The sequence below is a fragment of the Polynucleobacter rarus genome, assembly GCF_003072505.1.
GTDB classification, from domain to species: domain Bacteria; phylum Pseudomonadota; class Gammaproteobacteria; order Burkholderiales; family Burkholderiaceae; genus Polynucleobacter; species Polynucleobacter rarus.
In genome coordinates this window covers 2,189,655-2,359,596 of sequence record NZ_NTGB01000001.1, presented here as the reverse complement: position 1 = coordinate 2,359,596, position 169,942 = coordinate 2,189,655, and the positions used below count along the sequence as shown (strand labels likewise).

The 169,942-nt window shown below is 39.6% G+C and carries 170 protein-coding genes and 3 pseudogenes (1 of these 173 running past the window's edge); 118 read left to right on the top strand and 55 right to left on the bottom strand.

What is annotated here, in order from left to right; translation table 11 throughout:
• The first annotated feature begins 175 nt into the window (after positions 1–175).
• The 6 genes and pseudogenes from AOC35_RS11285 (at position 176) to hemL (ending at position 5,554) form a co-directional block, all read left to right on the top strand.
• Positions 176–1,519: a glutamate-5-semialdehyde dehydrogenase gene (locus tag AOC35_RS11285; protein ID WP_108647179.1), complete on the top strand. Its 1,344-nt coding sequence runs from the start codon at positions 176–178 to the stop codon at positions 1,517–1,519.
• A 61-nt stretch (positions 1,520–1,580) separates the two neighbouring features.
• Positions 1,581–2,018, top strand: a complete 438-nt coding sequence (locus AOC35_RS11280) for a CopD family protein (protein WP_108647178.1) — start codon at positions 1,581–1,583, stop codon at positions 2,016–2,018.
• A 34-nt stretch (positions 2,019–2,052) separates the two neighbouring features.
• Positions 2,053–2,835 (top strand): annotated as a pseudogene (locus tag AOC35_RS15770) (THUMP domain-containing class I SAM-dependent RNA methyltransferase); the annotation flags it as partial.
• Positions 2,812–3,951: a hypothetical protein gene (locus AOC35_RS15845; protein WP_425440646.1), complete on the top strand. Its 1,140-nt coding sequence runs from the start codon at positions 2,812–2,814 to the stop codon at positions 3,949–3,951. The pseudogene AOC35_RS15770 and the gene AOC35_RS15845, both read left to right, overlap by 24 nt.
• A 98-nt stretch (positions 3,952–4,049) precedes the next feature.
• Positions 4,050–4,220, top strand: coding sequence for a rubredoxin (locus AOC35_RS11270; RefSeq protein WP_108647176.1), 171 nt, complete (start codon positions 4,050–4,052; stop codon positions 4,218–4,220).
• Between the two features lie 23 nt (positions 4,221–4,243).
• On the top strand, positions 4,244–5,554 hold the full coding sequence (gene hemL, locus AOC35_RS11265; protein ID WP_108647175.1) for a glutamate-1-semialdehyde 2,1-aminomutase: 1,311 nt from the start codon (positions 4,244–4,246) through the stop codon (positions 5,552–5,554).
• A 74-nt stretch (positions 5,555–5,628) separates the two neighbouring features.
• Here the strand turns inward: hemL and AOC35_RS11260 are convergent, their stop codons facing one another.
• The 5 genes from AOC35_RS11260 to AOC35_RS11240 all read right to left on the bottom strand — a co-directional run bounded on the left by AOC35_RS11260 (position 5,629) and on the right by AOC35_RS11240 (position 10,169).
• On the bottom strand, positions 5,629–6,102 hold the full coding sequence (locus tag AOC35_RS11260) for a hypothetical protein (RefSeq protein ID WP_108647174.1): 474 nt from the start codon (positions 6,100–6,102) through the stop codon (positions 5,629–5,631).
• A complete protein-coding gene (locus AOC35_RS11255) occupies positions 6,089–6,715 on the bottom strand; it encodes a hypothetical protein (protein ID WP_108647173.1) in 627 nt (208 codons plus the stop codon). The genes AOC35_RS11260 and AOC35_RS11255 overlap by 14 nt, the downstream gene beginning before the upstream one ends.
• The gene (locus AOC35_RS11250) at positions 6,712–7,479 is read right to left on the bottom strand and encodes a TIGR04255 family protein (protein WP_108647172.1); all 768 of its coding nucleotides are present in this window, start codon (positions 7,477–7,479) and stop codon (positions 6,712–6,714) included. Before AOC35_RS11250 ends, AOC35_RS11255 begins: the two co-directional genes overlap by 4 nt.
• 212 nt (positions 7,480–7,691) lie before the next feature.
• Positions 7,692–8,513, bottom strand: coding sequence for a symmetrical bis(5'-nucleosyl)-tetraphosphatase (locus AOC35_RS11245; protein ID WP_108647171.1), 822 nt, complete (start codon positions 8,511–8,513; stop codon positions 7,692–7,694).
• A gap of 156 nt (positions 8,514–8,669) precedes the next feature.
• Positions 8,670–10,169, bottom strand: a complete 1,500-nt coding sequence (locus AOC35_RS11240) for a cryptochrome/photolyase family protein (protein WP_108647170.1) — start codon at positions 10,167–10,169, stop codon at positions 8,670–8,672.
• A 130-nt stretch (positions 10,170–10,299) separates the two neighbouring features.
• Between AOC35_RS11240 and AOC35_RS11235 the strand changes: the two genes are divergently transcribed.
• The 40 genes and pseudogenes from AOC35_RS11235 to AOC35_RS11040 all read left to right on the top strand — a co-directional run bounded on the left by AOC35_RS11235 (position 10,300) and on the right by AOC35_RS11040 (position 47,949).
• Positions 10,300–10,893: a YqgE/AlgH family protein gene (locus AOC35_RS11235; protein WP_108647169.1), complete on the top strand. Its 594-nt coding sequence runs from the start codon at positions 10,300–10,302 to the stop codon at positions 10,891–10,893.
• An 87-nt stretch (positions 10,894–10,980) separates the two neighbouring features.
• Entirely contained in the window at positions 10,981–11,367 is a 387-nt protein-coding gene (gene ruvX / locus AOC35_RS11230) for a Holliday junction resolvase RuvX (RefSeq protein WP_108647168.1), read from the top strand.
• A gap of 251 nt (positions 11,368–11,618) precedes the next feature.
• Positions 11,619–11,906 carry an AbrB/MazE/SpoVT family DNA-binding domain-containing protein gene (locus AOC35_RS15665; RefSeq protein WP_211307513.1) on the top strand — a complete coding sequence of 96 codons (288 nt, stop codon included), beginning with the start codon at positions 11,619–11,621 and terminating at the stop codon, positions 11,904–11,906.
• 326 nt (positions 11,907–12,232) lie between these two features.
• Positions 12,233–13,168, top strand: coding sequence for a MarR family transcriptional regulator (locus AOC35_RS11220; protein ID WP_159077563.1), 936 nt, complete (start codon positions 12,233–12,235; stop codon positions 13,166–13,168).
• On the top strand, positions 13,162–14,061 hold the full coding sequence (locus tag AOC35_RS11215) for a hypothetical protein (RefSeq protein ID WP_108647166.1): 900 nt from the start codon (positions 13,162–13,164) through the stop codon (positions 14,059–14,061). Before AOC35_RS11220 ends, AOC35_RS11215 begins: the two co-directional genes overlap by 7 nt.
• 319 nt (positions 14,062–14,380) lie before the next feature.
• Positions 14,381–14,695 carry a helix-turn-helix domain-containing protein gene (locus AOC35_RS11210; RefSeq protein ID WP_108647165.1) on the top strand — a complete coding sequence of 105 codons (315 nt, stop codon included), beginning with the start codon at positions 14,381–14,383 and terminating at the stop codon, positions 14,693–14,695.
• A 221-nt stretch (positions 14,696–14,916) separates the two neighbouring features.
• Complete coding sequence (locus AOC35_RS11205; protein ID WP_108647164.1) at positions 14,917–15,102, top strand: AbrB/MazE/SpoVT family DNA-binding domain-containing protein; 186 nt, start codon at positions 14,917–14,919, stop codon at positions 15,100–15,102.
• 207 nt (positions 15,103–15,309) lie between these two features.
• Positions 15,310–15,885 carry a type IV toxin-antitoxin system AbiEi family antitoxin domain-containing protein gene (locus AOC35_RS11200; RefSeq protein WP_245898494.1) on the top strand — a complete coding sequence of 192 codons (576 nt, stop codon included), beginning with the start codon at positions 15,310–15,312 and terminating at the stop codon, positions 15,883–15,885.
• Positions 15,878–16,726: a nucleotidyl transferase AbiEii/AbiGii toxin family protein gene (locus AOC35_RS11195; RefSeq protein ID WP_108647162.1), complete on the top strand. Its 849-nt coding sequence runs from the start codon at positions 15,878–15,880 to the stop codon at positions 16,724–16,726. Before AOC35_RS11200 ends, AOC35_RS11195 begins: the two co-directional genes overlap by 8 nt.
• Positions 16,727–16,883: 157 nt before the next feature.
• The gene (locus AOC35_RS15840; RefSeq protein WP_108647161.1) at positions 16,884–17,012 is read left to right on the top strand and encodes an Entericidin EcnA/B family protein; all 129 of its coding nucleotides are present in this window, start codon (positions 16,884–16,886) and stop codon (positions 17,010–17,012) included.
• 65 nt (positions 17,013–17,077) lie between these two features.
• Entirely contained in the window at positions 17,078–17,629 is a 552-nt protein-coding gene (gene pyrR, locus AOC35_RS11185) for a bifunctional pyr operon transcriptional regulator/uracil phosphoribosyltransferase PyrR (protein WP_108647160.1), read from the top strand.
• Positions 17,630–17,937: 308 nt separating this feature from the next.
• The gene (locus AOC35_RS11180; protein WP_108647159.1) at positions 17,938–18,996 is read left to right on the top strand and encodes an aspartate carbamoyltransferase catalytic subunit; all 1,059 of its coding nucleotides are present in this window, start codon (positions 17,938–17,940) and stop codon (positions 18,994–18,996) included.
• Between the two features lie 509 nt (positions 18,997–19,505).
• Positions 19,506–20,018, top strand: a complete 513-nt coding sequence (gene rfaH, locus AOC35_RS11175; protein WP_108647158.1) for a transcription/translation regulatory transformer protein RfaH — start codon at positions 19,506–19,508, stop codon at positions 20,016–20,018.
• Positions 20,019–20,452: 434 nt separating this feature from the next.
• Complete coding sequence (locus tag AOC35_RS11170; RefSeq protein WP_108647157.1) at positions 20,453–21,268, top strand: YdcF family protein; 816 nt, start codon at positions 20,453–20,455, stop codon at positions 21,266–21,268.
• A 284-nt stretch (positions 21,269–21,552) separates the two neighbouring features.
• Positions 21,553–21,948, top strand: coding sequence for a hypothetical protein (locus AOC35_RS11165; protein ID WP_108647156.1), 396 nt, complete (start codon positions 21,553–21,555; stop codon positions 21,946–21,948).
• A complete protein-coding gene (locus AOC35_RS11160) occupies positions 21,945–22,400 on the top strand; it encodes a low molecular weight protein-tyrosine-phosphatase (protein ID WP_108647155.1) in 456 nt (151 codons plus the stop codon). Before AOC35_RS11165 ends, AOC35_RS11160 begins: the two co-directional genes overlap by 4 nt.
• Positions 22,397–23,521, top strand: coding sequence for a polysaccharide biosynthesis/export family protein (locus AOC35_RS11155; RefSeq protein WP_108647154.1), 1,125 nt, complete (start codon positions 22,397–22,399; stop codon positions 23,519–23,521). The genes AOC35_RS11160 and AOC35_RS11155 overlap by 4 nt, the downstream gene beginning before the upstream one ends.
• 19 nt (positions 23,522–23,540) lie before the next feature.
• Positions 23,541–25,886, top strand: a complete 2,346-nt coding sequence (locus tag AOC35_RS11150; protein WP_108647153.1) for a polysaccharide biosynthesis tyrosine autokinase — start codon at positions 23,541–23,543, stop codon at positions 25,884–25,886.
• A 122-nt stretch (positions 25,887–26,008) separates the two neighbouring features.
• A complete protein-coding gene (gene tviB / locus AOC35_RS11145) occupies positions 26,009–27,286 on the top strand; it encodes a Vi polysaccharide biosynthesis UDP-N-acetylglucosamine C-6 dehydrogenase TviB (protein WP_108647152.1) in 1,278 nt (425 codons plus the stop codon).
• Entirely contained in the window at positions 27,283–28,323 is a 1,041-nt protein-coding gene (locus tag AOC35_RS11140) for an NAD-dependent epimerase/dehydratase family protein (RefSeq protein ID WP_108647151.1), read from the top strand. The genes tviB and AOC35_RS11140 overlap by 4 nt, the downstream gene beginning before the upstream one ends.
• 51 nt (positions 28,324–28,374) lie before the next feature.
• The gene (locus AOC35_RS11135; protein ID WP_211307512.1) at positions 28,375–30,159 is read left to right on the top strand and encodes an ABC transporter ATP-binding protein; all 1,785 of its coding nucleotides are present in this window, start codon (positions 28,375–28,377) and stop codon (positions 30,157–30,159) included.
• 36 nt (positions 30,160–30,195) lie between these two features.
• A complete protein-coding gene (gene pseB, locus AOC35_RS11130; protein ID WP_108647150.1) occupies positions 30,196–31,194 on the top strand; it encodes a UDP-N-acetylglucosamine 4,6-dehydratase (inverting) in 999 nt (332 codons plus the stop codon).
• 14 nt (positions 31,195–31,208) lie between these two features.
• Positions 31,209–32,375 (top strand): UDP-4-amino-4,6-dideoxy-N-acetyl-beta-L-altrosamine transaminase, encoded by a 1,167-nt coding sequence (gene pseC / locus AOC35_RS11125; RefSeq protein ID WP_211307565.1) that lies wholly within the window; start codon positions 31,209–31,211, stop codon positions 32,373–32,375.
• 456 nt (positions 32,376–32,831) lie between these two features.
• On the top strand, positions 32,832–33,092 hold the full coding sequence (locus AOC35_RS15835) for a putative sugar O-methyltransferase (protein ID WP_108647149.1): 261 nt from the start codon (positions 32,832–32,834) through the stop codon (positions 33,090–33,092).
• Positions 33,093–33,109: 17 nt separating this feature from the next.
• Positions 33,110–33,358 (top strand): annotated as a pseudogene (locus tag AOC35_RS15830) (putative sugar O-methyltransferase); the annotation flags it as partial.
• A gap of 83 nt (positions 33,359–33,441) precedes the next feature.
• Positions 33,442–34,131 (top strand): pseudaminic acid cytidylyltransferase, encoded by a 690-nt coding sequence (gene pseF / locus AOC35_RS11110; RefSeq protein ID WP_108647147.1) that lies wholly within the window; start codon positions 33,442–33,444, stop codon positions 34,129–34,131.
• 71 nt (positions 34,132–34,202) lie between these two features.
• The gene (locus AOC35_RS11105) at positions 34,203–34,886 is read left to right on the top strand and encodes a methyltransferase domain-containing protein (protein WP_108647146.1); all 684 of its coding nucleotides are present in this window, start codon (positions 34,203–34,205) and stop codon (positions 34,884–34,886) included.
• 37 nt (positions 34,887–34,923) lie between these two features.
• On the top strand, positions 34,924–35,373 hold the full coding sequence (locus AOC35_RS11100; protein ID WP_108647145.1) for a hypothetical protein: 450 nt from the start codon (positions 34,924–34,926) through the stop codon (positions 35,371–35,373).
• 48 nt (positions 35,374–35,421) lie between these two features.
• Positions 35,422–36,120, top strand: a complete 699-nt coding sequence (locus tag AOC35_RS11095) for a WbqC family protein (protein WP_159077560.1) — start codon at positions 35,422–35,424, stop codon at positions 36,118–36,120.
• Positions 36,121–36,146: 26 nt separating this feature from the next.
• Complete coding sequence (pseI, locus tag AOC35_RS11090; RefSeq protein ID WP_108647143.1) at positions 36,147–37,193, top strand: pseudaminic acid synthase; 1,047 nt, start codon at positions 36,147–36,149, stop codon at positions 37,191–37,193.
• A gap of 27 nt (positions 37,194–37,220) precedes the next feature.
• Positions 37,221–38,183 carry a hypothetical protein gene (locus AOC35_RS11085; RefSeq protein WP_108647142.1) on the top strand — a complete coding sequence of 321 codons (963 nt, stop codon included), beginning with the start codon at positions 37,221–37,223 and terminating at the stop codon, positions 38,181–38,183.
• 6 nt (positions 38,184–38,189) lie between these two features.
• Complete coding sequence (locus AOC35_RS11080) at positions 38,190–39,296, top strand: glycosyltransferase (protein ID WP_108647141.1); 1,107 nt, start codon at positions 38,190–38,192, stop codon at positions 39,294–39,296.
• A gap of 119 nt (positions 39,297–39,415) precedes the next feature.
• A complete protein-coding gene (locus AOC35_RS11075) occupies positions 39,416–40,579 on the top strand; it encodes a glycosyltransferase family 4 protein (protein WP_108647140.1) in 1,164 nt (387 codons plus the stop codon).
• Positions 40,576–41,637, top strand: coding sequence for a glycosyltransferase (locus tag AOC35_RS11070; RefSeq protein WP_108647139.1), 1,062 nt, complete (start codon positions 40,576–40,578; stop codon positions 41,635–41,637). Before AOC35_RS11075 ends, AOC35_RS11070 begins: the two co-directional genes overlap by 4 nt.
• 196 nt (positions 41,638–41,833) lie before the next feature.
• Positions 41,834–42,142: pseudogene (locus AOC35_RS15935) on the top strand (acyltransferase family protein); the annotation flags it as partial.
• A 64-nt stretch (positions 42,143–42,206) separates the two neighbouring features.
• Entirely contained in the window at positions 42,207–42,641 is a 435-nt protein-coding gene (locus AOC35_RS11060; protein ID WP_108647137.1) for an acyltransferase family protein, read from the top strand.
• 3 nt (positions 42,642–42,644) lie between these two features.
• On the top strand, positions 42,645–44,723 hold the full coding sequence (gene asnB, locus AOC35_RS11055; protein ID WP_108647136.1) for an asparagine synthase (glutamine-hydrolyzing): 2,079 nt from the start codon (positions 42,645–42,647) through the stop codon (positions 44,721–44,723).
• A gap of 27 nt (positions 44,724–44,750) precedes the next feature.
• Positions 44,751–45,791 (top strand): EpsG family protein, encoded by a 1,041-nt coding sequence (locus AOC35_RS11050; protein WP_159077557.1) that lies wholly within the window; start codon positions 44,751–44,753, stop codon positions 45,789–45,791.
• Between the two features lie 15 nt (positions 45,792–45,806).
• Entirely contained in the window at positions 45,807–46,784 is a 978-nt protein-coding gene (locus AOC35_RS11045) for a hypothetical protein (RefSeq protein WP_108647134.1), read from the top strand.
• A gap of 31 nt (positions 46,785–46,815) precedes the next feature.
• A complete protein-coding gene (locus tag AOC35_RS11040; protein WP_108647133.1) occupies positions 46,816–47,949 on the top strand; it encodes a glycosyltransferase family 4 protein in 1,134 nt (377 codons plus the stop codon).
• Between the two features lie 29 nt (positions 47,950–47,978).
• Here AOC35_RS11040 and AOC35_RS11035 read toward each other — a convergent pair whose 3' ends face one another.
• The 5 genes from AOC35_RS11035 to AOC35_RS11015 form a co-directional block, all read right to left on the bottom strand.
• Entirely contained in the window at positions 47,979–51,551 is a 3,573-nt protein-coding gene (locus AOC35_RS11035) for a YjbH domain-containing protein (RefSeq protein WP_108647132.1), read from the bottom strand.
• Positions 51,548–52,378 carry a hypothetical protein gene (locus AOC35_RS11030; protein WP_108647131.1) on the bottom strand — a complete coding sequence of 277 codons (831 nt, stop codon included), beginning with the start codon at positions 52,376–52,378 and terminating at the stop codon, positions 51,548–51,550. Before AOC35_RS11030 ends, AOC35_RS11035 begins: the two co-directional genes overlap by 4 nt.
• 148 nt (positions 52,379–52,526) lie before the next feature.
• The gene (locus AOC35_RS15615) at positions 52,527–52,859 is read right to left on the bottom strand and encodes a hypothetical protein (protein ID WP_170107028.1); all 333 of its coding nucleotides are present in this window, start codon (positions 52,857–52,859) and stop codon (positions 52,527–52,529) included.
• A gap of 260 nt (positions 52,860–53,119) precedes the next feature.
• On the bottom strand, positions 53,120–53,965 hold the full coding sequence (locus AOC35_RS11020) for a class I SAM-dependent methyltransferase (RefSeq protein ID WP_108647130.1): 846 nt from the start codon (positions 53,963–53,965) through the stop codon (positions 53,120–53,122).
• A gap of 128 nt (positions 53,966–54,093) precedes the next feature.
• Positions 54,094–55,316 (bottom strand): IS3 family transposase gene (locus AOC35_RS11015; RefSeq protein WP_425440625.1). Its coding sequence is split into 2 segments (ribosomal slippage): positions 54,094–55,023 and positions 55,026–55,316, totalling 1,221 coding nucleotides; the frame shifts between segments, so codons are not numbered across the junction.
• Between the two features lie 306 nt (positions 55,317–55,622).
• Here AOC35_RS11015 and AOC35_RS11010 point away from each other — a divergent pair.
• The 21 genes from AOC35_RS11010 to AOC35_RS10910 all read left to right on the top strand — a co-directional run bounded on the left by AOC35_RS11010 (position 55,623) and on the right by AOC35_RS10910 (position 76,497).
• On the top strand, positions 55,623–56,036 hold the full coding sequence (locus AOC35_RS11010) for a hypothetical protein (RefSeq protein WP_108647129.1): 414 nt from the start codon (positions 55,623–55,625) through the stop codon (positions 56,034–56,036).
• A gap of 86 nt (positions 56,037–56,122) precedes the next feature.
• Complete coding sequence (locus AOC35_RS11005; RefSeq protein WP_108647128.1) at positions 56,123–57,136, top strand: NAD-dependent epimerase/dehydratase family protein; 1,014 nt, start codon at positions 56,123–56,125, stop codon at positions 57,134–57,136.
• Between the two features lie 95 nt (positions 57,137–57,231).
• On the top strand, positions 57,232–57,792 hold the full coding sequence (locus AOC35_RS11000) for a sugar transferase (RefSeq protein ID WP_108647127.1): 561 nt from the start codon (positions 57,232–57,234) through the stop codon (positions 57,790–57,792).
• A 188-nt stretch (positions 57,793–57,980) separates the two neighbouring features.
• The gene (locus AOC35_RS10995) at positions 57,981–59,903 is read left to right on the top strand and encodes a polysaccharide biosynthesis protein (protein ID WP_108647126.1); all 1,923 of its coding nucleotides are present in this window, start codon (positions 57,981–57,983) and stop codon (positions 59,901–59,903) included.
• An 87-nt stretch (positions 59,904–59,990) separates the two neighbouring features.
• Complete coding sequence (gene gmd / locus AOC35_RS10990) at positions 59,991–61,112, top strand: GDP-mannose 4,6-dehydratase (protein ID WP_108647125.1); 1,122 nt, start codon at positions 59,991–59,993, stop codon at positions 61,110–61,112.
• 53 nt (positions 61,113–61,165) lie between these two features.
• The gene (gene fcl, locus AOC35_RS10985) at positions 61,166–62,137 is read left to right on the top strand and encodes a GDP-L-fucose synthase (protein ID WP_108647124.1); all 972 of its coding nucleotides are present in this window, start codon (positions 61,166–61,168) and stop codon (positions 62,135–62,137) included.
• Between the two features lie 481 nt (positions 62,138–62,618).
• Positions 62,619–64,031, top strand: a complete 1,413-nt coding sequence (locus AOC35_RS10980; protein WP_211307511.1) for a flippase — start codon at positions 62,619–62,621, stop codon at positions 64,029–64,031.
• Positions 64,028–64,735: an FkbM family methyltransferase gene (locus AOC35_RS10975; RefSeq protein WP_245898493.1), complete on the top strand. Its 708-nt coding sequence runs from the start codon at positions 64,028–64,030 to the stop codon at positions 64,733–64,735. The genes AOC35_RS10980 and AOC35_RS10975 overlap by 4 nt, the downstream gene beginning before the upstream one ends.
• On the top strand, positions 64,735–65,691 hold the full coding sequence (locus tag AOC35_RS10970) for a UDP-glucuronic acid decarboxylase family protein (RefSeq protein ID WP_108647123.1): 957 nt from the start codon (positions 64,735–64,737) through the stop codon (positions 65,689–65,691). The genes AOC35_RS10975 and AOC35_RS10970 overlap by 1 nt, the downstream gene beginning before the upstream one ends.
• The gene (locus AOC35_RS10965) at positions 65,684–66,601 is read left to right on the top strand and encodes a hemolytic protein HlpA-like protein (RefSeq protein WP_108647122.1); all 918 of its coding nucleotides are present in this window, start codon (positions 65,684–65,686) and stop codon (positions 66,599–66,601) included. Before AOC35_RS10970 ends, AOC35_RS10965 begins: the two co-directional genes overlap by 8 nt.
• The gene (locus AOC35_RS10960; protein WP_108647121.1) at positions 66,598–67,419 is read left to right on the top strand and encodes a methyltransferase domain-containing protein; all 822 of its coding nucleotides are present in this window, start codon (positions 66,598–66,600) and stop codon (positions 67,417–67,419) included. Before AOC35_RS10965 ends, AOC35_RS10960 begins: the two co-directional genes overlap by 4 nt.
• 21 nt (positions 67,420–67,440) lie before the next feature.
• Positions 67,441–68,562 carry a glycosyltransferase family 4 protein gene (locus AOC35_RS10955; protein WP_108647120.1) on the top strand — a complete coding sequence of 374 codons (1,122 nt, stop codon included), beginning with the start codon at positions 67,441–67,443 and terminating at the stop codon, positions 68,560–68,562.
• A 9-nt stretch (positions 68,563–68,571) separates the two neighbouring features.
• The gene (locus AOC35_RS10950; protein WP_108647119.1) at positions 68,572–69,543 is read left to right on the top strand and encodes a GDP-mannose 4,6-dehydratase; all 972 of its coding nucleotides are present in this window, start codon (positions 68,572–68,574) and stop codon (positions 69,541–69,543) included.
• Between the two features lie 18 nt (positions 69,544–69,561).
• Positions 69,562–70,293 carry an FkbM family methyltransferase gene (locus AOC35_RS10945; protein WP_108647118.1) on the top strand — a complete coding sequence of 244 codons (732 nt, stop codon included), beginning with the start codon at positions 69,562–69,564 and terminating at the stop codon, positions 70,291–70,293.
• Positions 70,290–71,111, top strand: coding sequence for a glycosyltransferase family 2 protein (locus tag AOC35_RS10940; protein ID WP_245898492.1), 822 nt, complete (start codon positions 70,290–70,292; stop codon positions 71,109–71,111). The genes AOC35_RS10945 and AOC35_RS10940 overlap by 4 nt, the downstream gene beginning before the upstream one ends.
• A complete protein-coding gene (locus AOC35_RS10935) occupies positions 71,108–71,857 on the top strand; it encodes a glycosyltransferase family 2 protein (RefSeq protein ID WP_108647117.1) in 750 nt (249 codons plus the stop codon). The genes AOC35_RS10940 and AOC35_RS10935 overlap by 4 nt, the downstream gene beginning before the upstream one ends.
• A gap of 103 nt (positions 71,858–71,960) precedes the next feature.
• Positions 71,961–73,028, top strand: a complete 1,068-nt coding sequence (gene rfbB / locus AOC35_RS10930; RefSeq protein WP_108647116.1) for a dTDP-glucose 4,6-dehydratase — start codon at positions 71,961–71,963, stop codon at positions 73,026–73,028.
• A gap of 52 nt (positions 73,029–73,080) precedes the next feature.
• Positions 73,081–74,088, top strand: coding sequence for a dTDP-4-dehydrorhamnose reductase (rfbD, locus tag AOC35_RS10925; RefSeq protein ID WP_108647115.1), 1,008 nt, complete (start codon positions 73,081–73,083; stop codon positions 74,086–74,088).
• A gap of 86 nt (positions 74,089–74,174) precedes the next feature.
• A complete protein-coding gene (gene rfbA, locus AOC35_RS10920) occupies positions 74,175–75,062 on the top strand; it encodes a glucose-1-phosphate thymidylyltransferase RfbA (RefSeq protein WP_108647114.1) in 888 nt (295 codons plus the stop codon).
• 65 nt (positions 75,063–75,127) lie between these two features.
• Complete coding sequence (rfbC, locus tag AOC35_RS10915; protein WP_108647113.1) at positions 75,128–75,691, top strand: dTDP-4-dehydrorhamnose 3,5-epimerase; 564 nt, start codon at positions 75,128–75,130, stop codon at positions 75,689–75,691.
• Positions 75,692–75,702: 11 nt separating this feature from the next.
• On the top strand, positions 75,703–76,497 hold the full coding sequence (locus tag AOC35_RS10910; RefSeq protein ID WP_108647112.1) for a hypothetical protein: 795 nt from the start codon (positions 75,703–75,705) through the stop codon (positions 76,495–76,497).
• On the opposite strand, the gene AOC35_RS15875 is transcribed toward AOC35_RS10910, so the two are convergent.
• A complete protein-coding gene (locus tag AOC35_RS15875; RefSeq protein WP_159077556.1) occupies positions 76,478–77,515 on the bottom strand; it encodes an O-antigen ligase family protein in 1,038 nt (345 codons plus the stop codon). The two genes, AOC35_RS10910 and AOC35_RS15875, sit on opposite strands and share 20 nt — an antisense overlap.
• Positions 77,516–78,059: 544 nt before the next feature.
• Positions 78,060–78,962, bottom strand: a complete 903-nt coding sequence (locus AOC35_RS10900) for a DUF6492 family protein (RefSeq protein ID WP_108647110.1) — start codon at positions 78,960–78,962, stop codon at positions 78,060–78,062.
• 195 nt (positions 78,963–79,157) lie between these two features.
• Between AOC35_RS10900 and AOC35_RS10895 the strand changes: the two genes are divergently transcribed.
• On the top strand, positions 79,158–79,415 hold the full coding sequence (locus AOC35_RS10895; RefSeq protein WP_108647109.1) for a type II toxin-antitoxin system Phd/YefM family antitoxin: 258 nt from the start codon (positions 79,158–79,160) through the stop codon (positions 79,413–79,415).
• Positions 79,402–79,716, top strand: a complete 315-nt coding sequence (locus tag AOC35_RS10890) for a type II toxin-antitoxin system RelE family toxin (RefSeq protein WP_108647108.1) — start codon at positions 79,402–79,404, stop codon at positions 79,714–79,716. Before AOC35_RS10895 ends, AOC35_RS10890 begins: the two co-directional genes overlap by 14 nt.
• 132 nt (positions 79,717–79,848) lie before the next feature.
• On the opposite strand, the gene AOC35_RS10885 is transcribed toward AOC35_RS10890, so the two are convergent.
• The 4 genes from AOC35_RS10885 to AOC35_RS10870 all read right to left on the bottom strand — a co-directional run bounded on the left by AOC35_RS10885 (position 79,849) and on the right by AOC35_RS10870 (position 81,366).
• On the bottom strand, positions 79,849–80,028 hold the full coding sequence (locus AOC35_RS10885; protein WP_211307510.1) for a hypothetical protein: 180 nt from the start codon (positions 80,026–80,028) through the stop codon (positions 79,849–79,851).
• A 31-nt stretch (positions 80,029–80,059) separates the two neighbouring features.
• Positions 80,060–80,572 (bottom strand): type IV toxin-antitoxin system AbiEi family antitoxin, encoded by a 513-nt coding sequence (abiEi, locus tag AOC35_RS10880; RefSeq protein WP_245898489.1) that lies wholly within the window; start codon positions 80,570–80,572, stop codon positions 80,060–80,062.
• A 306-nt stretch (positions 80,573–80,878) separates the two neighbouring features.
• Positions 80,879–81,157, bottom strand: a complete 279-nt coding sequence (locus tag AOC35_RS10875; protein ID WP_108647107.1) for a type II toxin-antitoxin system RelE/ParE family toxin — start codon at positions 81,155–81,157, stop codon at positions 80,879–80,881.
• A complete protein-coding gene (locus tag AOC35_RS10870) occupies positions 81,157–81,366 on the bottom strand; it encodes a TA system antitoxin ParD family protein (protein WP_108647106.1) in 210 nt (69 codons plus the stop codon). Before AOC35_RS10870 ends, AOC35_RS10875 begins: the two co-directional genes overlap by 1 nt.
• 156 nt (positions 81,367–81,522) lie before the next feature.
• Between AOC35_RS10870 and AOC35_RS10865 the strand changes: the two genes are divergently transcribed.
• Both AOC35_RS10865 and waaC read left to right on the top strand, forming a co-directional pair.
• The gene (locus AOC35_RS10865) at positions 81,523–82,848 is read left to right on the top strand and encodes a glycosyltransferase family protein (RefSeq protein WP_108647105.1); all 1,326 of its coding nucleotides are present in this window, start codon (positions 81,523–81,525) and stop codon (positions 82,846–82,848) included.
• The gene (gene waaC / locus AOC35_RS10860; RefSeq protein ID WP_108647104.1) at positions 82,845–83,876 is read left to right on the top strand and encodes a lipopolysaccharide heptosyltransferase I; all 1,032 of its coding nucleotides are present in this window, start codon (positions 82,845–82,847) and stop codon (positions 83,874–83,876) included. The genes AOC35_RS10865 and waaC overlap by 4 nt, the downstream gene beginning before the upstream one ends.
• A gap of 5 nt (positions 83,877–83,881) precedes the next feature.
• Here the strand turns inward: waaC and AOC35_RS10855 are convergent, their stop codons facing one another.
• Together AOC35_RS10855 and AOC35_RS10850 are read right to left on the bottom strand one after the other, a co-directional pair.
• Positions 83,882–85,531 (bottom strand): TolC family protein, encoded by a 1,650-nt coding sequence (locus tag AOC35_RS10855; RefSeq protein WP_108647103.1) that lies wholly within the window; start codon positions 85,529–85,531, stop codon positions 83,882–83,884.
• A gap of 272 nt (positions 85,532–85,803) precedes the next feature.
• The gene (locus tag AOC35_RS10850; protein ID WP_211307509.1) at positions 85,804–86,475 is read right to left on the bottom strand and encodes a protein-L-isoaspartate O-methyltransferase family protein; all 672 of its coding nucleotides are present in this window, start codon (positions 86,473–86,475) and stop codon (positions 85,804–85,806) included.
• 202 nt (positions 86,476–86,677) lie between these two features.
• Between AOC35_RS10850 and AOC35_RS10845 the strand changes: the two genes are divergently transcribed.
• The 6 genes from AOC35_RS10845 (at position 86,678) to AOC35_RS10820 (ending at position 93,437) form a co-directional block, all read left to right on the top strand.
• Positions 86,678–88,084 (top strand): efflux RND transporter periplasmic adaptor subunit, encoded by a 1,407-nt coding sequence (locus AOC35_RS10845; protein WP_108647101.1) that lies wholly within the window; start codon positions 86,678–86,680, stop codon positions 88,082–88,084.
• A 16-nt stretch (positions 88,085–88,100) separates the two neighbouring features.
• A complete protein-coding gene (locus tag AOC35_RS10840; protein WP_108647100.1) occupies positions 88,101–88,895 on the top strand; it encodes an ABC transporter ATP-binding protein in 795 nt (264 codons plus the stop codon).
• A gap of 12 nt (positions 88,896–88,907) precedes the next feature.
• Complete coding sequence (locus AOC35_RS10835) at positions 88,908–90,140, top strand: ABC transporter permease (protein WP_108647099.1); 1,233 nt, start codon at positions 88,908–88,910, stop codon at positions 90,138–90,140.
• A gap of 214 nt (positions 90,141–90,354) precedes the next feature.
• A complete protein-coding gene (locus tag AOC35_RS10830) occupies positions 90,355–91,215 on the top strand; it encodes an undecaprenyl-diphosphate phosphatase (protein WP_425440645.1) in 861 nt (286 codons plus the stop codon).
• 37 nt (positions 91,216–91,252) lie between these two features.
• Entirely contained in the window at positions 91,253–92,044 is a 792-nt protein-coding gene (trmB, locus tag AOC35_RS10825; RefSeq protein WP_108647097.1) for a tRNA (guanosine(46)-N7)-methyltransferase TrmB, read from the top strand.
• Between the two features lie 364 nt (positions 92,045–92,408).
• Positions 92,409–93,437, top strand: coding sequence for a lytic transglycosylase domain-containing protein (locus AOC35_RS10820; RefSeq protein WP_108647096.1), 1,029 nt, complete (start codon positions 92,409–92,411; stop codon positions 93,435–93,437).
• 19 nt (positions 93,438–93,456) lie between these two features.
• Here AOC35_RS10820 and nusB read toward each other — a convergent pair whose 3' ends face one another.
• The 15 genes from nusB to tolQ form a co-directional block, all read right to left on the bottom strand.
• The gene (gene nusB, locus AOC35_RS10815) at positions 93,457–93,954 is read right to left on the bottom strand and encodes a transcription antitermination factor NusB (protein WP_108647095.1); all 498 of its coding nucleotides are present in this window, start codon (positions 93,952–93,954) and stop codon (positions 93,457–93,459) included.
• Entirely contained in the window at positions 93,947–94,462 is a 516-nt protein-coding gene (gene ribH, locus AOC35_RS10810) for a 6,7-dimethyl-8-ribityllumazine synthase (RefSeq protein WP_108647094.1), read from the bottom strand. The genes nusB and ribH overlap by 8 nt, the downstream gene beginning before the upstream one ends.
• A 65-nt stretch (positions 94,463–94,527) precedes the next feature.
• On the bottom strand, positions 94,528–95,661 hold the full coding sequence (gene ribBA / locus AOC35_RS10805; RefSeq protein WP_108647093.1) for a bifunctional 3,4-dihydroxy-2-butanone-4-phosphate synthase/GTP cyclohydrolase II: 1,134 nt from the start codon (positions 95,659–95,661) through the stop codon (positions 94,528–94,530).
• A gap of 20 nt (positions 95,662–95,681) precedes the next feature.
• A complete protein-coding gene (locus AOC35_RS10800; protein ID WP_108647092.1) occupies positions 95,682–96,365 on the bottom strand; it encodes a riboflavin synthase in 684 nt (227 codons plus the stop codon).
• 80 nt (positions 96,366–96,445) lie between these two features.
• Positions 96,446–97,519 (bottom strand): bifunctional diaminohydroxyphosphoribosylaminopyrimidine deaminase/5-amino-6-(5-phosphoribosylamino)uracil reductase RibD, encoded by a 1,074-nt coding sequence (gene ribD / locus AOC35_RS10795; protein ID WP_245898488.1) that lies wholly within the window; start codon positions 97,517–97,519, stop codon positions 96,446–96,448.
• A gap of 180 nt (positions 97,520–97,699) precedes the next feature.
• Complete coding sequence (locus AOC35_RS10790; RefSeq protein ID WP_108647090.1) at positions 97,700–98,359, bottom strand: pilus assembly FimT family protein; 660 nt, start codon at positions 98,357–98,359, stop codon at positions 97,700–97,702.
• The gene (locus tag AOC35_RS10785; protein ID WP_108647089.1) at positions 98,332–98,877 is read right to left on the bottom strand and encodes a hypothetical protein; all 546 of its coding nucleotides are present in this window, start codon (positions 98,875–98,877) and stop codon (positions 98,332–98,334) included. The genes AOC35_RS10790 and AOC35_RS10785 overlap by 28 nt, the downstream gene beginning before the upstream one ends.
• A gap of 9 nt (positions 98,878–98,886) precedes the next feature.
• Positions 98,887–99,534, bottom strand: coding sequence for a hypothetical protein (locus AOC35_RS10780; protein ID WP_108647088.1), 648 nt, complete (start codon positions 99,532–99,534; stop codon positions 98,887–98,889).
• Positions 99,535–99,853: 319 nt separating this feature from the next.
• On the bottom strand, positions 99,854–100,600 hold the full coding sequence (gene queC / locus AOC35_RS10770; protein ID WP_108647086.1) for a 7-cyano-7-deazaguanine synthase QueC: 747 nt from the start codon (positions 100,598–100,600) through the stop codon (positions 99,854–99,856).
• A 29-nt stretch (positions 100,601–100,629) separates the two neighbouring features.
• The gene (ybgF, locus tag AOC35_RS10765) at positions 100,630–101,379 is read right to left on the bottom strand and encodes a tol-pal system protein YbgF (protein WP_108647085.1); all 750 of its coding nucleotides are present in this window, start codon (positions 101,377–101,379) and stop codon (positions 100,630–100,632) included.
• Positions 101,376–101,912 carry a peptidoglycan-associated lipoprotein Pal gene (gene pal, locus AOC35_RS10760; RefSeq protein WP_425440628.1) on the bottom strand — a complete coding sequence of 179 codons (537 nt, stop codon included), beginning with the start codon at positions 101,910–101,912 and terminating at the stop codon, positions 101,376–101,378. The genes ybgF and pal overlap by 4 nt, the downstream gene beginning before the upstream one ends.
• A gap of 88 nt (positions 101,913–102,000) precedes the next feature.
• Positions 102,001–103,278 carry a Tol-Pal system beta propeller repeat protein TolB gene (gene tolB, locus AOC35_RS10755; protein WP_245898487.1) on the bottom strand — a complete coding sequence of 426 codons (1,278 nt, stop codon included), beginning with the start codon at positions 103,276–103,278 and terminating at the stop codon, positions 102,001–102,003.
• Positions 103,279–103,491: 213 nt separating this feature from the next.
• Positions 103,492–104,346 carry an energy transducer TonB gene (locus AOC35_RS10750; protein ID WP_108647083.1) on the bottom strand — a complete coding sequence of 285 codons (855 nt, stop codon included), beginning with the start codon at positions 104,344–104,346 and terminating at the stop codon, positions 103,492–103,494.
• Between the two features lie 25 nt (positions 104,347–104,371).
• Complete coding sequence (tolR, locus tag AOC35_RS10745) at positions 104,372–104,797, bottom strand: protein TolR (protein WP_108647082.1); 426 nt, start codon at positions 104,795–104,797, stop codon at positions 104,372–104,374.
• The gene (gene tolQ / locus AOC35_RS10740; protein ID WP_108647081.1) at positions 104,778–105,446 is read right to left on the bottom strand and encodes a protein TolQ; all 669 of its coding nucleotides are present in this window, start codon (positions 105,444–105,446) and stop codon (positions 104,778–104,780) included. Before tolQ ends, tolR begins: the two co-directional genes overlap by 20 nt.
• Before the next feature lie 233 nt (positions 105,447–105,679).
• Here tolQ and glyA point away from each other — a divergent pair, with 233 nt between their 5' ends.
• Positions 105,680–106,927: a serine hydroxymethyltransferase gene (gene glyA, locus AOC35_RS10735; RefSeq protein WP_108647080.1), complete on the top strand. Its 1,248-nt coding sequence runs from the start codon at positions 105,680–105,682 to the stop codon at positions 106,925–106,927.
• 9 nt (positions 106,928–106,936) lie between these two features.
• Positions 106,937–107,383: a transcriptional regulator NrdR gene (nrdR, locus tag AOC35_RS10730; RefSeq protein WP_108647079.1), complete on the top strand. Its 447-nt coding sequence runs from the start codon at positions 106,937–106,939 to the stop codon at positions 107,381–107,383.
• Here nrdR and AOC35_RS10725 read toward each other — a convergent pair.
• Genes AOC35_RS10725 through AOC35_RS10695 form a run of 7 tightly spaced genes read right to left on the bottom strand, consistent with a single transcriptional unit; the run spans position 107,380 to position 112,413 of the window.
• Positions 107,380–108,384, bottom strand: a complete 1,005-nt coding sequence (locus tag AOC35_RS10725) for a dienelactone hydrolase family protein (protein ID WP_108647078.1) — start codon at positions 108,382–108,384, stop codon at positions 107,380–107,382. The genes nrdR and AOC35_RS10725 overlap by 4 nt on opposite strands.
• Before the next feature lie 4 nt (positions 108,385–108,388).
• On the bottom strand, positions 108,389–109,054 hold the full coding sequence (adk, locus tag AOC35_RS10720) for an adenylate kinase (RefSeq protein WP_108647077.1): 666 nt from the start codon (positions 109,052–109,054) through the stop codon (positions 108,389–108,391).
• Positions 109,055–109,087: 33 nt separating this feature from the next.
• Positions 109,088–109,855, bottom strand: a complete 768-nt coding sequence (gene kdsB / locus AOC35_RS10715) for a 3-deoxy-manno-octulosonate cytidylyltransferase (RefSeq protein ID WP_108647076.1) — start codon at positions 109,853–109,855, stop codon at positions 109,088–109,090.
• Between the two features lie 40 nt (positions 109,856–109,895).
• Positions 109,896–110,072: a Trm112 family protein gene (locus AOC35_RS10710; RefSeq protein WP_108647075.1), complete on the bottom strand. Its 177-nt coding sequence runs from the start codon at positions 110,070–110,072 to the stop codon at positions 109,896–109,898.
• A gap of 24 nt (positions 110,073–110,096) precedes the next feature.
• Entirely contained in the window at positions 110,097–111,224 is a 1,128-nt protein-coding gene (gene lpxK, locus AOC35_RS10705; RefSeq protein ID WP_108647074.1) for a tetraacyldisaccharide 4'-kinase, read from the bottom strand.
• A 39-nt stretch (positions 111,225–111,263) separates the two neighbouring features.
• A complete protein-coding gene (locus AOC35_RS10700) occupies positions 111,264–111,776 on the bottom strand; it encodes an ExbD/TolR family protein (protein WP_245898486.1) in 513 nt (170 codons plus the stop codon).
• A 22-nt stretch (positions 111,777–111,798) separates the two neighbouring features.
• Positions 111,799–112,413 (bottom strand): MotA/TolQ/ExbB proton channel family protein, encoded by a 615-nt coding sequence (locus tag AOC35_RS10695; RefSeq protein ID WP_108647073.1) that lies wholly within the window; start codon positions 112,411–112,413, stop codon positions 111,799–111,801.
• A gap of 257 nt (positions 112,414–112,670) precedes the next feature.
• On the opposite strand from AOC35_RS10695, the gene xseA reads away from it, so the two are divergent.
• From xseA to AOC35_RS10675, 4 genes are all read left to right on the top strand, one after another.
• Positions 112,671–114,014, top strand: coding sequence for an exodeoxyribonuclease VII large subunit (gene xseA, locus AOC35_RS10690; protein ID WP_108647072.1), 1,344 nt, complete (start codon positions 112,671–112,673; stop codon positions 114,012–114,014).
• 125 nt (positions 114,015–114,139) lie between these two features.
• Positions 114,140–114,718 (top strand): superoxide dismutase [Fe], encoded by a 579-nt coding sequence (gene sodB, locus AOC35_RS10685; protein ID WP_108647071.1) that lies wholly within the window; start codon positions 114,140–114,142, stop codon positions 114,716–114,718.
• Between the two features lie 265 nt (positions 114,719–114,983).
• A complete protein-coding gene (locus AOC35_RS10680) occupies positions 114,984–116,276 on the top strand; it encodes an AAA family ATPase (RefSeq protein ID WP_159077555.1) in 1,293 nt (430 codons plus the stop codon).
• Positions 116,276–116,920 (top strand): RloB family protein, encoded by a 645-nt coding sequence (locus tag AOC35_RS10675; protein WP_108647069.1) that lies wholly within the window; start codon positions 116,276–116,278, stop codon positions 116,918–116,920. The genes AOC35_RS10680 and AOC35_RS10675 overlap by 1 nt, the downstream gene beginning before the upstream one ends.
• Here AOC35_RS10675 and murB read toward each other — a convergent pair.
• Positions 116,912–117,979: a UDP-N-acetylmuramate dehydrogenase gene (gene murB, locus AOC35_RS10670; RefSeq protein WP_108647068.1), complete on the bottom strand. Its 1,068-nt coding sequence runs from the start codon at positions 117,977–117,979 to the stop codon at positions 116,912–116,914. The genes AOC35_RS10675 and murB overlap by 9 nt on opposite strands.
• 43 nt (positions 117,980–118,022) lie before the next feature.
• On the opposite strand from murB, the gene AOC35_RS10665 reads away from it, so the two are divergent.
• Positions 118,023–118,508, top strand: a complete 486-nt coding sequence (locus tag AOC35_RS10665; protein ID WP_108647067.1) for a YajQ family cyclic di-GMP-binding protein — start codon at positions 118,023–118,025, stop codon at positions 118,506–118,508.
• Between the two features lie 34 nt (positions 118,509–118,542).
• Here AOC35_RS10665 and AOC35_RS10660 read toward each other — a convergent pair whose 3' ends face one another.
• Positions 118,543–119,445, bottom strand: coding sequence for an AEC family transporter (locus AOC35_RS10660; protein WP_108647066.1), 903 nt, complete (start codon positions 119,443–119,445; stop codon positions 118,543–118,545).
• 112 nt (positions 119,446–119,557) lie between these two features.
• Here AOC35_RS10660 and xerD point away from each other — a divergent pair, with 112 nt between their 5' ends.
• From xerD to AOC35_RS10625, 7 genes are all read left to right on the top strand, one after another.
• Entirely contained in the window at positions 119,558–120,511 is a 954-nt protein-coding gene (xerD, locus tag AOC35_RS10655; RefSeq protein WP_108647065.1) for a site-specific tyrosine recombinase XerD, read from the top strand.
• Positions 120,512–120,528: 17 nt separating this feature from the next.
• Positions 120,529–121,143, top strand: a complete 615-nt coding sequence (gene plsY / locus AOC35_RS10650) for a glycerol-3-phosphate 1-O-acyltransferase PlsY (protein WP_108648808.1) — start codon at positions 120,529–120,531, stop codon at positions 121,141–121,143.
• Between the two features lie 188 nt (positions 121,144–121,331).
• Positions 121,332–122,093: a GTP cyclohydrolase I gene (gene folE, locus AOC35_RS10645; protein WP_108648807.1), complete on the top strand. Its 762-nt coding sequence runs from the start codon at positions 121,332–121,334 to the stop codon at positions 122,091–122,093.
• A 200-nt stretch (positions 122,094–122,293) separates the two neighbouring features.
• The gene (locus AOC35_RS10640) at positions 122,294–122,602 is read left to right on the top strand and encodes a high-potential iron-sulfur protein (RefSeq protein WP_108647064.1); all 309 of its coding nucleotides are present in this window, start codon (positions 122,294–122,296) and stop codon (positions 122,600–122,602) included.
• Positions 122,603–122,833: 231 nt separating this feature from the next.
• Positions 122,834–123,808, top strand: coding sequence for a magnesium and cobalt transport protein CorA (locus AOC35_RS10635; RefSeq protein ID WP_108647063.1), 975 nt, complete (start codon positions 122,834–122,836; stop codon positions 123,806–123,808).
• Between the two features lie 92 nt (positions 123,809–123,900).
• Positions 123,901–124,479 carry a carboxymuconolactone decarboxylase family protein gene (locus AOC35_RS10630; protein WP_245898484.1) on the top strand — a complete coding sequence of 193 codons (579 nt, stop codon included), beginning with the start codon at positions 123,901–123,903 and terminating at the stop codon, positions 124,477–124,479.
• An 8-nt stretch (positions 124,480–124,487) separates the two neighbouring features.
• Entirely contained in the window at positions 124,488–125,168 is a 681-nt protein-coding gene (locus tag AOC35_RS10625; RefSeq protein WP_108647061.1) for an FMN-binding negative transcriptional regulator, read from the top strand.
• Here the strand turns inward: AOC35_RS10625 and AOC35_RS10620 are convergent.
• Positions 125,162–126,778 (bottom strand): MFS transporter, encoded by a 1,617-nt coding sequence (locus AOC35_RS10620; RefSeq protein WP_342749906.1) that lies wholly within the window; start codon positions 126,776–126,778, stop codon positions 125,162–125,164. The two genes, AOC35_RS10625 and AOC35_RS10620, sit on opposite strands and share 7 nt — an antisense overlap.
• 106 nt (positions 126,779–126,884) lie before the next feature.
• Here AOC35_RS10620 and AOC35_RS10615 point away from each other — a divergent pair, with 106 nt between their 5' ends.
• A complete protein-coding gene (locus AOC35_RS10615; protein WP_108648806.1) occupies positions 126,885–128,318 on the top strand; it encodes an amidase in 1,434 nt (477 codons plus the stop codon).
• A 75-nt stretch (positions 128,319–128,393) separates the two neighbouring features.
• Here the strand turns inward: AOC35_RS10615 and AOC35_RS10610 are convergent, their stop codons facing one another.
• The 3 genes from AOC35_RS10610 to AOC35_RS10600 all read right to left on the bottom strand — a co-directional run bounded on the left by AOC35_RS10610 (position 128,394) and on the right by AOC35_RS10600 (position 131,969).
• Positions 128,394–129,677, bottom strand: a complete 1,284-nt coding sequence (locus AOC35_RS10610; RefSeq protein WP_108647059.1) for an MFS transporter — start codon at positions 129,675–129,677, stop codon at positions 128,394–128,396.
• Between the two features lie 104 nt (positions 129,678–129,781).
• Positions 129,782–130,768, bottom strand: a complete 987-nt coding sequence (locus tag AOC35_RS10605) for a Bug family tripartite tricarboxylate transporter substrate binding protein (RefSeq protein WP_108647058.1) — start codon at positions 130,766–130,768, stop codon at positions 129,782–129,784.
• A gap of 76 nt (positions 130,769–130,844) precedes the next feature.
• Positions 130,845–131,969 (bottom strand): acyltransferase family protein, encoded by a 1,125-nt coding sequence (locus AOC35_RS10600; protein ID WP_159077554.1) that lies wholly within the window; start codon positions 131,967–131,969, stop codon positions 130,845–130,847.
• Positions 131,970–132,123: 154 nt separating this feature from the next.
• Here AOC35_RS10600 and AOC35_RS10595 point away from each other — a divergent pair, with 154 nt between their 5' ends.
• From AOC35_RS10595 to AOC35_RS10575, 5 genes are all read left to right on the top strand, one after another.
• The gene (locus AOC35_RS10595; RefSeq protein ID WP_108647056.1) at positions 132,124–132,663 is read left to right on the top strand and encodes a cupin domain-containing protein; all 540 of its coding nucleotides are present in this window, start codon (positions 132,124–132,126) and stop codon (positions 132,661–132,663) included.
• A gap of 105 nt (positions 132,664–132,768) precedes the next feature.
• Positions 132,769–134,190: an FAD-dependent tricarballylate dehydrogenase TcuA gene (tcuA, locus tag AOC35_RS10590; RefSeq protein WP_108647055.1), complete on the top strand. Its 1,422-nt coding sequence runs from the start codon at positions 132,769–132,771 to the stop codon at positions 134,188–134,190.
• Complete coding sequence (gene tcuB, locus AOC35_RS10585) at positions 134,174–135,352, top strand: tricarballylate utilization 4Fe-4S protein TcuB (protein ID WP_108647054.1); 1,179 nt, start codon at positions 134,174–134,176, stop codon at positions 135,350–135,352. Before tcuA ends, tcuB begins: the two co-directional genes overlap by 17 nt.
• 219 nt (positions 135,353–135,571) lie before the next feature.
• Positions 135,572–136,312, top strand: coding sequence for a type IV toxin-antitoxin system AbiEi family antitoxin domain-containing protein (locus AOC35_RS10580; RefSeq protein WP_108647053.1), 741 nt, complete (start codon positions 135,572–135,574; stop codon positions 136,310–136,312).
• Positions 136,309–137,235, top strand: a complete 927-nt coding sequence (locus AOC35_RS10575) for a nucleotidyl transferase AbiEii/AbiGii toxin family protein (RefSeq protein ID WP_108647052.1) — start codon at positions 136,309–136,311, stop codon at positions 137,233–137,235. Before AOC35_RS10580 ends, AOC35_RS10575 begins: the two co-directional genes overlap by 4 nt.
• A 170-nt stretch (positions 137,236–137,405) precedes the next feature.
• Here the strand turns inward: AOC35_RS10575 and AOC35_RS10570 are convergent, their stop codons facing one another.
• Positions 137,406–138,608: an ammonium transporter gene (locus AOC35_RS10570; protein WP_108647051.1), complete on the bottom strand. Its 1,203-nt coding sequence runs from the start codon at positions 138,606–138,608 to the stop codon at positions 137,406–137,408.
• Positions 138,609–138,727: 119 nt separating this feature from the next.
• On the opposite strand from AOC35_RS10570, the gene AOC35_RS10565 reads away from it, so the two are divergent.
• Entirely contained in the window at positions 138,728–138,931 is a 204-nt protein-coding gene (locus tag AOC35_RS10565; protein WP_108647050.1) for a Fis family transcriptional regulator, read from the top strand.
• A gap of 19 nt (positions 138,932–138,950) precedes the next feature.
• Here the strand turns inward: AOC35_RS10565 and AOC35_RS10560 are convergent, their stop codons facing one another.
• The 3 genes from AOC35_RS10560 to AOC35_RS10550 form a co-directional block, all read right to left on the bottom strand.
• Positions 138,951–139,919, bottom strand: a complete 969-nt coding sequence (locus AOC35_RS10560) for a D-2-hydroxyacid dehydrogenase family protein (protein WP_108647049.1) — start codon at positions 139,917–139,919, stop codon at positions 138,951–138,953.
• A 292-nt stretch (positions 139,920–140,211) separates the two neighbouring features.
• Positions 140,212–140,910 carry a nucleotidyl transferase AbiEii/AbiGii toxin family protein gene (locus AOC35_RS10555; protein WP_211307508.1) on the bottom strand — a complete coding sequence of 233 codons (699 nt, stop codon included), beginning with the start codon at positions 140,908–140,910 and terminating at the stop codon, positions 140,212–140,214.
• 29 nt (positions 140,911–140,939) lie between these two features.
• The gene (locus tag AOC35_RS10550) at positions 140,940–141,701 is read right to left on the bottom strand and encodes a type IV toxin-antitoxin system AbiEi family antitoxin (protein WP_108647048.1); all 762 of its coding nucleotides are present in this window, start codon (positions 141,699–141,701) and stop codon (positions 140,940–140,942) included.
• Positions 141,702–142,024: 323 nt separating this feature from the next.
• On the opposite strand from AOC35_RS10550, the gene AOC35_RS10545 reads away from it, so the two are divergent.
• The 9 genes from AOC35_RS10545 to AOC35_RS10505 all read left to right on the top strand — a co-directional run bounded on the left by AOC35_RS10545 (position 142,025) and on the right by AOC35_RS10505 (position 152,482).
• Positions 142,025–143,185: an acyl-CoA dehydrogenase family protein gene (locus AOC35_RS10545; protein ID WP_108647047.1), complete on the top strand. Its 1,161-nt coding sequence runs from the start codon at positions 142,025–142,027 to the stop codon at positions 143,183–143,185.
• Positions 143,186–143,219: 34 nt separating this feature from the next.
• The gene (locus AOC35_RS10540; protein ID WP_108647046.1) at positions 143,220–144,236 is read left to right on the top strand and encodes a Bug family tripartite tricarboxylate transporter substrate binding protein; all 1,017 of its coding nucleotides are present in this window, start codon (positions 143,220–143,222) and stop codon (positions 144,234–144,236) included.
• A 31-nt stretch (positions 144,237–144,267) separates the two neighbouring features.
• On the top strand, positions 144,268–145,623 hold the full coding sequence (locus AOC35_RS10535) for an MmgE/PrpD family protein (RefSeq protein ID WP_108647045.1): 1,356 nt from the start codon (positions 144,268–144,270) through the stop codon (positions 145,621–145,623).
• Positions 145,620–146,618 (top strand): Bug family tripartite tricarboxylate transporter substrate binding protein, encoded by a 999-nt coding sequence (locus AOC35_RS10530; protein WP_245898482.1) that lies wholly within the window; start codon positions 145,620–145,622, stop codon positions 146,616–146,618. Before AOC35_RS10535 ends, AOC35_RS10530 begins: the two co-directional genes overlap by 4 nt.
• A gap of 24 nt (positions 146,619–146,642) precedes the next feature.
• Positions 146,643–147,464 carry an enoyl-CoA hydratase/isomerase family protein gene (locus AOC35_RS10525; protein WP_108647044.1) on the top strand — a complete coding sequence of 274 codons (822 nt, stop codon included), beginning with the start codon at positions 146,643–146,645 and terminating at the stop codon, positions 147,462–147,464.
• Positions 147,465–147,514: 50 nt separating this feature from the next.
• On the top strand, positions 147,515–149,629 hold the full coding sequence (locus AOC35_RS10520) for an acetate--CoA ligase family protein (RefSeq protein WP_108647043.1): 2,115 nt from the start codon (positions 147,515–147,517) through the stop codon (positions 149,627–149,629).
• Between the two features lie 51 nt (positions 149,630–149,680).
• A complete protein-coding gene (locus tag AOC35_RS10515) occupies positions 149,681–150,475 on the top strand; it encodes a class II aldolase/adducin family protein (RefSeq protein WP_108647042.1) in 795 nt (264 codons plus the stop codon).
• A gap of 88 nt (positions 150,476–150,563) precedes the next feature.
• On the top strand, positions 150,564–151,583 hold the full coding sequence (locus AOC35_RS10510; protein WP_108647041.1) for a tripartite tricarboxylate transporter substrate binding protein: 1,020 nt from the start codon (positions 150,564–150,566) through the stop codon (positions 151,581–151,583).
• A gap of 2 nt (positions 151,584–151,585) precedes the next feature.
• Complete coding sequence (locus AOC35_RS10505) at positions 151,586–152,482, top strand: amidohydrolase family protein (RefSeq protein WP_108647040.1); 897 nt, start codon at positions 151,586–151,588, stop codon at positions 152,480–152,482.
• Between the two features lie 34 nt (positions 152,483–152,516).
• Here AOC35_RS10505 and AOC35_RS10500 read toward each other — a convergent pair whose 3' ends face one another.
• The 5 genes from AOC35_RS10500 to AOC35_RS10480 form a co-directional block, all read right to left on the bottom strand.
• The gene (locus tag AOC35_RS10500; RefSeq protein ID WP_211307507.1) at positions 152,517–152,900 is read right to left on the bottom strand and encodes an MbcA/ParS/Xre antitoxin family protein; all 384 of its coding nucleotides are present in this window, start codon (positions 152,898–152,900) and stop codon (positions 152,517–152,519) included.
• A complete protein-coding gene (locus tag AOC35_RS10495; protein ID WP_108647039.1) occupies positions 152,890–154,095 on the bottom strand; it encodes a CaiB/BaiF CoA transferase family protein in 1,206 nt (401 codons plus the stop codon). The genes AOC35_RS10500 and AOC35_RS10495 overlap by 11 nt, the downstream gene beginning before the upstream one ends.
• Positions 154,096–154,256: 161 nt before the next feature.
• Complete coding sequence (locus AOC35_RS10490; RefSeq protein ID WP_108647038.1) at positions 154,257–155,240, bottom strand: Bug family tripartite tricarboxylate transporter substrate binding protein; 984 nt, start codon at positions 155,238–155,240, stop codon at positions 154,257–154,259.
• Positions 155,233–155,859: a nuclear transport factor 2 family protein gene (locus AOC35_RS10485; protein WP_108647037.1), complete on the bottom strand. Its 627-nt coding sequence runs from the start codon at positions 155,857–155,859 to the stop codon at positions 155,233–155,235. Before AOC35_RS10485 ends, AOC35_RS10490 begins: the two co-directional genes overlap by 8 nt.
• Before the next feature lie 8 nt (positions 155,860–155,867).
• On the bottom strand, positions 155,868–156,890 hold the full coding sequence (locus tag AOC35_RS10480) for a Bug family tripartite tricarboxylate transporter substrate binding protein (RefSeq protein ID WP_108647036.1): 1,023 nt from the start codon (positions 156,888–156,890) through the stop codon (positions 155,868–155,870).
• Positions 156,891–156,987: 97 nt separating this feature from the next.
• Here AOC35_RS10480 and AOC35_RS10475 point away from each other — a divergent pair, with 97 nt between their 5' ends.
• The 11 genes from AOC35_RS10475 to AOC35_RS10425 form a co-directional block, all read left to right on the top strand.
• Complete coding sequence (locus AOC35_RS10475; RefSeq protein WP_108647035.1) at positions 156,988–158,217, top strand: alpha/beta hydrolase family protein; 1,230 nt, start codon at positions 156,988–156,990, stop codon at positions 158,215–158,217.
• A gap of 79 nt (positions 158,218–158,296) precedes the next feature.
• Positions 158,297–159,355, top strand: coding sequence for a Bug family tripartite tricarboxylate transporter substrate binding protein (locus AOC35_RS10470; RefSeq protein ID WP_108647034.1), 1,059 nt, complete (start codon positions 158,297–158,299; stop codon positions 159,353–159,355).
• The gene (locus AOC35_RS10465) at positions 159,355–160,362 is read left to right on the top strand and encodes a Bug family tripartite tricarboxylate transporter substrate binding protein (RefSeq protein WP_108647033.1); all 1,008 of its coding nucleotides are present in this window, start codon (positions 159,355–159,357) and stop codon (positions 160,360–160,362) included. The genes AOC35_RS10470 and AOC35_RS10465 overlap by 1 nt, the downstream gene beginning before the upstream one ends.
• Positions 160,363–160,405: 43 nt before the next feature.
• Complete coding sequence (locus AOC35_RS10460) at positions 160,406–162,148, top strand: CocE/NonD family hydrolase (RefSeq protein WP_245898481.1); 1,743 nt, start codon at positions 160,406–160,408, stop codon at positions 162,146–162,148.
• A gap of 10 nt (positions 162,149–162,158) precedes the next feature.
• Entirely contained in the window at positions 162,159–163,841 is a 1,683-nt protein-coding gene (locus tag AOC35_RS10455; RefSeq protein WP_108647032.1) for a CocE/NonD family hydrolase, read from the top strand.
• A 38-nt stretch (positions 163,842–163,879) separates the two neighbouring features.
• The gene (locus tag AOC35_RS10450; RefSeq protein ID WP_108647031.1) at positions 163,880–164,857 is read left to right on the top strand and encodes a Bug family tripartite tricarboxylate transporter substrate binding protein; all 978 of its coding nucleotides are present in this window, start codon (positions 163,880–163,882) and stop codon (positions 164,855–164,857) included.
• A 22-nt stretch (positions 164,858–164,879) separates the two neighbouring features.
• Positions 164,880–165,932, top strand: a complete 1,053-nt coding sequence (locus AOC35_RS10445) for a Bug family tripartite tricarboxylate transporter substrate binding protein (RefSeq protein WP_108647030.1) — start codon at positions 164,880–164,882, stop codon at positions 165,930–165,932.
• 26 nt (positions 165,933–165,958) lie between these two features.
• Positions 165,959–167,131 (top strand): alpha/beta hydrolase family protein, encoded by a 1,173-nt coding sequence (locus AOC35_RS10440; protein ID WP_108647029.1) that lies wholly within the window; start codon positions 165,959–165,961, stop codon positions 167,129–167,131.
• Between the two features lie 53 nt (positions 167,132–167,184).
• A complete protein-coding gene (locus tag AOC35_RS10435) occupies positions 167,185–168,210 on the top strand; it encodes a Bug family tripartite tricarboxylate transporter substrate binding protein (RefSeq protein WP_108647028.1) in 1,026 nt (341 codons plus the stop codon).
• Positions 168,211–168,225: 15 nt separating this feature from the next.
• A complete protein-coding gene (locus tag AOC35_RS10430) occupies positions 168,226–169,434 on the top strand; it encodes a CaiB/BaiF CoA transferase family protein (protein WP_108647027.1) in 1,209 nt (402 codons plus the stop codon).
• Positions 169,435–169,468: 34 nt separating this feature from the next.
• On the top strand, positions 169,469–169,942 hold the 5' portion of the coding sequence (locus AOC35_RS10425; RefSeq protein WP_108647026.1) for an HpcH/HpaI aldolase/citrate lyase family protein. Its footprint extends 438 nt past the window's final position; 474 of the gene's 912 nt are visible here — the first part of the coding sequence; it begins with the start codon at positions 169,469–169,471; its stop codon lies off the right edge, out of view.

Below are 169,942 nucleotides of genomic sequence, written 5' to 3'. Positions count from 1 at the left end.
TCCACTCTATTAATTACCTGATGAAATATTAATTAAAGAAGATATTTGACTAGTAAAAATGAGTTCTAATAATTTAAAGGTGGCGTAATAATCGATAACTTTCGAGAAATTAGTCAATTTGTATTAAATAGTGGAAAATAAGGGTATCTAGTTCATTGACGATTTTTAAACCTATATGTCTTCATCAGATCCAATCGTAAACAACACTAACTCACCAACTGCAAGCGCATCGAATTTTCAAGAAATTCATGAGCAATTGACCATTATTGGTAAAAAAGCCAGGGCTGCTTCACGGGCGATGGCAAAAGCAACTCCTCAGCAAAAGAATTTAGCTCTTTTGCAAATGGGTATGGCAATTCGCTTACAAACATCACTTTTAAAAGAGGCAAATCTAAAGGACCTCGAAAGAGCCAAGTTAGCTGGTCATGACGCAGCGTTCATCGATCGTCTTACTTTAAGCGACAAAGCTATAACCGGCATGATCGAAGGTTTGGAACAAATCGCCGCACTACAGGATCCTATCGGTGAAGTGTTGAATCATCGCAGTCGTCCGACTGGGATTGACATCCATCAAATGCGCGTTCCATTAGGTGTGATCGGGATTATTTATGAGTCTCGTCCTAATGTGACGATTGACGCCGCTGCTTTATGCATTAAATCGGGTAACGCGACCATTTTGCGTGGTGGCTCAGAAGCGATTGAATCTAATACAGCTTTAGCCAAAATTATTCAAGACTGCTTAAAAAGAGCGAGACTGCCGGAAGATGGTGTGCAAGTAATTGAAACCACAGACCGCGCTGCGGTTGGTGAAATGATTACCATGACCGAATATATCGATGTGATTGTACCGCGCGGGGGTAAAAGCCTGATTGCACGTTTAATGCAAGATGGACGCGTACCGATGATTAAGCATTTGGACGGTATTTGTCATACCTATGTCGATGCAGAAGCTGACATCAGTAAAGCCATTACGGTTTGTGATAATGCCAAGACACAACGTTACTCTCCTTGTAACGCAATGGAAACCTTATTAGTAAACGCCAAAATTGCTCCAAGAATCATGGCACCATTGTGTAAGATTTATCAAGATAAAGGTGTGGAATTAAGAGTGGATCGTAAAACGAAAGGTGTCTTAGCTCAGGCTGGTTTTGATGGTATGAGCCATTTAGTGGACGCTACCGAGGAAGACTGGACGACTGAGTATTTAGCGCCAATCCTCTCTATCAAAATTGTCGAAAACTTAGATGAGGCGATTGACCATATTAATCATTATGGAAGTCACCACACAGATGCCATCATGACTGAAAACACCATCACGGCTGATCGTTTCTTAAAGGAAGTCGACAGTGCGAGTGTGATGCTGAACGCTAGTACCCGCTTTGCCGATGGCTTTGAGTACGGTCTCGGTGCTGAAATTGGTATTTCCAATGATAAATTGCATGCGCGTGGGCCAGTAGGTTTGGAAGGACTTACTTCCCTGAAATATATCGTAAAGGGTAATGGCTCTATTCGGGTTTAAGTCTTCATTCGTAAAGTGGTCCACATTGGATCGACAGAAATAATTATTTAAAGGGTTACAGATGGGCATGATTGGTTATCAATGGGTCAAAGTACTACACCTCATTTTTATTACTTCTTGGTTTGCGGGTTTGTTTTATTTACCAAGAATTTTTGTTAATTTAGCGATGGATAAAGATCCACAAGTGCAAGTGCGCTTGATTGCCATGGCACAAAAGCTTTATCGCTTTATGAACATTTTAATGATTCCAGCTTTAATTTTTGGTTTGATTCTTTGGTTGTATTTTGGCGTTGGCAGAAGTCCGGGCACTGGCTGGATGCATGCAAAATTATTACTCGTGATCTTTTTAATTGGTTATCACCATATGTGTGGTGCCATGGTTAAAAAGTTTGTAGCGGGTACCGTGACCAAGTCCCATGTCTGGTTTCGTTGGTTTAATGAAGTCCCAGTCTTACTGTTGACGGTGATTGTCATCCTCGTGATTATTAAACCCTTTTGATGTTTGTACGATTTACCTTAATTAAAGATCTAGCTTGAAATATTTTGTTGTTTGTCCCAGAGGACTAGAAGTTCCCTTGTATGAGGAACTCGTATCAATCACGACCCATTGTATGGACGAAGAGGAATTGCAACAGCTTGGGCTAACCAAGCCTGAGGCAACACCTCTTGCTAAATCAATTAAGAATGTTTTTTTAGGTGACGCACCGATTAAGCCAAGTGGTGGTATCGAGGTCAGTGGCACGCTTGCTTTGGCAATGGCGATTAATTTACATAGTCGGATTGCTTCCAGAGTCCTCTTGCAATTAATCCATTGTCCTTATAAAAAAGAAGACGATATTTATAAAGTAGTCAAAGGACTCAGCTGGGAAGAGTGGTTTGATGTAAGCCAAACGCTCCGAGTGGACGTCACGGCACAACGCTCTAATTTACAAAGCTTGAACTTTATTACTCTGCGTATTAAAGATGCCGTATGTGATCGTTTTAGGGATTTGTGTGGTGAGCGTCCGAGTATTGAGACTGGCACGCCCGACGTTCGAATTATGGCGTTTTTAGATGCCACGCATATTTCAATTTATTTAGATACTTCGGGAGAGGCTCTCTTTAAAAGGGGTTGGCGAGATGAAAAAGGCGCTGCACCCTTAAAAGAAAATCTAGCTGCAGGTATTTTAGCCTTTACAGGTTGGGAAGCTAAACAGCCTTTGTATGATCCGATGTGCGGTAGCGGGACCTTTTTGATTGAAGCGGCACAAATCGCCAGACACATACCGCCGGGTGCGATTCGGGCGGGGCTGATGGAAGAATTAGAGCCACAAGATCAGGGAGTTGAGCCTGTGCGAAAAGAGCATACCGATTCTTTGCGCAACCATCAAGAAGCTGATGAGGATGTAGAAGATGAGTCATTTGATCCGCCTGCACAAGCTGTTCATTCATCAAAGTCTGATGATAGTGATGACAATGACAGTGATAAAGCTGCTCAAGTGCCTGCAACTAGCAAGCCAGTTTGGTCGGCACCAATTTTGGTCGATTCAGGTAAACCTTTAGAAGTCAAAGCAACGCCGCAAGATTTGATTCCAGCGACGCCTAAAAGAGTACAAAGAGCAGAACCAGAAGAGGAGTCTAGTCGCAAGCCAAAAAACCGCTTTGAAAAAAAGACTGGTGACTCTTACTTTGCCGGATCGAATAAAACTTTAAAGTTCAAACCGAGTCGTGTGGATTTAGTGGGTGTCTATCAAGGCTTTGGTTTTTTAAGATTAAAGCCGTTTCAAACTCAGACCGAATTAGAGTTATGGGGCTTACTCAAGAAAGCAGCTCAGCTCGAGATGCAACGCTTTCAGGAAGTACCGCTGCTCATTGCGGGCTCAGACATTAATGAACAAATGATTCGGGTGGTACGCCATAACTGGCGAATGGCTAGACTTGCTGGTCAGCCAAATGTGCGTCAGGTAGACGCGTTGATGGTGAAATCTCCATTTAAGGCAAAGAGTAATAGTCAGAGTGGCAGTGATATCAGTAGGGCTGGCGTCATGTTATTTAATCCGCCGTATGGTGAGCGGATTGAACTAAAGGGTGGACGTGGGGCACAACATGGGCATGAGGACGAGCCTTATGAATTTGTTGAGCCGGAAAAGAAAATGCGTGGAGCGAGAGATCCACTGCCGAAGAACTTTACGGATCCGATGTTTGTCGAGTTTTTATCGAAATTTGGCCGACATTTAAAAGAAGAGTTTGCGGGTTGGCAAATTGATATTTTGACTGCGGATATGGGCTTACCAGGACAAATGCGCATGAAAGAAACCAAACGAACGCCCTTATTTAATGGCTCGATTGAGTGTCGCTTGTTCCGCTTCGAAATCCGTGAATTTCAGAAGCATGTTCAAACAATCTTGCCTGATCAGGATTCGACAATTCAAACTAAAAACGATCCTTCCTAAGTTGAAATTGAATTCGGCTAAGATAGAGTTTAGAAAAAGAATAAAACGAGACAGAACTAATACAATAGTAAAAATAATATTATCACTAGGAAATTCAAATGGAATTTAAAACATACATGTGTTTGATTTGCGGCTGGGTCTATGACGAAGAAGCAGGTCTGCCGGAAGAGGGTATTGCACCTGGTACCAAATGGGAAGATGTGCCAGTGAACTGGGCTTGCCCTGAGTGTGGTGCACGTAAAGAAGATTTCGAAATGATGGCTTTTTAATTTGACAAGATAAATAGAACTTTATGGCAACGAATCAATCCTTATTTGAACGCGCACAAATCACAACTCCTGGGGGTGTGAACTCTCCTGTCAGAGCTTTTCGCTCGGTAGGTGGTACACCTCGCTTTATTAGTAAAGCCAAGGGTGCCTATATTTGGGATGTAGAAGGCAAAGCGTATATCGATTGTATTGGTTCATGGGGTCCAATGATTCTTGGACATGCTCATCCGGAAGTTATCAAAGCGGTTCAAGTTGCAGCTGAAAATAGTTTTAGTTACGGTGCACCAACAGAAGCAGAAATTTTGATGGCTGAGAAAATCACTCAGCTCGTTCCTAGTATTGAGCAGGTGCGTTTAGTCTCTAGCGGTACCGAAGCCACGATGAGCGCTTTGCGTTTGGCAAGAGGATTTACTGGACGTGACTTAATTGTGAAATTTGAAGGCTGCTATCACGGACACGCAGATAGTCTCTTAGTTAAAGCGGGATCGGGTTTATTGACCTTTGCCGAAGAAAATGCTGATATTGATTTATCCAAGAATGCACCTTCATCAGGTGGTGTTCCGCAAGATGTGATTAAACACACTTTAGTATTGCCATTTAATGATCTAACAGCTCTTGAAAATGCTTTCGCACAGTTTGGTCCTCAAATCGCTGCATTAATTGTGGAACCAATTGCCGGCAATATGAACCTCGTCCAAATGACGCCTGAGTTTATTGCAGCCATGCGTAATCTGACGACTCAGCATGGTTCTGTTTTAATTTACGATGAAGTGATGACGGGTTTTAGAGTTGCTCTCGGCGGCGCACAAAGTTTGCACGGCATTAAGCCAGATCTAACTTGCTTAGGTAAAGTCATGGGTGGCGGTATGCCGATGGCGGCCTTTGGTGGTCGCAGAGACATCATGCAAAAGTTAGCACCGATTGGCAATGTGTATCAAGCCGGTACTTTGTCTGGTAATCCATTAGCTGTTGCTGCAGGATTGACGACGCTTAATTTGGTGAGTCGAGAAGGTTTTTATGCTGAACTGAGTAATAACATTGGTAAGTTACTCAAAGGTTTAGAGACTCTAGCAAAAGAAGCAGGACATGATTTTTCTACAGATCATGTGGGTGGCATGTTTGGTATCTACTTTGCCAAAGAAAAGCCACAATCTTTAGAAGATATTACGAAGTCGGATATGGAGAAATTTAAACGTTTCTTCCATGCGATGTTGGATGAAGGTGTTTACTTAGCACCTTCTGCTTATGAAGCTGGCTTCTTGTCCATTGAGCACAATGATGCTGTGATCGAGAAGATGTTAGTTGCTGCGAAGGTGGCGTTTTCGAAGATTTAAATTCTTTAATTAAATGTAATAGGTAACATATAGTCTGAGGATAAATGTCTTAAGTAATACTTAAGACATTTACTTTAAGTTGGATTGGAGGCTAATTTATCAATTGGAACTATTTCAGAAAAAGCTTCCCTAGAGAGTAAATCTAACATTTCGAGATCTTCGTTTTGAATGTTAAAAACCCCAGAGTGCGATTTGTTTAAGTTATTTGGCCTATATTCAACTCTGATTTTTGTTTTACGATCTTTACCTATGCTTTTGATTTTTGATATGTTAGCTATTGCCAAAGCACCTTTTGAACCAACGGGTAAGTTTGATGCTTTCAAGTCATTAATAATAAGATTAAGGGCGTCCTTCTTATTTGGTAATTCAAAATATTCAAGCCAATTTAACGAAAGAAACTCTTCATTAGGTCGCAATTCAAATGCCTGACTATGGATGCCAATAATATTTATATCAAAGTCATCTCGAATTAAAAATTTTGGCTTTAAATAACGGACTACATTATGGGAATCGTCAATTAATTCACGATTTTTTTTAGTTATTGTCATTCAAGAACCATTGCTCGGGATTATACGGGCTTAAACGAGACATAAGGACAGTTAGTAAAGTTTCACCTGCAGCCCTTTCAGTTTCATCTTCCGATTTTCTTGATAGAACCCACCTTATTCTGTCCTTTGGTAGGAATTCTAGGGTGAGTTTATTTTCACCATTCAACCAAGCCGCTAAAAGATGACCCGAATTACTCATTCCTAAAGAGGGGAATTTTTTGTAATCAATAACACCAAGAGATCTTAAAAAAGTAGCGATTGACGATAATTGAATGGGCACATCTTCAATTTCCCAATCGGAGTCATCATGAATTAAATCTAATTGGCGAAAAATTTTTTCTCTCCATTTTGAGTCAAGATGCATACTAACTGCTGCAATCAGAATTTTCGCAGATGCTTTAGCATCAAATAATTTTTCTACTAAAGATTTTTTTTCAGAGGTGAAAGAAATTAATGGGGTCTCAGGAGAACTCTTGGGCATCTCCGATATGACTCTAGAATATGAGCTTTCTGGAATGCAAAAGTTCCGTGTAAAACTTTTTAGTAAAACATTATTAGCTTCTTGTAATGGAGCAATATTTTTAATTGGTTTTTTAATATTTAACTGAGTCATTTAAATAAAACCCTAGATTTTTCTGTAATGCACATTTCAAAAATTTCGTTTTTCTTATCTCTTGCAGCATCTAAATAAGCAATTAAGGCTTTTGGAGATTTAGGTAAATCTTGATTTTTTATAATATCAATATCTAGTAACAGGGAAGAAAACCTCAAAATTGGGGAAGGTACGGACTGAGATGAAAGCTTTAACTGACTTTTAATATCCGTAAGTTCCAGGACGGTTTGAATAGAAAAATTTTTTATTTCTGATAAAGCTTTAGGAAGAGTAGGATTTATAGTTAAAAACTCTTCAGGATTAATTGACTCCGATTCATTCTTTAGAGGCACATCTATTCGATTGATGTAACGCATACCTATTTGAGAAATTTCTTTATTTGGGTTTGATTTAATGAAAATCCCCCAATCTCTAAGAAATCGTTCCTTAAAAGAGTCCCATCCTAAATACGGCGCTCTTTGAGATACAAGAAACATTTCAGGCCAAATATGTAAGGTCTGAGTCATATCTGCAGAAGAAAATCTAAGCCCATTTTGTTGGATTCTTGGGGTAAATTCAGGCTCGCTTCCTGAGTCAACTCTTACCTCCATTGTTACGTTACTTTGAACATCGCTCGCATCATAATTTTTCTTTAACTTCTTTTCAATCTTAAATAAATCATTGTTAGCAATAGGTTGCAAAAAATTAATTGCTATCACTGCCTCTAGAATTGGCGGGTGATTGTAAATATATTCACATTTAGTTGTGGTGGCTACTGAAGACATGCTAATAGTATATATCACCAATTTATGAAAACAAACCCCACATTATTAGTGAGGATTTTTTAAGAAAATACCTAATGTAATCTTTATAGGAATTGGGTGTTGGTTCTTGAAGATTCAATGTTTACCATGAAGAAATTTAGCTCGTTTTATGAGCTAACTAATAAATAACACTCTGAAAAACTTTAAAAATAGCTAAAAACTTTTTCTTTTGATCAAAATGCTACGTGTTTCACTAAACCAGGCGTTTGAATCATTTGCGGTTCTTTATCAAGGGACATGGCAGTCAGACTTCCACCCCAAACACATCCCGTATCGAGCCCGATAACATTATTTTTTTGCACGAGTCCCATAGTGGACCAGTGACCAAAATAAATCCGTAAATTTTCTGTTTTTCTTTTTGGCACATTGAACCAGGGGTAGAAGTTTTTGGGTGCAGTACCCATGCCCTCTTTACTAATAAAGTCCATTTCTCCTTTACTAGAACAAAATCGCATTCTGGTAAAAGCATTCACAATCACTCTCAAGCGGTCAGCTCCTTTGAGCGTATTAGACCATTTAGTTGGGGTATTACCGTACATGCTTTCTAAAAATGAAACATAGTTCTTACGCTTTAGTGCTTTTTGAACTTCATCAGCCAGTTCCATCACTTGATTAATGCCCCACTGAGGTAAGACTCCTGCGTGGATAAATAAATTCGAGCCATCAAATAAGGCTAAGGGGCGTTTACGTAACCAATCAATTAATTCGCGTCGATCGGGTGCGCGCAAAATATCATCGAGGGTATCAAGAGATTTTGGTCCACGGATACCAGCGTCACGTGCTAGTAAATGTAAATCGTGATTCCCTAGGATACATTCACAGTCACCTAGCTCTTGCCAAGCTTTAAGCCTGCGCAGAGTTCCTAATGAATCGGGGCCACGATTCACCAAATCACCCACGCAGATGATTTTTGACCCAAAGGGCAGTTCATTTACCAAATTGTCGAGTTGAGTAGAACAACCTTGTATGTCACCAATGGCGTAAATTGGATTCATCTTCGGCTCTTTTGAGTGGTTATATTAGTCATCTACTTCAGTTCGGGTGAGTCTATCTCTGCTATTTTTGTATTTGAAAATGCTTCAAGTGAAAGACTTTACTATTTAGAAAAATCTTACCACTTACATTTCAATTTTAAAGGTTTTTTATAGTGCTCACTCGTTTGTCTCAGGAGTTGACCCCGCCTTCACCACACTGTATCGCAATAGGGTGGTTTTCCTGGCCTCATCGTGCTTGATGACAGGGAATGGATAGTCTTTACCGAGTTGTAGTTTAGCTGCTTGTATTTCTATTTCTCCGGCTAGCCAAGGGGCATGAATCGATTGATTCGACAAACCTGCGAGTTCTGGACAGTATTTACGAATAAACTTGCCTTCTTTATCGAATTTTTGTGACTGAGTGATTGGATTAAAAATCCGAAAGTAGGGTTGAGCGTCACAACCACTCGAAGAGGCCCACTGCCAGCCACCATTGTTGGCTGAAAAGTCAAAATCATTGAGTTGATCCGCGAAATACGCCTCACCTAAGCGCCAATCAACTCCAAGATCCTTAATTAAAAAGCAAGCAGCGACCATGCGCAAACGATTATGCATATAGCCAGAAGTATTCAGTTGACGCATTGCGGCGTCAACTAAGGGATAACCTGTTTTGCCTAAAGTCCAAGCTTTAAAGAGCTTTTCTTGAATCGGACCTTGTTCCCAAGTGATTTTGTCATAGTCGGGTTTAAAGGAAACACCATTTGCTAAGCGTGGATGATTAGCTAGAATCATAAAATAAAAGTCACGCCAAATGAGTTCCGATAGCCAGGTGGTTGCACCGGCACTTCCGGCAAGCATTAAATGATGGGCAATGCGAACGAGAGCTCGAATGGAGACGGTACCAAAGCGTAAATGGGTGGATAAGTAGCTTGGACCCTTAATCGCCGGAAAATCACGAGTGGCTTGATATTGATCAATCCGGTGTTCAAAATCACTGAGTAATTGACTAGAACCATTCATACCAATGGGAATCAATTCTTGGATATTAGACGGTGCAAATCCCATCGACTCTAAACTGGGGATACCACTCTCTTTTCCAAGAATCGTACTCGGTAATGGTGCAAGTTGCTGGTAGTGTTCTGGTGATGTAAAACAATCTCGCGGCGCAATATCCTGCAGCGTTAATTTTTTGAGCCAGGCATTCTTAAATGGGGTAAAGACCGAAAAGACACCTCCTGCACCAGTTAATACTTCTTTGCGCTCGAAAATCACCTGATCTTTATAGCTTTGAAAATCAATCCCTAGGTCTTTTAACTGATTGGCGACTAAAGTATCTCTAGCAATACTACTGGGTTCATAGTCGTGATTGGTAAACACCGCATTTATACCAAGCTCCTGCGCAAGTTGAGGAATCAATTCTTGGGCACTACCGTGTAAAACAATCAGGCCACTTTGAGGATGATTCGCTTTGAGTTCAGCATCCATTTGCTGAAGGCTTTGCCAAATAAAGTCAACCCGTCGATCGGTGGTGAAACCTTTGTCGAGTAGCGGATTTAAGATGTTTGTATCAAAAATAAAGCAAAGCGATACCTGATCAGCGGCCTTCAGTGCCGCTGATAAAGCAGCATGATCAAAGGTTCTTAAATCCCTTCTTAACCAAACGAGTGCTTTATCCATGAACTAACCTTATTAATGGTGAAATAATGATGATGGTATTAATAATAATGAACCAAAAGTGGATAACATTAACATAAAAAACATCATTTCATTTAATGAAATTGATTCTAGACTAGGCTAAAATTGAGGCATGAAAAACCTGACAGAAGATGTAAGTCATCTCGCCAACCAATTACTGATCGCCATGCCAGGTATGGTCGATGATCGCTTTAGTGGCACCGTTGTGTATCTGCTAGAGCATAATCAACAGGGCGCGATGGGCCTGGTTGTGAATCGTCCAACCGATTTGGATTTACACGGCCTATTTGACAAAATCAACCTCAAGTTAGAAATTGATCCCTTAATTAAACAGTCTGTTTACTTAGGCGGGCCAGTGCAAACTGAGCGGGGATTTGTGTTGCACTCGCAGGAGGAGGATGTGCAGTATTCCTCTACTCTAGTTGTTCCTGGAGGTCTAGCCATGACGACTTCCAAAGATGTGCTGGAAGCAGTTTCTGAGGGTGGTGGGCCGAATAAGTTTTTGATGTCGCTAGGTTATGCAGGTTGGAGTGCTGGTCAGCTAGAAGATGAGATTGCACGTAACGGCTGGTTGAATGTTTCTACCTCTTTAGAAAATATTGCTGAGATTATTTTTGATACGCCGCATGCACAGAGATATCAAAAGGTCATGTCGATTATTGGGATTGATCCCAGCCACTTAAGTGGTGAAGTGGGACATGCTTAAGAGTTACTTAGTGCAACAACTAATACAAGCTTTCAGGCAGATCATTCAGCCATTAAATCATCGCAGTAAATCTCAACTCGAGTATCTATTTTGAGTCACACCATCTTAGCCTTTGATTTTGGAGAAAAAAGAATAGGCGTGGCGGTTGGTAATACCTTTTTGCGCCAAGCGCAACCATTAAAAACCATCTTAAATAAAAGCGCTGATTACACCTTTGGGCAAATCCAACAACTGATCAAGGAGTGGGATGCCAAGTTATTAGTCGTTGGCTTACCAAGACATCCTGACGGCAATCCACATGAGATGACTAAAAAGGCCACACGCTTTGGTAATCAGTTAAATGGCAGATTCAATATCTCGGTTGTTTGGGTGGATGAAAGATATACCTCGGCAGTTGCCGATGATTTATCTGGAGATATTGATGGTCAAGCAGCAGTAATGATTCTGGAGCAGTATTTTGCTGAGAATCCATAAAGGATTGGGCTTGAATAATTTGTTGAATTCTAATACGAAGTGCAACTTTGAAAATTGGGGTTATTTAAATTAATTGGGGACGCATTTCAAAATAAAGTAGTATTTAATCTAGTAAATTCTGTAATGAACAGACTTGTTTTCTTGAATAGCTGATTAAACCCTCTCGGAGCTTTTAATTAATTAATTAGAATCCGGCTCTTTAGATTAAGCTATTGATTTATATAGTTCTTATTTAATTTTAAAAAGTCGTCATGAAAAATTGGATTTCCAAAGCATTAGCATTACTTTCTAACAGTATAGAAAAACCCAAACATGAGCATAATGAACTTGATTGGAAAGTTGGGCTTTCAAGTGATAAAAAAAGACTTCTAGAATACTTGTCTGCAAAGAGCAACCTTTCCGGTGGGCGAATTACAGAATATAACGACAATCAGATTGGAAATAATTGGGATACTTTTTTCCTCAATGGACCTAAAGTATCAGATGATTTTATGAATGAGCGCGCTGAACAAAAGTTGGTAAAGAGAGACAACTTGTAACACAAACAAAATGTCGGCAGTTATTAATAAGTACCGATATTTTGTTGAAAAGAAATAAATCTATGTAACAAAAAAATAGTTCTAGATCGAAAAAGTGTAAGGGTTGGGAAGTGCTGAAGCTAAAAAATCCCACAAAGAAATAACAAGTTTAATTAAATTCATGGACTAAAGATGCGTCTTAATGTTAAGATGCATCTTTAGTCTATCAGTAAGTTGAGGTTACATTGCAGAAAATATCTTCTTGCGATTTTGTTTGGCAGAACTGGCAAGTATGGGTTAAGTCGAGAATTTCTACTGTTCGTGATTTGCGAGCGATTTTAGTCGGCATGGCTTACGATCTCCAACTTGTTCCAGAACAGCGAGGTCTTTACATACTAGTAGATAGTAAATTCACAAAAGCGCGTCTTGAGTCTGAGTTACAAGCATTTAAAGAAATTGTTGACGATAAGTTAGCTGAAGGTATATACCTCGCATTATTTGAACGGGACAAAGGGTTTGTCTATTTCCCTGAGCAGCAATGTAACATTCCTTTAAATGAATTGAAACCGTTAATTCAACAGGAGCAATCTTCAATTGGAATAAGTTCTCCAGGGGCAACACGCATCGCAATCCTCAATTTATTGATACTTCAATGGCTCAGTCAAGGAGAGCCTCAGACTACTGAAGGGCTAAGCATTGCGAGTGGAGCTAGCTATCCAACAGTATTTAATACGATAAAGCAACTTGAGGCTGAAAATTTAATCACTCGTCAGACAGATCGTCGGGTAAGTTTAAAGCGGTTTCCAGTTAATTTATGGAAACGTTGGGTGGTTGAAAGTGAAGCAAGAAAATCAGTTCGTTTTAGAGACATCTCAGGACAGCCTAGAACTCCAGAGGATATGGCTGAGAGATTAAAGAAACTTCACTTACAAAATGTCGCGATTGGAGGAGTATTTGGTGCAAGGTACTATTACCCCAAATTGGATATCACCGGTAGTCCTCGCTTAGATTTGGTAGTGCATGGTGGAATTAATAGTGATTTGGAATTTATCAAGAAATTAGACCCAGCCTTATCACCGATAGTTAACGTGGTGGAACCGGTAAATGTAGTCGTACATTTTTTATCACGTGCTGAGGCTATGTTTATTAAAGATTCAAATGGTTTTGTGTTAGCTGACCCTATTGAATGTTTAGCTAATCTGTATCAAGGCGGCTTAGATTATCAAGCAGACGATATGCTTTCAAAACTAATAATCAAATGTGAAGAGGAGAAGGAATGTTAGTGGATCTATCACCAGAAAAAATTATTGAGATGGTATCTATTGCAATGCCCCAAGATTCCAAAAAGAACATCATCGTCATCGGTAGTTTAGCAGCTGGACATTATTTTTATGATGTACTCAAAAATGGTGGAGTGAGAACTAAAGATGTGGATTGCATGATATGGCCTCACCCAAAAGTAAAAGTATTAGCTAAAAATGTTGCCGAACAACTAATGAATAACGGCTGGGAATTAAATTACACAAAAGAGTATCCGCCGTCAAATGACAAAAAAACTCCAGTTGAGGAGTTGCCGATAATCCGCTTACATCCAAAAGAGGACAATAATTGGTTTCTTGAATTACTCAATTCACCAAATAAGAAATTAACGCAAACAAGTGTTCGATCGGTAGAAAAAGTAAAAACAAAATATGGTTATTTTGCTCTGTGCGGATTTAAGTATCTCAGCTTAGTTGAGGTAAATCCTATTCAAACTCAATACCAAATAGCTATAGCAAGACCGGAGATGATGGCATTGGCCAATTTGCTACACCACCCAGTCATTGGAAATGAAACAATAGGAACTACCAATATTAAGAGGTCAAATAAAGACTTGGGACGAGTTTTGGCCTTAGCGTACCTCATGACAGAAAGCAAGAAAGACTTAAGAGAGTGGCCGAGGCTTTGGTTAGATGCATTAGAGGAAAAATTCCCAAATGAGGTGAGTGAGTTATCCTTGGTCGCTGGAAGTGGATTAAAGAAGTTGATTCAACAAGAGCAAGACTTTGAGCAGGCAGTAAAAACATGTAATGACGGATTATTAGCAAATTACAATATAACTTCTGAAAAGATGATGGCTACTGCATTACGATTTATAGATGATGTAACTAATAAACTTGAAGAATTGACTAAATAAGAATCACAAGGATGTTTTGAGATAATCGACTAAAGAAAATTATTTACAGCCTCTTGATGTTTAGTGAAAGCCAAAAAAAATCATGCAAGCGTCTAAAAATAGACGATGCCGATTCAAAATTGGAGATCTGAGATGAATAGATTTGAGATTGAATTTGGTGAAAGGTTAATCCTTCACTAAAAACTGAAATCAACTTACAAAGATTAATTTACACCCTCGTTCTCCGAAACAAATTCTGCAAAACATAAAACTAACGAGATTTATTAACTATGTATCACATTGTGTACAAAATTTCGGTTAATCATAAATAATGTGATACATGCCAAGTAAACCTCAACCTATCTTTCCATCCGAGCAGAAGATCTTAAATAACTTAGGAGAGCGGATTAAACTCGCTCGTTTACGTAGAGGTATTTCGGCTGAATTATTGGCAGAAAGATCATCTATTTCTAGAATGACGCTACACCGTGCAGAAAAAGGCTTTCCAGCAGTAGCGATTGGCACTTATCTCAGAATCTTAGCTGCACTTCAGCTTCAGGATGACTTCAATTTATTGGCAAAAGATGATGTGCTTGGGCGTCGTCTACAGGATCTGGAGTTATCTCAGCCAAGAAAGAAAAATAGAAAATCTTGAATTAAAAAAAAGAGGCCTTACTAAAAGCAATAGATGCTTAAGAAACATGACTGCCCTTTTATCTAGATGATCATAAAGCTTTGCCACTAGCAAGTAAGCCTAGGCATGGTGAGATTACTGTAGGTCTAAATGTTGGAGATCTTTAAATGTGGCAATTCAAAGAAGAGATAGAATAAAAAATTACATCAGTGTTGTGAACAATCGTACTCAAGGAGTTAAAAATGTCTAATGAAGCAAACTTCTCAGAAAAAGAGAAGAAAATAACCACTCGAAATATAGAAATTGATCACGCTATTGGACAAAATAAAAATGCTTGGAATAACTTTTTCTTAAATGGGTTTGAAGTATCAGAGGATTTCATGAGTGAGCGTGCAGAACAAAAGCCAGATAAAAGAGACGCCTTTTAATCCAAAAGCGTTTATTTAAAATTACCATTGCAATTGATCAACTATAACCGAGATCTAAGTGAGAATTCCTCTTTACTTTAAGAATGGTAATTTGAAAAATATAGTTTAGAAATCATTAGACCATACAAAATGTAGGTATTTATTAATATTTACCGACAATATGTTAAAATAGTTTATATGCAATCCTCTAAAGAAACTATTCTAGTTATGGCGGCTCAAAAAGGTATTTTAAGAGCAAGGGATTTGGCTAACCTAAATTTACCCAGAGGTGAACTGGCAAAGCTAGTAGATGAGGAGCGATTGTTGCAGCTCAGTCGAGGTTTATATACTCTTCCCGATCGAGTAGTCACTGAACAGTCTACCTTGGCGGAAGTGGCCATTAAATTTCCCCATAGTATATTTTGTTTACTTACTGCTTTACAGATACATGGCTTGACGACACAGTCTCCACATCAAGTTTGGTTGGCGGTGGATGTAAAGGCACGTGCACCACATATGCAATACCCGCCACTGAGGGTGGTTCGATTCTCAGGTGAGGCCTTAGAGTCAGGAGTGCAGACTAAAGTGATTGATGAAGTGGTGAGCATCTGCGTGACTGATATTGAAAAGACAATCGTAGATTGTTTTAAATACCGAAATAAAATTGGTATAGATATTGCCATTGAGGCACTGCAGGAGGCTTGGCGAAGTAAAAGGATGTCCATGGATCAAGTTTGGGAATATGCCAAAATTTGCCGAGTAAATAATGTAATGAGACCATACCTAGAGAGTCTAAATGGTTGATAAAAACATTGCAGCCTCAGTTAGAGCAAAGTTGAAAAACAAGGCGAAAGATGAAGGTAGAGATTTTAATTTAATTCTTACCCGTTATGCACTGGAACGATTTTTGTATCGGCTAAGTATCTCTGCCCATCGTGATCATTTTTTGCTAAAGGGAGCGTTGCTATTTGATGTGTGGTACGACGTACCATTAAGGGCAACAAGAGATATCGATTTGCTTGGCTTTCAATTGCCTGAGGCGTCTTATTTAATACAGGCTTTTAAAGATCTTTGTGAATTAGAGTTGAGAGATGGTATTAGCTTTGATGGAGACAGTATTCGTGCGGAAGAAATTCGTAAAGAGGCAAACTATACGGGTATGCGAATTAACTTAGTGGCAAATCTTGACAGTGCCCGATCAGCTGTACAAGTAGATGTCGGTTATGGAGATGCAGTTACGCCAGCACCTGAGTTGGCTGACTATCCAGTATTGCTGGATGAGTTTCCTAGCCCTAAATTAAGAGTGTACCCACGTTATACCGTAGTAGCTGAAAAATTAGATGCAATTATTTCTCTTGGAATTGCTAATAGTAGATTGAAAGATTATTTTGACCTATGGGTTATCCTACATCACTCTGATTTAGATAAAGAAACTTTAAGGAAAGCTGTAGAAGCGACAATTAGTCGAAGAAAAACCATCATGCCTAAAGGCTTGCCTACGGGCTTAACGAGTGAGTTTTCACAAGATAAAAACAAAAATATTCAATGGAATGTGTTCTTAAGAAAAAATCAATTAGAAAAATATGAATTAAATGAACTAGTAAAAGGGTTGGAAAATAAATTAGGATATTTATTCGAAGGTTGAATCTTAGAAATTTGTCAGATTAACTTGGAAAATAAAGTCTAAGGGATTTTAAAATGACAAAAATTACGAAAAAAATATTAGATTTACTTAGAATTTTTTTTTAAATTTACAATAAGATCTTGTTAAACAAATTTTTTACAAATGAAAAGGTGAATCGATGAAAAAACTTCTAATGATTTTGACCCTCAGCGGTTTGGCTTTTTCACTGGTGGCTTGTAATACCGTACAAGGTTTAGGTAAAGATATTGAACGATCAGCCACTTGGACAAAAGAAAAATTACCTTAATTAGAAATTACCTTAAGCTTTTAAATGCAGTTTTTTTAAGATACCCAACCAAATAAATCATCACCATGACTGCCAACATACCAGACGAGATCCCATCATCCTTACCGGATGCTGAAAAGCTCTATACGCATTTATTGGGCTTACTCAAAGAAGCGCAGATCAAAAATCCTAATCTTCAACTAGCAGGTCTAGCCAGTGGCGGAGTTTGGGTAGCGCAGCGTTTAGCGAAGGATCTAGGATTATCTAGTTATGGGGTTGTGAATGTGAGTTTTCATCGTGATGATTACTCTGCAAAAGGGACTAGTGCGATTAATAGTTCAGAAGGGATGTCGACGAACTTACCCTTTTCAGTAGAGGGTGCTCACGTCGTCCTAGTCGATGATGTCTTGGATACGGGTAGAACGGTGCGAGCTGCTCTGAATGAGCTGTTTGATTTTGGTAGACCTGCCAAAGTGGAGCTAGCTGTTCTTGCCGATCGTTATCGTCGTGAACTACCAGTAGAGGCGTCTTACCGCGGGGCTAAGGTATTGGATCTTGGTGATAATCAACGCTTAGTCTTGAGCATGCTCTCCAATGGGAAGTTGGATTTCAATACAGAGCGTAAGGTGCCTGCTTAATCCTATTTGCTGATCAGTACTAGTATGAAGGTTAGGTTAGGAGTTTGTGACTAGAAACTTGGGGCTAAGGATTTACCAATTAATGCTCAAGGGTTAAAAATTAAATTGGTGAATTCATTTTAAAGGCGATGGAATAGGATAACCCTGCTTCTGAATCATAACTACTAAATCGGAACTACTGAATCGGAACTACTGAAGTTTAATAATGTAATCGTCCTTAAGGGATGTTTAACTAAAAATACCTGTTATTTTTGTTAAGTCGTAAAATGTAGGCAATTACATAATGATTATTGGAGTTTTAAGAATTCATGGACTTTTCTGATAAAAATAACGATTCTTCTTTAAATCCCACTAGCAATCCCAAAAGTTCCAGCTCAAACCCGATAGAATCCTCACCTATTTCTGCCTCAAAAGCACCTCAGATTCAACTCAATGCTAACAAACAACTAACCCACTTGATCACGCTCGAAGGATTGCCTAAAGCAACGATTGAGCAAATTCTGGATACGGCAAATCAATTCGTTAGTTTTAATAATCCAAGCCGTGAAGTAAAGAAGCTGCCACTACTAAGAGGTAAAAGTGTTTTCAATCTCTTTTTTGAAAACTCTACCCGTACTAGAACCACCTTTGAAATCGCCGCTAATCGGCTATCAGCGGATGTCATTAATTTAGATATTCAAACCAGCTCGACTTCTAAGGGAGAAAGCTTACTCGATACGATTGATAACTTAGTTGCAATGCAAGCAGATATTTTTGTGGTTCGACATAAAACCACGGGTGCTTCAGAGCAAATAGCTCGGCATTTGCCGAACTATGTACATGTCATTAATGCTGGAGACGGCACGAATCAACATCCTACGCAAGGACTGCTAGATCTGTTTACCATGCGTCACTTTAAGAAAGACTTCACTAAACTAAAAGTCGCAATTGTAGGGGATGTAATTCATAGCCGGGTTGCTAAATCGAATATTTATGGCCTAGCTACTTTAGGCTGTCAAGATATACGTGTCATTGGTCCAGAAAGCTTAATTCCAAGTGATCTTGATTTACAGGGGGTCAGAGTCTTCCATAGTTTAGAAGAAGGCTTAAAAGGGGTGGATGTGGTGATGACCCTTCGAATCCAAAAAGAGAGAATGGAAGTAGGTCAAGTTCCTGAAGGTGAAGAGTTCTTCCGGCAGTGGGGACTGACACCAGAAAGATTGGTACTCGCCGATAAAGAGGCAATTGTGATGCATCCTGGACCAATGAATCGTGGAGTGGAGATTGCAAGTGAAGTGGCTGATGGTCCTCAGTCGGTGATCCTGAAACAGGTGACGTTTGGGATTGCAGTAAGAATGGCTGTGATGTCGATTGTTGCTGGGAATTAACTAGGAATTAAATAGAAAGCAAGAGGAATCAAAGACGAATGAAGGGCTCATTTACTAATAATCAATTAGTAAAAGCTTGTATTAACTTTAGTCTATGCGTATTTGAAGTTCGCAACATCAGTTCATGACGTGACTCGCGGTAAAAATATCCATGTGATTCAATAACTTGGATTTTTTAGCTCCTTCATTTAGTTTGTAAGAAAGGCGCAAAGTTTCGTATGATGCTATTGGAGTATTTGGTATCGATGAGATACCTCGCTTAATTGTTGGAGATTAGACCAAGAGTTGCTGTTGAAATGCTAAGTTTGAGGCAGTACTTTGAAGGCTTAAGCAGATAATGTAAGGGTTGCTAGTTCACCTCCAAAAGGAGGTATTTTTATGCATCAAAGTAGTGCAAGTGTAATTAATTTCATTTGAGTAACTTATAATCCCAACAGCTTATGGAGCTTTTTTACTAAGATTCTGAATAAAAAAAATGCGGCAAAACATGGAAGGGTTATGGTTGAATCATGAGTTGGTATGTCATACACACAAAACCTAGGCAAGAATTTAGGGCTCAAGAAAATCTGCTAAACCAAGGCTTTGAAGTGTATTTACCCACTATCTCCAAGGAAATTATTCGAAGTAAGTCATTAGATACTAAAAGCGAACCTTTGTTCGCAAGATATTTGTTTATCAAGTTAGATCAAGTGCATAGTAATTGGTTTCCGATTCGATCAACTAGAGGTGTGCATCAAATATTACGGTTTGGGATGAATACGGAACCGGTAAAGGTGCCGGATGAGTTGCTCATGATGATTAAAGAACAAGCAGAAAGTTTTGGACAAGTCACAAAAAAGATCTTTGAGACGAATGAAAAAGTAATGATTCAAGAAGGGCCGATGAAAGGCCTAAGTGGTAGTTTTCAAGAAATCCAACAGCAGTCAAATGGTGAAATCAGGGCAATGGTTTTGATAGAGCTGCTGGGTAAGTTACAAAAGATACAAATCCCTGTTTCTTCCCTCATTAAGGGGATTGAATAAGGTGTATTTAATGTCTATTTTTAAAAGTCGATGATTATCTTAAATAAATAAATGACATTTAATTGATTTGTCATTTGTAAAGTGCTGAAATAGTAAATTCCCATCTTCCTTAAATCCTAGGCGGAATGGCGGTAGCGTGCTAAAAAACTAAAATTTACCGTTTAGATAATTCAATATTGTTTAAATCAGCCATTACATACCTTGATCAGATGGGCCTTGTAATGAGTAATCTTGAAATTTATCCAAAAAAGAGATGAAAACAGATGGATTGCTGGTATTTGTAAATTATCTTTAACAAGGTCTCTGTTACTTTATTGACAATACTCTTGTCTCAATATTAGATAACTAAATTAATAAGATGTTAAAAAACGCAATCGAATTTAAATAAATAAATACTGAAAGAAATCAATTGCGCGAGAGTTTAATCTCAAATCATGAATGAAAGTTGGACGATTGCATGGGCTGCTAGAAACATTCTTGCTAACGCCCTAATGCCGCCACTGTTATGGTTGTTGTTAGCAATTTTTGCTCTCTTATTTTTAAATAAAAGACGAAAACTTCAGTACTCTACTTTAGTTTTATCGATCATTTTATTGTGGGTAACTAGTACAGTGGTGTTTAGTCAAGCATTCACCGGTTGGGTTGGCTACTTAGTAAACTGGCCTAAACCATTGATGTTTGATGAAATCTCGACTCTTCCAAAACCTCAAGCAATCGTTATCTTGGGCGGTGGGGTTAGGCGTGGAGCTCAAGAATTACCGGATTATCAAACTCAAGACATTTCTAAAGAAGGCATGGAACGGCTCAGAATGGGTGCCAGACTTGCCAAAAGTACGCACCTACCAGTTCTAGTTGCAGGCGGTTTACCAGACAAAACAAATGTTAATGAGTTAGCAGAAGGGACTTTAATGGCGATAGTTCTGGAAAAAGAACTAGGTACGTCAGTTAAATGGATAGAAAAAGATTCCAATACTACCCATGAAAATGCCTTGTTTTCTGCAAAAATATTGAAGAACGACGATATACAAAAAATTTACCTAGTGACCCATTTTTGGCATATACCTAGAGCAATGCGAGAGTTTACCCAAGCTGGCTTTGAAGTCATACCAGTTCCACTTGGCTTCGATAATAAAGAAAAATTTACTCCCCTTGATTATTTGCCGGGAGCTTCAGGTCTCTTAAGAACGCAACAAGTTTGGCATGAACTATTAGGATGGGTTTTAGGTGGTTTTAAAAAATCAACAACCTAAAACGAGTTTTGATGAAATAACTTAAAAAATTCATTAGAAACATGATTAATCATTGCAATACCTAATGTTTAGGTTGTTGATGACTCAGTTGCAATAACTTGCAGCCGATAGAGCGATGAGAAGCTCAATAATAATTAGTATCAAATGACAAAATCTAGTAAGTTAGTGACTTCGTATATAGTTTTACTAGATTAATTTGAAAAAATGAGGAACTTCAAAATCATTTATTTTGTTCATTTTTGGCTATTTTTAACGTAATTCTGGACGTTTTTTGATCAATATCAATGTTTAAAACACTATTTCGTAGTCTTTGGAGAGGGATCAAGGAGCTAGGCTCAGAGTCAAGTTCTTCTGGCCGTAGAAAAAAAGGTGGCTACCGTAGTGGTTTTCAAAGAATCTTATGGGCTGGAATACTGTTGTTTATGTATTTTGGATTTATTTATTACACCATGATGAGCTCTGAGGCTGGATCAGAAGACAATTCAGGAATATTTAAACTTTTATTGGGAGCCACGATTGTTGCCGCATTTGGCGCATACTTAGCGCCAAGATTTTCAGACTATGTAGAAGGTTGGACATCCTCTGGGCGTAGAAAAAAACTACAAAAATCGCAGAATAGTTTGATGAAAAAACAATCTGAATCTGAATCTAATCGTAAACCAAATAAATCAGCCGAATGAGTTTTAGAATTTTGACCGTCTGCACAGCAAATATTTGCAGAAGTCCAGTAGCCCAAGTGATGCTTCAAAAACTATTAAATAGTAATGTCATTGTTCATTCAGCTGGCACATTGGCAATGAATGGTAATCCTGCAGATGTCATGATGCAACAAATCATGAAAGAAAAAGGTTTCATTGAGATTGAAGAACACCGCTCGAAACCATTATTACCATCTGTGATTAACGATTATGATTTGCTTTTATGTATGGAGAGTGAACATTTAGAAATGGTGCAAAAGATGAATCCATTTGCTACCGCAAAAGCAAAATTACTTGGACAATGGAGTCAACGTGTCGAAGTACAAGATCCATTTGGTGGGCCTGAGTATGCTTACCGTGAATCTGTTGAGCAAATAGACTTTCTTACTCAACAATGGGCTAAAAAATTAATCGATTTAGGAATGATTTCATGAAGTTGTTGAACTTAATAATATCTTTAGTCGTGTTAGCACTGTCTGGTTGTTCTGTCTTGCCAGGTATGTCAGCTCATTATGCTTTACAAGACGAAATCGTAGATGGACCAACCGATGTACCATTTACTTTAGTAAGGATTACGCCTTCTTTAATCGATAAAATGAGTAGGGCTGAGGAGGATGCCAGAAAGAAAGTGGTTGAAATCGGACCAATAGTTAATCCACCAACTGCCCCTTATCGTTTAGCTGCACATGATGTCTTGCGTATTTTTGTGTATGGTAATCCAGAGTTGTCTCCAGTCATTACGACAGCCAGTACAGCAGGTCTTGCTAGTACTCCTTCAGGGCGTGTCATTGATGAAAAAGGGGACTTATTTTTCCCTTTAGTGGGTTCAGTTCACGTTGCTGGATTGACAATTACCGAGTTTAGAAAATTACTCACTCAAAAATTAAATCGTTATATCGTTGATCCACAAATTGATGTGGATGTAGCAGCTTTTCGTAGTCAAAAAATATTTGTAGCGGGTGAAGTAAAAACCCCAGGTTTGGTCGCCATCACAGATATGCCACTGCGCATTATGGATGTTCTTGGTCAAGTAGGGGGCTACACTCCTGAGGCAGATATTAATAATCTGCAATTAACTAGGGGTAAAGACAATATCTCGATTGATTTAGAGAAAATGTACTTCAGTGGCAATACTTCAGGAAATTTATTACTGCAAAATGGTGATGTACTCACCATTCCTGACAGGCAGTCTCGAAAAGTATTTATTCTGGGCGAATTTGGTAATGCCAGCGGAGTGAACCAAGCGCGTTCTTATGTAATGCGCCGTGGTAAAACAAGTTTAGCCGAAGTGATATCCGATGCAGGTGGTCCTAATCCTTTTTCATCTGATGCGAACAAAATCTACGTGATGCGGGCTGATGAAAATGGTGATCCGGTGATTTACCGTTTAGCGACTAGAGATCCTGCATCACTGGTAATGGCAGATAAATTTACAGTAAGACCGCGTGATGTTGTATTTGCCACGCCAACCGATTTGACAGAGTTTGGTCGCTTCATCGCACAATTCTTCCCATTTACCTCCGCCGTTCAAACGGTAAAAGCAACGCCCTTTTAACGAAAGTTAGACCTCATTTATGAATACCGAAGTCTCATCATTTAATGGCAATGGTAACGGAGCCAATAATCCGCAGATTCAAGAGGAGTCAACTGCCAAGTTTTCGATTGTAGATATCGTTGAAAATATTTACTTTTTTCGCTGGGCTTTTTTACTTATTTTTGTTTCTATTTTGCTGGTCTCGATTCTCTATGCTTTACTTGCAAGTCCCATCTATATTTCGGATGCATTGGTACAAGTCGAAGACAAAAAGAGTGGTAATTTAACTGGATTACAAGTCGGTCAGTTGCCTTCAACTGCTTCCTCACTCATCGGTGAGATGGAAATCATCAGCTCACGCACTGTAATCAGTGAAGCAGTTGAGGCCCTCAATGCTAACGTGACGTTTCAAGTACAAAATCGTCTGCCAATTGTCGGTAACTTTTTAGCAAGAACTTTAACAAAAGGTCCTGATGGATTAGTTCAACCACTATGGGAAGGAAGTAAATGGGCATGGGGTGGAGAGAATCTTAAAATCGGACAGATTAATATTCCTTCCCAATTTTATGGTTACAACTATTACTTAAAAATTGGCCAAAATCAAGCCTGGGAAATGCTCGATAGTAATCAGGAAGTTTGTTTGAAGGGTAAAGGAGTAGGGGTTATCTCTGAAAATCCAACTCAAAATTATGCTCTCTCTTTAGACGCTCTCAAAGCAAAACCTGGCACAACCTTTTTGATTCGTGTGTTTTCTCCTGTAACAAGAGTAGGACAAATCAATTCAGGTTTAACGCTTGCCGAGAGTAAGCGGGGATCAACCATTATCAAGTTGACTTACGCTGATACTAATCCTTACCGGGCAGCTGAAATTTTAAATGCCATTGTGAACTCTTATGTTGGCCGAAATATTAGCCGAAGATCAGAAGAAGCAGAAAAAAGTTTAATCTTCTTAGAAAAAGAGTTACCTCGGCTGCGAATGGAGTTGGACAATAAACTCAAAGATTTAAATGATTATCGAAGAGTAAATAAATCCCTTGATATCAGTTCGGACATTAAAGAGGTTTTAGACAAAGCTTCTTTAACTGAGACGAAGCTCCTTGAGTTAGATTTGAAAAGAAAAGAGTACTTAACTAGGTACCAACCAGAGCATCCTATTATTAAAGCCATTGATATTCAGATGAGTCAGTTGTCAGGTTTTAAAAAGCAAATTAATCAAAAAATTGATGGATTACCGCAGTTACAACAAGAATTCATCACCAAAGAAAGAAATTTACAGGTTCAAAATCAGTTGTACCTCTCCCTCTTAAACAACGCTCAACAATTAAGAGTGACTAAAGCAGGTACAGTTGGTAACGTCTATATCGTTGATGCACCAGTAGTTCCGCAATATCCTTCAAAGCCGAAAAAACCTTACATTGTTGCTGGTGGAGCATTACTCGGATTTTTACTCGGTGTAGCGGTAACTCAGATTTTGGCCTTGCTGACTCAGATCATTCATGATCCAAAAAAACTAGAACAAACCCTCGGCATCAATATATTGGCTATTTTGCCACTTGCTGTTGACCAAATTGACCAAATTGAAAAGAATGCTGACAAAGCATTTATGATTGCCCACGATAAACCAACGAGTACTTCTGTTGAAGCGATTCGATCCCTACGAACGACTACTTTATTTGCTTTGTCGGAAAAACCAAGATCAAAGGTGATCTTGATTACTTCAGCAGTTCCTTCACAGGGTAAATCGTTTATTTCATCGAACTTAGCCTATTTATTTGCTAGTACCAATAAGCGAGTTTTATTGATTGAAGCAGACGTTCGTAAACCAACGATTAAAAGATATGTTAATTTTCAAAAGGGAACACCGGGGCTTACTAATTATTTACTGAACGGTGGCGATATTAAGCCTTTAATTATGAAAGAGGCTTATCCCAACCTAGACTTTTTACCTGCTGGACAAACGATTAAAAACCCAGGAGATATTTTATCCTCAGATGCAATGATTAATTTAGTGAATCAATTAGCCGAGGAATATGATTATGTCGTGATTGACTCCCCTCCTTTATTACCTGTGAACGATGCGAGATCTCTAGCTCTATGTTCAGACGTTACCTTATTTATCGTTCGCCAAGAAATGTCGAGTATTTCAGAGGTTCGTGAAGCGATTGATATCCTTGAAAAAGGTGGCAGTAAGATCGATGGCATTGTGTTTAATGGTTTTGTACCCTCACAAATTCGTTACAGTTATAGCTACGGATATGGCTATAGTGGATATAGTCGTTATGGCAAATATGCTAAGTACGGAAATAAATACGGAAGAACTTATGGTTCCTATGGCCGATATCGCTACAAAGACTATAGCGATAATGAAGACTCTACCAAGAGCTAAATGACGAAAATTTTAAAATTCAACTTATAAAGTTTCAACCATTCAGTTTTTTCTAAATATTCCAATAGTAATTTAATCAATTTAATCAATACGTCAAGTCAAGGTTTTAAGTTAACATACTCATGAATAATGTAAATGAATTACGTCTAGCAGTCATCGGTCTGGGATACGTTGGACTTCCTCTTGCTGTAGAGTTTGGTAAGCAACGCAAGGTCGTTGGCTTTGATATTAATCAACAACGCATTGATGAACTCAGATTAGGCCAAGATAAGACTTTAGAAACATCCTTGGAAGAACTAGGCGAAGCCAAGTACCTAACATTTTCAACAGATATCGAAGAGCTTCGTTCTTGTAATTGTTTTATTGTTACAGTACCAACACCAATCGATGAATTTAAACATCCTGACTTGACCCCACTGATCAAGGCGTCAACTACAGTTGGTAAAGTTCTCAAGTCAGGTGATATTGTGATCTATGAATCGACTGTCTATCCAGGATGTACTGAAGAGGACTGTGTGCCTGTTTTAGAGAAGTATTCAGGTCTAAAATTCAACCAAGATTTTTATTGTGGGTATAGTCCAGAACGGATTAATCCTGGAGATAAGGAACATCGATTACCCTCGATCAAAAAAGTGACTTCAGGCTCTACCCCTGAAATTGCACAAATCGTAGATGAGCTCTATCTGCAAATTATTACCGCTGGAACACATAGAGCCTCAAGCATTAGGGTTGCCGAGGCCGCAAAGGTGATTGAAAATACACAACGTGATGTCAACATTGCCCTTATTAATGAACTAGCACTCATCTTTAATAAGATGGGGATTGATACTGAGGCGGTATTACAAGCCGCGGGTAGTAAGTGGAATTTCATTCCCTTTCGACCAGGTTTAGTGGGTGGCCATTGTATTGGGGTTGATCCATACTATTTAACTCATAAAGCGCAATCGATTGGATATACCCCTGAAGTAATTCTTGCTGGTAGAAGATTAAACGATCATATGGGTAGTTATGTGGCAAATACTCTAATGAAGGCCTTAACTAAGAAACATATACCTATTGAAGGTGCAAAAATCCTTGTGATGGGACTGACCTTTAAAGAGAATTGCCCAGACTTAAGAAACACAAAAGTGGTTGATATTGTGCAAGAACTCAAAGAGTTTAACTGTGATGTAGATGTCTTTGATCCATGGATTAATCCCATAGAGGCAGAGCATGAATACAGTATTACGCCAATTGAAACTCTGCAAGATAACCATTACGATGCGATTATTTTGGCAGTTGCCCATCATGAATTTAAAGAAATGGGCATTGAAAAAATACGCAATAAAGGTAAATCGCAAACCGTTATTTACGACTTGAAATACCTCTTTCCTAAAGAGTTAACTGACATTAGACTATGACCCAAACAGTATTTGAAGAGGTAAAACAACAGCTCATTAAAGAGCCGAAAAAATGGTTAATTACTGGGTGTGCGGGGTTTATTGGCAGTAACTTGTTAGAAGACTTACTTAAACTAGATCAAACGATTGTTGGGCTGGATAACTTCAGTACAGGCTTTGCGCATAATTTAGAAGAAGTGAAATCATTAGTCACGGCAGAACAGTGGCAAAGATTTACGATGATTGAAGGTGATATTCGGGACTTAGCTACTTGCAAAAAAGCTTGTCAAGACATTGACTATGTACTACATCAGGCAGCACTTGGATCTGTGCCAAGAAGTATCGAAAATCCGATTGCAACGAATCAAAGTAATATCGATGGTTTTTTGAATATGTTGGTAGCAGGAAAGAATGCAAAAGTAAAAAGTTTTACTTACGCAGCCAGTAGCAGTACTTACGGCGATCATCCAGCATTACCGAAGATAGAAGAAAATATTGGACAACCGTTAAGTCCTTATGCAGTAACTAAACTTGTAAATGAGTTGTATGCCAAGGTCTTTAATAGAACTTACGGATTTAATTCAATTGGACTTAGATACTTCAATGTGTTTGGTAAAAGGCAAAATCCGAATGGTGCCTATGCTGCAGTAATTCCGAAGTGGATTGCAGCAATGATTAAAAATGAGCCTGTGTATATTAATGGAGATGGTGAAACGAGTCGAGATTTTTGCTACATCGCTAATGCGATTCAAGCGAATATTCTTGCAGCGACAACACAGAATCCAGAGGCGATTAATCAGATCTACAACGTTGCTGTTGGAGATCAAACTACTTTAAATATTCTTTATCAAGCTATTCAAGAAAATCTGAGTAGAAATTATTCACATGTGAATGAATCAAAGCCAGTTTACAGAGATTTTAGAGCCGGAGATGTTAGACATTCATTGGCTGATGTTAGTAAAGCAAAAAACTTATTAGGATATGCCCCGAATTACAGAATCCGCGAAGGGCTGAAAGAGGCAATGACATGGTATTTGGGCTCAATATCAGTTGATTAGTTGATGTTTCTGAAAACCACTTAATCATCAAAGACACTTTAATCGAATTAGATGCTAAATAAAATTGAACAACCCACAATAGTTAGTCTTTTAAAAGCTTTGTGGGTTCAAATTAGTCAAAAGAGAAGAAAACAATTAGGGTTGTTGTTGAGTTTAATGATCTTAGCTTCTTTTGCTGAAATTATAAGTATTGGCGCAGTATTGCCATTTCTCGGAGTATTGACATCTCCCCAAAGAATTTATGAAGCAAAAATTTTAGCTCCATTAATTCAGTATTTTAATTTTTCCAAAGCCCAGGATTTGGTTTTACCAATAACTATCTTATTTTCATTGGCCGTAATTTTTGCGGGTGCTTTAAGATTAATCCTTTTATGGGCTAGTACAAAGTTATCCTATGCAATTGGAACGGATTTAAGTTTTAGTATTTTTAAACGAACCATTTTTCAAAAATACGAAATTCAAGTTTCTCGTAACAGTAGTGTTGTTATAAATGCGATTACTCAACAAGTGAGCTCTTTAATTACTATACTCAACGGGGTTTTAATTTTATTAAGTTCGAGTGTAATCTTAAGTGCAATATTTCTTACTCTAATATTAATTGATCCAATTGTTGCATTAAGTACATTTGTGGGTTTTGGTTTAATTTATATCCTCTTAATAGGTACAACACGTAAAAAGCTTGTTAAAAATAGTAAAGAAATCTCTGACGATGCGAGTAAGTTGATTCAAGTATTACAGGAAAGTTTAGGTGGGATAAGAGAGGTTTTAATTGATGGAACCCAGCTTACTTTTTGTAATATTTATCAAAAAGCAGACCTTAATCTTCGACGTGCTCAGGGAAATAACCTATTCATTGGACAAAGCCCACGTTATGGAGCTGAGGCTTTAGGAATGTTTTTGATAGCAATCATCGCTTATTTCCTGACGCAACAAACGGATGGTATAGCAAAAGCTATTCCAATATTAGGTACATTAGCATTAGGTGCTCAAAGACTTCTTCCTGTTTTACAACAAGCTTATCAATCTTGGACAACTATACGTGGTGCGCAATCATCATTGGCAGACACGTTAATTTTGTTAGAGCAACCGCTACCACAAATACAAGATAGAACTTTTATTAAAAAAATGGAATTCAATAGCAGTATAAAGTTTAATAATGTGTCTTTTCAATATGGTACTAACCTACCTTGGGTTTTAAAAAACGTAAATTTAACGATAGAGAAGGGCAGTAGGGTAGGTTTTATTGGTAAAACAGGTAGTGGAAAAAGCACTCTCTTAGACCTATTGATGGCTTTATTGGAAGCAACAGAGGGCACATTGGAAATAGATGGTAAAACAATCAATTCTTCCAATAGCTCTGCATGGCAATCAAACATTGCGAATGTCCCCCAATCGATATTTTTGGCTGACAGTTCGATAGCTGAAAATATCGCATTTGGGATTCCAATTGAAAATATTGACTACCAAAAAGTTAAAAAAGTTGCAGAGCAAGCTCAAATTAGCGCAGTGATAGAAGCAATGCCCGAACAATACAAAACGATTGTTGGGGAGCGAGGGATACGTTTGTCGGGTGGTCAACGACAAAGAATTGGTATTGCACGTGCACTTTATAAGGGTGCTGATGTAATCATCTTTGATGAAGCAACAAGTGCCTTAGATACTGAAACTGAAGAAGCGGTAATGCAAGCTATAGAAAATTTAAACAAAAATCTTACAATACTTATCATAGCTCATAGAATCACAACGCTTAAAAACTGTACTAAAGTTATAGAGCTTGGAAATAATAGTATTCAGCGTATGGGAATTTACCAAGAAATAGCAGAGTTAGAAAATTAATTTTTAAAATAAGAGCAGTTTAATCAAACAATTTATATGTTAAAAAATTCAAATATCCTCATAACAGGTGGAACTGGTTCTTTCGGTCACACATTTGTTCCACTCACTTTAGCAAAATACAATCCAAAGAGACTGGTAATTTACTCCCGTGATGAAATGAAACAGTGGGAAATGGCAAAATTATATGGTAACGATGATAGAGTCCGGTTCTTCATTGGAGATGTGAGAGATAAAGATCGTCTTGCTAGAGCTCTTAATGGAATAGACTACGTTGTTCATGCCGCTGCTACAAAAATTGTTCCAACAGCTGAATACAATCCTTTCGAATGCGTCAAAACAAATGTAATCGGAGCAATGAATTTAATTGATACTTGTATCGACCAGGGTATAAAAAGAGTCGTTGCATTGTCAACAGATAAAGCAAGTAGTCCTGCTAATTTATATGGAGCTACTAAGCTTACCTCAGATAAGTTATTTATTGCTGGTAATTCCTATGCTGGTGGAAATGAAACAAGATTTGCAGTCGTTAGATATGGAAATGTTATGGGATCTAGAGGTTCCGTAATACCATTTTTTATGAGCTTAAGAGATAAGGGAGAACTTCCAATCACTGATGAACGAATGACAAGATTTATGATTACTTTAGAGCAAGGGGTTGACTTAGTTTGGCATGCTTTTGATGATATGGTTGGCGGAGAAATTTATGTTAAAAAAATTCCTTCTATGAAAGTTACAGATATCGCAAAAACTATTGCAGTAAATGCAATACAGAAAATAGTTGGCATAAGACCTGGTGAAAAATTACATGAGCAAATGATTGGCCCAGAAGATGCTCCTTATACTTATGAATATCAAGAGCATTATAAAATTTTGCCCGCCATCCATAATTGGAGCCAAGATCCCAAAAGAATTAATGGTGGCAAACTTGTAAACTCTGAATTCACATATTGTTCTGATAACAATAATGATTGGTTGAGTGTTGATAAACTTACAAGTTGGATAGAGAAAAATAAAGAAAAAATTGGAAAAATTTAATAGTGAAAATTGAAATGATCCCATATGGAAAACAAGATATAAATCAGGATGATATTGATGCCGTAATACAGGTTTTACGTTCTGATTTTCTTACTCAAGGACCAGTAGTTCCTGCATTTGAGGAAGCGGTATCGACTTATTGCAAAGTAAAGTATGGAATTGCTGTAAGTAATGCAACTGCTGCATTACACATAGCATGCCTAGCATTAGATGTTGGTCAGGGGGATATCGTTTGGACATCTCCTAATACCTTTGTTGCTAGTGCAAACTGTGCATTATATTGTGGTGCAAGTGTTGATTTTGTAGATATCGATTCTAAAACATACAACTTAAGTGTTGATCGATTAGCTGAAAAGCTATCTATTGCTAAGAAAGGGGGGATATTACCAAAAGTAGTAATCCCAGTGCACCTTTGCGGGCAATCTTGTGATATGGAAGCAATCCATGAGCTTAGTAAAGTTTATGGCTTTAAGATTATTGAAGATGCATCGCATGCAATAGGAGGTAAGTACAAAAATCAACCGATTGGAAATTGTAAATTTAGTGACATTACAGTTTTTAGCTTTCATCCTGTAAAAATCATCACATCAGGTGAGGGTGGAATGGCACTTACAAATGATGAATACTTGGCAAAAAAATTAAGACTTTTAAGAAGCCATGGCATTTCAAATTCTAAGGTTGACATGGAAGAGAGACCAACAGAAGAAATCTGGAATTATCAACAGATTGAATTGGGGTATAACTATCGCATGACAGATATCCAAGCTGCACTGGGATTAAGTCAATTACAGAGATTAGATGAGTTTGTAGCCAAACGTAACGTAATAGCAAAAAATTATGATGAACTATTAAAGGGTTTACCTTTAGTCACTCCATGGCAAGACCCTAATGGGATGTCGAGTTTTCATTTGTATGTTATTCGTTTAAATCTATCTCAAATAAATAAAACTCAAAAAGAAGTTTACGAAGAAATGCGCAATCAAGGAGTTTTAGTAAATTTGCATTACATTCCTGTTTATAGGCAGCCATATTTTGAAAAAATGGGTTTCGACAAAGGGTATTGTAAAGAAGCCGAAAAGTACTTTACTGAAGCTATGAGCATACCTATTTTTGCAAAGTTGACAAACATTCAAATGGGTCAAACAATTAATGCAATTAAATCTTTAATGATTAATTTTTAGAAGAAAGAAAAGATATGAATAGTTATTCATCCCTGGATTTAGCTTTCACTGATATGCAAAATCAAGATTTTATATTTCGCCCAAAATTGTTTTAGCAAGAAGCATTTAAAATAATTGAATCTGAACTTAAAGATAAAGGAATTGATAACTTTAGAAATATAGACATTGAGCTGAATTATTTTGTGCCAACATATGGATATCTAGGGAATTCTTTTGAGTTAAGTACCATTAAGAGATTAATAGATGAATTTCAACTTGATGAATTAAATAATAAAAAAACCAAATTACACTTAACCAATTCTTGAATGAATTTACATAGGCTTTATTTGACTTTAAAATTTAATAAGCACCAGATAATCAAAATAAAGTACCTTATCTTAACAACTTTACAGAAAGAAATTTTGGTAATACGGTTGAGAAATTCAAATTTAATAATAGAAAATTTATTAGAAGTTCATTAAATTACTTATTAGGACTAGCATTCTGAAAAAAACTTTGAAACAAGATGAAACTTTTCAAACAGTGCTTGAAATTGGTAGGGGATTTGGAACTTTAGGTGAAGTTCTAAAAACTTCTGGTTTAACAAATTTTAAGTATATTGATGTGGATATTCAACATCTCAGTTATATCGCTCAAAATTATTTAAGTAATGTATTTCGAGTGGAAAATGTCCGGATCTACGAAGAGACCGCCAATAAGCAAGATATTTTTATTTAAATTTACCAAAAGTATCGGCACTTTGTTCATGGCAAATAAAAAACTTACAAGATAAAGTTGATTTATTTGTAAACTTTATATCTTTTCAGGAGATGGAACCAAAAGTTGTGAGAAATTATCTTGAACAAGTAAGAAGGTTAGAATTTACTTGGAATATGTTAAGGAATAATAAGGAAGGTAAGAATATCTCAAAAGAAAATGATGTGGGAGTTATTAAGCCAATTCTAGGTGATGATTATCTTAATATGTTACCTAAATATGATTAAGTCGAAAGAAATGTAATACCATTTGGTTTAGAAACAATAGACAATTTCAATACTGAACTCATGCATTTAAAACATAAAAGAAAATGAATATAGCCGTTATACCTGCCAGAGGAGGCAGTAAAAGAATTCCTAGGAAAAATATTAAGGATTTTTGTGGTAAGCCAATAATCGCTTGGTCAATTGAGGTTGCTAGAGAATCAGGGTTGTTTAGTAATGTAATAGTCTCAACAGATGACGATGAAATTGCCCAAATTTCGAAAGAATTTGGAGCTGAGGTTCCCTTTGTACGTCCCGAAGAATTGTCAAATGATTTTGTAGGTACTACAAAAGTAATTGCACATTCGACTAATTGGGCTTTAAATAAATATTCGAATTTGGAAGCTGTTTGCTGCATATATGCCACAGCTCCTTTTATTCAAGTACAGGATTTAGTTGTTGCATTTAAGAAACTAAAATCAGAAAAAAAAGATTATGTATTTTCAATAACAGACTTTGGAACATCAATTTTTAGATCATTTCAGTTGGACTCGAATGGGGGATTAGAAATGTTTTTTCCAGAGCACTTCGATACAAGATCACAGGATTTACCTTCTGCATTTCATGACGCTGCTCAATTTTATTGGGGAGATACGAAATCTTGGATTGAAGAAAAAAAAATGTTTTCTAAAAATTCAGGCGCAATAACATTGCCTAGATGGAGAGTCCAAGATATTGATACTCCTGATGATTGGATAAGAGCAGAAAAAATATTCAAAAATATAAAAAATATATAATCATCAAACTTTTAACTTAACAAAACCTTTTATACAATAAAAGTAAATTAATATTTCAGTTAATAAATAATATGACTAGACCATCATTTACGTTTAAAAACTATTACAGAATGTTTAAAGCAAAAGGAATTAGACTTCCGTTTTATTACTTTTTTCAGGCACATTTTTTTGACTTATATTATGGTGTGGATACCCATTTATGGTTACCCAAAGATTATATTAAGCAAAATAATGAAAATTTAAAGTATGCTGAAATTTATATGGCATCATGGACAAATGAAGTAAAAAGAATATTTAAAAGGGTAGAAAAAATATTAGGAGATACATTTATAAACTATAAATTTATAGATATTGGATGTGGCAAAGGTAAAGTAGGAATTATTTGGACTAAATTATGCTCAAATAAAAATATAAAACAAGACATATTTGGACTAGATATAGTTCCTGAATTGATAGAAATTGCGCAACAAAATCATTTGAAAATTTATGGTACAAAAGGTAATTATTATATAAAAGATGTTACAGAGATAAATCCAAAAGAATATGGTCAAAAATTTATTTTATATTTATATAATCCTTTTGATCAATTTATACTAAATAAATTATTAATTAAATTTAAGGAATATGAAACTATAATTATTTATACTAATCCAGTACATCATGAATTTGTTTTGAAATATGGGTTTTCAAAGATATTCGAACACAAGGGTTTTCATGGAAATTTAAATACAATAACCTATAAAAATCAGATTTAATTAAATTATTTAAAATAGTGAAATATAGATCTGCAAAATGAGCAAAAGTAAAACACATATTAGCAAAAATAATATTTCATTAATTAGAATTAAAAAAAATTACGATTATGTTCAAATCCTTTACGAAATATTATTAAAAAGAAGAAAAAATATAAGCCATATCTCGATGCCAAATTACGAACAGCATATTAATTTTGTTTTAAATCACCCTTATCGAATTTGGTTTATTGTCAAATATAATGAAAAAATAATTGGTACAGCATACCTGTTGAAAAATAATTCAATTGGAATTAATGTGTTAGAGAACCAAAAAATTGTAATCCCATTAATAATAACTCAAATATTAAAAAAGTATAAACCATTGAAGGCAATCCCTTCTATAAGAACTGAATCATTTGACTTTAATCTGTCCCCAAGTAATAAAGATTTTATTTCGATTCTGGAAAATCTTGGAGCAGAGTTATCACAAGTTACTTATACTATATAAAAATTAAGTGTAATTAAAATTATAAAGTAAAGAAATTAGGGGCACAAAGTGATAAATATTACTGTTTCTATTATGCAACCAACATTTTTACCTTGGGCAGGCTATTTCAATTTAATTCATAATTCTGATAAATTTATTTTTTTAGATGATGTACAACTTGAAAATCAAAGCTGGCAAACCAGAAATAGAATTTTGATGAATGGAGTCGTAAATTGGATTAGTTTACCAATAAAGCATGAAAATAAATCTCAAAAAATAAATGAAACAAAGTTAACTAATTTAGTGTATTGGAAAAAGAAATTTCTAAAAAGTTTTATAATTAACTATTCAAAGCACCCATACTTTGAAAATGGGCTTGAAATAGTTAATCTATTAATGAATTCAGATGAAAATTTACTATCTAATTTAAATCAAGAAATTATCCTTTTTTCCTTAAAAAAATTGAATATTAAATCAAATATTTATTTATCTTCTTGCTTAAATATTGAAGGCGTTAGAACTGATAAACTTATTGCTATTTGTGAATCTTTAAAAGCAACTTCATATTTATCACCAATTGGTTCAAAGAATTACTTAGAATTAGATGGTTTCGAAGAAAATACAAATATTAAATTAATTTATCAAAATTATAATCCTATCCCTTATTTACAAAAAGGTTCTATGGAGTTTATATCCCATCTTTCCATTTTAGATATAGTATCTAATTTAGGTTGGTTAGGAGCAAGAAATTATATTGTTGATAATTGAATAAAACATCAATTAAGGAGAAATAAATGGCATTAAAGATAGGAAATATAAATATTGGTTTAAATGAAAAACCATTTGTAATTGCTGAAATGTCTGGCAATCATAATCAATCTCTTGAAAGAGCATTAGAAATCGTTGAAGCCGTTGCTCGAAGTGGTGCTCATGCATTAAAAATTCAAACATATACCCCTGATACTATGACCTTAGATTTGGATGAAAGAGAGTTTCATATCGGGGATCAAAGTAGCTTATGGCAAGGTAAATCTCTATATAAGTTATATGCGGAGGCTTATACACCATGGGAGTGGCATAAGGAAATTTTTGACAAGGCAAAAAGACTTGGAATATTAGCTTTTAGCACACCATTTGATGATACCTCAGTAGAGTTTCTCGAACAACTTGACGTTCCATGTTATAAAATTGCGTCTTTTGAAAACACAGATCTACCCTTAATTAAACGAGTAGCTGCAACAGGGAAGCCATTAATCATTTCAACTGGAATGGCAACTATCGCAGAGTTGGACGAAACTGTTCGAACAGCGAGAAGTGCGGGTTGCAAAGATTTGATATTATTAAAGTGTACTAGTACATATCCAGCTACTCCTGAAAATACCAATATTTTAACAATTCCACACCTTAGAAACATGTTCAATTGTGAGGTTGGACTTTCTGATCATACTATGGGTGTAGGTGTATCAGTAGCAAGTATTGCTATGGGAGCATCAGTAATTGAAAAACATTTCACACTTAATCGAAAGGATGGGGGTGTAGATAGTGCTTTCTCCATGGAACCATTAGAAATGGCACAACTCGTAATTGAAATTGAACGAGCCTGGAAATCCTTGGGCAAAGTCACATACGGACCTACTGAGGCTGAAAATAAATCTCTGATGTATAGAAGATCACTTTATATCGTTAAAGATTTAAAAGCCGGAGATATTTTAAATCAAGAAAATACCAAAGCCATAAGACCTGGTCTAGGGTTACCTACTAAATACATTAATTTGATTATGGGTAGAAAAATCAATCAAGACATTAAAATTGGTACACCAGTTAGTTGGAACCTGTTTTAAAAAACTCGAATTTTATAATTTCTAATAATGAATAATTGTTTACCTAAATACAAATTTATAAAAAATAGAAGTGGTATTGACAGATATGGATTTTCTAATGTACTAGCCTCTAGACTTGGATTAAGATATGCACCAAGATCATTCGCTGACTGGGTTCATGGTTGGTTTTGGTGGGACTCAGTTAATTCAGAAATCATGGGGTTTGAAAAATATAGGAGAGATCTATCAATCGTTGTTCAAAATGAAGTGCATAAAAATTTACTTATTCAAGAGGGGTTTACAAATGTGACAGCAGGCGGATTGCCTTTTTCTTACGTACCTCAACAGCACGACCTAAGAAATAATAATTCGTTATTAGCATACCCACCTCATTCAGCTGAATCAGAAATTTTAACAAACAATCAGGAGAAATACTTTGACTACTTACTTTCTTTAAAAAAAGATTTCGAAAGTATCTATGTAAGTATTCATTATTTAGATATTAATAAACCTATTTATCACTTAGCTCTAAAAATGGGATTAAATGTAATTCAGGGAGCTAACCCCGCAGATGCAAATAGTCTTTTAAGAGTTCGTTTTATGCTGGATAAATTTAAATATGTTACTTCAAACTGTATGGGAAGTCATATGTTGTATGCGTTATATTCCGGTTGCTCATTTTCGTTCTCAGGACCATTTTATTCTTACGAAGAGACAATTTATTTAACAAATAATAATTTTCATAATCATTCATTAAACCGTATTGAACATTCACTTAAAGTATCCAATGAGCTTTATATAAAAAACAAATTTCCTCAGTTCTTTAAAGATCACCCCAAAAACGGTTTACAAAATTTGGATTATGCAAAAGAAGAAATTGGTGAAAAATATAAGTTAAATCCTAATGAAATAAAAAAAGCGCTAGGTTGGAGTGTTTATGGACAATTAAGTGGGTACTCTTCAGGAATTATTAGAAGAAGTAAGCGTTTATTACCGTCATTTAAATTATAAGATTCAATGAAAAAAATCACAATCATTCTTCCCACATTAGGTGGAGGAGGAGCTGAAAAATTACATGTTAATCTCGCAAATTATTGGTCTTCGAAAAAATATTTATTAGAAATTATTTTACTAAGAGGTGATGCTGAAAATGGGGTATTAATTCCGTTGCTATCTTCTAATATTAAGGTTGTGAATTTAAATACTCTTCGAATGAGAGACTCAATTCTTCCATTGGTAAATAAAATAAGTATGTCTGAATCAGATATACTTATTACTGCTATGTGGCCATTAACTTCAATAGTAGTTATTTCTTGGATACTTTCTGGAAAAAAAGGAAAACTTTTCCTAAGTGAGCATGAAAGCCTTAGTTTAGCTTATTCAAATATTAGTAAATTTAAATATACCTTACTAAAAAAATTAATTCAATTTACATATCCAAAATCTAATGGAATTATTACAGTTTCTGAAGGGTTGAAAAAAGATTTATCAGATTTAGGAAATATATCAAATAAATTAATTAGAGTCATATTTAACCCAACATCTAATATAAAATTAAAAAATACTTTAGAAGTCATGCCTAGGGAACCAAGTTGGAATCCAAACAGTGCTTTTAAAATACTTTCAGTAGGTAGACTAACCCCAGAAAAAGATCATTTAACATTAATAAAAGCTTTTTCGCAAATGCCAAAAGAATTAAATATAAATCTAGTGATTTTAGGAGAAGGATCGATGAGGCCTTTATTAGAAGAGTTAATTATTAGTAATAATTTATCAGATAGAGTCTTTTTACCTGGTTATCAATTAGATCCTAACCCATGGTATAAAAGTGCTGATTTATTTGTTTTGAGCTCAATAAGAGAAGGATTTGGTAATGTTATTGTTGAAGCTTTAGAGCACGGAGTACCGATAGTTTCAACAAACTGCCCAAGTGGACCTGCTGAAATACTTGAAAATGGACGTTATGGCAAATTAGTTCCTGTGAAGGATACACATGCCTTAGCAAATGCAATGCTTGAAAGTTTAAAAGAAACCCATTCTCATGAAGATTTAAAGAATCGAGCGAAAGACTTTTCTGTTGAGAAAATATCTGAAGAATATTTGGAATATTTTTTTCATAATTAATGATTATTTTAGAACTTACGTAAACTAAGGCTCTGTCAATTTTGAAATCACCAAAATACTACTTAAATTTACTTAAGATTAAGGTTTGAGTGGGGATACTATATATATCTTACGATGGAATGCTTGAACCACTTGGACAATCCCAGGTCATGTCATATTTAAAAGGTTTGTCAAAAGAACATATCATCCATCTAATAAGTTTTGAAAAAACTGAGGATTGGAAAAAAAATATTGAAAGAAGTGAAATATTACGAGATATTCAAGACCACAACATAGTTTGGCACCCACTCAAATATCACAAAAGGCCATCTGCATTCGCAACTTTTTGGGATATTTTTTGTGGTAGTCTCCTTGGGCTTTATCTGATTATTCGATACCAATTAAAAATTGTACATGCAAGAAGTTATGTACCATCTGTAATGGCTCTTATTTTAAAAAAAATTTCAAGAGTAAAGTATATATTTGATATGCGTGGCTTTTGGGCTGATGAACGCTTAGATGGAGGATTGTGGAAACGAGAAAGTAAATTATTTCGAGTTGCTAAACATTTTGAACGCTTATTTTTGTTATCAGCTGATCATGTTGTTTCACTCACATATGCAGCTGTGCGAGAAGTGGAGAAATTCCAATATTTGAAGAACAATTTACCACCGATGACTGTTATACCGACTTGTGCAAATCTTGACTTATTTAAACCTCAAGATGTGAAACAGCTCAATGATAGCTTCACATTAGGTTATGTGGGGTCAGTGGGTACATGGTATCTTTTTAAAGAAGTTATTTCAGCATTTAAGCAATTACTAGAAATTAACCCCAATGCTAAATTTTTGATAGTAAATAAAGGTGAGCACGAATATATTCAAGAATTACTTAGAAAAGAATCTTTACCAAAAGAATCTATAAAATTAATTTCTGCGAAGCATTCTGAAATTCCCCAACTAATGTCACAAATGGACGCTGGAATATTTTTTATAAAGCCAACATTTTCCAAGCAAGCATCTGCTCCAACAAAATTAGCAGAATTTTTAGGGTGTGGAATACCCTGTTTAAGTAACTCCGGGGTGGGGGATATGGCTCTGATTTTAGAAACAAATCGAGTCGGCGTTGCAATTAAAAGTTTTGAAAATGAGACCATAAAAAATGGACTCGAATGTTTATTAGAGTTAAAGAAACAGTCAGATATTCAAGAGCGTTGTAGAAACGTTGCTTTAACCAATTTTTCATTGAAAGATGGTACCAAAGCTTATAAAAAAATATATGATGGGCTGTTAAAAATAAAATGATTAAAGTTTTGGGTTTAGCTCTTTACGGTCCATTAGCTGCTAGTCACAGATATAGACTAAGTCAATACGTTATTGGGCTTGAAAAAGTTGGTATACAACTTGAAATATACAGTCTATTAGGAGATGAGTATTTAAAGTGGCGCTTTTCTGGTGGTAAGATTCCAATATCTAATTTGCTACTATCAGGCTTAAACCGGTTTATAGAATTATCTCAAATTTATAAATATGATTTGGCAATACTACAATGTGAATTATTTCCTTTTGCGCCAGGTTTTTTAGAGAAAGCTTTTATTCGTAAGCCCTATATCTATGATTTTGATGATGCTTTCTATTTAAAATATCGTACTGGAAGATATGCATCAGCAAAAAAATTATTGGGGAATAAATTTGATCGTGTAATTTCTGGTTCAACGTCCATAACAGCCGGAAATCACCAATTAGTTGAATACGCATCCAAATTAAATATTGATACGAATTATTTACCAACAGTAGTTGATACTGAAAAATATATTCCCAATATTAAAAGTCGTAACTCTAGCGTATTTAATGTCGGATGGATTGGATCACCATCCACTTCAATCTATTTAAACGAATTAATTGAGCCACTCTCGAAATTGGCAATGGAATGTTCAGTAAGACTAATAATAATAGGAGCTAAAGCACCTATTATTCCAAATATTGAAGTTGTAGAAATTAAATGGAGCGAAGCTACAGAAGTTGATTTAATTAATACATTTGATGTTGGAGTTATGCCACTAATTGATACAGAGTGGGAAAGAGGGAAATGTGCTTTTAAGCTTATTCAATACTTAGCATGTTCTGTACCGGTTATTGCATCGCCAGTAGGAGCTAATAAAGATGTAGTTAACGAAAGCTGTGGTTTATTTGCAAGCAACTCAAATGAGTGGTTAGAGGCTTTTAGAATTTTGAGAGATAATCAAAATCTTAGATATGAAATGGGCTCAGCTGGAAGAGAAATAATTATTAGGAATTATTCTCTTGAGATGAACTTACCAATTTTTTCAGAGATTATAAAAAAAGTATCATATAAAAAATAAATGTTAATAAAAAATAAAATAAAATTGTTGACTTATTTAGCGGTAAAAAAATATAAATAATCAAATAAATATTCTTCAAGTATTAAGAGGCTTAGCTGCATTAGCGGTTCTTATTCATCATGCTTTCCTTCGAACTAACGCGTTTGTGGAACAAATACCACTTTATTTGGCAAAGTGGTAAAATCTAGGATATCTAGGAGTTGATTTATTTTTTGTTATATCTGGCTTTATTATTATGCATATTAATCAAAATAATAACAATCCTAAAATAATGAGTTTATATATTAAAAAGAGATTTTTAAGGATTTATCCGATCTACTGGCCGATCGGAGTAGGAATGATTATTTTGTACATTTTATTCCCTAATTTATCTGCAGTTAATGGTGGAAGAGATTATAGTATCATTAGCTCAATTTTTTTAATACCTTCTAATTTACCGACGGCATTATCTGTAGGTTGGACGCTTCATGTAGAACTCCTCTCAATGAGAAAATTCTACTTCTAAATTCAGTTAACCTGTGGGGGGATTACCAAAATACCCATTAAGTATATTAAATATTGAGTTTATAATGGGAGTATGTGTTGCAGAGTTGTATAAAGATAAAAAAAGATTAAAATCGAATAATCAGCTAATCCTTATCTTGGGAACCCTAATAAGTATTTTAACATTTTATAGTTTAGGATATAATGATACTATATTTACACGGTTGATATTTGGTTTTGGGATAGCCTTAGTTTTACTTGGATTAGTACTGCAAAATGAGATTAAAATAAATGGATTAACCTTGCCATTAATTTTATTAGGGAACGCAAGTTTTTCAATATATTTAATCCATAATCCACTTTTGTCTATGACACAACGATTGGCGAGAGATATTGGTCTAACTTGGTATTATTCCCTATGTTTTGGCGTCGTTATATCGATATTTATTGGATTTTTATATCATCGATTGTATGAAGTGCCAATGCTTAGATTTTTACATAAAAAAATTAGGAATCAATAGTAAATGTGTGGAATAGTAGGTATATTAAGCAACTCTTCAACTAATCATGAAGATTTAAATAAAATTACTGAGAAAATGGCATTAGCAATATCTTATCGAGGCCCAGATGATATGGGTGTTTGGAGTGATATTGAACATGGAATAGCACTTGGTCATCGTAGATTATCGATTTTAGACTTATCAGCAGCTGGTCATCAGCCAATGCATTCAAATAGTCATCGGTATGTTATTGCGTTTAATGGTGAAATTTATAACCATTTAGAAATTAGAGCTGAATTACAAAATATTGAACCCAATATTATCTGGAGTGGGCATTCTGATACAGAAACTTTACTTGCTGCATTTGAGAAATGGGGAATTATTCCAACTCTAAATCGAACAGTTGGAATGTTTGCTATTGCATTATGGGATAAAGAAACTAAAAAACTTCATCTAATCAGAGACCGAATTGGTGAAAAACCTCTCTACTATGGTTGGACAAACAATGGTCATGATAATGTAAAAGGTCAATTAGGGCAGGATTTTATTTTTGGGTCAGAGTTAAAAGCCTTAACTGAACATCCAAAATTCTATAATCAAATTAGCCGTTCTGCATTAGCAAATTATTTACGATTTATGTATGTTCCAGCCCCTCAAAGTATTTATCAAGATATTTACAAGTTAGAGCCTGGCTGTATTTTAAGTATTAGTGAAGTTTTTCCTGCATCTCCAAATGAAATGTTAAGGGCACCATTAAATTTAAATGGTTTAAGTCTGACCCGGTGGTGGTCATTAGCAAACAAGGTTGAATCCGGATTAACTAATTTAATAACAAATGAAACTGATGCATTGGAACAACTCGAACTTCGTTTAAAAGATTCAGTAAGTTTACAGTCATTATCAGATGTTCCATTAGGTGCATTTCTCTCTGGAGGGGTTGATTCATCCACTATTGTTGCTCTAATGCAAGAGCAATGTATGAATCCTGTAAAAACTTTCACCGTAGGATTTGAAGAATCAGGATTTGATGAATCCCCCTTTGCTAAAGAGGTTGCAAAACACTTAGGTACAGATCATAGTGAATTATTTGTTACTGCTAGTGAAGCAATGGCAGTGATTCCACTACTCGCATCCATGTACGATGAGCCATTTGCAGATTCATCCCAAATTCCCACCCATCTGGTATGTAAAGCTGCTCGTCAACATGTAACTGTTGCTTTATCAGGAGATGCTGGAGATGAATTGTTTGGAGGATATAACCGTTATTTTTGGGGCCCACGTATCTGGAATAGGATATCTTGGCTACCCTATTCAACAAGACAAATCTTAGGTTCAATGATTGCAGGACTACCTATAAATATTTGGGATAGTCTGAGTAAACCAATAAATGCAATGTTGCCTAATTCGAGCAAAGTAAGTCGACTTGGAGATAAGGCACATAAATTAGCGCATCGTTTAAGTACGATTCAAGATTTAGATGGATTGTATTGGAGTTTAGTATCCGAGTGGGAGGATCCAGCTAACTCTTTACTAATCAGAGATTCTCAAATTTTATCAACGGAAAACATATCCCAAGAACTCTTTAATCCGTTAAATATCAACTTCCCAACTGTCGGTCTTGAAGAATCTCAACAACGTATGATGTATTTTGATAGTATGACCTATCTACCTGACGATATCTTATGTAAGGTCGATCGTGCTGCAATGGCTACGAGTTTAGAAACAAGGGTCCCTTTTTTAGATCATAGAGTCGTCGAGCTTGCATGGCAATTACCACTCAATATGAAAATTCGAGACAATAAAGGTAAATGGGCTTTAAGACAAGTTTTATATAAGTATGTTCCAAAAGAATTAATAGAAAGACCTAAAGCTGGATTTGGTATTCCCATTGGCCAGTGGTTAAGAGGACCACTGAAAGATTGGGCTAATAGCTTGCTGGATGAAAGAGTAATAAGAAGCCAAGGTTATTTTAAAGTAGAAATTATTCAAAAAAAATGGCAAGAACATATCCGTGGAGATAGAGACAATACTACCTCGTTATGGTCTATCCTAATGTTTCAGTCTTGGATAACTCATCAAGGGTCTCTCAAAGGGAAAAATTAGAAAATGTTGCCTTATTGGGTGTTATTTATGATTCCAGCTTTATATGCTTTAGGTGATGTAAAGAAAAATTTTCAATTAAGAAAGGTTACGAGTTGGGATATAAACTGGTATTTCATAATAACAGTTATTTCTTTAATGGTTGGTTTCAGATATCAGGTGGGAGGGGACTGGGACTCATACCTAGATAAGTTGGAAAGCGTTTCTTTTGGTTTTAAAGAAGCTCTTCTCGAATCAGGAGATCCCGGATACAACTTGATAAATTGGCTAAGCCTATTTTTTGGGGGAATATTCGTTGTTAACTTTGTTTGTGGATTGATTTTTACACTAGGATTAGTTTTGTTCTGTAGGACTTTACCCTTTCCATGGTTAGCTATTACAGTAGCAATACCGTATTTAGTTATTGTGGTTTCAATGGGCTATTCTAGACAGGCTGTAGCAATCGGTATTTCTATGATGGCACTAGCTTCATTAAATCAGAGAAAACTGCAACAAAATATTATTTACTCTAGTATAGCTGTATTGTTTCACTCATCAGCAATAATTATGTTGCCATTTTATGCGCTATCAATCAAAACTAAACGATGGATTCTGTTACCTATACTTGCAGTTTTAGGACTATTAATTTATCAATTTCTAATCGCCTCAAAAGTTGATAGTTTTACCGAAGGTTATTTATACAGTTTTTACAGTTCATCGGGTGCAAAAATACGCGTTTGGATGAATGCAGTACCAAGTATTTTATTTTTAATATTCAGAAATAAATTTCCAATTAGCAATTCAGAAAAGCAATTTTGGACATTAATGGCTTTAGGTGGAATCTTAACAATTTTTGTATTGCAAGTTTCAACATCCAGTACAGCAGTTGATCGTGTTGCCTTATATTGGATTCCGATACAGTTGTATGTTTTTTCTTGGTTACCTTTAGTATTACGAAAAAATTTAGATCCTAAAATAACCACTTACTTTATTGTTATTTATTATGCGATTATTCAATTTGTTTGGCTTTTCTATGCAGATACAGCTTTCGCTTGGCTTCCTTATCAGTTTTACTTTTTTGGCGTTTGGTAACTTAAAAAAGTTGAAATGAAAAAAATCAATATTTATTTTTTAATAATAATTTTATTAAATTCAATTACTTTATTACTTATAGTTAATTTAAAAAATAAACATCAAATTTATTTAAGAAACTTAATGTTTTCAGAAATCATTGCAGATTCAACAATATCTAATGAAAACGACCTAAATTCCTTAATTACTAAAAACTTTAAAACTGAAAATAAAGAAAACTTTATCAAATATATGAATCCTAAGGCTATGGATGATCTAAGTCTTATAAAAAATCAATATAAAGGAAATGATTCAGATAAATTCTTAGCGGTTAGTATTTTGAAATATTTAGGTGACAATCCATCGGGACAAATTTGTGGGGTGCCATCTTTAGGTAAAGTAGTTTTTGATGTAGAGAAAGGAATAGGATGTTGTTCCGATTACTCAAAGGCGTGGATTTTTTATGCAGTTTTTTTTGAACTTAAGGTTCGAGAAGTAAATTCTTTAAATCACACAACAGTAGAATTTTATGACGGAAAACTTAAAAAATGGGTTTGGTTAGATCCGTTTAACAGAGCACAATTTTCATTGAATAATGAATTATTGAATCAATATGAAGCAAGAAAAACCACCTTGTTTGAACAATTAAATATTATTAATTTGAATGAAAAAAGATTAAATATTGACTTAGAGAATTACGAAGGATACAACACATCTCAGTTATCTACCTTACTTTGGAAAAAAGGCATCAATTTTATTGAGGTAGAAGAATGGGATAGTAGATTACGAAATTTCATGTTACCTAAACCTATTCGCCAATTAATTTTAATAATCACTGGAGTTTCACCAGGTTGGCTAATGTTAACAAATGATAGTTTGGCAAGCTATTTACGAATATTAAAGGCAGCCATCTATTTATTAATAGCAATCTATTCTTTAGTTAACTTGTATCTAATTTCGATAATTGTCATTTATATGAAATATCCTAGACAAGCTTTACCAATTAAAGCATAGAGCTTTTTGGGTCATTACAAATACTTATAACTTGTCTATTAAAATAAAAACGATTGCGATTGTTTCTAATACGAGTTGGAATTTATGGAATTTCCGACTCAGTTTAATGAACGCATTAAGACAAAAAGGTTTCCAAGTCATAGCAATCGCTCCCTATGATGAATATTCATTAAAGCTTAAAGAAGTTGGATTTGTTTACCATGAAGTAAAAATCAATGGCGGTGGCATTAATCCCTTTGAGGAACTAAAGTCCGTTTACAACTTTTCAAAAGCATTTCATCTTTACAAAGTAGAGCTAGTACTAAGTTTTACCCACAAAGCAAATCTGTACAGTATTTTTGCAGGAATATTTTCTAACACTCCCTGCGTTCCCAACATCTCTGGATTAGGTAGAGCATTCATAAAAAAAAGCTGGTTAAGTCATGTGGTCAGAGCACTATATAAAGTTACGTTAACAAGAGCGCCTAAGGTTTTTTTTCAGAATTTAGATGACCTTCATGTCTTTCAGCAGCTCTCTCTCTTAAAAAACAATCAGGCAATTCCTGTCCCTGGTTCAGGAATTGATCTAAATAGATTTTCTTCAAGTCATTACTCACCGCGCCCTTTTGATAAAACCGAATTTTTATTGATTGGAAGAATGCTATGGGATAAAGGAGTCGGAGAGTTTGTTGAAGCAGCGAAAATTGTCAAAATAAAATATCCACAAACGAAATTTATTTTAATTGGACCAAGCGATTACGATAATGCCTCAGCAATAACATTAGCAACTCTAAAGGATTGGGAAGCAAAAGGTATTGTTGAATACATGGGGCAACTTGACAATGTTATTCCACAGATTGAAGCCGCAGATGTTGTAGTGCTGCCCAGCTATCGCGAAGGATTACCAAGATCGTTACTTGAAGCTTGCGCAATTGGTAGGCCATTAATTGCTACTAATGTGCCAGGTTGTAAAGATCTTGTAATTGAGGGTGAAACGGGTTTTTTATGTAACCCTAAAGATGCCGAGGATTTAGCTAATGCAATGATTCGCTTTATAAAACTTAGTGATACGCAAAAAAAAGAAATCGGACTTAATGCAAGAAAGTTAGTTGAAGAAAAATTTGATCACAATATTGTCATCAATAAGTATTTAGAAACAATTCAAGAGTTGATGCGAACTGACTAGTAATATTATAAATCTACCAATTACTCCTTCTACCTCTCTAGCCCAAATCGTAAAATCCGCTCATCCCTCATACCAGTCATGTTATATAACTGATACATCCGATTCAGTTTAGCCCCACCATCCCTAACCAGCGGATTCCATAAAATCGTTGCAGTATCATTACTGTACTTCGTAAAGAATGCATCGAATGGGATTGAAACATAAATCCCCTTGTCAAAACTTCCCTCTCCAAATTGTTCTGCTGAGACATTTGTTCTCGTAAAGTAAGCGCCCATCTTTACACCATTCGAAAATGCTTTCGAAACATCCACGGTGTATCCACGGTCCCCAGCTAAATACTGACCGTAACTAAGCTTCGCTAAAACATCTTCCCAACCTGTTTGCCAATAAGCAGTAATATGCCCTGTTGTAACTTGATAATCTAAAAAGTTAAAGCGTTGATCAAAGTCTCGTTGACGCACTTGATTCACATCAACCCCTACAGCTAAAGAGCTATTCAACGGACGATATAACCACTCACCGCCAACACCACCATACATCATCTCCAGCATCCCGCCATAAGCACTGAAATAATGACTATCTCCAACTTTAGCAACCTGAGTAGCTTGTAATGTTGGAATTGTTAAACGATTAGAAGTTAAATACTCTCGCATGTAAGTACGCACCCTTGGTAAATTACTAGGCGCATCGTAGGTAAATTTATCGTAGTTATCTAATACACGCAGACTTGTAATACCTTTAATCCAGGCCCCATCCCATAAAAGTAATTCAGCAGTACCTAAAGCACTTAAAGCAAATAAATAACCATTAGGCCCACCAATCGTCTGCTGGTAACCAACATCAAAACCACCAGTTAATCGTTGAGCTTTAGGACCATTTATTAAATAATCATCACCAGTATTTGTGTCGGCAATGCTAGTGGAATTGGTGGAAGAAGGCGCAACTACTGCCTGGGTAGTTGAAGTCGGATTAACCAAATTAGAAGTACCCAAAGTAGAATTAACAAAGGATGAACCAGCAGAAGAAGACAAGAGAGTTTCGGAAGGATATTCCGATACAAGCCCCTCAGCTAGTACTGTCTTCGTTGGCCCTAATAAAGAAATGTTCTTCATCATCCAAGCTTGACGATTGTATGATTGCTTAATTAAAGGTAATTGTCGTTGTTGATACTGAATCACAAATTGAGTCACATCTTGCGGTGCATCTCGATGTAAAACTGCAATCACCCGATTGATTCTTTCTTTAAGATGAACCCCAGTTACTTCATCTAGCGTTACCATCCAACGTTTATTCTTCTGCTCAATACGCACTAAATGCCAACCACTTTGTTCACGAATATCATTCGATGTTTTTACAATATCTAACTTCTTATTAACCAAAGTGACATTTGACCCATTCGTCAAAATAGAAGGGGACTCTTCAGTTTTTATAAGAGTGCTACTCAAAGTTGAGAGACTTCTTACCTCTTTGCCATTATTCTGCAAAGCGCTAATTTCAGAAGGCTGATTAAGATTGGCCGCATTTTGATCTATCTTTGATTGATCTACTTTAATTAAACGTTGATTAGCTAGGCTATTCATCACCAAACCATCATTAGCAGAATTAGCTGAGGGTTGCCAAGGATCAATACTCGGAACATTGATCCTCTCATTCGTTGGTGGACTAATAGACTTATAAGAAATAGGAATTGCTGGTGCTTCCATTAACTTCGGCACAGAAAGTTTAGATAAGTTATCGAAAACCGATATAGAAATCATCGCTGTATTACCACGCTCTACCCCAACCGTTAAATTGGCATTATTCCAACGATAGACTGCCCCAAAGTTAATCGGACTGCGTTGTTCAAGCGTCGTTGAAAAAGGCTCAGTCTGATAATTATTCCCATCCAGCTCTAGTTTTAAACTCAGATTAGGGATGGAGGTTTGATACTGAACCCCGCCAAATAAAGCCGTTTGCCCATGAAAATAGGTGCCAAAGGAGAAGTTTCCTCCCGATCCAACATCTGCGGTAGGGCGTGAACTAAAGCTTGAGCCAAAGAGGGAAAATGGATTCTTAACATTCCCCCGATTACCCAAATAACCCCAAGCAAGGCCAGCACTAAAATCAAAATCACCAAAGCGCTTATTCGCGACCACATATTCACCTGAGAATAAACCCGTTCCGGTTAAATCACGCAACCCAACAGCAACATCAGGAAAAGTTGCGGTTTCTTGTAAAAGACGAATTTTCAGATCAATACTTTTATCAACGTAGGACTGATTACCAGATAACTCATAGGAACCATAGGCATTATTTGTATCTGAGGAATAACGGAAAGAAGTTTCTAACCAAGGTAAGGGTTGTAAGACAAAGTTGTAATGAGAATACGGCGTAATGTGAGAATAACTAAACAAAGCACTACCAGCAGGCATCATCCGAGATGTAGGAGTTTGTAATAAGCCAATACTTCCCCAATCGCTGGCAATCAATGCAGAATCTTTTGGCTGATATTTCTCACTTTGATCTAGCTTAAGGTCAAATACGATATCTTCAACAAAGGTACGGTCAGCCTTAAGAAATTCAGACAGAGCTACTTGATCTGAAGGTCCTTGAGTAGCTAAAAACACCGCAAACTCTTCAGAAAATGCTTCTGAAAAATACCCCTTCTCTGATCCATAGGTGTTCCAGGGCAGTTGCTGGGTAATTTGATCAATCCCTTTAGGAGATTTAGGCACCCAAATCCAACTGCCAGCTGCAGGATAGTTTTGGGTACCTGCGTTCCAAGTAGAAAGACTTACTTTTTGAATGACTCCATCTGCCTGAATCACCCACGCCCAATCAGAAATAGAATTCGTATTGGCGCAAAGCTTTGCATAGTGCTTGGCATACACACTACGTTTAAAAGGAATCACACAAACCCGACCGTCTCCTTGTATCAGAGTTACGGTATTTTTTCTCTCAGGATTCTTTAAGCTATCTTGCGAGCTGATAATCGGATCTAACTGAGGATGCGTCTCTAACCAACGCGGATCTGTAGCGGGTAATAAAACTCTGCCAGTAACTGGTAGGCTTTGAATCAAGCCACTTAAAGTATCGATAGCCGAGGTTTTCACAGAACTAAGACTAGATGGATTATTCGCTTGAGATGAGCTATTCAATTCTTTAGAAGAAGACTTTTGTAAACTTGATAAATAACGGAGTAAATGATCTTTTTGTTTTTGTTGGGCAGCAATTTCACTGGGAGTATTCCACATCATCCCTTGTAGGCTAACCACTTGATTGGTAGTATTTTGAGAAGCTGTATTAGGATTTGGAAGATTTTGAGGTAGAGCCGTCGCATTTTCAGAGCCAATAACGGTACTTAAGCGTTGAGCGCTCTTGAGAGTTAAATCGCTAGTCTTCTCTTGGGCAAATCCAGAGGTGGGTAGCATGGATAGAGAAATACAAAAAACAGAGCAGAACGATACCCAAACAACAGACTTGGAATCAATCAAGCCAGATTTCGTAGGGTAGCTATTTATTAAGTTAGCTTTTACTAAGAAAGTTTTAACAGAAATAGCTTTTAATGAGAAATCCTTTTCTGAAAGGACTTTCTGGGAAGAGTTGTGTAGACGAGATTTCATGGTTGAACCGGCCAAGGCGTCCAAGTGATACAAAACTCTTTAGATAAACACTGTTGCCCGATTACTTGCGTAAAGCCAGCGTTACTTTTTACAAAACCATACCAAGCAAAACTAGCACCTTTTTTCTTAAAAATATCATTCGGTTGCGGTGTCTCTGATACCCAAATCAATTCTTTATTCAGCAGATATTTTTTAAAAGAGCTAGGGATCGTTTCAGGGATTGACGGAGTTGCTAAGACTGAAGTTAAAGGTGCCGTAAGGCTTAGGTTAGAGGGGGGATTAAAGGCGAATACAACTGAAGAAATACGCTCCTCACGCATTACTTGATAACTAGGCATTACAACATAGGATTGTGAAGAAAAGTATTTCTTAGTGTTTCTGATCGCAGAAGTAGATGTTTTAGAGGAAGAGCTCATTTCAGTATTTAAAAGGAAGTCAAAACTTGGGGCATTGCTACGAGAAACCTCATACCAGTTTTGATCAAATCCAATACTTCCTAAATATCGCCCCTGTTGAATACGCAGAACAGATCGATCGCTACTGTACCAAACATCTATGGGGCCGTTAGGATTAGAATCCACGTAACCTTTCACCAATAGTACGTCAAAGCCATTTATATTTGCCCGAAAGTAAGTCAAATTATTTTTTAAAGGCGCTTTTTCAATTTGAGCTGCCTCATTCCTAAACCCCAATTGCATCGTTTTCCAAGCTGCATCGGATTGTGAAGAGCAGCCTTGCAGAAACCCTAAAAAGAATGTGGCGAAACCAATAAGAACAAGAAAATCAATTTGCTTTAAAAAATAACGTTGGAAAGGGGATTCATTCATCTATTTATTCGAAGACATATTGAGTATTAACTTAACTTATTACTTAACGTTAAGCCAACCAATATGAAGCTGATATTTTTTATTAAAGAAAATCGAAAAGTGCAAAAAACGCTCCGAATAGGAGCGTTTCTCTATCATTTAGAAAAAATTATTTAGTACCAGTAGTATTGTTGTTATTGTTTGCAGAAGCAGCTGCGGCCGCCGCTCCAGCTACAGCAACCGTTGCACCAACGGCTAAAGCCGCAGTAGAAACTCCCAATGCACCAGCAGCGGCTGCAAATCCACCTGCCGCCGCACCAGCACCTGCCGCTGCGCCTGCGGCACCAGCTCCAGCGGCACCAGCAGCACCTCCTGCTGCTGCACCTGCACCTGCCGCTCCACCACCTGCACCTGCAGATCCAGCCGCTGCTGCCCCTTCTAACTGAGCAAATGAATAAGAACTAAAAGCACAAAATATTAAAGCAGTAACGATTTTCTTCATTTTTATTCCTTTTTTAAGCAATTATTAAACAATTTTTAATTAAATTCATTCTAGCAAAGTATTGCTCTTATTTCTAACCTTATTTCCTTGTTTTATGCGTAACATTTGATATTGCTTTTAAAAAAACATCAGCTAACAAAAAACTAATAAACAAGGCTATTAAACCTAGAAGATATTCATGCGGCTAGGTTGAGCTTAAATGGGCTCGATTAGGTCTTGGTATTGATCTCTACAGGTCGCGGCCTTAGTCATAAGCTTGATTAAGACTTTCTCCCAAGAACTACCCAATAGGGAGTTTTATCACTAAAAGTAATGTCTACAAAACCTGCGTTTTCCATCATTTGCTGAATTTCAACCTTAGTAAAGCGTTGTTCTAGTTTTGTACCAAATCGATCTAGCGCATCAGTTCTTAAAAAATAAAAGGGTTTATTTCTGTAGTCAGATAAGGGGATGTTTGAAACATTAAAGCCGAGTTGTTCAAAGACTAAAGATAATCTTGAGAAGGGGTAATAAACAAAAAATGCGATGAGTTGGGAAACAAATAATTTAATTTTAAAAGGGAGAATGGACACGAATTTACGCACAATATCTGATAAATTCCAAATCAACTTAAACCACGCTGGTTTATTGTCAAAACGGTAATAGAGATAAAGTAAAAAAGGGGCACCATTCTTTAATTTAGAGGCACAAGACTTTAGACCTTCTTCAGTTCGGGGTATGTGATGTAATACGCCTAAACAATATCCAAAGTCTTGGGAGTTGTCTTTGAGTTGGGTCTCAGAAACTGAATTACATTCAAACACGCAGTTGGAGAAGTTTTTTAAATTATTTTTTGCTTGCTCAAGCGCCAAGGGACTAGGGTCGATACAGTTCAGTTGCTTGACTTTAGGGGCAATAAACTTAGACCATCTACCACTGCCACAACCCATATCAAAACCAATCGATTCTGTATTCAGTTGATGTAAAGGAAAAAGATGAAAGTATTGATTAAACGCTGCCAATAAATCATCATGATGAATATCTTTTTGATTAAAGGTTTGCCATTCCCTACCAAAATCTTCGACAACATTTATATCAACATTTTCATTTTTCAAGTTGTCTGTCATTAATGTGTTTCTTTAGATTAAATGTAATTTAGGATCTGGATCAAAGTTAAATCATAAGATAATAATAAAAATTAAAAAGAACACTAGAGTGGACCCGATAGGCTGGACAGTTTTTAACTGGGTTTAAGCTATACTTTTACTGCATTGCAACTGTGCAGCGTTGCCCCGTAATCCACTTCTTGTTTCAATCCTACAGGATATTTCTGAAGAATCAAAGCACCCCCACCTTGACCTGATTCATAAACTTCTTGAGGAGTCCTATCGGATAATGCTTGGTGAGGTCGTTCTTCATTATAAAAATCAAAATATCTTTTTAATCCAAGCTTTAACTCTTTCGTATTCGAGTAGCTTTGCAAATAAATGTCCTCATATTTCACACTTCGCCAAAGTCGTTCGACAAAAATATTGTCAAAGACTCGGCCTCTTCCGTCCATACTAATACTAATTTCTTCCCGCTTGAGGACAGAAGTAAAAGCATCGCTGGTAAATTGAGCCCCTTGATCACTATTGAAGACTTCTGGTTTGCCATGCCGGATGAGAGCATCCTCTAAGCAGGCGATACAAAAACTGGCCTCCATCGTATTGCTAATTCGCCAACTGAGGACCTGCCGTGAGTACCAATCAATAACTGCCACCAAATAGACAAATCCTTGAGTCAATCGAATATAGGTGATATCGGTACTCCAGACTTGATTCGGTCTGATCACCAAGACTCCTCGCAGTAAATAGGGATAGATTCGATGACCGGGCTGTGGTTTGCTCGTATTTGGTCCTGGGGACATACCAGCAAGTCCCATCAAACGCATCAATCGTTGTACTCTTTTACGCCCAATTGACTCGCCACGCCGCCTCAAAAAAGTCTTCATCCGTCGACTACCAAAAAATGGTCGGCTAGTGTACTGCTCATCAATCAGCTGACTGATCCGCAGATCATCTTCACCCCCCAAGGCTGGAACTTGCTGAGCATGGAAACTGGATCGGGCAACGCTAACTAAGGCACATTGGCGACTCACTGAGACCCCTTGAACTTTGCCAATCCATGACATACGGATCAAGGTAGGCTGATCCCGGACTTTTTTTTAAGCCAATCCAGTTCTACCTTTAATTTGCCAATTTGGCTATAGAGCTGATCAGGCTCACTGTGCTCAGAGATAGGCTTTGGACCACGCTTACCCTCAAAGATGACTTTACACTGATCTAAGATGGCTTTTTTCCATTGTGCAACTTGGACTGGATGTACCTCATACAGCTGCGCAATCTCATTAATTGTCTTATCAGACCGTATCGCCTCAAGCCCAACTTTCGCTTTGAAATCAGACGTATGGCTAACCCGTTTTTTTCTTTCGCTCATATCTTTCCTTTAGATAGAGCATAGCTTAAACTACTGTACAGAAAACCGGGTCCACTTCACACTTACAGCAAAAGTTGAAGTAATGTCAATAATAAATTTGTAATAATCAATTAATATGTATTTATTAATCTTAATACATAAAGACCTATTTTTTTACATGGTAGATATAAATAATTATTGGTAGTATAATACTACTAAAAATTTATTTCAAAATTTATTCATCTGAATTTAAAAGAATCCGTTTTCCTTGAAATAAGTTCGCCATATGTTTTCTGGCGCCGAATGATCTTTTAGTTTGGTAAATTGATGACACAAACTATTCTTAAACCGCATCATTACTCAATCCTTGCGGGCTGTATTTTTATTGTGATTCTTCTTTTTTTATCTCACGATAACCCAAGATTGGGTGATGAGGCGATATTAAATTCAAGTTTGATTCACTTTTTTTCCTACGGCATACTCACTATTTTTATCTATCTAGGCTTGAGTTTAGATAGATTAGTAAGGATCGGCCTTACTTTATTTATTGCAATTGTCTTGAGCCTTTTTCATGAGTTAGTTAGGAATATATTTTCGAACGATTTAATAGGTTTTGAAATGAGTACCGCAGATTATTTTTTGATGGACTGTCTGGGAACTGTTACTTTTGTTATAGTAATGTCAATCTTCGATGTATTCTTTTTTGAAAGAGCCGATGATCCTTCTTATGAAGATGATTGAATAGAAAATTCAATCTTAAATTTTACCTACTAGATTCTTACTTGTATCCAGCAATAACCAAATAAATTACACTTTGGAAAATCTTCATGAATGACGTAGGCAATGAACAATCTAACCAATCAATCAAGAGGGTTTTAATTACAGGTAGTAATGGAATGATTGGGTCAGCTCTGATGAACTATTTACCCACTCAAGGATTTGAAGTTTTTGGAGCATTAAGGACATCTACTTTAGTTTCAGATGAAGCAGAATTAAAAGATAAAAATCATCTAAAGCACATAGTCGTCGGAGAGATTAACCAGAGAACCGATTGGTCGACAGCTTTGAAGAACGTGGATGTAGTGATCCACACCGCTGCCTGTGTGCACCAAATGCAAGGCTCAAAAGATTATGACATTGTCAATCATTTAGGTACGGAGCAACTCGCAAAACAAGCAGCTCAGACGGGTGTTAAAAGATTTATTTTTTTAAGTTCCATTAAAGCAATCGGTGAACGAGGTCATTTTAAATCCATCACCATTTGTCAGCCACAAGATGAGTACGGCAAGTCCAAACTAGATGCCGAACAAAAATTAACCGAAATTTCTAAACAGACGGGTATGGAGCTCGTAATCCTCAGATTGCCACTCATTTATGGACCAGGCGTTAAAGCCAATTTCAGAAAATTAATTCAGCTAGTGCAGCTTTGTTCTCTTAAACGGATTCCAATCCCATTTAAAGGAGTCAAAAACGTAAGATGTATGATGGGACTGCGCAATCTTGTGGACTGCATCACTTGTTGTATCAATCATTCAAATGCAACCGGAATGATGTATTTACCCTCCGATGGAGTACCCATTTCCACCCCCGAATTAATGCAAAAAATTGCCAAGGCTTTGGCCGCTGCTAATCAAGCAAAGCCTATTCATCTATTTTTTGCACCAACCTCTTTACTAAAGTTAAGCTTTGTTTTAATGGGTAAAAAAGCTTTAGCGGATCGCTTATTGGGTGATTTAACCGTGGATAGTCGATCGATTCAAGAGGATTTGTCTTGGCAGGCTCCTTATACAGTAGATGAGGAACTGCGGTACACCATTGATGCTTTTATAAAAAGTAGTTAACAAAATAGTTAATAAATCATTGAATCAAGGCTAAAGTCATTGCGATTCAATAACAATTCATCCGAGTAAAAACTGCTTTGAAATACAATAAGTGCATGAAAAGACTTTTTGATTGCACTGTAGCGCTAATTTGCTTAGTCATATTCTTGCTCCCTCTATTGCTCATTTCCATGGCAGTAGCGATGACCTCAACCGGTCCAATTTTCTATTGGTCCCAAAGGGTTGGTAAAAACAATCAACTTTTCTGGATGCCAAAGTTTCGTACCATGCGAATCAATACTCCAACTGTTGCCACCCACCTCCTTGACAATCCAGCGCAGTGGCTTACACCCATCGGGCCAATGTTGCGTAAAACCAGCTTAGATGAATTACCACAACTTTGGTCTATCCTCATGGGTCATATGAGTTTTGTCGGACCAAGACCTGCGCTTTTTAATCAACAAGACTTGATTGAGCTGAGAACGCAACAGGGAGTTCACATCCTAACCCCGGGTCTGACTGGCTGGGCACAAATTAACGGGCGAGACGAATTACCGATTCCACAAAAGGTGGCATTTGATTTTGAGTATTTAGAAAGACAATCCTTCTGGTTTGATATAGAAATTATGATGAGAACCTTTTTAAAAGTGCTCAAACATCAAGGAGTAAAGCATTAGCAAATCGCTAATGAGGATCAGTAGTTTTAATTCGACTATTTTTTTCATCAGATTTCAATCAAAAGGAAGATTTATCCTGATTAGGCTTGAACAACGCAAATTTAAGAAAACATTTACCTTACTAAGAACAATATAATTTGAAAACTCGCTTGAAAGAAAAAATAGTTAATGATTAACTCAATTACTCCATGAAAAAAACCTTCGGCCAATATGCTGTCCCTTTATTAGGATTGCCCAGAGTAACCAAGCGACTTATTGCAGTTTTAGTCGATGTTTGCTTGTGCGCATGGACAGTTTGGTTATCGATGGTGCTTCGATATAGTGAGTTCATTGACATCACCCCTTATCGACTGCTAGCTGTCTTCTTATCTATTGGGATTGCAATCCCGATTTTTATTAAAACCGGATTCTACCGAGCGATTTTTAGGTACAGTGGATTAAATGCCATTATTTCCATTGCGCGATCAGCCGTCTTATATGGTTTGATTTTTTCTTTTATTATCCTTGTGGCGGGCTTTCCTGGAGTGCCGAGAACCATTGGTATTATTCAACCTGTCTTACTTTTGGTCTGTATTAGCGCATCTCGCTTGCTGGTTCGGTATTGGTTGGGTGAGGATTACGATCAGATATTAAAAAAAATGAATCGTCCGAAAGCCTTGATATTTGGCACTGGTAATACCGGACGTGAGTTAGCCGATGCCTTAGTCAATAGTCCGGATATGCAAGTCATTGGCTTTTTAGAAGATGATCAAAAGTTACATGGTAGCAATATTAATGGTTTACCCATTTATAAACCTGAGTGGTTGAAAAAAATAGCCGACTCTGAAGAGCTTAGTTATGTGTTGCTAGCAACCCCCAACCTCAGTCGTGAAAGAAGAAATGAAGTACTCTCGCTCATTAGCGAAGCGCATGTGGCGGTTAGAACACTGCCAAGTATGGGAGAGTTGATTCAAGGGAAGGTTAGCATTACCGATTTACGCGAATTAGAAATCGAAGATTTATTGGGAAGAGAGCCTATTGCCCCAAAGACTGAGTTAATGGCTGCAAAAATTACGGGTAAAGTCGTCGTAGTCACTGGTGCTGGGGGGTCGATAGGTAGTGAGTTGTGCCGACAAATCATGTTGCTTGAACCCAAAACACTCCTTTTAATTGATCATAGTGAAGCCGCGCTGTATACCATTCATCAAGAAATTGAACTGAAATGGAATACTCAACAGACCTCGGTTATTCCTTTAATTGCTTCAGTCCAAGATAAAAAAAGAATATCTGAAATTTTAAATAAATGGCAACCAGAGACTGTTTATCACGCGGCTGCTTATAAACACGTTCCTTTAGTGGAACATAATCCCGCTGAGGGAATTCGTAACAATGTTTTTGGTACGCTCACAATCGCCACTGTAGCGATTGCAACAGGAGTGCGGGACTTTATCTTAATTAGTACTGATAAAGCCGTTAGACCTACGAATATGATGGGGGCAAGTAAGCGACTTGCTGAAATGATTCTGCAGGCTTATGCACAGCATCAGTCAAAGACAATTTTTACGATGGTACGTTTTGGGAATGTTCTTGGATCCTCAGGCTCGGTCGTGCCAAAATTTCGAGAGCAGATTCGCGTCGGTGGCCCGATATCCGTTACGCACCCTGAAATGACGCGTTACTTTATGACCATTCCAGAGGCGGTTCAGTTAGTCATTCAGGCGGGTGCACTTGCTAATGGAGGTGAAGTCTTTGTATTAGATATGGGCGACTCCGTCAAAATCATGGATCTAGCTAAGCGGATGGTAGAGCTATCTGGACTCACCATCAAAACTGAGGACCAACCCAATGGTGATATTGAAATTGAAATAATGGGATTGCGGCCCGGTGAAAAATTATATGAAGAGCTCTTAATTGGCGATAACCCAGAAAAAACTAGCCACCCAAGAATTATTAAAGCAAGCGAACAGTTTATCGCTTTAGAGGATTTAACCTTAAAGTTAAGTCGACTAGAACATAATCTAAACCATACGAACGATATGCAAGAACTGCGAGCTTTCATCGCTGAATTAGTGCCAGAGTACTCACCAATGGATGAAATTGTCGATTGGGTGTATGCGCAAGACGCTGTTTAAAGTACGGAAGTTGCCTAAACTCGATTACTCTGGAGTATAGGTAAAGTAAAATCTATTTAACTTTAAATAATAATTTAATAAATTAATATGCATAAAATCGCTCTAATAACTGGTGTAACTGGGCAGGATGGCTCTTATCTAGCCGAATTCCTGTTGGAAAAAGGGTACATTGTGCATGGTCTCAAGCGCCGCGCTTCATCCTTAAATACTGATCGAATTGATCATATTTACCAAGATCCGCATATTGATAATCGTAACTTTGTACTACATTATGGCGATTTGTCTGATTCCAGTAATCTGATTCGCATTGTGCAACAAACTCAACCCGATGAAATTTACAACCTTGGCGCACAAAGTCACGTTGCTGTCTCCTTCGAGTCTCCTGAGTATACAGCTGATGTTGATGCACTCGGAACCCTGCGTATTTTAGAAGCGATTCGGATTTTAGGACTCGAGAAAAAAACTCGCTTTTATCAAGCTTCCACTTCCGAGCTATATGGTTTAGTACAAGAAATTCCACAAAAAGAAACAACGCCTTTTTATCCAAGAAGTCCTTATGCAGTGGCAAAAATGTATGCTTATTGGATTACAGTGAACTATCGTGAAGCTTACGGTATCTATGCCTGTAATGGTATTTTGTTTAACCATGAGTCTGAGCGTCGCGGAGAAACCTTCGTGACTAGAAAAATTACTAGAGGTTTATCCAATATTGCCCAAGGTTTAGATCAGTGTCTCTACATGGGTAACATTGATGCGCTTAGAGATTGGGGTCATGCGAAAGATTACGTCAGAATGCAGTGGATGATGTTACAGCAAGAGCAGCCTGAAGATTTTGTGATTGCTACCGGTGTTCAGTACAGCGTGCGTGAATTTATTCAAAAAAGTGCCGCTCAATTAGGTCTTACCTTAGAGTTCATCGGTCAGGCTGAGTCTGAATATGCAAAGGTCACTCGTATTGAAGGGGATAAAGCCCCTGCCTTAAAGGTGGGCGATGTCATCGTGCGGATTGATCCAAGATACTATCGCCCAACCGAAGTAGAGACTTTGCTTGGTGATCCAGCAAAAGCCAAAGCAAAATTAGGTTGGACGCCAGAAATTACTTTAGACCAAATGGTTGAAGAAATGGTCGCCCATGATTTGGATCAAGCCCGTCAAAGTGCTTTATTAAAGGAGCACGGTTACAAGGTCTCCGTTGGTCTAGAACACTAAAAATACTCATTCCAAAAGTGTAGTTACATTGGTTCATCAAATAGTCGAAGCTTATGAAAAACTTATCAGAAAAAATTTATGTTGCAGGGCACCGAGGAATGGTTGGCTCTGCCATCATTAGAAACCTTCAACAACAAGGTTATACGAATTTTCTGACAAGAACCCACCAAGAATTAGATCTGACGAATCAAGCCGCTGTTGCTACCTTTTTTCAGGAAGAAAAACCTACTCAGGTCTATTTGGCAGCAGCAAAGGTGGGAGGGATTCATGCGAACAATACCTATCCAGCGGAGTTTATCTATGAAAACTTGATGATGGAAGCGAATATTATTCATCAAGCCTTCTTAAATGGCGTACAAAAACTCCTCTTCCTGGGGTCCAGTTGTATCTATCCGCGCTTAGCTCCCCAACCGATGTCGGAGAGTGATTTACTCACCGGTAAGCTCGAGTCCACGAATGAGCCGTATGCCATCGCTAAGATTGCTGGCATCAAATTATGCGAGAGTTATAACAGACAGTATGGCAAGTCACACGGCATTGATTACCGGTCCGTGATGCCTACCAATCTGTATGGTCCAGGAGATAATTACCATCCAGAAAATAGTCATGTGATTCCCGCATTAATTCGGCGCTTTCATGAAGCCAAAGTTGCCAATCTACCAGAGGTCGCTATTTGGGGGACTGGAACCCCAATGCGAGAGTTCTTGTATGTCGAAGATATGGCCTCGGCTAGTGTCTTTGTGATGGATCTGGATAAAGATACCTATGAACAAAATACGACGCCAATGCAGTCCCACATTAATGTCGGATTTGGCTCTGACGTCACCATCAAGGAATTAGCGCTTGAAGTAGGGCAAACAGTTGGATACCAAGGTCAGATCACTTTTGATACTTCCAAGCCAGATGGAACTCCCCGTAAGCTCATGGATAGTAGTCGACTGCAAAACATGGGGTGGAATGCCAAGGTCTCTTTAAAAGAGGGTTTAAAAATTGCTTACGAAGACTTTTTATTCAAGAGTAAATAAAAGCCATTCTTTATTGCCAAAAATAACTCTGCTTTGATGTGATAAATTATTTTTGTCCTTCAAAGAGTCTTAAATATGTAAATTAGCTTCCCTTTTAATAATGCAGTTATGAAATGATAGATTTATAATCAAAATAATTACTTTAATTGTTACTATCAGTTTTTGTTAGCACTAAAGTTTCAAACATCAATAATTAAATCCGTTTTCAATGCTAGTAAACCCAAAGTTATTCTTCACTATGAAGTCTAGTAACTATGAACACGTTGTGGCAAATTTACCATCCAAAGAAAAAAGTAATTTTGATAAACGATTTAAGACTACAGTTAATATCTCTTGTGGCATACATTTACCGCATTGTCGCGAAGCCTGCTATGACTAAACTAATGGAGGTCTCAGATTTTGCACCTAACTTGCCAGCTCAAAAGCTCAATCACTTAATTGGTGTCGTGGTAGGTAAATTCAAAGATAAATGTAAAGTTAAATGCAAGTCTACCCTTTGGCAGATATTGATACCAAGATCAATGGCCTCATTCATCAACCTAAAATTTCAATTTCTGACAGTATGCGCTTGATACCCAATTTTATTTATCAGCGTATTGAGCATAGACATAATTTACTCAAGATAATCAACAATATAGGATGGTTGTTTTTTGACAAGATACTTCGAATGGGGGTTGGAGTACTTGTCGGTGTCTGGATTGCAAGATACTTGGGACCAGAACAGTTTGGATTGTTGAGTTTTGCAACTGCTTTTGTTGGTTTATTTGGTGCAGTTGCAACCTTAGGCCTTCAAGGAATTGTAGTTAGAAATATATTGCAAAACTCTTCAGGTAAAGAAGAAATCTTAGGATCAGCAGCTTGCTTGCAATTATTTGCTGGTGCGGTCACCTACATAATGATTTTGATTGGTATCTTCATATTGAGACCAGACGATCTGATTTCTAAGATGATTGTGGCCATTATTGGGGCGATGATGCTGTTTAAATTTAGTGAAATAGCGATATATTGGTTTGAAGCTCAAGTGATGTCGAAGTACATCGTATGGGTACAAAACATTAGTTTTTTACTTTTTTCAGTCATTAAAGGGGCTTTGATTTTCAAAAATGCACCGCTCTCGGCTTTTGCTTGGGCAATACTCGCTGAAGCTATGATGGTTGCTTTGTTGATGTTAGCAGCTTTATCTTGGCGTGGTCTGAAGCTAATTGAACTTAAAGTGACGAGGAAGAAATCCTACGAATTACTCAAAGATAGTTGGCCACTCATGCTCTCTAGCATGGCGATTATGATTTATATGAAAATAGATCAAATCATGATTGGACAAATGATTGGAGACCAAGCGGTTGGGATTTATACTGCAGCAACGCGCATTAGTGAGGTCTTATATTTCCTTCCAACAACTTTGGTTGCGTCGGTTTTTCCATCCATTCTGAATGTGAAAATGAAAAGTGAAACTTTATACAAAAAACATATGCAACGCTTGTATGACTTGATGGTATGGATATCCATTGCCATTGCCTTACCAATGACCTTTTTAGCGACACCTTTGATAACACTTCTTTTTGGTAGCGCCTATTCTGAGGCAGGAATGGTTTTAGCAATTCATATATGGGCTTCAATCTTTGTTTTTCTAGGAGTTGCAAGTAATCAATGGTATTTGATGATGAACCGTCAGACACTGATTATGCAACGTACTTTAATAGGGGCCATTGTTAATGTGGGGTTAAACTTATTATTAATTCCAATTTACGGTGTGGTTGGTGCTGCAATCGCAACAGTTATTTCTTATGCAATAGCAGTCTTTTTTTATGATGCGATTCAAAAGGAAACTAGGGGTATATTTTTTATGAAGTTGAGTTCAATGAACCTAGTTTCTGCTCTTAAGAGGTGTTTGTGATTAAAAAATTAATACCTATTCAAGTAAAGTACGCATTAAAAAGGCTATTCGATTTTTTGAGTTGGGATCCATGGCTTGTTCGTTGTTGGTCACAAGAAGGAGAAGATATGATTCTTAATCGTATTTTCTACGGTAAGAAAAACGGTTTTTACGTTGATATTGGCGCACACCATCCAAAGCGATTTTCAAACACTTATTTTTTCTATCGCCATGGTTGGAAGGGTGTAAATATTGATGCAATGCCTGGTAGTATGAAATTATTTAACAAATGGCGACCCAAAGATATAAACCTAGAGATGGGCGTCGCAGAAGAAACAGGCATACTAAATTATTACGTTTTCAATGAAACAGCGCTTAATAGTTTTTCAAAAGAGGTTTCAGAGCAACGTGATCTCGTAGAGAGTAATTACTATATTAAAGAAGTAATTCAAGTGAAAGTAGCTCCATTGAGTGAAATTTTAGATCGATATAATGTTCCTAATAATATTGATTTTTTAAGCATTGATGTTGAGGGCTATGATTTGTCAGTGATTAAATCCAATGACTGGTCTAAATACCGCCCAACTATTGTTCTTGTAGAAATTCTTGATAGCAGTATGCATGAAATTGAGCAATCTGACATTGGGCGTTTCATGTCAGAGATTGGCTATATAGTATACGGCAAGTGCGTTCATACTGTTCTGTTTCGAAAGGTTGAAAAATAATGATCATAAATCCACAAAAAACCCGAACTTTAGTGACCGGAGGGGCAGGGTTTCTAGGATCACATCTTTGTGAACGGCTTTTATCCGAAGGCCATGATGTTATTTGTTTAGACAATTTCTTTACTGGGAGTAAAGGTAATGTTGCTCATTTAATCAATAATCCCCACTTTGAGTTGATGCGTCATGATGTCACTTTCCCTCTTTATGTTGAGGTAGATCAAATTTATAATTTAGCCTGTCCCGCTTCTCCAATTCATTATCAATACGATCCGGTACAAACGACTAAAACGAGTGTGCACGGTGCAATTAATATGTTGGGTTTGGCTAAGCGAACGAAGGCTAGAATTTTTCAAGCATCTACAAGTGAAGTGTATGGCGATCCAGAAGTTCATCCTCAACCAGAGAGTTACTGGGGTAAAGTGAACCCAATTGGCATTCGCTCTTGCTATGATGAAGGCAAACGTTGTGCAGAAACCCTCTTTTTTGATTACTATCGGCAGCATAATCTAGACATAAAGGTAGCCAGAATATTTAATACTTATGGACCACGTATGCATCCCAATGATGGGCGTGTCGTTAGTAATTTTATTGTGCAAGCCCTTAAAGGTGAGGACATTACTATCTATGGTGATGGACAGCAAACACGATCTTTTTGCTATGTAGATGATTTGATTGAAGGCTTTATTCGTTTTATGGAGACTGAGAGTGGATTTACTGGCCCCTTAAATATGGGTAATCCAATTGAAATGACAATGTTAGTCCTAGCAGAGAAAGTGATCAATTTAGTGGGTGGTAAGTCTAAACTAGTTTTTCATCCTTTACCATCAGATGATCCAAAGCAACGACAACCAGATATTCGCTTAGCGAAAGAAAAATTGGCATGGGAACCGAAAGTTACTCTTGATGACGGACTTAGGGAAACAGTGAATTATTTTCGAAAGATTCTTAATGCTTAATACACTTTTTAAAACTCCTGTTGCATTCATCATCTTCAATAGACCAGACTCAACTCAACGAGTTTTTGATCTGATTGCCAAAGTTCGCCCATCAAAATTATTGGTGGTTGCAGATGGTCCCAGGCATAATCGAAAAGGTGAAGCAGAAAAGTGTGCCCTAACAAGATCAATTATTGATGGCGTGAATTGGGAATGCGAAGTAATAACAAACTATTCGGATAAAAACCTTGGATGTAAACGCCGAGTATCATCCGGGATTGATTGGGTCTTTGAGCAGGTTGAAGAAGCTATTATTTTAGAGGATGACTGCTTACCAGATCCTAGTTTCTTTCCTTTTTGCCAGGAACTTCTGGAACGTTATCGGCATGATCAGCGCATTGGGATGATTACTGGCGATAATTTTCAATTTGGCCAACGTCGCAATGACGATAGTTATTACTTTTCTAAGTACGTACATATTTGGGGTTGGGCCTCATGGCGAGACCGTTGGCAAGGTAGTTACGATGTTGCTATGACGAAGTGGCCACAGATTCGTGATGAAAAATTTTTAGAAGATTTAGTTGGCAATAAACAAGAGGCAGTTTTTTGGGCGAAGATTTTTGATTGTGTGTATCGGGGTGAGATTGATACATGGGATTATCAATGGGTTTTTGCAAACTGGGTAGAGGGACGACGTACAGTCATACCGAACGTAAATCTGATTTCAAATATTGGGTTTGATCAAAATGCTACCCACACTACGGGCGTTAGTGAGTTGGCAAACATTCCCTCTTCACCGATGATGTTCCCTCTCCAACATCCAGTTGGAGTGTTCAATAATTTACAAGCAGATGCCTATAGTGCAGAAAAATGCTTTCAGGTTCCTTTGACAAAGCGCATTCTTAATAAAGTATTGAGTAAATTGAAATGACGAATTTACATATGATGAATGAAGAGCATGAATGCCCTATCTGTTCTGGAAAAATGACAGAGGCGTTTTATGCACAAGTTTTACGAAAGTACAACGCAAAGTTTGAGGTCTGTAATCATTGTGGATATTTGCGTGCACATAACCCCCATTGGTTAGATGAAGCTTACTCCAGTGCAATTGCCGATGCAGATACGGGTTTAGTCATGAGGAATTTTGCCATTTCAAGCAAATTGGCTGGAGTACTTTATTGGATTTTAGGTGAGCGTGGAAAAGGCATTTACCTCGACGCTGCCGGCGGTTACGGGATGTTAACGCGTTTGATGCGAGACTTTGGCATCGAATTTTATTGGTCTGATAAATACTGTCAGAATCATTTGGTTCCAGGATTTGAATTTAAGCCAGAGCAGAGGCCCTGCAAAGCTGTTACAGCGATCGAAGTTTTCGAACACTTGACCGATCCAATTACCTTTATTCAAGAAACATTAGCGTTTTCGGGGGCTCAAACAATAATTTTTACAACAGAGCTCTATTCAGGTAAACCACCTGCACCAGAATCTTGGTGGTATTACGCATTTGCTACTGGTCAGCATATTGGATTTTTTCAGGAAAAAACCTTGAAAATACTCTCGGAAAAAGTTGGACTGCAATTCGCAAGTGCAAATGGGATTCATTTTTTCAGTAATCAGTCTATTAATCCCAAGTTGCTAAATTTAGTTACTGGACGTTGGTTTTCAAGAATTGCACCTTGGTGGGTTCGAAGGCGTTTAGGATCCAAGACACTTACAGATCATGAGTTGATGTTAAACAAAATTGTTTAACTCTACTAGCACTATAAAAAAATGAAAATAGCTTACGATCCCCAAATTTTCTGTGCTCAAATCTATGGTGGCGTATCCCGTTATTTTTGTGAGCTTGCCTCTCGACTGGCCCAACAACCCGATATGGACATTTCGATTGCAGCGCCCTTTTATGTTAATAGATATGTAAAAAGTATACCTTCAGGAGTGGTTAAGGGATTTGCTTGTCCAAAAAAAAATGGCTTTAAGTCTCTCTATCCTCGTTTAATACACAGGTTACTAAGTCTATTAGTGGGAGATTTTATTCTTCGTAGTCAGTTTCCAGATGTCGTGCACGAGACGTATTTTTCACCTTTCCCTATCGGCCCTCGTCGTGCGCGTCGAGTATTAACTATCTACGATATGATTCATGAGAAATTTCCTGGCGATTTTCCAGAGACGGACAATACGAGTAAATACAAAGCCCTAGCCACAAGACGCGCAGACCATGTAATCTGTATTTCAGAATCGACTCGACGAGATGTAATTGAAATTTTAGGTATCCCACCTGAAAAGACTTCCGTCATTTATCTTGGCTTTGAATTATTAAAGGATCACAACCATTTTGAGTATGAGGATTCATTTCAAGTCGATGGCTCTTATTTGCTTTTTGTTGGTCTTCGTGGTGGATACAAGAATTTTTTACGACTTCTTGAAGCGCATGCAACTTCACCATATTTACGAGCAAATTTTAAATTGGTATGTTTTGGTGGTGGGCCATTTAATTCATTAGAACTAGAGCGAATCAGTGAACTTGGCTTGAACACGAATCAAGTGATTCAATTAGGTGGTAGTGATACGCAACTATCTCAACTTTACTCCAAGGCTACGGCGTTTATATATCCGTCCTTATATGAAGGTTTTGGAATCCCTCCTTTGGAAGCAATGTCACATGATTGCCCAGTGATTTGCGGTCATAATAGTTCAATCCCAGAAGTGGTTGGTGATGCAGGGGTTTATTTTGAGTCTACCAACTTAGACTCTATTCGCGAAACAATCGAACGAACCGTTCAGTCGGAGCCCCAGCGCAAGATCTTGATTGAAAAAGGGCGAGAACGCCTCACGTATTTCTCGTGGGATCGATGTGCGAATGAAACGCGTGCTGTATATGAAAATTTGCTTTAAGGAAAAAAGATGAAACGCGCATTGATATGCGGAGTATCCGGACAAGATGGAGCCTATCTCGCAAAGTTTTTGCTTGAAAAGGGTTATGAGGTATGGGGTACATCGCGAGATGCACAGACGTCACCCTTTTCAAACTTAACCTTTCTTGGAATCAGGCAACAAATTAAGACGATTTCGATGGCAACAAATGATTTCCGAAGTGTTTTGCAGGCAATCACTCAAAGCCAGCCAGATGAAATTTATAATTTATCTGGCCAAAGCTCAGTTGGTCTTTCTTTTGAGCAACCCTCGGAAACCCTAGAAAGTATTGCCACTGGAACGCTAAACCTTTTAGAGGTGATACGATTTCTGGGGAAGCCGGTTCGCTTCTATAACGCCGGTTCAAGCGAATGTTTTGGGGATATCGGGGAGGATACTGCGGATGAAAATACGCCGTTTCACCCGCTCAGTCCCTATGCAATAGCTAAATCTACGGCACACTGGTTAATCGATAATTACAGAGCATCTTACGGACTCTATGCATGTACTGGGATTCTTTTTAATCACGAATCACCTTTACGTCCGCTACGTTTTGTTACTCGTAAAATTATTCGCACAGCTGTTAACATTGCGAAAGGATCTGGAGAAAAGCTTACTCTCGGCAACATGGCAATACAACGTGACTGGGGCTGGAGTCCAGAATATGTTGATGCAATGTGGCGGATGTTACAAATTGATAAGGCGGAGGATTTTGTGATCGCAACGGGTGAATCAAATTCTTTGGAGGCTTTTGTCGCATCGGTCTTCGATCAATTAGATTTGGACTGGCACCAACATGTCATTCAAGATCCGTTACTTTTCCGTCCATCTGAGATTCGTTATAACTGCGGGAATGCAAGTAAAGCAAAACAAATCTTAGATTGGGAAGCAAAAAAAAGAATGCAGGATGTCATTAGAGAGATGATCCAATTTGAGCTCCAAGTACTCGAACTCAATAAATAATTTTAAAGGTTGGCACAAATGATATTAAATTTATTAAAACAGACAATAAGGAAAACCTTTAATACCGTTGGAATCGAGGTACATCGTTTTGTTCCTGAGAACTCCTCTTCAGCTCGCCTATTAAGTGCTCTTCGTAAATTTGAAATTGATGTAGTCGTTGACATTGGTGCTAACAATGGCCAATTTGCGAAGGAATTGCGAGCAGGAGGATTTAAACACCAAATTATTTCCTTTGAACCTCTAACTTCTGCCCATGCAAAATTAATAGAAGCTAGCAAGTATGATCCTGACTGGGAAATTCATTCTCGTTGTGCCATCGGTGATCAAATTGGTGAGATTGAAATCAATATTGCTAGTAACTCAGTTAGTAGTTCTATATTACCAATGTTGTCAGAACATAGTAATGCGGCTCCTCAATCCATCTATTTAGGTAGTGAAAAAGTAGAGATAACGACTGTAGACAAAGCAGTTTTACCCTACCTTTTAGAAAAAAATGCACCACTTTTAAAGATTGATACGCAAGGTTATGAGTGGCATGTTCTGAATGGAGCAACTTTGACTCTGCCAAAAGTAAAAGGTATTTTGATGGAGTTGTCTCTAGTTCCACTTTATGAAGGTCAGCATTTATGGCTTGAGTGTATAGCTCGACTTAATGCAGAGGGATTTACTTTATGGTCCTTGGAGCCTGCGTTTATTGATCCTTTAACGGGACGAACACTGCAGTGGGACGGTTTATTCTTTCGTCAATGAAGCCAATGAATTCCTCCACGCCTGAGTTACCACGAATTACCGTTATTACTCCAAGTTTTAATCAAGCGGAGTTCCTTGATCGAACTATTCGTTCTGTACTTGATCAAAACTATCCAAATCTTGAATATATTATCGTTGACGGAGGATCAACGGATGGTAGTGTTGATATCATTCGTAAATATGAAAATCGCTTGGCTTATTGGGTAAGTGAGCTAGATCGGGGTCAGTCGCACGCTATTAATAAAGGATTACAACGAGCAACTGGAGACTGGGTTGGTTGGCAAAATTCTGACGACGTATATTTCCCTGAAACTTTTTTCCAATTAGCAGCAGCCGCTAATCGTTGGCCGCTGTCGAATCTAATAATTGGCGACATGCAATTAATCGATCAGGAAGACAAACTGATTCGTGATCTTAGATATGTAACACCAACTTATTCAGCACTAATTGCGGAAGGGATGGTTTTGTCTAATCAAGCAGCATTTTGGCGACGCACTTTGCACGAAAAGCTCGGCTATTTAAATGAAAATCTGCACTACGGATTCGATTATGATTGGTTTTTACGTATACTTCGTGAAATTAATCATGCTCGACATGTACCAAATTTTTGGGGGGCACTTCGTTACCACGATGCTACCAAAACGACAAGCAGCCAAGCTAAATTTGACGAGGAATTTCAATTCATTCTGCAGGGGCGAGAATTATCTCCTTGGGTAAAACGTTTTTATAAAGCGCGTCGTCTTTTTCTAACTTTGCGATATGGGCATTTTGCATATATTTTGCGTGGGATTTTCCGTCGTTCAGGCTCAAGTTTATGAAGGTCTCCATAATAACTGTTTGCTACAACAGTGCAGCTACATTAGCTCGGACTTTACAATCCGTTGCAGAGCAAGATTGGTTGTCTGTTGAGCATATTATCATTGATGGTGCCTCAACGGATGGGACTCTCACTATTATCAATCAATATCTTGCAAGCATTTCCCATGTGATTAGTGAGCCTGATCAAGGGATTTATGATGCCATGAATAAGGGCTTAGATTTGGCCCGCGGTGATATCATCTGTTATTTAAATGCAGATGATCAATATGCTTCAAAGTCTGTTTTATCGCATGTTGTCAATCAATTTCAACAACAAGAGCTAGACGCAGTCATTGGCGATGTAGCTTTTTTTAATCCCAAGGATCCTCAAAAAAGTATCCGTCGTTATCGTTCCGATCGGTTTAGTCCACAGCGTTTAGCATGGGGTTGGATGCCATCCCATCCAGCTTTATTTATGAAGCGCAATGTGATGACTAAAGTGGGGTATTTCAAAACGGACTACCGAATTGCTGGAGATTATGAATACGTCGTGCGGGCTTTTTACCATGGCAATCTGAAATATCAACACTTGCCTGAAGTGTTAGTTCATATGCAAATTGGTGGCATCAGTTCTAAAGATTGGCGTTCAAGGATATTGTTAAATCAGGAAGTACTTCGCGCTTGTCGAGAGAATGGCGTACCTACTAATATTTTTAAAATCCTTTCTAAATATCCACTTAAGCTTTTAGAACTTATTCAGTCATAAAATTTCCTGTAGGTTCTCGGTTGGTGATACTTTAGGCATGTTATTTAGATCAATAAAAAAGTTAAAAATGAATATGTTGATAAATGATCAGTAAGGCGAAAAAATGATTCTTGTAACTGGTGGCGCAGGTTTTATTGGCGGTAATTTTGTATTAGATTATTTGGCAAATCCAAAGGTCGCAGGGCTCGTTAATCTTGATAAGTTAACCTATGCTGGTAATCCTGAAACCTTAAAAACTGTAGAACATGATCCTCGTTATCACTTTATTCAAGGGGATATAGGTAATGTTTCTCTCGTGAGTGATTTACTGGAAAAATACGCTATTACCGCGGTTGTGAATTTTGCAGCGGAGTCTCATGTTGATCGCTCGATCCTAGGGCCTAGCGAGTTCATTCAAACGAATATTGTTGGTACCTTTCATCTACTCGAGGCTGTGCGAATTTATTGGGAAAAATTGTCAACAGGCTCTAAAGAGTCCTTCCGTTTTTTACACGTCTCCACCGATGAAGTATATGGCACACTATCTTTAAGTGATCCTGCCTTTAATGAAACCAACCCTTATGAGCCTAATAGCCCTTACTCAGCCTCAAAAGCGGCGTCCGATCATTTGGTGAGAGCATGGCATCATACTTATGGCCTACCGGTAGTGACCACGAATTGCTCAAATAATTATGGACCTTATCATTTCCCAGAAAAATTGATTCCGCTCGTGATTCTGAACGCTATCAATGGAAAAAGCCTACCTATTTATGGGGATGGTCAACAAATTAGAGATTGGCTCTATGTGAAGGACCACTGTAGTGCAATCCGCCGCGTCCTAGAATTAGGTCAGCTTGGACAAACCTATAACATTGGTGGTTGGAATGAAAAAACCAATTTAGAAGTAGTTCGTACTATTTGCCAAATATTAGATACGATCAAACCTAAGCAAAATGGCAGTTATGCTGATCAAATTACTTATGTCAAAGACCGACCTGGTCACGATCGACGCTACGCCATTGATGCTTCTAAAATTGAACGTGAACTAGGCTGGAAGCCTAAAGAAACTTTTGACACGGGTATTCGTAAAACAGTAGAGTGGTATTTAGCGAATACAGATTGGACACAAAGTGTTCTGAGTGGTAATTATCAGAATTGGATTGATCTGCAATACTCTAGTAATGCAAAATAAAGTCTATTTTTATAGTAAGCACTTCTTTACTTCAATGAATTGGATCTAAACCATGTCATTTTCAGCCGTCGCGGGAAGTCTAAAGAATCAGTTAAAAGATCATCTAGACCTTCAAAGCCAGCCAATTTTAGTTTTTGGTAAAGATGGTCAGGTGGGCAGGTCTTTGCAGCAATTATTCAAAGAATTTCATCTGCCAGTTGTTTTTGTCGGGAGAGCTGAATGTGATTTAGCAGATGATACCGCCATCATTCAAACCCTGAATCACTATCAACCCAAAATCATCATCAATGCTTCTGCCTATACTGCCGTCGATTTAGCCGAGACGGAACAAGCCAAGGCTTTTCAGATTAATGCAACAGCGGTTGAACTCATGGCCAAATATATAGCCACTGTCTCTAAAGGAGTACTGGTTCACTACTCGACCGATTACGTTTTTGACGGTCAACAAGATGCTCCCTACCGAGAAGAGGATAAGACCAACCCTTTGAGCGTTTATGGCAAAAGTAAGCTTGTAGGTGAGCAGGCAATCCAGCAAGTATTCGAAAATAGTCCTGTTAGTACTGAAAATGTGAGCCTTAATGCTAGATATTACCTACTCAGAACGAGTTGGGTTTACGGGGACGGCAAAAACTTTATCCGTACGATGCTCGGTTTAGCTAATCTAAGAGAAGAACTGAGAGTGATTCAAGATCAACGGGGATGCCCAACTTCTAGTGATTGGTTGGCGCAAATTGCCACGCAACTCATTTTTTCAAATACTTCTTCAGGAATTTATCACGCTGTTGTTGACGGTGCAACTTCTTGGCATGGCTTAGCCTTATTTGCCATTGAAACAGCTAGGTTGGCAGGCGAGGGCATTCTAGTGAAGTCTGAAAATATCATACCGATTCCAACGACCGCATATCCACTGCCAGCCCCTAGACCGCAAAACTCTCGCATGAATAACCAAAAACTGAAAGAGGCTTTAAAAGAGATGCCATTTAGTGCAGATTACCCGCATTGGGAGGCGCAGGTTGAGCGCTATGTCATGAATTATGTTACCGAAAAATTAAAAAGTTAAAATTTGATCGATGACGATCAAATCAAGCTTGAAACCGTCCAATATTACAGAAATATGATGAGTAAGAATTTACTAAAGGTGCAAACATGATCAATAAGCGTAAAGGTATTATTCTGGCTGGAGGCTCAGGGACGAGACTTTATCCAGTGACCCAAGCCGTTTCCAAACAGCTAATGCCGGTGTATGACAAACCAATGATTTACTATCCATTAACCACTTTAATGTTAGCGGGAATTCGGGATATTTTACTCATTTCAACTCCGCATGACACACCCCTGTTTGAACATTTACTAGGCGACGGCTCCCAGTGGGGACTCAACATTCAGTATCAAGTGCAACCGAGTCCCGATGGCTTGGCACAAGCTTTTATATTAGGCCGGGATTTTGTCGGTAATCATCCAAGTACTTTAGTACTTGGGGACAATATTTATTATGGGCATGATTTTGCTGCCCAGTTACATAAAACCAATCAACAAGAAATTGGTGCTACGGTATTTGCTTATCACGTTAGGGATCCAGAAAGATATGGTGTTGTAGATTTTGATGAACAGTTTAATGCGCTATCCATCGAAGAAAAACCCCTCAAACCCAAGAGTAATTACGCCGTAACAGGACTTTATTTTTACGATAACCAAGTGTGCGATATTGCCAAATCAATCAAACCGAGCCATCGTGGCGAGTTAGAAATTACCGATGTAAATGCCGCTTATTTAAACAATCAGCAACTCAGAGTTGAAATCATGGGCCGTGGTTATGCTTGGTTAGATACTGGTACACACGACTCGTTATTAGAGGCTGCAGGATTTATCTCGACCTTACAAAAACGCCAAGGATTAATGGTCGCTTGTCCCGAAGAAATTGCCTATCGCAGCAATTGGATTAGTGCGCAGGATATCGAGAAATTAGCAGAGCCACTCAAGAAAAATGACTACGGTAAATATCTACTCAATATGCTCACTGAAAAAGTGCGCTAAAAAGGATTGATAAAGCAGTAAAATTCAAGTCAACGATCTGATAACTAATTCAATAAAATAGCCCAATGCCGATAACTGTTACTCCAACCAAAGAAATTCCGGATGTTTTAATCATTGAACCGAAGGTGTTTGGCGATGAAAGAGGGTGGTTTTATGAGTCTTTTAATCAAGCAGAGTTTGCTGAGAAAACCGGTATCACTGATCCTTTTATTCAGGATAATCACTCCTTTTCAGCACAGCATATTCTGCGAGGACTACATTATCAAATGGATAACCCTCAGGGCAAACTCGTGCGCGTGACGGGTGGAACTGTACTCGATGTTGCGGTGGATATCCGTAAAAGTTCCCCTACTTTTGGGAAGTGGACTGCTGTTGAACTCTCCGCAGAAAATCACAAACAGCTTTGGGTGCCCGCGGGCTGTGCGCATGGCTTTTTTGTGTTGTCACCAAGTGCTCACTTTCTTTATAAGGTTACTAATTACTGGGATCCAAAAAGTGAACAACGCATTATTTGGAATGATCCCGACTTAAATATTGATTGGCACATGCCAAGTGGTGTCACGCCTCTTCAAAATGAGAAAGATGCAAATGGCTTACTATTTAAAAATGCGCCACATTTCGAATCGTGAACCTATCTTTGATGATTTCAGAAAAAATGGACTCTAGTACCCTAGCACCAATTATCTTAAGTTCTAGCGTCAACATCATGGATCAGTCAGTCGTTTTAAAAAATCCTACTGAGCGCTTGCAATATACCCTTGAGTCGATTGACCATTGGTTAAAGATCTCCCCCAAAATTCGTTTAGTGATTTGTGATGGATCGGCTTTTGACTTTTCACCTGTCCTATTAGAAAAATATCCACAAGCAATGGCAGAAGACCGCATTGAGTGTTTATCTTTTATGAATAACTCAGAGAAGGTTGCAATATTTGGCAAGGGTTATGGTGAGGGAGAAATTATTCAATTTGCTCTCACTCATTCTCAAATACTCAAAGAAGAAACCGTATTCTGTAAGTGCACCGGAAAACTATGGGTTGATAATTTCTTAGAATGTCTTGCGGAGTTTAATGGGAAATTCTTATGCCAAGCTTATTTCTCAAATGTGTTTTCTTTTAAAAAGACCCGACTTGAGTATGTAGATACGAGGTTTTATATTTCTGATATTCAATTTTATCAGCGTCATTTCGCAGAGTTACATCATCAAGTGGGCGGCCATTTTCAATCTAGTATTGAGGATGTTTATAAAGAAAAAATTTTGCAAGAGAATTTATTTGGATGCTTCTTCAAAAAATTTCCCTTGGTTCGAGGTGTTGGAGGCGGTTCTGGCAAGTACTACAAATCAAATTTCATTCGACGTAATAAAGACCGAATACGTCTGAAGCTGGTTCAATTAAACTCTGAGTTCAAGCACTGGTTTAATCTAGAACCACTTTAGTTGAGCGTTGTTGCTGAAAGAAAATGAATGCACTAAGCACGCAGAGAGTAAATATTTGCATTTCTAACATTTGATCCCTTTGGGCAGAATCAAACATCGAACGCAACACCCAAATCAATCCAAGCGCAAATAAAGCAACGCCAGTTGCTGAAACTAGAGGATCTTTGTGCTTGAGAGCTGACAATCCTTCGTAAATAAATTTACATAACACTAAAAAATAAAGTAAAGCGCCGATGATGCCGATGGAGAGTGCTGTATCAGCCCATCCGTTATGTGAGTTCATGAGTCCAATTTGAGGTTTTGCACCACAAATTTCCTCTAACGCAGTAGCATACGCAAAACGAGATTGATTCATTCCCATGGGGTGATTAATGAACATGGTGGGTAATGACCGTAATGCTAGGATTCGAGCGCCATCAAAACCATTAATGGCATCCAAGGTCTTTTGAATAGCTGGTGTTATTACCATGCCATCTTGCTCAAGAGTGCGTTTTAGTACATCGATACCTTCGCAATTGATTTTTAAGGCATCTCCCTTAAAGGCAATTTCCATATTAGAGAGCGGACCACGCCAACGAATAGGATCTAGATAAGTCCCGATTTGAAAAATACTACCTATCAATATGAAGACCCCTAAAATTGATAAGACAATTGATTTAAAGGAAAAGTGAGTTCTTTGTAATTTAAATATCTTTATCAATAAAATTAAAATAAATGAAGCAAGGAAAAAGAGAATGCCACCTCTACTGCTGGCGATAAGAAGCGAAACGATGCTTGCAATTAAAAGAAAGGAAATCAATATCTTCGTCAAAGAAGATTTTGCTTGAAAAAATAAATACACGCTTAAAAATACAGCGACATGAATTGAGGTGTAACCTAAGTCGCCATGTGAATTATTGATTCCCCAGTAGCTAACTGGAATTTGACCGGTTGAAATTCCCTTGATCAAGCTAACACACAAGTGGATAAACAGTGGGATGAAAAAGAGTATTCCTAAGTAAAGATGGATGCGCGGCATCTGTTTAGTGGAAAGTATATAGCCACACCCTATGCCAGTGATGGCAAACAAAATGAACTTCAACCATTCAGATTTGAAATTCCGAAATGCTAGGCTGTAATCAGTTGAGAAAAAAATGAGTTGGACAAGGATGTAAAAAAAGAGCAAACACAAAAAAATATTTTTCTTAAAAAAGGCCGCCCACTTTGGCTTGGAAAGAATCACGATTGCTAAAAGAACAAGAGCACATAAATAACGTAAGAAAATGGTATGGGGTAAATTCCATACAGGCAAAAGTATGGCAAATGATATAAAAAAAGCTGGATTGATAAATTTAGGTGCGTTGAGTGTAAACATTTAATTTGGAACTTTATTTGAAATGAGTGCCTTGTGAGAGGTATTTAACTTGCCTAAATTACTAGTTATTTTGTTGATTATAAGTTTTAATTAAAAGAAGTATGACACAGGACAAAATAATATTAATGATCGATCATTACAAATCCAGTAAAAATAAGGATGAGTCTGTAATTAATACTTTCAATATTCAAAACGCCTTTGTAAATAGTCATTTAAAGGCTTTTTTGATTTTTCTCCACACTCGTGATAACCATGGTTTACGGGCAAAACTAGGGTCGAGTTCTTTGTCCCAATTGGATTGAGAAAGAATCCCTAAATAATTAGTTTGATCAAAAGGCGTTAAGTATTTTTGTTGCCAATCATAATGAATCACCTGAAAAAGTGGCTCATGTGAGTGGACTGGGATTGCTTTAAATTTTAGTAAGGCCTCACCATACCATCTGATTTCAAAGGGTAGACGCTCAATCGCATCCCAAATAGTTTGACCCTTTTGAGTGAGATGATTCATCTCTAAGGATTGCCATACTTTCTTTGACCAAATTAAAGGAGCTGGACCAAAATCCCAATCTTGCGCATGATCACCTGTTCGACCAAACTCATTTCTTAGCAATTGATTGTCCTTAAAGAAGTGTTCAATAGCTTTTTTCTTGCCGAGGCTTTTGGCTAGATTGAGAAATTCTGTATTGGGGTGAATGATGGTAAAGGGCTCTGAATCGTTGGCCATCAACTGCTTCAAGAAGAAAGGCTTCATGAAGACTGCTTCGGAGTCTAAACAAAGATAATTTTCACAACCAGTTAATCGCCATGCTTCGGCTTTGATGACCTGTTGGCTTAAGTAGCCAGGCATTGCGTAGTAGCGTTCTAAACTAGCCTTAGTGTCTAAATGGGTATTGGACAGGACGATTGACTCATCTGTTATAAGATGAAATTCACCAACAGATTTGAGATCTTCCCAATCAATTTCTTGGGAAAAAAGTGCCAGATCTTCCTGCGGAATACTTAAATAAAAAGGAATTTTATCTTCATTCAATGTTGCAATAGATGTGATTAGCCGTTTGGCTCGGTAGACATCTTTTCGATAGGATTTACAAAATAAAATAAAGTTTTGCATTGCTTCATATTAAAGGAGTTTTGCTTAACTAAGAGAAATCGTTAAAAGTAATATGGATATTATTTGAAAGATTAATAATTATCTTAAATTATTTTTAGGATTTTTTATTACATCATTATTTGGAAATAAAAAGATTTGTGCAGGATAAAGTTGTGTAATAAAATGTACATATTAATATACAAAATTTGGTGATATATGAATGTGATTACTCCAATTCACGCAGATACAACTATAAGTGTTACCGATTTAAGAAAAATGAACCCTAGTAAAATCTTGGAACAGGCAGGGGGAAACCCCGTTGCGATTTTGAACCATAACAAACCTGAAGCTTATCTGTTATCTGCCAAAGCTTACGAAAAGATCTTGGATAGATTGGATGATATTGCTTTACAAGAAATAGTAAAAAAGAGACTCGGGGGTAAAACTGTGAGAGTGAGCCTTGACGAGTTATAAACTAGAATTTCACCTTTCAGCATTAAAAGAGTGGGGAAAATTAGATGCTTCAATTAAAGAGCAATTTAAGAAGCAACTTGAAAAGCGATTGGTTTCTCCCCATATCCCATCAGCACGTTTAAGTAATGAGTTAGCGGGATGTTATAAAATCAAGTTACGTACGAGTGGCTATCGTCTTGTTTACACTGTTCATGATAGTAATATCACCGTCATTGTAATTGTAGTGGGCAAGAGAAATAAAGGTGAAGCATATGCTATTGCTACTAAAAGAGTAATTCAGCTCTTCAATAAAATTATTTAGATAGTCAGTAATTATTAATTTGAGATCAAAAACCTTCCCTATGCTTTGGAATAGCATTAGATATAAGTTTAAATTGGGTTAAAAATCTTTGCCACCCGAAAAATCAAGATCCTTACTAAATCTCTCGGCACCTCAACATAAGCGAAGGGATGTGCCACCTTGAAAGACTAAGTTTTTAAGTAGGTCTTCTTCATCTAGGGCATTCAATATTTCATAGTGGAGAAGCTCTTTTTCTACAACGGGTCGTAAAGCTGCCATATCTGCGTTGGCGATTGCTTTGTCTAAATATAGTTTGAAGTCTTCTTGTCGCATCAAGCCACCTCATTGAGTTCTTCGTAATCGATCATTCGGTGTTGCGGCCCTCTTGCAGAAGATCTGTGACCGCGGCTTGCTTTTTGGCAATACGCAATGGGCAATCTTTAACAAAGATAGTTCTATCCAAGATTTCTGGAATACTATGCTTAGTATGAGTGAACTCAATGGATTCACAAGGTGTGTCATGTATTCCGCTAGCACCAGTGTTCATTACAGTTAGACGACTGAGGGGAATTTGTGAGATGACACCATGTTCAGAAAGCATACTCTCAAAACTTACATACGATAGCTTACCAGGTCGAAGGGCTTTTGCGATATTTTCTAGCATCCAGCTTTTGTGGCGTGATGCCACAAGAGCGTTGATATAGATGCCTCTAGCCGCTTTAATCAGTAACCCATCTTTAACCATACGTTGAAGTGATTTTTCCATTGACTTTTCATCTTCCAACGGAAATAGCTTTCCAATGTCTTTTTTGGTTAAGACAAATACCCCTTGTCGCTCAAGGTTCATCAAACTGGTAATAAGCTCCATTCGTTTCATAGGTAATTTCCAACCCTAATTATTTGTAGGGTTTATATATACATAGTAGCAGTTAAGTAATTATTACTTAATACCTTTGAGTTTAAGTATGCTTTTGTGTTCCTAGTCTTTTAAAGGAAAAGTAAGCTAGTATTCAAAGTAAGATTTACTTCTTTAAATATAGTAATGCAACTGGAAAATGAAGGTTACGTAAACCCCCTAGGCTTTTAATGACTATGATTTGTTTCAGACCAATTAAAACATCCTACTAATTAAATTATTGGTTTGTGGCTTAGATTTTCATTTCTTAAGCGGTTGTAACTGCAGTTATTCACCTTGACGCTTTAAATCTCTATAGAAATTCTCATGTGGACCAAACGTTAAAAGTTTAATATTTTCTGAGTCTAAAACCCGATAAGTTAACAAACACTGCTGTTGAGGAAGTCTGAATTTATAAACATAAACGCCTGACAAATCTCCCAATTTTGCTTCTCCAATTAAGGGGTTTTTACAAATGAGTTTCAATGCAGTATCCAATTCTACTTTTTGAGAAGCATGGAGTTTTTTCGTTACCTTCAGAAAGGTAGCTGTAATAAGTAAACGCATTAACTAAAAACGTATTCACCAATTATTGGTTCCTGATCGGCAATCAAAATTTCACGAATCAAGGAAAAAGTCAAGTCTGGATTTTCTTGGGCAAGCTTGCCAATTTGAGACCAATACTCGATCTGTTTTGGGACTGAGCGATGCTCAATATTGCCAAACACTTTAGCTTGCTGTACTAAATTTTCAGATAATTTCACATTAATTGACATGAGGAACTCCTTATTCGATGGTTCCATTATGGCAATATAGGTTCCTTAAAGGAACTATTTTAAAAAAAGAAAATTAATCCTTCATGGTGATTCAATCCTTATGTACTTTTGAAAATGCATTTTAGGGATTCTGAATATTCTTCGTTAAAATAAGTCATGCAAGCAAATACTCCAAAGAAAAAATGGCTAGTGATCTCTCATGGTTTTAACATGGACGGTCGGGCTGCTAGTTTGACAGTGACCGATAAAATCCCTTATCTATTAGAAGCAGGGATTGAGCCAATTGTGCTGTCAGCCATTACTGGAGAAAAAGACACACGATTTAGGCATTATCAATTACTCCCGTGGGGACCATCTGGTCTGCGCTTTGATTTTCGGCACTATGTAGCAACCAAATATGGCCGAGGCATCATCTATAAAATCCTTACGCCGCTTGTCTCGACCTTGCTCTTACCCTTTACAGTACTTGAAAAGTTGCTCATCGGCTTATCGAGCCAATCCTCCTGGTCATTCGCTGCGGCCCACTGTGGGGAGAAGATTATCAAAAAAGAGGACATTGAACTGATCTATTCCTCAGGTGGTGCTTGGTCTGCCCATTACGCAGCCTACCTCATAAAAAAATTAACCAAAAAAAAATGGATTGCCGAAATCCATGACCCGATGGTGATTCGGGATGATCCACAGGATAACGGCATCGCCCCGCGTAAAACCAAAGATAAGCGTTTTTTGCAGCGCCTTGAAAGAATCATTTGTCGTGACGCCGATCAAGTTTGGTGGTTTACCCAAGGTGCATTGGATTATGCAAAATTACGCCATCCGGTACTAGGTGATAAAGGCTTTGTCGTTCTTCCCGGAGCAATCCCTCCTGGCTGTGAAGAACCTTTACCTGCCAATCACTTATACCAATCAAAATTACATATTGCCCATTTTGGATCGCTCGCTAACGATCGTTCTTTGGCGCCAGTCCTTGCGGCGATTCGTCCCTTATTGGATGCTAATCCGCAATTAAAAGATCTTTTACAAATAGACGTTTACGGCGCCGCGCTGGATCAAAGTAGTCGAGATGCTACTGCACAATATGGTTTTGAGTCCATCGTTCAGGAGCATGGTCGCATCGAAAACGACCCCATTACCGGCAAGTCTGGCCGCGAACGGGTGATGGAAATCATGCGTGCTGCCGATGTCCTGTTACTACTGCATGGTGATTACGAATGGTGTGCAGAATATATTCCCTCGAAGTCCTATGATTACTTCTGGTCGGGCAGACCCATTTGGGGAATCACGAATCGTAATCCTTCCTTTGATGAGATGCTGCGTGAGCGAGGCGCTTACATTAGCCATACCTTAGACGCTGCATCGATTGCTCAAGTTTTTGAGCAAATCCTACAAGATTGGCAGAATCATCAGTTGCCCGCCAAAGTCATGGAAACGGTGACGCCAAAAGACGCTGTACAAACTATTTTAAAAAGAATCGCTCCGTGAACATCCTCCTCGTCAAGTTATCCTCCCTTGGGGACGTGCTGCATAACTTGCCGGTTGTTTGGGATATCCGTAAACAATATCCTGATGCACATATTGCTTGGGCAGTGGAAGAGGGATACGTCCACTTATTGGAACCCCTGAAGTCGACACTTCAGTTTCGCGGGATTGATCAAATCATTCCGGTATGTTTGCGGCGTGCTAAAAAAGAGCTCTTCAAAGGTCGCTTCAAAATAGCCATACAAGACTTTAGCAAGATGAAACAAGTTCTCAAATCGCAGCCTTGGGACGTGATTGTGGAGACGCAGGGCTTAATGAAGTCAGCTTTGATCGCAGGTATTGCTAAGCAGGGCAGGAGTACCACCATAGTTTACGGTATTGGTAATCAAACCCAATATTCTGGATATGAGCCACTCGCCAAGTTTTTTTATGACCAAAGTGTTCAAGTCCCTTTTCAGTTTCATGCGGTCGATCGCTCGCGCGCTATTCTGGCAAGCAGCCTGCAATTAGACTGGCCTCAACGTGATACAGCCTCTCCCAAGTTTTATACTCCGGGTTATATACATCAGTTGCAACTTGAAGCGAATCCCTTAGGCTTTTCTCCCAAAGAATATGTCATGTGTTTTCATGCTACAGCACGGATCGCAAAAGCTTGGGATGAAGCTGCCTGGATAGCAATCGGTAAGTATCTAGTAGGCCTTGGACTCACCCCTGTTTTTCCATGGGGTAATGCTAGCGAAAAACTCGTGAGTGAACGTCTAGTGAGTGCCGTACCTGGTGCAAAATTACCCAGCGCATTCTCGATTAAGCAGGCTGCAATTCTAGTTGCACAGGCGCGCCTGACGATTGGGGTGGATACTGGACTGACCCACTACAGTGCAGTGCTTAATTTACCGACGATTGAACTCTATGTGGATTCTCCGCTCTGGAAAACAGAAGGGTATTGGAGTCGTAATGTGATCAACCTAGGTGATATGGGCAAACCACCTACTATTGACGAAGTCACAACATCCATTCAACAACTCATTTAATCAGCTCAATGCAATAGTTTATTTACCGCTATCACATCATCATCAGTCAGAACTGCTGATAAAGATTTGAGTTTGATACCGTTCATAATAGCGTCGTATCTTGCTTTGTATAAAGATGATTGCGTGGTGATTAACTGATCTTGGGCATTTAATACATCAATATTGATACGCACCCCGACGTTATAACCAGTACGGTTCGATTGTAAGGATGTCAGCGCTGACTTTTCTGCCGCTTCATACGCCTTAATCTGGGCAATACCATTCGTAAAGCCGAGATAAGCTTGTTTTGTTGCGCCAGCGTTGCTCGTTTTCAAGATGTCCAAATTAGCGATGGACTGATCATACAGCGCAGCGGTTTGTCGGGCATTAGAGTTAATCAAGCCACCAGTAAAAATAGGTACAGAAACTTGTAAGCTAATCTGGTTAGCGTAATAGGTATTGGGTAAAGAACTTGTGGCATTACCTAAAGAATTGTTGTAACCCGTTGAAGCTTGCAGTGAAACTACTGGTAAACGTGTACCCTGCACACTACGATAATTACTCTTGGCGATTTCGACATTGAGGAGGCCAACAATCACGTTGTAATTGACTTCTTCGGTTTGTCTCACCCAATCTTCGATGGTATTTCCGGTAGACAGATGGAGTGCTTCAATAATATCGTTGCTTGCTAATTTGCCTTTAGAATCTGCCAGGTATTTCACAGTACGTTCTTGTCTAAGACTTTCGACTTTAGCTTGTTTAGACAGAGGGAAGATGGCATCAACTGGTTGACCAATGATTATCTCTATAGCGGATTTTTTAACTAATAAGTCAGACTGAGCAGCAATTTCTTGCGCAATGACTAAATCATAACGCGACTGCGCTTCATTGGTATCGACAATCGTCGCTGTACCAACTTCAAAATTTCTCTTAGCTTGTTGTAACTGCTCATTAATCAAGCCTTTTTTATTGATAAACAAATCCAGGGTATCTTGCGCTGTCAATGCATCAAAATAAGCTTGCGAGACACGTATGATTAAGTCTTGTTGGGCCTGTGCAAAGTTTGCTTCAGCCACTCCAGTAAGTAAGTCGCCTTGTTTGTATTTTTCAAAATAAGACCAGTTAAAGAGGGGTTGCGTTAAGTTCAGTCCCCAACCAGAGTTAGAAAAGGTATAGTCTTTACGATTCGCGATATTGTTTAAGTTTGGGTCGTAACGAATATCAGTAGACTGTGTAGAGTAAGTAGCAGTAATTTGGGGTAATAAAACTGAAAATGCTTGCCAATAAGCTTCTTTACCAGCCGTGTATGCGTACTTTGCGGAATTGTAAATTGGGTCAAACTGCGCAGCATCTTGAAATAATTGGATTAAATCTTTTGCTTTTGGATTGGCTGCGTCGACCAGTCTTGGCAAAGTTTCAGTTTGAACCGAAATAATCGGGCTCGAAGTGATCAGGCTGTTACTTGTGATCGGAACAGGACTCTTCTCCTGCGCCACTGCATTGAATGAATAAATACTTTGGAAGGACAATAAGGCCATTGCAATCACTAAATACTTAGGACGCAATGGAGTTTTCATCGAACAAGCTTGAGTAGTTCTCGTCTGAACTAGCGTGGAGACTCTCAAAGGGTTCTTGTTTAACGTTGAGGTTAAATTTTCTAATACAATTTGCTTCATTCGAATGTCTCTTATTAGCCTTCACAAACACATCACATTAAGTAAATTCTGACGATTTTTACTTACCTAAATTGAATACAATTATTCCGCAATTAATAATGTAACAAGTAAATTTTTCGTTATTGTTAATTTATCCATCAACTGAACACTAAAGCCACAAAAAAACAATGAAAATCGATTAAGACCACAATTTAAATCAGATGTTTAATTTTTATTTATTGTAATCTTAAAGAGTAAAAACTCAAAAATCCTACTTCAAAGTAGCTAATTTCTTAAAATTCGAATTGTTCGATACCTGCAGACTCCGTTTTTAGCATCGGAACTAAAGTTTCAAAAAGAGACTCTGTTTGGAAATAATCATGACTATGACGTGTGATTAATACAGCGCTCATGACAGGCTCTTGCCCAACAAAGGCTAAGAGCTTCCCACCGATATTCAATTGATTTTTAAGACTAATGGGTATTTCTTTTAAACCACCTGAGACACAGATAATGTCATAAGTGTTATTTTCAGAAACTTTCCAACCAGCGGAGGCATCACCAACTTCTACTCTTATATTAGGAATACGGCATTTATGAAAATTATCAATCGCAAAATCAGCGAGTTCAGGTCGAATTTCGACTGTAGTCACACTTTTCGCAAAATAAGCTAAAAGAGCTGCCATGTATCCTGATCCTGTGCCAATCTCTAAGACCCGATCTTGACCGCGAGGTTTAATCGCCTGCAATACCCGTGCTTCAATTTTGGGCTCCATCATCACTTCTTGAGAGTCTTGAATCGGTAAAAAGATATCGGAGAACACCAAGGGTACTTGACTATCTAAGGCAAAAAGTTCCCGACGAATGATATTGAGCGTTTCTAACACTTGGATGTCACTAATACTCCAAGGACGAATTTGTTGTTCAATCATTTTGTGACGGAAGTTCGTGATGTTAATAGTCATTGTTTGGAAAGAGGCAAAAAAGTGAATAAGGGCAAAATGGGATAGTGACGTCAAAATGGAATAAAAGCATTCATTCTATTTTAGTAGAGTTAAGATAAGAATAAACATGAAATGAACAAAAAATGATAAAAGTCATTAATAAGATGATGTTTGTTACATCTTATGGCTAAAATCAGTTTATCGAATTTACATAAAAATACTTATGCCCCAAAATCAAGTAAAACCCAAATCCTGGCTGAAGTGGATAGTCATTGCGATCATTCTGATTGGTTTAGCCATTGCAGCATGGTTCCTCTCTAAGCAATACTTAGTAATGAGCCAACCGAAATACACGACGGTCAGTGTTGAGGAAGGGCCAATTGTTGCAAATATTCGGGCGAGTGGCACTCTGAATCCAGTACGGTCGATTACGATTGGTACCGGGGTTTCTGGCATGATTCGTGAATTAACGGTCGACTTTAACGATAAAGTAAAACAGGATCAGATCATTGCGAAGATTGATCAACGCGAGTTTCAGGCGAAATATGATCAAGCACTTGCAAATTACGAATTAGCGCTAAAAAATCACGAATACAACATTTCTTTAATGCAGCAAGGGTTTATTTCTAAACAAGCCTTGGTAACAACTGAAAATACCTTGAAGGCAGCTCTCGGTGCGCTGGACCTTTCGAAAAAATCTTTAGACGATACGCTCATTCGTTCTCCGGTCGATGGTGTGGTGGTTAAGCGTAGCGTGGAAGTTGGTCAAACCGTGGCCGCTAGTTTGCAGTCCCCAGAGATTTTCATCATCGCTCGTAATTTGGCAGAGATGCAGGTCGAAACCTCGATTGATGAGTCCGATGTCGGGCGCATTGAAGAAGGGCAGGAAGCTACTTTTACAGTCGATGCATTTCCGAATAAGGTCTTTAATGGCAAAGTTAAACAAGTCCGTAAAGCACCAGTCAATATCCAAAACGTGGTGACTTATACCGTTTTAATCACGGCGGATAATCCAGATTTGAAATTATTGCCCGGTATGACGGCTAATGCCAGAATCGTCGTTGAAAAGAAAGAAAAGACCCTTAAAGTCTTAAATAGTGCACTGCGCTTCAGAATGCCTGCAACAGATAAAACCTCTAGCTGGAATAAGTCTGGCAAAGATAAAGCGCCTGAAAATCCACCCTGGTGGAAGTTTTGGGAAAGTAATAGTAAACCAACTGTAGTAGCTGGCGCAAAAGGTAGTTCATCCGATCGGCCGACTGACGCCAATGCTAATCCAAACGCTAATCCAAACGCTAATCCAAACGCCAATCCAAATGCCCCTGCTACAGCCGGTGGGAGTTTTAGTGGGAATGCCCAACGCTCCTCTCGCTTTGGTAGCGGTCAAAGTAATTTCCGTAGTGTCTATGTTCTAGAAAATGATGGCAAGCAAGAGAAGCCAGTTCGAAAAGCATTTCGTTTAGGTTTGACGGATGGTGAATATTCTGAAATCCTGCCACTGCGTGACGCTAAAGAAGCACAATTAAAAGTAGGTGATTTGGTCATAACGGGGATTGAGGGTCAAGCCTTTGGAGCATCTGGCGGGTCTAGCGGATCAGGTCCTCAGCGTAGCGGCCCAAGAATGTTTTAAGTCTATTCAGTCCTTTATGCCTTTAATACATTCTAAAAACCTCGTTAAGTCTTACGGCAATGGCGTCCAAGAAGTGCGCGCACTCGACGGTGTTGACTTAGATATTGAGCAAGGCGACTTTGTGGCGATTATTGGCGCTTCCGGATCGGGTAAGTCCACGTTTATGAATATGATTGGTTGCCTTGATACGCCGACCAGTGGTCTTTATGAATTAGCTGGTCAAAATGTCAGTCAAATGAGTATTGATGAGTTAGCCGATATCCGAAGTCAACGCATTGGCTTTGTGTTTCAGCAATTTAATTTACTTGCTAGAACTAGTGCGCTGGACAATGTGGCCATGCCCTTGCAATATATGCGGTCTGGCAAACTTGCCGGTCTTAGCAAAAAAGAACAAAAGGAACATGCTAGAGATCGGCTAGCTCAAGTTGGTTTAGGTGATCGATTAAGTCATACCCCCAGTGAGTTATCAGGTGGACAACAACAACGCGTTGCTATCGCACGTGCCCTCGTCAACGATCCAGATTTAATTTTGGCGGATGAGCCAACCGGTGCCCTCGACTCAAAAATGACTGTTGAGATTATGGAATTGCTCAAATCACTGAATCAAGGCGGTATGACAGTGATTGTGGTCACGCATGAACCGGATGTGGCGGCTTATGCCAATCAAGTAGTGGTGTTTAAGGACGGCAAAATCATTGAGATTAAGCATCAACATCAGCATCAACATCAACACCAAACTCAACTCGAAGTAATACCCCCCGTCAATACCGCTCAATCCGTTATTTCTCCCGATGTTCCTTCAGTACTTTAAAGATCCAAGCACATGTCAAATTCCGTTAACTTATTAATTGCTTTACAAGCACTTCGGGTCAATAAGTTACGTTCTGTCCTCACGATGCTGGGGATTGTGATTGGGGTAGCTGCTGTGATTGCCATGATTGCGATTGGTGGTGGTGCACAACAACGGGTACAAGAGCAAATTGCGAGCCTTGGTTCAAATCTCTTGATTGTGATTCCTGGCTCCGTGATTCAGTCAGGCGCAAGACTAGGCCTGGGCAATGCTCAAACCTTAACGGAATCGGATTACAAGGCCATCCAAATGGAGATCCCAGAAGTTCAAGTGGCCGCTCCTGTATCGAGGGGTAACGCTCAAGTGGTTTATGGCAACACGAACTGGGCTACTTCTATTAACGGGGTTTATAACGATTATTTCGAAGCACGTGAGTGGAATTTGACTGAGGGCCGGTTTTTCGACCAAGGAGAAATATCGCGCTTTGGTAAAGTAGCCATCATTGGTAAGACCGTCGCATCTCAACTATTTGGTGAAGATACCCCGATTGGTGAAGTGGTGCGGATTCGAGGAATTCCTTTTGAAATCATTGGAGTTGCCGATGGTAAAGGTCAAAGTGGTATGGGGCAAGACCAAGATGATGTGATCTTTGTACCCCTAACAACAGGACGAAATAGATTATTTGGTGAGCCTCGAGGCCGGATTGCCAGGGTCGGAACTATTTTAGTAAAAGCCAATAATGGCGCTGATACCAAATATGTAGAAGACCGAGTGACAGATCTACTCCGTCAACGTCACCGTATTCGACCAACGATGGAAAATGACTTCCAAGTCAGAAATCTCTCCGAGATTTTAAAAACCCAAGAAGCTGCGAGTCGTGTGATGTCGATGTTACTCGCCGCAGTCGCTTCTGTCAGTCTTTTGGTTGGGGGAATCGGCATCATGAATATTATGCTCGTCTCCGTAACAGAAAGAACCCGTGAAATTGGACTGCGCTTGGCGGTGGGCGCAAGAAGTAAAGATATCATGACCCAATTTTTGGTGGAGGCAATGACGCTTTCCACGATTGGTGGGGGGATTGGCGTTTTATTAGGCGTTGGTATTTCTTTGTTGGTGGCTTGGTTGGCAAGTTGGAATATCAGCTTATCGTTGCTCTCTATTGTGTTAGCAGTGGGCTTTTCAGCCACCATTGGTATTTTCTTTGGTTATTACCCCGCTAAGACGGCTGCCCAAATGCAACCGATTGCAGCTCTTCGTTACGAATAGACAAATCATATTTTTAATACTTTTGCACCTATTTCAGCTTGAGTACGAGGAAGATGTAAAACAGTCCGTTTAAAATAAATGGTCAAGTGTGTTAAGTGAAGTACTGAGAGATTTTCCAAAGTTGTACTGATTCGCCTTGAATGGAATACTGACTGATTGTTGAACCAATGACTCTTCAAATAGATAGTCAAATAAATTAGGAATTGAAATGGACTTGGACTTTATATTGTTAGGCAAAGCGCTGATCCTTGGCGTGGTTGAAGGATTAACGGAGTTTTTACCCATTTCAAGTACCGGTCATCTCATCTTAGCGGGACATTTACTCAGTTTTAATGACGAAAAAGGCAAAGCCTTTGAAGTGATTATCCAGTTAGGCGCTATCTTAGCGGTATGTTGGGAGTTCAGAACGAAGATTGCCAGTGTTATTTCTGGCCTTGGTAGAAGACCTTTATCCAATCGTTTTGCGCTTAATATTGTGATTGCCTCGATACCTGCCATCACATTAGCCTTGGTATTTGGCAAAATGATTAAAGCTCATTTATTTGCGCCGATTCCTGTAGCCACTGCTTTTATTGTTGGTGGCTTCATTATTTTATGGGCTGAGAAATTAGAGTTAGCTAAACAAAAGAACCAAAAAGTCATTATTCGTAGCATTGAGCATGTTGAAGATTTAAGTACGAAAGATGCCATTAAGGTCGGTCTTGCCCAGTGTGCGGCTCTTATTCCTGGAACTTCTAGATCAGGAGCGACGATTATTGGTGGGATGTTATTGGGACTACCAAGGCAGGTCGCAACCGAGTTTTCCTTTTTTCTGGCGATTCCGGTCATTGCTGGAGCAACGATTTACGAAATCTACAAATTAAGGCAAGACATTGGCAATATGGATTGGTCTAGTTTTGGCCCAGTTCTCGCCGTGGGCTTTGTAGCTGCTTTTATTTCGGCCTTTTTTTGTGTGCGTTGGTTGATTAAATATGTAAGCCATCACAATTTCAAACCCTTTGCATGGTACCGCATTGTATTTGGCGTCATTGTTCTTGCCACATCAGCCTTAGGTATAGTAAATTGGACGGCTTGAGGATTTCATCCTAGCTGTTTGAGGTAACTAACAAAACATGACAATAGTAAAAACAGAAGAGTTATCTACTCCTTCTATAGAAAGTACTGATCAAGACAGCGTTTCCACATCAGCCGTTTCGCTTTGGCCTAGGCGCATTAAGTCTTTTGTGATGCGAGCTGGCAGGACTACTTCCGGTCAACAAAAAGCCATTGACGAGTTAGGCCCACAATTTTTAATTCCTTTTAGTAAAGAACCATTACAACTTCAAGCTGCTTTTGGTGACAGTTCTAAAAATCATATCTTAGAAATTGGTTTTGGAATGGGTGAAACGACCGCTCACATTGCGAAGATTCGGCCTAACGATCACTTTTTAGCGATTGAGGTCCATGAACCTGGCGTTGGGGCATTGCTCAAGCAAATTGGTGAATTGAGCTTACAGAATATCCGGATTATTCGGCACGATGCGGTGGAAGTCGTTGAATATATGTTGGCTGATAACTCCTTAGATGGCTTTCATTTGTTTTTTCCTGATCCGTGGCATAAGAAAAAACACAACAAGCGCCGTTTAGTTCAACCGGATTTTCTTGAAAAAATATTACCTAAACTCAAAAGCGGCGCATACATTCATATGGCAACCGATTGGGAAGAGTATGCCTTTCAAATGTTAGATGTACTTACCCAGCATCCACAAATTAAAAATACCTCCACAAACACTGTGAAACTAGAAGATGGTCGTGAAGTGTTAGGGTTTGCCATCCGACCAGATTATCGTCCTATTACCAAGTTCGAGAACCGAGGCCTGAAACTTGGGCATGGTGTCTGGGATTTAATGTTTATCAAGCTTTAATCCTGTTTGATTTCTTGATTTGTAACACAAGATGTAGAGTATTTTGAAGTCAAATTGATGAATTTAAAGACATAAATTATTTTTTTTACATTACAAGTCAATATGTTGAATCATTTTTCTTTCCATAATATGAGAAAAATAAGAGAAAAGAGTAAAAACAGGAATCATTTCAGATAATAAAATTAGTGCCCACTAACATTATCTTTACTTTGAATTCCCGATAAATAGTAGTTAGTGGTCATAAACATCGTACCCAAATGGGCAAATTCAATAACTTTACTGTATAACTTATAAGTTCTTTATGCTTGACTTGATATAAAGACTTCCCTAACATGAACTTCTGTTTATAACTAGTAAAGAGTTAATGAAAAAATCTTTGTTCAAACTTCATGAGCAGGCAGCTGCTAAAGCAAGGTCGCAGGCAAGACGCGATCGTTTGAACGCATTTAAAGAAAACCTCGTTAGCAATAATGCATTGAAAAAATATTTACCAAAAAATTTATACTCCGTTATTCAATCCAATAAATGGATTCAGACCTCGGCCGTTGTTACAGTTTTTCTGATAACCGGTATCGCTGTGAATGAACCACTCAGAAATGATCTATTGCGTCAAATCAACTTGATTGATGAATTTAAATCCGCTGATGCTTTCGATTTAAGCCAGCCTGAGGAATCAGGCATGCGTCCTGTGATATTTTCCTATCCCGGTAGAGGTAATGGCAAATTAAGCTTAGTTGAGCCAAGCGTGCAACATCTGCCCGTGCCATCGATTGCACCACTCGCAAATCAAATTAGTAATGGCAAGATAGATCCTCAGGCACTAGACTCTCGTTTACTCGATTCACCTCAGAATCAAGCAAAGATTGCTAGCTTAATGGCTGAGAAGTATAAAGTTGATTTGCAAACCCTTAAAAGCTATGTGTCCCATGCGGTCATCGTTGGTAAGGAGGTCAGTATTGATCCCGTCTTAATTATTGCAGTGATGGCGATTGAGTCTAATTTTAAAGCGACAGTTCAAAGTCCAGTAGGTGCTCAAGGTTTAATGCAAGTGATGACGAGCGTTCATGCCAATAAATTTATTCCTTACGGCGGAGTGGAGGCGGCGTTTAAGCCAGAAGCAAACATTCGGGTAGGTGCTTACATCTTGAAGTACCTCATTGCCCAAGCAGGAAGCCTCTCTGGAGGACTGCGTTCCTATGTTGGCGCCTCTACTAACGGTGATGGCGGTTATGCAGTGAAGGTCCTCAATGAACGCAACTTTTTGACAAGCTATCTTGGTGGGTCAAATCCGCAGGATAATAATGATATAGAGTCAGCTGATAGTACTAAATCACAGCAAAATCAGTCCCAAGGGCTATTAAAGTTCCTAGGAATGAACGCTACAGATTCCTAGAAGATATAAAGGAAAAAGATTAGCTATTAATCTCGAGGGCACGTAAGTCTTTGGCCAACTTATCCAATACGCCGTTAACATACTTGTGACCGTCTGTACCACCAAAAGTCTTAGCAAGTTCTACCGCTTCGTTAATTGCCACTTTGTACGGAGTTGATAAATCAAACTTCAGCTCAAAAGCACCAATTAATAAAGTAGAAAACTCAACAGGTGAAAGTTCATCCACAGGACGATCAATATGTTTCAGAATTTCTGCCTCTAATGCTTCTAAATTCGTGCAAACACCATCAAAGAGAGTGTAAAAGAGTTCATCCTGCGCTTTTTTAAAGCCAGGATCTTCAGCCAATTGACGCTCAATCGAAGATTGATTCGGTACACTACCAGAGGAGCGTACCACTAACCATTGATAAATACCTTGTAGGGCATACTCACGAGCGCGTCTACGCGGCGTTAAAGAGCGTTTAACCTGTGTCGAGGAGACTAATTTATGAGCTTGCGTCAAATAAGGATTATGCATCTTCCCCTTCCTGAAGAATCAGGCAGAAATTCGCCATTTCTACAGCAGCTAAAGCACAATCCGCACCTTTTTGATGAACTCTTGCTAAAGCTTGCTCATCAGTATCACAAGTCAAAATGCCATTGGCAATTGGAATACCTAAATCTAAACCAACTCTAGTAATACCGGCACCAGATTCATTAGAAACTAGTTCAAAGTGGTAGGTTTCACCACGAATTACCGCTCCAAGAGCGATTAAGGCATCAAATTCGCTTGATTCAGCTAATTTTTGTAGTGCTAGTGGAATTTCTAAAGCACCAGGAACCGTTGTTAATAAAATATCATCTGTAGATACACCTAAACGAACCAATTCTTTAACGCAACTGGAAGTAAGTTCGCGGCATATACCTTCATTAAACCTGGCTTGAACGATTGCAATACGTAACTCAGAGCCCTCTAAATTGGGTTCTAAAAAGTCAACTTCATTTAACTGCGTTGGAATATTCTCTTGCAAGGTCGTGTCAGTCATGGAATATCTCCGTTAGGTGGTAAAAAATTCTGTTTTAAAGCAATTTACAAAAATAGGAATCTATTTTAATTGGTTGGCACCGAATAACCAACTACTTCTAATTGATAAGCAGACATTCCTGAAATTGGCCCCGGTTTTGCTAATAATTCCATCTTACCTACGCCTTGATCTTTTAAGATTTGAGCACCGATACCGTAGGTTCTAAAATCCACTTTCCGAATTGCAGGACCGGTCTGATCATCTGGTAGGGGATCGACAAACTCTTCAGTCCATTGATGAAAAGAGGTTTTATGGGAAGATACATTGAGTAAAACAGCTACGCCACTTTCAGCATCCGAAATCTTTTTCATGGCGGCGTCGAGTGACCAAGAGTGGTACTTAGAAGTCTGGGCAAGGACATCTAACAAAATCGCTGGTTCATGAACTCGCACTAAAGTGACTTTACTCGGTGTGGGACTACCTTTGGTTAAGGCTAAATGGTAATTATTGCTAGATAAGTCTTGGTAAAGAGTGGATTTAAATTCACCCCAAATAGTTTGGAGTGTTTTTTGACCAACACGTTTGACCATACTTTCATTTTGACTACGATATTTAATTAAATCGACAATCGTACCGATCTTCAGTTGATGCTCTTTAGCAAATTCAATCAAATCAGGCAAACGTGCCATCGTGCCGTCATCTTTCATGATTTCGCAGATGACGGAAGCTGCCGTAACACAGCCAGCCATGGCTGCTAAATCGCAACCCGCTTCAGTATGACCAGAACGAATTAAAACACCACCTGGTTGTGCCATTAAAGGAAAAATATGACCTGGCTGAACTAAATCAGTTGGTTTAGCATGTTTTGTAACAGCAGTTCTCACTGTATGTGCTCTATCAGCCGCAGAAATACCCGTTGTGACACCAGTTGCTGCTTCAATCGATACCGTAAAGTTGGTACCCATTGAGGCACCGTTATCTCTTACCATCAGGGGAAGGCGCAATTGTTCACAGCGCTCTTTCGTGAGGGTCAAGCAAATTAAGCCACGACCAAACTTTGCCATAAAGTTAATCGCCTCTGCAGTAACGTGTTCTGCAGCCATGACTAGATCACCTTCGTTTTCGCGATCCTCTTCATCCACCAAAATCACCATTTTTCCATTACGGATATCTTCAATGATTTCTTCGGTTGAACTAAGGTGGTTTGAAAAATTAGTCATATCTTCTTTTTAAGGTTCGGTTACTTCAGGGCGATTCCAGAGCTGCTTAACATTCTTTCGACATATCTAGCAATCAAATCTACTTCAAGGTTGACATCAAAACCAACTTTTAAGTACTGCAAGGTGGTATGTTCAAGTGTGTGCGGGATTAGGTTGATATGAACTCTACAAAAAGCCTGATCGTTAATCTCTAAATCCTCAACCAAGTTCACAGTGAGTGAAGTACCGTTCACCACAATCGAGCCTTTATAGGCAAAATACTTAGCAAGAAACATTGGAGCATCAATGGCAAGATGCCACGATGTGTTATTTGTATTTTCAAGATCACTAGAAGGTGAAGTGTTTTCTTTATCGGAGGCAACAACTTCAAAAATGGCAACACGCCCAATTCCGTCGACATGCCCACTAACGAGATGACCACCTAAGCGATCATTTAAGCGTAATGCTTTTTCTAAATTGACCGGTCCTAATTGATTTAGTCCGATGGTTTTTTGGATGGATTCTTTTGAAATATCAATTTCAAATGACTTTTCTGTGGGATGAAGTTCTACCACCGTCATACAAGCACCTTGTATAGCGATACTATCACCCAAAAAAACGTCCGAAAGATCTAAGCTTTGCGCATCAATTTTCAAGCGATACCCATCTCCATGGGGTCGCACAGATACAATATTTCCGACAGCAGCAATAATTCCAGTAAACATGCCTCTATTATCCTCTAATTGACGTAGTTTGTTCTAATCAGAACGGATATCTATCCAGTTAAAAGTGAAGGGATTGTAAACTATTCCCGAACCAACCGAATGCGCTGATCAATCCCTACATTAGATCGCTCAATGACTCGCCAGCGCGAAGCATCTGTTAGATGGTCGATAGCGCTTAAATTGGCTAGACCTAAGCCTTTCCCTAATAAAACAGGTGCTTGGTAGAGCAGTATCTCATCTACACATTCTTCGCGGAGCAAAGAACCATTGAGTTTAAACCCAGCTTCAACATGAACTTCATTGGCATGAAATTGATCAGCAAGGTATTTTAAGGCAGCGGCTAAATCAACTTTGCCAGCTTCATTTGGGATGGGAATAATTTTCAGATGGGGATGAGCTAAAAATAAGGCATTCATCTTATCTGTATCGTTAATTGAACAAAAAATCACCGCATCCCCTGACGATAGAACTTTCGCGGAGGGAGAAATCTCTAATTTAGAGTCAATAATAGCTTTTAATGGCTGACGGGTGACATTCAAACCTCGCACCGTTAATTCAGGGTCATCGGCAAGTACAGTACCAAAACCGGTAAGGATCACGCTAGCTTGAGCCCGAAAGCGATGACCATCTAATCTAGCTTGTGCACTGGTAATCCATTGGCTTTTACCATTGGGTAGCGCAGTAATACCGTCTAGACTCGATGCAATTTTAAGTCGAACCCAAGGCATGCCAGTTTGCATACGTTTCATAAAGCCAGGGTTCAGTGCCATCGATTGTTCGGCTAGAAGACCCGTATGAACTTCAATCTGATGTTCTTTTAAGCGTTCAATCCCTTTGCCTAAAACAAAAGGATTAGGATCGGTAGAACAAATGAATACTTTTTTGATGCCTGCCACAATAATTGCATCAACACAGGGTGGTGTTTTGCCAAAATGACAACAAGGCTCTAAGGTGACATAAGCAGTTGCACCAAGGGTATCAAAACCTCGTTCACGCGCGTTCCGAATCGCCATCACCTCAGCGTGATGAGATCCCACTTGTTGGGTAAAACCAGCACCGATGATTTGATGCTCTTTGACAAGCACACAACCAACCCGCGGGTTAGGATCAGTAATCCAAAGCGCCTTCTTGGCCTCTAAAAGGGCCTGGTTCATAAAAAAATAATCTTGCGGATTAAACATAGTGGTCTTTATCGGGGCTTTTCGGATTTTAAAAATAGGTAAACCGAAAGTGGCTTTGGTATCAATACAGAATTCTAAACTTTCTCAGCAAGTATAGTTTAGAAAAAATCAATTTAAAGGTGACAAACCTGACAAAATCTTCAAAATGACATTTTACAGCGAGAGAGTACACTTCGGATTGATTGCTTCAGGCTTACATAATCGAAGCCTTCCACTATCACCTAAAACTAAATGGTATTCAATATTGGGATAAATCTTACTCCAAAACACGATACGATTCGCCACAAAGCCACCATTTTTGGTTTGGGCAGCTCCTAGGGCATTAAAACTCAAATGGCGAAGTTTTTCACCCGACTCTGAGGTAATACTTGCATTTGGACATCTAGGGTGTGGGTAGGATTTGATACTGATATCAGAAAATTGAGTGCCGCTGACAGGAGCACTTTGCCTAGGTCGGATTGTTGTCACTTGAGAGGAGATTTCTTTTTTCCAGAGGGGTTTTGTAATCGCCTCGGTCTCAAATCGCATCTCTGGATTATAAAAAGCAACCCAGCCAGACTCCCACGAGTTATTACAAATGGGCATGATGCTGATTGTGGTTTTGTGGGCGCGGGCTAAAGTACGGATACGCTGCGCATCCAACATCAATGCGTGAGCAGTTGAGTAGACTTCATTTCTAGCCTGATAGGTACTAAAAACAGATGTCGATATGTGCGAGGCAAAAAGTAAAAAAATCGCTACAAGCCCTATCACTGTAACGGCTTCAATCAAAGTAAAACCTTTGATTAATTTGTTGGAAGAGGATGTTTGCATGCTGGTAGTTGACCCCAAATATAGTTTGTTTTTGGTTGAAGGGCATTTAATTCTTGTTCCCAATGCAAGTCGAATATCTCACGCCAAGACAGTTTAGAAATCGCTTGATTGGTTGGTGAGAGGGTGACAACTGCTTGTAATCGGGAGGAGCCTAAAATCTGGTTACTGATGGGGTGAATCAGTTCGTGATGAACAGAAACACGGTAACTTTTTTGAAGAGCAAGCTTAGAGGATTTAGTACTGGTTTTAGTACTAGTTGGATTCGTCATTGCTTCAACATGGCAACATTGACCCCATCGTTGCGTTGGTAGCTCTTGCAAACCCACGATGCCAAGACACTGTCCCAAATGCTCCTGTGCTTTATAAAATATAAATTTTTCTTGCCAAGACTTGGCTAATTGATCTGATTGACGATGCATTTGCTCGATGAGAATAGTTCCCCAAAGACCAACCAAACTAATCAATCCCAGGGTAATAGGTAAAATAAAACCAGCATTTTTTCCTTTAGCTCTATTCATAAATTCAAATCAAAGCGATATCTGATTTTGAAGAGCGATGGACTTATGGTATTGACGTGATGACTGCATCGTTAATTCAACGATCACTACATCGTCTTCTAAGTAAATGAGAAAGTCATTTACCCCAGTCAAAATACCATCATTTTGTACTTGACCATTGTTGGTCAAACTCTGGCACATTAAGGTTCCAATTGCATTCCCTTTATTCCCTCGGAATTGGACAAAAAATCCAATTCTAGACAAACCTTGGTGGGTCCTTTTATCGGTAATTTTTCTACCAACACAATCAAAGTGACCATAGGTTTCATGTTGGATGAGTATGGCATCTGTTTGGCGCCGCCCAGCAAGATAGGATTGCTGAGTTGATGTTTTGCCAACTTTATCGGTCGTTAAGGTAGCTTGTTGAAAAACCTGTATGCCAACTAAGGGAGGTTTTTGAGACCGTGAGTTTGAAGATTGACCCTTGATAATATCTTCAAAACCCGCTTGTTGGATGCTACGTGTAATGATTTGTAAAACTTGTTCAACTTGAGCGACTTCCTCTCTTAAGGCCCTCCCATCATCCATGTTCTTTTGTAGAACTGGTACAGCATGGGTTAAGCCTGCTAAAACAATCGTTAAAAGACTAATGCTCAGCATGAGTTCAACCAAATTCATCGTGACCCCCTTTTGTTGAGATGAAATCCTTTTAAGCGGATTTCTTCACTAGAGACCTGTTCTAAATGTTTGGTAAACCTGCCATAGAGCTCTTGATGATGTTGATGACTAGTATATAAATAATTGATACCCGCCCCCAAACAAAAGGAAATAATAACTAGGGCAGTGAGAAGTTCGATCAGAATAAATCCATGGTTCATGGATACTATTAAAGACGATGTACGCTCTGTAGATAGGGGTTATGCGCGTCAGACTTATCTTAAAATGAGGTCAGAGCAGTCTGACATCATTACTTTTTAAGACGATTTATCGTTCAGAATCAAGTATTGCTTTGATAGACCGTTGGATCAGATAAACCCGCTTCACTAAACCCTAGTTTTCGTAAGCGGCATGATTCACAAATGCCACACGCTTGACCCTGGGCATTGGCCTGGTAACAGGACACGGTCTTGGCGTAATCGACGCCGAGAGCCATACCTAATCGAATAATTTCTGATTTATGCAAATCAATAATGGGTGCATGTACTCGGATGGAGTGCTCTTCAACGCCGATCCGAGTAGCCAAATTCGCCATTGCTTCAAATGATTGCACGTAAGCGGGGCGGCAATCCGGATAGCCCGAGTAATCTACAGCATTAGCGCCAAAGAAAATATCCTGTCCACCCAGAGCTTCCATCCAACCGAGCGCGCAAGATAAAAGAATAGTATTTCTAGCCGGTACGTAAGTTACTGGAATTTCGCCGACATTTTCAGGGTGCGGATTTGCCTTACCGTTGATTGGAATCTCGATTTCAGAATCAGTGAGCGCTGAACCCCCAAAACGCCGTAAATCTAACTCAATGATTTCATGCTGAAAAGCGCCATAAGCTTTTGCTACATTGACGGCAGCGTCTAGTTCAGAAGAGTGGGTTTGACCATAACGAACAGAAAGCGCATAGGGCGTATAACCCAGAGTTTTAATGAGTGCGAGTAGGGTCGCAGAGTCCAGGCCACCAGAGAGTAACAGAACCGCTGGAGCACCTTTTTTCTTCGGGGCAAATCTTTCAAATTGTTTTAAAACATCCATATTTAATCGTAACTTTTTAAAATCTTTAGTTACTTGACTTTACTCAGGGTTAACCGAGCCGTTTCTGCTGATTTACTGTCTGGGAAACTTTTAATTAATAGCTCTAAAGTTTTTCTACCCTCTGTCTTTTGATTTGACTCTAAAAGACAGTTAGCGATATTTAACAGTGCTTGTGGAACACGTGGATGATCTGGAAAAGCTTTAATCAGAGCATTACCTGCCGCAATTGCCCCTTTGAAGTCTTTGCTAGCGTATTTGCTAACCGAGAGCCAATATTGTGCAACTGGCCAATAAGGGCTATTGGGATATGCCGTAATAAATTGGCTTAAAAGCCCTTCCGCTTTTACAGGATTGCCCTCTTTAAATTCGAGTAAGGCCTGATCGTACAATTCTTTTTCGGCAGGCTGAATTTTCCCTGTAACACCCTCAACTTCAATTTTGACAGGCTCAATAAGTTTTAGACGAGCATTCTGATCATTGATACGATCATTCAACTCACTGTAGTAAATTTTTAAAATACTTTTTTGATCATCTACCACTCTCTCAAGTTCCTCAATTCGGCCACGCAATTTTGCATTTTCCTGAACAGAGCGTTCAAAAGAATTAGTTAATTCAAAAATCGCTTTTTGATTATTTTTTGTGGAATCAGTGAGTACATTAATCTGCTTACGGGCATCACTGTCCTCAAAGATAGCGGCATGAGAACTTTGGCAAGCCAAGGCACTCAGCGCAGCGAAAGCTAAAACCCGAGTAAGTTGGAGAGGAATCATTTGGCTCATTGATAGGCGATGTCCGCACGACGATTATCTGCACGACCCGCTTCATCAGTATTCGGTGATTTTGGTTTCTCTTTACCGAAACTGACAGCTTCCATTTGGGCATCTGGCACACCGAGTAAACTCAACATTTTACGAACTGCTTCAGAGCGTTTTTGTCCTAAAGCTAAGTTATATTCACTTGTTCCAGAATCATCGGTATTGCCTTGGATTGAAATGCGATAATTTTTATTCGCTTTTAAAAACTTAGCGTGTGCATCGATTAGCGCCTGATCAGAACTTTTTACTGTGTAGCTGTCGAAATCGAAATAAAAGCTCTTGTTATAAATTGGACTTTTTGGATCATTCCAAGGTTGATTAGCAAATTTACTGTCAACGCTGCCAGAACTGTTGTTACCACTTTTTGCATTTTCATCTACATCATCTAATTTCACACCTGAGGAGCAAGCAGTCAGACCAACTGTAATCAGTGCGAGGGCAAACAAACTAAAACGACGCAACATTGTTTGATTGTTGAAAAAGAAATTTGTCGACATATCAGAGTCCTTAAAAAGTGGTTTATTACAAAAAGAAATACTGGGTTAAAAGGTGCAATTATTGTATTTGGTGTTGTTTGGTAAAAGCTTAGTTCATAAATGGACCCCAAGCAGGCTCCCTAACATCTGAGCCTGGAATACTTAAGGTTTGTTTCACGGAGCCATCAATCGAGACAGCGGCTAAGACATTGCGACTACCGATTCGAGTAGCATACAAAATAAATTTTCCATTGGCTGCAAAAGAAGGTGTCTCATCATAATTTGTTTGGGTAAGTCCTAAGACATCCCCTGTTTTTAAGTCGAGTAATTGTAATTTATACCCACCAGCCCTGGCAATGTAGGCCAAATACCTTCCATCAGGAGAAATTCTAGGACTCGTTGCATAACTATGTTTAAAAGTCACTCGACTCGCGTTACCTAATACTTCACCATCACTACTCATCCGGTAAATTTGCGGCGAACCACCACGATCACTCGTGAAATAAATTGATTTTCCATCTCTTGACCATTGGGGTTCTGTATCGACGGCAGAGCCTACTGTCAGACGTTTTAAATTAGAGCCATTTGCATTGAGGCTATAAATTTGGGTATTACCATCACGTGATAGGGAAATGGCAAGTTTCGATCCGTCTGGAGACCAAGCCGGCGCGCTGTTATTGCCTTTTTGATTCGCTAAAACAATACGTTTACCTGTAGCTAATTCGTGCACATAAACTACTGGTTTTTTTGTTTCAAAAGAAACATAAGCAACATTTTTTCCATCGGGTGACCATACTGGAGAAATAATAGGCTCAATACTAGTCAGAGCCACTTTGGAGTTTTGACCATCTGAATCGGAAATCATTAACTGGAACTGTTTATTGTTTTTTGTAATGTAGGAAAGGCGGGTAGAGAAAATACCACGCTCACCAGTTAAGCGCTGAACGATATCATCCGCAATCGCATGACCAGCTCGGCGTAATTCCTGATTACTTACTTGTACGGTAGTGCCGCCTAGAGATTCTTTTTTTACCGTATCAAAGAGTCGGTAAGTAATTTCAAACATGCCACCAGGTAAAGGTTTGACATCACCAATCGCAAGAGCTTGGGCACGCCTTGCGGTCCAAAAAGATAAATCTGGATTTTCTGAAATACCTTGGACGGTACTGCCTGGGTCAATATTAAAAAATTTACCAGTATTGGCTAAATCGGATCGGACTACATCTGTAACTTTGGCAGGCAGATTATTCTCAGCCATAAAGCTCGTCACTGCGATTGGAAATAGGGACTGTCCAACCCCAGAAATTTCGATTTGCATTTGTGCAAAGCTAGAAGAAGAGATACCAATTAAGGTAAGCAAACAGAGTCGATTAAATAAAGCGCGCATGGCTTTCCTAAAATAATACTTCGACTTGAATAACGGCATCGAACCAACCCTCTCTTTTTACACTTTTTTCTTATTGCTAATAACTTCTTTATCTTAGCTTGAACTCTCATGGCAAGCATTTAGAGTCTATTTTAACTGTCTTCTAAGAAAAAGGAGTGAAAAAGGCGGGGTTTTATGATGAGAGCAGTTTTCCGAACTGAACACGCGAAAAAATCAGTCTTTTGGCCTAAAAATTAATGTGATTTGTCTAGGTACCGAGCCGTTATCATCTTTCGGGAGAGACCCTGCTAGCTCTAGAGTGCGCAAGATGGCATTATCCCACTCCGACAAACCGCTAGATTTGACTAATTTTTGTTTAATGATTCTGCCGTCCGGTGCGAGATCCACTTGAATCGTGACGGCCGGATTGCCAACTACGCCCGCTGGGTTAAAAGTAATTTTGGGCTTTATAAATTTTATAACCTTCTCAGCAAAACCTGGGGAATCGTTTCCACCAGTGCCGACCCCTGAGCCCACCATGCCGCCACTGCCACCACCTTCTGAGCCAGCCTGAGCCCTTAGTTTCTCAATCCGGTCCAAGCGATCTTTTTCAGCATCGGCTTTGGCCTTCGCCTCTTTTGCCTCCTTGACTGGATCCGTAGTTGGTTTTGTTTTAGTCGACTCTTTTACTTTTGGTGGCTCAACCTTCGGTGGTTCCGGTTTTGGCTTGGGTTTTTCGATCGGTTTATAAGTGAGAGGGGGTGTTGTTGGTTTTTTTTCTACTTTAGGTTTTTCCGGTTTTGGCTCTTCTTTTTTCTTTTTGGTAACAATCTCTGCTTTTTCATCATTGTTAATGACCGGCTTCTCAACTACCGGCTCAGGTTCAATTTGTCGAGTTGGAACTGGGGCGTCCCATAATTCGACTTCGACACCAGCTGGAGTTGAGCTAGTACGCCAATTCAAACCAACCGTGAACATTAAAACGAGAAGGCTGTGGGCTGCCAAACTCAGTAAGAGGGCCTTTTTGCCCCCGGGTTCAGGTTGCTTCCAGCCGCGGATTGGGAAGGTCGTTCGGTTAGCTGCAAGCATGATCTAGAAGTTTCTTCAAAATCAATTATTTACCTTTTACAGCGAGGCCAACGCGTTTAACGCCATTTTCTTTGAGGCTTGACATGACATCCATCACCACCTCATATTTAATTGATTTATCAGCGGCAATCACCATTGGTTGATCTGGATTTTTATCGGCCAGCTCTCTTGCAAAAGCACCTAATTGAGCTTTATTCAAAGTTTTAGTCGCTTGACCGTTTTCATTAATCTTAATTTCTTCACGCTCATTAATATTAAGAAAAATGGGCGGAAGTGCTTGTACCTTTGCCCCACCGACAGTAGGTAAATTCACTACCCCTGGATTTACAAAAGGTGCTGTGACCATGAAGATCACGAGCAATACCAACATCACATCGATATAAGGTACGACATTGATATCGGACATTGCGCGGCGTTTGCCGCCTCTTGAACTACGCTGAATACTTGCCATTCGATTGTCGCTGAAGGATGTTAGTAAACTCTTCGATAAAGGTCTCAAACCGAATTGCTAAACGGTCAACATCGGAGGCACTGCGATTGTAGAAAACAACTGCAGGAATCGCCGCAAATAAACCAATGGCGGTGGCTACTAAAGCCTCCGCAATACCCGGAGCAACACTAGCTAAAGTGGCTTGTTGCACGTTGGCCAGACCTCTAAACGAATTCATGATGCCCCAAACTGTACCAAATAAACCAATGTAAGGGGAGACTGATCCGACTGAAGCTAAAAAAGGCAGATTGGCCTCTAAGGCATCCATTTCACGCTGATAGGCCGCTTTCATGGCACGTCTTGCAGGATCAATATCCTTGCCTTTTAAAAACTCTTGCATCCCTGCTTGAAAAATTCTTTGTAAAGAGTTGGCATGCTTGCCCTGATTTCTTTGGGCAGCTTCAAGTAATGTACTTAAATCGCCACCCGACCAAAAGTCTTTTTCAAAAGCTTCCGTTTCGCGGCGCACGGCACCTAAGGAAATGCCCTTACGAAAAATAATGGACCAAGAGCCAATTGATAAACTGACCAACAGGATAAGAATGAGTTGCACCACAATACTGGCATGCATGACGAGACTGATAATGGATAAATCTTCTTGTTGCGGCATAGGGAATCTTACAGAGAGTAATATTTTTTAAAAAAGAAACGCTTTGTATACATTTTGAGGCATGTTGAACAAAGAACCACTACTAAACATTTTAGGCAATCCAGATTAAAAATCACTGAAATATTTTACTTTATCGAAAAACCACTAAAATAAAGGTCTTTTGGTGCGGAACTAAAAAGTTTTATCATGTTCTTCACCACTGATTTTAGCTTAAACCTCCAAGGAACCCAAACATGTTCGAAAGAAGTCACAACCTAGCCAAAACTGATCCTGCGCTTTGGGCAGCAATCCAATCAGAAAATGGTCGCCAAGAAGCACATATCGAGTTAATTGCCTCCGAAAACTATACTTCACCTGCTGTTTTAGAAGCGCAAGGTTCGCAATTAACTAATAAATATGCTGAAGGCTATCCAGGCAAGCGTTACTATGGTGGTTGTGAGTTCGTCGATATTGCCGAGCAATTAGCGATTGATCGCCTCAAAGCTCTATACGGTGCTGATGCTGCTAACGTACAACCCCATTGCGGTGCTTCGGCCAATGAAGCGGTGTTTTTAGCCTTCTTAAAACCAGGTGATACGATTTTAGGTATGAGTTTGGCAGAGGGCGGGCATTTAACCCATGGTATGGCTCTCAATATGAGCGGTAAATGGTTTAATAGCGTTCCTTACGGCTTAAACGCTCAGGAAGAAATTGACTATGACGCGATGGAGCGTCTTGCTCATGAACACAAGCCAAAATTGATTATTGCGGGTGCTTCTGCTTATTCTCTACATATTGATTTTGAGCGTTTTGCTAAAGTAGCTAAAGCAGTTGGTGCGATTTTCCTCGTCGACATGGCGCATTATTCAGGCTTAATTGCTGCTGGACTTTATCCCAATCCAGTACCCTATGCGGATGTCGTTACTTCCACTACGCACAAGAGTTTACGCGGTCCAAGAGGCGGCATCATCCTCATGAAAGCGGAACACGAAAAAGCCATTAACTCAGCGATTTTCCCTGGTTTACAGGGTGGTCCTTTAATGCACGTGATTGCAGCAAAAGCGGTAGCATTTTTGGAAGCGCAACAACCAGACTTTAAGGTCTATCAGCAACAAGTGTTAGATAACGCTGACGCGCTGGCGAAGACTTTGGTCCAAAGAGGTTTACGGATTGTTTCTGGAAAAACACAGTCCCATGTGATGTTAGTTGATTTACGCGCTAAAAATATTACTGGTAAAGAAGCAGAGCGTATTTTAGGACTCGCGCATATTACGGTGAACAAAAATGCGATACCGAATGATCCAGAAAAGCCATTTGTCACAAGTGGTATTCGGTTAGGCTCCCCAGCAATGACGACGCGTGGCTTCAAAGTGCCAGAAGCAGTTCAAGTTGGTAACTGGATTGCTGACATATTAGATCAACCGCAAAGTACTGAAACGATTAACCGAGTACGCTCTGAAGTTGAAGCACTCACCAAGCGTTTCCCTGTCTACGGAGCATAATTTAATCTAATGCACTGCCCATTCTGTCCTAATGAAGAGACCCAAGTAGTCGATTCTCGAGTTTCAGAGGACGGTCGGGCAGTTCGTCGTAGACGACGTTGCGAAAAGTGCGACAAACGCTTTACGACCTATGAGCGTATTGAACTGACTATGCCAACCTTAGTCAAAAAAGATGGTAGTCGTGTGGAGTACAGTCGCGATAAAATTTTGAGTTCAATGCGCCTAGCACTGCGTAAGCGGCCAGTCTCCTCAGAAGCCTTAGAGGCTGCAATTGCGCAGTTGGAAGAGAAGGTCATTAGTTTGGGTGAAAAAGAAATACCTACTTCTCGTGTAGGTGAGCTTGTCATGCGGGAACTTAAAAAACTCGACAAAGTTGCTTACATCCGTTTCGCTTCGGTTTATCGAAGTTTCGAGGATATCGAATCCTTTGAGTCCGCCCTCAAAGAGTTGCGTTAATTCTTACTAAATAAGCCTTCCAAAAACTGAGCAATTTTTTGCTTAGCAATTTTTGTTGCCTCAACGTCTGATCCTACATTTGGATTTCTTTCAACGCAAGCATCGGTATATTGAAATAATTTACCCGTCGCTGCGTTGATGAGTTGTCCAGGCGATTCTTCTTTAATTACACAATTCCTGACCGTTTGGGCATTAGTCGATGGTACGGGAGGATTTTTTCCAATCGGGGAGTCAAAGGCATGGGGGCCGAATGGGTACTCGTTTAACTGGACGTCTTGATTATTTGCTTTTAAACGTTCAACATAGGTCCGACAAGAGGTGACTGGGTTGTAATCATCAGCAATGCCGTGGTGCAGTCGAATCGGTTTACCAGTAGTGGTATTGTCGCCGATATATTGCGTTGAGCAATCAGCATAAAAAGGGATGTAAGCCGCAAATTCGATACCACTTTGATTCCATAGTTGATGAAAACGCTTATTGCTCGCAAAGAGTGTGGCTTGACCACCGCGAGAAAATCCCATCAGAACTATTTTTTTAGAATCAATTTGTGGATTGGATTTTAAAATATCAAGGATACGATAGGTGTCCAGAATCATGTTCAGGCGACCTAACTGGGCTTGATTGGGGCCTAGTACTTTGAGTCCTCTACCAGTGAAACTATCTAAATTAAAGGTGGCATAACCCTGCGCTAAAAAAGTATTTGACCAGTAATCTAGATTAGCACCTATGCCACTCGAGCCATGAACCAAAACGACCACGGGTAACTTACTAGAAATCTTCGTTGGATTGGGTGGATAACGCAAAATACCGCCAACTGTTACAGCCTTGCCCTGGCTATCCCCTTGTAAAAACTGAGAGTCGCTAATGGTTAAACTCGGAATTGAGTAAATTTCGGAACGGGATGAGACTCCGTAACTAGGCGGAGCAAGGCTTAGGTCTTGAGCATTTATCTGACTGAAACAGCTTAAGAGCAACCCAAAGATGAATAGGAATTTTTTCATTAAATTAAGCTAGTGCGTTAAAAACTTTAGTTGTAATCTCTTCGACTGATCCCGTGCCAGATATCTGGCGATAATTTGGCGGAGAAATCTGGGCAGAAGAATCGCCATTTTTAGCCCAAGTGGAATAATATTCAACCAATGGTTTGGTTTGCTGATCATAGACCTCAAGGCGCTTACGAACCGTGGTTTCTTTGTCATCTTCCCGCTGAATGAGTTCTTCACCTGTTTCGTCATCAATATTTTCAACTTTAGGCGGATTAAAACGGGTATGGTAAGTTCTGCCAGAAGCGATGTGAACACGACGACCACTCATGCGTTCAATAATTGCCTCAAACGGTACATCAATTTCAAGCACATAATCAATCGGCACGCTAGCATCCTTCATCGCTTGAGCCTGAGGAATCGTTCTAGGAAAGCCATCAAATAGGTAACCATTAATACAATCGGGCTGCGTAAGGCGATCTTTAACAAGTCCAATGATGATATCGTCGGAAACTAGTCCACCTGAGTCCATTACCTTTTTTGCAGCAATACCCATCGGCGTTCCCGCTTTGACCGCAGCACGAAGCATATCTCCTGTTGAAATTTGGGGAATACCAAACTTCTCGCAAATAAACTTTGCTTGCGTTCCCTTACCTGCACCGGGGGCACCTAACAAAATTAATCTCATGTTAATTCCTCTTTGATTGCAAAAATGACCGTATTAATTAGAAAACTTCCTAATATTGCTCCATTCTAGTCGAGCTTTTTCCAAATCCTCATAGGTATCTACACCGAGAGGAGGCATCTGTGCTGAAATTTCTACAGCAATCGAATAACCATACCACAAAGCCCTCAGTTGCTCTAACGCTTCCCACTGTTCAATCGGGGCAGGGGCTAATTGGGCAAAAGCCTTTAGAAAGTGCGCCTGATAAGCATAAATCCCAATATGACGAAGGCACCTCACTGAATCTGCAACGGTATTTTCATCACGTTGAAAGGGAATAGCAGCCCTAGAAAAATATAAGGCTTCACCTTTATGGTTTCGTACGATTTTTACAACATTGGGATTGTTAATTTCAATTATATCTGTAATGGGTACCCCAGCAGTCGCAATGGCACACTGAGGATGACTCTGTAATGAATGCGCCACTAGATTAATCAGTTCAGGCGGGATGAAAGGCTCATCGCCTTGCACGTTGACTACAATCTCGTCATCTGCGAGCCCTAGTAAAGCCACGACTTCACTTAAACGATCTGTTCCTGTTGGGTGCGTTGGTTTCGTTAAGATGACTTCAAACGGGAAATCACGACAGGCGCTTTCGATCTCAACTGAATCAGTTGCAATCACAATGCTCTTTGCTAAGCTTTTTTGCGCTTGCTGTGCAACTCGAATGACCATGGGGGCGCCGCCAATATCTGCGAGCGGCTTATTTGGCAATCGGGTAGATGCCATACGAGCTGGGATGATGACACGAAATGAATTAGGCATGAAGATGAAAAAGCGCTAAAAATGAAACTTTTAAAAAAGCTTAGGACAAGCTAGGAGCAATTTGTCGTGCTTGATCGATTAGCATGACTGGGATGTTATCTTTTACTGGATAGGCTAGTTTATCGAGATCACAAATTAATTCTGAGTTACTCTCATCAAAGCGCAATGATCCCTTACAGTTCGGACAAACTAGAATGCTTAAGAAACGTTTTTCCATCACTTTACTCTTTCCTAGAGGGTGTTAATGATTTCGACTTATCTGAGTTGTTATCCACTTTAAAAGGGTATCACTCAGGGTTGCCTCAAGAGGAACTACCCAAACCCGAGAATCATTCCAAGTATTACATTTTACGGCATCTTTCTCGGTAATTAAAACTAGTGGGTAGATGTCGGTGGGGAATTGGCTAAATGGATTCGATTTGAAATCGGCATGATCGGGTAGTCCCACCCCTTTTAGGTCTGGGAAAAAGGCTCTTAATGGGCCAAAAAATTTTTCCGGAAAGGCAATGCCAGCAATTGCAGCAACCCTTTTATCTGGATGATGAGTTGCCATCCAGCCGGCTAATTGATGGAGTGACTTTGGGACAATATCTACGTTTATCGCGTCAGTGCTTCTAGGGTGCAAAGGATAAGCTAGTCCCATTTCGCAAGATACCATCTGAGGAAGCTTGGGATCGAAGATGGGAGAAAGACTCCCCGTATAGAGTTTCCCATCATACTGTTGAGCACCTTGTGGAACGAGTTCGAGAGTGAGATCTCTAGCTCTAGTCGTCCCCTCACGAAGTGGACCTGCTGGTAATAAAAAACCATTGCCACTCCCACGTGCATCCTGAATCAAGATTTCGATATCTCGCCCACCTTCTCGGGCACATTTTCTGCCCAAAGCATAATGTTGCAAGCCGTCATCACTAATCAGAACATTACACTGCGGGTGCTTTTTAAGTAAACTGAGTGCTGTTTGGGCTCGTTTTTTCCCCACCCATATAGGGATCTTGAGGGCTGATAATTGCTGGGCAATCAAGGCCGGCTCATCACCTACTTCCTGCGCAGAATGGGAGTTGAGGACTTCTTGACTACTGTCATCTTGATCATTTTGAGCGCGGTAAGCTCTTGCGATTACCCCAGGTTGAAACCCATAAAAGTGGAGTGCTTTAGACAAAGCAATGACGATGGGCGTTTTACCTGTGCCGCCAATACGAATATTGCCGACAATAATGATTGGCACGGGCAGAGTTGTAGTGGAAAAAAGTCCTACTTGATAGGCTAGCTTTCGGCACCAAATAATCAGTCCATAAAGACAGGCAAGTGGTAATAAAAGCCAACTGAGTAAATTGACTGTTTCCCAAAAGCGAGGTGCGTGAAGATTCATAATGAATAAATTGAAAACTTTCAGCAGATTAAGGTTCGATTACTTCTTGGATTTCGCAGGATTCAAATCCTGCGTCGCAAATACCACTTGCGTAATATTAGCTTGACCTGCTAATTCTAGAACAAACATGACAGATTGGTGGGATGCTTTCGCATCGGCTGATATCACTATTCTGCCATTGCTTCTCTCTGGCGCACCTAAGGCGCTTGACTCTGTGTTTTGTGACAGATCCCATTGCTTGGCAAGTTGATTCATTTTCGAGCCCAACTGATCGATATCTACCGTCACCCCATTGATGGCATAGCGACCTTCTTTGCTAATGGCAATCTTCATTTCTTTCATGACGGGACTACTCGAGACACCTTGGGCGGTTGGCAAATTAATCGACAGTTGTTGATACTGGGTAAACGTAGTCGAAATCATTAAAAAAATTAAGATCACCAATAAAACATCAATAAATGGGATTAAATTGATTTCAGGCGGAGTCTGCAATAGAGAAGCTTCGTCAGTTTGCCCTGGCGTAGAATCAAGTAATGGTCGATGGGATAACAAGCTGGACTCTTATCTTATTTCTTTAATGGCCAAAATTGGCTTTAATGAATAATCTGGTCGCCTCGTTTAACTCGTCTTGGCGGTTATTGGCCATGCCGCGTAAAAAACGCCAACCAGCAATGGCAGGGATCGCAATCAGTAAACCAAAGGCGGTATTGTATAGAGCCATCGAAATACCCTGAGCAAGTTGGGTTGGGTTGCTGGTACCCCCTTGGCTAGCGAAAATTTCAATCATGCCTAAAACCGTCCCAAACAAACCCATTAAAGGTGCTAAAGTGGCAATGGTAGCTAAAGCATTCAGGTACTTATTGAGTTCCTTGAAACAGGGGCTAGCGATTTCGCGCATGGCTTCAAGACACTGTAATTGATCTTGGCCAAGAGAAATTGAATTCAAACCAGCAGACAATATTTTTCCTAAGATCGAATTTGCCCTAAGTTCCGAGATACGGGACGAAGTCAAGTGGTTTGAAGCTTGAAGTTCAATTGACAAAGTAAGCGCTTGCTCCAATGCAATCTTTGGTGAAATCCGATTTTTTCGTAAAAACCAGGTACGCTCAAGCAAAATTGCAAGACCTATAATGGAAATAAAGAGAAGAGGCCAGATTGGCCAGCCAGTTGCGAGAATAATTGTTAACATATCGATACTTTACATGATTTGCCTGTGGATAACCCTGTGCAAAACTATTTGAAATAAAAAATTTATTTGTTGAATTGTCAAAATATTCCTGTTAGGGTTTATCATAATATGGATGTAAAATGCTTTAAATACAATGACTTATGTGATTTATCCTAATTTTTAGTATTAATTTATCCTTGACAACGAACCTGTGATTAAGCCTGTGGACATTTATTCCCTTCAAACCCTTTTAAATATTAGATTGCTTGGTAAAAAGCATGGAAAATAGTAACAAAATCCTGAGTGTTGGCGAATTTAACCAATTATTATCTGACTTTATTTCGTCAAATTTTGATACTGTATGGGTTAAGGGGGAGTTATCCAATTTCAAAAGCTATCCGAGTGGGCACTGGTATTTTAAATTAAAGGATGAATCAGGTCAGATTAATGGTGTGATGTTTCGGGGGCGCAATACTAGCGTCGATTTCACGCCAAAGGATGGTGACCAAATTGAAATCGGAGCCCAAGTCAATTTTTATGCTCCTCGGGGTGAAATTAACCTCAATGTTCAGGTCATGCGTAAAGCGGGCGCTGGAGTCTTATTTGAATCTTTTTTAAAGTTAAAGCAAAAATTAGAGTTGGAGGGACTATTTAGTCCAAGCAACAAAAAACCAATCCCTAAAATTCCTCGAGCAATTGGGATTATTACTTCAAGCCAGGCAGCAGCCCTGAAAGATGTTTTAACCACCCTAGAACGACGCGCAAGTTTTATCCCCATTGTTTTGTATCCTAGCTTAGTGCAGGGTAGTGAAGCCCCAGCAAATCTCATCAAGGCCTTACAACGAGCACAAACTGCTAATGAGGTAGATGTCATTCTGCTAGTTAGAGGGGGTGGCAGTATTGAAGATTTATGGGCGTTTAATGATGAGACCCTAGCGCGACTCATTGCCAAAAGTACAATTCCTATTATTTCAGGGGTTGGCCACGAAACGGACTTTACGATTGCTGACTTTGTAGCGGATCTGCGGGCACCTACACCGACGGCGGCTGCGGAAATGGCAGCACCTGACGGTTTAGAACTTCTCAGAAACTTAGAAAATGTAAGTAATCGGATCCATCGGATGGCAAAAACGCGGCTAGAATCTGAGGCGCAACGCCTAGACCATCTCGTCTTACGACTGAACCACGCAATTCCTAATCCTGAGCAAATGCGTCAACAACAGGTCCTTCTGAATAACCGTTTGAACCGAGCACTCGTCGAAAAATTGCGATCCTCAAAACAGCAGCTAAGCTATTTGCAAACTCGACTTGATGCGATTACTCCAGCCAAACGCCTTAAAAATGAATATCAAGTTCTTGAAAAATACCAACATCGTATTCAATTAACGATGCAAGGGCGGTATCAAAGGGAGTTATCGAAATCACAATACTTAAAAATGCAATTAGAAACACTCAGTCCCAACCGAACTTTGGAACGGGGATACTCCTTGGTATTAGAAGATGGGAAACCCTTGAGTAATCCGCAGCAGTTAAAAGTAAAACACCAATACACTATTGAAATGGCACTGGGAAGTGCGCAAGTTCAAATGACTGAGATTAAAGTCGCAACCAAAAATAGTTGATACAAATCAGTTATTAACCAAAAAAGTGAAGCGGTTTATGAAACTGTCAAGAAATCGTCTTACAATCTTAATACAACGAATTGATGGAATTTTGAAATTTGACTTAAATAACCCTAGGAGATGTCATGGAACACGCATTACCGCAATTACCTTATGCTTTAGACGCTTTAGCACCCCATATTTCAAAAGAAACTTTAGAGTTTCACTATGGTAAGCATCACCAAACTTATGTAACCAACCTCAATAACCTCCAAAAAGGTACTGAGTTTGAAAACATGAGTTTAGAAGAAATTGTTAAGAAATCATCTGGTGGTGTTTTCAACAATGCAGCTCAAGTTTGGAACCACACTTTTTACTGGATGGGTTTAACTCCAACTGGTAGCGGTGCTCCAACTGGTGCCTTAGCTGATGCAATCAATGCTAAATGGGGTTCATTTGACAAATTCAAAGAAGAATTTACTAAATGTGCTGTTGGTACTTTTGGTTCAGGTTGGGCTTGGTTAGTGAAAAAAGCAGATGGTTCTTTAGATTTAGTTTCAACTAGCAACGCTGCTACACCACTCACAACCGATGCAAAAGCATTGCTAACATGTGACGTTTGGGAACATGCTTATTATGTTGACTACCGTAATGCACGTCCAAAATATGTTGAGTCATTTTGGAATCTCGTGAACTGGGATTTTGTTGCAGCAAACTTTGCTTAATTAAAGTTAAGTGTAGTGGTGACTTGTTTGGTTTGACCTGAAATAGTAGATGCAAACCTAAAGTCACAGAAGAAAAAAATAGTAGCAAAAAGGGATTGTCGATGAACTTCGACAATCCCTTTTTGTTTCTAAAGGCACTCACGTTTAGGTTAAATTACCAAGGTTATTTCAAAAAATAAATGACGCAAAATGATTGATATGTTAAATTAATATGTGAATTACGTGGAAAAATCGTAAATATTGAAACTAAATTAATGGAATGGGTATGTTAATTGAATTTAGCGTAACAAACTATCGCTCTATTTTAGGCAAACAAACCCTCAGTTTAGTAGCAGGGGTTGGAAATGATCATGAGCAAAAAAATGTGATTCATTGTGATGGTAATCAAGATAGACTTTTAAGGTCTGCTGCAATTTATGGGCCAAATGCCGCTGGGAAGAGTAACTTAATGAAAGCGATTTCGTTGCTTCAATGGTTAATAATACACACGGCATCTTCTCAAGAAGGTGTGCAAATTTCAGGAATTGTACCCTTTCTGTTAGATAAAGATTCGACCCATGCACCGACAGAATTGAACATCGTCTTTGTGGCAGATGATGGTGTGAAGTATGAGTATTTTGTATCTGCAACGTCCCAGTTAATTTACAAAGAATGGCTCGTGGCCTATCCGAACAATCGTCCACAAAGATGGTTTGAGAGAGAGTTAAACCCTGTTTCAAAAAAATATGATTGGTGGTTTGGCACGAAGTTTAAAGGGGATAAGGCTGAGAAAAAGGTGTGGAGTGAGTTTACGAGAGGTAATGCACTCTTTTTTTCTACCGCTATTCAATTGAATAACGCGCAGTTAAAGCCTGCATTTAATTGGATTGTGAATAAGTTAATTGTACTTGCGTCTGGGGTAGCAATTGACCCTCATTTAAGTATTGATTTAATCAAATTAAACCAAGAGGGTAAGATATTAGATTATTTAAAAGCAGCAGATATTGGTATCGATGGAATTAGAATTCAGGAAGATGATCAACAAGCACCAAATGCTCAAGGATCGATGCGTAACCCTTTGACATTTTCATCAAGAACAAATCTGTCCGGTGGCTTTAATCCTCCCGAGGGCCTTGGTTCGCTTTTGATGAGTATTCTTACTGATCACATTACAAATAATGACTCTACTGTTCATTTTTCACTAGAGGATGAGTCAGAGGGAACTAAAAAGTTATTTCACTTAACTGGTGGATGGATTAAATCTTTGGAGGGGGGGGCAACCCTTCTAGTCGATGAATTAGAAAGTAGCCTACACCCCTTTATTAGTAAATTTTTAGTGGGTTTATTTCATAGTTCAAAAAATATCAATAATGCCCAGCTCGTTTTCACAACACATGATACTAATTTACTAGATACCAATTTATTGAGGCGTGATCAGATTTGGTTTGTTGAGAAAAATTCTAATAAAGCAACTGAGCTGTATTCTTTATTGGAATACAAGCCGAGAAAAGATGAAGTAATTGAACGTGGTTATCTGAAGGGAAGATACGGCGCAATACCATTTGTTAGGGAATTTTAGTGCCGCAAAAAAGAATTTCGGTTGTTCGTAAAAGTAAGGGATTTAAAAGAAAAGATAGTATTCGAGAGTCCTCACCGGCGATGCTCATCGTATGTGAGGGAATAACAGAAGAAATTTACTTTAAAAGCTTGAGAAGCCAATTAAATTTAAAAACCACTCAGATTGTTATCGCCAATAACAAAAAAGATTCTGCACCAATTAATCTCGTTAAAAAAGCCGAAGAATTACAACATCAAGACGATGGATTTGAGATCATATTTTGCGTATTTGACAAAGATCAGCACCAATCATTTGACTCTGCAAGAGCTAAAATTAAAAAATTATCGAGCCAGAAAAAAATGTCGATACCTATTTATGAAGCAGTCAGTGTTCCCTGTTTTGAGTTTTGGATTTTGTTGCATTATAAAAGAACAGATATGGCATTTAAGTCATCACGTGAAATAATTGAATTATTAACTAAAAATCAATACATCCAACACTATAGAAAATGTGATTATTTGTTGATGCTTGAACTAATGGAAAAAGTGGATATTGCATTACAAAATGCAATTTGGTTAGAAAATCAGGATTATATTGAAAATGAAAATCCAATGACCAGTGTCCATAAGTTAGTTCAAAAAATGAAGGATTTTAATTCAAGGTAAATTATTTGGTTCTTGACTCAGAGTTACGCCAAATTTTTCTAAAACCGTCTGTTTGATGTGATTTGCTAATGCCAACATTTCAGATCCTTTTGCAGTCCCATGATTCACAAGGACTAATGCTTGTTTTTCATAAACCCCGCAATCGCCAACTCTGTAACCTTTTAGGCCGCATTGATCAATTAACCAGCCGGCTGCTAATTTAAACTGTTTTTCACCTAAAAGGTCTGGGGCAGGATAGCTAACTAGACCTGTAAATTTCTCTTTTAACTGGGTGTAGGTTGCCAAATCAACGATCGGGTTATGGAAAAAACTACCCGCATTACCAAGTAGTGCTGGATCGGGTAACTTTTTTGAGCGAATCATAACTACCGCGTCAAAAATATCTTGGGCAGAAGGAGACTTATTGTCTAAAAAGTAGTTCGCCAGTTCTGCATAACTTAAGTTAGCTTGCCACTTTTTGGGAATAGCGAAACGCACTTGGGTAACTACATAAGCTTGTAGGTCACGTTTAAAAATGCTATCACGGTAAGCAAATGCACATTCTTCTTTAGGAATAACTTGCCAATTTTGTTGGATATTGAGATCAACTTCAGTATTTGCTTGGGTTTCAAGAACTAACTTGGTATCTAGGACCTCAACGGAATCAATCATGGAAGCTGCTTCGGCACCGTAAGCACCGATATTTTGAATGGGAGCAGCTCCCGTGGTCCCTGGAATCAATGCTAAATTTTCTAGGCCAGGATAACCCTCTTCTATCGTCCACTTTACAAATTCATGCCAATTTTCACCCGCCCCACAATCGATATAAAAATGCGTCGCTGACTCAGAGACGAGTTTTTTACCGAAGATAGCCATATGAATAGTCAGGCCCGGTAAAAAATCCTGTAAAACGACATTACTGCCGCTCCCAAGGACCTGCCACGGCATTTTTTTCTGATTGGCAAATTCAATGGCATTCAGCAAGTCGTGCTCATTCTCCACGCTGACAAAATATTCAGCATGGGATAAAAAACCAAAAGAATTTAGTTTTTGAAGAGAAAAATTGGATTGAATGTTCACAGGAGGATATTATTACTTATTAAATGATGAATAGGAGAATTTAATGCCCTCTTTTGATGTGGTCTGCGAGCCAGATATGATTGAAGTAAAAAACGCTTTAGAACAAGCAAATAAAGAAATTAGTACGCGCTTCGACTTTAAGGGTTCTGATGCAAGAGTTGAGATGAAAGAACAGCAATTAACCATGTTTGCTGATGATGATTTCAAAATCGCGCAGGTAAAAGACGTCTTATTGAACAAAATGGCGAAACGCAATGTCGACGTGCGCTTTTTAACCGACGGTAAGAAAGAAAAGATCTCAGGCGACAAGGTCAAACAATTCATTGACATCCAAAAAGGGATCAACGGTGATTTAGCTAAGAAAATTGTTCGTATTATTAAAGATAGCAAAATTAAAGTACAAGCCAGTATTCAAGGCGATGCTGTCAGAGTTACTGGCGCAAAACGCGATGACTTGCAAGCTACCATAGCTTTGCTGCGTAAGGATGTGCCTGAATCACCTCTAAATTTCAATAATTTCAGGGACTAACTTTACCCCTTAGCAGTTAGGCCAAACAACTCAGCTAAGAAGACTGCAATAAAGCAATCCAAAATGGCATAGTGAAGGCCGCACCAATCGTCATCAGTGAAATCGTCACTGAGACGATTGGGCCATTACCCCCCATCCGGGTTGCCATCACAAAAGCACTCGTGGCGGTTGGAACGCTCGCAATTAAAACTGCGGTGGTGAGTTGAGGTTTTGGCAGGTGCAAAACATAGTTACCGACGGTAAAAATAAATAATGGAAAGATGATTAATTTCAAAAATGTCCAAAAGAAGACAAGAGCCATCTCTTTTTTAGCACTAACCCATCCTAAACTAGCGCCTACCGTCATCAAACCAATCGTAATTGATGCGCTCCCCATGCGTTGCAAATTCGAGTGAATAAAATCGGGTAAGGGAAAATGGGTTAGGTTGATGAGTAAACCTAATACGGTAGCAATCACGAACGGATTTTTGATGAGTTCCATCAATACATTGTTTTGCGAATTTCTGGATAAAGAAATAATCGATAAGGCATTGGAGAGAGGCACAAGACTTGCCACTGCGATAGCCATCAACGCAAGACCTTCTTCCCCACCTAGGCGAAGAGCGACTGCAAAGGCAATAAAGGTATTAAACCTAAAAGATGTCTGAATCCCTGAATGATGACTCACCGGATCGGGGTGCCAAAGCCATTTGGCACTATAGGCTAAGAAGGCCATGAGCATCATGCCAACCGCTAACAGTAATAACATGGAGACATTGTCTGCCCATACTAATTTTGCGCGACTAGCTGAAGAAACTAAAAGGGCTGGAAATAAAATCCAATACACAATTTTTTCAAGCGCAACCCATATTTCACGATTGAGAAATGTAAAACGATTTAATCCCCAAGCAAAGATCATGAGAATAAAATCAGGAAGTAAAATAAGGGCAGTATTCAAGAGATTTCATCGGTTGGACTGCTCGCCCAAAAAAGGGTTCGTGCAGTCTATTTAAGTCTAGTTATTTAATTTTTTTGTTTATTTTTAAGTTCAATTTGAAAATACCGCGGTGATGACTAACGAAGCAATCCATCCATCCATTTCAACTAAAAATGATCATTCAATCATTTTAAGGCATAGTCTGGATGAGATATCTTATTTCATTGATTCCTTGTGGTTAGAAAATGGCTTGTCTAAAAATACCTTAGACGCGTATCGAAGCGATTTGGAGATTTTTGCCAACTGGCTGAATACGACTTATCAAAAGTCGATTCTAGAAACGACTCAGGTCGAGATCACTGCTTTTATGGCAGCTAAACGGGCGGACAAAGCAAGTTCCGCTAATCGTCGTTTAACGGTATTTAAACGTTTTTTCAGGTTTTGTATTCGCCAAAATAAGTTAACAGACGATCCTTGTCTATATCTTCGTCAAGCCAAACAACTCATGCGTTTACCAGTGAGTCTGTCAGAAAAGCAAATTGAAAATTTATTACTTGCCCCTAATGTGGAAGAGCCATTGGGATTGCGTGATCGTGCGATGTTAGAGCTGATGTATGCCAGTGGACTGCGTGTCTCAGAAATTATTATGATTAAATTTCTACATCTAAGGTTAGGCGAAGGGGTCTTACATATTTTGAGTGGTAAAGGTAATAAAGAACGTTTAGTGCCGTTTGGCGCACAAGCAGCGCATTGGATTCAACGATATGTAGACGAGGCGCGAGCCAGTATCTTAGGTAATCAAACCAGTGACTATTTATTTGTAGGGAGATACACTGGGGAGCATCTATCTCGTCAAGCATTTTGGTACATGATTAAGCGTTATGCCATTATCGCTGGCATCGAAGGCCACCTATCGCCTCATACCCTAAGACATGCTTTTGCTACCCATTTATTAAATCACGGTGCTGATTTACGGGTAGTACAGTTATTATTAGGTCATGCCGATATTTCTACTACGCAAATTTATACTCATGTGGCACGAGAGAGACTTAAAAATATTCATCAACATCACCACCCAAGAGGGTAGTTTTTATGACAACAGAAATGCAAACATTGTTTTTATCCGCCGCCTTAATTTTAGGGGCTTATTTGCTCGGCTCTATTTCCTTCGCAGTCGTCGTTAGTAAATGTATGCAATTGCCAGATCCACATAGTTATGGCTCCGGCAATCCAGGGGCAACCAATGTTTTAAGAACCGGTAATAAAAAAGCCGCCATCCTGACTTTATTGGGTGACTCATTAAAAGGACTCGTTGCAGTCGTCCTTGCTCGTTATTTTTTACAAAATAGTTCACAAGCAGATTGGGCTTTACCAGCAGTCATTGTGGCCGTATTTGTTGGGCATCTTTATCCAATTTTTTATGGTTTTAAAGGCGGTAAAGGAGTTGCTACTGCCTGTGGCATTTTATTCGGTGTGAACTTTATTTTAGGTATAGCGACACTATCAACCTGGTTGATTATTGCGTTTTTCTTTCGGTATTCTTCCCTAGCTGCCCTCGCAGCAGCAGTCTTTGCGCCGTTTTACGCCGCATTATTATTTGGTTTTGCACCGATTTGTACTGCTATTTTGTTGGTTGGAGTATTGCTCACTTTGCGTCATCGCAAAAATATCATGAATTTACTCAATGGCACAGAGTCGAAGATTGGCTCTAAAAAATGAGGCTTTATGTTCTATTTCAGAACTCTTTAGGGTCTCATTAGTGAGTTTTTGTCTTGCTCTGAAAGATTCTTCAATTACTGATAAAGTCATAACTCAGCAGAATACTAGGAAGAAAAGACTGAGTAATATCCGATGAGCCAAAAGCAAGGGCTTGTTAATTGCAAGTTAATAAACAAAATTTAAACAATATGACGACAAAATCAAGCAAAAAAGCACCATCTAAAGCATTAACTAAAGTGTCAGCTAAAGAGTCAACTAAAGAATCAATTGGTGTGCCAGTATCTGTAAAAATCCGAGAAAAGTTATTAAAAGCAAAACAACGGTTTCATGCGAATGATAATATTGCCGAATTTCTAGAGCCTGGTGATCAAGACCTTCTGTTGGCTGAGGTTGCAGAAAAAATGAAGGGTGTTTTGGAGAGTTTAGTGATTGACACCGTAAGTGACCATAACACCCAAGATACCGCAAGACGAGTCGCGAAAATGTTTTTGAAAGAAGTCTTTGCAGGGCGTTATCAAGAAATGCCACCGATTACCGAATTCCCAAATGTCTCACATCTCAATGAATTAATGGTCATCGGCCCGATTACCGTCAGAAGCGCCTGTTCCCATCATTTGTGCCCAATCATGGGTAAAGTTTGGATTGGGGTATTGCCGAACAAAGAGAGTAATTTGATCGGTTTGTCTAAGTATTCTCGTACTGCAGAATGGATTATGAGTCGCCCACAAATTCAGGAAGAAGCAGTGATTCAGTTGGCAGATCTTTTAGAAGAAAAAATTAAGCCAATTGGTTTAGCAGTGGTGATGGATGCAGATCATTTCTGTATGCAGTGGCGTGGTGTGAAGGATGCCGAATCAAAAATGCTCAACAGTGTCATGCGAGGCCTCTTTTTGAAAGACTTTAACTTGCGTCGTGAATTCCTATCTTTCCTCGGCAGTCGCTATAAATAAGCCGAACTTCATTGAGTAGAGTTTGAGTTTATCAGGGATGAAAATCCCTGAAGCAAGGGTTTACACTCATCTAAAATTAATTGAGAATCATTATCATTTAAAAGTCTATTTAAATCAAATGGTTACGATTAAAAAAACAGAGTTAAATATTTCTATTATCCTTACATTGTTGTCTAATTTAAATCTGAAAGGGAACTCTAATGAAAGCAAGTCGTCGCCAATTTATTATTTTGTCTGCAACTGGTTTAGCTGCTGCTACAGCAGGTCAAACATTCGCTGCTGATCCAATGGTCGCTGAAACAGATCCCCAAGCTGTAGGACTTGGTTATAAAGCGGATAGTACTAAAGTTGATAAAGCAAAATATCCAAAACACGTTGCTACTCAAGTTTGTGGCGGCTGCGCATTGTATAAAGGCGCTGCTGGATCTGCTGCTGGTGGATGTCAAATTTTCGCTGGTAAGCAAGTTTCTAGCAAAGGCTGGTGTAGTGCATTCGCTGCAAAGGCGTAATCACTGATTTGAATTTAAATACTGGCCTGGGTTCGAAGTAATTCTAACTTTAGCCTAGTCTTTATCTAAAGGGAGTCCACATAATGGACTCTCTTTTTTTTGTGAATGACTACGACTTTATTCGCCTTATCTAGGAATATTTAGATCAGATTCATAAAAAAATCGATAAGTCTAAAAAAATCATCTTAATTATTAGTTAAACTCTGAATAATTGAATTCAAAGGGGCTTTCATGTTAATAAATTGCGTTGCATATGAAAAGGGTTACAAAATTGCAGAAATGCCAATTGATCAAATCAGTGATTATTTAGCAAAACCTGGAGTTTTTGTTTGGGTTGCGCTATTTGAACCCAATGCAGAAGAACTTTCTGTGATGCAAGAGGAGTTTAATTTACATGATTTGGCTATTCTAGACGTGCTGCATGGTCATCAACGCCCTAAAACAGAAGAATATGGTGATGTGATTTTTTCAGTAGTACAAATGGTTACGATGCAAGCGAATCAGAGTTTAAAAGTAGGTGAGTTAGATATTTTTACAGGGCCCAACTTTATTCTTTCTATTCGTTCCCGCAGTGATAAACCACTCTTGGGAGTTCGCGCTAGGTGTGAACAAGACCCCCATTTACTTGCCCTAGGGCCCGCTTATGTTTTGTACGCCTTAGTAGATTATGTTGTCGACGAATACTTTGAAGTGCAGGAAGATTTGCAGTCAGAATTGGAAGAGATTGAAGCAGATATCTTTATAAAAAGTAAAGGCCGCCAAAATATTGAACGACTTTATTACTTAAAACAAAAGGTTTCTACTTTGAAGCACGCATGCGTGCCGCTCAGAGAAAAATTTGGGCACTTTAATGGTGGCAGAATCCCAGTGGTTCTTGCACAGGCGCATTTAAATGAATACTTCAGAGATCTAAATGATCACTTAGCAAGGATCATTGATTTATTAGAATCCATTGAAGATTCGATTTCAATGACTGTGCAGGTGAATTTATCCTTAGTGACCATTGATGAAGGTGAGATTACCAAGCGCTTAGCGGCGTGGGCGGGGATTTTTGGACTCGCTACCAGTTTTGCAGGTATTTGGGGGATGAACTTTGAAAAGATGCCAGAACTGCAATGGCAATTTGGCTATCCAATGGCATTATTCACTATTTTTGGTGGGTGCTCTTTGTTGTTTTGGCGCTTTAAGAAAATTAAGTGGCTATGAGTTGAGACTATGGGTAATAACTAGGAGTTCTTGAGAGGTGGTTAAAGTCACGCTGGTTTCTTTTGATAAGATAGACTGATATCAATGAAAAAATGAAGAATAATACAATGAGCCAACCAAAACGATTTCCCCAAATTACTCTTGAACAACTTGACCCCGCTGCACGGGATCTAGGTAAAGAAATTTTAGCTATCTCGAGTGTGGGTTTAGGCGGACCCTATAACGTCATGTTGAGAAGTCCAGTATTTGCTCAGCGGATGAAAAGTTTATTGGATTATCTACGCTTTAACTCATCTTTATCGACACGGATTAATGAATTTGCAATATTGATTCAGGCTAGGCTTTGGACTTCTCAAGTTGAATGGTACGCCCATTATCCATTGGCCTTAAAGGCGGGCCTAGCCCAGTCAGTCGCAGATGACTTGAAAGCGAATATACGCCCAAGAAATATGCAAGCAGACGAGGCAATTGCTTACGATGTTTGTATGCAGATGTGCGCCGATCATCAAATTAGCGATGCCTTATTTGCACAAGCAAAGGAAATTCTAGGTGAGCAACAATTAGTCGATTTAATCGCCGTCACGGGCACCTATGTGACGGTCGCGATGTTACTCAGCCTTGGTGAAGAGCCGATTCCGGAAGGCAAACCGCTACCGTTTCCAGAGAAATAAATTGAATCATGTACCTACCTAAACTTTTTGCGCAAAAGGATATGGGGCTATTACAAGCCCATATTCTAAAGTATCCTTTTGGTACGCTAGCAACTGCGATTGGTGGCATACCGCAAATGAATCATTTACCTTTTTACTTTGACATTGCAAGTAACTGCCTGCAAGCCCACATACCCAAAGTAAATCCCTTGTATGCGCAAGTGCAGGCGTGGTTAAAGGATCCAGTTAATTCTCAAGACTTACCGGTACTGATTGCTTTTCAGGGGCCAGATGCTTACATTACTCCAAGTTGGTACCCGTCTAAACTCGAACATGGCAAGGTGGTTCCTACTTGGAATTATGCGGTTGTGCATGCAAAGGGTAGACTCAAGTTGCAAGAGGACAAAGATTGGTTAACACATCATTTAACAAACCTTACCAATCAACAAGAATCGAGGAGAAACTCTACTTGGGAAATGACCGATGCGCCCGAGGATTATACGGACGGCATGATGCGCGTTTTGTGTGGCCTAGAAATTACGGTTGATGAATTAGTTGGCAAGTATAAAGTGAGTCAAAATCGAGAGAAGCAGGACCAAGCTGGGGTCCTTCAGCATTTAGAGCAAAGTGAGGATTGGCAAGATCGGCAGTTAGCCAACTTAACGACTCAGACTATCAACCACTCCAATAAGCCGAAGACCGATTATTGATGAAGTGGGGCGGCAACGCGACGAGTAACTATAGGGGGCTTATTGCCCAAATGAAAGGCAAATCGTTCTTCTTGTAAATTGAGGTCATTGGTCGTGAAACGGTCAAAGCGCCTTAAGTAATCTGCCCAGGTTTCAAAAATAAAATACTCAAGACACTTGCCCTCTTGTTCGGCATCTTCAAAAAAGCTCCAGGAAACAGCACCTTGGCGTAAGCGAGCATCTCTTGCCTTTTTCATCACGATTTGAAACTCAAACATTTGTTTTGGATCGATTTGGTACTCGACAGAAATCATGACTGGTCCAACATCATGGTCAATATCACGATCAGGCATGGGGTGTTCAATTGGACAAACGGGAGTGAGGTCTTCTTCTGAACCACCTTCTAACTTCAAGTGATTGGAAAATAAGACAGAGATAATACCCACCACAGAACCAGTAATGACAGCAGTGGTAACAGAGGTATGTTCAGCGAGATAGCCCCAAAGTCCTGCTCCTAAAGCACTACCTCCCATGAGAGCCATTTGGAAAATAGACATACCTCGTGCGCGAATCCAACTCGGCAAAGCTAACTGAGCAGAAATCGATATCGAGTTGGCGGTAATAATCCAAGAAGCGCCACTGAGCATCATAATTGGCGCAGAAAACCAAACATTGGGAGCTAATACAACGCCAATGGAGGTTAATGCTTGCAGAATCTGACCAAAAGAAACCAATTGATTACGGTCATAACGATGCCGCAGTTTTGGTAGTTGGGAAGCGGATAAAATCGCCCCGATGCCTAAACAAGAGAGCATGATCGTAAAGGTTTGGGCATTGCCGTTAAAGTGATCTTTTGCAATCACTGGTAACAAAGCGAGAAGCGCTGAGGATTGCACAAAAAATAAAAAAATACGAATCAGCACAGCCTTCATCCTCATGGAGGATCTAACGTACTGGATACCTACCCGCATCGCCCCAAAAAAACGCTCACCCGGTAATGATGAAATATTCGCTTGATATTTCCAGCGCATAATTAAAACGGTACACCCTAAAGACAGAATCATATTAAGGGCAAAGACGTATTCGGTGCCAGCACTAGCAATTAAAGCACCCGCCATTAAAGGCCCAATAATCCGAGAAGCGTTCATCGCTACTGCATTGAGTGCGAGGGCGGCCGGTAACTGCTCTCGGCGAACTAGATCTGGCACAATCGCGGCAAAAACGGGCCAACGCATTGCTAGTCCAATACCATTGGTGAATGTTAAAAAAAGCAGTAATGAAGCATTTAAAGAATTCGTGAAGGTTAAAAAACACAGCAAAGCTGCGTTCAGAGCAATCCAAATTTGGGTGATTACAAAATATTTTTTTCGGTTAAAAATATCAGCAAATGCACCACTTGGAATACCTAATAGGAAGACTGGTAAGTTTGATGCAGTTTGGATTAAGGCGACTAAAGTTGGCGAACTAGACAATGAGGTCATCATCCAAGAAGCGGCTACATCATTCATCCACATACAAATATTGGACGTCATCCAAGCCAACCAAAGCATAAAAAATACTTGGTATTTTAATGGCATCCACCAACGCTCTTGTTTAGTAACGTTGGTTGAGGGGTGATGGTTTGGGTTCAATTTGGAATTAAGGAGATATATTTGTAGCTCTATTTTAATGTTTATCAATAATTATGTTAAAAATGATAAGAATTTCATTCAATTAACTGCATTCGACCTACCATTTATGTCTATACATTCCCTTACTCAACTCAGTGCAAAAGTTCTTTCGGCGCAAATTGCGAATAAGTCTATTTCTTGCCTTGAGGTCATGCAGGCCTATCTAGCGCAGATTCAAGCGTTTAATCCAAAATTCAATGCTATCGTTTCGATGGTGGCAGAAGAAGATTTATTGCGACAAGCTCAAGAAAAAGATCAAGAGTTAGCCCGTGGTCAATACCATGGTGTATTGCATGGACTGCCCATGGCTCCGAAAGATTTAACAGCGACCTACGGAATTGCGACGACTTTGGGCTCGCCTCTATTAAAAAATCAAACGCAATTGCCAGACTCCATTATGGTGGAGCGTTTGCGGCGTAGTGGCGCCATCCTCATTGGTAAAACCAATGTCCCAGAGTTTGGTTTAGGTTCTCATACTTACAATCAGGTCTTTGGTACAACGCTGAATGCCTATGATTTGAGTAAGTCAGCAGGCGGTAGTAGTGGCGGAGCCGCAGTGAGTTTGGCGTTAAATATGTTGCCACTAGCTGACGGTAGTGATTTTGGTGGTTCACTTCGCAACCCAGCCGCTTGGAATAATGTTTATGGACTGCGGCCTTCTAGAGGCAGAGTCCCAGCCCAAAGCCCGGAGCTCTTTTACGATCATTTTTCTACTGAAGGACCCATGGCGCGTAATGTTCAAGATTTAGCGATGTTGTTATCCGTTCAAGCGGGTTATGATGCCCGTGCCCCTTTATCTTTAAATGAAGATCCGACCACCTTTAACCAGAATTTGGACGCTGTGCTGAAGGGTAAAAAAATTGCCTGGTTAGGCGACTATCAGAATTATCTACCAATGGAAGAGGGATTGCTGGATGCGCTAGAAGCCTCATTTTCATACTTCAAGGATCTTCAAGTTGAAGTTGTGCCAGCTAAGGTGAATTATTCTTTAGAGCAGTTGTGGGAATGTTGGTCAGTAATAAGGCCTTTTATTGCGGGTGGAAAACTCGGTAGTCTATATCAAGTAGAACCGAATCGCGGGCAGATGAAACCAGAAGCAATATGGGAAATTGAACAGTCTCAAAAGTATTCAGCGCAAGATGTTTACGCCGCTTCGGTAAAGCGCTCTGCCTGGTACAAGGCGATGATGCAATTATTTGAAAGTCATGATTACTTACTATTACCCGCGTCCCAAGTAATGCCATTTGACGCGCAAATGGACTGGCCTAAAAATATCGCCGGCTGTGCGATGGATACCTATCACCGTTGGATGGAAGTGGTAATAGGTCCCACGATGGCTGGCTTGCCAGTACTGGCGATTCCGGCTGGCACCTTTAAGGGCTTACCGATTGGCTTGCAGTTAATTGGCAAACCGCAAGGTGAATTAGCTTTGCTACAGTTAGGCTATGCTTGGCAACAAGTAACCCCTTACTTACAACAGCGCCCAAACGTACTTAGTTAATTACTGAGTTAAATACTCAGTAAAGTAATTAGTTAAGCGTCTGAACGAATGATGGTTACTGAAGTTTGACGAAGCTTATGGCTTAGGAGTCATGGCACTAAATAGTTTGTTGCGATAAAGTAAGTAAATAATCACAGCCATCAAAGATAAGGTTGCTAAACCCAAGGAGAAATGGATACCAATCCAACCCCCTACCACGCCAACTGTCACACCAGAACCAATGCGCAGTCCCATGGAGGCCATGTTATACAAACCAATCACGCGACCACGCAGCGCCATCGGTGCATTGGTTTGCACAATCGACTGGGCCATGGAGTTAAATGACAATTCAAAAAAACCACACATAAAGAGTAATAGGATTGCAAAGACGTAATTGCCGTTGACTGCAAAACTGAACAAGGTGGCACACCACGCTAAAGCAAGTAAAAGTGCCGTTCTAGGATGAGGTTTTAACAAGCCACGACTCTCTGATAAGATACCAGCAAAGAGTGCGCCACCAGCGTCAGCAGCAAGTAACAGACTATATAAAACGCCTGGGTCACCATGCCCAAGACCTTCTGCAAAGCCAGGCATTTGAGACTGATAGCTATTACCGACCAGCAAGGATGTAAATGAACATAATAAGATCATGACGGCAATCGGCTTGATTGGCTTCACATCTTTAATCGTTTGAATAATATCGGAGAGACCTTTAACCGCTCTTTTCATGGGGGGCTCACCTGTACGATATTTTGGACCATAAGGGGCACTCATTAGCCAAATCAAAGCCGGTAAATAAATCAAGATATTCCACAAAAGTCCATATTTAGGGCCAGCTGTCAGCATCAGAAAACCACCAACCGCAGGACCGATTAATAATCCTAAGTAACGGCCTGTCGCAAGAATTCGGATGGCACTGGGCAGAGTTTGAGTATCCACAATGTCATACAACAAAATTTGACTGATGATGAGCCAAAATACTCCAGAAAAGCCGTGCAAAACGAGGAGTGTCATGGCACTCCATACTTCGACGGTGTCGGTAATAAATAAATAAGCCCAACCAGCTGAGCAAATAATAAATAAGCAGACCCCAATTTGAATGAGTCTTCTCGGATCGAAACGATCGGCTAGGGCCCCTGCGGGAACAGAGAACAATAAAAAGGGCAGCCAGTGTGAAAAGACAGCAAATCCGGCTAATTCTGGGGAATGAAATTTCTGAAAAATCATCCAATAACTGATGACATGCTCCACATTGTCCGCCATCATGACGAGCATAAAGGTCAGCAAATGCCACCGAAATCCTGGGATTTTGAGTGCGTTGAGTGAGAGTTTTGTTGGCGTGGCTGGCGGAACTGCTGGAGGAGTAGAGGCTGTATTCATTGAAATAGTTTAGCTGATTTATGTAATCAATCAGTGAATTCAAAAGACCTCACTCAGTAGCATCGGCACATTCATAGGGAAGGAAGGATAGGCAGTGTAAAATATTATTCTGGCTTAATGTTTTTTGATTTGATGATCTTAGCCATTTTTATCACTTCATCATTTAAAAATTTAGCCGTGTCTGTTGGATTGCTCCCTACACCTTCGAGGCCGAGTGCATCAAAGCGCGCTTTAATATCTGGAGAGTTCACCGCTTTCTGAGTTTCGAGAGCAACGCGTTGCACAATCTCTCTCGGAGTTCCCGCGGTAGTGAGAATCATCGACCAAGTAGAGGACTCAATATCCGGACCACCAGCCTCAATCATTGTAGGAACTTCACTAGCTCCAGGAATACGTTTATTTGACATCACCGCAATCGCTCTAATACGGCCATTACGAACCTGGGGCATGAGAGTTGGTGCTGTATCGATGAATACCTGAATATTATTTCCAATTAAATCTTGTAAGGCTAAAGCGGATCCTTTGTAAGGGGCATGCACCATATCTATATCTGCCGTTAATTTGAGGAGTTCGGTTGCCATATGCGCCGCTGCACCAATACCGGATGAGCCGTAGGTAATTTTGCCAGGATTGGCTTTGGCATAAGCAATTAATTCTTTGACATCCTTCACCGGTAGATTGTTATTGACGGTAATTAATAAAGGTGTAATTCCAATCAAACTCACCGGCGTGAGACTTTTTAAAGGATCGAAATTAAGATTACCAGCGTAAAGAGTAGGGTTTACCGAGTGGGCAGCAAGCACGGTGACGAAGTTGTAACCATCGGGCTGTGATTTAGCTACAAACTCCGAACCAATCAAAGCATTGGCACCAGGTTTGTTGTCAATGATGATGGTCCAACCGGTATTTTCAGCAATTTTTTTTGTAATAATTCGGGTCGATGTATCACTAAGCCCACCAGGCGCATAAGGTACAACCCAGCGAATGGGTTTATTGGGCCAACTTTTATCATCATTATTTTGTGCAAATAGAGGAGTGCTGTTTAGAAGGAGAATGGAGACAGCAACGGACGTCAATATATTTTTAAGCACGGAAACCTCTTAAATAAGGATGGAAAAAAGACACTTCTATCTGAATCGAACTAGCGAAGATTTGCAATAGGGAATATTACTGCTTTTTGAAGATTAACTGTTTAAATCCCCTAATTTTTTGAGTCCAAAGATTCACACTAGCTATCGCTGGACTTTCAATCCATCTAAAAGTAAAACAACATATAGTGATTAAGATCGGAGTAATAATGAAAATAACGCCAATGTATTCGGAGGGACTGAGTTGTTGTGCGCGATCCATACCAATGATAAATTTCATGGTGCAATAGAGAACCAATGGGTGTAAGAGATAAATACTGAATGAAATATCTCCTAAACGCCGCATTGGGCGAGCAGATAATAAGCCGAATAAGTCATTACCAGCAACGATTAAGGTAAAAGCGGTGAATAAACATAGTTGCGCTTCCCAATCTAAGGGATTTAGGGATAATAAGATTGGTAATGAACAACTCGTAATGATGACAAGACTAGCAATGGGGTGATTAGCGAAAGATTGAACGAATCTCAATTGATATAAATAAACGCTGAGCATGCCTAAAAAAAATGGTAAATAAATACGATTTTTACCTGCCAAAATGATGCCAAGAATTATTATTAAATAAAACACCTTAGGTACTTTGATACGATAAAGTAGACCCCAAATAGGTAATAAAAAGTAAAAGCACCATTCATAAGGTAAAGTCCAAACGACTCCTGCAAAAATCCTCATCGCATCGACGCCATTTAACTCTTGTAAGCTTAGTAAACCAAAAAATAGCCAATGAATAGCGTTTTCTCGAAGTTCAGAAATTTCGTCTATTAAGGTGAAGTTGGTCTCATAAGCGACAAAACCAAACATCATGAAAACAGCAAAAAGATAGAGGGGGGCGATTCTTAAAAAACGTGACACATACAAACGTAGCCAATCAAAATCTTTAGAGTTGGCATTGCTGGTAATTTTAGAAAAAAATAAGAAGGCGGTAATCATGAAAAAAAACAAAACCGATCCAGTCCCAAAGTAATAAAAGAGATAAGTCGGAGGACTTTGCCAAACACCGTTTTGAATGTAAAAGTACCAAATCATTGCGTGATGCAAAAATACAAAGCTGGCTAATAATCCTCGTAAACCATCCAAGGATTGCAAATGATTCTTCGATAAAGTGGATTGATGTAGATCCGGTTTGGTAGTTGTTGTAGTAAGCAACTTATCCCAGAAGAATAAAGTTCCAACAGCTATTGAGAGGAGAGCTATAGTAAGTAGATGGATATAAAGCATAAATTCTTACAACGATTAGAAATGAAATTAGTTTGATGATATTCTATTTACATAATGACTATCGATTGAAGGCTTTTCCAACATGACGACAATAAATAACGAAACTCCTGCTGAAACCGATTGGAAACATGACGGTGTGCGCGTGGTACCTGGTAATCAACTTGATACCAATACTGCTCAAACCCCAGGTATGAATCGTGCTGCTGCGATTAACTTAGCCCGCGTTGGCGCACAAAAATTATGGGCCGGCACTGTCACGATTCATCCGAATGCCAAAACTGGCGCCCATCATCACGGTGCGTTGGAAAGTGTCATCTATATTGTGAAGGGAAAAGCCAGAATGCGCTGGGGCGATCAGTTACAGTTCACCGCAGAAGCAAGTGCTGGGGATTTTATTTACGTACCGCCTTATGTGCCTCACCAAGAAATCAATGCCAGCACAGATGAGAGTTTAGAGTGCGTGCTAGTTAGAAGTGATAATGATGCAGTGGTGGTGAATTTAGATATCCCTCCTGTCGAAGTTCCAGAGAATGTTTATTGGGTGGATCCCACCCATCAACACCCCCATGATCACCCTCATTCCCATGATCACGACCATGATCATCCGCACGATACCAAATAACTCAAAATAGCCACTCTCAAAAAATAAATCGCTAAAAAATCGTTTATCCGTTAAATGTTAAAATTAATCAATTGATTAATAAAGTAAATACAACACGGAAGAATTATGGTTGATGTTCTAGTGGTGGGTGGTGGTAATGCAGCACTTTGTGCTGCAATTACCGCAAGAGAAGCGGGCGCCTCGGTAATGCTCTTAGAATCAGCACCGCCGGAGTGGCGCGGTGGTAATTCGGTGCACACTCGTAATTTACGTTGTATGCATGATGCCCCGCAAGACGTTCTAGTTGAAGCTTATCCTGAAGAAGAATACTGGCAAGATTTATTAAAAGTAACGGGTGGCTTGACCAATGAAAAGTTGGCACGCATCATCATTAGAGGGACCGCTACTGTGCGACCTTGGATGAAAAAGCATGGTGTACATTTTCAGGCTTCTTTATCAGGTACTTTGCATGTAGCGAGAACCAATGCCTTCTTTTTGGGTGGTGGCAAAGCCCTCGTAAACGCTTTTTATCGTAGCGCAGAAAAGTTAGGTATTCAGATTCGTTATCAATCCCCTGTGAAGTCGATTGATTTAGATGGCACAGAGTTTAAAGCAGTTATTTTAGAAAGTGGCGAGCGCATTGAAGCGAAGGTCTGTGTTCTCGCCTGTGGTGGTTTTGAGTCAAATCGTGAATGGTTGCGTGAAGCCTGGGGCCAAAACCCAAATGGCGAGTGGCCGGCCGATAATTTCTTAATCCGTGGCACGAAATTTAATCGCGGCGATATTCTCAAGTTCTTGCTTGATGCTGGTGCTGATTCGATTGGTGATCCAACACAGGGACACTGCGTAGCGATTGATGCACGCTCACCTTTGTATGATGGCGGTATTTGTACCCGTTTAGATTGTGTCTCTTTGGGCGTGGTAGTCAATCAATTCGCTAAACGTTTTTATGATGAGGGTGAAGATTTTTGGCCGAAGCGTTATGCTATTTGGGGACGTTTAGTTGCTCTTCAACAAGGCCAAATTGCCTATTCTATTATTGATTCGAAAGCCATTGGTCGTTTTATGCCGCCGGTCTTTCCAGCAATCAAGGGTAATTCAATTGAAGAAATTGCCGCGCAAATAAATTTAGATCCAGTCGTCTTGAGAGCCACGATTGATGAATATAACAAGGCTTGTAAAGTAGGCACTTTTGATCATAATGTCTTGGATGATTGCCATACTGAAGGTGCTAATCCTGAAAAGACGCACTGGGCATTGCCAATTGATCAAGGACCTTTCTACGCCTATCCGCTTCGCCCAGGTATTACTTTTACTTATCTAGGTTTAAAGACGGATGAAACGGTCGCGGTATTCTTCGATGGTAAACCTAGCTCGAATTTATTTGCGGCTGGAGAAATCGTGGCAGGTAATGTACTCGGTAAAGGGTATACCGCTGGTATTGGTATGTCGATCGGAACAATTTTTGGTAGGATGGCAGGTCAAAGTGCGGCGCGTGCATTAAACCTAGCAATTAATAAAGAGGATGAATATGCAAGTGCAGAGTAACCCAACGTCAACCAGTCCGAACTTAGGCGGATTGATCGCAGAAGCTTCAAGACTTGCACAGGGTAGTGAAAACGTAGCAGAAGTGCATCGTGTATTACAGATATGTAATGCCTGTAGATATTGCGAAGGCTTTTGTGCAACCTTTCAGTCCATGACGAGACGGCTTGATTTTGATGTAAAAGACATTCACTTTATGGCCAATTTGTGCCATAACTGCGGTGCTTGTTTACACGCCTGTCAATATGCTCCCCCAAATGAATTTGGGGTCAATATTCCGCAAGCCATGGCGAAGGTTCGCTTAGAAACCTATACCGAATTTGCTTGGCCAAGACCCCTCGGAGTCCTGTACAAAAAGGCTGGATTATCTTTGTCTTTAATTATATCAATTGCGATTGGGATTTTTTTAATTGCACTCATGCAAGTCAATCAAAGTTTGTGGACTAGCTCACCTGACGGTAACTTTTATGCAATCTTCCCGCACAATACCTTAGCACTGACCTTTGGTGTTGTTTTTGTTGCGATGGTATTTTGTTTGGGGATGGGAGTGAAGAACTTTTGGGGAGAAATCTCCACCGATCCAATCCCACCAAAAGCAACGGTAGATGCACTGCGTGATACTTTGACGCTGAAGAATTTAGGTGGTGGTCATCAAGCGGGTTGTAACGAGTCCGATGATGCTTTCTCACTAGCGCGTAGACATTTGCACCATGCCACTTTCTATGGTTTTATGTTGTGTTTTGCTGCGACCAGTGTTGCCACTTTATTTCATTATTTATTAGGTTGGGAAGCGCCGTATTCTTACACAAGTTTGCCGGTGATCCTTGGGACGCTTGGCGGTATTGGTTTAATCGTCGGTCCTGTTGGACTTCTTTATCTCAATCTTAAACGCCATCCACTTCACGGTGATGCTGCGCAAAAGCCCATGGACCGCGGATTTATCGCGTTACTCTTGATGATCAGTGTTACAGGTCTTGGTTTATTAGCTCTGCGCGAAACGCAATATATGGGGATTTTGTTAGCCTTGCATTTGGGCTTTGTCATGGGCTTTTTCTTGATGATGCCTTACGGTAAATTTGCCCACGGTATTTATCGCTCAGCATCTTTACTTAAGAATGCAGTTGAAGTACGTTTGGGTAAGAAAATGAGTGTTGGCTCAGAGTAATGAAAAAACAATTGCTTGAATCTATGTCTGAATAACATGATTGTATGTAAGCTCTAGGCCTCTTTTCAGAGGCCTTAGAAATCTTGTAACTTACAACACAATTACTTGTTTGAAATAATTCAAGAAATAAGCTTTAAAGTAGGTTTTAAGGAAATATTTCAAACAATTTCTTTTTTTAGGGTTGCATTTGTTTGAAATATTTGCGATAGTTATCTTCAAATGCGATTTTCAGAAAATATTTCAATCAAATCCCTATTGAGTAAACTTGACTGGGATACGCCCTATAGCGCAAGTGACTTGCAGGCTATGGGACTACATCCGTCCGCAGCAACTCGACTAGCTCATGCAGGCTGGCTTAAAAGACTGGGTAGAGGCGTCTATCAGGTACCAAATGCAAAACTAGATATGAATAAAGCTTTAACGCTTCTTGCGCTTGACGTTCCAGAATTACATGTCGGTGGAAAAACAGCGTTAGCTTGGCGTGGAACTCGTCACAATCTAGCGTTTCAAGAGAGGATAAATCTTTGGGGAAATAAAGCCGGGCAACTACCGAAGTGGTTTACGGAGCACTTTAATGTTACCTATCAGTCCACAAATATCTTTGACAACAAATTACCCAAGGGATTTGGTCTTGCACCTTTGCCGGGAGGAAATCAAAAAGTCATGGTGTCTGTTCCTGAAAGGGCAATTTTGGAACTTTTCAGCGATACAGGTAAACTTCAATCGCTGGAAGAGACAATGAATTTAGCAGAAAGTGTTCATCAATTACGTCCCGAAATTTTAGAAACCTTATTAGCCCATTCAACGAGAGTTAAAGTTGTTAGATTGGCAAAAATTGTCGCAGAAGACCTTGAGTTACCTTGGTTAGAAATTGCAAAAATACACAATGATCGACTCGGTAGTTCAAGTCGTTGGATTGCTGTTACCCGTGATAAAAAAATTATTCGTTTAAAAAAATGAACGCAACTTACGTACAAACTGTTAACTTGTTATTGGATATTGCGCCCACAGTATTCCAAACTTCTAGATTTGCGATGAAAGGTGGAACAGCGCTGAATCTGTTCGTCCAGGATCTACCGAGGTTGTCAGTTGATATAGATGTTGTATTTCTTGATCACAAGACAGATCGAGAAACTGCACTTGATGAAATTTCCCAAGAACTCAAGCGCATTGAGTCAACTATCATAGGAATGGGTTATTTAGCAAAGATTAGAAAAATAAATAGTGGCGATGAAGTAAAAATTATCATATCTAGCCCAGTGGCAGAAGTCAAAATAGAGGTTAATTTTGTTTTTCGAGGAACGGTACTTCCAATACAAACTCTTGGCCTATCGACAAAAACTCAAGAATTATTTTCAAGAAATATCCAACTACCAATTCTTTCTCCATCTGAATTGTATGGAAGTAAATTGGTTGCAGCGATGGACAGACAGCATCCGCGTGATTTATTCGATGTGCTAAAAATGTATGAGAGTCACGGATTAACTTTAGAAATTTTAGATTGTTTTGTTGCCTATTTGGCTGGCCATAACAGACCAGTTCATGAGGTTTTGTTTTCGAACATTCAACCCATGGAAGAGACTTTTAAAAATGAATTCGTTGGGATGACCTCAGAACCAATTAGCTTAGAAGCGTTGAAAAATACTCAGAATAAACTTATGGGTGAACTCCCTCAGGCATTGACGACCAGCCATAAAAGTTTTTTACTATCATTAGTTACAGGGAATCCTGATTGGTCACTTATGCCATTCAATCATCTACAAGAAATGCCTGCTATCAAATGGAAGTTGAGGAATTTGAATAGTTTGAAGTTAAGAAACGCTTCGAAGTTCAAACTTCAGAAGAGTGAACTTGAACAACGATTTAGCAACTTTACCATTTAAACTCTAAAGAAGTAATAGAGATTCGATGATCTTGTTTTTCGATTGCTAAAAATTTCTATTATTCTTTTAGCAATGGATTAATTGGTGATAATGAGGCTAGGTAATGCAAAGCTTAAAAAAGATAATCTAGCGCAAATAATTAAATATTTACGCTAGATACCTCAAAAAACTTACCAGTTTGATTCACGATCCGGTGTTGATGCAATCCGGTGTACGCTTAAGTCAGCGCCTTCAAACTCTTCTTCTTGTGACAGACGAATACCGAGGAATACTTTTAGTGCACCATAGACAATCACTCCACCAGTGAGTGCAATGACTACGCCTAGTAAGCTACCAATTAGTTGTCCAGTAAAGGTCACACCACCCATTCCACCGAGTGCAGTGGTCCCAAATATTCCTGCAGCCAAACCACCCCAAAGGCCACATAGACCATGCAAGGGCCATACACCAAGAACATCATCAATCTTCCAGCGATTTTGTACTAAGGTGAACATGTAAACAAATAGGCCACCTGCAAATAGTCCAACAAATAAAGCGCCGAGTGGATGCATTAAATCAGATCCAGCACACACCGCTACTAAACCAGCTAAAGGACCGTTATAAGTAAAGCCAGGATCATTTTTACCTACTACCCAAGCAGCTAAAGTTCCGCCTACCATGGCCATGAGTGAATTCATGGCTACTAGGCCGCTTACTTTATCAATCGTTTGTGCGCTCATCACATTAAAACCAAACCAACCAACTGCTAAAGTCCATGCGCCTAATGCAAGGAAGGGAATGCTTGAAGGTGGATGCGCTGATACTTGTCCATCTTTGTTATAACGACCACGACGCGCGCCGAGAAGAATGATTGCTGGTAAAGCAATCCAGCCACCAACAGCGTGCACAACTACCGAGCCTGCAAAGTCATGAAACTCTTCGCCAGTAAATTCTTTGATCCACGCTTGAATGCCGTAATGTTGATTCCAGGCAATACCTTCAAAGAAAGGATATAAAAATCCCACCAAAATAAAGGTTGCGATTAACTGAGGATTAAATTTAGCTCTCTCCGCAATACCACCTGAAATAATGGCTGGAATCGCTGCTGCAAAAGTCAGCAAAAAGAAAAACTTCACGAGTTCGAAACCATTTTTCTGCGCTAAAATTTCTGTGCTTGAGAAAAAATCTACACCATAAGCAATGCTATATCCAATGAAGAAATAAGCGATGGTTGATATTGAAAAATCAACCAAGATTTTCATCAATGCATTGACTTGATTCTTTTTACGAACAGTTCCCAATTCTAGAAATGCAAAGCCTGCATGCATAGCAAGCACCATGATGGCACCTAGTAATATGAATAAAGTATCACTGCCTGTTTTTAAGTTTTCCATGTACTCATCCCTTTGATCTAATTGCATCATTATAGGGAATTAAAAACTTAAATCGGTGCGTTATGCACTAAAATAGTGCTTTATAACTTGATGAAATTTTGGAAAGTGTTATGGGTTAAATGAAATCAAAACATATTGGGTCAGCTTTTGATGAATGGCTGTATGAACAAGGTTTATTTAAAGAAGTCACTGCGGTGGCAATGAAAAAAGTGAATGCTTGGCAAATTCAAAAGGCCATGAATAATCAAAAAATTACAAAGACCTCGATGATAGTGAGCGATAGCCCTGCATCATTAAGTCGTTTAATTAATAAAGAAGATTGATTATTAACCTTTTAGATATTTAAAAACCACTTAAATCTTTTAAGTGATTAGTTTGACCATCCACGTATTTAAGAATATTCTCAAAAGCAGTCCCCAAATACGCCTCGTAGTTATCTTTTTCTACATAACCTAAATGCGGAGTGCATAGAGTATTTGGTAAATGGAGTAATGGATGTTTTGCATCTAAAACAGGTTCTAACTCTTGTTCATAAACGTCGATTGCAGCAAAACCAGGACGATTATTTTTGAGTGCCTCAACTAAAGCGCCTGGTTCGATGAGTTCTGCTCTACTGGTATTTACGAAAAGGCTAGTTGGTTTCATTAGCGCTAGATCAGTTGCTTTGATCATGCCACGGGTTTGAGCGTTTGAGCGGATGTGTACAGTCAAAATATCTGATCGACTGAAAAAATCTTCACGACTTTTGGCACTCTCATAGCCTAGTGAAGCAGCTTGCTGCAAGGATCCTTCTCTGCCCCAAACTAAAATATGCGCCCCAAAGGCTGCCATAATTTTTGCAACTTGCGTACCAATTTTCCCAAGTCCTAAGATACCAACCGTTTTACCCCGAATCTGTTCGCCAATAGAACCTTGCCATTGACCACTTTTGAGACGGTTTACTTCAGATACTAGATTTCTCTTGGCAGCAAGTATCAAAGCAATCGTTAATTCAGCGGTAGCTGCGCCAGATCCTTCACCTTCTCCAATGGCAATACCAGCAGCTTTACAAGCAGCTAAATCAATATGCGAATTCGCTTTACCGACTTGTGAAATCAGTTTGAGATTAGGTAGCTTATCAATCAATTCTTTTGTCATTCGTGTACGTTCACGAATCAGAACTAAAGCATCTGCCGATGCCAGAGCTGCAACTCTTTCATCTAAAGTCTTAAGGGGTTCATTAAGGATGATTACTTCATGGTCTTTTAATAAAGAAAAGCAATTGAGATGACGGACGCAGTCTTGGTAATCTTCAGGAATAATGATTTTCATAATAAGCCGTAAATAGGGTAAACATTAGTAAAAATTAATTCTTAAGCCATAAATATTTATGGGTTTATTTTCGCATGAATAATAAAGTGCTCAAATTGAATGATGAGGAATATTTTTAGTGAAATTAAATACCAAGTTTAATTTTTAATTGATCAAGCTGCTGTCCATACTTTTTGGGATTTTCAGACTTAAGTTTTTTTAGGTTTTGTATCTTCCACTTAATTGATGGGAAATCATTAAATGCATAGAGGTTCCAATTTGGGGTTAAGCTTTTTACACTGTATAAAAACTGTCAATCCTCCAATGTAAGTACTTCATTTATTGTGCTCAACAGTAATTCTCGGGTACTTAAAAAGTCCTCATAGGTAAAAAAAACAGAACTCATTCCCTCAAATTGGTTATCCAGAGCATTTCTTTGATCTAAGAGATTTGGTAATAAAACTTCATTAATCGGTGCGCTACTTGAAAGTAAGCCGTACAAAAAACCTTGTTTTATCTCAGGAGTAAAGCCGTCATTGTCTAATAAATATTTAACATCAAATAAATCTCTTGGATGTTGTCGATCTAATGCAGCACAAATTTTCCCGCCATAAAGTTGACCAGTCGAAACAACATTGACTTCTACAAATCGATTGAACTCAACTTGTGCTTTCTCGCAAAGAGGTAATTTTTGCGTGGGTGCAATTAAACCACGGCCCACTGGATTGACTTCAATCTTAATTTGAGCTTTTTGAGAAGAAGCAATTAATTTAAAGTTATTAACTTGATGTTGAACAGTAATATCTGAAATCTTTTCAATCTTATTTTTAATTCTTTGTAATCCGTTGTAAATTCCTAAGAGACTTTCTTCTCGGTTTTCAACCTTGCAATAGGTCAAATCAATATCAACAGAAAGTCTTGGAATATTTCTAATGAAAAGATTAATTGCAGTACCGCCATGTAGAGCAAAACATTCTTCTTGAGCCACAAAAGGAAGAACATCCAGTAACAATTCAACTTGATTTTGATAATTCTTTTTAATTATGCGAGTTCCTTTGGTATGGTGATGAGATACTTTGAATCGAAATGCCCATCTGAAATAATACTCCTCTTCCCACTGCCTAAATTTACCCCTTTTAAATCTAGGTATTTAAACCAAGCATGCCCAATTTTTTCTGCCATAAAGAGAAAAAGCCTTTTAACTTTGATCGATTCACAAGACTCTAAAAATGTTTGAACTTGCATAGGTTGAATATTGTTGAGACCCTCTAAAAGTTCATAGCATTCCATCAAATCTTGTTTATTCGGAGTAAGATATAAACACTCAAAAATTGCTCTTAAAGGGCTAGATATTTTGATAGAAAAATTTTTAATTTCGAAATCCAAAAGTTCTAGTTGACTGGGTAAAAATGACGTCCGGTGATGCTCGATAGAAATACCCCAATTTGTATTTGAAAACCATTTTGGTAGATGCTCTGTCCACTCTCCAAAAAGAGAGACTGAATTAGCATTAAGATTTAAAAAATGTAATCTACCTTGTAGCTCTAAAGCTGACTTGCCACCAACGTGGATGGATGATTGTCCCTGCCTCTGAAGGGCGTACAAAGCGCCTTGGTAACTAACTTCGTCACCCATGCGTTTGACTGCACCACTTCCTATAGACTCTAACCAACCACTTTTTTTATATCGATTAGTCAGTTGCCCTGATATACCTATTTGTTTAAGCCAAGATGATAGATAGATCGTGCCGGGTGGCCAATCATGCATTAAGTGGTTTATTTTTTTTGAATTATTTAAACTCATAGTTTAATTATAAAAAATTAAATAAACTAAGGCAAGAAGATGGTTTAAAAATATATATATTTATAAACTAATAGTTTATTTTAAAATAATTAAATAAACTATTTGGTATTTTCAATGGACTTTTAACAATCTTGCCACTGATATTCGAGTTTGGGATTCAAATTGAACAGCCAAGATAAATAGAATTAAAAAATCACAATCCTCAATAACTCAAAATAACTCAAAATAATTCAAAACTTTCGTTCTTCAAAACAAAGAAATGATAACTTTCAGTCTTGTTAAAATACTGAATAATCAATAAACAATAACAAAGGCAGACACGCATGGATTTTCACCTTTCCTCAGAACAAATTGCTTTTGCTGATGCATTACATAAATTAGGCAAAGATAAATTAGCACCAGGAGCTCTTTCCAGAAATCATAGTCCTGATTATCCTTGGGAAATTGCAGAGTTACTCAGTCAGCAAGGCCTTTTGGGCATTACCCTTAAAGAAGCCGATGGGGGTATGGGCGGAACGCTGATGGATGCCGTCATTGCCATTCAAACCATCGCCTTATATTGCCCTAAGAGTGCTGATATTGTGCAAGCAGGCAACTTTGGCCCAATACGTAGTTTTGCTGAGTACGCTACCGAAGATCAAAAGGAACGATATTTACCTGATTTGTTAGCTGGTAAAGCGGTGATTTCTTTGGGAATGACTGAACCAGATGCTGGTTCAGCTGTGACTGAACTCACCACCAATGCCAAAAAAATAGAGGGTGGTTACTTAGTGAATGGTAGCAAAGTCTTTTCAACACACAGTCCAGATGCCAAGGTATTCTTGATTTACTTGAGATATGGCCCAGGTCTTGACGGCATCGGTTCAATGTTAATCGAGCGGGATACTCCAGGCTTTGAGATTGGGCAACCATCCAGCTTTATGAGTGGTGAGCGTTGGTCACAATTGTATTTTGCAGACTGTTTTGTTCCAGATAGAAATGTTTTACTAGGACCCGGTGGTTTTAAAAAGCAAATTAGTGGTTTCAATGTCGAGCGCATTGGTAATGCATCACGTTCTCTTGCACTAGGCCGTTATGCCTTTTTACAAGCAAAGGAATATGCTAAAAACCGTACTCAGTTTTCTAGAAAAATTGCTGAATTTCAGGGTATCCAGTGGAAGTTTGCAGAAATGGCAACCAAATTAGAAGCAGCTCAGTTGCTACTTTATAAAGCAGCGCTAAACGCTGATAGTGGCTTGCCATCTCCTTATGAAACAGCGATGGCAAAACTCATTTGTAATGAAACGGGTTTTAACGTTGCGAATGAAGCTTTGCAAATTATGGGTGCCTCAGGATATAGTCAAGAAAATCTGGTGGAATATTGCGTTCGAAGAACGCGAGGCTGGATGATTGCAGGCGGCTCGATTGAAATTCTTAAAAACCGGATTGCAGAAGAAGTTTTAGAAATGCGCTTTGATCAAAGACCACCTAAAGCAAAAGCTTAATAACTACACACTCTAATAACGAATCGGATTGAATATGCTAAAACTTACGCTATTACAACTTACCCAGTTAAAAATTCAATCACTGAAAGTGATTTCATTAAGCCTCTTATGCCTCAGTTCGATCGGTTTACAAAACATGGCTAGTGCGCAATCAGACACCTATCCTAATCGTCCTATCAAAATGATTGTTTCCTTTACAGCAGGGGGTACAACCGATATTTTGGCTCGAGAAGTGGCTAATCAATTAACCCAGCGTTTGAAAGTTCCGGTCATTGTCGAAAATAGACCAGGTGCAGCGGGGAACTTGGGTACAGAGATTGTTGGTAAGTCAGCTCCTGATGGATATACCTTACTCGTTAATTCGAGTGGTCCTATTTCAGTTAATCCTACTTTATTTAAAAACTTGGCTGTTAATCCATTAACGGATTTAGATCCAGTGGCATTACTTGCTGAAGTACCGAATGTGTTGATTGTGCCATCTAGTTCAAAAATCAACACAGTCAAAGAGTTGATTGACTTTGGTCGGGCGAATTTAGGTAAAGTCAATTACGGCTCAACCGGCATTGGCACTGCCTCACATATGACGGGTTTTATGTTTAGTCAACAAAGTGGAATTAATGCTACCCACATTCCTTACAAAGGTGCTGAAGCGGTGCGAGACCTTATTGCAGGACGCCTTGATTATATGTTTGCGACCTTACCCTCAGTTGCCGCCTTAATTAAAGGTGGTCAGGTCAGAGCCATTGGTATTTCGATTAAAAAACGTTATGTCACCTTACCAGAAGTGCCTACGATGTTGGAGTCCGGCATCAATATGGCCGCAGGTTCTTGGTTTGGTGTCTTTGCACCACACGGAACTTCTGCAGAAAATGTGAAGGTGCTAAATCAACAAATCGTCGAGATTCTAATGTCCAAAAAGACAAAAGATAAACTCATTAACGAGGGAGCCGAACCGATTGCCATGAATGTTACAGAATTTACTAAATTTGTACGTAATGAATATGAAACTTGGGCACCTATTGTCAGATCCTCTGGTGCAAAACCAGAATAAATGAGTTCAATCAGATAAATTTAAGGGCAAGATGAAAACTTTGTTAACCAGCTTTGGTGAATATATTGAAACAGCGTCTTCACAGCCGTTAGCAGCAGATGTTTTGCATGCAGCCAGACGCGCACTACTTGATTGGCAAGGAGCCTTGATTGCCGGCTCGAATAGTGATGTAGCCCAAAAGTTGATTGCCGCTTATCAACCTGAATTTGGTTTTGGTAACTGTGCAGTTGCCGGTACGGATTTAAAAACCACGCCCAGAGCCGCTGCTTTTTTAAATGGCTCCATCGCCCATATTGCTGAGTTTGATGATATCTACCGTAACGGCGCATACCATCCAGCTTGTCCGACTATTTCTGCAGCTTGGGTTTGTGCCACCCAACAAGGCCTGAGCCTTGACGCTTTACTCAAAGCGGTTGTCATTGGCTACGAAGTCTCAACACGTATTGCCGAAGTGATACAGCCTAGTCATTACAAATATTTTCATACGACAGGTACCGTTGGAGTTTTTGGTGCGGCAGCTGCTTGTAGTAGTTTATTAGGGCTTACTGCAGAGCAGTCAATGAATGCCCTAGCTACTGCTGGAACCTTTGCTAGTGGTTTACAACAAGCCTTTCGCAGTGACTCAATGACCAAGCCATTGCATGCAGGACATGCTGCAGAAGTAGGCTTAAATGCTGCTTACTGTGCACTAGCGGGTATGACTGGAACTCCCGATATCTTAGAAGGTGATGCTGGATTTGGTGCTGCGATGTCACAAAACCCGCGTTGGGCTGATGTCCTGAATGGTCTCGGTAAAGTTTTTAATATCACGCAAATGACATTTAAAAATCACGGATGTTGTGGTCATACTTTTCCAGCAATTGATGGTGCGCAGTACCTCACGCGTCTTCATCAAATCGATACCAACGCAGTGAAAAAGATTGAACTCTTGGTTTATCAAGCTTCTGCCGATGTGTGTGCCTATCGTCATCCACAGACTCCCTTTGAAGCAAAATTTAGTCTGACTCATACGGTGGCTTGCGGCATGATTTTAGGCGCTGTGCGCGAAAAAGCCTTTGCCCAGGAGCAGTTAGGCAATGACAAGATCCAGCAATTAGAAGACAAAATTTCTTATCAAGTTGACCCACTAATTACTAGCTTATTCCCGAAAGTACGGAGTGCAAAAGTTCGGATTGAAATGAACTCAGGAGAGATATTTGAGCATCACCAACAAACACGTCACGGTGATCCCGATGATCCACTGACCGATGCTGAACTCAATGAAAAATTTCAAGAACTATCAACGACTCGCGTTGGAGAGATAGCAGTGCGTGATTTAAGTACACTGATTTGGGAAGGAGAGAATCATCTTGTTGCAAACTTAAGTTCTCACTGGAGATTGCAATGATGATAAATTTTTATAGTGTCACTTCTACGAAACGCTCTACTCTTTTATTACAGATTTTGTTAGTCATTGGCCTTGGGTTTTCATTTTCAGTGAGTGCGACTTATCCCGAAAAGCCAATTAAATTAATTGTGCCTTTTTCACCCGGCGGTGGTACTGATTTAGTTGCAAGAACAGTGGCGGAGGGGATGAGTCGTGATTTAAACCAATCCGTCGTTGTCGAAAATAAGCCTGGCGCGGGTACGGTAATTGGTACAGATTATGTGGTGAAAAGTGCACCAGACGGCTATACCTTGATTGTGGCGACCTTTGCCCAAGCAGTTAATCCTAGTTTGATTAAAAATATGCCCTATGTCGCTAGTCGCGATTTAATTCCAGTGGCGATGGTTGGGAACTCTCCTAACGTACTCGTTGTCTTACCCAATAGTGAATTTAAATCCATTGCAGATGTGATTGCTTATGCAAAGAAAAATCCGGGTAAATTAACTTATGCTTCGCAGGGTAATGGTACCTCTGCCCATTTAGCAGGTGAACTCTTTACGAGTTTGGCGCAAGTGGAGATGGTCCACATCCCCTACAAGGGGGCTAGTCAAGCGATTACGGATCTACTCGGTGGCCAAGTTAGCATGAGTTTTGCAACTGCTTCAGCTGCAGCGAATTTGGTCGGGGCTGGTAAATTAAGAGCTCTTGCTGTTACTACCAAAGAGCGATCTGCTGGGTGGCCTAAAACTCCGACCATGATTGAAGCAGGCGTCAAAGATTACTATATGGAAAGTTGGTACGGAATCTTTGCTCCCGTAGGAACGCCCAAAGAGATTGTCGATCGTTTAAATAAAGCGGTTTTACAATCGACTAAAACTAGTTATTTCTCTACCCGTCTTGCTGATGAGGGACTCATGGCCAAACCAGGTAGCCCAGAAAGTTTTGGTCAATATGTGGCAAATGAAGAAGCGCGTTGGCAGAAAATTATTCAAAACGCCAAAATTAAATTAGATTAAGTAACATTCAATTAGGAAAAAATAATGGAAGTGAAATTGCAGTCATCAGAAGCTAAACAACCCGAAGTCTTATTTACGGTTGAGGACAATATCGGCATTCTCACCCTGAATCGACCAGAAAAAATGAATGCATTTTCGGATGCCATGCGCGCGCAGTATCTGGATTTGTTAAATCAAATTACCTATGACCGCAATGTCCGCGCACTCGTTGTCACTGGAGCTGGTAAAGGCTTCTGTGCTGGTGGTGACATTAATGGTATGAAACAAAGAATGAATGCTCCGGTTGGTGAAATGGGTTTTAACGGTTGGACACGCCAGCAATATGTTGGCTCAACTGTGAGTGCGCTGATGAATATGCCTAAACCAACCATTGCAGCTGTGAATGGTCCAGCCATGGGACTCGGCGCTGATTTAGCACTTTCTTGTGACTTTGTGATGGCTGCTGACTCCGCCTTATTTGCTTGGTCGTATATTCTGCGAGGTATCATACCCGACGGTGGTGGGATGTATTTTTTACCGAGACGGGTCAGTTTAGCCAAGGCAAAAGAACTCTTATTTACCGGTAAAAAAGTACCTGCCACTGAAGCTTTAGATTTAGGGATTGCTGATCGCCTAGTACCTCATCAGGACTTATTAACGCAGGCTGTGAGTTGGGCCAAAGAATTAAGTGTTGGCTCGGAAGCGGCCATTGCGCTCACGAAAGGTATTATCAACCGAACCTATGAATCGCAAGCGGAACAGATTTTTAGTCAGGGAAGTCTTGCGCAAGGCTTATGTTACACAACGCAAGATCACCATGATGCAGTTGCCTCATTTTTAGAGCGTAGTCAAGTAGCGAAAAAATAATACGTAGCACAAGGCTATTTAACATGGCCTCATTTATAAAGGATTACAGAATGAACTCTTTGGACTCATTATTTAAACCCAACTCAGTTGCTATTATTGGTGCTTCAGCAGATCCTACCAAAACTTCAGGTCTGCCTGGCGCTTATCTCATTAAGAGAAATTTTAGTGGCGAGATTTATTTTGTGAATCCACGTTATCCAGAAATGCTGGGTAAACCTTGTTATCCAGACATTGCTTCGATACCGAATGTCCCCGATATGGCCATCATTTTATTAGGGGCCAAAAATAGTATTCATGCTGTCAAAGAATTAGCGGACAAGGGCTGTAAAGCGGCGATCGTTTTAGCGAGCGGTTTTGCTGAGCTAGGTGAGGAAGGTCAACTTCTGCAACAACAATTGTTAGAAGCACGTGGAAATATGCGCCTCTTGGGACCTAATACGATTGGGCTTATGAACTTGACCGATAACATTGCTCTCTCTGCAAGTTCAGCTCTAGAAATTGAAAACTTACATGCTGGCCCAGTTGCCATTGTGTCGCAAAGTGGCGGTATTGTTGGTTCGATATTGTCGCGTGCTGCTGGTAGTGGTTTAGGTTTATCTAAATTAGTTGCAACCAGTAATGAAGCAGACTTAGATGTGGCTGATATGGTCGACTATCTTAGTGAAGATGAGTCGACGAAGATTATTCTTTTGTATTTAGAGGGTGTGCGTCATCCTGCTAAATTTGAGTTAGCAGCCAAAAAAGCAAGACTTGCTGGCAAGACACTGATTGTTTATAAAATTGGTAAATCAGAGAGTGGTGCGCGTTCAGCTGCTTCCCATACTGGTGCCATGGCTGGTGAAGACCGCGTCTACGATCAATTCTTTAAACAAAATCAGGTATTACGTGCTGATTATTTTTCTGACTTAATTGATTTTCCAGTTTCAATCCAAAATGGTAAGCGACTAAAAAATAATCGTATTGCTATCCTTACATCTAGTGGCGGTGCGGCGACGCTGATTGCCGATAATTTGGGCTTAATGAATTTTGAAATGCCCTTGCCCAATGAAGTGACTGCTCAAACCTTACGCACGCTCGACGAAAACTTACCGATTGATTTGGGCAATAACCCAATTGATGTAACTCTTGCAGGGTTAAAGCCTGAATTACTGAAGAAAATCATTGCTACTCTGCTTGCCTCAGATGATTATGATGCGATTGTGGTGGTGGTTGGCTCTTCTGCTTTAGCGATGCCTGACTTGATGGCTGGTGCGATCCGTGAAGGTATGGGGGACTCCAATAAGCCGATCTTTGCTTATATCTCGCCGTATGCTCCACAACTTGTTTCGACTTTTATTCGGCAAGGTATTCCAGCTTTTGCTGCCCCAGAAGGCTGTGCTCGTGGCCTAAAAGCGCTATGGCAAATTTCCCAGTTGGAGCAGACAAATATTAGTACTATTGAACTAACAGAACCGTTTACTTTAGATCAAGAAACACAAGCATTAGGTGAATTCAAAGGAACGCTGAATGAACATGATGCCAAAGCATTATTTGCTAAGTTTGGCATGCCCATGGCGCGTGAGAAAGTAATCACTACGAGCTTACAAGCTACCATCTTTGAAGCGGAAGTCAAAAAGCCCTTAGTCCTAAAAATATTGAGTGATCAGATTACTCATAAAACTGATGTGGGCGGGGTTGTCATGAATTTACGAGGTATCCAAGTGGGTGCTGAACTAGAGAAAATGCGCAAGAATGTATTAGCTAAAACGGGGATTCGGATTGAAGAATTTTTAATCCAAGAGATGTTACCTAAAGATTTAGAGCTATTCATCGGCGTGAAGAGAGATATTTTAGGATTGGTATTGATCATTGGTTCAGGCGGTATTACGGCTGAGGTTTTTAATGACTCCACCGTCTATTTACTACCGAGTGATGCACAAGTGGGAATCAATGAAGAAGTTGTACTGCAGATGTTGCAGTCACTCACGATTTGGCCACTCATGAACGGTTTTAGGGGGATTGAGCCCCTAGATATACCTGCATTAGTAAAGGTCGTACAAGGTTTTGTAAAAATGGCTCAAAGCTATCGCCATACTCTTCTAGAGGCAGAGGTGAATCCCATCTTAATGCACGCACTAGGGCACGGCGTTACTGCAGTGGACGCGGTTGCTGTTTTTGAAAAGTAGAATAGATCAATAATCAAATATGATAACAAGTAATTAGAAAAGGAGACATCAATGACAACAAATACCAACGGAAAATTATATGTGCGCTCTCTCAAGGATGAGGTAAGTCCGCAGGAATGGGAGGCACGCGTGAATCTCGCTGCCTGTTACCGACTTGTGGCGCATTACGGCATGTCTGACATGATGGCCAATCATATTACTCTGCGAGTGCCGGGTGAAGAAGATGCTTTTTTAACCAATGCGTATGGCTTGATGTATGAAGAAATGACAGCTTCTTCTTTATATAAAATTGATCATGAAGGAAAGATCTTAACTAAACCAGATTTTGGTGATTTGCAGTATGGGATTAATATTCCGGGTTACATTTTGCATAGCGCGATTCATAAAGCGCGCCCAGAAGTCAATTGCGTGATTCATACCCACAGTTGGCCTGGTATGGCGATTTCTTCATTAGAGATGGGTTTACTTCCTTTGAACCAAACCTCTATGCGTTTTTTGAAAATTAGTTATCACGACTATATGGGCGTAGTACTCAACCTCGATGAGCAAGAAAGCTTAGTGAAAGATTTAGGGGATTCTGAAGCCTTAATTTTGCGCAATCATGGCTTACTTACTTGTGGCGCGACTGTTGGTGAGGCGTTTAATTGGATGCACCGCTTAGAACTGTCTTGTAAAGCGCAGTTAGCTGCAATGGCTTGTAATTCCCCATTACAAAAAGTATCGCAGAAAGTACTAGACGAAACCTATATGAACTATCAACCAAAAACCCGTCGTCCATACGGGGTGATGGAGTGGCCTGGAATGCTGCGTTTCTTAGATCGGATGGATTCGAGTTTTAGAGAGTAGTCGGAAGTCGCCTTTTATTGTGACAAGTTCATGCTTCGTGAGCTTGTCCGTTTTAATCTGATACTAAAAAAATAAAGAGGGAGATCGTATGCAAATCAGTCAGCTGCTGCAGAAGTATTTCGATAGCAAATTCAACATAAAAAGCCTACTCATTGCTGTTTTAGGCATCTGTCTCATACCAAGTTTAGGCTTTACACAAACTGCCAATAGTAGCTATCCAAATAAAAGTATTAACTTAGAAATTCCGTTTGCACCAGGCGGTAATTTAGATATTATTGGTCGAACCATAGCCCCTGGGTTATCCAAAATTTTAGGACAGTCGGTCGTGGTTGAGAACCGTGCTGGGGCGGGTGGTGCGATTGCTAGTAGCTATGTTGCAAAAGCTCCTGCGGATGGTTATACCTTAATTGTGGCAACCACCAATACCATCGGTACTCTGCCGCATTTAATCAAGACCAGCTATCAATTAGAAAACTTTGCACCGATTAGTGCGGTTGCTTTTTCTCCACTAATGATTGTGGTTCGTAAAAATGACACACGATTTAACTCAGCTAAAGATTTGATTGCCATGGCAACGAAGTCACCTGGCAAAGTCAGTGTTGGCCATTCCGGTCCTGGTACTTCTAATCATATGTCGATTCTGAATATCGAAGAAGTGGCAAAATTGCAATTTAATGTGATTCCCTACAAAGGATCAGCGCCTGCATTAACTGATTTAATTGGAGGCCAGTTAGATTTTGTAGTGGATCAAATTACCAGCTCAAAGCCGTTTATCGATGGCGGTCAATTAAAAGTACTCGCTGTACTCGCGAGAAACCGTGATGGTAACTTTCCAGACGTTCCAACCTTGGTTGAGCAAACGCAAATTGATTTAGAGATGGGAACTACTACGGGCATCTTAGCGCCGAGTGGCACACCACCTGAAATTATTCAAAAACTCAATGCGGCAATTGGCCAAGTAACTAAAGAAGAAGATTTCTTAAAAAGAATGAAATCGATCGGCAGTACTGCGCTGTATTCAAGTCCTGCTGCCTGGCAAGAAATGATTGCTAAAGAATCAGCCAACTCAAAAAAACTAGCCCTTTCTGGAAAAATTAAAGCGGAGTAATAATGACTAAAGTATGTTTACCGGCCATCCCACTATCTGCGTATCAACCCGTAACTTTACAAATACCGAAACTTGCCTGCGATAGTCACGTTCATACGTTTGGCCCATATGCTAAATATCCTTTAGCGGATGATCGCAGTTACACCCCTGCTGCAGAGTTTTTGCCTGAGCAATTTGTGGCGCATTTAGATCACCTTGGTTTAACCAGAGGCGTTGTCGTGACCGCAAGTGTTTGTGGTACGAATAATGGTTCAACCTTAGACGCGCTCAAAGCTTATCCTGATCGTCTACGTGGCGTGGTGGTTCCGGATCCTAATATTACGGACGCCGAATTAGATCAGATGCATGCTTTAGGTGTTAGAGGAGTGAGAGTCAACTTATTACAAGTTGGTGGTCACGCGATGTATCGCAACGGCATTGGCCTTGAAACCTTAGAAGCTTTAGCACCGCGGATGCGAAGTCGTGGCTGGCATGCGCAAATTTGGATTTATGCGCCAGATTTACCTCGTTTGATGCCTCGTTTATCGGCCCTACAACTTCCGTTGATCGTGGATCATATGGGACGGATGGAAACGGCTAGAGGGATTACTGATCCAGGCTTTTTATTTTTATGCGACTTGCTAAAAACTGGTCAAGCTTATTGTAAGATTTCTGGGGCTGATCGAATCGGGACCGCCTCAAAAGGTTTTATTGACGCCCTACCATTCATGCAAGCTCTTGTTGACGCCAACCCAAAGCAATTAGTATGGGGTACCGATTGGCCTCACATTAATTACTTTGATCAAGAGAAATTACCGAATGATGGTCATCTCTTGAATTTGCTGGGTGAAGTACTAAATACACCTGAACTTTTACAACAAGTTTTAGTGGATACACCAGCATTGCTCTATGACTTTTGATGCTGGTTAAGTTTCTTAATTATTTAATAGACTTTTAAATCTTACCGACTTTAAGTTCTAAGTAAGAGCGAACCATTAGTAATCCTGTAAACCCAAATTCTTTAATTATTTCGACGGGAGTTAGGTTTTCAAAGGTTTTATTCTTCGATTTAATCCAACCATAAAGATCAGCCTTATTGTTCGGGAACAAAATTCTTAGACTTTTATGGATTGTCAGAAGGTGACCAACCCGAGCATATTGATCCACCTCAACACCAATTGGTTCTCCTTGGCGATACCGATTGAGGGCAGATTTATTAGTTGGGGGGAGACCCAGCAATGTAAGCTGATCCTCGGTAGGCAAGTTCCAATGATCAAGTAATTGAATGACCATTTTAGCTAAAGCACTTCGGTCTATTTCTGTTTTACTATTTATCACTTGCCACCATAATGCCTTTGGCAATCAATTCATCAATAGTGGCTTGTGACAAACCCAGTTCAGACAAAATCTCTTTGGTGTGCGCTCCCTGATAGGGCGGATCCAACCGAATCCCTAAGCGTTGTCCACCAATGGTTAAGGGCAATAAAGGCGTGTGAGTAACAGATCCTGAATTTATACCATTCGGTATTTCAATCTTAGCGATACCACCCGTTGCTAAGAGATGAGGATCATTAAACAGTTCTTGAGGTTTCGTGATGGGTGCGTAAGGTAAGCCATTATCTTCAAAGATTTTGGCAATATCTACTGCAGCAACATCCACAAATCTTGCTCTTAATTCAGGGATTAATGTTGCTCGGTTTGTTACTCTGAGATTATTCGTTGCGTACCTTGTATCAGCCTGCAGATCTGTCCAACCAAATACGCGGCAAAAAATTTCCCATTGGGTATCGGTAACAACACCCAAGAAAATCTGTTCTTGATTTTTTACTTCAAAAATATCGTAAATGCTCCACGAAGAAAGGCGATTTGGCATTGGGTCTGCTGCTTTGCCAGTAACAGCATATTGCAACATATGTTGTCCGACTAAGAAGACATTATTCTCAAATAAACCAGTCTGAATCTCTTCACCAAGTCCGGTTCGATCACGATTGCGAAGGGCGGCCATCACACCAATTGCCCCAAAAATACCACCCATCATGTCATTGACTGAGGTCCCAGCACGTAGAGGCATTCCTTTCGGTCCTGTCATATATGCCAGGCCACCCATCATTTGAACGACTTCATCTAGCGCGGTGCGATGATCATACGGGCCAGGTAAAAATCCTTTATTCGTGACATAAATTAAGCGAGGGTGTTTTTTAGACAGGGTCTCATAATCAAGGCCTAGCTTTTTCATGGTGCCCGTTTTAAAATTTTCGATCACGACGTCCGCTGTAGCAATCAGATCTTCAACCACCTTCTTGCCTTCAGGTGTTTTTAAATTTACCGAAATACTTTTTTTATTCCGATTAAACATCGGGAAAAATCCTGCGCCAGAGCCTAATAGCTCACGCGTTTTATCACCCTCAATCGGCTCGACTTTGATCACATCAGCGCCTAAATCAGCGAGCACCATGCCGCAAGTAGGACCCATCACCATATGTGTAAATTCAACAACCCGAATATCGTGATAAGGGAGCAATGGTTTGGACATGATTAAGCCTTATAAAGTAATGCTTTGATTTTAGCAAAATTGAAGTCAATTAAATTTACTAATACTACTGCTGTCAACGTGGGATTAAAAAGAATAAAGCAGAGAAAATCTAAAATCTTCTCTGCTTTTAATGATTACTTCGATGAAAAAAGTGAGTTACTTTAGTCAGCTTTTACATTTGCATCAGCAATCAGGTTTTTCCAACGCACATAGTCTTTGGCAATGATAGCTTTCACTTCTTCCGCGCTAGGTGAGGTAGGATGCCCCCCTGCTTTTTCAAAACGCTCTTTGACTTCAGCTTGGTTAGCGGCTTTCGTCATTGCACTACGCCACGCATTGATTGCTGCTGGAGGTGTTTTAGCGGGCAAAAATAAACCAAACCAAGATTCAAGTTCAACGTTAGCAACTCCCGTTTCAATGATGGTCGGAACGTTTGGTAGGTTCGGATTGCGTTTCGCTCCTGAGGTTGCTAGGGTGACCACGCTACCAGCTTCAATATGCGGTCTTGCGGTTGGTGCTAAGTCAAAAAATAAGTCAACCCGACCACCTAATAGGTCGGTATAGGCTGGTTGAGCGCCCCGATAAGGAACGTGAACTAAATCAACACCAGCTTTATTCCATAATGCTGCTGGCAAGACGTGTTGACCTGTACCGTTACCACCTGAAGCATAAGTGAGCTTACCTGGATTCTCTTTGGCATATTGGATTAAGCCTTGTAGGGTATTAAACGGCAAACCCTTACGACCAATGAGTGTGTAGCTATAGCTGATTGCAAATCCAACTGGCTCAAAATCCTTAATCGGATCGTAAGGAAGGTTTTTATAGAGCCATGGATTCATGACGATATTAGAAATCGAACCTACTAAAGCCGTTGATCCATCGGCCGGAAGTTTTGCCACATAATCTGTCCCAACCACTGTTCCTGCGCCAGTTTTGTTTTCCACCATAATCGATTGACCAATTAGGGGAGCCATCTTATCGGCTAGAACACGACCAACAAAATCAAAACCACCACCAGGTGGTTGAGGTACGATGATACGCAGTGGTTTGTCAGAAACGTTTTGCGCTGAGCTCATTGGAGCGATTAAAAGCCCCAAAGTGGTCAACAACGCAGTGATGACAAGATTCACTTTGGCCTTAAGCATGATTTAACCAATCACGCCCGCGCTGATAAAGAGCTTCAACCGCAGCACCCTTTAATTGGGGCATATCTTCTTTTACTTTAAAGCCAAGCTTCGTTTGGATATAAGCCAAGTGACGATAGCCTTCAGGAAAGCTTTGCAGTAATGTTTGGTCGAGTTTAAAGTTAGCACTTGGATCTAGTGGATTAATACGATCTTTTTCATAAATTGGTTGACGTAGTACCACGCCCCAACGGCCTTCACGTTTTTCCATGAAGTCATAAAATCTTCCCGTACAAACCACGTCACACTCAAAACCATCAACTAAACCACGTTGAGTAATTGTCATTTTGGTTTGTGAAATAGCGCGCGTTCCTGATGCAGATAATTCTACAGAATTACCACCCAAGAAATGCAAAATGCTAACGCCTTTATTCCAACCCTCAATTGATACTTTAATAAATTCTTCAAACGGACCTTGAAACCAGGTAGCCATCATCACACCATCGCTATGCCAAACGGACTTAAACTCTTCCCATTTACCGGAGTCACGAAATACGACCCAGTTTTCGATTACTTCGCGGATACGTAATTTATCTAATAATTGCTCTAAATCGTTTGCAGCGTTGTTACTTGTACTCATGAAATTCCCTAGTCTACTTGTAATTGAATGGATTTGACGATATTTGCCCAGCGTGTTACTTCAGACTTTAAAAAGAGATTAAAGTCTTCCGGAGAATTGCTACTTACCGGAATTATTAACTGCTTCTTAAAGGCATCTTTTACTTCCTCTGATTTTAAAGCTTCTACAACGGCTGCGTGTATTTTAGCAACTACCGCTGGTGGCGTTTTTTTCGGGGCAAACAAACCTTGCCACGCATTCGTGCCGATACCTGGGTAACCGACTTCGCTCATAGTTGGGGTATTAGGTAACTCGGCCAAGCGCTTGTCAGTCGTGACAGCGAGAGCACGTAAGTTGCCAGCCCGAATCATTTCGATGACGGATGAGGCGTTAATAAATGCGATTTGTACATCATTACTAATCATCGGAATTAAAAATTGTCCAACTCCGCCGTTATAAGGTACATGCGTCATATTTAAGCCTGCCGCTTTTTCGAGGGTGACCATATCAATCATCGAGTAAGAACCAACTCCAGGTGACGCGTGGTTGACTTTTTGTGGATGATTTTTAATAAAAGTAATCGCCTCAGCAAAAGTTTTGGGTTCGAATTTAGCTGAACTCACTAAAATATGCGGAATAGTTGCCAGAATCGAGACACCAGTTAACTCATCTTCAGGCTTGAACTTCATTTTCTTCTCAAACACTGTTTGATTGAGCGCATTAGTTGATAAATTTCCGACAAATAAGGTATATCCATCTGCTGGAACTTTCGTCATAGACTCCATTGCAATTAGCCCACCCGCACCAATCCGATTTTCAACAATCACCGGATTATTTAAAATTTGTGAAACTTGTTTAGCCACAATTCGGGTAACGGTATCGGTTGCTCCGCCCGGTGCTAAAGGAACAATAAATTTAATCGGACGATTCGGAAATTCTTGTGCCCAGCTATTGACGCTTAAGCCACCGAAAACACTCAAGATTACAGTGCTTAATAATAAAAATTTATGTAGAAAAAAGCTTGATAAACATACTGTTTTAATGCGTTTCATAACGGGAGTCTCCAAATTAGACCTTGACAAGTCTTTTATAAATATTTCAAAATGTAGTACAAACTATAAAAGATTTTATTAAAACTGTGGGGACAAAATGATTAAAAAGCTCAGAACCGAGCGAGATAATCAGCAATGGATGCTGGATCTCGCCCTCAATATGCGTGGTCGCGTACAAAATTTCGAAAGAGATGATGCTGAAGTACCAACGGGTAAGCGCGCTCGTAACTACCGGATGTACCCAAAAATTTGGCGTGAAGCAGGTGAGCGTCATGAGCGCCTCGCCAAACTCGCTCAAGAACGTGGTGCACATTCTTCAGCGACTTATCACTTTGATCATGCGATTGAAGCGTATCGTATGGCGCAGCACCCCATCTATTTTGATGACCATCCTGTTAAGCAATATTTGTATGGCAAGTTATCTGAAATGGTTGATTTGCGGACCAAGTCAGCGCCTTACCCGATTGAACGCGTCGAAGTAGAGTTTGACGATGGTAAAACGATTTCCTGCTTGTTACATTTGTTACCCGATCGCCGTAAAGCGCCAGTGGTTATTTATGTACCTGGGATGGATCAAACTAAAGAAGTATTTCCAAAGGCTTACCATAACATCGGCATTGAAAGAGGCTTTCATGTCCTAGCGATGGACGGCCCTGGTCAAGGTAATTCCAATATTCAAAAAATCCGTGCGGTGGGTGATAACTACGAACGCGCTGGTGCTGCTGTTATTTCTTACCTCAAAACGCGCCCTGAAATTGATGGCGATAAGATTGCGATTTACGGTATCAGTATGGGAAGTTACTGGTCACTTCGCTTGTCGAGCTATGACCACCGCGCTGCAGTAGTAGTTTCTTCTGTAGCCTGTTTTAATCCGAACAATACCATTTTCACCGTCTCCTCACCGCGCTTTAAACAAATGTTTATGTATATGGCCGGCTATGACGATGAAGAGCGCTTTGATGAAGAAGTCGCAAAGAACATGACCGTACGCGGCCATTTGGACAAAATTAAGTGCCCAACCTTGTTAGTCACTGGTGAGTTTGATCCATTATGCCCATTAGAAGAAGCGGTTGAAGCCTTTGAAGATTTAAAAGTGCCAAAAGAAATGTGGGTTTTTGAAAACCAATATCACCCGCTATGGAGTATTTCAAACCTAGGCGGTATGGATTGTCATGACTACGTCTTTGATTGGTTACAAGGTTTCTTCAATGGCACCAATAAGCCAACTGAGGAAGGGAAAATTGCTTATATCAAAGAACAGGGTGACGGTCCTTGGTGCGATAACGAATGGGAGCCAACAGTTGGTAGGGGGCAGGCCTATTTTTAAGCTGTAAATTGATGTAAAGAAAATCGACAATAGTAGTAAACACACAAAGTAGTACAGACCAAAAAATAGAGAGGCATGTGTGATAAGCAAGACAATTGAAGAATTGATCAACATTGATCAAGAACGTCGTTCCGCACTCCATTTCGGTATGAAATTGGGTGTGGCAACGCTTGCTGCAAGCTATGGAGTCCCAGAATCTTTTGGTCAGACTCCAAGCCAAAACCTTGCACCCTTACCGCCCAATTGGCCGAATAAACCAATTAAATTGATTGTGCCATTTCCTCCTGGAAATACTCTTGATATTGTGGCCAGATTTGTCCAAACCAAGATGTCACAAGACTTAGGGCAAAGCGTTTATATTGAAAATATCGGTGGGGCTTACGCTCAAATTGGGATGGCCGCTATCGCGAGAGCCAATCCGGACGGGTATACCTTTGGTGCCTCACAAGGCGGCCCGATGGTGGTCCAACCGCATACTATTAAAAATTTACCATACGATGTCTTGCGTGATTTTATTCCGGTGGCAGTTTCTGCTTGGAACTATAACGCCTTAGCGGGTTCTTTAACGGCCCCGTTTAAGACACTATCTGAGATGGTAACTTGGGCGCGTGCTAATCCGGGACGATTAACGGTAGGAACCACAGGTGAAGGTGGCTTTGCGCACCTTTGGTTTGAAGACTTTAGGCGTCAAGCCAAGTTTGAATACACGCACGTTCCGTACAAGGGGACTGCGAATATAGCGAGTGATTTAGTCTCGGGTGCCATTATGGCCGGGGCTGATGGAATTTCTGGTTTTGCAGGACTTGCCAAAGGCGAAAAGATTCGTATCGTAGCGATTACGAACTCAACTAAAGTTGAGCAGTGGCCTGGTGTGAGTTTACTGAGCGATGCTGTTCCTGGCTTCGTGGTGAATGGTTGGTTTGGTTTTGTGGCCCCTGCCAAAACACCTATGGCCATCGTGAATCGCTTAAACCAAGCTATTAATGCAGCGATGAAGTCACCAGAAGTTCAAGAAAAATTACCTAGTTATGGACTGATTGGTGTGACGGAATCAGCAGAATATTTTGATCAACTCAATCGCAAAGACTATGAACGTTATGGTGCGATTGTTAAAGCAATTGGACTAGAGGCGAAATAATGAAGTGTTTGACCAAAAAATATTTACCATCAATATTGCTACTTGCATTGAGTCAGTTGTTTGTTATCAATGCTCAAGCACAAAGTGAAGCAAGCTCAGCCAACTTCCCAAACCGTGTAATTAAAATCATTGTGCCGTTTAATGCAGGCGGCCCAGCTGACGCATTAGCAAGACCTTTAGCTGAATCTCTCAGCAAGAGATTAGGCACAGCAGTGATTGTGGAAAATAAACCAGGAGCAAACGCCGCGATTGCTTCACAGTTTGTTGCGAAGTCTAATCCAGACGGATACACATTATTATTTGCTAGTGATGCGGGGATGTCGCTCGCCCCTGCGACGCAAAAAAGTTTACCGTATGACCCTGCCAAAGACTTTGCTGGTGTGACCATGGTTGCGCAGTTGAGCCAATTGTTGTTTGTCGGTACTAGCTTCCCAGCAAAATCTGTACAAGAGTTGCAAACGATTGCAGCGAAAGCTCCTAACTCAGTAGTCTATGCTTCGATTGGGATGGGAAGTCAAACCCACGTCGCTCTTGAGTCATTGAGTCGTGTACTCAATATTAAAATGACCCATGTCCCTTATACAGGTGCCCCGCCTGCGATTACGGATTTAGTAGCTGGTAATGTACAAGTCATGATGTCAACGGTTGCTGGCCCTTTATCTTTTATTAAAGCGGGCAAGATTCGGCCGCTCGCCGTTGCTGGCCCTGAGCGAAATAAATCATTACCAGATGTGCCAACCTTTGCTGAGATTGGTTTTCCGAACTACGAATCACGTGGTTGGTTTGGGATTGTGGCGCCAGCAAAAACACCCGTGGAAGTGACCAATCTCTTGGCCAAAAATATTTGGGAAATTGTTCATTCTGATGAATACATTTCTAAAGTCATTGACTTCAATGGTTTTGAAGTTGCAAAAATTCCACCGAATGAATTCACCGCTTTTTTAGTCAAAGATCGTGTGAAGTGGAAAGGCTTAGTCGCGCAAATGGGCGATGCTATTAACAATTAAATGATTCGATAAAAATTACTATTACCTCTTAGAAAGATAACTTATGGACTTGATGAAAAGCGAAATTCGTGACGGCATGCAAATTGATTGGGATGCGCCTATTTTGATGAAAGACGGAACAGTTTTGAGAGCTGATGTCTTTAGACCGATTGGCGAGGGTAAGCATCCCGTCATTATTACTTACGGACCTTATGCAAAAGGACTTGATTTTAGAACGGGCTATAAAAGTCAGTGGACTAGATTAGAAGAAGCAGTACCGGAAATTTTGACAGATACCTCAAATAAATATCAAAATTGGGAACTCGTTGATCCTGAAGTTTGGGTACCGGATGGATACGCTTGTGTGCGCGTTGACTCTAGAGGCGCTGGTAGATCACCGGGTGTAATTGATTGTTGGTCTCCTCTAGAGACCGAAGATTTTCATGAGTGTATTGAATGGGCTGGTACACAAAATTGGTCAAATGGTAAGGTTGGCGTGAACGGTATTTCTTATTACGCGATGAATCAATGGACCGTTGCAGCTACCAAGCCAAAACATTTAGCTGCCTTATGTATTTGGGAAGGTTCTTCTGATTTTTATCGTGAACTATGTCGTCACGGTGGTATCTTAAGTGACTTCTTGGGAGATTGGTTTCCTAGGCAAGTTGTCAGTGTGCAACACGGAGTAGGTGACCGTGGAGCTAGAAGTTTTGTGACCGGGGATACAGTTTGTGGGCCAGAAACTTTAAGCGCTGAAGAACTGACTGCAAATCGTGCTGACCCAGATATGCAAGCTTTAAATCATGAGTGGATGGACGAATTTTATGTATCACGCTCACCTGATTTTTCAAAAATTGATGTCCCCTTATTATCAGCTGCCAATTGGGGTGGACAAGGATTACATACGCGCGGAAACTTTGAAGGCTACCTCGCTGCAGGAAGTTCCCAAAAATGGTTAGAAGTTCACGGTGATACGCATTTCACCCACTTCTATAGTCGTTACGGTGCTGGTTTACAAAGACAGTTTTTTGCACATTTCCTCAAAGGTGAAAATTCTGGTTGGGATAAGCAACCTAAGGTTTCTCTCAACATTCGTTCACCGGGTGAAAAGTTTGAATTACGTGCCGAAAATGAATGGCCACTTGCTCGCACTCAGTGGACCCCTTATTATTTAGACCCAGCTGCGATGCAAATCAATCCAGTGGTGCAAGCAGCTACTGCACAAATGTCTTTCGACACACAAGGTGACGGTATTACCTTTTTGACACCAGTTCAGACTCAGGACGTCGAAATTACTGGACCAGTTGCCGCTAAAATTTGGTTGTCCTCAGAGACGAATGATGCGGATATTTTCTTAGCATTAAGACTTTATGATCCGACTGGTAAAGAAGTAGCATTTATTGGCTCTAATGATCCACGCACACCAATCGGTTTAGGCTGGTTAAGAGCTTCGCATCGTAAAACAGACCCCAACAAATCAAAACCCTATCGTCCATGGCATACCCATGACGAAGACTGGCCACTAACACCAAATCAACCCGTCGAGTTAGATGTAGAAATTTGGCCAACAAGTATTGTGATTCCAGCAGGCTATCAACTGGGTTTAAACGTGCGTGGTAAAGATTACGAATATGACGGCACTGATGCAGGTGTTGCTCACGCTCCCTATCCGATGAAAGGTGTAGGTCCTTTCTTACATCGCAACCCTAAGGATCGTCCAGCGGACATTTTTGGTGGCGTAAATACCCTTCATTTTTCAAATGAAATGAAACCTTACCTACTATTACCTGTTATCCCTAAAAAATAAGATCAAGAATATGACAACTACTCAATACGAATTACAAGAACACCCCCATTTTTTATTAGAAAAAAATGTAGACGTCGCCATGCGCGACGGCGCTTTATTAAAAGCGGATGTTTTTCGCCCTAAAGGGGAAGGTAAATATCCTGCGATTCTTAATTTAGGCCCGTATCAAAAAGATAAATTGTGGGTGACGCCACCCAGCCTTGAAGAGACTGGCAATGAGTTTATGAACTGGGAAACAGTCAACCCAGAAATTTGGATACCAGAGGGATATGTTAGTGTAAGAGTAGACGGTAGAGGATCTGGTAAATCACAAGGACAATGTGATCCTTGGTCAATGGCAGAGTCGATCGATTACTATGACGCGATTGAATGGGCAGCGAAGCAGCCTTGGTGTAATGGCAATGTTGGTTTGTTAGGCATTTCTTATTACGCGATTAATCAGTGGTTTGTCGCCAACCACCAACCACCTTCTCTTAAAGCAATTATTCCGTGGGAAGGCTTTGCTGATATTTATCGTGATGCTTTGTATCATGGCGGTATCTTAAATGTCTTCATGACGAATTGGTTTACTGCACATTTATTACACCATCATCTCGGCCGTGCATCAGAAACGGTTACTAATCCATGGGAGCGTAATGTTTTAGCGACTTGGTTAGGTAACAACTTAGATAGCGGTGCGCTCAGTGGGGCTCAAGCAGACTGGGAAAAGATTAAGGTTCCTTTTTATTCAGTTGGTAACTGGACAGGTATGGGTCTGCACTTACGAGGCAATACCGAAGCCTATATGATGAGCTCCAATCCAAACAAAAAGCTAAGAATGCAAAGTGGCTCGCATGTCCATCCGTTTTATACCGCAGATGGCCGCGCTGATCAAATGCGCTTTTTAGATTATTGGTTAAAAGGAATCGATAATGGTGTGATGCAAGAGCCGCCGGTGAAATTAGCGATTCGTCATGGTGGCGATAAAGTTGTATGGCGTAATGAAAATGAATGGCCAATTGCTAGAACGCAGTGGACTAAATGGTATTTAGATTTGCAAGGTGTGAACCCTGCAGCTGTCCCTCTCAAAGGTGACTTGACCCAAACTAATCCAAGCGTAGAAGCACAATGTTCTTACGCTGCAACTGGTATGGGATCAATGGGTTCTACTTCTGCCGCTTCATCGCAAGTGATGGGGGGTGGAATTAAGCCTGATATGGGCGTTTCATTTTTTACGCCCCCAATGACTGAAGATGTAGAAATCACTGGCCCTTTAAGTGCTACCTTGTGGGTATCGAGTTCTTCTGAAGATATGGATCTCTTCTTGACGATTCGTCACTTTGATGAAAATGGTAAAGAACTATTAGAAACTGGCCAACAAGGAACTCCTGTACCGGTTGCAAAAGGCTGGCTACGTGTTTCCCATCGGGAACTTGATGTTGAAAAATCATTACCTTATCGTCCTTACCACCGTCATCAAAGACGCCTGCGTTTAACGCCAGGTGAAATCGTCCAAGTCCAAGTTGAAATTTGGCCAACCTCAATGGTCTTCGCCAAAGGTCATCAATTACGCCTTGATGTTCAGCCTAGAGACGGAATAGGTAGTAGTGGCTATTTACACTACCACGCGGATTACAACACGGGTACTAATACGATTTACACAGGGGGTAAATATGAGTCATTCTTGTACTTACCAATTATTCCAAAAGTTTAATGATGAGGTTGTTCATTTTTTAAGAAAGTGAGTAAAGCATGCAGCGTATATTGATGTTAGTACTGGGTCTTTTCGTTCATTTGTCATTTGCGCAAGATGCTATTACGAACTTCCCGAATAAGCCTGTCCGACTGGTTGTGACAACAGCGGCAGGCGGCGGATCGGACGCTATTGCTAGACCACTTGAGCAAAAGTTTTCTGAATTCTTAGGTCAACCCGTAATCATCGATAACAAACCAGGCGCCTCTGGCATGATTGCGATGGATTACGTGGCAAGATCCGCACCTGATGGGTATACGATTGTGTTTGCCACGACTGGCACCATTGCAACAAACTATGCCTTGAATCCTAAAATTCCATATGACCCTTTAAAAGATTTTGCTCCTATTACGCGAGTAGCAGATACCTATTTGGCCTTTTTAATCAATCCCAAATTAGGCGTCAATACGCTGGAAGAGTTTGTAGCTCTTGCTAAAAGTAGAGAAAAAACAAAACCTTTAACCTTTGCTAGTTATGGCGTTGGTAGTTTTGCTCAGCTCGTAACAGAATGGTTTAGTACCATTGCGAATATTAAAATGATTCATGTACCTTACAAAGGCAGTGCGCCTGCGATGACTGATTTAATTGGTGGTCAGGTCGACTGTTTCATTGATACTTTGCCCTCTTCAATGCCTTTTATTAAATCAAAACAAGTAAAGGCGATTGCTATTGGTTTAGAAAAAAGAGGTGATGGTGTTCTCGCGGATATTCCGACCTTTGCTGAGGCGGGTTATCCAGACTTTAAACCGGTTGCCTGGTGGAGCTTGTTAGCGCCAGCCGCTACACCAAAACCAATCGTAGCAAAGTTACAACAAGCTGCTGCGAAAGCATTGCAATCACAAGAGGTAAAGGACCGATTTGCGCAGGCATTAGCCACCCCTATTGGCAATAGTTCTGAGGATTTCGGTAAGTTTATGAAAAGCGAAGTCGATACCTATGTCAAAGTAGTCAAGCAAGCGAATATCAAATTAGATTAGGTAGCGAGTAAAAATCATCCTCATGAAATTACCATCTCTATTCCAAATTAAAGTCCTACCAAAATGGTTGGTAATAAAGCATCACAACACCCGGTTGAGTAATTATCTGGGCTTATTGATGGCCTTAGGTGTCATGGGTCTTTGGCAAACTGCTCTTGCACAATCCAATTCGTCTTTGAACTACCCGAATCGGCCAGTGAAAATTATCGTGCCTTTTACAGCAGGTGGGCCTACCGATGTACAAGCCAGGTGGGCGGCAGAGCAATTAAGTAATGCTTTAGGACAAGCCTTTATTGTTGAAAATATAGCTGGGGCAGGAGGTGTGACGGGAACGGATAAGGTCGCGAAGAGCCCAGCAGATGGCTATACCTTACTGGCCGGCAATCCCGGACCATTGACTGTGGCTCCAGGCATTAAATCGCAAATGCCTTATCAGACCATGACAGACTTTGTGCCGATTATGCTGATTGCCAGAACTGCTAGTTGTCTTACCGTTCATCCTTCTGTGCCAGCAAAAAATGTCAAAGAATTTATTGCCTATGTAAAAGCGAATCCAGGTAAGGTCAATTATGGCTCACCAGGTGTTGGGACGGTTGGTCATTTGGGGATGGAGCGCTTTAATTATCAAGCTGGTATTAGCATGAATCATATTCCTTATAAGGGAACTTCACAGTATCTCAATGATTTAATTGCTGGTCATATCCAAATTGCAATTACACAATTAGCAGGTTGCACTACCTATGTAAAGCAAGGCAAGTTAGTTGCCATTGGCGCTACTGCTGATAAACGGTCTACTGTAATGCCTGATTTGCCCTTAGTGGCAGAGCAAGGTCTGCCTAATTATTCAAGCTATAACTGGAACGGCATTCTTGCTCCTAAGGGAACACCGAGCGCAATTACCCAAAAAATTTATGAAGTTTTGTCACAAAAGATGGCATTAAAAGAAAACCAAGAGTTATTTACTGGTCAGGGACATGAGCCAGGAAATATCACTCCGGAAGGTTTTAGAAACTTCTTACAACAAGATTTAAACAGAAATACTGAACTTGCAAAAGTTGCCAATATTCACGAATGAACTCTTTAATTTAAAAGGAATTGAACATGTCAGAAAAAAAAGATCCTCCTTATTTTATGTATTTTCCTGGCAACTATCGCTGGTCAGCTGCCTTTATCAATATGCTCAGCGCGGCTCCTTACGGCGGCTCTGAAATTGGGGAGTTACACAAAATTGGTACCAAATTAAAAGGCAAATCTGCTGACGATGATGAGGCATGGTTTACAGCTGTGACTGAAGTGGCTGATGGTGTGAGAGCTTATGCAGAGCAATTCGCTAGCAAGAATTATCACTATTCAGCTGCCCATGCTTATCAGCGTGCTGCTAATTATTATCATATGGCTGAACGCTTTAGAACGCCGAAAGATGAGCGCGCTTTAGATATTTTTCAGCGTGGGATTGATTGTTTTAGAGAGTTTATTAAACATACCGACTACCGTATCGAAATTGTGGAAGTGCCTTACGAAGACGGCAGTTTGCCAGGCTATTTCGTGCATGCAGAACACAGCACAACTGAAAAAAATCCTTGTATTGTGTATTTTGATGGTCTTGACGTTACTAAAGAAATTCAGTTTATGCGCGGTGTTCCAGACCTGATTAAACGCGGCTTCTCCGTATTAATTATGGACGGCCCTGGAACAGGTGAAGCGATTCGGTTTAGACAAAAATATTTACGTTATGACTATGAAGTCGCCGGTAGTGCTTGTATTGATTATCTAGAAACTCGCTCAGATGTCAATGCGGACAAAATTGGGATTGTGGCGATTAGTCTGGGTGGTTATTACGCACCAAGGTGTGCTGCGAAAGATACGCGTTATAAAGCTTGTATTGCTTGGGGTGCACAGTGGGATTACTACCAAACTTGGAAAGGGCGGATTGAAGCACAGTTTAAAACCTCCTTATCCGTACCGGGTCATCACATTAATTGGATTTTAGGCGTGGACACTTTAGAACAATCATTAGAGGTCCTAAAGCCATTCACTTTAGACGGTGTGATGCAAGAAATGACCTGTCCATTTTTACTAGTGCACGGTGCTGAGGATGAACAAATACCTTTATCTGACGCGCAAAAACAATTTGATGCTTGTGGTTCGAAAGATAAAACTTTCAGAGTGTATACAGCGGAAGAAGGCGGTTCACAACATTGCCAAAGAGACTATTTAACCCTAGTGGTCGCAGATATGTGGAATTGGTTTGAAGAAAAACTCATCAGAAATTAATTAAAAATTTTGCTTTTCATGAGGTTTCCTAAATCTAATGGCAAGCATAACAAATGGAGACATTAAATTACATGGCCACTCATCCTTTTTCCGCATCCAAATTGTTCATTGCAGCCCTAGTCTTAGTGGGCCAAACTGCCTATGCTCAGTCTAGTTCAACGCCGAATGCTGCAGCCATTAAAGATTTTCCAAATCGAACTATTCGGGTAGTAGTTCCCTATGTAGCAGGTGGGCCGATGGATTTTATCGGTCGATATTTGGATCAAAAATTACAACCGGCACTGGGTCAAACGATGATTATTGATAATCGTCCTGGTGCTGGGGGTGCTATCGGCACTGATATGGTAGCCAAAGCGGCACCAGATGGCTATACCATTCTGAACACCTCATCCAGTCACGCAAGTTTGCCGGTTGTAAGCAAATCCTTACCCTATGATCCTATCAAAGATTTACAACCCATTACCCAAATTGCAAATAGCGTTGGTTTTATTATCGCTGTGCGTAACGATTTGCCAGCTAAGAACCTAATGGAGTTTATTGCTGATGCGAAAGCGAATCCCAATAAATATAATTTCGGTTCGGGTGGTATTGGGAATGTGATGCAATTTGCGGGAGAGTATTTCAATACGAGTGCCGGTATTAAAACACAACACATTCCATTTAAAGGCGTTGGTCAAGCGATTACTGAACTGATGGCGGGACGAATTGATTTTGTTTTAGGCCCAGGTACTGGTCTTTCTACTTATATTAAATCCGGCAAGATTAGAGCCTTAGCGATTACTGCGAAGAAAAGGTGGTCAGAATTACCAGACGTGCCTACCGCAGATGAAGCAGGACTCAAAGATTTTGCTTATATTCCGTTTTATGGTTACTGGTACCCAGCAGGTGTGCCAAAAGAAATTGTGAACAAAATGCGTTTAGATATTGCCAAAGTATTAGAACAACCAGAAACGAAAAAGGCATTTTTTGACCAAGGGTTTGAGGTGGTTGGTTCTACTCCAGAAGAGTTTGCAAAAGTGATTGCTAATGAAATTGAACTCAATAAACGTTTAGCTGCAAATATTAAATTTACTGAATAAAAATAAAGAAAAAATATGTCATTACCGTTAGAAGGAATTAAAGTTATCGAACTTGGCAATTTTATTGCTGGCCCATTTTGTGGCATGTTACTTGGCGATATGGGGGCTGATGTAATTAAGGTGGAAAGACCCAAAAACGGCGATCAAACTCGGGCGATGCCACCGATGGTCAACGGTCAAAGTGCGAGCTTTGCTGCCTTAAATCGCAATAAACAAAGTTTGGTCTTAGATTTAAAACAACCTGAGGCGATTGAGATTTTAAAAAAATTAGTGAAAGAATCCGATGTTTTTTTAGAAAATAATCGACCAGGTGTTTTAGAGAAGTTAGGCTTAGGGGCGGCCGATTTAAAAGCCATTAACCCAAATATTGTCTATGTATCAGCCTCTGGCTTTGGACAAACAGGGCCTCATCGTAAACGCGCCGGAGTGAATCTTATTGTGGAGGCTTTTTCTGGGACGCTATCTGTTACAGGTGCACCAGGCGAAATGCCGATGCGACCGGGGATTCAGACGGCGGATATTTTTGGTGCCCTCTTTGCAACCTACGCTGCACTGAGTGGCCTGATTAGCGTTTTAAAAGGTCGTGGCGGTAAAGTGGCTGATGTCTCTTTGGTCGAAGCCTCGATCGCAGCTGCAGCTTGGGAAACAGCTTATTATTTAGCCACCAATGATGTGCCAGAAAGGTTAGGCAATCAACATCGATTAAATACGCCTTATCAATTATTTGAGACGATTGATAAAGAGTACCTAGCAATTGGGACACCGAATGATGAACTGTTTAAACGTTTTATGTTGGCCTTAGATCTTGGTGATCATCTGACTGATCAACGCTTTTCTAGCTATGTATTACGTAAACAAAATGAAGCTCATTTACTCGCTATTGTGGAACCTGCGGTATCCCAAAGATCCTCACATGAATTAGAAGCCCTATTGATGCAAGCTGGCGTGCCTTGTTCGCGGATGCATAACATCAAAGAAGTTTTTGAAGATCCACATATCATCGACCGTAAGGTCGCCGTCGATATAGAGCATCCTGTAATGGGCAAAATGAAAGCAGTACGTAATCCAGTATTGTTCGAGGAAGGAAGTCCAACCATCAGATTACATGCACCAAGCTTGGGTGAGCATTCTGCCCAAATATTACAAGGACTAGGTTATACCCCAGAACAAATCCAGAGCTATGCGGATCAAGGCGTAGTGTTACTTCACAAACCTATCAATTAATTTTTTAAAAACACCTTATTAGAAAGCTTCTCTTATGAAAATTTGGCGCAGCCTCCTCTTCGTTCCAGCAAATCAAGAACGGATGTTGAATAAATTAGATTCTCTGCCAGCAGACGGTTTTATTTTTGATTTAGAAGATACGGTCCCTGATCCAGAAAAACAAAATGCTAGACAAATGACCTTAGACGTCATGCCGAAAGTCAGAGGCGATCGTAGTTGGGTGCGAGTGAATAGCTTATCTACTGGATTTTTTCATGAAGATATCGACGCTCTCATTGGTGCGCCTGGGCTCACAGGTTTGATTGTGCCCAAGATGGACTCGGTAGCAGATATCAATACAGTCGATCAGATGATCGCAAGTTATGAGATTCGGCGTGGTTTGAGTGTGGGATCAACAGCTATTATTATCATGATGGAAAGTGCCGGTGGTGTACTCGACTCAAGAGCGATTATGACGAGTAGCAAGCGGATTCAGACCATGATTTATGGTGGCGGTGAAGACGGCGAT

Bases quoted from the DNA above. Each gene is read 5' to 3' on its own strand.
- AOC35_RS11285 (WP_108647179.1), top strand. From the start codon at position 176: ATGTCTTCATCAGATCCAATCGTAAACAACACTAACTCACCAACTGCA.
- AOC35_RS11280 (WP_108647178.1), top strand. From the start codon at position 1,581: ATGGGCATGATTGGTTATCAATGGGTCAAAGTACTACACCTCATTTTT.
- AOC35_RS15845 (WP_425440646.1), top strand. From the start codon at position 2,812: ATGGAAGAATTAGAGCCACAAGATCAGGGAGTTGAGCCTGTGCGAAAA.
- AOC35_RS11270 (WP_108647176.1), top strand. From the start codon at position 4,050: ATGGAATTTAAAACATACATGTGTTTGATTTGCGGCTGGGTCTATGAC.
- hemL (WP_108647175.1), top strand. From the start codon at position 4,244: ATGGCAACGAATCAATCCTTATTTGAACGCGCACAAATCACAACTCCT.
- AOC35_RS11260 (WP_108647174.1), bottom strand. From the start codon at position 6,102: ATGACAATAACTAAAAAAAATCGTGAATTAATTGACGATTCCCATAAT.
- AOC35_RS11255 (WP_108647173.1), bottom strand. From the start codon at position 6,715: ATGACTCAGTTAAATATTAAAAAACCAATTAAAAATATTGCTCCATTA.
- AOC35_RS11250 (WP_108647172.1), bottom strand. From the start codon at position 7,479: ATGTCTTCAGTAGCCACCACAACTAAATGTGAATATATTTACAATCAC.
- AOC35_RS11245 (WP_108647171.1), bottom strand. From the start codon at position 8,513: ATGAATCCAATTTACGCCATTGGTGACATACAAGGTTGTTCTACTCAA.
- AOC35_RS11240 (WP_108647170.1), bottom strand. From the start codon at position 10,169: ATGGATAAAGCACTCGTTTGGTTAAGAAGGGATTTAAGAACCTTTGAT.
- AOC35_RS11235 (WP_108647169.1), top strand. From the start codon at position 10,300: ATGAAAAACCTGACAGAAGATGTAAGTCATCTCGCCAACCAATTACTG.
- AOC35_RS15665 (WP_211307513.1), top strand. From the start codon at position 11,619: ATGAAAAATTGGATTTCCAAAGCATTAGCATTACTTTCTAACAGTATA.
- AOC35_RS11220 (WP_159077563.1), top strand. From the start codon at position 12,233: ATGGCTTACGATCTCCAACTTGTTCCAGAACAGCGAGGTCTTTACATA.
- AOC35_RS11215 (WP_108647166.1), top strand. From the start codon at position 13,162: ATGTTAGTGGATCTATCACCAGAAAAAATTATTGAGATGGTATCTATT.
- AOC35_RS11210 (WP_108647165.1), top strand. From the start codon at position 14,381: ATGCCAAGTAAACCTCAACCTATCTTTCCATCCGAGCAGAAGATCTTA.
- AOC35_RS11205 (WP_108647164.1), top strand. From the start codon at position 14,917: ATGTCTAATGAAGCAAACTTCTCAGAAAAAGAGAAGAAAATAACCACT.
- AOC35_RS11200 (WP_245898494.1), top strand. From the start codon at position 15,310: ATGGCGGCTCAAAAAGGTATTTTAAGAGCAAGGGATTTGGCTAACCTA.
- AOC35_RS11195 (WP_108647162.1), top strand. From the start codon at position 15,878: ATGGTTGATAAAAACATTGCAGCCTCAGTTAGAGCAAAGTTGAAAAAC.
- AOC35_RS15840 (WP_108647161.1), top strand. From the start codon at position 16,884: ATGAAAAAACTTCTAATGATTTTGACCCTCAGCGGTTTGGCTTTTTCA.
- pyrR (WP_108647160.1), top strand. From the start codon at position 17,078: ATGACTGCCAACATACCAGACGAGATCCCATCATCCTTACCGGATGCT.
- AOC35_RS11180 (WP_108647159.1), top strand. From the start codon at position 17,938: ATGGACTTTTCTGATAAAAATAACGATTCTTCTTTAAATCCCACTAGC.
- rfaH (WP_108647158.1), top strand. From the start codon at position 19,506: ATGAGTTGGTATGTCATACACACAAAACCTAGGCAAGAATTTAGGGCT.
- AOC35_RS11170 (WP_108647157.1), top strand. From the start codon at position 20,453: ATGAATGAAAGTTGGACGATTGCATGGGCTGCTAGAAACATTCTTGCT.
- AOC35_RS11165 (WP_108647156.1), top strand. From the start codon at position 21,553: ATGTTTAAAACACTATTTCGTAGTCTTTGGAGAGGGATCAAGGAGCTA.
- AOC35_RS11160 (WP_108647155.1), top strand. From the start codon at position 21,945: ATGAGTTTTAGAATTTTGACCGTCTGCACAGCAAATATTTGCAGAAGT.
- AOC35_RS11155 (WP_108647154.1), top strand. From the start codon at position 22,397: ATGAAGTTGTTGAACTTAATAATATCTTTAGTCGTGTTAGCACTGTCT.
- AOC35_RS11150 (WP_108647153.1), top strand. From the start codon at position 23,541: ATGAATACCGAAGTCTCATCATTTAATGGCAATGGTAACGGAGCCAAT.
- tviB (WP_108647152.1), top strand. From the start codon at position 26,009: ATGAATAATGTAAATGAATTACGTCTAGCAGTCATCGGTCTGGGATAC.
- AOC35_RS11140 (WP_108647151.1), top strand. From the start codon at position 27,283: ATGACCCAAACAGTATTTGAAGAGGTAAAACAACAGCTCATTAAAGAG.
- AOC35_RS11135 (WP_211307512.1), top strand. From the start codon at position 28,375: ATGCTAAATAAAATTGAACAACCCACAATAGTTAGTCTTTTAAAAGCT.
- pseB (WP_108647150.1), top strand. From the start codon at position 30,196: ATGTTAAAAAATTCAAATATCCTCATAACAGGTGGAACTGGTTCTTTC.
- pseC (WP_211307565.1), top strand. From the start codon at position 31,209: ATGATCCCATATGGAAAACAAGATATAAATCAGGATGATATTGATGCC.
- pseF (WP_108647147.1), top strand. From the start codon at position 33,442: ATGAATATAGCCGTTATACCTGCCAGAGGAGGCAGTAAAAGAATTCCT.
- AOC35_RS11105 (WP_108647146.1), top strand. From the start codon at position 34,203: ATGACTAGACCATCATTTACGTTTAAAAACTATTACAGAATGTTTAAA.
- AOC35_RS11100 (WP_108647145.1), top strand. From the start codon at position 34,924: ATGAGCAAAAGTAAAACACATATTAGCAAAAATAATATTTCATTAATT.
- pseI (WP_108647143.1), top strand. From the start codon at position 36,147: ATGGCATTAAAGATAGGAAATATAAATATTGGTTTAAATGAAAAACCA.
- AOC35_RS11085 (WP_108647142.1), top strand. From the start codon at position 37,221: ATGAATAATTGTTTACCTAAATACAAATTTATAAAAAATAGAAGTGGT.
- AOC35_RS11080 (WP_108647141.1), top strand. From the start codon at position 38,190: ATGAAAAAAATCACAATCATTCTTCCCACATTAGGTGGAGGAGGAGCT.
- AOC35_RS11075 (WP_108647140.1), top strand. From the start codon at position 39,416: ATGCTTGAACCACTTGGACAATCCCAGGTCATGTCATATTTAAAAGGT.
- AOC35_RS11070 (WP_108647139.1), top strand. From the start codon at position 40,576: ATGATTAAAGTTTTGGGTTTAGCTCTTTACGGTCCATTAGCTGCTAGT.
- AOC35_RS11060 (WP_108647137.1), top strand. From the start codon at position 42,207: ATGGGAGTATGTGTTGCAGAGTTGTATAAAGATAAAAAAAGATTAAAA.
- asnB (WP_108647136.1), top strand. From the start codon at position 42,645: ATGTGTGGAATAGTAGGTATATTAAGCAACTCTTCAACTAATCATGAA.
- AOC35_RS11050 (WP_159077557.1), top strand. From the start codon at position 44,751: ATGATTCCAGCTTTATATGCTTTAGGTGATGTAAAGAAAAATTTTCAA.
- AOC35_RS11045 (WP_108647134.1), top strand. From the start codon at position 45,807: ATGAAAAAAATCAATATTTATTTTTTAATAATAATTTTATTAAATTCA.
- AOC35_RS11035 (WP_108647132.1), bottom strand. From the start codon at position 51,551: ATGAAATCTCGTCTACACAACTCTTCCCAGAAAGTCCTTTCAGAAAAG.
- AOC35_RS11030 (WP_108647131.1), bottom strand. From the start codon at position 52,378: ATGAATGAATCCCCTTTCCAACGTTATTTTTTAAAGCAAATTGATTTT.
- AOC35_RS15615 (WP_170107028.1), bottom strand. From the start codon at position 52,859: ATGAAGAAAATCGTTACTGCTTTAATATTTTGTGCTTTTAGTTCTTAT.
- AOC35_RS11020 (WP_108647130.1), bottom strand. From the start codon at position 53,965: ATGACAGACAACTTGAAAAATGAAAATGTTGATATAAATGTTGTCGAA.
- AOC35_RS11010 (WP_108647129.1), top strand. From the start codon at position 55,623: ATGACACAAACTATTCTTAAACCGCATCATTACTCAATCCTTGCGGGC.
- AOC35_RS11005 (WP_108647128.1), top strand. From the start codon at position 56,123: ATGAATGACGTAGGCAATGAACAATCTAACCAATCAATCAAGAGGGTT.
- AOC35_RS11000 (WP_108647127.1), top strand. From the start codon at position 57,232: ATGAAAAGACTTTTTGATTGCACTGTAGCGCTAATTTGCTTAGTCATA.
- AOC35_RS10995 (WP_108647126.1), top strand. From the start codon at position 57,981: ATGAAAAAAACCTTCGGCCAATATGCTGTCCCTTTATTAGGATTGCCC.
- gmd (WP_108647125.1), top strand. From the start codon at position 59,991: ATGCATAAAATCGCTCTAATAACTGGTGTAACTGGGCAGGATGGCTCT.
- fcl (WP_108647124.1), top strand. From the start codon at position 61,166: ATGAAAAACTTATCAGAAAAAATTTATGTTGCAGGGCACCGAGGAATG.
- AOC35_RS10980 (WP_211307511.1), top strand. From the start codon at position 62,619: ATGCAAGTCTACCCTTTGGCAGATATTGATACCAAGATCAATGGCCTC.
- AOC35_RS10970 (WP_108647123.1), top strand. From the start codon at position 64,735: ATGATCATAAATCCACAAAAAACCCGAACTTTAGTGACCGGAGGGGCA.
- AOC35_RS10965 (WP_108647122.1), top strand. From the start codon at position 65,684: ATGCTTAATACACTTTTTAAAACTCCTGTTGCATTCATCATCTTCAAT.
- AOC35_RS10960 (WP_108647121.1), top strand. From the start codon at position 66,598: ATGACGAATTTACATATGATGAATGAAGAGCATGAATGCCCTATCTGT.
- AOC35_RS10955 (WP_108647120.1), top strand. From the start codon at position 67,441: ATGAAAATAGCTTACGATCCCCAAATTTTCTGTGCTCAAATCTATGGT.
- AOC35_RS10950 (WP_108647119.1), top strand. From the start codon at position 68,572: ATGAAACGCGCATTGATATGCGGAGTATCCGGACAAGATGGAGCCTAT.
- AOC35_RS10945 (WP_108647118.1), top strand. From the start codon at position 69,562: ATGATATTAAATTTATTAAAACAGACAATAAGGAAAACCTTTAATACC.
- AOC35_RS10940 (WP_245898492.1), top strand. From the start codon at position 70,290: ATGAAGCCAATGAATTCCTCCACGCCTGAGTTACCACGAATTACCGTT.
- AOC35_RS10935 (WP_108647117.1), top strand. From the start codon at position 71,108: ATGAAGGTCTCCATAATAACTGTTTGCTACAACAGTGCAGCTACATTA.
- rfbB (WP_108647116.1), top strand. From the start codon at position 71,961: ATGATTCTTGTAACTGGTGGCGCAGGTTTTATTGGCGGTAATTTTGTA.
- rfbD (WP_108647115.1), top strand. From the start codon at position 73,081: ATGTCATTTTCAGCCGTCGCGGGAAGTCTAAAGAATCAGTTAAAAGAT.
- rfbA (WP_108647114.1), top strand. From the start codon at position 74,175: ATGATCAATAAGCGTAAAGGTATTATTCTGGCTGGAGGCTCAGGGACG.
- rfbC (WP_108647113.1), top strand. From the start codon at position 75,128: ATGCCGATAACTGTTACTCCAACCAAAGAAATTCCGGATGTTTTAATC.
- AOC35_RS10910 (WP_108647112.1), top strand. From the start codon at position 75,703: ATGATTTCAGAAAAAATGGACTCTAGTACCCTAGCACCAATTATCTTA.
- AOC35_RS15875 (WP_159077556.1), bottom strand. From the start codon at position 77,515: ATGCCGCGCATCCATCTTTACTTAGGAATACTCTTTTTCATCCCACTG.
- AOC35_RS10900 (WP_108647110.1), bottom strand. From the start codon at position 78,962: ATGCAAAACTTTATTTTATTTTGTAAATCCTATCGAAAAGATGTCTAC.
- AOC35_RS10895 (WP_108647109.1), top strand. From the start codon at position 79,158: ATGAATGTGATTACTCCAATTCACGCAGATACAACTATAAGTGTTACC.
- AOC35_RS10885 (WP_211307510.1), bottom strand. From the start codon at position 80,028: ATGCGACAAGAAGACTTCAAACTATATTTAGACAAAGCAATCGCCAAC.
- abiEi (WP_245898489.1), bottom strand. From the start codon at position 80,572: ATGAAACGAATGGAGCTTATTACCAGTTTGATGAACCTTGAGCGACAA.
- AOC35_RS10875 (WP_108647107.1), bottom strand. From the start codon at position 81,157: ATGCGTTTACTTATTACAGCTACCTTTCTGAAGGTAACGAAAAAACTC.
- AOC35_RS10870 (WP_108647106.1), bottom strand. From the start codon at position 81,366: ATGTCAATTAATGTGAAATTATCTGAAAATTTAGTACAGCAAGCTAAA.
- AOC35_RS10865 (WP_108647105.1), top strand. From the start codon at position 81,523: ATGCAAGCAAATACTCCAAAGAAAAAATGGCTAGTGATCTCTCATGGT.
- AOC35_RS10855 (WP_108647103.1), bottom strand. From the start codon at position 85,531: ATGAAGCAAATTGTATTAGAAAATTTAACCTCAACGTTAAACAAGAAC.
- AOC35_RS10850 (WP_211307509.1), bottom strand. From the start codon at position 86,475: ATGACTATTAACATCACGAACTTCCGTCACAAAATGATTGAACAACAA.
- AOC35_RS10845 (WP_108647101.1), top strand. From the start codon at position 86,678: ATGCCCCAAAATCAAGTAAAACCCAAATCCTGGCTGAAGTGGATAGTC.
- AOC35_RS10840 (WP_108647100.1), top strand. From the start codon at position 88,101: ATGCCTTTAATACATTCTAAAAACCTCGTTAAGTCTTACGGCAATGGC.
- AOC35_RS10835 (WP_108647099.1), top strand. From the start codon at position 88,908: ATGTCAAATTCCGTTAACTTATTAATTGCTTTACAAGCACTTCGGGTC.
- trmB (WP_108647097.1), top strand. From the start codon at position 91,253: ATGACAATAGTAAAAACAGAAGAGTTATCTACTCCTTCTATAGAAAGT.
- AOC35_RS10820 (WP_108647096.1), top strand. From the start codon at position 92,409: ATGAAAAAATCTTTGTTCAAACTTCATGAGCAGGCAGCTGCTAAAGCA.
- nusB (WP_108647095.1), bottom strand. From the start codon at position 93,954: ATGCATAATCCTTATTTGACGCAAGCTCATAAATTAGTCTCCTCGACA.
- ribH (WP_108647094.1), bottom strand. From the start codon at position 94,462: ATGACTGACACGACCTTGCAAGAGAATATTCCAACGCAGTTAAATGAA.
- ribBA (WP_108647093.1), bottom strand. From the start codon at position 95,661: ATGACTAATTTTTCAAACCACCTTAGTTCAACCGAAGAAATCATTGAA.
- AOC35_RS10800 (WP_108647092.1), bottom strand. From the start codon at position 96,365: ATGTTTACTGGAATTATTGCTGCTGTCGGAAATATTGTATCTGTGCGA.
- ribD (WP_245898488.1), bottom strand. From the start codon at position 97,519: ATGAACCAGGCCCTTTTAGAGGCCAAGAAGGCGCTTTGGATTACTGAT.
- AOC35_RS10790 (WP_108647090.1), bottom strand. From the start codon at position 98,359: ATGCAAACATCCTCTTCCAACAAATTAATCAAAGGTTTTACTTTGATT.
- AOC35_RS10785 (WP_108647089.1), bottom strand. From the start codon at position 98,877: ATGAATAGAGCTAAAGGAAAAAATGCTGGTTTTATTTTACCTATTACC.
- AOC35_RS10780 (WP_108647088.1), bottom strand. From the start codon at position 99,534: ATGAATTTGGTTGAACTCATGCTGAGCATTAGTCTTTTAACGATTGTT.
- queC (WP_108647086.1), bottom strand. From the start codon at position 100,600: ATGGATGTTTTAAAACAATTTGAAAGATTTGCCCCGAAGAAAAAAGGT.
- ybgF (WP_108647085.1), bottom strand. From the start codon at position 101,379: ATGAGCCAAATGATTCCTCTCCAACTTACTCGGGTTTTAGCTTTCGCT.
- pal (WP_425440628.1), bottom strand. From the start codon at position 101,912: ATGTCGACAAATTTCTTTTTCAACAATCAAACAATGTTGCGTCGTTTT.
- tolB (WP_245898487.1), bottom strand. From the start codon at position 103,278: ATGCGCGCTTTATTTAATCGACTCTGTTTGCTTACCTTAATTGGTATC.
- AOC35_RS10750 (WP_108647083.1), bottom strand. From the start codon at position 104,346: ATGCTTGCAGCTAACCGAACGACCTTCCCAATCCGCGGCTGGAAGCAA.
- tolR (WP_108647082.1), bottom strand. From the start codon at position 104,797: ATGGCAAGTATTCAGCGTAGTTCAAGAGGCGGCAAACGCCGCGCAATG.
- tolQ (WP_108647081.1), bottom strand. From the start codon at position 105,446: ATGCCGCAACAAGAAGATTTATCCATTATCAGTCTCGTCATGCATGCC.
- glyA (WP_108647080.1), top strand. From the start codon at position 105,680: ATGTTCGAAAGAAGTCACAACCTAGCCAAAACTGATCCTGCGCTTTGG.
- nrdR (WP_108647079.1), top strand. From the start codon at position 106,937: ATGCACTGCCCATTCTGTCCTAATGAAGAGACCCAAGTAGTCGATTCT.
- AOC35_RS10725 (WP_108647078.1), bottom strand. From the start codon at position 108,384: ATGAAAAAATTCCTATTCATCTTTGGGTTGCTCTTAAGCTGTTTCAGT.
- adk (WP_108647077.1), bottom strand. From the start codon at position 109,054: ATGAGATTAATTTTGTTAGGTGCCCCCGGTGCAGGTAAGGGAACGCAA.
- kdsB (WP_108647076.1), bottom strand. From the start codon at position 109,855: ATGCCTAATTCATTTCGTGTCATCATCCCAGCTCGTATGGCATCTACC.
- AOC35_RS10710 (WP_108647075.1), bottom strand. From the start codon at position 110,072: ATGGAAAAACGTTTCTTAAGCATTCTAGTTTGTCCGAACTGTAAGGGA.
- lpxK (WP_108647074.1), bottom strand. From the start codon at position 111,224: ATGAATCTTCACGCACCTCGCTTTTGGGAAACAGTCAATTTACTCAGT.
- AOC35_RS10695 (WP_108647073.1), bottom strand. From the start codon at position 112,413: ATGTTAACAATTATTCTCGCAACTGGCTGGCCAATCTGGCCTCTTCTC.
- xseA (WP_108647072.1), top strand. From the start codon at position 112,671: ATGGAAAATAGTAACAAAATCCTGAGTGTTGGCGAATTTAACCAATTA.
- sodB (WP_108647071.1), top strand. From the start codon at position 114,140: ATGGAACACGCATTACCGCAATTACCTTATGCTTTAGACGCTTTAGCA.
- AOC35_RS10680 (WP_159077555.1), top strand. From the start codon at position 114,984: ATGTTAATTGAATTTAGCGTAACAAACTATCGCTCTATTTTAGGCAAA.
- AOC35_RS10665 (WP_108647067.1), top strand. From the start codon at position 118,023: ATGCCCTCTTTTGATGTGGTCTGCGAGCCAGATATGATTGAAGTAAAA.
- xerD (WP_108647065.1), top strand. From the start codon at position 119,558: ATGACTAACGAAGCAATCCATCCATCCATTTCAACTAAAAATGATCAT.
- plsY (WP_108648808.1), top strand. From the start codon at position 120,529: ATGCAAACATTGTTTTTATCCGCCGCCTTAATTTTAGGGGCTTATTTG.
- folE (WP_108648807.1), top strand. From the start codon at position 121,332: ATGACGACAAAATCAAGCAAAAAAGCACCATCTAAAGCATTAACTAAA.
- AOC35_RS10640 (WP_108647064.1), top strand. From the start codon at position 122,294: ATGAAAGCAAGTCGTCGCCAATTTATTATTTTGTCTGCAACTGGTTTA.
- AOC35_RS10635 (WP_108647063.1), top strand. From the start codon at position 122,834: ATGTTAATAAATTGCGTTGCATATGAAAAGGGTTACAAAATTGCAGAA.
- AOC35_RS10630 (WP_245898484.1), top strand. From the start codon at position 123,901: ATGAAGAATAATACAATGAGCCAACCAAAACGATTTCCCCAAATTACT.
- AOC35_RS10625 (WP_108647061.1), top strand. From the start codon at position 124,488: ATGTACCTACCTAAACTTTTTGCGCAAAAGGATATGGGGCTATTACAA.
- AOC35_RS10615 (WP_108648806.1), top strand. From the start codon at position 126,885: ATGTCTATACATTCCCTTACTCAACTCAGTGCAAAAGTTCTTTCGGCG.
- AOC35_RS10610 (WP_108647059.1), bottom strand. From the start codon at position 129,677: ATGAATACAGCCTCTACTCCTCCAGCAGTTCCGCCAGCCACGCCAACA.
- AOC35_RS10595 (WP_108647056.1), top strand. From the start codon at position 132,124: ATGACGACAATAAATAACGAAACTCCTGCTGAAACCGATTGGAAACAT.
- tcuA (WP_108647055.1), top strand. From the start codon at position 132,769: ATGGTTGATGTTCTAGTGGTGGGTGGTGGTAATGCAGCACTTTGTGCT.
- tcuB (WP_108647054.1), top strand. From the start codon at position 134,174: ATGCAAGTGCAGAGTAACCCAACGTCAACCAGTCCGAACTTAGGCGGA.
- AOC35_RS10580 (WP_108647053.1), top strand. From the start codon at position 135,572: ATGCGATTTTCAGAAAATATTTCAATCAAATCCCTATTGAGTAAACTT.
- AOC35_RS10575 (WP_108647052.1), top strand. From the start codon at position 136,309: ATGAACGCAACTTACGTACAAACTGTTAACTTGTTATTGGATATTGCG.
- AOC35_RS10570 (WP_108647051.1), bottom strand. From the start codon at position 138,608: ATGGAAAACTTAAAAACAGGCAGTGATACTTTATTCATATTACTAGGT.
- AOC35_RS10565 (WP_108647050.1), top strand. From the start codon at position 138,728: ATGAAATCAAAACATATTGGGTCAGCTTTTGATGAATGGCTGTATGAA.
- AOC35_RS10560 (WP_108647049.1), bottom strand. From the start codon at position 139,919: ATGAAAATCATTATTCCTGAAGATTACCAAGACTGCGTCCGTCATCTC.
- AOC35_RS10550 (WP_108647048.1), bottom strand. From the start codon at position 141,701: ATGAGTTTAAATAATTCAAAAAAAATAAACCACTTAATGCATGATTGG.
- AOC35_RS10545 (WP_108647047.1), top strand. From the start codon at position 142,025: ATGGATTTTCACCTTTCCTCAGAACAAATTGCTTTTGCTGATGCATTA.
- AOC35_RS10540 (WP_108647046.1), top strand. From the start codon at position 143,220: ATGCTAAAACTTACGCTATTACAACTTACCCAGTTAAAAATTCAATCA.
- AOC35_RS10535 (WP_108647045.1), top strand. From the start codon at position 144,268: ATGAAAACTTTGTTAACCAGCTTTGGTGAATATATTGAAACAGCGTCT.
- AOC35_RS10530 (WP_245898482.1), top strand. From the start codon at position 145,620: ATGATGATAAATTTTTATAGTGTCACTTCTACGAAACGCTCTACTCTT.
- AOC35_RS10525 (WP_108647044.1), top strand. From the start codon at position 146,643: ATGGAAGTGAAATTGCAGTCATCAGAAGCTAAACAACCCGAAGTCTTA.
- AOC35_RS10520 (WP_108647043.1), top strand. From the start codon at position 147,515: ATGAACTCTTTGGACTCATTATTTAAACCCAACTCAGTTGCTATTATT.
- AOC35_RS10515 (WP_108647042.1), top strand. From the start codon at position 149,681: ATGACAACAAATACCAACGGAAAATTATATGTGCGCTCTCTCAAGGAT.
- AOC35_RS10510 (WP_108647041.1), top strand. From the start codon at position 150,564: ATGCAAATCAGTCAGCTGCTGCAGAAGTATTTCGATAGCAAATTCAAC.
- AOC35_RS10505 (WP_108647040.1), top strand. From the start codon at position 151,586: ATGACTAAAGTATGTTTACCGGCCATCCCACTATCTGCGTATCAACCC.
- AOC35_RS10495 (WP_108647039.1), bottom strand. From the start codon at position 154,095: ATGTCCAAACCATTGCTCCCTTATCACGATATTCGGGTTGTTGAATTT.
- AOC35_RS10490 (WP_108647038.1), bottom strand. From the start codon at position 155,240: ATGCTTAAGGCCAAAGTGAATCTTGTCATCACTGCGTTGTTGACCACT.
- AOC35_RS10485 (WP_108647037.1), bottom strand. From the start codon at position 155,859: ATGAGTACAAGTAACAACGCTGCAAACGATTTAGAGCAATTATTAGAT.
- AOC35_RS10480 (WP_108647036.1), bottom strand. From the start codon at position 156,890: ATGAAACGCATTAAAACAGTATGTTTATCAAGCTTTTTTCTACATAAA.
- AOC35_RS10475 (WP_108647035.1), top strand. From the start codon at position 156,988: ATGATTAAAAAGCTCAGAACCGAGCGAGATAATCAGCAATGGATGCTG.
- AOC35_RS10465 (WP_108647033.1), top strand. From the start codon at position 159,355: ATGAAGTGTTTGACCAAAAAATATTTACCATCAATATTGCTACTTGCA.
- AOC35_RS10460 (WP_245898481.1), top strand. From the start codon at position 160,406: ATGGACTTGATGAAAAGCGAAATTCGTGACGGCATGCAAATTGATTGG.
- AOC35_RS10455 (WP_108647032.1), top strand. From the start codon at position 162,159: ATGACAACTACTCAATACGAATTACAAGAACACCCCCATTTTTTATTA.
- AOC35_RS10450 (WP_108647031.1), top strand. From the start codon at position 163,880: ATGCAGCGTATATTGATGTTAGTACTGGGTCTTTTCGTTCATTTGTCA.
- AOC35_RS10445 (WP_108647030.1), top strand. From the start codon at position 164,880: ATGAAATTACCATCTCTATTCCAAATTAAAGTCCTACCAAAATGGTTG.
- AOC35_RS10440 (WP_108647029.1), top strand. From the start codon at position 165,959: ATGTCAGAAAAAAAAGATCCTCCTTATTTTATGTATTTTCCTGGCAAC.
- AOC35_RS10435 (WP_108647028.1), top strand. From the start codon at position 167,185: ATGGAGACATTAAATTACATGGCCACTCATCCTTTTTCCGCATCCAAA.
- AOC35_RS10430 (WP_108647027.1), top strand. From the start codon at position 168,226: ATGTCATTACCGTTAGAAGGAATTAAAGTTATCGAACTTGGCAATTTT.